General features: G+C 37.7%; 214 protein-coding genes, 12 tRNA genes, 1 rRNA gene, 2 other RNA genes, 1 pseudogene, 2 riboswitches and 1 other annotated feature (1 of these 233 cut by a window edge). Of the genes and pseudogenes, 124 read left to right on the forward strand and 106 right to left on the reverse strand.

What is annotated here, in order from left to right; all coding sequences use genetic code 11:
• Positions 1-124: 124 nt before the first annotated feature.
• The 5 genes from rrf (at position 125) to rraB (ending at position 2,720) form a co-directional block, all read left to right on the forward strand.
• Positions 125-240 (forward strand): 5S ribosomal RNA (gene rrf / locus PTQ27_RS04635).
• A 155-nt stretch (positions 241-395) separates the two neighbouring features.
• Positions 396-1,226, forward strand: a complete 831-nt coding sequence (locus PTQ27_RS04640; RefSeq protein ID WP_273747624.1) for a ZIP family metal transporter — start codon at positions 396-398, stop codon at positions 1,224-1,226.
• Between the two features lie 3 nt (positions 1,227-1,229).
• On the forward strand, positions 1,230-1,652 hold the full coding sequence (locus PTQ27_RS04645; protein ID WP_273747625.1) for a DUF805 domain-containing protein: 423 nt from the start codon (positions 1,230-1,232) through the stop codon (positions 1,650-1,652).
• A 2-nt stretch (positions 1,653-1,654) separates the two neighbouring features.
• The gene (gene yihA, locus PTQ27_RS04650) at positions 1,655-2,278 is read left to right on the forward strand and encodes a ribosome biogenesis GTP-binding protein YihA/YsxC (protein ID WP_273747626.1); all 624 of its coding nucleotides are present in this window, start codon (positions 1,655-1,657) and stop codon (positions 2,276-2,278) included.
• Between the two features lie 13 nt (positions 2,279-2,291).
• The gene (gene rraB / locus PTQ27_RS04655) at positions 2,292-2,720 is read left to right on the forward strand and encodes a ribonuclease E inhibitor RraB (RefSeq protein WP_273747627.1); all 429 of its coding nucleotides are present in this window, start codon (positions 2,292-2,294) and stop codon (positions 2,718-2,720) included.
• A gap of 55 nt (positions 2,721-2,775) precedes the next feature.
• Here rraB and tusA read toward each other — a convergent pair whose 3' ends face one another.
• A complete protein-coding gene (gene tusA, locus PTQ27_RS04660) occupies positions 2,776-3,018 on the reverse strand; it encodes a sulfurtransferase TusA (protein ID WP_273747628.1) in 243 nt (80 codons plus the stop codon).
• Between the two features lie 10 nt (positions 3,019-3,028).
• On the opposite strand from tusA, the gene pepQ reads away from it, so the two are divergent.
• From pepQ to nudC, 5 genes are read left to right on the forward strand one after another with little or no spacing between them, the layout of a single operon-like run.
• Entirely contained in the window at positions 3,029-4,345 is a 1,317-nt protein-coding gene (gene pepQ / locus PTQ27_RS04665) for a Xaa-Pro dipeptidase (protein ID WP_273747629.1), read from the forward strand.
• A 7-nt stretch (positions 4,346-4,352) separates the two neighbouring features.
• Complete coding sequence (locus PTQ27_RS04670) at positions 4,353-4,838, forward strand: FxsA family protein (RefSeq protein ID WP_273747630.1); 486 nt, start codon at positions 4,353-4,355, stop codon at positions 4,836-4,838.
• Positions 4,838-5,686, forward strand: coding sequence for a DMT family transporter (locus PTQ27_RS04675; RefSeq protein ID WP_273747631.1), 849 nt, complete (start codon positions 4,838-4,840; stop codon positions 5,684-5,686). The genes PTQ27_RS04670 and PTQ27_RS04675 overlap by 1 nt, the downstream gene beginning before the upstream one ends.
• Complete coding sequence (locus PTQ27_RS04680) at positions 5,683-6,399, forward strand: pseudouridine synthase (protein WP_273747632.1); 717 nt, start codon at positions 5,683-5,685, stop codon at positions 6,397-6,399. Before PTQ27_RS04675 ends, PTQ27_RS04680 begins: the two co-directional genes overlap by 4 nt.
• On the forward strand, positions 6,392-7,150 hold the full coding sequence (gene nudC / locus PTQ27_RS04685; protein ID WP_273747633.1) for an NAD(+) diphosphatase: 759 nt from the start codon (positions 6,392-6,394) through the stop codon (positions 7,148-7,150). Before PTQ27_RS04680 ends, nudC begins: the two co-directional genes overlap by 8 nt.
• Before the next feature lie 56 nt (positions 7,151-7,206).
• On the opposite strand, the gene PTQ27_RS04690 is transcribed toward nudC, so the two are convergent.
• Both PTQ27_RS04690 and PTQ27_RS04695 read right to left on the reverse strand, forming a co-directional pair.
• On the reverse strand, positions 7,207-8,874 hold the full coding sequence (locus tag PTQ27_RS04690; RefSeq protein WP_273747634.1) for a ribonucleoside-diphosphate reductase subunit alpha: 1,668 nt from the start codon (positions 8,872-8,874) through the stop codon (positions 7,207-7,209).
• Positions 8,861-9,838 (reverse strand): ribonucleotide-diphosphate reductase subunit beta, encoded by a 978-nt coding sequence (locus tag PTQ27_RS04695; RefSeq protein WP_273747635.1) that lies wholly within the window; start codon positions 9,836-9,838, stop codon positions 8,861-8,863. Before PTQ27_RS04695 ends, PTQ27_RS04690 begins: the two co-directional genes overlap by 14 nt.
• Before the next feature lie 356 nt (positions 9,839-10,194).
• Between PTQ27_RS04695 and dusA the strand changes: the two genes are divergently transcribed.
• Positions 10,195-11,178, forward strand: coding sequence for a tRNA dihydrouridine(20/20a) synthase DusA (gene dusA, locus PTQ27_RS04700; RefSeq protein ID WP_273747636.1), 984 nt, complete (start codon positions 10,195-10,197; stop codon positions 11,176-11,178).
• An 8-nt stretch (positions 11,179-11,186) separates the two neighbouring features.
• Entirely contained in the window at positions 11,187-11,693 is a 507-nt protein-coding gene (locus PTQ27_RS04705; protein ID WP_273747637.1) for a DUF2301 domain-containing membrane protein, read from the forward strand.
• A 75-nt stretch (positions 11,694-11,768) separates the two neighbouring features.
• Here the strand turns inward: PTQ27_RS04705 and leuD are convergent, their stop codons facing one another.
• Positions 11,769-12,371 (reverse strand): 3-isopropylmalate dehydratase small subunit, encoded by a 603-nt coding sequence (gene leuD / locus PTQ27_RS04710; protein WP_273747638.1) that lies wholly within the window; start codon positions 12,369-12,371, stop codon positions 11,769-11,771.
• A gap of 14 nt (positions 12,372-12,385) precedes the next feature.
• Complete coding sequence (gene leuC, locus PTQ27_RS04715; RefSeq protein WP_273747639.1) at positions 12,386-13,804, reverse strand: 3-isopropylmalate dehydratase large subunit; 1,419 nt, start codon at positions 13,802-13,804, stop codon at positions 12,386-12,388.
• A 434-nt stretch (positions 13,805-14,238) separates the two neighbouring features.
• Between leuC and PTQ27_RS04720 the strand changes: the two are divergent.
• A pseudogene (locus PTQ27_RS04720) lies at positions 14,239-15,874 on the forward strand (ABC transporter substrate-binding protein).
• 56 nt (positions 15,875-15,930) lie between these two features.
• Positions 15,931-16,203: an acylphosphatase gene (locus tag PTQ27_RS04725; RefSeq protein WP_273771113.1), complete on the forward strand. Its 273-nt coding sequence runs from the start codon at positions 15,931-15,933 to the stop codon at positions 16,201-16,203.
• A gap of 32 nt (positions 16,204-16,235) precedes the next feature.
• Here the strand turns inward: PTQ27_RS04725 and rimI are convergent, their stop codons facing one another.
• Complete coding sequence (gene rimI / locus PTQ27_RS04730; RefSeq protein ID WP_273747641.1) at positions 16,236-16,673, reverse strand: ribosomal protein S18-alanine N-acetyltransferase; 438 nt, start codon at positions 16,671-16,673, stop codon at positions 16,236-16,238.
• Positions 16,670-17,089 (reverse strand): DNA polymerase III subunit psi, encoded by a 420-nt coding sequence (locus PTQ27_RS04735; protein ID WP_273747642.1) that lies wholly within the window; start codon positions 17,087-17,089, stop codon positions 16,670-16,672. Before PTQ27_RS04735 ends, rimI begins: the two co-directional genes overlap by 4 nt.
• Before the next feature lie 153 nt (positions 17,090-17,242).
• Here PTQ27_RS04735 and rsmC point away from each other — a divergent pair, with 153 nt between their 5' ends.
• The 11 genes from rsmC to hisIE all read left to right on the forward strand — a co-directional run bounded on the left by rsmC (position 17,243) and on the right by hisIE (position 27,007).
• Complete coding sequence (rsmC, locus tag PTQ27_RS04740; protein ID WP_273747643.1) at positions 17,243-18,232, forward strand: 16S rRNA (guanine(1207)-N(2))-methyltransferase RsmC; 990 nt, start codon at positions 17,243-17,245, stop codon at positions 18,230-18,232.
• Positions 18,233-18,356: 124 nt separating this feature from the next.
• Positions 18,357-18,479, forward strand: a sequence feature (His leader region).
• Between the two features lie 31 nt (positions 18,480-18,510).
• Positions 18,511-19,500 (forward strand): virulence RhuM family protein/type II toxin-antitoxin system death-on-curing family toxin, encoded by a 990-nt coding sequence (locus PTQ27_RS04745; RefSeq protein ID WP_273747644.1) that lies wholly within the window; start codon positions 18,511-18,513, stop codon positions 19,498-19,500.
• A 90-nt stretch (positions 19,501-19,590) separates the two neighbouring features.
• Positions 19,591-20,667 (forward strand): histidinol-phosphate transaminase, encoded by a 1,077-nt coding sequence (gene hisC, locus PTQ27_RS04750; protein ID WP_273747645.1) that lies wholly within the window; start codon positions 19,591-19,593, stop codon positions 20,665-20,667.
• A 62-nt stretch (positions 20,668-20,729) separates the two neighbouring features.
• On the forward strand, positions 20,730-21,818 hold the full coding sequence (gene hisB, locus PTQ27_RS04755; RefSeq protein ID WP_273747646.1) for a bifunctional histidinol-phosphatase/imidazoleglycerol-phosphate dehydratase HisB: 1,089 nt from the start codon (positions 20,730-20,732) through the stop codon (positions 21,816-21,818).
• Positions 21,819-22,167: 349 nt separating this feature from the next.
• Positions 22,168-22,419 (forward strand): hypothetical protein, encoded by a 252-nt coding sequence (locus tag PTQ27_RS04760; protein WP_273747647.1) that lies wholly within the window; start codon positions 22,168-22,170, stop codon positions 22,417-22,419.
• A gap of 73 nt (positions 22,420-22,492) precedes the next feature.
• Entirely contained in the window at positions 22,493-23,179 is a 687-nt protein-coding gene (locus tag PTQ27_RS04765) for a GNAT family N-acetyltransferase (RefSeq protein WP_273747648.1), read from the forward strand.
• 12 nt (positions 23,180-23,191) lie between these two features.
• A complete protein-coding gene (gene hisH, locus PTQ27_RS04770; RefSeq protein WP_273747649.1) occupies positions 23,192-23,782 on the forward strand; it encodes an imidazole glycerol phosphate synthase subunit HisH in 591 nt (196 codons plus the stop codon).
• Positions 23,783-23,887: 105 nt separating this feature from the next.
• Complete coding sequence (gene hisA / locus PTQ27_RS04775; protein WP_273747650.1) at positions 23,888-24,640, forward strand: 1-(5-phosphoribosyl)-5-[(5-phosphoribosylamino)methylideneamino]imidazole-4-carboxamide isomerase; 753 nt, start codon at positions 23,888-23,890, stop codon at positions 24,638-24,640.
• The gene (gene hisF / locus PTQ27_RS04780) at positions 24,622-25,395 is read left to right on the forward strand and encodes an imidazole glycerol phosphate synthase subunit HisF (RefSeq protein ID WP_273747651.1); all 774 of its coding nucleotides are present in this window, start codon (positions 24,622-24,624) and stop codon (positions 25,393-25,395) included. Before hisA ends, hisF begins: the two co-directional genes overlap by 19 nt.
• 90 nt (positions 25,396-25,485) lie before the next feature.
• Complete coding sequence (locus PTQ27_RS04785; RefSeq protein WP_273747652.1) at positions 25,486-26,373, forward strand: GIY-YIG nuclease family protein; 888 nt, start codon at positions 25,486-25,488, stop codon at positions 26,371-26,373.
• Positions 26,363-27,007 carry a bifunctional phosphoribosyl-AMP cyclohydrolase/phosphoribosyl-ATP diphosphatase HisIE gene (gene hisIE, locus PTQ27_RS04790; RefSeq protein WP_273747653.1) on the forward strand — a complete coding sequence of 215 codons (645 nt, stop codon included), beginning with the start codon at positions 26,363-26,365 and terminating at the stop codon, positions 27,005-27,007. Before PTQ27_RS04785 ends, hisIE begins: the two co-directional genes overlap by 11 nt.
• Positions 27,008-27,371: 364 nt before the next feature.
• Here the strand turns inward: hisIE and PTQ27_RS11530 are convergent, their stop codons facing one another.
• A complete protein-coding gene (locus PTQ27_RS11530) occupies positions 27,372-27,989 on the reverse strand; it encodes an IS256 family transposase, variant Zn-binding type (RefSeq protein WP_434802828.1) in 618 nt (205 codons plus the stop codon).
• Between the two features lie 159 nt (positions 27,990-28,148).
• Between PTQ27_RS11530 and PTQ27_RS04800 the strand changes: the two genes are divergently transcribed.
• Positions 28,149-28,598 carry a hypothetical protein gene (locus tag PTQ27_RS04800; RefSeq protein WP_273747655.1) on the forward strand — a complete coding sequence of 150 codons (450 nt, stop codon included), beginning with the start codon at positions 28,149-28,151 and terminating at the stop codon, positions 28,596-28,598.
• Positions 28,599-28,618: 20 nt separating this feature from the next.
• Here PTQ27_RS04800 and PTQ27_RS04805 read toward each other — a convergent pair whose 3' ends face one another.
• Positions 28,619-29,065 (reverse strand): hypothetical protein, encoded by a 447-nt coding sequence (locus PTQ27_RS04805; RefSeq protein ID WP_273747656.1) that lies wholly within the window; start codon positions 29,063-29,065, stop codon positions 28,619-28,621.
• Position 29,066: 1 nt separating this feature from the next.
• Complete coding sequence (locus tag PTQ27_RS04810; RefSeq protein ID WP_273747657.1) at positions 29,067-30,101, reverse strand: IS1595 family transposase; 1,035 nt, start codon at positions 30,099-30,101, stop codon at positions 29,067-29,069.
• Positions 30,102-30,231: 130 nt separating this feature from the next.
• Here PTQ27_RS04810 and PTQ27_RS04815 point away from each other — a divergent pair, with 130 nt between their 5' ends.
• The 7 genes from PTQ27_RS04815 (at position 30,232) to PTQ27_RS04845 (ending at position 37,316) form a co-directional block, all read left to right on the forward strand.
• Positions 30,232-30,558, forward strand: coding sequence for a helix-turn-helix domain-containing protein (locus tag PTQ27_RS04815; RefSeq protein WP_273747658.1), 327 nt, complete (start codon positions 30,232-30,234; stop codon positions 30,556-30,558).
• Positions 30,559-30,587: 29 nt separating this feature from the next.
• Positions 30,588-30,719: a hypothetical protein gene (locus PTQ27_RS04820; protein WP_273771114.1), complete on the forward strand. Its 132-nt coding sequence runs from the start codon at positions 30,588-30,590 to the stop codon at positions 30,717-30,719.
• Entirely contained in the window at positions 30,688-32,253 is a 1,566-nt protein-coding gene (locus tag PTQ27_RS04825; protein ID WP_273771115.1) for a site-specific DNA-methyltransferase, read from the forward strand. Before PTQ27_RS04820 ends, PTQ27_RS04825 begins: the two co-directional genes overlap by 32 nt.
• 12 nt (positions 32,254-32,265) lie before the next feature.
• Entirely contained in the window at positions 32,266-34,920 is a 2,655-nt protein-coding gene (locus PTQ27_RS04830) for a DEAD/DEAH box helicase (protein ID WP_273747660.1), read from the forward strand.
• Positions 34,921-35,353: 433 nt separating this feature from the next.
• Positions 35,354-36,427 carry an IS1595 family transposase gene (locus tag PTQ27_RS04835; RefSeq protein ID WP_273747661.1) on the forward strand — a complete coding sequence of 358 codons (1,074 nt, stop codon included), beginning with the start codon at positions 35,354-35,356 and terminating at the stop codon, positions 36,425-36,427.
• The gene (locus tag PTQ27_RS04840) at positions 36,427-36,792 is read left to right on the forward strand and encodes a hypothetical protein (RefSeq protein ID WP_273747662.1); all 366 of its coding nucleotides are present in this window, start codon (positions 36,427-36,429) and stop codon (positions 36,790-36,792) included. Before PTQ27_RS04835 ends, PTQ27_RS04840 begins: the two co-directional genes overlap by 1 nt.
• An 11-nt stretch (positions 36,793-36,803) precedes the next feature.
• Positions 36,804-37,316, forward strand: coding sequence for a hypothetical protein (locus tag PTQ27_RS04845; protein ID WP_273747663.1), 513 nt, complete (start codon positions 36,804-36,806; stop codon positions 37,314-37,316).
• Between the two features lie 208 nt (positions 37,317-37,524).
• Here the strand turns inward: PTQ27_RS04845 and PTQ27_RS04850 are convergent, their stop codons facing one another.
• The 12 genes from PTQ27_RS04850 to PTQ27_RS04905 form a co-directional block, all read right to left on the reverse strand.
• Positions 37,525-37,980, reverse strand: a complete 456-nt coding sequence (locus PTQ27_RS04850) for an IS3 family transposase (protein WP_273747664.1) — start codon at positions 37,978-37,980, stop codon at positions 37,525-37,527.
• A gap of 9 nt (positions 37,981-37,989) precedes the next feature.
• Positions 37,990-38,286: an IS3 family transposase gene (locus PTQ27_RS04855; protein WP_273747665.1), complete on the reverse strand. Its 297-nt coding sequence runs from the start codon at positions 38,284-38,286 to the stop codon at positions 37,990-37,992.
• Between the two features lie 41 nt (positions 38,287-38,327).
• Complete coding sequence (locus PTQ27_RS04860) at positions 38,328-38,702, reverse strand: transposase (protein ID WP_273747666.1); 375 nt, start codon at positions 38,700-38,702, stop codon at positions 38,328-38,330.
• 132 nt (positions 38,703-38,834) lie between these two features.
• Positions 38,835-44,999 carry a DEAD/DEAH box helicase gene (locus PTQ27_RS04865; protein ID WP_273747667.1) on the reverse strand — a complete coding sequence of 2,055 codons (6,165 nt, stop codon included), beginning with the start codon at positions 44,997-44,999 and terminating at the stop codon, positions 38,835-38,837.
• A complete protein-coding gene (locus PTQ27_RS04870; RefSeq protein WP_273747668.1) occupies positions 45,000-48,143 on the reverse strand; it encodes an STY4851/ECs_5259 family protein in 3,144 nt (1,047 codons plus the stop codon).
• 96 nt (positions 48,144-48,239) lie between these two features.
• Positions 48,240-51,104 carry a valine--tRNA ligase gene (locus PTQ27_RS04875; protein WP_273747669.1) on the reverse strand — a complete coding sequence of 955 codons (2,865 nt, stop codon included), beginning with the start codon at positions 51,102-51,104 and terminating at the stop codon, positions 48,240-48,242.
• A gap of 27 nt (positions 51,105-51,131) precedes the next feature.
• Positions 51,132-52,283 (reverse strand): DUF4268 domain-containing protein, encoded by a 1,152-nt coding sequence (locus PTQ27_RS04880; protein WP_273747670.1) that lies wholly within the window; start codon positions 52,281-52,283, stop codon positions 51,132-51,134.
• Between the two features lie 169 nt (positions 52,284-52,452).
• Positions 52,453-53,040 carry a hypothetical protein gene (locus tag PTQ27_RS04885; protein ID WP_273747671.1) on the reverse strand — a complete coding sequence of 196 codons (588 nt, stop codon included), beginning with the start codon at positions 53,038-53,040 and terminating at the stop codon, positions 52,453-52,455.
• 131 nt (positions 53,041-53,171) lie between these two features.
• Positions 53,172-53,771, reverse strand: a complete 600-nt coding sequence (locus PTQ27_RS04890; protein WP_273747672.1) for an ATPase — start codon at positions 53,769-53,771, stop codon at positions 53,172-53,174.
• Complete coding sequence (locus PTQ27_RS04895; protein WP_273747673.1) at positions 53,761-53,931, reverse strand: hypothetical protein; 171 nt, start codon at positions 53,929-53,931, stop codon at positions 53,761-53,763. Before PTQ27_RS04895 ends, PTQ27_RS04890 begins: the two co-directional genes overlap by 11 nt.
• Positions 53,932-54,239: 308 nt before the next feature.
• The gene (locus tag PTQ27_RS04900) at positions 54,240-54,674 is read right to left on the reverse strand and encodes a GNAT family N-acetyltransferase (protein ID WP_273747848.1); all 435 of its coding nucleotides are present in this window, start codon (positions 54,672-54,674) and stop codon (positions 54,240-54,242) included.
• On the reverse strand, positions 54,674-55,111 hold the full coding sequence (locus tag PTQ27_RS04905; RefSeq protein ID WP_273747674.1) for a DNA polymerase III subunit chi: 438 nt from the start codon (positions 55,109-55,111) through the stop codon (positions 54,674-54,676). Before PTQ27_RS04905 ends, PTQ27_RS04900 begins: the two co-directional genes overlap by 1 nt.
• Before the next feature lie 226 nt (positions 55,112-55,337).
• On the opposite strand from PTQ27_RS04905, the gene lysM reads away from it, so the two are divergent.
• Complete coding sequence (lysM, locus tag PTQ27_RS04910; RefSeq protein ID WP_273747675.1) at positions 55,338-55,781, forward strand: peptidoglycan-binding protein LysM; 444 nt, start codon at positions 55,338-55,340, stop codon at positions 55,779-55,781.
• Positions 55,782-55,932: 151 nt separating this feature from the next.
• Here the strand turns inward: lysM and PTQ27_RS04915 are convergent, their stop codons facing one another.
• The 3 genes from PTQ27_RS04915 to PTQ27_RS04925 all read right to left on the reverse strand — a co-directional run bounded on the left by PTQ27_RS04915 (position 55,933) and on the right by PTQ27_RS04925 (position 61,804).
• Entirely contained in the window at positions 55,933-56,913 is a 981-nt protein-coding gene (locus PTQ27_RS04915) for a hypothetical protein (RefSeq protein ID WP_273747676.1), read from the reverse strand.
• A gap of 138 nt (positions 56,914-57,051) precedes the next feature.
• Positions 57,052-60,045, reverse strand: a complete 2,994-nt coding sequence (rne, locus tag PTQ27_RS04920) for a ribonuclease E (RefSeq protein ID WP_273747677.1) — start codon at positions 60,043-60,045, stop codon at positions 57,052-57,054.
• 622 nt (positions 60,046-60,667) lie between these two features.
• Positions 60,668-61,804, reverse strand: a complete 1,137-nt coding sequence (locus tag PTQ27_RS04925; protein WP_273747678.1) for an IS1595 family transposase — start codon at positions 61,802-61,804, stop codon at positions 60,668-60,670.
• A gap of 424 nt (positions 61,805-62,228) precedes the next feature.
• On the opposite strand from PTQ27_RS04925, the gene PTQ27_RS04930 reads away from it, so the two are divergent.
• Both PTQ27_RS04930 and PTQ27_RS04935 read left to right on the forward strand, forming a co-directional pair.
• Positions 62,229-62,477: a helix-turn-helix domain-containing protein gene (locus PTQ27_RS04930; protein ID WP_273771116.1), complete on the forward strand. Its 249-nt coding sequence runs from the start codon at positions 62,229-62,231 to the stop codon at positions 62,475-62,477.
• Positions 62,478-62,489: 12 nt separating this feature from the next.
• Entirely contained in the window at positions 62,490-63,293 is an 804-nt protein-coding gene (locus PTQ27_RS04935; RefSeq protein WP_273747680.1) for a hypothetical protein, read from the forward strand.
• 69 nt (positions 63,294-63,362) lie between these two features.
• Here the strand turns inward: PTQ27_RS04935 and PTQ27_RS04940 are convergent, their stop codons facing one another.
• Positions 63,363-64,238 carry a DNA adenine methylase gene (locus PTQ27_RS04940; protein WP_273747681.1) on the reverse strand — a complete coding sequence of 292 codons (876 nt, stop codon included), beginning with the start codon at positions 64,236-64,238 and terminating at the stop codon, positions 63,363-63,365.
• A gap of 17 nt (positions 64,239-64,255) precedes the next feature.
• Positions 64,256-64,588, reverse strand: coding sequence for a helix-turn-helix domain-containing protein (locus PTQ27_RS04945; protein WP_273747682.1), 333 nt, complete (start codon positions 64,586-64,588; stop codon positions 64,256-64,258).
• A 106-nt stretch (positions 64,589-64,694) separates the two neighbouring features.
• On the opposite strand from PTQ27_RS04945, the gene PTQ27_RS04950 reads away from it, so the two are divergent.
• The 3 genes from PTQ27_RS04950 (at position 64,695) to PTQ27_RS04960 (ending at position 67,134) form a co-directional block, all read left to right on the forward strand.
• On the forward strand, positions 64,695-65,732 hold the full coding sequence (locus PTQ27_RS04950) for an IS1595 family transposase (protein WP_273747683.1): 1,038 nt from the start codon (positions 64,695-64,697) through the stop codon (positions 65,730-65,732).
• A 4-nt stretch (positions 65,733-65,736) separates the two neighbouring features.
• Positions 65,737-66,153, forward strand: coding sequence for a hypothetical protein (locus tag PTQ27_RS04955; RefSeq protein ID WP_273747684.1), 417 nt, complete (start codon positions 65,737-65,739; stop codon positions 66,151-66,153).
• Positions 66,154-66,372: 219 nt separating this feature from the next.
• A complete protein-coding gene (locus tag PTQ27_RS04960) occupies positions 66,373-67,134 on the forward strand; it encodes a hypothetical protein (RefSeq protein ID WP_273747685.1) in 762 nt (253 codons plus the stop codon).
• A gap of 36 nt (positions 67,135-67,170) precedes the next feature.
• Here PTQ27_RS04960 and PTQ27_RS04965 read toward each other — a convergent pair whose 3' ends face one another.
• Together PTQ27_RS04965 and ubiD are read right to left on the reverse strand one after the other, a co-directional pair.
• Positions 67,171-67,668, reverse strand: coding sequence for a hypothetical protein (locus tag PTQ27_RS04965; RefSeq protein ID WP_273747686.1), 498 nt, complete (start codon positions 67,666-67,668; stop codon positions 67,171-67,173).
• A 169-nt stretch (positions 67,669-67,837) separates the two neighbouring features.
• Positions 67,838-69,301 carry a 4-hydroxy-3-polyprenylbenzoate decarboxylase gene (ubiD, locus tag PTQ27_RS04970; protein WP_273747687.1) on the reverse strand — a complete coding sequence of 488 codons (1,464 nt, stop codon included), beginning with the start codon at positions 69,299-69,301 and terminating at the stop codon, positions 67,838-67,840.
• Positions 69,302-69,448: 147 nt separating this feature from the next.
• Between ubiD and znuA the strand changes: the two genes are divergently transcribed.
• Positions 69,449-70,444 (forward strand): zinc ABC transporter substrate-binding protein ZnuA, encoded by a 996-nt coding sequence (gene znuA / locus PTQ27_RS04975; RefSeq protein WP_273747688.1) that lies wholly within the window; start codon positions 69,449-69,451, stop codon positions 70,442-70,444.
• 72 nt (positions 70,445-70,516) lie between these two features.
• On the opposite strand, the gene PTQ27_RS04980 is transcribed toward znuA, so the two are convergent.
• Complete coding sequence (locus PTQ27_RS04980; protein WP_273747689.1) at positions 70,517-71,110, reverse strand: GDSL-type esterase/lipase family protein; 594 nt, start codon at positions 71,108-71,110, stop codon at positions 70,517-70,519.
• Positions 71,111-71,454: 344 nt separating this feature from the next.
• Between PTQ27_RS04980 and PTQ27_RS04985 the strand changes: the two genes are divergently transcribed.
• The gene (locus tag PTQ27_RS04985; protein ID WP_273747690.1) at positions 71,455-72,939 is read left to right on the forward strand and encodes an aldehyde dehydrogenase family protein; all 1,485 of its coding nucleotides are present in this window, start codon (positions 71,455-71,457) and stop codon (positions 72,937-72,939) included.
• A 59-nt stretch (positions 72,940-72,998) separates the two neighbouring features.
• On the opposite strand, the gene gnd is transcribed toward PTQ27_RS04985, so the two are convergent.
• The 5 genes from gnd to nudE form a co-directional block, all read right to left on the reverse strand.
• A complete protein-coding gene (gene gnd / locus PTQ27_RS04990; RefSeq protein ID WP_273747691.1) occupies positions 72,999-74,453 on the reverse strand; it encodes a decarboxylating NADP(+)-dependent phosphogluconate dehydrogenase in 1,455 nt (484 codons plus the stop codon).
• Positions 74,454-74,620: 167 nt separating this feature from the next.
• Entirely contained in the window at positions 74,621-75,319 is a 699-nt protein-coding gene (gene pgl, locus PTQ27_RS04995; protein ID WP_273747692.1) for a 6-phosphogluconolactonase, read from the reverse strand.
• A gap of 130 nt (positions 75,320-75,449) precedes the next feature.
• Positions 75,450-76,937 (reverse strand): glucose-6-phosphate dehydrogenase, encoded by a 1,488-nt coding sequence (zwf, locus tag PTQ27_RS05000; RefSeq protein ID WP_273747693.1) that lies wholly within the window; start codon positions 76,935-76,937, stop codon positions 75,450-75,452.
• A 73-nt stretch (positions 76,938-77,010) separates the two neighbouring features.
• The gene (gene cysQ, locus PTQ27_RS05005; RefSeq protein WP_273747694.1) at positions 77,011-77,832 is read right to left on the reverse strand and encodes a 3'(2'),5'-bisphosphate nucleotidase CysQ; all 822 of its coding nucleotides are present in this window, start codon (positions 77,830-77,832) and stop codon (positions 77,011-77,013) included.
• 15 nt (positions 77,833-77,847) lie between these two features.
• Entirely contained in the window at positions 77,848-78,393 is a 546-nt protein-coding gene (gene nudE / locus PTQ27_RS05010) for an ADP compounds hydrolase NudE (protein ID WP_273747695.1), read from the reverse strand.
• A gap of 86 nt (positions 78,394-78,479) precedes the next feature.
• Between nudE and hslR the strand changes: the two genes are divergently transcribed.
• Both hslR and hslO read left to right on the forward strand, forming a co-directional pair.
• Positions 78,480-78,896: a ribosome-associated heat shock protein Hsp15 gene (gene hslR / locus PTQ27_RS05015; protein WP_273747696.1), complete on the forward strand. Its 417-nt coding sequence runs from the start codon at positions 78,480-78,482 to the stop codon at positions 78,894-78,896.
• Positions 78,897-79,037: 141 nt separating this feature from the next.
• A complete protein-coding gene (gene hslO, locus PTQ27_RS05020; protein ID WP_273747697.1) occupies positions 79,038-79,931 on the forward strand; it encodes an Hsp33 family molecular chaperone HslO in 894 nt (297 codons plus the stop codon).
• 227 nt (positions 79,932-80,158) lie between these two features.
• Here hslO and PTQ27_RS05025 read toward each other — a convergent pair whose 3' ends face one another.
• Positions 80,159-80,482 (reverse strand): zinc ribbon domain-containing protein YjdM, encoded by a 324-nt coding sequence (locus PTQ27_RS05025; RefSeq protein ID WP_273747698.1) that lies wholly within the window; start codon positions 80,480-80,482, stop codon positions 80,159-80,161.
• 145 nt (positions 80,483-80,627) lie between these two features.
• Here PTQ27_RS05025 and rnr point away from each other — a divergent pair, with 145 nt between their 5' ends.
• The 18 genes from rnr (at position 80,628) to recN (ending at position 103,848) form a co-directional block, all read left to right on the forward strand.
• Entirely contained in the window at positions 80,628-82,991 is a 2,364-nt protein-coding gene (rnr, locus tag PTQ27_RS05030) for a ribonuclease R (protein WP_273747699.1), read from the forward strand.
• 489 nt (positions 82,992-83,480) lie between these two features.
• Positions 83,481-83,939, forward strand: coding sequence for a division/cell wall cluster transcriptional repressor MraZ (gene mraZ, locus PTQ27_RS05035; RefSeq protein ID WP_273747700.1), 459 nt, complete (start codon positions 83,481-83,483; stop codon positions 83,937-83,939).
• Positions 83,940-83,958: 19 nt separating this feature from the next.
• The gene (rsmH, locus tag PTQ27_RS05040) at positions 83,959-84,897 is read left to right on the forward strand and encodes a 16S rRNA (cytosine(1402)-N(4))-methyltransferase RsmH (protein WP_273747701.1); all 939 of its coding nucleotides are present in this window, start codon (positions 83,959-83,961) and stop codon (positions 84,895-84,897) included.
• Between the two features lie 15 nt (positions 84,898-84,912).
• Positions 84,913-85,224: a cell division protein FtsL gene (gene ftsL, locus PTQ27_RS05045; protein ID WP_273747702.1), complete on the forward strand. Its 312-nt coding sequence runs from the start codon at positions 84,913-84,915 to the stop codon at positions 85,222-85,224.
• 71 nt (positions 85,225-85,295) lie between these two features.
• Positions 85,296-87,290 carry a penicillin-binding transpeptidase domain-containing protein gene (locus tag PTQ27_RS05050; RefSeq protein WP_434802829.1) on the forward strand — a complete coding sequence of 665 codons (1,995 nt, stop codon included), beginning with the start codon at positions 85,296-85,298 and terminating at the stop codon, positions 87,288-87,290.
• An 8-nt stretch (positions 87,291-87,298) separates the two neighbouring features.
• Entirely contained in the window at positions 87,299-88,798 is a 1,500-nt protein-coding gene (murE, locus tag PTQ27_RS05055) for a UDP-N-acetylmuramoyl-L-alanyl-D-glutamate--2,6-diaminopimelate ligase (protein ID WP_273747704.1), read from the forward strand.
• A 214-nt stretch (positions 88,799-89,012) separates the two neighbouring features.
• Positions 89,013-90,407 carry a UDP-N-acetylmuramoyl-tripeptide--D-alanyl-D-alanine ligase gene (gene murF / locus PTQ27_RS05060; protein WP_273747705.1) on the forward strand — a complete coding sequence of 465 codons (1,395 nt, stop codon included), beginning with the start codon at positions 89,013-89,015 and terminating at the stop codon, positions 90,405-90,407.
• Between the two features lie 17 nt (positions 90,408-90,424).
• Positions 90,425-91,507: a phospho-N-acetylmuramoyl-pentapeptide-transferase gene (mraY, locus tag PTQ27_RS05065; protein WP_273747706.1), complete on the forward strand. Its 1,083-nt coding sequence runs from the start codon at positions 90,425-90,427 to the stop codon at positions 91,505-91,507.
• 84 nt (positions 91,508-91,591) lie between these two features.
• Complete coding sequence (gene murD / locus PTQ27_RS05070; RefSeq protein ID WP_273747707.1) at positions 91,592-92,893, forward strand: UDP-N-acetylmuramoyl-L-alanine--D-glutamate ligase; 1,302 nt, start codon at positions 91,592-91,594, stop codon at positions 92,891-92,893.
• Positions 92,893-94,071: a putative lipid II flippase FtsW gene (gene ftsW, locus PTQ27_RS05075; RefSeq protein WP_273747708.1), complete on the forward strand. Its 1,179-nt coding sequence runs from the start codon at positions 92,893-92,895 to the stop codon at positions 94,069-94,071. Before murD ends, ftsW begins: the two co-directional genes overlap by 1 nt.
• A 113-nt stretch (positions 94,072-94,184) precedes the next feature.
• Positions 94,185-95,240 carry an undecaprenyldiphospho-muramoylpentapeptide beta-N-acetylglucosaminyltransferase gene (gene murG / locus PTQ27_RS05080; RefSeq protein ID WP_273747709.1) on the forward strand — a complete coding sequence of 352 codons (1,056 nt, stop codon included), beginning with the start codon at positions 94,185-94,187 and terminating at the stop codon, positions 95,238-95,240.
• Positions 95,241-95,326: 86 nt separating this feature from the next.
• Positions 95,327-96,754, forward strand: a complete 1,428-nt coding sequence (gene murC, locus PTQ27_RS05085; protein WP_273747710.1) for a UDP-N-acetylmuramate--L-alanine ligase — start codon at positions 95,327-95,329, stop codon at positions 96,752-96,754.
• A gap of 53 nt (positions 96,755-96,807) precedes the next feature.
• Entirely contained in the window at positions 96,808-97,719 is a 912-nt protein-coding gene (locus tag PTQ27_RS05090; RefSeq protein ID WP_273747711.1) for a D-alanine--D-alanine ligase, read from the forward strand.
• Positions 97,719-98,510 (forward strand): cell division protein FtsQ/DivIB, encoded by a 792-nt coding sequence (locus tag PTQ27_RS05095; RefSeq protein WP_273747712.1) that lies wholly within the window; start codon positions 97,719-97,721, stop codon positions 98,508-98,510. Before PTQ27_RS05090 ends, PTQ27_RS05095 begins: the two co-directional genes overlap by 1 nt.
• 20 nt (positions 98,511-98,530) lie before the next feature.
• Positions 98,531-99,802 (forward strand): cell division protein FtsA, encoded by a 1,272-nt coding sequence (ftsA, locus tag PTQ27_RS05100; RefSeq protein WP_273747713.1) that lies wholly within the window; start codon positions 98,531-98,533, stop codon positions 99,800-99,802.
• Between the two features lie 33 nt (positions 99,803-99,835).
• Positions 99,836-101,080 carry a cell division protein FtsZ gene (gene ftsZ, locus PTQ27_RS05105; RefSeq protein ID WP_273747714.1) on the forward strand — a complete coding sequence of 415 codons (1,245 nt, stop codon included), beginning with the start codon at positions 99,836-99,838 and terminating at the stop codon, positions 101,078-101,080.
• 33 nt (positions 101,081-101,113) lie between these two features.
• On the forward strand, positions 101,114-102,034 hold the full coding sequence (lpxC, locus tag PTQ27_RS05110) for a UDP-3-O-acyl-N-acetylglucosamine deacetylase (RefSeq protein WP_273747715.1): 921 nt from the start codon (positions 101,114-101,116) through the stop codon (positions 102,032-102,034).
• A gap of 125 nt (positions 102,035-102,159) precedes the next feature.
• A complete protein-coding gene (gene recN, locus PTQ27_RS05115; protein ID WP_273747716.1) occupies positions 102,160-103,848 on the forward strand; it encodes a DNA repair protein RecN in 1,689 nt (562 codons plus the stop codon).
• Positions 103,849-103,887: 39 nt separating this feature from the next.
• Here recN and PTQ27_RS05120 read toward each other — a convergent pair.
• Both PTQ27_RS05120 and gltX read right to left on the reverse strand, forming a co-directional pair.
• Positions 103,888-103,963 (reverse strand) — tRNA-Ala (locus PTQ27_RS05120).
• Between the two features lie 71 nt (positions 103,964-104,034).
• Positions 104,035-105,474 carry a glutamate--tRNA ligase gene (gltX, locus tag PTQ27_RS05125; RefSeq protein WP_273747717.1) on the reverse strand — a complete coding sequence of 480 codons (1,440 nt, stop codon included), beginning with the start codon at positions 105,472-105,474 and terminating at the stop codon, positions 104,035-104,037.
• Positions 105,475-105,645: 171 nt separating this feature from the next.
• On the opposite strand from gltX, the gene PTQ27_RS05130 reads away from it, so the two are divergent.
• From PTQ27_RS05130 to PTQ27_RS05145, 4 genes are all read left to right on the forward strand, one after another.
• Positions 105,646-105,721 (forward strand) — tRNA-Val (locus PTQ27_RS05130).
• Positions 105,722-105,765: 44 nt separating this feature from the next.
• A tRNA-Val gene (locus tag PTQ27_RS05135) sits at positions 105,766-105,841 on the forward strand.
• 51 nt (positions 105,842-105,892) lie between these two features.
• A tRNA-Val gene (locus PTQ27_RS05140) sits at positions 105,893-105,968 on the forward strand.
• A 51-nt stretch (positions 105,969-106,019) separates the two neighbouring features.
• Positions 106,020-106,095: transfer RNA gene (locus PTQ27_RS05145), tRNA-Val, on the forward strand.
• 143 nt (positions 106,096-106,238) lie between these two features.
• On the opposite strand, the gene mltF is transcribed toward PTQ27_RS05145, so the two are convergent.
• From mltF to PTQ27_RS05170, 5 genes are all read right to left on the reverse strand, one after another.
• Positions 106,239-107,720, reverse strand: a complete 1,482-nt coding sequence (gene mltF / locus PTQ27_RS05150; RefSeq protein ID WP_273747718.1) for a membrane-bound lytic murein transglycosylase MltF — start codon at positions 107,718-107,720, stop codon at positions 106,239-106,241.
• 112 nt (positions 107,721-107,832) lie between these two features.
• Positions 107,833-107,909, reverse strand: a tRNA-Arg gene (locus PTQ27_RS05155).
• A gap of 65 nt (positions 107,910-107,974) precedes the next feature.
• A tRNA-Arg gene (locus tag PTQ27_RS05160) sits at positions 107,975-108,051 on the reverse strand.
• 13 nt (positions 108,052-108,064) lie between these two features.
• Positions 108,065-108,158 (reverse strand) — tRNA-Ser (locus tag PTQ27_RS05165).
• A 294-nt stretch (positions 108,159-108,452) separates the two neighbouring features.
• On the reverse strand, positions 108,453-108,983 hold the full coding sequence (locus PTQ27_RS05170; protein ID WP_273747719.1) for a hypothetical protein: 531 nt from the start codon (positions 108,981-108,983) through the stop codon (positions 108,453-108,455).
• An 89-nt stretch (positions 108,984-109,072) separates the two neighbouring features.
• Between PTQ27_RS05170 and PTQ27_RS05175 the strand changes: the two genes are divergently transcribed.
• Entirely contained in the window at positions 109,073-109,924 is an 852-nt protein-coding gene (locus tag PTQ27_RS05175) for a thymidylate synthase (RefSeq protein ID WP_273747720.1), read from the forward strand.
• Between the two features lie 68 nt (positions 109,925-109,992).
• Here PTQ27_RS05175 and PTQ27_RS05180 read toward each other — a convergent pair whose 3' ends face one another.
• From PTQ27_RS05180 to PTQ27_RS05195, 4 genes are all read right to left on the reverse strand, one after another.
• Positions 109,993-110,283 carry an HU family DNA-binding protein gene (locus PTQ27_RS05180; RefSeq protein WP_273747849.1) on the reverse strand — a complete coding sequence of 97 codons (291 nt, stop codon included), beginning with the start codon at positions 110,281-110,283 and terminating at the stop codon, positions 109,993-109,995.
• 117 nt (positions 110,284-110,400) lie between these two features.
• A complete protein-coding gene (locus PTQ27_RS05185) occupies positions 110,401-110,991 on the reverse strand; it encodes a YjaG family protein (protein WP_273747721.1) in 591 nt (196 codons plus the stop codon).
• A gap of 79 nt (positions 110,992-111,070) precedes the next feature.
• A complete protein-coding gene (hemE, locus tag PTQ27_RS05190; protein ID WP_273747722.1) occupies positions 111,071-112,135 on the reverse strand; it encodes a uroporphyrinogen decarboxylase in 1,065 nt (354 codons plus the stop codon).
• An 88-nt stretch (positions 112,136-112,223) separates the two neighbouring features.
• Positions 112,224-112,778, reverse strand: a complete 555-nt coding sequence (locus PTQ27_RS05195) for a UPF0149 family protein (protein ID WP_273747723.1) — start codon at positions 112,776-112,778, stop codon at positions 112,224-112,226.
• A 79-nt stretch (positions 112,779-112,857) separates the two neighbouring features.
• Here PTQ27_RS05195 and PTQ27_RS05200 point away from each other — a divergent pair, with 79 nt between their 5' ends.
• The 5 genes from PTQ27_RS05200 to putP all read left to right on the forward strand — a co-directional run bounded on the left by PTQ27_RS05200 (position 112,858) and on the right by putP (position 116,456).
• A complete protein-coding gene (locus PTQ27_RS05200; protein WP_273747724.1) occupies positions 112,858-113,148 on the forward strand; it encodes a cell division protein ZapA in 291 nt (96 codons plus the stop codon).
• 104 nt (positions 113,149-113,252) lie between these two features.
• A non-coding RNA gene (gene ssrS / locus PTQ27_RS05205) (6S RNA) lies at positions 113,253-113,433 on the forward strand.
• Positions 113,434-113,435: 2 nt separating this feature from the next.
• Positions 113,436-114,014: a 5-formyltetrahydrofolate cyclo-ligase gene (locus PTQ27_RS05210; RefSeq protein ID WP_273747725.1), complete on the forward strand. Its 579-nt coding sequence runs from the start codon at positions 113,436-113,438 to the stop codon at positions 114,012-114,014.
• Positions 114,011-114,799 (forward strand): IclR family transcriptional regulator, encoded by a 789-nt coding sequence (locus PTQ27_RS05215; protein ID WP_273747726.1) that lies wholly within the window; start codon positions 114,011-114,013, stop codon positions 114,797-114,799. The genes PTQ27_RS05210 and PTQ27_RS05215 overlap by 4 nt, the downstream gene beginning before the upstream one ends.
• 139 nt (positions 114,800-114,938) lie before the next feature.
• Positions 114,939-116,456, forward strand: a complete 1,518-nt coding sequence (gene putP, locus PTQ27_RS05220) for a sodium/proline symporter PutP (protein ID WP_273747727.1) — start codon at positions 114,939-114,941, stop codon at positions 116,454-116,456.
• A gap of 43 nt (positions 116,457-116,499) precedes the next feature.
• Here the strand turns inward: putP and PTQ27_RS05225 are convergent, their stop codons facing one another.
• From PTQ27_RS05225 to PTQ27_RS05235, 3 genes are all read right to left on the reverse strand, one after another.
• On the reverse strand, positions 116,500-117,768 hold the full coding sequence (locus PTQ27_RS05225) for an NRAMP family divalent metal transporter (protein WP_273747728.1): 1,269 nt from the start codon (positions 117,766-117,768) through the stop codon (positions 116,500-116,502).
• 385 nt (positions 117,769-118,153) lie between these two features.
• Entirely contained in the window at positions 118,154-120,091 is a 1,938-nt protein-coding gene (locus PTQ27_RS05230; protein WP_273747729.1) for a monovalent cation:proton antiporter-2 (CPA2) family protein, read from the reverse strand.
• A gap of 62 nt (positions 120,092-120,153) precedes the next feature.
• On the reverse strand, positions 120,154-122,694 hold the full coding sequence (locus PTQ27_RS05235; RefSeq protein WP_273747730.1) for a class I adenylate cyclase: 2,541 nt from the start codon (positions 122,692-122,694) through the stop codon (positions 120,154-120,156).
• Between the two features lie 271 nt (positions 122,695-122,965).
• Here PTQ27_RS05235 and fabB point away from each other — a divergent pair, with 271 nt between their 5' ends.
• Positions 122,966-124,183 carry a beta-ketoacyl-ACP synthase I gene (gene fabB, locus PTQ27_RS05240; protein ID WP_273747731.1) on the forward strand — a complete coding sequence of 406 codons (1,218 nt, stop codon included), beginning with the start codon at positions 122,966-122,968 and terminating at the stop codon, positions 124,181-124,183.
• A 207-nt stretch (positions 124,184-124,390) separates the two neighbouring features.
• On the opposite strand, the gene PTQ27_RS05245 is transcribed toward fabB, so the two are convergent.
• Both PTQ27_RS05245 and PTQ27_RS05250 read right to left on the reverse strand, forming a co-directional pair.
• Complete coding sequence (locus tag PTQ27_RS05245; protein WP_273747732.1) at positions 124,391-124,750, reverse strand: helix-turn-helix domain-containing protein; 360 nt, start codon at positions 124,748-124,750, stop codon at positions 124,391-124,393.
• A gap of 15 nt (positions 124,751-124,765) precedes the next feature.
• Entirely contained in the window at positions 124,766-125,065 is a 300-nt protein-coding gene (locus PTQ27_RS05250; protein WP_273747733.1) for a type II toxin-antitoxin system HigB family toxin, read from the reverse strand.
• A 349-nt stretch (positions 125,066-125,414) separates the two neighbouring features.
• Here PTQ27_RS05250 and PTQ27_RS05255 point away from each other — a divergent pair, with 349 nt between their 5' ends.
• Positions 125,415-125,804: a hypothetical protein gene (locus tag PTQ27_RS05255; RefSeq protein ID WP_273747734.1), complete on the forward strand. Its 390-nt coding sequence runs from the start codon at positions 125,415-125,417 to the stop codon at positions 125,802-125,804.
• Positions 125,805-125,839: 35 nt separating this feature from the next.
• On the opposite strand, the gene PTQ27_RS05260 is transcribed toward PTQ27_RS05255, so the two are convergent.
• From PTQ27_RS05260 to ssrA, 17 genes are all read right to left on the reverse strand, one after another.
• Positions 125,840-126,154, reverse strand: coding sequence for a terminase small subunit-like protein (locus PTQ27_RS05260; RefSeq protein ID WP_273747735.1), 315 nt, complete (start codon positions 126,152-126,154; stop codon positions 125,840-125,842).
• A gap of 284 nt (positions 126,155-126,438) precedes the next feature.
• The gene (locus PTQ27_RS11535; RefSeq protein WP_273747736.1) at positions 126,439-128,124 is read right to left on the reverse strand and encodes a DNA primase family protein; all 1,686 of its coding nucleotides are present in this window, start codon (positions 128,122-128,124) and stop codon (positions 126,439-126,441) included.
• A 19-nt stretch (positions 128,125-128,143) separates the two neighbouring features.
• A complete protein-coding gene (locus PTQ27_RS05270) occupies positions 128,144-128,383 on the reverse strand; it encodes a hypothetical protein (RefSeq protein WP_273747737.1) in 240 nt (79 codons plus the stop codon).
• Between the two features lie 14 nt (positions 128,384-128,397).
• On the reverse strand, positions 128,398-128,574 hold the full coding sequence (locus PTQ27_RS05275; RefSeq protein WP_273747738.1) for a hypothetical protein: 177 nt from the start codon (positions 128,572-128,574) through the stop codon (positions 128,398-128,400).
• Positions 128,567-129,664, reverse strand: coding sequence for a host cell division inhibitor Icd-like protein (locus tag PTQ27_RS05280; RefSeq protein ID WP_273747739.1), 1,098 nt, complete (start codon positions 129,662-129,664; stop codon positions 128,567-128,569). Before PTQ27_RS05280 ends, PTQ27_RS05275 begins: the two co-directional genes overlap by 8 nt.
• 141 nt (positions 129,665-129,805) lie before the next feature.
• Positions 129,806-130,084, reverse strand: a complete 279-nt coding sequence (locus PTQ27_RS05285) for a terminase small subunit (protein ID WP_273747740.1) — start codon at positions 130,082-130,084, stop codon at positions 129,806-129,808.
• Between the two features lie 14 nt (positions 130,085-130,098).
• Positions 130,099-130,431, reverse strand: coding sequence for a PM1773 family protein (locus tag PTQ27_RS05290; RefSeq protein WP_273747741.1), 333 nt, complete (start codon positions 130,429-130,431; stop codon positions 130,099-130,101).
• A 63-nt stretch (positions 130,432-130,494) separates the two neighbouring features.
• Positions 130,495-130,854, reverse strand: a complete 360-nt coding sequence (locus tag PTQ27_RS05295; RefSeq protein WP_273747742.1) for a hypothetical protein — start codon at positions 130,852-130,854, stop codon at positions 130,495-130,497.
• A gap of 58 nt (positions 130,855-130,912) precedes the next feature.
• Positions 130,913-131,356, reverse strand: coding sequence for a hypothetical protein (locus PTQ27_RS05300; RefSeq protein ID WP_273747743.1), 444 nt, complete (start codon positions 131,354-131,356; stop codon positions 130,913-130,915).
• A 5-nt stretch (positions 131,357-131,361) separates the two neighbouring features.
• A complete protein-coding gene (locus PTQ27_RS05305; RefSeq protein ID WP_273747744.1) occupies positions 131,362-131,649 on the reverse strand; it encodes a hypothetical protein in 288 nt (95 codons plus the stop codon).
• 11 nt (positions 131,650-131,660) lie between these two features.
• The gene (locus PTQ27_RS05310) at positions 131,661-132,398 is read right to left on the reverse strand and encodes an antA/AntB antirepressor family protein (protein ID WP_273747745.1); all 738 of its coding nucleotides are present in this window, start codon (positions 132,396-132,398) and stop codon (positions 131,661-131,663) included.
• Positions 132,399-132,409: 11 nt separating this feature from the next.
• Positions 132,410-132,646 carry a helix-turn-helix transcriptional regulator gene (locus PTQ27_RS05315; RefSeq protein WP_273747746.1) on the reverse strand — a complete coding sequence of 79 codons (237 nt, stop codon included), beginning with the start codon at positions 132,644-132,646 and terminating at the stop codon, positions 132,410-132,412.
• A 173-nt stretch (positions 132,647-132,819) separates the two neighbouring features.
• On the reverse strand, positions 132,820-133,698 hold the full coding sequence (locus PTQ27_RS05320; RefSeq protein WP_273747747.1) for a hypothetical protein: 879 nt from the start codon (positions 133,696-133,698) through the stop codon (positions 132,820-132,822).
• Between the two features lie 532 nt (positions 133,699-134,230).
• Positions 134,231-134,818, reverse strand: a complete 588-nt coding sequence (locus tag PTQ27_RS05325; protein WP_273747748.1) for a Panacea domain-containing protein — start codon at positions 134,816-134,818, stop codon at positions 134,231-134,233.
• A gap of 71 nt (positions 134,819-134,889) precedes the next feature.
• Positions 134,890-135,045 (reverse strand): hypothetical protein, encoded by a 156-nt coding sequence (locus tag PTQ27_RS05330; protein WP_273747749.1) that lies wholly within the window; start codon positions 135,043-135,045, stop codon positions 134,890-134,892.
• A 350-nt stretch (positions 135,046-135,395) separates the two neighbouring features.
• Positions 135,396-136,637 (reverse strand): integrase arm-type DNA-binding domain-containing protein, encoded by a 1,242-nt coding sequence (locus tag PTQ27_RS05335; protein WP_273747750.1) that lies wholly within the window; start codon positions 136,635-136,637, stop codon positions 135,396-135,398.
• A gap of 208 nt (positions 136,638-136,845) precedes the next feature.
• Positions 136,846-137,212: a transfer-messenger RNA gene (gene ssrA, locus PTQ27_RS05340) on the reverse strand.
• 159 nt (positions 137,213-137,371) lie between these two features.
• Here ssrA and rpoH point away from each other — a divergent pair.
• The gene (rpoH, locus tag PTQ27_RS05345; RefSeq protein ID WP_273747751.1) at positions 137,372-138,334 is read left to right on the forward strand and encodes an RNA polymerase sigma factor RpoH; all 963 of its coding nucleotides are present in this window, start codon (positions 137,372-137,374) and stop codon (positions 138,332-138,334) included.
• A 101-nt stretch (positions 138,335-138,435) separates the two neighbouring features.
• A complete protein-coding gene (locus tag PTQ27_RS05350) occupies positions 138,436-138,744 on the forward strand; it encodes a DUF3144 domain-containing protein (protein ID WP_273747752.1) in 309 nt (102 codons plus the stop codon).
• A 31-nt stretch (positions 138,745-138,775) separates the two neighbouring features.
• Here PTQ27_RS05350 and PTQ27_RS05355 read toward each other — a convergent pair whose 3' ends face one another.
• Positions 138,776-139,315 carry a KdsC family phosphatase gene (locus PTQ27_RS05355; RefSeq protein WP_273747753.1) on the reverse strand — a complete coding sequence of 180 codons (540 nt, stop codon included), beginning with the start codon at positions 139,313-139,315 and terminating at the stop codon, positions 138,776-138,778.
• 68 nt (positions 139,316-139,383) lie between these two features.
• Here PTQ27_RS05355 and PTQ27_RS05360 point away from each other — a divergent pair, with 68 nt between their 5' ends.
• Both PTQ27_RS05360 and typA read left to right on the forward strand, forming a co-directional pair.
• Positions 139,384-140,070 (forward strand): YggS family pyridoxal phosphate-dependent enzyme, encoded by a 687-nt coding sequence (locus PTQ27_RS05360; protein WP_273747754.1) that lies wholly within the window; start codon positions 139,384-139,386, stop codon positions 140,068-140,070.
• A 161-nt stretch (positions 140,071-140,231) separates the two neighbouring features.
• The gene (gene typA, locus PTQ27_RS05365; protein ID WP_273747755.1) at positions 140,232-142,079 is read left to right on the forward strand and encodes a translational GTPase TypA; all 1,848 of its coding nucleotides are present in this window, start codon (positions 140,232-140,234) and stop codon (positions 142,077-142,079) included.
• 94 nt (positions 142,080-142,173) lie between these two features.
• On the opposite strand, the gene pepN is transcribed toward typA, so the two are convergent.
• Positions 142,174-144,786 (reverse strand): aminopeptidase N, encoded by a 2,613-nt coding sequence (pepN, locus tag PTQ27_RS05370; RefSeq protein WP_273747756.1) that lies wholly within the window; start codon positions 144,784-144,786, stop codon positions 142,174-142,176.
• 153 nt (positions 144,787-144,939) lie between these two features.
• The gene (hutZ, locus tag PTQ27_RS05375; protein WP_273747757.1) at positions 144,940-145,458 is read right to left on the reverse strand and encodes a heme utilization protein HutZ; all 519 of its coding nucleotides are present in this window, start codon (positions 145,456-145,458) and stop codon (positions 144,940-144,942) included.
• Positions 145,459-145,617: 159 nt separating this feature from the next.
• On the opposite strand from hutZ, the gene PTQ27_RS05380 reads away from it, so the two are divergent.
• The gene (locus PTQ27_RS05380) at positions 145,618-148,080 is read left to right on the forward strand and encodes a TonB-dependent hemoglobin/transferrin/lactoferrin family receptor (protein ID WP_273747758.1); all 2,463 of its coding nucleotides are present in this window, start codon (positions 145,618-145,620) and stop codon (positions 148,078-148,080) included.
• Positions 148,081-148,137: 57 nt separating this feature from the next.
• On the opposite strand, the gene PTQ27_RS05385 is transcribed toward PTQ27_RS05380, so the two are convergent.
• On the reverse strand, positions 148,138-149,355 hold the full coding sequence (locus PTQ27_RS05385) for an aromatic amino acid transport family protein (protein ID WP_273747759.1): 1,218 nt from the start codon (positions 149,353-149,355) through the stop codon (positions 148,138-148,140).
• Between the two features lie 162 nt (positions 149,356-149,517).
• On the opposite strand from PTQ27_RS05385, the gene mfd reads away from it, so the two are divergent.
• The 6 genes from mfd to PTQ27_RS05415 all read left to right on the forward strand — a co-directional run bounded on the left by mfd (position 149,518) and on the right by PTQ27_RS05415 (position 155,439).
• Complete coding sequence (gene mfd / locus PTQ27_RS05390; RefSeq protein WP_273747760.1) at positions 149,518-152,991, forward strand: transcription-repair coupling factor; 3,474 nt, start codon at positions 149,518-149,520, stop codon at positions 152,989-152,991.
• A 277-nt stretch (positions 152,992-153,268) separates the two neighbouring features.
• Positions 153,269-153,556 carry a BrnT family toxin gene (locus tag PTQ27_RS05395; protein ID WP_273747761.1) on the forward strand — a complete coding sequence of 96 codons (288 nt, stop codon included), beginning with the start codon at positions 153,269-153,271 and terminating at the stop codon, positions 153,554-153,556.
• On the forward strand, positions 153,557-153,769 hold the full coding sequence (locus PTQ27_RS05400) for a BrnA antitoxin family protein (RefSeq protein ID WP_273747762.1): 213 nt from the start codon (positions 153,557-153,559) through the stop codon (positions 153,767-153,769). It begins immediately after the preceding gene.
• A gap of 75 nt (positions 153,770-153,844) precedes the next feature.
• Positions 153,845-155,080 (forward strand): peptidase T, encoded by a 1,236-nt coding sequence (gene pepT / locus PTQ27_RS05405; RefSeq protein ID WP_273747763.1) that lies wholly within the window; start codon positions 153,845-153,847, stop codon positions 155,078-155,080.
• Positions 155,081-155,259: 179 nt separating this feature from the next.
• Positions 155,260-155,335: transfer RNA gene (locus PTQ27_RS05410), tRNA-Gly, on the forward strand.
• Between the two features lie 17 nt (positions 155,336-155,352).
• Positions 155,353-155,439, forward strand: a tRNA-Leu gene (locus PTQ27_RS05415).
• A gap of 250 nt (positions 155,440-155,689) precedes the next feature.
• On the opposite strand, the gene PTQ27_RS05420 is transcribed toward PTQ27_RS05415, so the two are convergent.
• Complete coding sequence (locus PTQ27_RS05420) at positions 155,690-159,142, reverse strand: YadA-like family protein (protein ID WP_273771117.1); 3,453 nt, start codon at positions 159,140-159,142, stop codon at positions 155,690-155,692.
• Between the two features lie 365 nt (positions 159,143-159,507).
• On the opposite strand from PTQ27_RS05420, the gene PTQ27_RS05425 reads away from it, so the two are divergent.
• Together PTQ27_RS05425 and PTQ27_RS05430 are read left to right on the forward strand one after the other, a co-directional pair.
• Positions 159,508-159,583: transfer RNA gene (locus PTQ27_RS05425), tRNA-Gly, on the forward strand.
• 17 nt (positions 159,584-159,600) lie between these two features.
• Positions 159,601-159,687 (forward strand) — tRNA-Leu (locus PTQ27_RS05430).
• A 269-nt stretch (positions 159,688-159,956) separates the two neighbouring features.
• Here PTQ27_RS05430 and pepT (PTQ27_RS05435) read toward each other — a convergent pair.
• Both pepT (PTQ27_RS05435) and PTQ27_RS05440 read right to left on the reverse strand, forming a co-directional pair.
• Positions 159,957-161,183: a peptidase T gene (pepT, locus tag PTQ27_RS05435; RefSeq protein WP_273747765.1), complete on the reverse strand. Its 1,227-nt coding sequence runs from the start codon at positions 161,181-161,183 to the stop codon at positions 159,957-159,959.
• 15 nt (positions 161,184-161,198) lie between these two features.
• A complete protein-coding gene (locus tag PTQ27_RS05440; protein ID WP_273747766.1) occupies positions 161,199-162,743 on the reverse strand; it encodes an AbgT family transporter in 1,545 nt (514 codons plus the stop codon).
• Positions 162,744-162,946: 203 nt separating this feature from the next.
• Between PTQ27_RS05440 and PTQ27_RS05445 the strand changes: the two genes are divergently transcribed.
• Positions 162,947-163,801, forward strand: a complete 855-nt coding sequence (locus tag PTQ27_RS05445; protein ID WP_273747767.1) for a metal ABC transporter permease — start codon at positions 162,947-162,949, stop codon at positions 163,799-163,801.
• The gene (locus PTQ27_RS05450; RefSeq protein WP_273747768.1) at positions 163,794-164,618 is read left to right on the forward strand and encodes a metal ABC transporter permease; all 825 of its coding nucleotides are present in this window, start codon (positions 163,794-163,796) and stop codon (positions 164,616-164,618) included. The genes PTQ27_RS05445 and PTQ27_RS05450 overlap by 8 nt, the downstream gene beginning before the upstream one ends.
• A gap of 59 nt (positions 164,619-164,677) precedes the next feature.
• Here the strand turns inward: PTQ27_RS05450 and PTQ27_RS05455 are convergent, their stop codons facing one another.
• The gene (locus PTQ27_RS05455) at positions 164,678-165,421 is read right to left on the reverse strand and encodes a metal ABC transporter ATP-binding protein (protein WP_273747769.1); all 744 of its coding nucleotides are present in this window, start codon (positions 165,419-165,421) and stop codon (positions 164,678-164,680) included.
• Between the two features lie 12 nt (positions 165,422-165,433).
• Positions 165,434-166,330: a metal ABC transporter substrate-binding protein gene (locus PTQ27_RS05460; RefSeq protein WP_273747770.1), complete on the reverse strand. Its 897-nt coding sequence runs from the start codon at positions 166,328-166,330 to the stop codon at positions 165,434-165,436.
• Positions 166,331-166,599: 269 nt separating this feature from the next.
• Here PTQ27_RS05460 and rlmN point away from each other — a divergent pair, with 269 nt between their 5' ends.
• On the forward strand, positions 166,600-167,760 hold the full coding sequence (gene rlmN / locus PTQ27_RS05465) for a dual-specificity RNA methyltransferase RlmN (protein WP_273747771.1): 1,161 nt from the start codon (positions 166,600-166,602) through the stop codon (positions 167,758-167,760).
• Positions 167,761-167,810: 50 nt separating this feature from the next.
• Here rlmN and PTQ27_RS05470 read toward each other — a convergent pair whose 3' ends face one another.
• The 4 genes from PTQ27_RS05470 to PTQ27_RS05485 all read right to left on the reverse strand — a co-directional run bounded on the left by PTQ27_RS05470 (position 167,811) and on the right by PTQ27_RS05485 (position 169,030).
• On the reverse strand, positions 167,811-168,113 hold the full coding sequence (locus PTQ27_RS05470; RefSeq protein WP_273747772.1) for a helix-turn-helix domain-containing protein: 303 nt from the start codon (positions 168,111-168,113) through the stop codon (positions 167,811-167,813).
• Positions 168,106-168,366 (reverse strand): type II toxin-antitoxin system RelE/ParE family toxin, encoded by a 261-nt coding sequence (locus PTQ27_RS05475; protein WP_273747773.1) that lies wholly within the window; start codon positions 168,364-168,366, stop codon positions 168,106-168,108. The genes PTQ27_RS05470 and PTQ27_RS05475 overlap by 8 nt, the downstream gene beginning before the upstream one ends.
• Before the next feature lie 81 nt (positions 168,367-168,447).
• Positions 168,448-168,795, reverse strand: a complete 348-nt coding sequence (locus tag PTQ27_RS05480; protein WP_273747774.1) for a helix-turn-helix domain-containing protein — start codon at positions 168,793-168,795, stop codon at positions 168,448-168,450.
• Positions 168,779-169,030, reverse strand: coding sequence for a type II toxin-antitoxin system RelE family toxin (locus PTQ27_RS05485; RefSeq protein WP_273747775.1), 252 nt, complete (start codon positions 169,028-169,030; stop codon positions 168,779-168,781). The genes PTQ27_RS05480 and PTQ27_RS05485 overlap by 17 nt, the downstream gene beginning before the upstream one ends.
• Positions 169,031-169,244: 214 nt before the next feature.
• Between PTQ27_RS05485 and pilW the strand changes: the two genes are divergently transcribed.
• Together pilW and PTQ27_RS05495 are read left to right on the forward strand one after the other, a co-directional pair.
• Positions 169,245-169,805, forward strand: coding sequence for a type IV pilus biogenesis/stability protein PilW (gene pilW, locus PTQ27_RS05490; RefSeq protein WP_273747850.1), 561 nt, complete (start codon positions 169,245-169,247; stop codon positions 169,803-169,805).
• Entirely contained in the window at positions 169,802-172,135 is a 2,334-nt protein-coding gene (locus PTQ27_RS05495) for a Tex family protein (RefSeq protein WP_273747776.1), read from the forward strand. The genes pilW and PTQ27_RS05495 overlap by 4 nt, the downstream gene beginning before the upstream one ends.
• A 201-nt stretch (positions 172,136-172,336) precedes the next feature.
• Here PTQ27_RS05495 and PTQ27_RS05500 read toward each other — a convergent pair whose 3' ends face one another.
• Both PTQ27_RS05500 and PTQ27_RS05505 read right to left on the reverse strand, forming a co-directional pair.
• Positions 172,337-173,158: an SDR family NAD(P)-dependent oxidoreductase gene (locus tag PTQ27_RS05500; RefSeq protein ID WP_273747851.1), complete on the reverse strand. Its 822-nt coding sequence runs from the start codon at positions 173,156-173,158 to the stop codon at positions 172,337-172,339.
• 2 nt (positions 173,159-173,160) lie between these two features.
• Positions 173,161-173,721 carry a nitroreductase family protein gene (locus PTQ27_RS05505; RefSeq protein WP_273747777.1) on the reverse strand — a complete coding sequence of 187 codons (561 nt, stop codon included), beginning with the start codon at positions 173,719-173,721 and terminating at the stop codon, positions 173,161-173,163.
• Between the two features lie 107 nt (positions 173,722-173,828).
• On the opposite strand from PTQ27_RS05505, the gene sppA reads away from it, so the two are divergent.
• Both sppA and thiE read left to right on the forward strand, forming a co-directional pair.
• Positions 173,829-175,685 (forward strand): signal peptide peptidase SppA, encoded by a 1,857-nt coding sequence (gene sppA, locus PTQ27_RS05510; RefSeq protein ID WP_273747778.1) that lies wholly within the window; start codon positions 173,829-173,831, stop codon positions 175,683-175,685.
• A gap of 162 nt (positions 175,686-175,847) precedes the next feature.
• A riboswitch (TPP riboswitch) is annotated at positions 175,848-175,944 on the forward strand.
• 69 nt (positions 175,945-176,013) lie between these two features.
• A complete protein-coding gene (gene thiE, locus PTQ27_RS05515; RefSeq protein ID WP_273747779.1) occupies positions 176,014-177,528 on the forward strand; it encodes a thiamine phosphate synthase in 1,515 nt (504 codons plus the stop codon).
• A gap of 79 nt (positions 177,529-177,607) precedes the next feature.
• On the opposite strand, the gene thiM is transcribed toward thiE, so the two are convergent.
• The 5 genes from thiM to ilvG form a co-directional block, all read right to left on the reverse strand.
• Positions 177,608-178,426: a hydroxyethylthiazole kinase gene (gene thiM, locus PTQ27_RS05520; RefSeq protein WP_273747780.1), complete on the reverse strand. Its 819-nt coding sequence runs from the start codon at positions 178,424-178,426 to the stop codon at positions 177,608-177,610.
• A gap of 59 nt (positions 178,427-178,485) precedes the next feature.
• Positions 178,486-178,585, reverse strand: a riboswitch (TPP riboswitch).
• 63 nt (positions 178,586-178,648) lie between these two features.
• Positions 178,649-180,430, reverse strand: coding sequence for an anaerobic ribonucleoside-triphosphate reductase (gene nrdD / locus PTQ27_RS05525; RefSeq protein ID WP_273747781.1), 1,782 nt, complete (start codon positions 180,428-180,430; stop codon positions 178,649-178,651).
• A complete protein-coding gene (gene nrdG, locus PTQ27_RS05530) occupies positions 180,427-180,900 on the reverse strand; it encodes an anaerobic ribonucleoside-triphosphate reductase activating protein (RefSeq protein WP_273747782.1) in 474 nt (157 codons plus the stop codon). Before nrdG ends, nrdD begins: the two co-directional genes overlap by 4 nt.
• A 212-nt stretch (positions 180,901-181,112) precedes the next feature.
• Positions 181,113-181,331, reverse strand: a complete 219-nt coding sequence (gene ilvM, locus PTQ27_RS05535; RefSeq protein ID WP_273747783.1) for an acetolactate synthase 2 small subunit — start codon at positions 181,329-181,331, stop codon at positions 181,113-181,115.
• Positions 181,332-181,341: 10 nt separating this feature from the next.
• Positions 181,342-182,994: an acetolactate synthase 2 catalytic subunit gene (gene ilvG / locus PTQ27_RS05540; RefSeq protein WP_273747784.1), complete on the reverse strand. Its 1,653-nt coding sequence runs from the start codon at positions 182,992-182,994 to the stop codon at positions 181,342-181,344.
• A 342-nt stretch (positions 182,995-183,336) separates the two neighbouring features.
• Here ilvG and nrfA point away from each other — a divergent pair, with 342 nt between their 5' ends.
• The 8 genes from nrfA to PTQ27_RS05580 all read left to right on the forward strand — a co-directional run bounded on the left by nrfA (position 183,337) and on the right by PTQ27_RS05580 (position 190,919).
• Positions 183,337-184,842, forward strand: coding sequence for an ammonia-forming nitrite reductase cytochrome c552 subunit (nrfA, locus tag PTQ27_RS05545; protein ID WP_273747785.1), 1,506 nt, complete (start codon positions 183,337-183,339; stop codon positions 184,840-184,842).
• A gap of 19 nt (positions 184,843-184,861) precedes the next feature.
• Positions 184,862-185,518: a cytochrome c nitrite reductase pentaheme subunit gene (gene nrfB / locus PTQ27_RS05550; protein ID WP_273747786.1), complete on the forward strand. Its 657-nt coding sequence runs from the start codon at positions 184,862-184,864 to the stop codon at positions 185,516-185,518.
• Positions 185,518-186,195: a cytochrome c nitrite reductase Fe-S protein gene (nrfC, locus tag PTQ27_RS05555; protein ID WP_273747787.1), complete on the forward strand. Its 678-nt coding sequence runs from the start codon at positions 185,518-185,520 to the stop codon at positions 186,193-186,195. Before nrfB ends, nrfC begins: the two co-directional genes overlap by 1 nt.
• On the forward strand, positions 186,195-187,163 hold the full coding sequence (gene nrfD / locus PTQ27_RS05560; protein ID WP_273747788.1) for a cytochrome c nitrite reductase subunit NrfD: 969 nt from the start codon (positions 186,195-186,197) through the stop codon (positions 187,161-187,163). Before nrfC ends, nrfD begins: the two co-directional genes overlap by 1 nt.
• Before the next feature lie 135 nt (positions 187,164-187,298).
• Positions 187,299-189,203 carry a heme lyase NrfEFG subunit NrfE gene (gene nrfE, locus PTQ27_RS05565; protein WP_273747789.1) on the forward strand — a complete coding sequence of 635 codons (1,905 nt, stop codon included), beginning with the start codon at positions 187,299-187,301 and terminating at the stop codon, positions 189,201-189,203.
• Positions 189,200-189,733 (forward strand): redoxin family protein, encoded by a 534-nt coding sequence (locus PTQ27_RS05570; RefSeq protein WP_273747790.1) that lies wholly within the window; start codon positions 189,200-189,202, stop codon positions 189,731-189,733. The genes nrfE and PTQ27_RS05570 overlap by 4 nt, the downstream gene beginning before the upstream one ends.
• Positions 189,723-190,157, forward strand: a complete 435-nt coding sequence (nrfF, locus tag PTQ27_RS05575; RefSeq protein ID WP_273747791.1) for a heme lyase NrfEFG subunit NrfF — start codon at positions 189,723-189,725, stop codon at positions 190,155-190,157. The genes PTQ27_RS05570 and nrfF overlap by 11 nt, the downstream gene beginning before the upstream one ends.
• Entirely contained in the window at positions 190,158-190,919 is a 762-nt protein-coding gene (locus PTQ27_RS05580) for a TPR domain-containing protein (RefSeq protein ID WP_273747792.1), read from the forward strand.
• Between the two features lie 51 nt (positions 190,920-190,970).
• On the opposite strand, the gene PTQ27_RS05585 is transcribed toward PTQ27_RS05580, so the two are convergent.
• Positions 190,971-192,365 (reverse strand): Do family serine endopeptidase, encoded by a 1,395-nt coding sequence (locus PTQ27_RS05585; RefSeq protein WP_273771118.1) that lies wholly within the window; start codon positions 192,363-192,365, stop codon positions 190,971-190,973.
• A 283-nt stretch (positions 192,366-192,648) separates the two neighbouring features.
• On the opposite strand from PTQ27_RS05585, the gene mlaF reads away from it, so the two are divergent.
• The 7 genes from mlaF to murA all read left to right on the forward strand — a co-directional run bounded on the left by mlaF (position 192,649) and on the right by murA (position 197,449).
• Complete coding sequence (mlaF, locus tag PTQ27_RS05590; RefSeq protein ID WP_273747794.1) at positions 192,649-193,452, forward strand: phospholipid ABC transporter ATP-binding protein MlaF; 804 nt, start codon at positions 192,649-192,651, stop codon at positions 193,450-193,452.
• Positions 193,445-194,221 carry a lipid asymmetry maintenance ABC transporter permease subunit MlaE gene (gene mlaE / locus PTQ27_RS05595; protein ID WP_273747795.1) on the forward strand — a complete coding sequence of 259 codons (777 nt, stop codon included), beginning with the start codon at positions 193,445-193,447 and terminating at the stop codon, positions 194,219-194,221. The genes mlaF and mlaE overlap by 8 nt, the downstream gene beginning before the upstream one ends.
• A 22-nt stretch (positions 194,222-194,243) precedes the next feature.
• Positions 194,244-194,762 (forward strand): outer membrane lipid asymmetry maintenance protein MlaD, encoded by a 519-nt coding sequence (mlaD, locus tag PTQ27_RS05600; protein ID WP_273747796.1) that lies wholly within the window; start codon positions 194,244-194,246, stop codon positions 194,760-194,762.
• 56 nt (positions 194,763-194,818) lie between these two features.
• Positions 194,819-195,454 carry a phospholipid-binding protein MlaC gene (mlaC, locus tag PTQ27_RS05605; RefSeq protein WP_273747797.1) on the forward strand — a complete coding sequence of 212 codons (636 nt, stop codon included), beginning with the start codon at positions 194,819-194,821 and terminating at the stop codon, positions 195,452-195,454.
• Between the two features lie 11 nt (positions 195,455-195,465).
• On the forward strand, positions 195,466-195,789 hold the full coding sequence (locus tag PTQ27_RS05610; protein WP_273747798.1) for an STAS domain-containing protein: 324 nt from the start codon (positions 195,466-195,468) through the stop codon (positions 195,787-195,789).
• A 32-nt stretch (positions 195,790-195,821) separates the two neighbouring features.
• Positions 195,822-196,082 (forward strand): BolA family protein, encoded by a 261-nt coding sequence (locus PTQ27_RS05615; protein ID WP_273747799.1) that lies wholly within the window; start codon positions 195,822-195,824, stop codon positions 196,080-196,082.
• Positions 196,083-196,168: 86 nt separating this feature from the next.
• Entirely contained in the window at positions 196,169-197,449 is a 1,281-nt protein-coding gene (gene murA / locus PTQ27_RS05620) for a UDP-N-acetylglucosamine 1-carboxyvinyltransferase (RefSeq protein ID WP_273747800.1), read from the forward strand.
• A 91-nt stretch (positions 197,450-197,540) separates the two neighbouring features.
• Here the strand turns inward: murA and ruvC are convergent, their stop codons facing one another.
• From ruvC to PTQ27_RS05645, 5 genes are all read right to left on the reverse strand, one after another.
• The gene (gene ruvC, locus PTQ27_RS05625) at positions 197,541-198,119 is read right to left on the reverse strand and encodes a crossover junction endodeoxyribonuclease RuvC (RefSeq protein ID WP_273747801.1); all 579 of its coding nucleotides are present in this window, start codon (positions 198,117-198,119) and stop codon (positions 197,541-197,543) included.
• A 69-nt stretch (positions 198,120-198,188) separates the two neighbouring features.
• Positions 198,189-198,713, reverse strand: a complete 525-nt coding sequence (locus PTQ27_RS05630; RefSeq protein WP_273747802.1) for an ACP-like domain-containing protein — start codon at positions 198,711-198,713, stop codon at positions 198,189-198,191.
• A gap of 115 nt (positions 198,714-198,828) precedes the next feature.
• A complete protein-coding gene (locus PTQ27_RS05635) occupies positions 198,829-199,569 on the reverse strand; it encodes a YebC/PmpR family DNA-binding transcriptional regulator (protein WP_273747803.1) in 741 nt (246 codons plus the stop codon).
• 15 nt (positions 199,570-199,584) lie between these two features.
• On the reverse strand, positions 199,585-200,028 hold the full coding sequence (gene nudB, locus PTQ27_RS05640; protein ID WP_273747804.1) for a dihydroneopterin triphosphate diphosphatase: 444 nt from the start codon (positions 200,026-200,028) through the stop codon (positions 199,585-199,587).
• 32 nt (positions 200,029-200,060) lie between these two features.
• Positions 200,061-200,936, reverse strand: coding sequence for an EamA family transporter (locus PTQ27_RS05645; RefSeq protein ID WP_273747805.1), 876 nt, complete (start codon positions 200,934-200,936; stop codon positions 200,061-200,063).
• A 149-nt stretch (positions 200,937-201,085) separates the two neighbouring features.
• On the opposite strand from PTQ27_RS05645, the gene PTQ27_RS05650 reads away from it, so the two are divergent.
• Both PTQ27_RS05650 and PTQ27_RS05655 read left to right on the forward strand, forming a co-directional pair.
• The gene (locus tag PTQ27_RS05650) at positions 201,086-201,925 is read left to right on the forward strand and encodes a DUF72 domain-containing protein (RefSeq protein WP_273747806.1); all 840 of its coding nucleotides are present in this window, start codon (positions 201,086-201,088) and stop codon (positions 201,923-201,925) included.
• Between the two features lie 93 nt (positions 201,926-202,018).
• Entirely contained in the window at positions 202,019-202,240 is a 222-nt protein-coding gene (locus PTQ27_RS05655) for a hypothetical protein (protein WP_273747807.1), read from the forward strand.
• 335 nt (positions 202,241-202,575) lie between these two features.
• On the opposite strand, the gene aspS is transcribed toward PTQ27_RS05655, so the two are convergent.
• Complete coding sequence (gene aspS / locus PTQ27_RS05660; protein ID WP_273747808.1) at positions 202,576-204,351, reverse strand: aspartate--tRNA ligase; 1,776 nt, start codon at positions 204,349-204,351, stop codon at positions 202,576-202,578.
• A gap of 187 nt (positions 204,352-204,538) precedes the next feature.
• Between aspS and PTQ27_RS05665 the strand changes: the two genes are divergently transcribed.
• Both PTQ27_RS05665 and mazF read left to right on the forward strand, forming a co-directional pair.
• On the forward strand, positions 204,539-204,778 hold the full coding sequence (locus PTQ27_RS05665; protein WP_273747809.1) for an AbrB/MazE/SpoVT family DNA-binding domain-containing protein: 240 nt from the start codon (positions 204,539-204,541) through the stop codon (positions 204,776-204,778).
• Positions 204,775-205,095, forward strand: a complete 321-nt coding sequence (gene mazF / locus PTQ27_RS05670) for an endoribonuclease MazF (protein ID WP_273747810.1) — start codon at positions 204,775-204,777, stop codon at positions 205,093-205,095. Before PTQ27_RS05665 ends, mazF begins: the two co-directional genes overlap by 4 nt.
• 8 nt (positions 205,096-205,103) lie before the next feature.
• On the opposite strand, the gene PTQ27_RS05675 is transcribed toward mazF, so the two are convergent.
• Entirely contained in the window at positions 205,104-206,015 is a 912-nt protein-coding gene (locus PTQ27_RS05675) for a LysO family transporter (RefSeq protein ID WP_273747811.1), read from the reverse strand.
• 127 nt (positions 206,016-206,142) lie between these two features.
• On the opposite strand from PTQ27_RS05675, the gene dinB reads away from it, so the two are divergent.
• The 5 genes from dinB to PTQ27_RS05700 all read left to right on the forward strand — a co-directional run bounded on the left by dinB (position 206,143) and on the right by PTQ27_RS05700 (position 212,100).
• Positions 206,143-207,225: a DNA polymerase IV gene (gene dinB, locus PTQ27_RS05680; protein WP_273747812.1), complete on the forward strand. Its 1,083-nt coding sequence runs from the start codon at positions 206,143-206,145 to the stop codon at positions 207,223-207,225.
• Between the two features lie 96 nt (positions 207,226-207,321).
• On the forward strand, positions 207,322-208,191 hold the full coding sequence (gene htpX / locus PTQ27_RS05685; protein ID WP_273747813.1) for a protease HtpX: 870 nt from the start codon (positions 207,322-207,324) through the stop codon (positions 208,189-208,191).
• Between the two features lie 248 nt (positions 208,192-208,439).
• Positions 208,440-209,807 carry a C4-dicarboxylate transporter DcuC gene (gene dcuC, locus PTQ27_RS05690; RefSeq protein WP_273747814.1) on the forward strand — a complete coding sequence of 456 codons (1,368 nt, stop codon included), beginning with the start codon at positions 208,440-208,442 and terminating at the stop codon, positions 209,805-209,807.
• A gap of 9 nt (positions 209,808-209,816) precedes the next feature.
• Positions 209,817-211,184, forward strand: a complete 1,368-nt coding sequence (locus tag PTQ27_RS05695; protein WP_273747815.1) for a class-II fumarase/aspartase family protein — start codon at positions 209,817-209,819, stop codon at positions 211,182-211,184.
• A 37-nt stretch (positions 211,185-211,221) separates the two neighbouring features.
• Complete coding sequence (locus PTQ27_RS05700) at positions 211,222-212,100, forward strand: MurR/RpiR family transcriptional regulator (RefSeq protein ID WP_273747816.1); 879 nt, start codon at positions 211,222-211,224, stop codon at positions 212,098-212,100.
• 1 nt (position 212,101) lies between these two features.
• Here PTQ27_RS05700 and PTQ27_RS05705 read toward each other — a convergent pair whose 3' ends face one another.
• The gene (locus tag PTQ27_RS05705) at positions 212,102-212,596 is read right to left on the reverse strand and encodes a YqaA family protein (RefSeq protein WP_273747817.1); all 495 of its coding nucleotides are present in this window, start codon (positions 212,594-212,596) and stop codon (positions 212,102-212,104) included.
• Between the two features lie 198 nt (positions 212,597-212,794).
• Between PTQ27_RS05705 and focA the strand changes: the two genes are divergently transcribed.
• The gene (gene focA / locus PTQ27_RS05710; protein WP_273747818.1) at positions 212,795-213,619 is read left to right on the forward strand and encodes a formate transporter FocA; all 825 of its coding nucleotides are present in this window, start codon (positions 212,795-212,797) and stop codon (positions 213,617-213,619) included.
• 90 nt (positions 213,620-213,709) lie between these two features.
• On the forward strand, positions 213,710-216,034 hold the full coding sequence (gene pflB / locus PTQ27_RS05715) for a formate C-acetyltransferase (RefSeq protein ID WP_273747819.1): 2,325 nt from the start codon (positions 213,710-213,712) through the stop codon (positions 216,032-216,034).
• 107 nt (positions 216,035-216,141) lie between these two features.
• Here pflB and tyrA read toward each other — a convergent pair whose 3' ends face one another.
• The 4 genes from tyrA to pyk form a co-directional block, all read right to left on the reverse strand.
• Positions 216,142-217,263 (reverse strand): bifunctional chorismate mutase/prephenate dehydrogenase, encoded by a 1,122-nt coding sequence (gene tyrA / locus PTQ27_RS05720; RefSeq protein ID WP_273747820.1) that lies wholly within the window; start codon positions 217,261-217,263, stop codon positions 216,142-216,144.
• A 46-nt stretch (positions 217,264-217,309) separates the two neighbouring features.
• The gene (locus PTQ27_RS05725) at positions 217,310-218,377 is read right to left on the reverse strand and encodes a 3-deoxy-7-phosphoheptulonate synthase (protein ID WP_273747821.1); all 1,068 of its coding nucleotides are present in this window, start codon (positions 218,375-218,377) and stop codon (positions 217,310-217,312) included.
• Between the two features lie 37 nt (positions 218,378-218,414).
• Positions 218,415-219,452 carry a glycosyltransferase family 9 protein gene (locus PTQ27_RS05730; RefSeq protein ID WP_273747822.1) on the reverse strand — a complete coding sequence of 346 codons (1,038 nt, stop codon included), beginning with the start codon at positions 219,450-219,452 and terminating at the stop codon, positions 218,415-218,417.
• A 93-nt stretch (positions 219,453-219,545) separates the two neighbouring features.
• Positions 219,546-220,985, reverse strand: a complete 1,440-nt coding sequence (gene pyk / locus PTQ27_RS05735) for a pyruvate kinase (RefSeq protein WP_273747823.1) — start codon at positions 220,983-220,985, stop codon at positions 219,546-219,548.
• A 128-nt stretch (positions 220,986-221,113) separates the two neighbouring features.
• Here pyk and sixA point away from each other — a divergent pair, with 128 nt between their 5' ends.
• From sixA to fis, 3 genes are all read left to right on the forward strand, one after another.
• Positions 221,114-221,602: a phosphohistidine phosphatase SixA gene (gene sixA / locus PTQ27_RS05740; protein WP_273747824.1), complete on the forward strand. Its 489-nt coding sequence runs from the start codon at positions 221,114-221,116 to the stop codon at positions 221,600-221,602.
• 222 nt (positions 221,603-221,824) lie between these two features.
• Positions 221,825-222,787: a tRNA dihydrouridine synthase DusB gene (gene dusB / locus PTQ27_RS05745; RefSeq protein ID WP_273747825.1), complete on the forward strand. Its 963-nt coding sequence runs from the start codon at positions 221,825-221,827 to the stop codon at positions 222,785-222,787.
• A 29-nt stretch (positions 222,788-222,816) separates the two neighbouring features.
• Positions 222,817-223,113, forward strand: a complete 297-nt coding sequence (gene fis, locus PTQ27_RS05750) for a DNA-binding transcriptional regulator Fis (protein WP_006247967.1) — start codon at positions 222,817-222,819, stop codon at positions 223,111-223,113.
• A 59-nt stretch (positions 223,114-223,172) separates the two neighbouring features.
• Here fis and PTQ27_RS05755 read toward each other — a convergent pair whose 3' ends face one another.
• The 4 genes from PTQ27_RS05755 to gloA form a co-directional block, all read right to left on the reverse strand.
• On the reverse strand, positions 223,173-224,549 hold the full coding sequence (locus tag PTQ27_RS05755; protein WP_273747826.1) for an L-serine ammonia-lyase: 1,377 nt from the start codon (positions 224,547-224,549) through the stop codon (positions 223,173-223,175).
• Between the two features lie 51 nt (positions 224,550-224,600).
• Complete coding sequence (locus PTQ27_RS05760) at positions 224,601-225,827, reverse strand: serine/threonine transporter (RefSeq protein WP_273747827.1); 1,227 nt, start codon at positions 225,825-225,827, stop codon at positions 224,601-224,603.
• A 308-nt stretch (positions 225,828-226,135) separates the two neighbouring features.
• Complete coding sequence (gene rnt, locus PTQ27_RS05765) at positions 226,136-226,813, reverse strand: ribonuclease T (RefSeq protein ID WP_273747828.1); 678 nt, start codon at positions 226,811-226,813, stop codon at positions 226,136-226,138.
• A 94-nt stretch (positions 226,814-226,907) separates the two neighbouring features.
• Positions 226,908-227,315 carry a lactoylglutathione lyase gene (gene gloA / locus PTQ27_RS05770; protein WP_273747829.1) on the reverse strand — a complete coding sequence of 136 codons (408 nt, stop codon included), beginning with the start codon at positions 227,313-227,315 and terminating at the stop codon, positions 226,908-226,910.
• Between the two features lie 91 nt (positions 227,316-227,406).
• Between gloA and PTQ27_RS05775 the strand changes: the two genes are divergently transcribed.
• On the forward strand, positions 227,407-228,222 hold the full coding sequence (locus PTQ27_RS05775) for an HI_1241 family integral membrane domain (protein WP_273747830.1): 816 nt from the start codon (positions 227,407-227,409) through the stop codon (positions 228,220-228,222).
• Between the two features lie 3 nt (positions 228,223-228,225).
• Positions 228,226-230,686, forward strand: the 5' portion of a protein-coding gene (locus tag PTQ27_RS05780; RefSeq protein WP_273747831.1) for a YdbH family protein. It continues 245 nt past the right edge of the window; 2,461 of the gene's 2,706 nt are visible here — the first part of the coding sequence; it begins with the start codon at positions 228,226-228,228; its stop codon lies beyond the right edge, outside the window.

Consider the following 230,686-nt stretch of genomic DNA (forward strand, 5'->3'; position numbering starts at 1 on the left):
ATGTTTTTAGCTTGTTTTTAGATTTTAGATTGAAGAATAAAGAATAAATAGAACTAAAGAATAGTAATAACAGAATAAAGAATGATTGATGGCGAGAGAAAGTCATTGATTATTAACCGAATATTCTGGCGACCATAGTGCTGTGGTGCTACCTGACTCCATTCCGAACTCAGAAGTAAAATGCAGTAACGCCGATGGTAGTGTAGTGTTTCGCTATGTGAGAGTAGGACATCGCCAGATTGAATAATGGACCCCGAGTAGAGATACTTGGGGTTTTGTTTTTTGTAGAGTCTTATCTTTTATAAATGAAAGAAAATGATATTTCAAATCTTTGTATAAAAATACAATGGGTTTTGTTAGAATTAGTCTGATATTTTCTTTTATAGGTATATACATTGTTTGACTATTTCTTATCATTATCACCTATTTGGCAGGCATTTATTGCAGGGCTATTTACTTGGTTATGTACGATTTTAGGTTCATCTTTTGTCTATTTTTTTAAGACTGTAAATCGCAAATTGCTAGACAGTATGATGGGATTTGCTGCAGGCGTGATGATTGCAGCTTCATTTTGGTCTTTACTAGCTCCATCATTGGAATATGCAGAAATAGATTATGGAGCTTTAGCCTGGTTACCTGCAGCGATAGGTTTTTTAGCCGGTGGTGCTTTCATTCGGTTAATTGATTACATTATTCCCCATCTACATTTAGGTAAACCGATTGAAGAAGCAGAAGGATCAGAACAATTAAAGAAAGGGTTATCAAAAACAACCTTATTATTTCTTGCAATAACTATTCATAATATACCAGAAGGATTAGCAATAGGTGTTACTTTTGGTGCTTTAGCAACTCAAGTATCAGGTATAGATGCTTCAATTATGGGAGCTATAGGCCTTGCTATTGGTATTGGTTTACAAAATATTCCAGAAGGTTCCTCACTTTCCTTACCGATTAGAGGGGAAGGAAATAGCCGAAAAAAAGCCTTTTTCTATGGTTCTATGTCAGCTATTGTTGAGCCTATTGCTGCTGTGATAGGTGCAGCATTTGTACTTTCAATGTCCTCTATTTTGCCGTATGCTTTAGCTTTTGCTGCAGGGGCAATGATTTTTGTGGTTGTGGAAGAATTAATTCCTGAATCACAGAGTAATGGTAATACAGATATTGCCACTTTAAGTCTTATGCTCGGTTTTGTAGTAATGATGATACTTGATGTAGCCTTAGGATAAATTATGATTTGGTATAACGCTCTTTTTAGTTTCAAAGGAAGATTAAATCGACAGGGATTTTGGGTCGGATTTTTGATTAACTTTATTTTTCTTTTCGTTTGTGTAAATTTTTTATTAAATTTAACCGCTTACAATGCTCTGAGCCTGATCCCAATGGCAATAATTACCTATAGCTTATCGGCTATTATTGTAAAACGTTTACATGATCGAAATCGCTCGGGCAAAGCGATTTTTATCTTGCTTGTTCCTATTTTATGTTATGCCACCTCACTGATTAGTGAAGGCTCTATGCAATGGATTTTAGGTTTAGTGATCCCACTATTTGTTTGCACCCTTTTATTTCTAGAGTGGGGATTATTCCAAAGCTACCCAGAGCCAAATCAATATGGCGAAAAAGGGCTTAGTATTCTTTTTAAAGCAGATTAATTATGACAGAACAAATTAAATTAAATTATCACAAAACGCATTTTTTAACTTCAGCACCAGATATTCGCCATTTACCGGAAGATACCGGTGTTGAAATTGCTTTCGCAGGGCGTTCAAATGCAGGGAAATCAACAGCACTAAATGCCTTAACAAACCAAAAAAGTTTGGCTCGTACATCCAAAACACCGGGAAGAACCCAACTTATTAACTTGTTTGAAGTTGAACCAAATTGTAAATTAGTCGATTTACCCGGCTATGGTTATGCGGCGGTGCCGGAGCAGATGAAAATTCAATGGCAAAAAGCCCTTGGCGAATATTTGCAAAAGCGTGAATGCTTAAAAGGTGTGGTTATCTTAATGGATATTCGCCACCCTTTGAAAGATTTAGACCAACAAATGATTGAATGGGCAGTTTCGGCAGAGTTACCGGTGCTATTACTTTTAACCAAAGCGGATAAACTAAGCCAATCGGCACGAGCAAAACAGGTTAAAATGGTGCGTGAGGCTATTTTACCTTTCCAAGGCGATGTTCAAGTAGAAGCCTATTCGGCATTAAATAAAATTGGTATTGATAAACTTTCAGCTAAGTTAGATAGCTGGTTTGCTGAAATGTTTGTGACAGAATAATGAGGAAATGAAAATGTTTGATCTCAATGCATTGCGTCAAGAAACAGACGAAATTATTGAAAATTTATTAAAAGACGGTTCAGATCCCGATGCTCTTTATATTGTTGAGCATCACGTTGCTCATCGTGATTTCGATAAGCTAGAAAAATTAGTAGTTGATGCTTACAAGCTAGGCTATGAAATTTCAGAAGCGGAAGAGGTGGAAGAAGAAAACGGCAAGATTATTTTTGTTTGCGATATTGTCAGCGAAATCGAATTGAATGCCGATTTAATCACGGCTCAACAAAAAGAGCTATTGCCTTTAATTGAAAAAGCGGGTGCTGAATATGAAGGCTGGGGAACCTATTTCGAAGATCCAAATGCCGATGAAGATGAATATGGTGATGATGGCGAATTTTTTGACGAAGATGATGATTTTGAGGAAGAACCTACTCGTCATTAAAACGCAAACAAGCGGTCGAATTTGGCAAAAAATTTGCAAATCCACCGCTTTTTGCTTATTCCAGCCCTTTCTTAACCCAATAATGATAAGGGGCGGTTTCTACTTCTTTTTTGAGTAGTTGGTGATCCATAAATTCACAAAAACTTGGAATATCACGGGTGGTTGCAGGGTCGTCAGCAATAATATGCAAAATCTCGCCATCTGCCATATTACGAATTGTTTTTCGGGTAAGCATAACCGGCTCCGGGCAGCGTAAGCCTAAGGTATCGAGTTCTTTATTTACAGTTAAATCAGTCATTATATTCCTTATGAAAACATTATTTTCTCAACATATTGCACGCTTACAGAAGGTGGTGCAGACCTTGCTTGAAAATGCCTTTTTAGAAGGCTTATGGGTTTACTCGGGCAAAGCAAAAACCTTATTTTTAGATGATCAAAATGCCCCGTTTAAAATTAACCCCTATTTTAATTATTTTTTCCCTTATCCCCAAGCTGAAAATTGCTGGTTGTTTTTAGACGGCAAAAATAAACCGAAAATTTATTTCTATGCCCCTGAAGATTATTGGATTTCAACCGCCGAAGTGCCAAACAATGCTTTTTTTGCTAGAGAGTTTGATTGGGTTATTTTCAAGCAAGATGATGAAATTGCAAAATTTATTCAAAACCCAACCGCTTGCGGTTTTATTGGGGAAGATATTGAACTTGCCACTCATTTAGGCTTTAGCCAAATCAATTCGCAAAAGGTGCTTAATATACTGAATTTTGAACGAACAATCAAAAGTGAATTTGAAATTGAAAGTATTTACCAAGCTCAATTTTCCGCTTTAGCAGGGCATAATACGGCTAAAAATGCGTTTTTTGCAGGCAAGAGTGAGTTTGAAATCAATGCCGATTACCTCATTGCCACAAAGCAATCGGAGTTAAATGTGCCTTACGGTAATATTATGGCAATTAATCAACACGGGGCTGTGTTGCATTACACCGCATTAGATTTTGATACCACAACTCCTCGCCACAGTTTTTTAATTGACGCAGGCACGACAGTAAACGGTTATGCCTCCGATATTACTCGTACTTACGCTTTTGATAGCACTTCTGAATTTGCAGAACTGATTGCCAAAATGGAGCATTTCAAGTTAAAAATTATTGATGATCTCGCTGTTGGCGTAAATTATCTGCATTATCATACCCAAATGCAGCAGATGATTTCCCAATTATTGGCAGAACATCAATTTATTCATTTATCGGCAGAACAGATTTTTGAAGAAGGGGTTAGCCGTAGCTTTTTCCCACACGGCCTGGGGCATTTCTTAGGCATTCAAGTGCACGATGTCGCAGGCTTTCAGCAAACTGCACGGGGCAGCAGAAAAGCCCCTCCGGAAGTTTATCCAAGCCTGCGTTGTACCCGTGATTTAGCGGAAAATATGGTGCTGACCATTGAACCAGGTTTTTACTTTATTGATATGTTGTTGAAACCGTGGAAAACGCATTCGCTAAGTTCTGCATTTAACTGGCAGAAAATTGAAGATTTTAAACGCTTTGGTGGTATTCGTACTGAAGATAATGTGGTTATCCGCCCAAATGGTGCAGAGAATTTAACCGCCAAAGCCCAATCACTACTGTGAGGACATAATGCCAATTTTAGCTATTCTGTTAGGAATATTTTGTTATATCTATATTGAAATTTCGCTACTAGTGAATGTTGGATCGGCAATCGGTGTTCTTCCAACCATTCTTTTACTGATTGCGATCTCGTTTTTAGGCTTATGGTTTGTAAAATTAAGAGGAGCCTATACCTTATTTTCTATTCGCCAAGAATTAAGCCAAGGCAAAATGCCGACCGATGCGGTAGGTAATTCAGTAATGTTTCTGTTAGCCGGTATTTTGCTGATTATCCCAGGCTTTTTAAGTGATATTTTAGCGATTTTGTGTGTATTACCTATCACGAGAAGATTGATTCAAGCCTTCGTATTGAATGCTTTTAAAAATAGAATGTTTGTGCATTTTACCTCATCAAATACGCATTTTCGTTCCCAATCGACACAAGATAGCAATACGTTTGATGCAGAGTTTGAACATAAACCAGAATCTAACGATCCTAATAAAAGGCTGAAGTAATGGATAAACGAACGCTTGCACTCTTAAAAGTGCACGGTACGGCAGTCTTTTTTGGGGCTTCTGGCATTTTTGGGTTATTAATTCAAAGCTCGGCTGAAACTATTGTTTTAGGACGTGTGATGATCGCTTTTGCGATGATCTCATTGTATTTTTTATGGAAAAAACAACCGCTTGTAAAATTAAACGGTAAGCAAATCTTACAACAAGCCATATCTGGTGGGTTATTAGCTACCCATTGGGTAACTTTTTTTATTGCGGTAAAAGTAGGTGGTGTGGCGGTCGCAACGCTAGGCTTTGCCAGCTTTCCTGCTTTTGTTGCCTTATTTGAAAGTCTATTTTTCCGTGAAAAATTACGCTTTAGAGAAATTGTTCTACTGATTGCCATTACTATCGGGCTTATTTTAGTTACCCCTGAATTTACCTTTGGTAATGAAGCGACTCAAGGTTTATTGTGGGGGATTTTATCTGCTCTTGTCTATGGCATTTTGGCGGTAGTCAATCGACATACAATGAGCAAAATTTCTGGTGTGCAAGCAAGCTGGTGGCAATATATTTGTGCAACCATACTATTATTACCGTTTTCTGCTGCGGAGTTACCTACTGTGTCCGCTCAAGATTGGTTTTGGATTTTCTGTGTTGGTTTTCTTTGCACAACATTGGCTTATACCTTATTTATCTCAAGTCTAGATACAATTAACGCTCGTACAGCCTCAATGATTATTTCCCTTGAGCCTGTGTATGCCATTGCGATTGCGTGGATATGCTTTGGCGAAACACCAAATATCAGAATGTTAATTGGTGGAGCGATAATTTTACTTTCTGTCGCCTGGGCAAATTTGAAAAAATGAAAAATCAATTTAACAAACCTCTAAACAAGCGGTTGAATTTTGCTAAAAATTTGCAAAACTCTCGTTTTAAGCTGAGAAATCAGCATTTGCAAAAAAATCTAAAAAAACGACCGCTTACTTTTGATGAAACCATTCTCGTCTTGTTTAACAAACCTTATGATGTGCTGACGCAATTTACTGATGAGCAAGGGCGGCAGACGTTAAAAGATTTTATCCCTATTGCGAATATTTATCCTGTTGGGCGATTAGATCGAGATAGCGAAGGCTTATTGCTTTTAACTAATAATGGCGATATTCAGCACCGTTTAGCTCATCCTAAATTTGAGAAACAGAAAACCTATTTGGTGCAGGTGGAGGGTATTCCGCAACCGTCCGATTTAGCCAAACTAGAAAATGGCGTTGAGCTAAAAGACGGTTTAGCACAGCCTGCCAAGGCGAAGGCTATCGAAGAACCTCATTATAACTGGCATACCGCACCGAAAATTCGAGAGCGAAAAAACATTCCGACCAGTTGGTTGGAATTGATTATCCACGAAGGGAAGAATCGCCAAGTACGAAGAATGACGGCTCATATCGGTTTTCCAACCTTGCGTTTAATTCGGGTTGGGTTAGGGCAATTTGAATTGGGCGATTTAGGGAGTGGCGAATATCGAATATTAACAGATAACGAAAAACGCAAATTATTTAAACAGTTAGGATTAAAAGATGAATAAAGCTTACTGGGTCATTGTAAGAAATTTTGATGTAGCATTGAACGAGGGAGAAATTCCTTTTGGCCCTGCTGAGGAATTTGGTTTGAATGCCCGGAAAAAAACGGAGATCGGCAATTATCAAGGCTTTCCCGTATATTGGTTAAGAGCAACAGAAGAAGATAATCAGAGGGAGTTTGCCTATTTAAGAACGCAAGTAAGCAGACCGCCAGAGTTCGCACATTTATTACACCGAGCGGTCTCGCTCAATCATTTTTTTAGCACTCATCAATTTTGTGGAAAATGTGGTGAGGAAACGGTGTTTGCGGATAATGAAATTGCCAGCCATTGTAATGCTTGTGGTAATCGTACTTATCCAACTATTAGTCCGTCTATTATTGTGGCAGTCCGAAAAGGTAGAGAAATTCTGCTCGCCAATCATTTACGTCATAAAGGCACGATTTACACTACTCTTGCTGGGTTTGTCGAAGCTGGGGAGCCGATTGAAAATACTGTTCATCGAGAAGTATTTGAAGAAACGGGCATTAAAGTTAAAAATATTCGTTATTTCGGCAGCCAACCTTGGGCATTTCCAAACTCATTAATGATTGGTTTTTTAGCCGATTATGAAAGTGGGGAAATTAGTTTGCAAGAGGAGGAGATTTACGATGCCAAATGGTTTGATTGTGATGAACCTCTACCAGAATTACCGCCGGAAGGTACAATCGCTTTAAAATTGATTCAAACAACATTAAAGTTGTGTAGAGAAGAATAAATAAAAAAATGCTGAATAAATTATTACTCAGCATTTTTTTTGAATGAAGTTTTTTATTAACCTTCGCAGCTTGAACAACTTAATAGGTTGCGGTTAAATACCTGTGCCGCACTCATTGAGTTTTGGTAATAAATGGATTTTAAACCAAGCTCTTCAGCGGTTAAGTATAACTGATTTAAATCACGAGCAGGGGTCGCTGGGTGAATCATTAAGTTAATACTTTGGCCTTGGTCGATATATTTCTGACGTTGTGCAGCTTGTTGAATCACGCTTAATTGGCTGATTTCGGCAAAGGTTTTAAATACCTCTTTTTCGTGCTCAGAAAGCTGTTCTAAATGTTGAACAGAACCGTCATTGTGTAAAATTGATGCCCAAGTCTCTTCTGTATCTAATCCTTTTTCTTGTAGAAGTTTCTCTAAGAATGGATTTTTGTAAACGGTTTTAATTTTTGCTAAATCTTTCACATAGTAGTTAGATTTAAACGGCTCAACCGATGGTGAAACACTACCCAAAATGAAGCTACTTGATTTAGTCGGTGCAATACTCATTAAAGTAGTGTTACGGCGACCATAGCCTTCTAAAATTTCAGGCTCACCAAAACGTTGTGCTAATTCTTTCGATGCTTTTAATGTTTTTTCTTGTAACAATCTGAAAATTTCATTATTTTTTTGCATCGCTTGGAAGCTATCAAAAGCAATATTATTGGCTTGTAAGTAACTATGCCAACCTAATACCCCTAAACCTAATGCACGGTGGCGGGTTGCAAAGCGATTCGCTCTATCTAAGAACGGAATAGATTTACTTTTCTCAATAAACTCACTCATTACCACATCTAAGAAGTAGGTTAATACTTCTGGTGCATCAGTATCTTTCCACTCATCAAAATAGAGCAGGTTCATTGAAGATAAACAACAAACAAAGCTTTCATCGTTGCTTGAAGGCAACATAATTTCAGTACATAAGTTTGAAGCGTGTACTGTCATATTTTTATCTTTATAGACATCAGGGCGACCTGCATTGGCATTGTCTTTAAAGAATAAGTAAGGAATCCCTGTTTCGGTTTTACGTTGTAATAGTTTTGCCCAAAGCTGACGTTTGTAAGGGTCACCAGCCTTCATTGACTCTAACCAATCGTGACCAACACACACACCATAATACATTAATTGGATTGGGTTACCTTCGGTATGAATATCTAACCACTCATCAATATCGCCGTGTTCAATATCGATATAACCTGCAAATTGCCCTTTGCGAGAAGTACCTTGAGAGATCACATCGATTACAGTATCGAATAGCTTACTAAAGTTAAATGAGCCGTCCGATTTACCATTATTTTTAATAGATGAACCACGAGGACGAATATCGCCAAAATAAGCAGATGTACCACCGCCAATTTTACTCATCATACCCACTTCGGCTGTTGTTACCATAATTTCGTGGATAGAGTCGCCAATATAGCTACCAAAACACGAAATCGGCAAACCACGATCTAAACCAAAGTTTGACCAAATCGGCGAAGAAAGCGAGAAATAACCTCTTGCCATATAGTGATAAAATTTATCCGCAAAACCTTCAATGCCAAGTTTACGCTCTGCGTGTTCAGCAATAAAACGAATGCGATCTAATGCGGTAGTGCCTTCCAATAAATAGCCACGTTGTAAGAATAAACGGCTATCTTCATTTAGCCAGTGGAAGTCTGGGCGGTCTGTATTAAAATAAGTCATCTGCGGTAATCTGTTTCATTTTTTTAGAATAATCGGTACTACGTTTGTTAAAGAAATCTGTTTCTTTAGTTGAAAGAATTTCAATATCAAACCACTCAGTTTCTTTTAACAATTCAGGGTCAATATTATGAGGTGGTTCTAAGCCTAAAATCATCAATGAATTGTTATAACGGTTTTTAATGTAGTTTTCTACGGTGGCTTTGGTAATAAAGCTCAAATCGCCTTCTTCAAAAATCCAGTCTAAAATGCCACGCTCCGCTTCAAAGGCTTGAGTCGCTAAAGTTTCTAACTCTGTAAAGAATTCTGGTGTAAAGAGCTCACTGTGTTCATCACGTAAAATTTCATATAATGCAATACCGAATTTACCGTGAATCTCTTCTTCTTTTGAGGTCGCTTCAACTGCATTTGAAATCCCTTTAAACAGGTTTTTATGCTTATTAAACGACATCATAATGATGAATTGCCCGAATAAAGAAATATGTTCGACAAATAAAGAGAAAAGCACTAAAGATAGAACAAATTCGCCTTTGCCAGCATCTTTATCTTTCATAAAGCTTTCCATATAACGAATACGATTCATTAATGGTTCAATGTCTTGAATTTGGCTAAACATTTCATTTAAGCCAAGTTTTTCCAATAAGAATGAGTACGCATCTTTATGGCGAACTTCAGATTCTGCAAAGGTACCACCTACATCGTCCATTTCTGGTTTTGGGAAATAGCGGTATAACTCGCCCCAGAAACGTTTAACGTTTACCTCAACTTGTGAAATGGCAAGCATTGCACGGGTTAAAACGTGGCGTTCATGATCGTTAATAGTGGTGCGATAGTCTTGAATGTCGCCTGTGAAGTTAAATTCGGTATGTAACCAATAAGAGTGGCGGATAGCATCTTTAAATTCAAGCAGTTCGGGGTACTCATACGGCTTAATATTTAAGCGTTTTTGGAAAAGGTTTCTAGACATATTCGTAGGCTCTATCTTAAAAGTTAATCGTAAATCTGGAGAAAGATTTTATGCAAAAAAACTTTCAAGACAAGTCTTGACAAAATAGCTTTTTCATTAGTTTTTGTTAGTCTATTGATTTATAAAGGAAAAAAAGTTCATAATTTTTAATTCAATATGTTGTGTTTTTGTTATTATAAAAACACTATATATTGTGTTTTATATTGTTTTTAAATTAACCAAATTAGCGAGTAAACCTTGATAAAACTATGTTTATATCGCTTTTTCGAGTATGATAAAACCTTATTTGATACCGCTTACAAGCGGTGATTTTTTTGCAAAATTTTACCCTTTTTTGACCGCTTGATTTTTTATTTATGAATACTCACTCTCAAGAATTTTACCGTGGGCGTTTTTCTGTAGCCCCAATGTTAGATTGGACCACTCGTCATTGTCGTTATTTTCATCGCCAATTTAGCCAAAATGCACTGCTTTATACCGAGATGATCACCGCCCCTGCAATTTTGCACGCAAAATATGATTTATTGGAATATTCTCCAGATGAAAATCCGGTTGCCTTTCAGTTAGGCGGAAGCGACCCAGCCCAACTGGCTCATTGTGCGAAATTAGTGGAAGAACGTGGCTATGCAGAAGTAAACCTTAATGTGGGCTGTCCGTCAGACAGAGTGCAAAACGGTATGTTTGGGGCTTGTTTAATGGGTAAAGCCGATTTAGTAGCGGATTGTATTAAAGCGATGCAAGATGCGGTCGAGATCCCTGTTACGGTTAAACACCGCATTGGTATTGATGATTTAGATAGTTATGAATTTCTATGCGACTTTATTGAGAAGGTGCAACCCTATAGCCAAGATTTTATTGTCCACGCTCGCAAAGCGTGGTTATCCGGCTTAAGCCCGAAAGAAAACCGAGAAATTCCACCGCTTGATTATGAGCGAGTGTATCAACTTAAACGAGATTTCCCACATTTAAATATCAGCATTAACGGTGGGATTAAAACCATTGAGGAAATTAAGCATCACTTGCAATTTGTTGATGGCGTAATGGTGGGGCGAGAAGCCTATCAAAACCCGTCAATGCTTGGCGAAATTGATTCGCAAATTTTTCAGAAAAACAGGCCGCTTGTCAGTGCAAAACAGGCGGTAGAAAAAATGTTCCCTTATATCGAACAAGAACTTTCTAAAGGGGTATATTTAAACCACATTGTCCGCCATATGCTAGGTGCATTCCAAAATTGCAAAGGGGCAAGGCAATGGCGACGTCATTTAAGTGAAAATGCAACGAAACAAGGGGCTGGTGTAGAGGTTGTAGAGCAAGCATTGGCTTTTGTGAGCGGAAATTAGGAGGCATTATGGCAGATCCACATATTCAATCGCCGATGGATTTTATTGATTATTTAACCGTCATTATTTACCGCAGTGGATTTGTTGTAGCGACAATAATGTTATTTTTGCTACCTTATTATGCGGATATTGCTACACAAGGCTTATTGATTGCTGGTGTAATGCTAGCTTCCTCATTGCATTTATATGCCAAATCGTTTCGGATGATTTTCCAATTTAGTGCTTGGCTAGGCTTGCTTTGTGCGATTTTCAATTTTCCGCTATTAGCTCTTGGGGCAATGTTACTTGTGATTGGCGGATTAAGCTATAAAGAATATTTCTGCTTTAGGGTATTCGGCTTAAACTTTCAACCTTTGTTTGTAGCGGTGTTATGGTCTGCAGTTGCGTTGGATTTGAGTGTTTTAGTGCAGATCCTAAGTGTTATTTGTGGCTTACTATTATTGATATTAAGTATTCAAAAATGGCGAATGCCATTGCATTTTGATATTGGGGATAAGAGCAAATATCAAATTTAACGATCACATTAAACAAACAGAAAAGGCTAGAATCATACAAATTCTAGCCTTACTTTATATTACGAATAAAAAATATTAGCGTAAAAACGCTGGAATATTTTTCTCATAAGCGGCGATAGCATCTTCGTGTTGTAAGGTTAAACCGATATTATCTAAGCCGTTTAATAAGCAGTGGCGGCGGAATTCGTCGAGCTCAAAAGTATAGACTTTATCGCCTGCCGTTACCGTCATTGCTTCTAAATCTACGTGAATTTGTTTGCCTTCATTTGCCCATACCCATTGGAAGATTTCGTCCACTTCCTCTTCACTTAATTTGATTGGAAGCATATGGTTGTTTAGGCTGTTATTATAGAAAATATCGGCAAAGCTTGGGGCGATCATTACTTTAAAACCATAATCTGCTAATGCCCAAGGTGCGTGTTCACGTGAAGAGCCACAACCTAAATTTTTACGGGCGAGTAAAATTGTTGCTCCTTGATATTGTGGGAAATTTAACACGAAATCCGGGTTAAGTTGTGTTTCTTCTGCATCTAAATAACGCCATTCATGGAAAAGGTGTTTACCAAATCCAACGCGGGTGATTGCCTGTAAAAATTGTTTTGGAATAATTGCGTCTGTATCCACGTTTGCGGCATCAAGTGGAACCACTAAGCCTGAATGTTGTTTTAATCCTGCCATTTTTTGCTCCTTACTTATGCGTTTAATGCTATGTTACGAATATCAACAAATTTACCGAACATTGCCGCGGCAGCTGCCATTGCTGGGCTAACTAAGTGGGTACGGCCGTTACGACCTTGGCGGCCTTCAAAGTTACGGTTTGAGGTTGATGCACAACGTTCCCATTCACCTAAACGGTCATCGTTCATTCCTAAACACATCGAACAACCCGGGTTACGCCATTCTGCTCCGGCTTCAATGAAGATTTTATCCAAACCTTCTTTTTCCGCTTGCTCTTTTACTAAACCTGAACCCGGTACCACCAAAATGCGTTTTACGTTATCCGCTTTTTTACGCCCTTTCATTACTGCTGCTGCTGCACGTAAATCTTCTATACGAGCATTAGTACAAGAGCCGATAAAGACTTGATCAACCGGAATTTCTTTTAGATCTACGTTAGCCTCTAAACCGATATAGGCTAAGGCTTTTTCCGCTGAAGCACGAGTTACTGGATCGCTCATTTCAGCAGGGTTAGGTACAACTTGGTCAATGCCGATAACTTGCCCTGGGTTAGTGCCCCAAGTAACTTGTGGTGCAATGTCTTTCGCCTCTAAAATCACTTCTGCATCATAAACCGCACCTTCGTCCGTTTTTAAGGTTTTCCAATATTCAATAGCATCGTCCCAATCTTTGCCTTTTGGTGCATGTGGGCGGTCTTTTAAATAAGCGAATGTTGTTTCATCTGGGGCAACGATACCGGCTTTCGCACCGAATTCAATCGCCATATTACATACTGTCATTCGCCCTTCCATAGAAAGATCACGAATGGCTTCACCGCAGAATTCAACTACATAGCCTGTTCCACCTGCCATTGTAGTTTTGCCAATAATGGCTAACACAATATCTTTTGCGGTAATGCCCGGATTGACTTTGCCACGCACTTCCACTTTCATACTTTTTGCACGTGCTTGTTTTAAGGTTTGAGTAGCAAGTACGTGTTCAACTTCAGAAGTACCAATACCAAATGCAAGAGCCCCAAAAGCACCGTGTGTGGCGGTGTGAGAGTCGCCACATACAATCGTCATTCCCGGTAAAGTTAAGCCTTGTTCCGGCCCCATTACGTGCACGATACCTTGTTGTTTAGTGGTTATATCAAAAAGCGAAATACCAGTTGCGGCACAATTTTTTTCTAATTCTAAAACTTGGATTTTAGCCTGACCTTCAAGTTGTTGAACATCACGCACTTGGGTTGAAATGCTGTGATCCATTGTGCCGAATGTTTTGTTCACTTGGCGAACTTGGCGACCTGCAACACGTAAGCCATCAAAAGCTTGTGGAGAGGTAACTTCGTGAATTAAGTGGCGGTTAATATAGATAATCGGTGTTTCGCCTTCGGCTTCATACACCACGTGTGAATCGAATAGTTTTTCGTACAATGTTTTTGCTTTCTGCATAAAATGTTCCAACTCGAAATAAAATGTTAAATTTTTTTAGTTATAACAAGCGGTTAAATTTGCAAGAAATTTTACAAAAACAACCGCTTGTTTATGATGAATACGACTATAACGATTAAAAAAACGAAAGTAAAATATAATTTTTGCTGAAAATAACGATTTTTATTCTGTTGAATAAGCTGAAAAATAGCATTAATTGATAATGCTTAGAATATTATTCTGCTTAATGCGTAACTTATAGCAAGTTATCTAGAGATTAAAAGCGTTTATAGAGCTATTTTCTTCTTTCGTTTTTTGTTAAATTTTTTGTAGTGAAAGGTGATTCTTATCACAGTTTCAAAAAAATTATCTTGAAATAAAAAATAATAATCTCTAGACTCAAAAAAATTTATTTCGAATAAAATTAAATAATTGTTTATTAATGGAGATTAAATATGCAATCTAAATTCTCGCTTTCATTTTTAACAGCCTCACTAGTATTAGGTCTATCAGCAAATGTATTTGCAGCTAAAGTGCCAGAAGGAACCGTATTATCAGATAAACAAGAAATTACCATTAATAATGGGGCGGAGCCATCAAGTTTCGACCCGCATAAAATTGAAGGTGTACCAGAAGCTCAAGTTGCATATCAATTATTTGAGGGATTAATTACAAAAGATTCTGATGGTAATCTTCAGCCAGGAGCAGCAGAATCTTGGGAAAGCTCTCCTGATTACAAAACTTGGACATTTAAATTACGTCAAGATGCAAAATGGTCTAATGGCGAACCTGTAACCGCACACGACTTTGTGTTTGCTTGGCAACGTTTAGTTAATCCACTCACAGCCTCGCCTTATTCTAGTTATTTAACTTATTTAAATGTGGAAAATGCTCAAGAAATTATTGATGGCAACAAAAAAAGCAGAAGAGCTAGGTGTGAAAGCGATTGACGATTTTACTTTCCAAGTACAATTAACCCAGCCTGTGCCTTATGCTGTAGAGCTTTCTACACACGCATCTCTATTACCTGTTAATAAAGCATTAGTTGAAAAATTAGGTGATGCTTGGGTGAAAAAAGAGAATTTAGTCGGAAACGGAGCCTATAAATTAGCCGATCACGTTATTAACGAAAAAATTGTTTTTGAGCGTAACCCAAATTATTGGAATGATAAAGAAACGGTAATTAATAAAGCTACTTTCTTAGCGATCGCAAACGCAACAACAGATGTTTCACGTTACCGTGCTGGTGATTTAGATATGACAAACTATGCATTACCGCCAGAGCAGTTTGCAACCTTGAAAAAAGATCTTCCAGACGAAGTATTTACTGCTAGAACGCTTTCAACTTATTACTACGAATTTAATCATACTAAAGCCCCTTTTGATAATGTAAAAGTACGTGAAGCATTAAACTTAGCGTTAGATAGAACCATTATTACTGACAAAGTATTAGGACAAGGGCAAACACCAACTTACGTATTTACTCCACCTTATATTCACGAGGGGGAGAAAATTCAGCAACCAGCTTATTCAACGGAATCTTTAGCAGATAGAAAAGCCAAAGCGTTAAAATTATTAGAAGAAGCTGGTTATAGCAAAGCAAACCCATTGAAATTCACGGTGCTTTATAACACGAATGACAACCATAAGAAAATTGCGATTGCAGTTTCTTCGCTTTGGAAACAAGCTACCAACGGTGTTGTTGATGTGAAATTAGAAAACCAAGAGTGGAAAACTTTCTTAGATACTCGCCGTAATGCGAATTATGATGTCTCTCGTGCAGGCTGGTCTGCAGACTATAACCAAGCGACAACTTTTATTAATTATTTCTTGTCAAATTCAAGTAATAATACGGCCTTTTATAAAAGTGATGCTTACGATGCTGCGGTTGCAGAATCTTATAAGGCAACGGATGCAGCAGGCCGAGCAGAAGCATATGCTAAAGCTGAAGAGCAACTTGCAAAAGATTTTGCCATTATGCCAATTTACAACTATGTGAACCCTCGCTTAGTTAAACCTTATGTAAAAGGCTACACAGGAAAAGATCCACAAGATGATATTTTCATCCGTAACTTATACATTGTGAAATAATATGTTTAAGGTTGGTTATTGAGAGATAATCAACCTTTTATTTTTAAGAGAACAAGATGGAAACCAGATTATTTTCAGTTTATGGACGTGTTCAAGGTGTTGCTTTTCGCTTTTTTACCTTACAAGAGGCTCGAAAATTAGGCATAAAAGGCTACGCTAGGAATAGAGATGATAACTCAGTAGAAGTGGTGGCTACGGCAGATAGTGAAACCTTAGCTCAATTTGAAAAGTGGCTACATAAAGGCTCACCAGCTGCTAAGGTTGAACAAGTTATTGTAAGTGATTATTTAGGTAGTGAAGTATTCCGCCAATTTGAGATAAGGCATTAAATTATATTTCATACCAGATAGTGAATCTTAGTTTACAAATACAATGCCATAATCACCGCATTTTCCTTCCCACCTTCAGGGGTTGGGTAATAATTTTTGCGAATGGTAACTTCATTAAAACCAAGGGAATTATAGAGCCGTTGTGCCGCAATATTTGATTCTCTAACCTCTAGCCACAATGTAGCAATGCCTTTTTGTTGTAGTTGCAAAATAAGTTCGGAAAGTAACCGCTTGCCAAAGCCTTGATGTTGGAAGGCTGGATCAACCGCAATATTAAATAAAGTCGCTTCATCTAACACAATCTGGCTAATTGCAAATGCCACAATCTGCTCATTTTCGACTAATTTTAAATTCAGATATTTCTCGCCTTGGTTATTTAGCAAAGTCCCTTTCGACCACGGCACTAAATGGGCTTTTTGCTCAATTTCAAATAAACGTTCAAAATCTTGCTCATTGATTATCTCAATCACACTACTTCTCCAAAATGCTGTAAATAGGTGTCCATTTGTTGCCAAAGTTTGCGTTTTTGTGCAGCTTGTTCAAGCTCTTGCCAACAAGAACTTTGCCAAGCGGTCTGATTTGCAAAAAGTTTTGCAATTTTAACCGCTTGCGTTTCTGGCTGAATCAACCAAAAAACTGGCGAGTGAGTAAATACTAACCGTTGCGATTGTTCGCTATTCAACCATTGATATTCGTTTTGTTGAAGATTTAGCACCCGTAAAATATCCGCAAAAAAGCGACTCTGTTGGTAATCTTCCTCACATACGACTACTAATTTCGCACTCTGACTTAACCGTATTTGAGCATCGCCTTTTAGCACTTGCGGTTTAGCAAGCACCCATTGCGAAATTCCCATTTCTTGTAACAATAAATCACGCCGATTCATCTTAAACCTCATAAAATTTCAGGCATAGTACCAAAACTCGCCCCAATGCGGAAATTTTTTCAAAAAATAACGATTTTTCGCAAAGAAAGGCAAGATTTATCAGCTTAAATTCGGTATATTCTCAGCCAATATTATTCGCAATAGGTTTTAAAAATGCTCTCTTTAGAAAGTGAAGTGCTTGAACGCCACGTAACGTTATTTCAACAAAAATCCGTATTACTTTTTGGCGATGTGCGAGATGATTTTGCTCATCAGCTACAATCCATAACTAAAAACGTTGCCGTATTTAGTAGCTATTTTGATTATGCTCGCCACAATACGCACGCAGAATTTGGTTTAGAATGCCATTTGAAAGCAGATTTGGCCGTTTTTTATTGGACCAAAAATAAACAAGAGTGCCAATTTCAGCTATTACAATGGCTTTCCCAATGCCAAGTCGGGCAAGAAATGTTAATTATCGGCGAAAATCGAGCCGGTGTACGTTCGGTTGAAAAGATGCTAGAGCCTTTCGGCAATATTGCCAAAATTGATTCTGCTCGCCGTTGTGGCTTGTATCATTTTGAACTAAATAGCGTGCCAACCTTTGATTGCAAAACATTTTGGAAATCTTACCGCTTGCAAGATCTAAACATCTTCGCCTTGCCTGCCGTATTTAGTTCCGCAGAGTTGGATAACGGCACAAAACTACTGCTTTCCACCTTTGACAAAGCCGATAGACTAAAAGGCAAAGTGCTTGATTTAGGTTGTGGGGCGGGGGTAATTGGAGCCACGCTTAAACAGCAATTTGGCAAAATTAAACTCACGATGAGCGATATTCACGCAATGGCGATTGAGTCCAGCCGCCGAACATTAGCTGAAAATCAATTAGAGGGAGAAGTTGTTACAAGCGATGTGTTCTCGCATATTACCGAACGTTTTGATTTGATCGTTTCTAACCCACCATTTCACGATGGGGTTGATACCGCCTACCGTGCAGTGGAAGAGTTAATTTTCCAAGCCAAAAACCATTTAACCAAAGGTGGGGAATTACGCATTGTGGCAAACGCCTTCTTACCTTACCCTGATTTGTTGGATAAAGCATTTGGCAAACACAACGTTCTGGCAAAATCGACCAAATTTAAGGTGTATTCAGCAAGAGCATAGCGACAAATTTCATTGCACAGAAAAAAGCATAATTTGCTGAAAAATTACTTGCTATTTATTTTTTCTTAGCGTAAATTCGTTTCATACAGTTTTGGAGAAACACAATGAATTTTAACTGCACAGTACATCACCACCATTTTTCCTGATATCTTTCGGGCATTTGGTGTGTGCGGAAGATAAATCTTCCGAGTAAGTGCAGCAATATATAAATAATCTCTCGGAAGGCAACTTTCGAGAGATTTTTTTATATCTAAACTTTTCCGTTATAGGAGAAATTAATGACAAACCCAATAGAAATTTACCAAGCTAAAGACGGCACAACGCAAGTAGAAGTCAGGTTTGAAAACGACACTGTTTGGCTATCGCAAGGTCAAATGGCAAAAATTTTTGGAACAACTACTGATAATATTAGCTTGCACTTGAAAAATATTTTTGCTGAAAACGAACTTGATGAAAATTTAACCACCAAGGATTCCTCGGTAGTTCGGCAAGAAGGTAAACGACAAGTTACTCGTAAATTAAAATACTATAACTTAGATGCCATTATCTCAGTGGGATACCGTGTAAAATCCAAATCTGCAACACAATTTCGTATCTGGGCAACCGCTCGCTTAAAAGATTATTTAGTTAAAGGTTATGCGATTAATCAACAGCGTTTACAACAAAATGCTCACGAATTAGAACAAGCCTTAGCATTAATTCAGAAAACCGCAAATTCATCAGAATTAACATTGGAAAGCGGTCGGGGTTTGGTCGATATTGTTAGCCGTTATACCCACACTTTTTTATGGCTACAACAGTATGATGAAGGTTTATTGACCGAGCCTAAAACACAAACCGGAGGTGTATTAGCTGATTTGCCAACGGTACGAACAGCTTTGGCAGAGCTTAAGCAACAACTTATGGCACGTGGCGAAGCCTCAGAATTATTTGGTCGTGAGCGTGAAGATGGTTTGGCGGCAATTTGGGGAAATTTGGATCAAACAGTTTTTGGCGAACCAGCTTACCCGAGTGTGGAGGCTAAAGCTGCTCATCTGCTCTATTTTGTGGTAAAAAATCATCCGTTTTCAGACGGCAATAAACGCAGCGGGGCATTTTTGTTTGTCGATTTTCTACATCGCAATGGTCGCTTGCTCAACCAAGAACAACAGCCGATTATCAATGATACTGGCTTGGCGGCATTGACTTTACTTGTGGCAGAATCCGACCCGAAACAGAAAGAAACATTAATTCGTTTAATTATGCATATGCTGAAAAATAACAATTAAAAGAGCGGTTGATTTTCTCTTAATTTTTGCAAAATTTTGAAAAAATTAGACCGCTTGCTAACCAAAACAAAGAATAAACAGGAACACAATATGACAATTTCACAACTTTCTCGCACTAATGTACAAGCCTTAACACCTTACCAATCCGCTCGAAAATTGGGTGGGAACGGCACAATTTGGCTCAATGCAAATGAATATCCAACTTCGCCAAAGTTTCAGTTAAGCGGTAAAGATTTAAACCGCTATCCAGAGCCACAACCGCAGGCAGTACTAGAAAATTATGCGAATTACGCAGGGGTAAAACCTGAAAATGTGATCGTTACCCGTGGTGGAGATGAAGGCATTGAGCTAGTGATTAAAGCCTTTTGTCAGCCAGAACAGGATGCAATTTTATATTGCCCGCCTACTTATGGAATGTATGCGGTAAGTGCCGAAACGATTGGTGTTGAGATGGTTACCGTGAATCAAACCACGGAATTTCAGTTGGATTTACCGAATATCAAACAAGCGTTAGAAAATAATCCGAATCTCAAAGTCGTATTTATATGTAATCCGAATAATCCGACCGGCACATTACTAAATCGTACCGATGTGCTTAAGTTGTTAGAAACAACTCGCAACCGTGCTATTGTGGTGCTGGACGAAGCCTATATCGAATTTACGCAAGCGGACACTTTTGTGCCGGAAATTGCAAATTATCCGCACCTTGCTATTGTTCGCACTCTTTCTAAAGCCTTTGCTTTAGCAGGCCTACGTTGTGGTTTTGTGCTAGCGAACCCTGAGCTAATCGAAATCTTAAATAAAGTGATCGCTCCGTATCCAATCCCCGTACCAAGTGCCGATATTGCCGAGCAAGCTTTATTACCTGAAAATATTGAGATGGTAAAACAACAGGTTCAAACTATCTTAAGCGAACGTGATAGGCTAGTAAAAGAACTCGCTAAATTGCCAAATATAGTGGAGATTTTTGATACTCACGCTAACTATGTGCTAGTAAAATTCCAAGACGGGCAGAAAGTGTTTAAAGCTCTGTGGGATGAGGGTATTATTCTACGAGATCAACACAAAGCGGTAAATCTGCAAAATTGTATTCGGATTACAGTGGGGACGACAGAGGAAAATCAAAGAGTGATTGAGGCTATCAAAACCGTAGGGTGCGTTTGCTAACGCACAATAACATCTTTAAATTTATGGTGCGTTTGCAAACGCACCCTACGCAGGAGAACAATATGCAACCAACCCTTTTTATCGACCGTGACGGCACTTTAATTGACGAACCGAAAACTGATTTTCAAATCGACAGCCTTGAAAAACTCAAGTTTGAACCGAACGTCATTCCAGCACTGCTGAAACTGAAAAACAAATATCGTTTTGTAATGGTATCCAACCAAGACGGTTTAGGCACAAGCTCATTTCCACAGGAAGATTTCGACAAACCGCACAATGCAATGATGGTGTTATTTAATTCGCAAGGCATCGAATTTGACGAAGTGCTGATTTGCCCCCACAAGCCCGAAGACGGTTGCGATTGCCGTAAACCGCAGACCAAATTACTACAAAAATATATCGAGCGTGAACTGTTTGATCCTGCCACCAGCTTTGTAATTGGCGACCGTGTCACCGATGTTCAGTTGGCGGAAAATATCGGCATTCGTGCCATTCAATATCACCCTGAAAAAATGAACTGGGATCTGATTGCTGAAAAACTGTTGGGCGAAAGCGTTACCAACAACGGTGACCGCACCCCACGCTATGCGGAAGTGGCACGCAAAACCAAAGAAACCGACATTAAAGTGCAAGTTTGGCTGGACGAAACTGGTGTAAACGACATCAAAACTGGCGTCGGCTTTTTCGACCATATGCTCGACCAAATCGCCACCCACGGCGGTTTCCGAATGAATGTTTATTGCAAAGGCGATTTGTGGATTGACGAACACCACACCGTCGAAGACACTGCTCTTGCCCTCGGCACAGCGTTAAAACAAGCCATCGGCGACAAACGGGGCATTGCTCGTTTCGGCTTCGTGTTGCCGATGGACGAATGCAAAGCGGAATGTACAATGGATTTATCCGGCAGACCGTTTATCAAGTTCAAAGCCGATTTCAAACGGGACAAAGTCGGCGATTTCAGCACCGAACTGACCGAGCATTTCTTCCAATCTATTGCGTTTACAATGCTTGCCACCTTGCACTTAAAAGCAAAAGGCGACAACGACCACCACAAAATCGAAAGCCTGTTTAAAGTATTTGGCAGAACATTAAGACAATGTATTCGCATTGAAGGGAATGAATTGCCGAGTTCAAAAGGGGTTTTGTAATTTAGAACGAACGTAGGGGCGAATCATATTCGCCCTCATAAAAAAGAGCAGTTGGAGGGTAAATCCAACAGATGAAATTGAAATTTATAATGAATTTAGCTTCCAGCATGAGTTTGGGGTATTTTTAAGAGAAAAGCTAAAACCTGAAGGTTATAAAATTCAATTTGAAAGAAATGTAAGATATTTTGGTTATACACCAAAGGAAGAATATGAGAAGAAAGAAATTGATATAGTTATATTAAATAAAAATGATAATAATGAAAAGTATGCAATAGAGTTGAAATTTTCTAATTCAACAAATGGACAATATCCTGAGAAAATGTTTAGTTTTATTAAGGATATTTTATTTATGGAAACTGTAAAATTACAATGTAAAGGATTTGTTGAGAACTATTGTATAACTTTTAGTGAAGACAAAAATTTCTATACTGGATTTAAGAAGGATGGAATTTATGATTATTTCCGTAATGGTAAAGAAATATCTGGATATATTGAAAAACCAACAGGGAAGGATAAATTTGAAATAAAACTTGAAAGTTCTTATAAAGTTATATGGGAAGATTTTGATGAGGATAAGAAATTCTATATAGTTAAGATTTGATATATAACTAGATTAATAATCGGAATAAACTATACAACCTATTTCCTAAAAATTTTATAGCAAGCAAAAGCCAATGAAGTACAACCACCTAAACCAACCTATCGGCGACTCAATGCCGAATTTCATCGTAGGGGAATATCCAAACATTACCTTATTACAAGGTCGTTTTTGTCGTTTGGAGAAATTATCCCCTGCTCACGCGGATGATTTATTTGCAGTTTATTCGTCTGATGAGCGTTATTGGACTTATTTACCGCTCGATCCTTTTGACGATAAAAAACAATTCAGTGAATTTTTACAGCAAATTACCGTTTCAACCGATCCCTATTATTTTGCCATTATTGATGAAAAAACAGGGCAGGCGGTCGGTACATTTGCGTTAATGCGGATCGATTCAAATAGCCGTGTGATCGAAGTAGGCTGGGTGATTTATTCGCCAGAACTGCAAAGAACCAAAATTGCTACCGAAGCTCAATTTTTATTGGCACAATATGTTTTTGAAACGTTGCAATACCGCCGTTATGAATGGAAATGTGACAGCTTGAACGAGCCGTCCAGAAAAGCGGCACTCCGTTTGGGTTTTACCTATGAAGGCACATTCCGTCAAGCACAGGTTTACAACGGCAGAAACCGAGATACGGCGTGGTTTTCAATGCTGGATATTGAGTGGCAGAACCGCAAAAGCCGTTTTCAAAAATGGCTATCCGATGAAAATTTTGATGAAAAAGGAAGGCAGAAAAAATCGCTCGCCGAATGTTAAATAAGGAAAAATATGCAACTCACAATCATCGACACAGGCTGTGCAAACCTGTCTTCTGTAAAATTTGCATTCGACCGCTTGGGTATCCAAGCGGAAATCAGCCGTGATTTAGACAAAATCAAATCGGCGGATAAATTACTATTGCCCGGTGTCGGCACGGCACAGGCGGCGATGAAAATTTTGCAGGATCGCAATCTAATCGAGACAATCCAAAATGCAACCCAACCGATGCTCGGAATCTGCTTGGGAATGCAGTTAATGACGGAATTTTCTGCCGAAGGGAATGTGCCTACGCTGAACTTAATGAGCGGACATACCGAATTGATTCCAAATCACGGTTTACCATTACCACATATGGGCTGGAACAGAGTAAATTACCAAACGGATCACCCGCTTTTCCACGGTATTGAGCAAGGTAGCCATTTCTATTTTGTACATAGCTATGCGGTGTTACCGAATGAAAACACCATTGCCACTTGTGATTACGGTGAACCGTTTTCAGCCGCCTTGCAAAGCAAAAATTTCTACGGTGTGCAATTCCACCCAGAACGTTCTGGTACGGCAGGAGCGAAGTTGTTGCAGAATTTTGTGGAGAATATTTAATTCGTAGGGGCGGGGTTTATCCCCGCCCGCACCTAAACCCAAATGGGCGAGGATAAACCTCGCCCTACAAGCGGTCGAATTTTAAAAAAATTTACAGGAAAAAATATGCAAAAAAAATCCATTATTATCCCCGCACTCGACTTAATCGACGGTCACGTTGTGCGGTTACACCAAGGTGATTACGCCAAACAGACCACTTATTGCGATAACCCTATCGAGCAGTTTGCTGATTATGTCCGCCAAGGGGCAGAGCAGTTGCATTTGGTGGATCTGACAGGGGCGAAAGATCCGAATAAAAGACAAACCGAGCTTATCGGCAAGATTATTGCCACAACAAATTGCCCTGTGCAAGTTGGTGGCGGTATCCGTACCGAGCAAGATGTGGCGGATTTATTGGTGGTGGGGGCAAACCGTGTGGTTATTGGCTCAACGGCAGTAAAACAGCCTGAAATGGTAAAAGGTTGGTTTAAAAAATATGGTGCCGAGAAATTTGTGCTGGCATTAGATGTAAACATTGATGCAGAAGGCAAAAAAATCATTGCGATTAGCGGCTGGCAAGAGGCAAGCGGTGTGTCGTTGGAAGCGTTAATCGAAGATTATCAAGCTGTTGGGTTACAGCACGTGTTATGTACCGATATTTCCCGAGACGGCACGTTGGCAGGCTCAAATGTGGATCTGTATAAAGAAATCTGTGCGAAATATCCGGAAATTCAGTTCCAATCATCGGGCGGTATCGGTAGTTTAGCTGATATTGCAGCGTTAAAAGGCACAGGCGTAGCCGGTGTGATTGTCGGACGTGCGTTGTTAGAAGGTAAATTTAATGTAGCGGAGGCGATCAAATGTTGGCAAAACGGATAATTCCTTGTTTAGATGTGCGAGATGGGCAAGTAGTAAAAGGCGTGCAGTTCCGTAATCACGAAATTATTGGTGATATCGTACCGCTGGCAAAACGCTATGCCGAAGAAGGGGCGGACGAGTTGGTGTTTTACGATATTACCGCTTCATCAGACGGACGCACCGTGGGTAAAAGCTGGGTGGAACGAGTAGCGGAAGTGATCGATATTCCGTTTTGTGTCGCCGGTGGAATTAAAACCATTGTCGATGCGGAACAGATTTTCGCTTTCGGGGCGGATAAAATCTCGATCAATTCCCCAGCACTTGCTGATCCGAATTTAATCACGGCTTTGGCTGGTCGTTTTGGTGTGCAAGCGGTAGTAGTCGGGATCGATAGCTGGTTTGAAGAAGAAACCGGTAAATATTGGGTGAACCAATATACCGGCGATGAAAAACGCACTCGCCAAACTAACTGGCAGTTACTCGATTGGGTGCAAGAAGTGCAAAAACGAGGAGCCGGCGAAATCGTACTGAATATGATGAACCAAGACGGCGTGCGTAACGGCTATGATTTAGTACAACTGAAAAAAGTGCGAGAAGTGTGCAACGTGCCGTTGATTGCCTCGGGCGGTGCCGGCGAAATGGTGCATTTTCGTGATGCCTTTATTGATGCACAGGTGGATGGAGCATTGGCGGCAAGCGTGTTTCATAAGCAGATTATCAATATTGGCGAGTTGAAAGCGTATTTGAAAAAAGAAGATGTAGAGATTCGTACCTAGTTATGTAATAGCATTCATCTTTGAGAAGAGTTTTATCTAGGTATATTAAGGAATTCATCAAAGACTAGCATTTTTTAAAAGAGAAAATATATGAAATTTGGTAAAACAATACAGATTTATTTGGAGAATGGGAATACATCAGGTATTCGACATTTAGAAATTGTGAACTGGAGTGGGCAGGGGATATTTGTTCCTAGAACTAAAATAAAAGATTTAGATAGGTGGGCAGAAGCTAAACGTCCAGGTATTTATTTTTTATTTGGGCGAGATGAAGAAAATGGATGTCAAGCCGTTTATATTGGTGAATCAGAGAATATTTTAGAACGTTTGCGAAAGCATATCAATAAAAAAAAGTTTTGGAATGAAGCTATATTTTTCACGAGTAAAGATGATCATCTAACTAAATCACATATAAAATATTTGGAAGCTAGAAGTATAGAAATAGCGAAAGATGCTGGTCGTTATACCTTAGAAAATAGCAATAGAGCTACTTTACCTTCATTACCTCTTAGTGCAAAAGATTCAATGGAAGAGTTCATACTAAATATCAAAATATTGCTAGGAAGTACAGGTCATAAAGTGCTGGAGCCATTACTATCTGTCACACAAAAAAATGAACCCATGAATAAAGATGATGTTATTTTTACTTTGACTATTTCGGAAATTTCAGCTAAAGCTATTTTGAATGAAGAAGGAATGGTTGTTTTAAAGGACTCTCAAGCTAAAATAGAATCACAACCTAGCTTGTCTAATGGTTACAAAAGAAAAAAAGAGCAACTAATTGACGAGCGTACTTTAACTTTGGATTCTTCTAGTAGCCACTACATATTTTCATCTGATTGCTTATTTACAAGTCCTTCCCAGGCAGCTGCTGTTATTACAGGAATAGCTATAAATGGTCGTAGAACTTGGAAAATAGGTGATATGACGTTGAAGAAATTTGAAGAAATTAAATTAAAGGGACAAGATGACAGTTGATTTAAAAATAGATTGGCGAAAAGTAGACGGCTTACTGCCCGTTATCGTCCAAAATGCCCAAACCTGTGAAGTGTTAATGCTGGGCTATATGAACCAAGAAGCATTAGAAAAAACCCTTAACGAAAAACGAGTGACTTTCTTTTCTCGTACTAAACAACGCTTATGGACAAAAGGCGAGACCTCGGGGCATTTTTTAAATGTGGTGGATATGAGCTTGGATTGTGATAACGATACCCTGCTTATTCTTGCTGACCCGATTGGTGAAACCTGCCATACAGGGGCGGAAAGTTGTTTTCATCAATTCGAACAAGAACAGCCAGATTGGATCTTTTTCAGTAAGTTAGAACGAATGATCGCCGAGCGTAAAAATGCGGATCCGGAAAGTTCTTACACAGCAAAACTTTATGCCAAAGGTACACCTAAAATTGCCCAAAAAGTGGGTGAGGAGGCCGTGGAGAGTGTGATTGCGGCAATGGCAAATGATAAGGAAGAGTTAATCGGCGAAGTGGCTGATTTGGCTTATCATCTTACCGTTTTATTGCACAATGCCGATTTATCTTGGGCGGATGTTAATGCCAAATTAAAAGAACGGCATAAAGGTATTGGCTTGCACCCTGAAGGATCTAATAAATAATAAAAGGCATATAGGACAAAATAGTTGGTCTTTTTGCATTTTATATGCCTATAGGACAAAACAGTTGGTAATGAATATTTTTGTTTATTCTTACCAACTCTTTTTATTCAAAAAATCCTGTATAAACAATATCTTATGTATTCTCGTTAAACCGCTATGTGGACGTAGTTTATCCTTTAATTCCTTAAATAATCCTTCTATTCTATTTGTTGTCTTTTCAATATTTAATTCAGGGTATTTTTCATAGGTAAATAAATAATCAAAATACCGATTGATACTCGCTAATGCACTTCTTACATTTCGATGTTTATAGGGATATTTCCCTTTTTCATTTGGTTTGTCTGAACGTTCATTTAAAAAATGTTTATGTTCTATTTTCCAATGATATATTATTTAAATAAAATTCATTTTTTGAACTTGTTTTTAATGTTTTAATAATTGTTTTTAATTCTCTACCAGCGGGAGATTGATGTTTCTTTCTTAACGCTCTCATTACGATTGCAATCAAATGAAATTGACACATTTGAGTCGGTGTATTTAATATATCTTTTAACAACCCTCTCCGTCTGTCACAGGTAATTAATTGAATTATATAGCCTTTTTCTCGTAAACGATTTAAGGCTTTCTTGTAGTAAATATCTTTCTCTGTTTTAACTATTTGATGATAAACCACCTTTTTAGACAATGAATCTATGAATACCATTACACCAAAATCTCGATGAAAGAAGGTCGTATCAATAATTAAATTAAGATATTGATGAGAAGGATTATTTAATAACGATTTAGGGGATTTCTCTAAATATCGGCGAATTGTGCGAGGAGAACAATGATATTTATTTGCTAATTGTTGCTGTGTCTGTTTTCCAACAGAATAATCATACCAAATTAATTCAGCATTTAATTTTTGTTTAAACGTAAATGTTTTATTACAACTTAAACATTTATAACGTTGAGTATTATTTTGAGTGCCATATTTCTGTATTAGGGAATATTGGCAAAAAGGACAGTTTTTTGTTCATTTTTCAAAAAGGGGGCTTAAAGCCTTGTAATATACGGTATTATGTAGCAGTTGCACAAAGACCGCTTAACTAAATTTTACTACAATCCTTGTGAGTTTTACTAACCACAAGGATTTTTATTTATGGTAAAAGCAAGTGATATGAGTGCTATTCAGCAGAAAATCGCTAAATTAACACAAGACGTTACCTATTTCGAAAGATGTATTGAGGTGGCTAAACAGCATATTGCTACGTTACAGCAAGCCTTGATAGCATTAAATAGTGAGCCATTTTCATTAGCGACAAAACAACGGGGTGAGAAATCTAAATCTTACACTTATAGCCCTAATGAATTTATTGCTAAAGTTTTTAAGCGTTTTCCAAATCAGTGGTTATCAACAAATGAGATTATGATTAAGGCTTTTGAATTGGAAGGCTATACGCCTGACAAATCGGATTTCCACTCGATTGTTATCGCATTTGCTCACGCATTAAGACGATTACATAGTCAGGGGATTATCGAAAAGCATTCTATTGCAGGGAGTGGTCAAAATCCGAAGATTAAATGGAAGTTAAAAGAGATTGGGACATAAAAAATAGCGGTATTCTACCGCTATCTTTGTTTCCATTTCCATTGAATCACTTTGTATCGAATAACTTCAAATCTCTCTATTATCTCTCGTCTTGCAAGGCGTTCACAAGCGGAGCGGACAGACTCAATATAATCTTTAGTAATAGGACGATAGGCTTGTTTATCTGCAACGAGTACCGCTTCTGTTATTTCTTCCGCCCGCCAAGAACGATGTGGTTCAGCTTTCATTACTTGTTGGATAAGTTGGCTTAATTTGCCGTTAAAGCGTTTATGGTAAACTCGATATTTAAAATGTTCGGTGTTGTGTTGATGAACTTCATCTTCACTGATGTTCATTACGTCTAAGGCTTGATGAAGTAAAGCAATACGGCGTTCAACTAGAGCTAGATGAGCCTGTACCTGCTCTTTTTCTCGCTCAAACTGAGCGATTTTTTGTTTAATTTGCGTATAGTAAATTGGATCTGCCATATTACATTATTACCCTTTCTACTTGTCTGTGATGCCCTTGCCAATAGCCTTTCCAAGCATTTTCTGATGGTGTAGAAAGGCATTTACTGGTGATATCGTTGAAAATCGTTAAATTATCCAGTTTACGAGTATCTTCCCGATAGGCTATTTCGTTTGCGTAGTTATCAAGGTAGATATTACTCATTTTATGAACTTGTCCGTAATACATTCGTTTAAAGCGACTAAAGTAACTTTCTGCAAGGTTGTTCGTAATGCCGTCATCACTGCGATATTCTTTTTGATGGTTCACACGTTGCAAGTCGTAATCCACTATCAATTCATCATAAGCTGAGTTTTCGTCTGCATGAATACGGCTATTTGGCTCAATATATGCAGTAGCCAATTTCTTCACGGTTTCCGTGTTTTCTGACAAAATAGGAAATGTGATGGTTTTCTTTGCACCGACTAGTTGCGGATTAGACAAAGTGTTCTGTTCAGTGTAACGTTCACGCATTACCAGTACGCCACGTTTATTTGGATTAGCATTTTCTTTTAAACGTCTATCTACTCGGTCTGCTTTCTTATTCTTTGGACGTGGAGCGGAATGCACGTAAGTACCGTCAATGTGGATTTCACCTGATAAGGGGAAAAGTTCACGCTGTACAATCAGACTTTCTCGGATTTTATGTGATAAAGTAAAAGCGGTTTTGTACTGTACGTTCAAATCACGAGAGAGTTGGCAAGCGGAAATCCCTTTTACCGCATTCACAAATAACGCAATAGCGAACAAGTAGGTTTGAATTGGCAACTTGTGATTAGCAAAAATCGTGCCTGATGTAATGCTAAACGTGTGTTTACAATGTTTGCATCGCCACTGTTTGCGAGTAGAGATAAAGTAGGCTTTATGCTGAACACCGCATTTAGGGCATACGACATGCTTTTCACTTCCCCAACGAATATCGCATAGCATTGAAAACGCTTCCGCATCAGATAGACGAGCTATCTTGATGGGCGAAAGCGTTCGGGCTTTGCTTGTGAGAAGAAAATGAGATGCCATATCTTAGAAATCTTTTGCCATTAAAATAAAATTAGATAGAATAGCGTTTGTTAAAAAGTTACCTAATTGAGTAACTAATTTAGAATGATATTACCGCATTGAGTAATTATTGTCAAGAGGAGTTACTCATTTGAACATTTCAAACAGACTTAACCAGCTTATTGAGCTAGAAAAGCTCAACATCAAAGATTTCGCTGAACAATGCGATATCCCTTATCGCTCCATGTACAACTATGTGCGTGGCGAACGTGAACCTAATTTAGAAGCCCTTTCTAAAATCAGTCAGACATTTAATGTGAATTTAAACTGGCTGATTACTGGTAATGGCGAGATATTTAAAGGGGTTTCTACGGGGCTTTTTTCAGTTGAAGAAAATCAATTGATTGAACATTATCGAGCAATGCCGAATTTAATTCAGCAAGCAATGAATAAAGCATTTGAAGCAATTTCTAAATAGATTCATTTTAATTATAAAAGGCAACATTTATGACTACTTTAACTTGGCACGGTAAGGAAGATGCCGTAAGAAAAGCACGAAAAACGCCTTATTACCTATTGCGTGAAGTGCCTGAATTTTCACATAATCTTGGCGACAGCTCGACAGCTCGGCGAAAATAATGCCAATGTCAATGAAAATCTTATCATTCAAGGTGATAATTTAGCTGCCTTGAAGTCTCTTTTGCCCTTTTATGCTGGGCAAGTCAAATGTATCTATATAGATCCCCCTTATAATACTGGTAATGCTTTTGAGAATTATGATGATAATTTAGAGAATAGTATTTGGTATTCCCTAATGTATCCAAGATTAGAATTATTACATTCTTTATTAAAAGAAGACGGTTTCTTTTGCTGTCAGATTGACGATTCTCAAAGCAGCTATTTAAAAATTATTTTGGATGAGATTTTTGGAAGAGATAATTATTTAACTACGCTATATATAAAGGTACGTTATCCTGAAAAAACTCTAAAAGAAGATATGGATTTTCATAAAGAAGTAGAGCAGATCCATATTTATAGAAAAAGCAGATTAGCTAAACCATATCTTAATAAGTTAGATGTAGGATTTGAAAAATTTACTTATTATATAAATGAATTATCTGAGCCTAGTAAAACTATTTATCTAGGTGGAAAACAGATTGATATTTTTGATAAAAATAGTTTTGAAATAATTGAAAAAGAGGGAAGTGAATTTGGCTTAAAAGAAATTTGGGCATCAGGAACTATTTTAGATGGTAATTCATCAGGGCGTTTTTTCAGAGATTATTTAACAGGAAGATCTGAAAGTGATGGTCTTGGAGTGTTATATAAAGTTTATGGTATTGGCGATGATAATTTATCATACAGATACTTTACTGGACCTAAAAAAGCAACTGCAACAAAAGGAAAATACTATCAGGGCGTACCTAAAAATAAACTTAATGAAGAAACAATCTTTAAGAAAATACCTATAAATAGCTTTTATGATTTTGCTGCAAATTTTGGTAATTGTCGTCAAGAAGGTGATGTAGGTTTCAGAGGTGGAAAAAAGCCTGAAATTTTAATTAGAACTTTGCTAGGTTATTTTTCCAATGAGGGAGATATTATTTTAGATAGCTTTCTCGGCAGCGGAACCACTGTCGCCGTTGCCCATAAAATGAACCGTCGTTATATCGGCATTGAAATTGGGCAACACGCTAAAACCCATGTTGTGCCACGCTTAAAGAAAGTGATTGAGGGAGAACAAGGCGGTATTTCTCAGGCGGTGAACTGGCAAGGTGGCGGTGCGTTCCGTTTTTGTGAATTGGGCGAAACGATTTTTGATGAATTTGGATCCATCAATTCTGACATTGATTTTGAAGCATTAGCGGCGCATATTTGGTATTTGGAAAATCGCTTTCCTTTGCAAAAAAACACCGAAAAATCACCGCTTGTCGGTATTCACAACGGCAAGGCGTATTATTTGTTGTATAACGGCATTTTGGGCGACAAAACGGTCAATGGTGGCAATGTACTGACTTCAAAAATGCTGAAAAATCTACCGCACTTTGATGAGCTGTTAGCTCAGGGACTGGATATGGTGATTTATGGCGAAGGCTGTCGTTTGATGGCAAGCCGTTTGGCTGAAAAACGTATTACATTTAAACATATTCCGCACGATGTGTCAGCACAATAAGGGGGGCTTGTTATGAAACTAAAAAAATATCAACAAGATGCGATGCAAAGTGTCAGCCATTATTTTTCTAGTTGCTTGCAAAGCGATGCAGCAACGGCTTTTAAACAAATTCAGCCTGATTTTGACTATAAAACACCAAGCAAAGATAGCCATTTAAGCCGTATTCCTTATGTTTGCGTGCGGATTCCAACAGGTGGTGGCAAAACTTTGTTGGCTGCACACAGCATTGCTCAGGTGGCAACGGATTATTTGCAGCAGGAATTTCCGATGGCGCTCTGGCTTGTGCCAAGCAAAACGATTAAAACTCAGACGGCAGAAGCCTTAAAAAATCCTGAACACCCTTACCGCAAAGCGTTGGATAAGGCATTTAATCGTGAAGTGTTGGTGATTGAAGCGGAGCAATTTGGGCTGATTCGTCCGCAACATTTGAGCAATAAAGCGATTGTGGTGGTGTCAACCATTCAGAATTTCCGTGTGGAAGAAAAAGACGGTCGTAAAATTTATGCCTTCAATGAAAATTTAACCGCTCATTTTGAGCGGATTCCTGCGTCGGTGAAAGCGATGTTGGATAAGGTTCAAGATGGCGATTTGCAGGAAAATGGTTTAGCGGCAAAACATTTGGGGCAAGTTAAATGTTCTTTTGCCAATTTGCTGAAAGCCTATCGTCCGTTGATTATCGTGGACGAAGCCCATAATGCCCGAACCAGTTTAACTTTTGATGTGTTGGCAAATTTGATGCCGTCTGCCATTTTGGAATTTACCGCTACGCCAAACCAAGACCGAAAAGCAGGCAGTAATATCTTGTACCATGTTTCGGCTGGGGCGTTGAAAGCGGAAGAAATGATTAAATTGCCGATTGTGTTACATGAACATAAAACGTGGCAAAATGCGGTGGACAATGCGGTGATTGAGCGTAAAAGTTTGGAAGTGAAAGCCCAAAATGAGCTGGATTATCTTCGCCCAATTGTGCTGTTTCAAGCGGATCCGAAAAATGGCAATGTGACCGTTGATGTGCTAAAACACTATTTGATGGAAGATTTAAGCATTGATGAAGCGGAAATTGCAATAGTAACAGGTTCGCAACACGAATTAGATGAAGTAGATATTGCCAGTCCAACTTGCAAAATCAATTATGTGATTACCGTGGAAGCCTTAAAGGAAGGCTGGGATTGTCCTTTTGCTTATGTGTTTTGTTCGGTGCAAAATGTAGGTTCCAGCAAGGAAGCGGAGCAGTTGCTCGGGCGTGTGTTACGTATGCCTTACGCTAAACGCAGAATTATTGAAGATTTAAACCGTGCTTACGCACATTTATCGTCTGTTCGTTTTGGTGAAACAGCTCGCAACTTGGAAGACCGTTTAATCGGAATGGGTTTTGAAGCCTTGGAAGTGGCGCAAATGTTACAAACGCCAACGCAGCAAACCTTAGATGATTTAGATGATTTGCCATTGTTTACACCAAATCAACCGCAAACCGTGTTTGAATTGCGCAAAATGCCTGATGTGGAAAAATTGAGTGAAACGGAACGTGGGCAGCTTAAAATCACGGAGCAAAGTGGGGAAAATGGAAAGGTGTTTTTAATGCAAGTGGAAGGTATAGTTAGCGAAAACTTGCAAAAAGTCATCACAAAAACCGCATCGGGCAATGCTAAAACCAAGTTGGAGCAAAGTATTGAAATTCACAATGCGAAAGTAGCTCAACAGGCATCACCTGCCCAGCGAGGCGAAGTATTTCCGACGATTCCACAGCTTTGTTTATCCATTCAAGGTGAATTGGAATTAGCCGATCCTGAATTGCTATTGGATTATTATGGTTGGAATCTGTTGGATTTTCCTGCCAAATTAGACCGTTTCCGTTGGCAAGACGATAGCCAAGGTTTTGAGATTGATATTGATGGCAATAAACTGCACTATCACGTTCAACAAACAGAACTAACGTTTTCTGATGATTGGCTAGATATTAGCGAAAATGAGTTTGTACGTTGGCTAGATCAGCATTTAAAACTACCTGATGTTTCGCAAACGGAATCGTTGGTTTTTTTGCGCAAGTTGATTAGTAATTTGCTTGCTCAGCCGAATACAACCTTAACGGCTTTAATTCGTCAAAAATTCAACTTACTGCGAGAAATTAAAAATCTGATTGATGATTACCGTCAACAAGCGGTGAAAAATCATTATCAAGGCTCGTTGTTTGGCGATAATGAAGAGATTACGGTTTGTCTAACTGAGCGTTATCAATTTAGTTTTTCGCCTGAATATTTTACACCACAAGCACCGTTTTATACTGGCAGATATAAGTTTCAAAAACATTATTTTGCTCATATTGAACAGATGAAAGATAAAGGTGAAGAGTATGATTGTGCGGTAGTTTTGGATAGCTTGCCGCAAGTAAAATACTGGATCAGAAACCCCGTGCATCGTGGTTTTAGTTTGCCATTAGCCAAAGATAATTTCTATCCTGATTTTTTAGCCGTATTAAATGACGGCAGAATTTTAGTGGTGGAATACAAAGGCAAACCTTACGAAACCAACGACGACAGCAAAGAAAAATGCTTAATTGCCGAACAATGGGAAAAATTGAGCAATGGTCAATGTCTGTTTGTGATGGCAGTGAAGAAAGATGGTTTCGGGCGAGATGTAAGAACTCAATTATTAAATAAAATTAGTTAAATATAAAGACGGCTTTGTGCCGTCTTTATTTTCATGTTGTATCGAATTTTTCATTGGACACAATTCAAATTGCTAAGTCAACTGTGCGTATTCAGATCATTAAACACTTTGAGCTGACCTATGACAATTGAAGTCTTCCAACTTTTAATAGAAATAACACGTCTAAATTATTGAACACTCAGAGTGTTTAAAATATCAGCAATTAAACTCATCAAAAAATTTCTCTTGACATAGCTCAGGCCTTTTTTGAACTGGTTATATTCAAAAATACAAAAAACTTCAAAAAACACTTGACGAAAGAAAGTGCTTGACAAGCACCCTATAAAATAATATCTTTTTGCCCACAGAGAATAGTCCCTTTATTATGACTTTGCTTTTTAAGCCTAAAAAGGCTTAAAAAATTCAGAGTTCTAATGAAGGGATTTTTGTTTCTATGGCACAACATTTTCGGTTATCAGCGACAGCACGCCAGCTATCTATGGATAGCTTGGTGAGTTTGTCTGATGACGAGATTTTTCAGCTATTAAAACAAGCTCGTTGGGGCAATGTAGATGGGATGAATGATGTTATTTGTCCGCATTGTCATACTCGCCACCACGCCTATTTCATTTCTACTCGTAAACAATGGCAGTGCAAACATTGCCAACATCGTTTTTCTATTACAGCAGGCACTATTTTTCAAGGTGCAAAACTTTCTTTGCGTAAAATTGTATTAGCAATTTTCTATTTTTCGACTGAAAGCAAAGGATTATCCGCTATTACGCTATCACATAAGCTCAACGTGCAATATAAAACAGCGTGGGTATTGCTGCATAAATTTCGTGAATCGCTTGATAAAGCCAAAGATTTAACACATTTAAGTGGTGAAGTTCATATTGATGGAGCTTACATGAACAACTACATTCGTCCTAAAAACTTTCTCCATAAACGTATTGATAGACGAAAGAAACGTTATCAGCGTGCAGATAAATCTTGTGTATTGGTATTCCGCCAACGTGCCGCTAATCAAGAAGTGATGAAAGGGGCCGATAGAAGCATTGTAGCCTTAATTAAAGAAGAAAATACGCAAGATATACTTCATTTAACGCAACGTCTAGTCAAGCCAAATAGTACCATTCATGCTGATGAAAACTCTGCTTATGACAGTTTAGCCTTTCATTATGATTTATGGCGAGTAAACCATTCGAAAGAGTACTGTTCGATTGACGGCGTAACGAATAACCTAGCCGAATCCTTTTTCGCACGGCTACGGCGAGCAATTACAGGTGTCTATCATAAGATGAACAATAAATATCTGATGTTTTATGCAAATGAAATAGCGTGGCGAGAAGATAATCGCCGAAAAAGTGTAAAAGAGAAATTTGAGCAATTACTAAAATGTTGCTTAAACACCTTACCATCACGAGATTTTACAGGGTACTGGCAAGGCAATAAAAAACCAGAAGCTAAGTTTGGCTTAGAAAGCCTATACGCTTCAAATGACCTTCACTATTCATTGGTGGCATAATGCAAGCATTTATTTTAATCTACATTCTTACATTAAATGTCTTTTATCAACGAGTAAAACGACTACGCTTTTTCTACTATGTAATGTTATTGACGATCATCATCACAATAAGCCATTACTTGATTGTGAATTATCAAGATACGCCAATATATTATGCCATAGCAATAGGCAATGCTTGGGTAATATTGCTTGAACTCATCACGCTTATCGCAGGCTTAATTTATCGATTTGGTTATTTAAAAACACCTATCCCTGATGCAAATACAATTTTGACAATGCCTACATTGGCACTCTTTCCCTACATTAGCCTATGGGGAGAGATGAAAAATGAACATATTGCCTATTGGGAAAATTTCACTCGTTAATAAGGAAAACAATGACAGACACATCACTTAACGTTGATTTACGTAAAATGTCCTATGAAGATTTTAAGGAGTTTATGAAAGGATTAGCGATGATTTATTCAGAATCTACTTTTGATTTCAGTTTCTTTTCCTTGCATAAATCTTTGCGTAGTATCGCCAAACAAATAGATCGTCCGCTATATAATTTATTTACCATTTATGGTGCGTACGAAATCGCAGATAATCAAGTGGTATTAGCCATTTTTGATATATGCATCAACCTTGATGACGATGAAAGTGAAGAAAACAAAAGACCTAAAGTAGAAGTGAGCTTTGCAGAAGATACCACTCGTTTACGTTGTCCAATGAGTGTAAGAGATTTACTCACTCAATCAGATTATGTATTACGAGCAGAGCAAGCCTTTCCCCGAATAATGGAAGAAATGCTCTTGGAAAGAGAAAAAGAAAGACGAAAATCAACACCTATCACGTTTACTGATGAAGAACTTGAGTTACTATTAGAAGGTAGCATTCCATTTGAATAAGCATACATTGTTAGAGCTAACTTGAACTAAAATGCCTTTAACTTTAATCGGTTAAAGGCATTTTTTATGGCGGTTAGATTTGAGTTTAGGCTTTGTGCAACTGCTACATAATACCGGTAATATAAGGTATTAAGCTACTTTTTACCAACTATTTTGTCCTATATGCCTAATAAAACATGATCTGCCCCCAAAAAGTTGGACAAATTAATTAAGTTAAATATCGAGCTCGGTACTGCACCGGGCTCAGTCCTTTTAAATTCAGTTTAATTCGTTTTTGGTTGTAATACACTAAATATTTTTCAAGTTCATCCTGTAATTCCGCTATCGATGTGTAATTTCGAGTGTAAAAACATTCCGATTTCAATATCCCAAAAAAACTTTCTATTACCGCATTATCGTAACAATTACCTCGTCGGCTCATACTTTGTAACGCTTTGCCTTTCAACATATCCACCCATTTTTTCATGCCGTAAAGCACACTTTGATCACTGTGAATAATCGGGCAATCCCTCGGTTTTAACCGCTTAAACCCCTGTTCTAACATTCGTTTTACCAATGAAAACTTGGGGCGGGTGGCAAATTGATAAGCAATAATTTCCCGATTGGCTAAATCCATCAGTGGGGAAAAATAGAGTTTTTCCTCTCCGATATGAAATTCCGTCACGTCCGTTACCTATTTCTGATTGAGCTTAGTCGCCGTAAAATCACGATTAAGCAAATTCGGTGCAATATGCGAGGTTTTTCCGCGTTTTCCGTGTCTTTTCTTGCGGACAATCGAACGTATGTCTAGCTCATTCATTAATTTCAACACCGTTTTATGGTTCAGTTTAAAGCCGATTTGGCGCAGTTTTATTGTCAAAGGACGATAACCGTCCCGCTGTTTGCTTTCCTGATACAACGATAATAGTGCCGCTTTTTCCGAGATGTAATCTTTCGTCACCGATTGGTAATAAAAGGTAGAACGAGACATTCCGGCCGCTTTTAATAAATCATTGAGTGCGTGATTTTGCCTTAAGATTTTGACGATTTCTCTTTTTTTTGCCGTCGATTTTGCCGGTCGAGTTCCTCCAACTTTTTTAGATAGGCATTCTCCGCTCGTAAGTAAGCTAATTCCCGCTGTAGCTTTTTAAAAGCTTGGGGCGACAAGTCGGTTGGCTCGGGGATTTCAATCTCTTTCTTTTTCATTTTAGGCTTCACTATTTTAGGTGGTTTAGGCTTGATACAGGGAGATTTTACCCCCTCTAAGCCTCGTTCGTGAAACGCTTTTAGCCAATTAATGACAACAGAATGGGGTATTTGATGAAGTTTAGCCACTTCGCGAATACCGAAATCCTGCTCGGTAACGAGTTTGATAATTTCTAAACGAAATTGATAAGAATGAGACATAATCTGCACCTCAAATTGGGTGTCCAGGTTTTGGGGTGCAGATCATGTCTATTCATTATAGTGCTTCAATTTCACTATATTGGGTTTGCAATTAATTTTCGTAACTTCAGCTTATAATTTAGTTATACTGTATTACTTTATAACTTTTATTGCTATTAATGTTTGATAGTTTGAATTTTGAATAATAGCAGATTCTCTAACAGTATTCAGGCGCTCTACTTGTTCTTTTATACTCCTATTAAAATCGAAATTAAATAATTTATTTACCTGTATATTCCAATATCCCATACCTTGATCAAAGAAAATTTGGATTTTTTTGCCTGATTTAAACGTTAGAGTTAAAGAGCGGCTGTGAGGTAAATTCCAATTATTAGATTGAATATCCATTTGTACATCTAAACCTACGCGTTCTGTGAGATATTGTTGGGTAACAGATTTATAATCTACTAATTTTTTCCAATCATGTTTCAATAAACGTGGAGTTAAAGAATTATCATTCTCTATGAATACAGATTGTACACTAATAGTTGGTTTCGATTTTGCTGAAAAACTCTTTAAAACTTCTGCTAGTAGTAAAATCATTATAGGGTTTCTCAAATAACGATCACGATAATATAGGTTTATAACTTCATCACTCTCCCACAATGTTTGTAACTTACTTTCTTGTTTTTCTATTAAAATTTTCAGACCTCTACCAAATTGATTAAGTGGCTTTTCACTTAATTCACTAGAAAGCTCTAATACAATTTGATTAGTAGAATTTAAATTTCTTTCAAATATTAATTCATCTCCAACAATTAAAGGTTCATCATAGGAATAAATAACAATATCTTTGGTATTTAGCCAATTTTCACCTAAGTGTTTAGCCTGATTATCTGTTGTAGCAAGCGTAATCCAACCTTTCTCTGTTCTTGCTTGATAAACAATACTGTTATTGACACTTGAAGAAATAAAGCTAATATCTAATTGTTTTAACTGGGCAAAGTAATCTTGAATTTCTGAATTATATTTCTCTTGAGGTAATACAAACTTAATATTTATATCTTCTGATAATAAGGGTAACAGTTGATGACGAATCTGCGAGAAAGACAACTGCCATTCATTGCTATTTTCAGATAGAACAAATCTTATTTCACTTATTTTTTGATTAACTAGATCTCGCAATTTTTCAGTTAAACTTAAAGTACTATATTTTCCATTCTGAATAAGATTTTGGTACTCTGGTGGCAAATACAAATGATTTGTCAACGTCCCTAACCATTGCAAAGCATTCTGGCGATTAAGTTTATCTACATCAAAACGTGAATCATTTTCTAATAAACAAGCAGAACAGTAAGCATCGCAATGATGATCACAGTTTAGTATATTGACCATTTTTTCTAATATAGAATCAATGTGATGAATGGCATTACTAGAAAAACCAGCTCCTCCCGATACAGTGTCAAAAAGCTGTAATGCAAAGCTGTGCTGATGCCCTGATAAAATAATAGGACGAATACTATATTGTATTTCGTTAATAGATATGCCCAGCTGCTCAGTTAAAGCTCTGCGTAATGTAACAGCAAGGGTAGTTGCGATTGCTCGATCTGCTTTGCTACTATTCAAATACCCATTTTCAGGACTACGCAAAATCAGTTCGAAAACATCAGTATAAGTAGAAACACCTAGATGTATATTAGGCAAGATACTACCTGTACAATGTGCCCGTCTCTCTCCATCTTTAATATTTACCGCTTTTGGCGAAAAATGCTGTGATTTAGGATCGGTAGGGTTAAGTTTTGCTGGAAATTCCTCATCTTTCGTCATCGACTCTGCTCGTCCACATCCCATACAAACTGCATAGCCTTTTCCACCAAAACCTGAGTTATGATAGAACACATGTCCCTGGCTATCAGCTCTCATAAATCCTAATTCAGGATACGGCAATGGTTTCATATCTCCTTTTGCAATAACCCAAGCATTTTGTATTGGTAAAAAATGATTTTCTGCTACATTATTCGAAATCGGCTGATAGAAATCAACTACAAAACCTGTTGGCTGAACAGTACGTTTCTGGTAATCCATAGGAATAGCACAATCACAATTTGAACATTGTAATTTGCCATATTTCTCCGCACCTGTTTCATAGCCTGATTCTCCACATTGAGGACAGCGCCAAGCTAAATCAAATTGCTGAGCTTCTTTGGCATTAGGTTCATAAATTTTTTGCCAATTTAATGTAATACCGACACTTCTATATACAATACCATCTAAGGCAATATCAACACCTGGTGCATATTCACGGATAGCAACTGGGAGTTCTCGTGTTGGTAATGATTTTACTTTCTTTGTTTTTCCCTCTTTTTGTTCTTTTACTTGATTTATATTGTCAGTAACCAATTCAACAATATTAGTTGGAAAACCGTAAGAAGGTAGAAATGTTTTTTGTGCTAATGTTGTTAGCAGATATGCATCACATAGCCGTTTTTTCTCCTGTGTTAAGCTATATTGGTAGTGTCCATTAGCCTTCCTTAATTCCTCAGTAATATATGTAAAATCAGACTGCCACCGTTTTGTTATATAGCCCATTTGTTGCTCTGCTTTGGCAAAAATTTGTTTTATAGAATAACTTTGCAAACAAGTTCCCCTCAAAATACGGAAAATCTTGTTTTGATATAGATCTTGATTTTTCTTATTTAATAGCCATACCTGGAATTTTTTAGCAAATGAGAGGCTATTTTCTGAGTCTATCTTTTCGAAAAACCATTCAGTTGTTAATCTTGTGCGTTCTTTAGTTATCCCTAATGTTAATAAAAATTTCCCGAGTAAAAATGCATTCAAATGACGTTGTACTAATTTTTGTGAACTGAATTCTACATAAGGTGCTGGGATGGGAGTTGAAAACGCCCATTTGGGATTTGCAAAAACAGCCTGATCGTGAGGATTATCTTTACATAACGTAAAGCTAATTGCTCTTGATTCTTTAGAGCGACCAGCACGACCAGCACGCTGTAAATAATTAGCAGGGTGTGGTGGTACATTGTTCATTATTACTGCCATAATACCGCCAATATCAACTCCCATTTCCATTGTCGTTGAGCAATTTAAGACATTTTTTCTGCCTTGCTTGAATTCGTCTTCATACTCTTCTAATCGTTTACTATTCTGCTGTGCTGAATGTTCAGCAACTGTATAATAAATCCCACCTTCAACAGCGCTATCATTTATATTTGTCCATAAATTTTGCTCTCTTAGTTTTTGGATATCTTTGTTCTCATAAATTTGTTGGCGAGTTAGCTCTAGAGCTTCAAGAAAATCATCACTATCTTTGAACTCCCACAGAGCAGGTAATTTTATCTCTTCGCATTTAAATTCTGCAAAGTCAGGAGTCTTGGATAGCTCCCTGAAAGCAGAAGGCAAATAAGGTGTAAATCCTTTGAATGTTGTATCCAACAATTTATTACTAATCGGACAAATATAAGCCTTATGCATTAATGCTAGGCTAACATTATGTTCATTATCTTGAGGCTGATGTCCAAAATCTAAACGATATTTTTTATCTGATTCAGTCAAGATTTGTAGCTGGACTAATTCTGTCCAAGCAGCTTTTAGCCACTCATTGAGGATATCGGTATCTTTCTTATTCTTTGGATTTAGATTTGTACCAGCAGAAAGTAAGCTAATTAAACGCTGTTGATTAGTCTTTCCTTCCTTAACTTGTATCCAATGACGAATGCCTTTTTGTTCATCATCTTGAGATGTAGGGCTAATAAGCCGTTGCTCATACATTGGAATTCCAATCCAACGTTTCAATCCTTGCTCAATTTCAACAAAAATACGTTCCCTAACATAGAAATCTAGGGAAGTTTTTAAAAAATCTTGCCAATCTTTTAAAGTGAGTCCATATCGCTCCCAATAGTTTGGAGTATATTTGATTTTTTCTAATGCTGGATAAACTAACTTAACTAATCCTTGTGTTTCTAAGTTATTACGATTTTTAGGGCGACGAGAAAATTCTCTTAACAGTAGTAACCTTGCAAGTTTTATTGAGCCATCGGTTTTATCAAAGACAGTTGGAGCTAATCGATGATTTTCTTCCAGCATTACTAAGCCAATATCTTTAGCAATTTCAGCTTCCATTTCTTTCCATGGTTTTGCAAGCGGTTGTATTTCGCCCTCATTCTGCAAATAATCTTCAACTTCTTTTTTTTCATCTTTATTCCAATGGAAAATGGTTTCAGCTAATAAATTGAACTGTTTTCTTAATGTAATCTTATCGATCCCTTGTATTTGTGATTTTAATTTTGGAGATAAATTTGTTTTTAATTCAATGGAATTTTTTAGTTTTTTGACTACAAGCCCACGAAGGCGAGAACGTTCAGCATCTTGTTGCATTTTTATAGTTAGTTTCGCAGTTCCTTGTCTGCTATCAGTAAAGGTTATAAGACGTTTTCCTCTACTTGGTTTGCTGAGTTTATCTTTTTCAATCTCAGAGCAGTACTCTAATAAAGTTGGTACCAAATTCATTGCATATAGAGGGATACCAAGTAAACTACGACGCATAGCTTTGCCATAAGCTCCTTTCCCTGAATGGTTACAAACGGAGCAAATGAGGCTGTCATGATTAAGTTGATGGTAGTGTATACTTCCGCCTTTCAGGTCTTGAGATTTTCCTTCCCGATCAAATTGACGAGGAATGTAGTAAGTAGGATTAGGATTTAAGCTAAGTAATATTTCTTCCTGTGGGAGTAGTTCTAGTTGTTCTGGTACTTCTAAATTTTCAGCATCATTTTCATCTAATAAGGCAAATTCATCTTCTACTTTTCCTGTCCATTGTTTTAGTTGATCATCTTGTAAGGTCGCTAATAAATGTGGTGTATTACATTCCTCGCAAAATACCAATTCAAGTACCGCAGCACCACAATCACATTTAGCTCTTTGTTGAGTAAATACTTTTCCCAAAGACCAAGATGATTTTAGTAATGTGTCTTGCTTAGAACAGCAGTTAGGATCAATACAACACCATAGTCCAGACAGAGTTCGCTGAAAATAGTGTGAGCGTAATTTTAAGAATGCTTCTCCATTTTCTTCCTCTTTTGTTCCAGTGCAAAGATCAAGCCATCGGTAGAGTTCCTGCTCTGAAAGTTCAGTAAATTCAGATAGTGCCTCTTTTACTGAGCGAACTCGTTTCGCAAAAAAATGGCGAATTTTTACCGCTAGTGGGCAACTGAGTAGGGCACTAAATCGTTCTTTAGAAACATCTTGTTCGCTTTCTATTTGCTCAATCTCTTCTAATATCAAAGATTTTGGTGGGAGGATAGATAGTTCAGGAATTTGGCGAGATCCACCAATGACAGAAATTTGACTTTCTGAGATATTTGCTAGATGGGATAAATAACGTTTAAGCTGATTCTCTGCATCTGAGCCTGCAATAGTAGCAGAGGTAGCAACAAAGCGAATATTCTCAGCTTCTACATCAAATGCATTCATTACTCGGCGTAATTGTAAGGCTAGCTCAGCTGCTTGAGAACCTATATAAGTATGAGCTTCATCAAGTATAATCCAGCGTAATTTACCTTTTGATTTATTGAGTATAGGAGCGTCGACTTGACGAATGAGCATGTGTTCTAACATTGTACCGTTAGTGACCAAAATTGGAGGAGGAGTTTCTCGTAGAAGCTCTCGAGATAAAATTGTTTGGGGAAAACGTTTTTGCTCATCTTTTACATTATCTGAAAATTCTTCTGTATTTCCATTATAAAGACAGAAACGGATTTTATTTCCAAAATGCTCTGTCCAAGCTTGTAAACGCTCACGTTGAGAGCTTATCAGTGCGTTAAGTGGATATAAAAATAATGCTCTCACCCCAACTAACGGTTGATTATCTTGGGACATCTCTCGATATAAATCTTCCAACACTGGTACCATAAAACATTCGGTTTTACCTGAACCTGTACCGCTTGTAATAATACGAGATTGAGGTTTATCGGATAAGAGATCTTTCCAAGCTTTGTATTGATGTTTGAAAGGAGCCCAAGATTTCTTGAAAGCATACCGTTCATTACTTTGGGCATCTAAGGCATTAACAACGGCTTCTGACAGCAGATTTTCTTTTACTAAGTGTGCCATAGTTTGAGAATGCATTTCCCAAGCAAACATAGGCTCGAAGACTGGCTCTGTTACAAGAGGTTCATTGTCACTTAATTGCTTGCTCAAGTAGTTTCTCAGAGGTGGGTAACTAATACCTAAAATACTAAGGGTGGCTTCTTTCGCTTTGTTGTTAGCTTGATTTCTTAATGCAGCAAAATAGGGCTTCATTTACTTATCCTTATTTTCAAATAGTTGTATTGCATATAAATAGACGGAATTAAACCATTCTGAATCAAATTCCATTAACATTTTAAATGTATAAAAATCTTTGTCTTCTAGCGGGCGTAAACTATCAATAGATGATATTCCACAAGTAACTTCTGCAGCAAAAAATGGAAATAAAATCACAGCTTGTTGATAACCGTGTTCAATAGTAAAAGGTAAGGTTATCCGTTTTTCATTAGCCCAATTATATAATTCATACCCAAACTCATGAATCCAATATCGGTCAAGGTTTTTATTCTTCAAATCTTGATGCCAAGTAGGAAGAATATATCTAGCCATTTCCTCAGTAAACTTATTATCAGTATTTTTTAGGCTAGACACAAAATGATAAATTTGCTCTGTCTTATGATTAATAATAGGGGAAATAAGCTCTTTTGGTACTATTTGATTAAGTAGTTCTAATTTATTTTTCCAAAGATACTTTGGAACTAGAACCCAAATAACATTAAATTCATTCTGAAAATGCTCCATTACTTTTTCTATGTCAGAGGACCTCACAATAAATGTCGTTAATGCTTCACTATTTCTTACTAGTTCTTTCCAGATTAAAAATGTAGATAGAGGTAAATAGCTGAAATTTTGATAAAGCTTATTTAAGTAATCCCATCCAGAATGATTTAAATCATTTGCCATTTTGTTTAATACTAACTGAATACTTTCAGAGTAGCTCTCTGGTGGTAATGCAATTGCTTGTTGTAATTCACCTTTTATTTCTGATTGCATGGTTGATGGTATAAGTCTCGCTCTGCTTTGTAGAGATGAATCGGCACTAGGAATAACTAATCCTGCAGGAAAACGATTATTTGGTAACAAGAAATCGCCAGATTCATTTTTCTCCAGTTTAATACATTCAAGATCAGTTAAAGAAATATATTCTAAATGAATGTCATTATGATACTCTCCGACACTAATATAATTACCTATAATATTGATTTCTGTTTTATATAGTGTGATATTTATTTGTCTAATGATACGACCATTTTGGCTAATAGTAACTTTAACTTGCTCGTCTAAATTCTTGGAGATAGAGAATAAAGAATAAATCTCAGGCTTAAATTCATTTAAACTCATTTCTAATGGAGTATCTTGAACGAGATATTTAAAGTTATAATTATTCTTTTGAGAATTTTCAAAATCAATAGAATAAATTGTATCTGAATTGATATCTGGATAAAAAAGAATTTGGCTACCTAGAAGTTCTTGAGTAGATAGAGATTGAAATAACGAAATCTCTTGTCCAGTGTTACTTAAAATTTGTACTCCAGTTGAAGGAAAAGGTAAAGTAATTTCAACTTTTGACAGTAAATTGAATGCAAGTCCAATAGTAAACTTTGATTTAAATATACCAGTATTTTTTATTAATAACTGTTTGCTATAAGTATCACTGATAGGGCTAACCTTGCTTTCCAATTCAGGGGTGTAAGGTTTATAAATAATAAAGTTTCTATTAGAATTAAAGGTTATACTACCTTCTTTAGCATTATTTGACTTATTTAATATAATCTTAAAATCTTCAGGTAAAATAGCGACTTTTTGTTTGAAAATTAAGTTTCCTTCTTTATCTAAGATCCTGGCAGATTGTTCTCCATAAGTTAAATTTCCATTATCCTCTTGTTCTATGGACAGTCTGAACTCATCATCAGACTGACTGATTTTAGGAATCCCTAAATAAATAGGTCTACCGTTTGGAGTAAAATAAGGTAACACTTTCCCGACTAATTTTAACTTTTTCTTTAGTTTTTCGTTTTGAGTAGAAATATAGAATTTCTCATTATTATAGATGATGTTTATCTTACCCGATAATAGATAATGTACATAGCCATTAAATATACCATTTTCAACTAGTTCTGAATATTTATCTTGTAACTGGAAATTTATATTTTGTTTAGTTATTACATATAGAATATCAGACTTTTTCTGTATACTGCCAGAACCAATGATCTTATGTGGATAATCACTTTGTAAGATCAGTGGCATTTCTTCAATATTTATCTCACTTTCTGGAATTATTTCTTTATAAACAATAGCACCTTGCTGTTCTAATACTATAAATAGTGGTAATTTAATCTCTTTTCTATGGGTTTGGATATGCGATTGGCGTAACATTACTACATATTCTGTATTGGTTTTCTCTGAAACAACATAAGCAGAACCAATATGGGCTAAACGGTTAGTCCCCTCATATAAACTGAGTTGGCAGCGGCTCTCATTTAGACGGGATTGAGAATTGATTGAAATCTGTTTAGTAAAGCTTATCTCTACTTGAATTTGTAATCTTTCTACATCAACTAGAAATTGTTTTAATATATAGGATTCATTATTTTTAATATATTTTTTACGAACTGTAGCTGAACTGTCAATTAGATTTGCTAGAAATTTGTCTGCTGTATCATTCTTTAAAGGAATAGGGAAATCCATTTTCCAGTCTGGATAGATTGTGTCTAGGTGTTTAGCAGGATATTCATATTCTGATAGAGAATATTTCTCTACAAGTGAAGCAATCTGTGTCGCCATATTTGTAATTAAGGATAATGTTGTTTCTCCTTTTAGAGCTTCAGGAAAATAAGTAAGATAAGGTATTAATAACAATGGTTCTAAGAGAATTTGGGGATTTTGTGTAGAGAATTCTAATATTTTTCTAAATAATTCTTGGAATTTACTATCTTCAGAAATAAGTAAAGAATAAGGTAAACCACCTTCACGATAGACAGAACCTAAATAGCTGTGGCGTTCTTGTTGATTATAACGAACAATGCTCCTTTTCCAGTATTTGAAACCAACCTGAATAACGCTTGTTCTTGCAGTACTATCTAGTTGGATGCCAAGAGATTGCATAATACCATTCCAGCTCCATCCCTCTTGGTATTCTCTACGATACCATTCTGCAGAGTATAAGCAAAATAGAGCAGATGAAATGGTGCTAGAAGAGCTTATTTGATATTGATGGTTATGTAATAACCGCTTTAATTGTTCAAATTCATTGTCAGTCATTCTATAAGTATAAAGAGGTTTACCATTTGCTTGATTTAATCCTCTTGTAGCGAGAAATTTTTTAAGCCAAGATGACATATTATCATTTAGTAACATATAAATACCTCTTTAAATATTTATTGAATAACGTTCAACCAACAAGCAGTCAAATTATTACAAAATAATGTAAAAATTTGACCGCTTGTCTATTCATTATAGTGCTTCAATTTCACTATATTGGGTTTGTAATTTAGCTAAACCATTGAGGTACTCTTGCATTTTATCACGCTCTTTGGCAATCACTTGCTCTGGGGCTTTCGCTACAAATGCCTCATTGCTTAGCTTACCTTCAATGCGTGCCACTTCGCCTTTGAGTTTTTCCATCTCTTTGGCGAGTCGTGCTAGTTCTGCCTCTTTATTGATAAAGCCTGCCATTGGAATTAAGATCTCACCATTTGCGACTAATTTCGCCACAGATAACGGTGCATTTTCGCCGTTTTCCAGCACGTTTACGCTATCCAGTTTTGCCATTGATTTCAACAATACTTCGTTAGCATTTAAAATGGTGACTTCATCAGCCGAGAAATTACGAGCAATCAAATCTAACCCTTTGCTTGGTGCAATGTTGCTTTCAGCACGAATGTTACGCACTGCCACAATTACTTCTTTGATAAAGTTGATTTGGTTTTCTGCCTCTTCATCAACTGCAAGCGGTTCAAATTTCGGGAATTTTTGCAACATAATGGTATCGGCATCAATGTTTGCAAAACCTTTCACTTTTTGCCAGATTTCTTCAGTAATAAACGGCATAATCGGGTGGATTAAGCGTAATAATTTCTCTAACACATTGATGAGCGTACGGCTTGCCCCACGGCGTTGAGCGTCTGTCCCTTTGAAGAAAATCGGTTTGGTCAGCTCTAAGTACCAGTCGCAGAATTGATCCCAAGTGAACTCATAAATGGTGTTTGCCACTAGGTCAAAACGGTATTGAACAAGAGCGGTGCGGAAGGTTTCTACCGTGCGGTTGAATTGGCTTTCAATCCAACGATCTGCCAGTGAAAATTCAATTTCGCCTTCGCTTAAATCCAATTTGTCGTTAGTCAGCACATAACGGCTCGCATTCCACAATTTATTGCAGAAGTTGCGATAGCCTTCTAAGCGTTTCATATCCCAGTTAATATCACGCCCGTTGCTGGCTAATGCGGTAAGGGTGAAACGCAGTGCGTCCGTCCCGTGTGCAACAATGCCGTCAGCAAACTCTTTTTTGGTCGCTTTGGCAATTTTTTCCGCCAGTTGCGGCTGCATCATATTACCGGTGCGTTTTTCTAATAGATCTTCAAGAGAAATACCGTCGATCATATCGATTGGGTCAAGCACATTCCCTTTCGATTTAGACATTTTCTGTCCTTGCTCATCACGGATTAAGCCGGTGACATACACAGTTTTGAACGGCACTTGCGGTTTGCCGTTTTCATCTTTGATGAAGTGCATCGTAAACATAATCATACGAGCCACCCAGAAGAAGATAATGTCGAAACCGGTAATCAACACATCGGTTGGGTGGAACATTTTCAGCTCTTTGGTCTGTTCTGGCCAGCCTAAGGTTGAGAATGTCCATAAGCCAGATGAGAACCAAGTATCCAGCACATCTTCGTCTTGTTTTAGGGCAAGATCGGCAGGCAGGTTGTGTTTTTGACGCACTTCTTCTTCATTGCGTGCTACATACACATTGCCTTGCTCATCATACCAAGCCGGAATGCGGTGTCCCCACCAAAGTTGGCGAGAAATACACCAGTCTTGAATATCACGCATCCAAGAGAAATACAGGTTTTCGTACTGTTTCGGCACGAATTGGATTTCGCCGTCTTCCACCGCTTTGGTCGCCACTTCCGCCAACGGTTTTACGGAAACATACCATTGATCGGTCAGCATCGGCTCAATCGGCACACCGCCACGGTCGCCGTAAGGCACTTTCAGATCATGCGGTTTGATCTCTTCCAATAAGTCTAAGGCTTCAAAATCTGCCACCACTTTTTTGCGTGCGGCAAAACGCTCTAAGCCTTGATAGTCGGCAGGGATTTTCGCTTCATAAGCCGTTAATGGCTTACCGTCTGAACCGACAATCTCCGCTTCATCACGAATATCGGCATTGAGGGTCATCACATTGACCATCGGTAAACTATGGCGTTTACCCACTTCGTAGTCGTTAAAGTCGTGAGCTGGGGTAATTTTCACTACACCCGTGCCAAATTCACGATCAACATAGTCATCGGTAATAATCGGAATTTCACGGTTTGCCAATGGCAATACGACGCTTTTACCGATCAGCGATTGATAACGCTCATCTTCCGGGTGAACCGCAACCGCCGTATCGCCCAACATCGTTTCCGGACGGGTGGTCGCCACCACTAAATAATCTTTGCCTTCTGCCGTTTTTGCACCGTTAGCAAGCGGATAGCGGAAATGCCAAAGCGAGCCTTTGCTCTCTTTATTTTCCACTTCTAAATCAGAAATTGCAGTGTGCAGTTTCGGATCCCAGTTTACTAAGCGTTTGCCACGGTAAATCAAGCCTTCTTCGTGTAAGCGAACAAACACTTCTTTCACCGCATTGGACAAGCCTTCGTCCATCGTGAAACGCTCACGATCCCAGTCGATGGAGTTACCCAAACGACGCATTTGCTGGCTGATTGTACCACCCGAATAGGCTTTCCAATCCCAGATTTTGTTGATAAAGGCTTCACGCCCGTAATCGTGGCGGGTTTTGCCTTCTTCCGCTGCGATTTTACGCTCCACCACCATTTGGGTCGCAATCCCTGCGTGGTCAGTCCCAGCCTGCCACAAGGTATTATTGCCTTCCATACGGTTAAAACGGATCAGCGTATCCATTAAGGTTTGCTGGAATGCATGCCCCATATGCAGACTACCCGTTACATTCGGCGGCGGAATAGCGATACAGTAGCTCGGTGCGTTAATATCTTCGCTCGGTTTAAAATAGCCTTGCGATTCCCAGTGTTGGTAGAGCGCTTGCTCTACGGCGGAAGGGTTAAAACGGTCTTCCATTGTGAATTGTTTTGTCATTGGGTTTCTCTACGTGCTTATAATGTATTACTGATTATTAAAATTCTCTTTTAGATGATTCAAATATTCTTTAAATGTTGATTCAAATATTCTCATTGTTTTAATTTGCCATTTAATAGCTTCATCCCAACTATGTTTATCATATAGCTCAAAGATTTCATTATTAGTGATAGATATTCTACTAGCTTTTCGATCATCTAAACGCTCCCAAGATAATTCCAACTTTAATTCGTTTTCGATATTCTCTTGCTCTTTAATTAGCGAATCAAAAAATCTTTTATTTTCTTCTTGCTCTTTTCTATTAATATAAAGTTCAACTCTGGCTGATGAAATGCCAATAACAAAAATATATTGAACTGATGATATGCCAGAACCTGCAGAAATCCAATTATCTTTAGATGTTGTTCTATTTTGAAATAAACTTAGGTTTTCTTTTTTACAATTCTCTAACAATTTATCCCAATATTCGACATAAATTTCTTTTCTTTTACTTTTATTAGATGATATTGCAGTTTCTTGTATTTCTTTTTGAGAAAGTTTTATCATATAGTTTTCTGTTTCAGGAATAGGAATGATTTTATCAACATCTATAATTATCTGGTTATCATCTAATTGATAAGGAATAAATCTAATACATTGTACATCAATACTCTTCGCTCTTAGCCATAATACAGTACTTGTAACTTCTGGTCGAAATTCTTTCGCAATAAGAATAATACGTTGGTTAAATCCTGAGTTTAGTGATATATTCTCAAATTCTTCTTCATCAAAAAATTCACAAAGCTCTGTACTAGCACTTTTATTTTGATTAGGGTACTTTTTATCTAAATAATCTTGGTAAATTTGGATTATTTGGTCTTTATTAAAACTTGAGCAATAAGAGACATATTTTAGTGCTTGCCAAGTTACATCTTTGCCACTATCGTCTAATTTATTTTCAATTAAAATCAAATTGCCATTTTTATCAATAGCAAGTAAGTCTAATCTTTCTTTTGTTTTATCAAAATCACTAAACTCTTTTTGTATAATTAATATTTTTTCCCCTAAAGCATTACATAAAATTTGGGGATTATTATCTACCCATTCTTGAAGATCATAACGTTCTTTTAGTAATTGTTCTGAAAAAGTTGTTTTATTAATTTCTTTTAATTTTTTACTTGATTTATCTAGAATATACATACTTATGTCCTGATGATTTGAGAATTATTATTTTAAATGTGTAAATATGCGGAAATTCACTGCTTTTTACCCATGCATGGTAAACCATACGTAGTTATGATCTGAGCCACTTTGTGGCTCTTTGATTTTTTCTACTCTTACTAACCACAAGATGTTTGTTTTCATCATTCTAACAGCCTGTTGTTGTACTTCCAGCACAAGCAGCCCCCCAAATAATCATCATTGGCACAATAGCAACCGCAGCAACAGGGAGCATTAAAATACTTTTAATATCTTCACCAATATTTAACTTGCTTTCATAGTAGCTTACATCAGCAAAAAATGAACCATTCACTGGATTTTTAGCAAGAATTTCATCTCGATTTTGTAGTTTTACTCGTTGTCCTGAGGTGCTAAAATTTACACTATTATCACTTCCAATCCCGTATGTTTTACGAATGGCTTGTTTATCTTCGTCAGGTAATACCTTTAACATTCCTGTATAGTGAATATTCACATTAGAAGCATCTGTAATGGCAATTAATACATCTGCTTTTTGGATATATTTAGCATAATTTGATTTCATAAAACTATCAAATTCACTAACACTTTTCCCTGAAAACAGATAATCATTTTTCTCACCGATAACATAGAGCTGATTATTAGAAATCAAAAACGCTAACATTCTTTCAGGCTCTCGAGAAATTCTCTCAGCTTTTGTCGTACAAGCTGCTAATGTTAGACACAATGTAGCAAGTAAGATAAAGATTTTCTTCATAGATTAGATCCCTAATTTCATTCCCGATGGCACTCGTCTCTGACGAGTACCTTAGATTTTTTAAGTACTAGTCAAAGATAGAGTTATCTTTTTACAAGCGGTCTAGTTTTAATGATTTTTTGCAAAATTTTCTAAAAATCCAACCGCTTGTAACCTAACACTAAAAGTTCATTCCGTAAATTTTCACACCACTCTACCAATTTTTCTTCAATCTGCGTAATTTTTCCATTTTCGATATGAAAAACGACTTCGGGTATTTCTGCAGAGTTGTCGTAAATTAATGCTTCATCGCAAAATGAAAGTGCGGTAATTAAATTTTTTCGGCTAATTTCAAACCGTTGGCGGATTGTTTGTTCATCAATAAAATGCCCGCCGGCTTGTACTCGGGCTTGTACACGCTTTACATTTATATCCGGATCATTTACTCCGATGTAATTCAGTCGAACAGTAAATCCTTGCTCTTTTGCCTGTTTCATTCGATTTAAAACAGATTTACCCGAAAGGGTAGATTCCATCGAAAAAGAAATTTGATTTTTCAATGCAAACTTAGATAGCTCAACGGCTTTTCTCCCTGCTTCAATATCAGCAAGGCGTGGATTTTTCGGATTGATTTCCATTGCAATATGATCGGAATCAATCACAATTTGTACGGTATCTTTATTAAAACCACGCAAGGTTGTTTTGCCCGCACCGTTCGTACCACAGTAGAAAATCGCCAGATTATTTTGCATATTTAATTACTTTCTCTGTACCATCAGGATAATGTTCTACAATATTCCCATTCGGTCGCATAAATGTCAGTACTTCACGCTTTTTCTTGTCTTCCATCCACGCTTTAAACTGAATCTGTAATTGGCGTTGATGTTCTTTAATTTGTTCGATTTTGGTCATTTTATTTCCCCTTTAAGTATGAGATACATTTTCGGGTATTATTTCTCCACGCACGGCAAGCCGTACGTGGTTACTATCAGCTTTTGGCTAAGTGAGCCACTTTGTGGCTTTCAAATCTCCCCTAACCCCTCTTTACTAAAGAGGGGGACTGTTTTTTGGGAATAATTAAAAATCTACGCAATTATAAATTTTTATTTTTCGACAAAATGAATATTTCTTGCTGATCTATTCCCCTCTTTAGTAAAGATGGGTTAGGGGAGATTTGTCAATTAAATTTGTAAATCCCCTCTAATTCAGCTAATTTATGATTACCCATCTTTTAGCACCATATCCAAATGCTCAATCCCATCTTCCAAATAAACGCCGGATACCGCTTGAAAACCAAAACCTTCGTAGAATCCTTGTAGATAACGTTGGGCTTGAGCGTGTATTGGCTGGTTAGGAAAATGTGCTACACAATAATCCATTGCTTTTTGGACTAATTCTCTTGCCAATCCAAAGCCTCGGGCATTTTTTGCGACGCATACTCTACCGAGATGAATGCCGTCTTCTTCCGGAATTAAACGGCAGTAAGCGGTTAAATTCTTGGTATTTTTTGCAAATAAATGCACCGCTTGTAAATCTTTATTATCGACTTCTTGATAAGGGCAGTTTTGTTCTACCACAAAAACAGCAGTACGTAATTTGTAGATTTCAAATAGCTCAAGCGTAGATAATTCGGTAAAGGTTTTTAATTGCCACATCATAGTTGTACTGTTTCCAACTGCCAACCTAATTGGCGATACTGTTTGTATCGTTCTCTCGCTTGTGCTTTAGCGGTTTCATCAACAGGTACAAAATCAATGATTTGATTAAAACTATTGATAAATTCAGGTATTTCTGTTTGCAGATTAATCAATAAATCACGACGTTGGGCATTGCGTTTGCCTTTCCAAGATATTTCAATAGGTGTTGGGTAAGTAGTCACTTCACCTGATAAATTGTGTGGTACAAAAGAATCAGGATCCCTTGCCCAAAGTGCTTCATCAATATTTAGAGCTTGTTGTTCCGTTTCACAGCTTATAAGCACTCGCTTACCTAATCGCCAGGCAGAGGCCGCAAGCTCACAAGCTTGAGCTTCTGATGCTGAGATATTATCTAAATCAAGCTGACTTAATAGATAAAATTGCACTTGTTTCACAGAATTGTCCTAGATAATGGCTAATACATTTAAACAGTAGATTTTAGCCGAAAATAAAGGAAATATAAAATCTAAGCTGCTTTTTTTACAAAAATAAATAATATATAAAGTTTTTCATCATTGAACTAATAAAATTTAGTTAGCTCTAATACAAGAACGCACTATTTCTATCAGTAGAAATTGTGTAGAATAAAATTCCCATTTGATTATTTATAAGGAACTTACTATGGGTTTATTTGATTTTGTTGGCGACATTGGTCGTAAATTATTTAATAAAGAAGAAGATGCATCAAAAGCGGTTACTGAGCATTTAAGTGAAGATAATCCAGGTGTGGAAAATGTAAATGTAACGGTTGAGAATGGTGTTGCAAAAATTTCAGGTATTGCTTCAACAGCTGCTGCAGTTGAGAAAGCTGTATTAATGGCTGGTAATGTAGCAGGTATTACAGAAGTAAATATTGATGCGTTGCAACGTCCTGATAGTGAGCCATTAGCAAGTGATGATGAGCTTTATGTAATCCAAAAAGGCGATACTTTGTGGGATATTGCAACCAAAGCATATGGCAATGGTGCTAAATATAAAGCGATTGTTGAAGCGAATAAAGAAGTGATTAAAGACGAGAATAAGATTTTTCCTGGTCAAAAAATCCGGATTCCAAAAGGTTTATAATCAATTTAAAAACGCTAAATTTTTGATGAGTTTAGCGTTTTTTATGCCCATAAAATTTAACATATAGGACCAAACATCATCTTTAACTAAAAGCAAAAAATAACCCCACTAGCGGACTAGTGGGGCTGAGTTATATGTTTTAAGTGAAAAATTATTTATTTTCAACCGCTTGCTTCATTTCTTCAATTTTCGCTTCCGTTGCTGCTTTAGCCTCTTCTGCCTTAGCAGCAGCTGCATCTTTCATTTCAGCTGCTTTGTCAGCGGTTGCTTGAGCTGCTTCAGATGTTGCAGCTTTAGCCTCTTCTACCTTAACGGTAGCTGCATCTTTCATTTCAGTTGCTTTGTCAGAGGTTGCTTGAGCTGCTTCAGATGTTGCAGCTTTAACCTCTTCTACTTTAGCGGCAGCTGCATCTTTCATTTCAGCTGCTTTGTCAGCAGTTGCTTGAGCTGCTTCAGATGTTGCAGTTTTAGCTTCTTCTAATTTAGTTGCAGCTGCATCTTTTACTTCAGCAGCTTTTTCTGCAGTTGCTTGAGTCGCTTCAGTGGCGGCTGCTTTTGTTTCTTCCAGTTGAGCTGCTGCCGCATTTTTTACTTCAGCTACTTTTTCAGCTGTTGCTTGAGTTGCATCAGAAGTTGTGGCTTTTGCTTCTTCTAATTTAGCAACAGTAGCTTCTTTTATCTGGTCTGCTTTTTCCATCGCAGCTTGGGTTGCTTCAGAAGTTGCAGCTTTTACTTCTGCTAATTTAGTTGCTGTTGCATCTTTTATTTCATCTGCTTTTTCCATAACAGTTTGAGCTGCTTCAGAAGTCGCTGCTTTTACCTCTTCCAGTTTAGTCGCTGCGGCCTCTTTTACTTCGTTGATTTTATCTGCCGTTGCTTGAGCCGCTTCAGCAGTTGCCGCTTTTACTTCATCTAATTTGGCTGATGCTGCTTCTTTTAATTCTTCTGCTTTTTCTGCAGCAGCTTGTGCTTCATAAGTTGCAGTTCTTTCTTCTTCTAATTTAGTTGCTGCGGCATCTTTAACTTCAGTTACTTTTTCACTTGTTGCCTGAACCGCTTCTTTTGCTTGATCGCAAGCTGCAAGTGTCATTGTTGAACCTAATACTAATAATGCTAAAAATGATTTTTTCATTCTAAATTCCTTAAATAATTAAATAAACAAATTGTCAATATAGCAATTTAGTCACTATTTTATGAGAAAAGTTCATAAAAAATGCCTATTGTGTAAATAAACAATAGGCATAAACTTTATTTTTAAACGCTAGAGCGTTTAATTATTTGTTGAGCGTGGGGCAGATTGCACCTGACTTACGGCACTAGTATAACCACCAAATCCTTTGCCATAAAAATAGTATTTTGAATGTTGCCATTCTGTAATAACTACTTTTTCTGAGGTTTCTTCAACAGCTTTAGCAACAGTCATCGCTGATTTTGTATGTTTAACTCGAGAGAAAGTACCCAGCTTACCTGTAAAATTATATTCACTTTCATAGCTGGAAACGGGAGTTTCAATTACTTGCGAATTTGCAGATATAATTGCAGGTGCTACTGTAGCTTGTGATTGGAATTTTCCTACACGTTCATTTTTCTCTTTTACTAAATCACGCTCAGAATGTTGAGAAACAACACTGCCAAAAGGAGCAATATGTTCTTTCACATCTGATTTTTGGATATCAGGTTCTTGTGTTGAATCTATTTCTGTTTTTGGTTTATGTGCTTGTTCTAGCTTTTCTTTAACCAGATCTCGTTCAGTCGCCTGAGCAACAAAACCACCTAATGGAGCAACAGATGTTGTCTGTTTTGTGCTGACTTTTTTCTCTGTTTTTTCTGGCTCTGGTTGGGCTCTGTTTTCTTCTTGCTCTAACATTTCATCAACAGATAAGAACTGTACTTTCTCTTCTACTTTTGCTGATTTAACTGGCATAGCAAATTGAACCCAAACTTTACCACTTGCAAGCTCTGGAGATGCAACAGCTGAAGTTAATGGCATTGCTGAGGAGGCAACATTGACTCGTTGATTTTCACGGCGACGCTGATTTCCTACACGTAAGTGGCGAGGTAAACGACGTTGGCGATTTTTATCACGTGTTTCATTGTTACTATTTTCTGTAGCAACTTCTGGTATTGCAAGCGGTTGAATTTGAGCTGTATTTTGCACATTTTCAGCTTCAACTGCTTTTTCAACTTCAACTGCTTTTTCTACTACAACTGGTACAGGTGTGGCCGATGTAACAACTGTTTCATTGGTTGTTGATTCGGTTGTTTCTACACGTACTTTTTTACGTAATTCACGACGTTGGCGACGTTCTGTTTGAACTTCTCGTTGAGTTGTACGAGCCTCAGTATTTTCAGTCATACCTGCAACTTCCTCTACTACGGCACGACGTTGTTTTTTCTCTGCTCGTGTTGCTTTTTCTTCTTGTTTTGCAGATTGATTTTGTTGTCTACGCTCCTGATTCTCTGTTCGAGAATGACGATTTTGACGTTCACGACGTTGTCGGCGATCACGTGGATTACGTTTTGGTTTCGGTTTTTCTTCAACTTTTTCTTCTTCTGCAAACCAACCTTTAATTGTTGCAATTAAACGAGTTAATAACGATGGTTTAGCTGGTTTTGCTGGGGTTGGAGAAGGTTGTAAATTAAGCTCAGAACTTTGTAATACAGATTCAACTGTAATTACAGGCTCATTACGAGTAACTAACGCATCATCATTATGATTATGGTTGCAATGTTCGTCTTCTGTACGAGCTTCATAGTGCTTAGTTAAATGATAACTTAATGTTGGTGTTACTTCATTTTCACGTAAGCGGTAAACACTGAAGTGTGGGGTTTCCATACTTTCAGAAGGAACTACAACAATTTGTACATTATGACGTTTTTCAATACTTGAAATTGCACTACGCTTTTCGTTTAACAAGTAAGTCGCAATTTGTACCGGCACAATGGTGTGAACTTGAGCAGTATTTTCTTTAATCGCTTCTTCTTCTAGTAAACGTAGAATTGAAAGGGCGATAGATTCATTATCACGTACTTTACCTGTGCCTTGGCAACGAGGGCAGATATGTGATGAAGCCTCACTTAATGACGGGCTTAAACGCTGACGACTCATTTCTAATAAACCGAAACGTGAAATACGTGCAAATTGAATTCTTGCACGGTCTTGGCGAGTAGCCTCACGAATACGGTTTTCCACTTCACGTTGATGGCGAACTGGGGTCATATCAATAAAGTCGATAACAATTAAACCGCCTAAGTCACGCAAGCGTAATTGGCGAGCAATTTCATCTGCCGCTTCTAAGTTTGTGTTTAAGGCTGTTTCTTCAATATCGCCACCACGGGTTGAGCGTGATGAGTTAATATCAATCGCCGTTAACGCTTCGGTTACATCAATAACGATTGAACCACCTGATGGTAAACGCACTTCACGTTGGAAAGCTGATTCAATTTGTGATTCGATTTGATAATGGCTGAAAAGCGGGACTTCACCTTCGTATAAACGCACCCGGTTAATGAAATCCGGGCGAACTAAACGAATATGGTTTTTCGCTTTTTCAAATACTTTTTTATTATCAATAAGAATTTCGCCAATATCACGACGTAGGTAATCACGGATTGCACGCACAATTACATCACTTTCTTGATGAATTAAGAACGGGGCAGGGCGAGATTCCGCCGCTTTTTTGATAGCTTCCCAATGGTGTAAAAGAACTTTTAAGTCCCATTGTAATTCTTCAGGCGATTTGCCTACACCTGCGGTACGCACGATTAAGCCAACATCTTCAGGTACGTCTAGGCTATCTAATGCTTCTTTTAATTCTAAGCGTTCGTCGCCTTCAATACGGCGAGAAATACCGCCAGCACGAGGGTTGTTTGGCATTAACACAAGGTAGCTTCCAGCAAGTGAAATAAAAGTGGTTAAGGCTGCACCTTTGTTGCCACGCTCTTCTTTGCTAACTTGCACGATAACTTCTTGCCCTTCTTGGATAATATCTTTGATATTCGGGCGACCGTTAAAGACATAGTCTTGAGGGAAATATTCACGTGAAATTTCTTTTAAAGGCAGGAATCCGTGACGTTCTGCACCGTAATCGACAAATGCAGCTTCAAGGCTTGGTTCAACACGGGTGATTTTACCCTTGTAGATATTAGATTTTTTTTGTTCGTGACCTGGGCTTTCGATATCCAAGTCGAATAAACGCTGCCCATCAACAAGGGCAACACGCAACTCTTCTTTTTGAGTTGCATTGATTAACATTCTTTTCATTGTGTTTTCTCGATTATTTTGTTGTTTTTTTACACGGCTTTTATGCCAATAACGTTAGGAGTTTTTTTGCGTCTATCTCACGACTGTCTAAATTCCTAAAAAGTGCCGATTGTTGTCTTACGTTTACTTCTTCTTGTCTCAAAGAAACCGCAAAATCAAACACTTAAGTAAGGCTTGCGAAAGTTTCTGCAAGCGGTTGTTTTTGCCAAATTTTTTGCAATTTTTTATTGCTTTTTTAAGGGCAAAAATAACGAGGTATTATCGCATTTTAATGTTTAAAAAGGCAAGGTAATTATTATGGGAATTGAGAGTTAATTTTATTTAAGAAGAGATGAAATGCTTTATATAAGCGGTTGAAATTTTGCATTTTTTTACGGTATTATGTAGCAGTTGCACAAAGTCCGAAAATTGACTAATTTACCGCGTAAATTTAAATGCCTTTCCGAATGAAAATTGTGAAAGGCATTTCTTTTACCTCAAATTCTAACTTCAACCTCGCAATTTTTCACATCAATTTTCCATTTTTTCAAATTCAAGGCGTAGCTAATCCTCTCAACCTTTATTCAGGTAAGTTATTTCTTTCTATATAATTCTATCTAAGTCTATTAGCGTCTATACGATTCTATGCCGCCATCAGAATTTCATCGTATGCAGTTTGTTCTTCAAGTCGCTTAAAGTAGTGTGATGAAATTTCGTTAGGTGCAAAGGCTTTCACACCTAGAAGCTCACCTTCACGATGATTTCCCTGCCAATAACCAACCCATTCTTTAAATGGCAGAACCCATAAACAACGTTTGAGGACATCTTCAAAAAGTTTACCGTTAGATTCTCGGCGATTATCTGAAAAGAATGCAGCTTGATTGGCATAGTGTAAGGCATATTTATTATCGGTTTTATGGTGTGTGCCACGCATTAAGTCGCGCATTCTGGCATTAAAGGATTCCGCAAGGTTATTATTTACACCTTTCGCACTATAAGCCTCTTGATGATTCACCGACCAACGGGTGTAATGAAAATCAAGACTTTTATAAGCAGGGTTTTCATCACACATAATATCACTGCCTGCTTTGACAAAGCGTTGATTTAATGCAAAAACAGTATCCGCATTTTCGGTATAATCCATTGCAACAATGGTACGATTTGCTCCAGATATATTACTATCATTTGCAGCACGTTGTGTAATAGCGAATAGACAACGTTTAGTCGTTCTAAATTTAGGATATTTACGACCTTTCTTATCAGCTTTTTGACGTTGTTTATGATTGTTTTTACGAAAATTAGTTGGGCGCAAGGTAAAGTTGATCCACATTCCATCTTCGTGAATTTCGCCTGACAATGGACTTAAATCGCGCGTTTTAAATAAAGCTTCGCGAACTTTCCCACAAAGTACAAATGCCGTTTTGTAGTTCAAATTAAGATGACGACTAACATCAATCGCACTAATGCCTTTTGAGCTATTTACCATCATTAAGATGACAGCAAGAATATCGACTAAATCAACTTTATGAAAGGCAAAGGCTGTATTTGTTGTAATATAAAAATGGCGTTTGCAATGTTTACAACACCAACGTTTACGAGAAGGAAGGAAATAGGCTTCGTGGCGAATACCACAATGCGGACAGCATACATCACGAATATTATCAGGGCTTCCCCAACGGTGAGTTTTAAAAAGGTGAAAAGCATCTTCTTCAGTAAGGCGTAAAATATCTTTTAAATTGATGTTTTTTGATTTGCTTGAAAGTAAATAATGTTGAGCCATTGCGAATTTCCTTGTGTAGTACAAGGCATTCGAGATTTGCTAAACGCCAGACACAAAAAAACGCCCACCTGAAGAAATCAGATCGGCTCAAAGCGTTTATGCCTCGAATACCGTACCACCACAAGAAACTTGTGGAGGAAATTCAATAAACCGAAAGATGGAATACTAATTCCTATTAGCCAAAACTATTTGAGCTAGGTGGTTTATCTAGCTTTCCGATAAATATCAATATCGAACAAGCAATAGTAAAATAATTCGCAAAAATAAGTGTATTCAAGTGATGTAAGCTAATCACCTACCAATATAGTTTAGTAAAAAATTGAAATCAAGCGAAAATGAAAAAATTTTTTCTAGAATGACTTTAAATGTAAAGCAATTTTATCTGAGTTATGTTACTCATCGTCTATGGTTGGACTGTTTTTTTATGTATATTACTAAAAAAATATTTTCTAAGACTATGAAAAGTGAAGTTTTAGTTACCTTTGGTAATAGGGTAAAAATGTTAAGAGAACAAAATGGATTGTCTCAAGAAGAGTTTGCTTATAGATCTGGTTTGGATAGAAGTTATATTTCTGGAGTTGAAAATGGAAGAAGAAATATATCTTTAAAAGCCATATATTCCATAGCAGAAGCTTTAGATATTACGTTAATGGAACTATTTGAAAATATATAACTTAGAGCTTATATGAATATTAATTCTGATTTAGTTAATTTTTGTGATTTGTATAATTTGCCATTTAATCATCTCGGTGCAATTCTCAAAGATCCAAAAGTTATACCTATGATTAGGGGAAAAGCGTTTGAATTTTCAGTTGCTGACAAACTTTCGACTATTTTATCTAATGAAATATGGAAAATTGAAAAACCATTTTTAAATCCCCAATTAGGTTATCACGATCAAGATGTATTGATAACCCATATTCCTAGTAACAAGAAAATATCAATTGAATGCAAACTATCAGCAAAAGGAAGAATTAAATCTAATAATAGTGGATATATTCTTTCAGTCAAATGTATGCGCAGTCGGACATTAGGTGAAGAATTAGCAAGCAGACTTGCTCCTGAAAGAGGTGTCCCAAAAGATAGCTTGTTAGTTCATAATGATCAGTATCTTTCATCTGATTTTGATTTTGTTATAACATCATTAGCCAATGTCTTTTATGCGACCAATTCCAATGGTATCTTTGTTTGGTCTCCTTCTGAGGCTGGTTTAAAATTTTTATATTCTAAGTATGGAATAAATAAAACAGATAAAGGTTATCAGGATTTAGCATTTAATGATATGTACGTTGCTTCATCTCACGCTTTAGCAATATCTAACAATGGAAATATATGTACTAGGAAAAAATGTGATAATAAATTAAATTGTAAATTTATTCCAAATTATCCTTTAATTGAATTTGATAAAAATGCAAATGTCATTCAGGATAAATGGTTTCATATAAGTGAAATAGAGCATCGTTTACTTAAACATATAGGGGAGTATTAAAATAATTATTTTAATTTGGCATACAGGTGTTAAAAACATAAGTTATTTCCCCTGTTATGCCAAATTTATTTATATATCTAAGTCGATTTGGCTATTTGAATGATTTATATGATAGTTAGTTATAAAAATTTCCTTTCCTTTATATCTACTACCTCTTTTTTCTTCTTTAATTTTATTTTTTGTTTGGTCGTCAGTTCTGTTTATTGTGTAGTTCCACTCTTTATCAACAATTGAATTTGCCCAATCATATAGCTCTCTAACCTCTTCAGAGTTATCATAAGTGATTAAAAATTTTAATCTATCTTTATTCCGATATAAACATTTTTTAAGCCTATAATGATCTTCTTTATTAAAGGAATAAGTATAGAACTTGTCTTGATCCGCATTGAAATATGGAGGATCAATAAATAAAAAAGCATTATCTGGTGCATTATCAATAATAATTTCAAAATCTAAATTATTAAATTCTACCCCTTGTAGCTTTGAAGATGTTTTAAGAATACTATTTCCCCAATTTTCAGGTCTCATACTATATTTGTCACCGTAGCCCCAATAACAATTTTTAGGATTCATAATACCAGAATATGAAGTTCTATTTAAATAGTACCACCTCGCTGCTTTTTCTAATTCATCTTTAGGTGAAAACTCATTTTTATACCAATGATGTCTTTCTTTTAATGCTTTTTCATCTTTTAAAAAATCTATTAAATCATTTGGTCTATTTTTTATTATTAAATATGTATTTATTAGATCTGGATCTATGTCATTAAGAATATTATATTCTACCTTATCTTTTGCAAAAAAAATGGAACCTCCACCAACAAAAGGCTCTATATAAACGGAATGCTTAGGTATGCATTCTAGGATAAGTTTTCTAGCGTAAAATTTCCCACCCGCATATCTAAAAGGTGAATTGATTGATTTTTTATCATAAGTTTTAGTCATAATAATCCTATTAAAATTTATTTTAATATTTTTGAATTTTCTAAAAGTAAATTATAAAAATAATCTTTTAATTTACTTGGCATTAATCTGTAATTAGTAATTAACGCTCTTTCTTGTTCGGAAATATTACTATTATTAAATTGAAAATTATCTTCTTTACCAGTTAATAGCCACGTAATACTAACATCTAACGTATTATGAATTTTCACTAACGCTTCCACACTAGGATCTCTTCCCTCATTTAGATAATTCATCGCTGAACGATATGAGATATTCGTCACTCTAGAAAACTCAGTAACTGTCATATTTTTAGCTTCCAATATCTGTTTCAAACGCTTAGATATGCACACTATTTCACATTCCTATTGAAAAAACTGAATGATTGTGCTACATTATACACAATCAATATGAATAATATTTCATATTTTAGTTTAATCAAGGTGTGATCTCAATACTATGACCCAACATTTTCTTCTTTCTAGCAAAGCTCGCACGCTTTCTTCCTACGAGATAGCACAACTCTCGGAAGAAGAAGCGTATAATTTGCTTTGTGAATTAAGATGGGGTGGAAAAGAATTTATTGCTTGTCCTAAATGTGGGGTGCAACACAAGCCTTATTATATTTCTACACGTAAACAATGGCGCTGCAAACATTGTAATCACACTTTTAGTGTCACTTCTGGCACCATTTTTGCCAATCGCAAGAAACCAATTAAGGTTTATCTCTATGCTTTAATTGAATGGGTAAATGCTGTCAAAGGCTTATCATCCCTTCAATTAGCACGTAATGCAAAACTTAATCCTCGCACGGCATTTGTTTTATCACATAAATTCCGCAAGGCATTATTAGAAAGTCGTGATATGAAACCACTTTCAGGTGTAGTGGATATGGACGGTACTTATGTTCATCCTGCACCACGTAAAGCAAATAAGAAATCTGACCGCATTGACTATCGTTTAAAGGAAAATCAGAATCCTGATAAACGTTGTGTCATGGTTGCGCGTGAGCATTATTCGCCAGAAGAAAAAGCCAGTAATGCGCTGCATTGTGGGGTAAAACGTTCTCACGTTTTTGTAGCGCATACTGAATCGCAATCGGTAGTGAAAAGTTTTGCCGATAAGTTCATTAAACCGAATACACAAATCAATACCGATGAAAGCACGGCTTATGATGTCTTGTTGCCTTACTATAACTTGAGAACTGTAAACCATAAAGAAGAATATCGTAGTGACTTAGGTGTAACAAACAATCAGGCAGAAAGTCTATTTAGTCGTTTCAAACGTATGTACTACGGACAAGTTCACCGTATCAGCAACGAATACTTACTTAACTATGCTAATGAAATTGCGTACCGTGAGGACAATCGCCGTACCTCAAATAAAGCGCAGTTTATTGATGTATTAAGCCGATGTTTGAAAACCACCAACGATAACAATGAATGGTGCGGTTATTGGCAACGAAAAATTATTCATCAAGAAGTGATTTGGCAGTAGATATATGGCATATAACTTAGATAAGAAACTCAAAGAATTTGAGTTTGAACGTAAACAGGTATTACATCATCTTGCGTTACTTGATGCGAACATTGCCACATTAAAACGTGCTATTGAGCTTACTCAACAGGAAAGTGATGTAGCCCTTTATAATACGGACAACTTTGTGTACCGTTCCAAATATAAGCTCTTTAAAGGGAAAATTCGTAAATACATCGTACAAATGATGCGAGAAGCACCCAATAAAGCCTTTACAATAGCCGAACTCACGCAGCGCATTTTCGATATTGAACAAAATCCTGATATACCTTCTGAAAAGCATCTTGATTCCGTTCGAAAGCAACTCAATGAATTCTACCAAAGAAACTGGATTAGCCGAATACAAGTTAGCCGAAATGAAGTGTATTGGCAATGGAGGTAAAGCAATGCTCTTTTAGAACTCTTGTTATGTATTAGCTTGACTTATTTAAATTTACATATAAAATTAGTGCAACGGTTTTGCTTGCACGAACATATAACCCTTCTATCTAAAGGATAGAAGGGTTATATGCTTCGTATACTACAAAAATGCAATTTCAAGTAGTATTTAACTTATACGCTAGGAGACTTATTATGGGTGTTGATGCAAGCTAGGTAAAGTATGAAATGGTTGAAATCTAATACTATTAATCTTTTAACATTTTTAGGCACCATTTTTACTATTATTGGTGTAAATATATCTCAATTATTCGAAAAGCCCATTCAATCTTGGATTGTTTTTGGGCTTTTATGTTTTCTAATCTTGTTTTGTTCATTTAGAGTTTACCTTGTTACTAAGGATTCAATGATAAAACAGTATAGTAATGGCTATTTAACCATAGCTTCTTTCTTTAAATACTCTACTTTTGATGGAAAAACGTCTACTTATGAACAGTTTCGCCATATTCAGGTTAAAACTTTTTGTAAAGGATGTTTTGAACATAGGTTCATTTGGACTGGAACAAACAACCCTCAAATTCTGTCTGACTTACAACAAGTAGGGCAAATTAATTATGGAGAGGATGATTTTGGCAATAAATATCATCGAGTTAAATTAACTCCAGCTCGTTCTCTGGTTTATAATGAATGTGATGTATTGCATACAAAAGCAATTGTAGAAAATGATGATGCCAAGCCATTTTTAGCTCAATATGTAAAAGAACCAATTAGGTTTATTAATTTTAAAATTGAATTGTATTATGCAACCGACTCATACGCTTGCGAAGCTAAAATAACAAGAAAACCAATAGATAAGCCTAATGCAAATGAGCAACATATAACATCAGTGAAATTTGATTACCCGACTAAGAGTTTTACATATACAATCATAGAACCAGAGGCTGGTTTTGTATATAAAATAAATTGGGAAAAACCTAGTCTATAACCAAAATAGCGGTATCTCTACCGCTATTCTCTATTCTCACGCTAAAGGTTTTAATCGCCATTCAGAACGCCTGAAAAATCTTCGCTTTAGTGTCCGTTTATGTAATTCAACTTCTTTCCGTTCAATAATTCCTTTCTTATACAGTTCTTTTAATACGCGAGCAACAGCTAATTCATGTTCCCTTTGAGGTAGAGGATAATTTTTGCCAGTGTCTAATTCCAACGCCGCCTCTGTAATAAAGTATAATGTTTTCCAACTATCACTTTGCTTGAATACTCTTGCAACCAACAATTGAAGATTTTGCTTAAACAATCGAGGTTTTATTAGCCTTGAAACATTAAATTGTGTTTTGATTTGCCTTAAATCGAAATTGGGTTCAATGTATATCAAGGTATTCTCAAAACAAAGTATTTTATCCTCTAAATCTGATTTCTGTTGTTTTAACTGATCAAGTTGATGTTCAAGAATTGCTTTTTCTTTATAGCTACTTTCGATTAATTTGGTAAGTTGAGAAATAAGGTGGGATTCTGCCATAATAAAAATCTCCATTGAGTTAAACTTTCAATGGAGATTCTAGTATTTTCAAGCGGTTAGGTCTTTGTGCAACTGCTACATAATACCGTTTTTTTACAAAAAAACAACCGCTTGTTTTAACGTATGTTGAGGTTTCAAATTAAGTGATTTATCGCTTAAAAGGTTTGCTCTAGATTCCTAGTGAATCCCAAATCTCATCAATGCGTTTTACCACATTTTCATCTTTTTCGATTGGTGTACCCCATTCACGATTGGTTTCACCAGCCCATTTATTAGTCGCATCAATTCCCATTTTAGAACCTAAGCCTGCAACTGGGGAAGCAAAATCCAGATAATCAATTGGGGTATTTTCGATGAGTGTGGTATCTCGTGCCGGGTCGCAACGAGTGGTAATCGCCCAAATAACATCTTTCCAATCACGAGCGTTTACATCATCATCGCATACAATCACAAACTTGGTGTACATAAACTGACGTAAGAATGACCAAACGCCCATCATCACACGTTTTGCGTGTCCTGCGTATTGTTTTTTGATAGTAACAACCGCTAAGCGATAAGAGCAGCCTTCAGGCGGCAGATAGAAATCCACAATTTCAGGGAACTGTTTTTGCAAAATCGGAATAAAGACTTCATTTAATGCCTCGCCCAATACGGCTGGTTCATCAGGTGGTCTGCCGGTGTAGGTGGAATGATAAATTGCATCTTTACGCATAGTAATGTGCGTTACGGTAAATACTGGGAAATATTCTTGCTCGTTATAATAGCCAGTGTGATCGCCGTACGGGCCTTCTAATGCGGTTTCGTTTAGATCAATATAGCCTTCTAGCACAATTTCTGCACTTGCTGGTACTTCCAAATCATTAGAAATAGATTTCACCACTTCGGTTTTATTGCCCCGTAATAAGCCAGCAAAGGCATATTCGGAAAGGGTGTCTGGAACAGGAGTAACTGCCGCTAAAATAGTGGCAGGATCCGCACCAAGTGCTACTGAAACAGGGAACGGTTTATCTGGATTTTCCGCTTTCCACTCTTGGAAGTCTAAAGCACCACCACGGTGGGAAAGCCAACGCATAATCAATTTATTTTTGCCAATCAGTTGTTGGCGATAAATGCCTAAGTTTTGACGTTTTTTGTAAGGCCCTTGCGTAATCGTTAATCCCCAAGTAACAAGCGGAGCAACATCGCCCTTCCAGCAGTGCATAATCGGCAGTTGAGTCAGATCAACATCGTCACCTGAAATAACAACTTGCTGGCAATCGGCTTTGCTAAGTACCTTAGGTGGCATATTCAGAATTTGCTTCCATTGTGGTAACTGCCCAATAAGATCTTTAAATCCTTTTGGGGGTTCTGGCTCTTTTAAAAAAGCTAACAGTTTGCCAAGCTCTCTTAAGGCTTTGGTGTCTTCTTGCCCCATTCCCATTGCAACACGTTTTGGTGTGCCAAATAGGTTACAAAGCACAGGCATATTACTGCCTTTCGGGTTTTCAAAAAGGATAGCTGGCCCACCTTTGCGTAAGGTGCGGTCTGCAATTTCAGTCATTTCTAAATAAGGGTCAATTTCTTGCTTCACTCGAACTAATTCGCCTTCAGATTCAAGCAAATTCAGAAATTCTCGTAAATTTTTATATTTCATAGCGGTCAAATTTGTAGATTTTTTTGCAAATGCAAGTATATAGAAAAATATTGCTGAAAAATACCCATAAAAAAATTATAGAAATTTTATTTTGTTTTGTTAGAATGTGCCGACCTACACTTATTTGTGAAAATAGAGGAAATTGTTATGTTTAAAAGAACACTTATTGGTTTAGCGGTTTTAGGGGCAGGTGTTGCTCAAGCTGATGTATTAACAAGTATCAAACCATTAGGTTTTATTGCAAGTGCTATTACTGATGGTGTAACAGAAACAAAAGTATTGTTGCCTGTAAGTGCATCTCCACACGATTATAGTTTAAAACCATCAGATGTAACACAATTACAATCTGCTCAGCTAGTTGTTTGGGTAGGTGATGGTTTAGAAAGCTTTTTAGAAAAAAGTATTGAAAAATTACCTAAAGAGAAAGTATTAACGTTAGAAGATGTTGATGCGATTGATGATATTGTCGCAACCACGAAAAAAGATGATGATCACGACCACGATCATAAACACGACCACAGCCATAAACACGAGCACGGCCATAAACACGAGCACGGCCATAAACACGAGCACAACCATAAACACGAACACCATCATCACGATCATAGCCATCACGGCCATAGCCACGATGAAGATTGGCATATCTGGCTTTCAGCTGAAGCCAGTGAGTTAGCAGCAGAACAAATTGCAGCACGCTTAACGGAGCAGCTACCAGAACAAAAAGCAAAAATTGCAGATAATCTTGCAAAATTCAAAGCAAATTTAACCGCTAAAAAAGCAGAAATTGCAAAACAATTAGAACCAGTAAAAGGCACAGGTTATTATACTTTCCACGATGCTTATGGCTATTTTGAGAGAGCTTATGGTTTAAACTCACTAGGTTCATTTACAATCAACCCGACAGTTGCACCAGGTGCAAAAACTTTAGCAGCAATTAAGAAAAATATTACGCAAAACAAAGCACAATGTTTATTTGCTGAACCACAATTTACACCAAAAGTAATTGAAAGTTTAGCAAAAGAAACACAAGTCAAGGTAGGGCAGTTAGATCCACTTGGTGCTAAAATTCAGTTAAGTGCTACGTCTTATCCTGAATTTTTACAAGCGTTAGCAGACGAGTTTAGCCAATGTTTAGCTAAATAAAGAAATAAGAATAAATCCCCATTCATTGATAAAATAAATGGGGATTTTTATCAGCGACTAAAACCTATTTTTCTATAAATAAGCAGTTAAAATCGCTTCTAATCGATCATATCCAGCTTGTGTGAAATGCAATCCATCGTGGCATAAGCTTAAATCTAACTTACCTTCTTCGTTCTCAAAACGATCCCAGGTTTTAATATAAGTTAAATCAGAAGGGCAATTAGCCTCAAAATAGGCATTCATCTCTTTAATTGCCGGGTTATCTGTTGTTTCAATATTATTTACTGGTGTGGCTTCTAATAGGAAATAGTTAGAATGAGGTGCAATTTCACGCAGACCTTTTACAATCTCCTCAATCCAAATTAAAGCCTGTTTTGGCGAATACTCTGATTCTTTGACAATATCATTAACACCTAAAAAAACAAAAACATTTTTTCCAACGTGTTTAATCAGATTTTGTTTAATAATGACATCTAGATATTGGCGAGCACTGGTTCCTGATAAGCCTAAATTTGCAACAGTTTGCCCTGCTAAATTTGGTGTACCATTTTCCATATCGCCCCACATATCGAACAATGAATGTCCGACTAAGGTAATATCCGCTTCTTTCTTAAATTCTTCTTGTTTTGCTTGATAACGATTAAAAATATCCTGGTCCGTAAGCATATAGCCCCCAAAATTAATGAAAAAAACGATTAATCTCTGCTATCTTTTAAACCAATATGCTGAGTCGTGAAAATAAAAATCACAATATTATCGTTTATAAATATAGCCAGACTCTGCCTAAATTAAGTTCATTTAGGCTAGGTTTTATTATCCGGCTATGCATTCTTATTTGTAAATAAAGTTCACAATTTTTTGTTGGAAATGTGATCTATGTCTCACTATTAGATTAATAGATTTTAAAAACTATTTTCTATGTTGAATTTAATGCTAAAGCACTTTACCCTAGGTCTAACTCATTTGAGTTGCACATATTTTAATCTCAACCCCAAATAGGAGATGTTATTATGGCAAAAGATCTAAATGTATTTGATAAACACTATAGATTACTTATCAATGGTGACTGGACAGATGGTTCAAAAGGGGAAAAATTAACCTCTTATAATCCTGCAAACGGTAGCGAATTAGCTACTTTTATTGACGCAAGTGACGCTGATGTCGATGCGGCTGTTTCCGCTGCACAAGAGGCATTTAAAACGTGGAAGCTTACTTCAGCTACAGAAAGAGCAACTATTTTACATAAGATTGCTGATGTTATTGATGAAAATGCTGAGCTATTTGCCTTACAAGAAACCTTAGATAATGGAAAACCCATCCGTGAAACCCGTGCGGCAGATATTCCTTTAGCAGCTGATCATTTCCGTTATTTTGCTGGCGTTATTCGTTCGGAAGAGGGGTTTGCAAATCAATTAGATGAGGAAGATTTATCACTTATTCTTCGAGAACCTATTGGTGTAGTTGGTCAAATTATTCCTTGGAACTTCCCATTCTTAATGGCTGCGTGGAAAATAGCTCCGGCACTTGCAGCGGGTTGTACTATTGTAATCCATCCGTCATCTTCTACCTCTTTAAGCATATTATCATTTGCTCAAAAAATTAATCATTTACTCCCTAAAGGTGTATTTAATGTGATTACGGGTAAAGGGTCTAAATCTGGCGAATATATGCTACAACATAAAGGTTTTAGTAAATTAGCTTTCACTGGTTCTACTGAAATTGGACGTAAAATTGGGGTTGCTGCAGCTGAGATGTTGATTCCTTCCACTCTTGAGTTAGGCGGTAAATCCGCTAATATCTTCTTTGATGATATGCCATTTGATAAAGCCTTAGAGGGAGCGCAAAAAGGTATTTTATTTAACCAAGGACAAGTTTGCTGTGCAGGTTCTCGTATCTTTGTACAAGAAGGCATTTATGACAAATTTATTGCAGCATTGAAAGAAGAGTTCAAAAAAGTCAAAGTCGGCTTACCTTGGGAAGATGATACTCAAATGGGGGCACAAGTTAATAGCAACCAAGTTAAAATTATTAGCAAATATATTGATATTGCTAAAGAGGAAGGTTGTGAAATTTTAACAGGTGGTCAAAAATCAGATGAAGATCATTTAGAAAATGGTGAGTTTTTCCAACCGACACTTATCTTAGCATCAGACAATAATAAACGAGTTGCACAAGAAGAGATCTTTGGCCCTGTTGCTGTTGTTATTAAGTTTAAAGATGAAGCAGAAGTCATTAAAATGGCAAATGACAGTGAATATGGCTTAGGCGGAGCTGTGTGGACAACAAATATCAATCGAGCATTACGTGTCTCAAGAGCATTAGAAACTGGTCGTGTATGGGTAAACTGCTATAACAGATTACCAGCAGGGGCTCCATTTGGTGGTTATAAAACATCAGGAATTGGACGAGAAACCCATAAAATGATGTTGGCAGCCTACACTCAAGTCAAAAATATTTATATCAGTACACGTGAAGAACGTGAAGGTATGTACTAATTAAAAATAAACCCTCTTAATTGCTTAAATTAAGAGGGTTTTTCTTATCTAATCAAAAACTAAACATCATAAGTTGTTGATGCTGTATTACCGCCACGACCAGTCCAGTTTGTGTGGAAAAACTCGCCACGAGGTTTGTCGGTACGTTCATAAGTGTGAGCACCGAAATAATCACGTTGAGCTTGCAGTAAGTTTGCTGGTACACGTTCTGAAGTATAGCCATCTAAGAACGTGATCGCACTTGCCATACAAGGCATTGGAATACCCACTTCGATAGATTTTGCTACCACTTTACGCCAGTCTGCCATCGCATTTTCTAAAATGCCTTTGAAGTAGCTGTCTGAACCTAAGAAGACTAAATCTGGGTTTGCCTCATAAGCATCACGAATGTTGCCTAAGAAACGGCTACGAATGATACAACCTTCACGCCATAATAACGCAGTTGCACCGTAGTTAATATCCCAACCGAAGTTTTCAGACGCCTCACGAATTAGCATAAAGCCTTGTGCATAAGAGATAATTTTTGATGCCAATAATGCTTTACGCACTGCTTCAATCCAAACTTTTTTGTCGCCTTCAACTGGGCTAATGGTTTTATTGAATAATTTTGATGCTGCTACACGTTGATCTTTAAATGAAGATACGCAACGGGCAAATACAGATTCAGTAATTAAGGTTAATGGAATACCGAAATCTAATGCGTTGATTCCTGTCCATTTACCTGTACCTTTTTGGCCTGCCGTATCTAAAATTTTCTCCACAAGTGGTTCGCCGTCTTCATCTTTATAAGCAAGAATATCGGTTGTAATATCAACAAGATAGCTATCAAGCTCAGTGTTTTTCCACTCTTTGAAAATTTCGTGCATTTCATCGTAGCTTAAGCCTAAACCGTCTTTTAAGAATTGATAAGCTTCACAAATTAACTGCATATCACCATATTCAATACCGTTATGCACCATTTTTACGAAATGGCCAGAACCCTCTCTACCAACCCAATCACAGCAAGGTTCGCCTTTATCGGTTTTTGCTGAAATCGCTTGTAGAATAGGTTTTACATAAGGCCACGCTTCTTCGTTACCACCCGGCATAATAGACGGCCCATGACGAGCACCTTCTTCGCCACCAGACACACCCGTACCGATAAAGCGGATACCTTTTTCTGCCAACGCTTTCACACGGCGATTTGAATCAGGGTAATTTGAGTTACCACCATCAATGATGATGTCGCCTTCTTCTAAGTGTGGGACTAACGCATCAATAAATTGATCAACCACATCGCCAGCACGTACCATTAACATTATACGACGTGGTTTTTCTAATTTCGCTGCTAAATCTTCTAATGAATAAGCACCGATAATGTTTGTGCCTTTTGCCGGCCCTTCTAAAAACTCATCTACTTTTGAAGTTGTACGGTTGAACGCTACTACTTTAAAGCCATTGTCGTTCATATTTAAAATTAAGTTTTGACCCATTACCGCTAAACCGATAACGCCGATATCGCCTTTTTGTGACATTGTTTGCTCCTGTTAGTTTTGATTCTGTGCAAGCGGTCTAATTTGCGAACTTTTTTACAAAAATAACCGCTTGTAAAGATGACTATGATGGTGCTCGTCTTTGACGAGTACCTAAATTTATTACGTTATAAGTACTCGTCTAGAGATAAGTACTATTATTTAACCTCTTATAAATTAGCCGCAGCTTCTGAATCCAAATACCATTCCGTTTCCCCATTTTTCGCTTTAATTTTAGCGGCTGGGTAAGGGAGTTGTTCTGCTGGTGTGTCTTGAATCTCTTTTAAAATCTCTGCTTTGGCTTTTCCTGTAACCAAATAGGTAATGCGTTTTGCTTTCTCAATCAGAGAGGCTGTTTTTGAAATACGGATTTGCCCTGTTTCAGGGTGTTTCGCGATTACTGCCACATTTTGATCATTAAAGTCTGTTTGGTGTGGGAAAAGTGATGCGGTGTGTCCATCATTCCCCATTCCTAAAATAATCCAATCAAAGGCTAGATTTGGTACGCAAGCGGTCAATTCTTGTGAAAATCTTGCAAGTTCTTGCTCCACATTTTCTTCGCCACGAATACGATGAATGTTCTCAGCAGGAATTTGGATATGATCGAATAATAATTTTTGTACTTCGCCATAGTTACTTTCTGGATCATTCGGTTCAACCATTCGATCATCACCCCACCAGAAATGTAAATTCTGCCATTGAATTTCGGTATTAAATGGTTCTGTAGCCAGTGTTTTAAATAGCAATTTTGGGGTTGAACCACCCGAAAGCGAAATATGCACAGGGCGGTCTTGTTCGCTGTACGCTTTTAATTCTTGAGCAATTTTTTCAACTGCATTTTGGGCAGTTGGGAAAATTTTAGTGTTCATTTTACATTTTTCCTCAGAATAATCCCGCTCTTTAGCAAAGAGGGGTTAGGGGAGATTTGATTACGATTTCAATATTTCGTATGAACATATATAATTTCTGCGAAATTTTTCTAAAAAAGAGAGTTAAAATCTAAACCTTCTTCTTCATCATTCCTGAAGGTTTTCGCCATACTTTACCGTGTTTGGCAATCAGTTTGTCCGCTTGCGTTGGGCCCCAAGTGCCTGATTCATATTCATATACACGACCACGGTTGGCTTTGTAGTCTAAAATAGGTTGCACAAATCGCCAGCAAGCGTGTACCGCATCAGTACGTGCAAATAACGTTGCATCGCCTTTTAATGCATCTAATAATAAGCGTTCATAAGCGGTCAATAGTGTTGAATTTGCACTTAAATCAGAATAACGGAAATCCATTGAAACTTCTTTTGCTTCAAAGCCCGCCCCTGGTTTTTTCAAACCAAAACGCATTGAGATCCCTTCATCTGGTTGTACACGAATAATTAATTTATTCTCTGGTGCATTTTGGCTAAATACTGGGTGTGGGGTTGTTTTAAAGTGGATAACAATTTCGGTTACACGAGTTGGTAAACGTTTACCGGTACGCACATAGAACGGTACTCCTGCCCACCGCCAGTTATCAATTTCACATTTTACCGCCATAAAGGTTTCGGTATTAGAATCTGCTGGCACACCCTTTTCTTCTAAGTAGGCAGGCACTTCTTCGCCATCGACAGTCCCTCTGCCGTATTGCCCTAAAATGACATCATTTTTTACATCTTCTTCAGATAATGGGTGTAAGCAGTGCAATACTTTTGCTACTTCATCACGCATTGAGTTCGCATTGATAATAGCAGGTGGCTCCATTGCAACCATCGCAAGCACTTGCAATAAATGGTTTTGGAACATATCACGCATTGCACCAGAGCCATCGTAGTAACCACCACGATCTTCCACCCCGATAGATTCTGCACCTGTAATTTCGACATAATCAATAAAATTACGGTTCCAAAGCGGTTCAAATAAGCCATTTGAGAAACGTAAAACCAATAGGTTCTGAACCGTTTCTTTGCCTAAATAGTGGTCGATACGGTAAATTTGGTGTTCTTCAAAATATTTGTGAATTTGAATATCAAGTGATTTAGCAGTTTCGATATCATAACCAAAAGGTTTTTCAACAATAATACGCTTCCAACCAAATTCTTCGGTAGTTAAACCGTGAGCGGCTAAGCATTCAGGAATGACACCATATAGACTTGGTGGAGTTGAAAGGTAATAAAGCGTATTGCCACCCGTTTGGTATTTATCGTGTAATTCATCAAGGCGAGGAAGTAATTTTGCATAATCTACTGCATCAGACGTATTCACCGCTTGATAATAAAGGTGATCACAAAATGCCTCTAATTCAGGACCATTGGCTTTTTCAAATTTAATTAAGGCATCACGCATTTTTTGACGGAATGAATCATCTGTTAATTCTGAGCGAGCAACGCCTAAAACCGAGAAGTGTTTCCCTAATCGTCCAATTTTATATAAATTATAAAGAGCGGGAATAAGTTTACGGAAAGTTAAATCGCCGGAAGCACCAAAAATGACCACGCAACTATTTTCAGCATTCATTAGTTATATCCTGTATTTGTTAAAATTTTGTTTACTATGCAAGATTACCATAAAAATGGCTAATAGATAGTATCTATTTAAATAAAAATATTTTATCCCATTTTACGGATTTATCTGCAACCATCACAAAATAAGGATTAATAAAATTATCACGTTCATTATAGGTCAATGGTGAGAAATTAAAGTCAAAAATAGTACCATTAATTTCATTTAATAAAACTTCTGCCATCGCAGTATCCCACTCGCCTGTATCGCCAAAACGGATATAACAATCGGCTTTACCTTCCGCTACTAAACCGGCTTTTAAACTACCTGAACCGTACTCTAAAAAAGTTGCTTGGTATTCTGGTGCCATAATATTTTGGGCTTTGGCTGCATGAACTTGGCTACCAACAGTAATCGTCAATTCTGCTTTATCAGTTGAATCTGTTTTAACAAGCGATCGAATTTTGCCATTTTCTTGCAAAAATGCACCGCTTGCTTCCATTGCGAAATAGAGTTTATCCAACATTGGGGCATAAATCACACCGAGTACGGGCTGATTTTTACCTCCTCGCTTTTGTACAAGCCCAATCACAATCGAAAACTGATCGGTTCGATTAATAAATTGCTGCGTGCCATCAATAGGGTCAATAATCCAATATTCCTGCCAATGGTTACGTTCTGCCAACGGAATATTGCAATTCTCTTCAGATAGCACTGGTACATCTGGCGTTAATTGTTGCAAACGTTCCGTCAAAAAGTGGCTGATAAATAAGTCAGCCTCTGTCACTGGCGTAGAATCTGCCTTCATTTTTATTTCTACCGAACCTGCATAAAACTGTTTTAAATGCTCGCCGGCTTCTTTGGCAATGTTAATAACGTTATTAAGTAATGATTGTTCTAATGTTTGCATAATGGCTCCAAAGTTTTATTTGGATTTTAAATATTCTCTTAACATAAAAAGAGCCGATAAATTTCTGGCTTCCGCAAAAGTAGAATCCGCTAATAATTCGTCGATTTTCTCTAACGGAAAACGTACAACCTCCAGTGGCTCAGGCTCATCACCCTCCAATTTAGATGGATAGAGATCTTGAGCAACAAAAACGTGCATTAAACCATACATATGGCTCGGACCGCTGTAAAGCGAACGCAAAAATTCTATTTTGTTCGCCCCAAAACCAATCTCTTCTTGCAACTCTCGATTTGCACTTTCAATAGGTTCTTCTCCGGCATCAACAATGCCTTTTGGAAAAGTTAGCTCATAACGCTCAGGCCCGACGGCATATTCTTTTACAAAAATAAGCTCATTGTTTTGAATTGGAATGACTAAGACAGAAGAGCGACGTTGCGGTGTTAAACGCTCATAAGTACGCTCCTCGCCATTAGAAAAACGCAAATCAACCGTCTGTACCTCAAAAATACGGGTTTTGGCGGCGGTTTTTATATTTAGAATTTCTGGAAGTTGTTTTGCCATTTTGTTCCCCTTTTGGCATTATTTTAGTTGAAAATTCCAACTTTCGCTCTATTATTTCTAAGATTGTTTTGATTTTAGGACAGAAAATGAAAAATAAACACGAAAACACCGAAAATAATAACGAAGTCCGCTTAGATAAATGGCTCTGGGCGGCACGTTTTTACAAAACTCGTTCTATCGCAAAAGCGATGATTGAGGGCGGGAAAGTGCATTACAACGGGCAACGAGCCAAAGTGAGTAAAATAGTTGAAATTGGGGCAACCATTAAACTCCGCCAAGGCAATGAAGAAAAAGAGGTTGAAGTGCTTGCGTTGAGCGACCAACGTCGAGGGGCTCCAGAGGCACAACTGCTTTATCAAGAAACCGAAAAAAGCGTAAAACACCGTGAGGCAATGGCATTTGCTCGTAAGGCAAATGCTCTTTCTATGCCACATCCAGACCGTCGTCCAAACAAAAAAGAACGCCGTGATTTAATTAAATTTAAAGAACAAGAATTTAGTTAAGCCCTTGCAATTCAAAAAATAGTCCTTATATTGTGAGCAATCCAGTTTGTGGTGGGCAATTTGCTCACCTTTTTATTTTTACAAGCGGTCGTTTTTGCAAAAAAGATTGCAAATTTCACCGCTTGCACACTAGGAAAAACAATGAACTACACAAAAGACAACGACAAACTCTACCGCTATTTATTTAAAGATCGTGCGGTGCGTGGCGAATGGGTGCGTTTAAACGATACCTTTACTGAAACGCTCAACACCCATCATTACCCAAAAGCGGTGCAAAATTTATTAGGCGAAATGCTAGTTGCCACCAGCCTTTTAACCGCCACAATGAAATTTAACGGCACCATTACCGTACAAATTCAAGGAGATGGCCCGTTAAAATTAGCGGTGGTAAACGGTAACGACAGCCAACAATTACGTGCATTAGCCCGTGTGCAAGCAGAGATTGCAGATGGTTCATCTCTTGCGGAAATGATTGGCAACGGTGTATTAGTAATTTCTATTATCCCAACCGATGGCGAACGCTATCAAGGTGTTATTGCATTAGATAAACCCACTATTCGTGAATGTTTAGAAGATTATTTCGAGCGTTCAGAACAGTTAAAAACGCACTTGATTATTCGCACAGGCGAATATGAAGGCAAAGCAGTTGCCGGCGGAATGTTGTTGCAAATTATGCCAGACGGCACAGGCACCCGTGATGATTTTGAGCATTTAGCTACCTTAACGGAAACCGTAAAAGACGAAGAATTATTCGGCTTAGAGGCAGAAGAATTGCTTTACCGCTTATATCACGAAGAGCAAGTGGAAGTTTATCCGTCACAAGCAACAGAATTTAAATGTGGTTGCTCAAGAGAGCGTTCAGGCTCGGCATTACTGCTAGTACCAGCAGAAGAAATTGAAGAAATGCTAGCCGAAAAGCAAGGTGTGATTGATATGCAATGCGAATGCTGTGGCACGCAATATTTCTTTGATAAAGCAGCTATTGAAAGCTTTAAAGAAGAGGCTGAAAAGTTGAATAAACTTGGCTTAAATTAAACAACAAGCGGTTGAATTTCTCTTTATCTTTGCAAAAAAGTCAGACAATTCAACCGCTTGTTTTATACACTAGATGATAAAAAGTAAATGGAGATTTTTATTTTATTTTCTGTTGCAAGAATTTTAGAACCATTAGCGAAACCAATTTGGTTTGATTTTCTACAGTTTGAAAATTTGCAAAATAATGTTATATTTATTTAGATCGCTTTTAGAATGAATTATTCCAGTTATGCTTTTTTCAGAAATTCAGATTTCAGCATAATTTTGCCACAATCCACATTATGATCGCCTCTTGCTAAGCGAATGCCTTTAAATTTAGTGCCTTTTTTAAGCACTTCAGATGAACCTTTTAATTTTAAATCTTTAATTAATAAAACATCATCACCGTCATTAAGTAAATTTCCGTTACTGTCTTTAACAATTAAAACATCTTCATCTTGCTCTTCCGTCTCTTCGCCCGTCCATTCATAAGCACAATCTGGGCAGACAAATTGAACAGAGTCGTGATAGGTGTTTTCGCTTTTGCATTCAGGGCATTCAGGGTAGGTCATAAAGTTTCCTTAACTTATTGATTATAAAAGTAGGATTATATAACAAAAAGCAATAAAAAAGTAAGCAGTCAGATTTTGTCGATTTTTTACCACTTAAGGTAAAAGTCAGTTAGAATAAGAAAATATTAAATGAAAGGAGGATTCTATGATAGTAGATCCAAACTATGAAAAAGAATTAGAAAAATATGAAAACCCGGTGCCAAGCCGTGAGTTTATTTTAAAAACTATTCGTGAATATAACGCTCCGATGAGTAGAGATGCATTACTCAAAGCATTTCAGATTGATGATGAAGAGAGAGCAGAAAGTATTCGCCGTCGTTTACGAGCAATGGAAAATGATGGGCAACTGGTATTTACTAAAGGTAAACGTTATGCCTTGCCTGAAAAAATGGACTTGCTCAAAGGGACTGTAATTGGGCACCGTGATGGTTATGGTTTTTTACAGGTAGAAGGTAGTGAAAAATCAGCTAAAAATGAAGATTGGTTTATTCCGAATGCCCAAATGGTGCGTGTAATGCACGGTGATTTTGTGCTTGCTCAGCCAAACGGTACCGATCGCAGAGGGCGTAAAGAAGTTCGCATTGTGCGAGTGCTTGAAGCTCGTAAAAAGCAGATTGTCGGTCGCTTTTTCTTAGAAAGCGGTATTGGCTTTGTGGTGCCTGATGACAGCCGTATTAACCAAGATATTTTAATTCCTGATGAACACCGTATGGGTGCTAGAATGGGGCAGGTTGTTGTGGTTGAGCTACAAGAGCGAAAAGCCAGTTTTAGCCGACCGGTAGGGGTAATTACCGAAATCTTAGGTGATAATTTAGCTCCGGGTATGGAAATTGAAATTGCCCTGCGTAATCACGATATTCCACACGTTTGGCCTGAGGGGGTTGAAAAACAAATCCGTCAATTTGCCAGTGAAGAAGTGCCGGAAGAGGCGAAAAAAGGGCGAGTGGATCTGCGAGATTTACCCTTGATTACCATTGATGGCGAAGACGCACGTGATTTTGATGATGCCGTATTTGCTAAAAAAGAAGGCAAAGGCTGGCGATTATGGGTGGCGATTGCTGATGTGAGCTACTATGTTCGCCCGAAAACAGCATTGGATTTAGAAGCCCTCAATCGTGGAAATTCGGTTTATTTCCCAAATCGAGTGATCCCGATGTTGCCGGAAGTGCTTTCAAACGGTTTATGTTCATTAAATCCACAGGTTGATCGCCTTTGTTTAGTAGCAGAAATGGTGGTTTCAGCGAAAGGGGAATTAGCCGAGTTTGAATTTTATGAAGCGGTAATGAATTCACACGCTCGTTTAACTTATACTAAAGTGTGGAAAATGTTAGAAGGCGATGAAGCATTTCGTGAACGCTATGCACCATTAGTGCCACATATTGAAGAGCTTTATGCAATGTTCCAAACCTTGATGAAAGCTCGCCATAAACGTGGGGCGATTGAGTTTGAAACCATTGAAAATCAATTTATTTTTAATCCACAAGGTAGAATTGAGCGAATTGAACCGCTCATTCGTAACGATGCTCACAAAATCATTGAAGAGTGTATGATTTTAGCCAATATTGCAGCGGCACGTTTAGTCGAGCAAGCTAATGAACCTGCGTTGTTCCGTATTCACGATAAACCAAGTGAAGAAAAATTACTCAGCTTTAAATCGTTTGTGCGTGAATGTGGTTTAACTTGGGACGTTGGCTTAGATCCGCAACCGAAAGATTACGGTGTTTTACTTGAGCAAGTTGCTGAGCGAGCCGATAAAGAGTTAATCCAAACAATGTTACTGCGTTCGCTTAAACAAGCGGTTTATGCGGCGGATAATGTTGGCCATTTTGGTTTAGCCTTAACGGAATATGCTCACTTTACCTCGCCGATTCGCCGTTATCCGGATTTATTGCTCCACCGTGCGATTAAATATTTAATTGAGAAAGGAAAAGGCAATACTCGCCATTACACAGATGGTGGCGGTTATCACTATAAATTGGACGATATGGATCAATTTGGTGATAAATGTTCGGTGACCGAACGTCGAGCCGATGAAGCCACCCGTGAAGTTGCTGACTGGTTGAAATGTGAATTTATGCAAGATCACCTTGGTGATGAGTTTGATGGTGTCATTTCAAGCGTAACTGGCTTTGGTCTATTTGTGAAACTTAATGAACTGCTTATTGATGGTTTGGTTCATATTTCAACCTTAGATAATGATTACTACCACTACGATGCGGATCGTCAGCGTTTAGTCGGTGGTAGCGGTATTATTTATCGTTTAGGCGATGCAGTTCGTGTAAAAGTGATCAATGTCAATTTAGATGAGAAGAAAATCGATTTTGAATTGCTAACCGATTCACAAAAAACGAACGGAAAAACGGCAAAGAAAAAAGCGAAAGCCCAAGCAATTAAAGCGGTGTTTAAAGAGCCAAAAACGCTTAAAAAAGCGAAAAGTGCAGAGAAATCTCCTAAGAAATCTGCAAAAAAAGCGAAAAAAACGACCGCTAGTAAAGCAAAGAAAAAGTAGAGGAATAAATGGATTATAAAAAGCAGATTGCATTTAGTATTTTATTTGCATTAATTATGGCCATAATAAGCTACTTTGTTTTTACTTATCTTCCTTATGATTGCAGTGATCTAAGCAAATTAACAGAGAGTCAGCGTTTGGAATGTCGAACAGTAGAGGTGCTTGGCATTTACTATTGGTTGCCATATACCGCTACGCTGTTTTTTGTGTCGATCTTATGTTATTGGAGTATTTATGGGGCCATATCTCTCTTTAGGTTGGTATTAAAGCATAAATAAGTCGTTATATATCATAAAAATATGCAAAGCCTGTCTTTAAAAAGATGGGCTTTTATTTTGTATTGTGATTGTAAATTCCAGTTAAATAAATCAAAACTCCTTGATAGATGTACAACTAATAGATAGAATTTGCTAATTAAGTGGGAAAAAGTGGTATATTGTGGAACTTTTTCTTAAGTTTAACCTCTTTTGATTAGGGCAAAAGTTCGAAATGTTTCGTGGTGCAACTTCAATTAGCATTGATAGCAAAGGGCGGATAGCAATTCCGACCCGTTATCGTGCCCAATTAAAAGAGAAGCATCACGGTGTTTTAGTTTGTACGGTCGATATTCGCCAACCTTGTTTATTGCTTTATCCATTATATGAATGGGAAGTGGTTGAGCAAAAATTATTGGCATTATCAAATTTTGATCCTGTCCAACGTAGAATTCAGCGAGTAATGCAAGGTTTTGCCACTGAATGTGAAATGGATGCAGCTGGCAGAATTTTACTTAGCCAAACATTACGTCAGCACGCTCAATTAGAACAACAAATAATGCTAGTTGGGCAATTAAATAAATTTGAAATTTGGCAAGATAAACAATGGCAAGCCCAAATTGCTGAAGATCTTGCCTTTGGCAGTTCTGCAGAAATGCTAGATTGCGAAGCACTTAAGAACTTATCTTTATAATCAATAATTGGAATATTAAATGAGCGATACCTCGAAACATATTACCGTCCTGTTACACGAAGCTGTCGATGGCTTGGCAATTAAGCCGAGCGGTATTTACATTGACGGCACTTTTGGGCGAGGCGGGCATTCTCGTTTAATCCTATCTAAACTCGGAGAAAATGGTCGTTTAATTGCAACCGATAGAGATCCTCGGGCGATTGCAGAAGCTCAAACAATTACCGACCCTCGTTTTCAAATTAAACATACCGCTTTTTCGGCAATTCCTGACATTTGTGAAGAAATGGGTTTAACTGGCAAAATTGACGGTATCTTACTCGATCTTGGTGTATCTTCCCCCCAACTTGATGAAGCGGAACGTGGCTTTAGCTTTATGCGTGACGGGCCTTTAGATATGCGAATGGATACCAGCAAAGGCTTATCCGCAGCAGAATGGTTGGCTCAAGTTTCGGTAGAAGATCTCGCTTGGGTATTAAAAGAATTCGGGGAAGAACGTTTTGCTAAACGCATTGCACAAGCAGTCGTTTCTTACAATAAATCTGCAAATGAGAAAATTTCTCGCACTTTGCAACTGGCTCAAATTATCAGCGATGCGGTGCCGTTTAAAGATAAACATAAACACCCTGCAACTCGCTCGTTCCAAGCAATTCGGATTTTTATCAACAGCGAATTAGACGAATTGGAAAAAGCCTTAAATGCCGCATTAAGTGTATTAGCCCCAGAAGGGCGTTTGTCTATTATTAGTTTCCATTCTCTTGAAGACCGAATGGTAAAACAGTTTATGCGTAAGCATAGTAAAGGAAAAGAAGTGCCACGAGGCTTGCCAATTTTAGAGGCAGAATTAAATAAAGATATTCCGCTAAAAACAATAGGTAAAGCAGTAATGCCAAGCGATGAAGAAATCGAAGCAAATGCACGCTCACGTAGTGCGGTATTACGTATTGCTGAAAAACGTTAAATTACAGGAATGAATATGTCAAACGAACGTTATCCTTTGCATCAGATTATTGTAGATGACATTTTTAGCCATAATAAAGTTGCTATCTTACTTTTAATTGGCATTGTTATTTCTGCGATAGCAACAATTTGGGTTACTCACCAAACTCGTTTATTAGTGAGTGAACAAGGGCAATTAATTAATCAAAATCAAAGATTAGAAAGCCAATACACAAATTTACAGTTAGAAGAAAATAGCCGAAGTGGGAAGGCAAGGGTAGAAGCTGCCGCAAAATCTTTTGGTTTACAACCAGTTAAAAAAGAGCAAGAAATAATTTTAGTTGAATAAAAATGGTTAAGTCAGTCAAATTTAAGCAGAGCAAAGAGACTTCTGCACGTGCAAACTCAAAAAACAAAAATATGGACACTAAAAAATCGGGTAGTTTTATTACTTGGCGTTTTGGATTGGCTATTAGCTTTATGGCATTGTTAGTCGTAGGGCTAATATGGCAAGCTGCTTATATTCAGCTTATAGATTCCGAGAGATTAATTAAAGAAGCGAATAACCGCTCACTAAGAACAAAAGAGCTACAATTTACTCGAGGAAGAATTTTAGATCGTGATGGTCGTTTTCTTTCTATTAGTGTGCCTATGTTCTCGCTTACCTTAGACCCTAGAGAATATTTTGATGCAAAATTACGTCGCTCTAATGAAAGTTGGCGTGCATTAGCGATTGAAATGGAAGCTTCAAAAAGTAAGATTGAGGCAAGTGTTAATAAGTTCATTGAGCGAAAAAATGTATCAAAAGAGCGAGTTGAATTTGATCCTCGTTCTATTTTAAACACAAAAAGTGAAGGCTATTGGACGCAGCTTGCTCAGGTAACGGGGTTAGATTATAACGCTTTGATTGAAAAGGTGCGGAATAATCCAAGTTCCGTTTTTGTGCGTTTAGACAATGAAACAGCAGAATTAGAACGCAAAAAATTCCAAGCACTAAGTAAAGAGATTGGCAGAGCTTATAATGACGTAATGGATGAGCTTTATACTAAAAATCGACAACGATTTGTTTATTTATCTCGTCATCAATCAGAAGCAATTAGCGAATATGCAAAAGATCTCAAAATTAGTGCATTAGTGATAAAAGTAGAATCACGTCGTTTTTATCCGCTAGCCGAAGAAGCTTCTCAGCTTATTGGTTTTACTGATAAAGATGATATGCACGGTTCAGAAGGGTTAGAGCGTAGTTTTGATTCCTTACTTATTGGCAAAAATGGTAAACAAATTATCCGTAAAGATGCGAAGGGAAATATTGTTGAGAATATTCGCTCAGAAAAACAATATGATCCGCAAGATGTAATGTTAAGTATTGATGAAGAATTACAATCAATGGTTTACGGCGAAATTAAAAAAGCTGTAGAAGAAAATAATGCAGAATCAGGTACTGCTGTTTTAGTTGATGTACAAACAGGGGAAATTTTGGCAATAGCGAATGCACCATCATTTAACCCAAATAAGCGTAACACCTTTAAGCCTGAATTAATGCGTAACCGTGCGATAACAGATACTTTCGAACCTGGTTCAACAGTAAAACCTTTTACTGTATTAACCGCTTTACAACACGGAGTAACGGATCGTAATGAGGTATTAAATACGCAGCCATTTATAGTTAATGGGCATACCATCAAAGATGTTGCACCAAGAAATAGCTTAACGATTCAAGGCATTTTACAAAAATCTAGTAACATTGGAGTAAGTCGCCTAGCACTGCGTATGCAACCAAATGCATTAGTTGATACTTATACCAAAGTCGGTTTTGGTAAAGATACTGGTTTAGGCTTAGGTGAACAACGAGGTTCTAGCGGTGATCGCAAACGTTGGTCAGACATTGAACGAGCTACACTTTCTTATGGTTATGGTTTAAATGTTACCCCTCTTCAACTTGCAAGAGCTTATGCGACTTTAGGTAGTTTTGGTATTTATCGCCCACTTTCAATCACGAAGGTTGATCCACCTGTTATTGGCGAGCGAGTATTGCCAGAAAAAATTACTCGAGACGTGGTACATATGATGGAAAGTGTTGCTCACAAAGGTGAAGGTGGGCAACGAGCTGCAGTAGATGGCTTCCGTGTTGCAGTAAAAACGGGTACGGCTCGTAAACTAGAAGACGGTAAGTATGTTGAAAAACATATTGCTTATACCGCAGGCCTTGCTCCTGCAAGTGATCCTCGTTTTGCTTTAGTTGTATTAATTAATGAACCAAAAGCAGGTAATTATTATGGTGGTGCCGTATCAGCTCCACTATTCTCCCGTATTATGGGCTACACCTTAAAGCACCATAATATAAAACCGGATAATTTAGTAGAAAATACAAAGAGTGCGGTTAGAGAAATTAAATTAGAGCATCGTATTAATTAAGGCTTGTTATGAAACGTTTACTTCCTTTTCTTACAGAGTTAGATGCTTGGGTTGAAAAACTAACCGAGCTTAACCAAATTACACTAGATAGTCGCCAAGTAAAAGCTGGCGATGTTTTTGTTGCTTTAAAGGGTCATCAGGTAGATGGCAGACAATTTATTCCAAAAGCAATAGAACAAGGTGCAAGAATTATCCTCTCAGAAGCGGAAGATGATCAATCTGAAATTGAACTAGATCCTAAATTTGCAAAATTTAACTTAAATAGAACCGCTTGTTGTAAGGTGATTTCAGTACCAAAATTACCTCAACTTCTGTCTGAAATTGCAGGTGCATTTTATGGCAACCCTTCACAAAAATTAGTGTTAGCAGGTATTACTGGTACTAATGGCAAAACAACAACGGCTCAACTGCTTGCTCAATGGCGAAATTTATTAGGCGGAAAATCGGCAGTAATGGGGACAATCGGCAATGGCTTATATGGGCAAGTGCAAGAAGCGGTTAATACCACAGGATCAGCGATTGAAATTCAACGTAACTTAGCCGATTTTGTAGCACAAAGTGCTAATTTTTGTGCAATGGAAGTCAGTTCTCACGGTTTAGCTCAATTTAGAGCGGAAGCCTTAGCGTTTGATGTTGTAATCTTTACCAACTTAAGCCGAGATCACCTTGATTACCATAATACAATGGAAGAATACGCCCAAGCCAAATTCCGTCTATTTAGCGAATTAAATACTAAACAGCAAGTAATTAATGCTGATGATGAAATTGGCAGAGAATGGCTAGCAAAATTACCAAATGCAGTTGCGGTTAGCACAAGTCCTGATTTTTCTCGCCCGCACCGTTTTGTAAAAGTGACCAAAGTGAAATTTACCTTACAGGGTGCAAGCATTGCCTTTGAATCAAGTTGGGGTAATGGGGAACTTAACAGTCGCTTAATCGGAGCTTTTAATGTGAGCAACCTTCTAACTGCCTTTGCAGGGTTGCTAGCCTTAGGTTTTGATATTCAAGAATTAGTGAAAACAGCCCCTCAATTAGCTGGTGTCGCTGGCAGAATGGAATGTTTAACCGCCGAGAGTAAACCAATGGTAATTGTGGATTACGCACACACCCCAGATGCCTTAGAAAAGGCCTTACAAGCGGCACGATTACATTGCGAAGGTGAACTTTATTGTATTTTCGGCTGCGGCGGTGACCGTGATGCAGGCAAACGCCCTCTTATGGCAAATATTGCAGAAAAGCTGGCTGATAAAGTGATTGCAACGGACGATAACCCACGTACCGAAGATAACCAAAAAATAATGGCAGATATCATCACAGGCTTTGATAAACCAGAAAATGTGCAAATTATTCACAACCGTGAACAGGCTATTAAAGTAGCGATTGAACAAGCAAATGCAAAAGATGTGATTTTAATTGCCGGTAAAGGACACGAAGATTACCAGATTATCGGCACGGAGAAGTTGCATTTTTCTGATCAGGAAACGGCGAGGAAGTATCTGGGGTTATGATCAAATCTCCCCCAACCCCTCTTTACTAAAGAGGGGAGCTTTATCAAAGTAAATTTTTTACTCATCTGACTATTCACAATCATTTTTATGAAGAGTGATGGATTATAAATTTGTGATGAACAAATTCCCCTCTTTAGCAAAGAGGGGCTAGGGGAGATTTGGCAGACTTAATTTCGGTTCATAAGAAATTTTATATATTTAAAAGAAAAACAAAATGATAAAACTAACCACTCAGCAAATTGCTGATATTTTAAAAGCTAAACTCATCGGGCGTGGCGATATTGTGGTGGAGACAACCAGTACAGACACTCGTCAAGCGATTGAAAATGGCTTGTTTTTTGCATTAAAGGGCGAGAACTTTGATGCACATAATTATCTCGAAAATGCAGTGGCTCAAGGTTGTGTTGCCGTTGTGGTTGAGCGTGAGTGTGAAATTAATGTGCCACAAATTGTGGTGGCGAATACTCGCTTGGCATTAGGCGAATTGGCTAAATGGTTAAAAGCGAAACTGAATCCAAAAACTGTTGCGATGACAGGCTCTTCCGGTAAAACAACGGTAAAAGAGATGACGGCAAAAATTTTGCAAAAAATGACCGCTTGTGATGATGAGGTGCTTTATACATTTGGTAACTTAAACAATGATTTAGGCGTGCCGATGACCTTACTTCGTTTAACTGAACAGCATAAGTATGCAGTGGTTGAATTAGGGGCAAATCATATTGGCGAGATTGCCTATACTACCGAAATTACCCAACCCGATGCTTGTTTAGTCAATAATGTCGCACCTGCTCATTTAGAAGGTTTTGGCTCTCTTGCAGGTGTTGCTCAGGCGAAAGGCGAAATTTATCGAGGATTGAAAGCAGACGGTAAGGCGATTGTAAATCTAGCTTTTTATTACCCTGAGTGGCAAAAAGAGATTGGCTCTCACGAAATGCAATCTTTCTCTTATATTGGTTCAGATAAAGATTCTTATGCCGATTATTGGGCGGAGAATGTGCAACTTCACTTGGCTGGTTCACGCTTTACGCTCCATACACCACAGGGCGAGGTTGAAATTGAGCTACCTTATTTAGGTAAGCACAATGTGAGCAATGCTTTAGCAGCAACTTCGCTTGCAATGTCTGTTGGAGCGACTTTAGAAGCTGTAAAAGCAGGGCTTGAGCAGCGTTCAATGGTGAAAGGTCGTTTATTCCCAGTGCAAATCAATGAGCATTGCCTGTTTATTGATGACACTTACAATGCAAATGTCGATTCAATGAAATCGGCGATTTCAGTATTAGAAAATTATCCCGCATACCGAATTTTTGTGGTAGCGGATATGGGAGAGCTTGGAGAAGAAAGCGGAGCTTGCCACCAAGAAGTTGCAGATTTTGCAAAAGAGGCAAATTTAGATTTGATTGTGAGTTTTGGTAAAGAGAGTGCTGTGATTAGTCAGAATTCTGAACATCATTTTACCGATAAGCAAAAAATGGTTGAATTCTTAACGCCAATTATTTTGCAAAAAGTAGAACAAAAACAACCGCTTGTATTATTAGCGAAAGGCTCCCGTAGCCAAAAAATGGAAACCGTGATTTCCGAACTTTGTAAATTATTTAACCTAAATTTCTAATTTTTAAGGACTAAACAATGCTAGTTTGGCTTGCAGAATATCTTGTTCAATATAACACTATATTTAATGTTATCTCTTATATTACCTTTCGTGCCATTATGGCATTATTAACCGCAATGGGCATCGGGCTTTGGATTGGGCCAAAAGTGATTCGTCGTTTACAGATTCTAAAATTCGGCCAAGAAGTGCGTAATGATGGCCCAGAAAGCCACTTTAAGAAACGTGGTACACCAACAATGGGCGGGGTAATGATTCTTGCAGCTATTGGTATTAGTGCATTACTTTGGGCTGATTTACGTAATTCTTATGTTTGGTTCACCTTATTTGTCCTATTTGGATATGGAGCCGTTGGTTTTGTAGATGATTACCGCAAAATCGCCCGTAAAAATACTGATGGTTTAATTGCTCGTTGGAAATATTTTTGGCTGTCAGCGATTGCGTTAGTTGCAGTATTTGGAATGTATGCTGCAGGTAAAGACACGGCGGCGACTCAGTTAGTTGTGCCGTTTTTTAAAGATCTAATGCCTCAACTTGGTTTATTTTATATTGTATTAGCTTATTTTGTTATTGTCGGAACGAGTAATGCTGTAAATTTAACGGATGGTTTAGATGGCTTAGCTATCGTACCTATTATTATGGTTGCATCAGCCTTTGCGTTAATTGCTTGGGCAACAGGTAACTTTAATTTTGCAGACTATTTACATATTCCATTTATTCCAAATGCTGGCGAATTAGTAATTTTATGTACAGCTATTGTCGGTGCTGGTTTAGGATTCTTATGGTATAACACTTATCCAGCACAGGTATTTATGGGCGATGTTGGCTCACTCTCTTTAGGTGGAGCTTTAGGTGTTATCGCAGTGCTTGTTCGCCAAGAATTATTATTAGTGGTAATGGGGGGGGTATTTGTGGTTGAAGCTCTTTCCGTTATTTTACAGGTTGGTTCTTATAAATTACGTCAAAAACGAATTTTTAGAATGGCACCTATTCATCACCATTTTGAATTAAAAGGTTGGCCAGAGCCACGAGTTATTGTCCGCTTTTGGATAATCACATTAATGTTGGTGCTAATCGGTTTAGTCACTCTTAAATTACGTTAAATAAGGTGCATTTTTGAATGCACCTTTGATTGTTTTTTTGACCTATCAAGCCAAAGCGTGCTAGGTATTATTAGAGAGAATATTATGCAAAACCAATATCAAGACAAAACCGTTACTATTATCGGTTTAGGAACAACAGGCTTATCTTGTGTTGATTACTTTAAAAATAAAAAAGCTAAGATACAAGTTATTGACACACGAGCTAACCCTACAGGAGCAGATAAGTTAGATAAAAATATTCCATTACACACAGGTAGTTTAAATAGTGAATGGCTACTTACATCGGATTTAATTGTAATTAGTCCGGGTCTTGCACTTGCAACACCAGAAATTCAGCAAGCAATTCAAGCAGGTGTGGAAGTGGTTGGCGATGTTGAATTATTCTGCCGAGAGGCAAAAGCTCCGATTATTGCGATTACAGGCTCGAATGGTAAAAGCACAGTTACAACCCTAACCTATGAAATGGCAAAACAAGCTGGCTTAAAAGTTGGAATGGGCGGTAATATTGGCGTACCAGTATTAAGCTTATTAAACGAAGAGTATGAATTATTTGTACTTGAACTTTCAAGCTTCCAATTAGAAACAACTGCCTCACTCAAAGCCAAAGCAGCAACGGTGTTGAATATTAGTGAAGATCATATGGATCGTTACAATTCCATCGCAGATTATCGTGTAGCAAAATTGCGTATTTATGACAATGCAGAAAATATTATTGTAAATGGCGAAGATACTCAGACTTACCCCGAACAAGCGGTCAAAAATGTGATTCGTTTTGCAGAACAAAATGCGGAATATACAGTAAGTAACGGCATTCTTTATTCAGGCAATATTGCGGTAATGAATACAAATAAAATGTTAATTTCAGGTCGCCACAATGAAATGAATGCCCTTGCTGCAATGGCATTGGCAGAGGCTGCAAATGTGCCAAGAGAAGGCATTGTAAAAGCGTTACAGATTTATGGCGGTTTACCACATCGTTTCCAAGCGGTTCCAACTAATGATGGCGTGCGTTGGGTCAATGATTCAAAAGCGACTAATGTCGGTAGTACTGTAGCAGCATTAAATGGCTTAACGGTGGCAGGTACACTTTATTTATTACTTGGCGGAGACGGCAAAGCGGCAGATTTCTCAGAGTTAAAACCGTTAATTAACAAAGAAAATATTATTTGCTATTGCTTTGGGCAAGATGGTTCTGAACTTGCAAAATTAACCGAGCAGAGCGTGTTGGTTGAAACAATGCAACAAGCGGTTGAAGCCATTCGTCCAAAATTACAAAAAGGTGATATGGTTTTACTTTCACCAGCTTGTGCAAGCTTAGATCAATTTAAAAACTTTGAACAACGTGGTGATGTCTTTATGGCACTAGCACAAGGGTTAGAGGCATAATGTTAAATAAAATTAAAACAGAATGGGATAAGTGGGGAAGGATTACTCCTACAAATTCACTTTATGATAGAACTTTAATTTGGCTATTTTTAGGTTTATTAATTATTGGTTTTGTAATGGTTACATCAGCCTCGATTCCAGTTAGTACAAGACTTTATAATGATCCATTCTATTTTGCAATTCGAGATGGGGTATATATTATCTCTTCACTTATTGCTTGTTATATAGCGGTACAAATTCCTATTGAAAAATGGGAAAGGCATAACATTTTTTTATTCTTTATTGCACTTGGTTTTTTGGTTGCAGTATTAATTTTTGGACGTTCTATCAATGGTGCTGTGCGTTGGATTCCTCTTGGAATCATCAATTTCCAACCTGCTGAGCTAGCCAAACTCGCCATCATTTGCTACTTTGCCGGTTTTTATGTTCGGAAATATGACGAAATTCTAACTGAAACAGTAAGTTTTTGGCGACCAGCCGTTATTCTATCTGTTTTCGGTATTCTATTGAATTTGCAGCCTGATCTAGGCAGTACGATAGTATTATTTGTACTGACATTTTCGATGTTATTCATTGTTGGGGCAAAATTAATGCAGTTTATGTTCTTAGTTATTGCTGCTGTTGCTTTATTTGTTGTTTTAGTCCTCACTTCTGAATATCGTCTTAAGCGGGTAACATCTTATCGAGATCCTTTTGCCGACGCTTATGGTGATGGTTTCCAACTTTCTAACTCACAAATGGCATTTGGACAAGGTGAATTCTGGGGACAAGGATTAGGAAATTCTGTACAAAAATTAGAATATTTACCAGAAGCACATACTGACTTTGTAATGGCGGTAATTGGCGAGGAATTTGGTTTCTTCGGTATTATCTGCATTGTACTTTTATTGGTATTGCTGACGGTGAGAGCCTTAAAAATTAGTAAGGAATCATTGGTGTTAGAAGAACGTTTTAAAGGTTATATGGCATTTGGAATAGGCATTTGGATTTTCTTTCAAGGCTTTGTAAACCTAGGTGTCGCATCTGGTTTAGTACCAACTAAAGGTTTAACTTTTCCTTTGGTCAGCTATGGTGGTTCAAGTTTGGTTATTATGTCGGTTGCTATTGCAATACTTTTAAGAATTGACCACGAGAATCGAGCTGAAAGAATGGGGCACGCAAAGATTAAGACATCTTAAAAAGCAAGCGGTCTCTTTTTTATAAAATTTTGCAAAGATTTATTGATTGATATTCTCCAAGATAGATAAAAATCAAGTAAAATATAACGTTTTTTCATAATAATAGGCTAAAAATGACTAAAAAATTATTAGTAATGGCTGGCGGAACAGGCGGACACGTATTCCCTGCTATTGCTGTTGCAAGAGAGCTGCAAAAACAAGGCTGGCAAATTCGTTGGTTAGGTACGAAAGATAGAATGGAAGCCACTCTAGTGCCTAAGCACGGAATTGAGATCGATTTTATTGAAATCTCAGGATTAAGAGGAAAAGGTTTAGGTGCGTTATTAAAGGCTCCTTTTGCTATTTTTAAAGCGGTTCTGCAGGCTCGAAAAATCATTAAAAATTACCAGCCTGATGCCGTGCTTGGTATGGGCGGGTATGTCTCTGGGCCTGGTGGCATTGCAGCTAAACTTTGTGGTGTGCCAGTAGTTTTACACGAGCAAAATGCAGTAGCAGGGCTAACAAATGTATGGCTTTCTAAAGTAGCTCGCAGAGTACTTCAAGCATTTCCAACGGCATTTAAAGATGTAGAAGTTGTTGGCAACCCAGTGCGTGAAGATTTATCTGCCTTACCACCACCTGAGCAACGCTTTCTTGAACGAGGTTATCCTATCAATATTTTAGTGATGGGGGGCAGCCAAGGTGCAAGAGTCATTAATCAAACAGTGCCAGAAGTCGCAAAAGTATTAGGCAATAATGTTTTTATTAGTCATCAAGTCGGAAAAGGTAACTTAGCAGGCATTGCAGAAGTTTACCAACAAACTGGTAATGGTATTGCTTCGGAATTTATTGATGATATGAAAGCTGCTTATGAATGGGCTGATTTAGTAATTTGCCGTTCAGGTGCTTTAACTGTATGTGAAATTGCAGCAGTTGGCTTACCAGCGATTTTTGTGCCGTTCCAACATAAAGATAGACAACAGTTTTTAAACGCAAACTATTTAGCTGAAGCAGGTGCAGCAGTTATTATTGAGCAGGTTGATTTTAACCCGGAGTCTTTACTCAAAGCATTAGAGCCATTAATTGCAGATAGACAAAAATTATTAGAAATGGCAATAAAAGCACGAGCTAAGGCAACACCTACAGCAGCCCAACGTGTTGCTGAAGTTATTATTCAAGAATCGAATTAAGTCATTACAAGCGGTCTAATTTTGTGTGAATTTTGCAAAAATATAAATAATTCTCACCGCTTGTTAAATTAATAGCAGGATAAAATATGAAAAATTTCCAAGATAAGGTTAAAAAGTTAGTCCCTGAAATGCGTCGTGTAAACCAAATCCACTTTATTGGTATTGGTGGTGCGGGTATGAGCGGTATTGCAGAGGTGTTATTAAACGAAGGCTACCAAATTTCAGGTTCAGATATTGCAGATGGTCTGGTAACGCAGCGTTTATCAGCAGCAGGGGCTAAAGTCTTTATTGGGCATCAAGCTGAAAATGTAGCTGGTGCAAGCGTTGTAGTGGTTTCGACTGCGATTGACGAAACTAATCCTGAAATTATTGCTGCTCGTGAGGCGAGAATTCCTGTTATTCGTCGTGCAGAAATGTTAGCGGAAATTATGCGTTTTCGTCACGGTATTGCGATTGCGGGCACACACGGTAAAACAACGACAACTGCAATGGTTTCAATGATCTACACGGAAGCTAAATTAGATCCGACTTTTGTAAATGGTGGTTTAGTTAAATCGGCAGGTAAAAATGCTCATCTAGGTGCAAGCCGCTATTTAATTGCTGAAGCTGATGAAAGTGATGCCTCTTTCTTACATTTACAACCAATGGTTTCAGTAGTTACCAATATTGAACCTGACCATATGGATACTTATGGCGGCGATTTTGAAAAAATGAAAGATACTTACGTTAAATTTCTACGTAACTTACCTTTCTATGGTTTAGCGGTAATGTGTGCTGATGATGAAACGGTAATGGAAATTGCTCCTCGTGTTGGCAGACAGGTCGTGACCTATGGTTTTAATGAGAACGCTGATTATCGTATTGAAGATTACCAACAAACAGGGTTCCAAGGGCATTATACGGTGGTTTGTCCAAGTGGCGAGCGTATTGATGTACTGTTGAATGTACCTGGTATGCATAATGCGTTAAATGCAACAGCAGCTTTGGCGGTAGCAAAAGAAGAAGGAATTGGAAATGAAGCTATTTTAGCAGCCCTTGCGGATTTCCAAGGTGCAGGTCGCCGTTTTGATCAGTTAGGATCATTTATTCGCCCGAATGGTAAAATTATGTTAGTGGATGACTATGGTCATCACCCTACAGAAGTAGATGTAACGATTCAAGCGGCCCGTCAAGGCTGGGAAAATAAACGTGTAGTGATGATTTTCCAACCTCATCGTTATTCAAGAACCCGAGATCTTTTTGATGAATTTGTGCAAGTGCTTTCTAAAGTAGATGCATTAATTTTATTAGATGTTTATGCGGCAGGGGAAGCACCTATTGTTGGAGCGGATAGTAAAGCCCTAGCTCGTTCAATTCGTAATTTAGGTAAAGTTGATCCTATTTTAGTTTCAGATACGGAACAATTAGGCAATGTGTTAGATCAGATTATTCAAGATGGCGATTTGATTTTAGCTCAAGGTGCGGGAAGTGTAAGCCGTATTTCTCGTGGTTTAGCTGAAAGTTGGAAAGCATAGTTGTAATTACTGGTTCTAATTTGTAGAAAGATTAGATCGTAAAAGGATATAAAATGAGTATTAAAAACGAAAAAATAGCGGTGCTATTTGGCGGTGTTTCTCAAGAGCGTGAAGTTTCGCTTAATTCTGGAGCTGCAGTAACAGAAGCACTAAAAAGCTTAGGGTATGATGTTGAACCTATTGATACTAAAGAATTCCCTGTTGAAAAATTAAAAGAAAAAGGCATTCAACGTGTTTTTAATATTTTACACGGCGGTATAGGTGAAAACGGCGTATTACAAGGTGCATTAGAGCAAATGGGTATTCCTTATACTGGTTGTGGGGTAATGGCATCGGCAATTACGTTAGATAAATTCCGCACTAAATTATTATGGAATGCAGTAGGATTGCCGACTGCTGATATGGTAGTTGTGCAGCGTGGGCAAGCGGTCGATTTTGATGAGATTATTGCAAAATTAGGTTTACCAGTTTTTGTAAAGCCATCTAGCGAGGGATCGAGTGTTGGTGTCTTTAAAGTAAAGACCAAAGAAGAACTTGAGCCAGCTATTACTGAGGCACTTAAATTTGATTCAATAGTATTAGTTGAAGAGTTTTTAGCAGGCAGCGAGTATTCAGTGCCAGTGTTAGATGGCCAGGTTCTACCAGCGGTACAAGTTATTCCTGATGGCGAGTTTTATGACTATCACGCAAAATATGTATCAGATAATACTCAATACGTTGTTCCTGCTTTAAATGAAGAGCGTCAGGCTGAGGTAGCACAATTAGTTAAAGCTGCTTATGATGTTGTGGGGTGCCGTGGCTGGAGTCGTGTTGATGTAATGGAAGATAGTGAAGGGAAGTTTCGCTTGGTTGAGGTAAATACGAGTCCAGGAATGACCAGCCACAGTATTTTTCCTAAATCAGCAGCAACGGTTGGTATTTCGTTTGAGAAATTAGTCGAACGTGTATTGGAGTTAAGTGCTTAATGGGGCTTTTCCGCAAGAAAAACAGCACAAATGTGCGTTTGAATGTTATAAATCCAAAAACTTCGGTTTCTTCACGTAAATGGCTAGTATTCATTAAGCCATTAATTGTGTTATTATGTACACTATTTCTATTTAGTATATATAGTAATTGGCAAAATATCCTCGAAAGTTGGGATAAAAACCCTATTCGAGCTTATGCTTTAACGCATAAAACAGAATTTACAACAAATGCTGACATTCGTGAAACTTTATCGAAAGAACCTGCTCTAAAAGGATATTTCGGACAAAATATTCAAGAGGTTAAAGATAAGCTTTTATCAATCCCTTGGGTCAAAGATGTGGTCGTTCGTAAGCTTTATCCAGATCGTTTAAGTATCACCTTGGTTGAACATAAGCCTGTTGCTGTATGGAATGACACAAATTTTGTTTCAGAACAAGGTACTGTGTTCAGTTTGCCAAAAGATAGAGTAGATATTAAAGATTTACCTTTGCTATATGGGCCAGATACGGAAGGCAAAAATGTGCTGGAAGCTTGGGCTAAAATAAAGGCGGACTTACACGCTCGGAATTTAGATTTAACCTCTATTTCTGTTGATAGCCGAGGTTCGTGGATTATCCGACTTTCTAATCAAGTTGAATTAAGATTAGGAAGAGGAGAGTGGACTTCTAAAATCGATCGTTTTGTAACAATTTTTCCTGAGATTAATGTACCAGAGGGGAGTAGGTTAGCTTACGTTGATTTGCGATATCCATATGGTGCAGCGGTGGGTTTCAGCCCTATAAGAAATTAAACTGAGTAAATATAAATAATATGACGAAAGCTGTAGAATCAAAAATTATTGTTGGCCTAGATATTGGCACATCAAAGGTAGTCGCTGTTGTTGGTGAAGTCTTACCTGATGGTGTGATTAATGTAATGGGTGCCGGTGTTTGCCCTTCTAAAGGGGTAGATGGTGGTGGTGTTATTGATCTCAACGCTGCCGTAAACTCAATTCAGCGAGCTATTGAGCAGGCAGAATCTATTGCTGATTGCCAAATTATGGGCGTAACTTTGGCTATTTCTGGGCAACATATTGTTGGTTTAAATGAATTTGGATCCTCTACACTCTCAAATGGTATTGTAACTCAGGATAATATCGAAAGTGCTGTTGATATGGCTAAAGCTATTAAATTGCAAGATGGATTAGAAACGTTACATATGATCCCTCAGGAATATCACGTAGATAGATTACCAGCAACCAAAAATCCTATTGGGTTATCAGGAATGCGTTTACAAGTTCAAGCACATTTAATTGCTTGCCATCAAGCTTGGTTAAAAAATTTAAAAAATGCAGTAGAGCGTGCAAAATTAAAAGTTGATCAAGTTGTATTCTCTGGTCTAGCTTCTAGTTATTCTGTTTTAACAGAAGATGAGAAAGAACTTGGAGTCTGCTTGATTGATATTGGTGGTGGCACGATGGATGTTCTTGTTTACACCGATGGAGCTTTAAGATTTAGTAAAGTAATTCCATATGCAGGTAATAGCGTTACGGATTATTTAGCTCAAGTATTTACCACCTCTCGTCCAGAAGCTGAAAGTATTAAAATAAATTATGGGAGTGCTATTTCGCCTCCAACGCATAACGCAGATAAAAAGATTGAAGTTGCAGGCTTAGGTGGAAGAATGGCTAGAACCTTTACTCGAGCACAAGTCGCGACAGTAACATCAAAATGTTATAATGATTTATTAAGTGTAATTGAAAGTGAATTAACTCAACTCAGACACGATTTATTCCAAAGAGGCATAAAACAAGAATTAATTGCTGGTATCGTGATTACAGGTGGTGGTTCACAAATTGAAGATATTGTAGAATGTGCAAAATCTATTTTTGGTTCTCAAGTACGTGTGGGATATCCGCTAAATATTACAGGACTAACAGATTATGTGAATAAGCCTCAATATGCGACTGCATTAGGGCTTTTACAGTATAGTCATTATAATTATACCGAACAGGGTATTATCGTAGATTCCGATGAAAACTTTTTAAGTGCTTTGGGACGTGGTACGAAAAAATTTATTGATATAATCAAAGCAAAATTTTAAATAGTGTGATTAAAAACACGCAGGGAGATAAAAATGTTTGAACCTATCTATGAGCAACTACAACAAGTTGTAAATATTAAAGTTGTGGGTGTTGGCGGCGGCGGCGGAAATGCTGTTGATAGTATGTGCCGTTCTTCTGATGGAATTAACGGTGTAGAGTTTTATGATGTAAATACAGATGCACAAGTCTTAAGAAAAAGATCAACAAGCCAAACCATTCAAATTGGTGGCGATTTAACGGGGGGGCGAGGTGCTGGTGGTAAGCCTGAGGTAGGACAACAATCAGCATTAGAAGATAAAGACGCTATCGCCAATGCACTAAATGGTGCTCATATGGTATTTATTGCTGTTGGTATGGGGGGCGGTACAGGTACTGGTGCGGGCCCTGTTGTTGCCAGAATCGCAAAAGAACAAGGTGCATTAACAGTTGGAGTGGTAACAAAACCATTTAAATTTGAAGGCCGAGTAAGAATGCGTAATGCAGAGCAAGGTATTCAAGAGTTATCTCAATATGTTGATTCATTAATTGTTATTCCAAATGATAAACTACGTGGTCTTGGTAAAGGGATTTCGGTTGTTGATGCATTTGCTGCTGCAAACGATGTTTTAAGTAATTGTGTATTAGGTATTACTAATATGATTACGAGTGCTGGTGGTTCTACAGGTGCAGATATTAATGTGGACTTTGCGGACGTACAAAATGTAATGTCAGATAAAGGTGTAGCAATGATTGGTACTGGTTTTGCAGAAGGAGCAGCTGGCGAAGGCCGTGCAGAAACTGCAATGGAAGCTGCTATTTCTAGCCCATTACTTGAAAATGTTGATATTACAGGTGCAACCGGTATGCTTATTAATATTAGTGCGGGTACTGATTTCTCATTAGATGAAGTTTATGCTATGATGGATCTTATTGAAGGAAGAGCTTCGGAAGATGCAGAAACTATTTTTGGTTGTAACTATTATCCAGAGATGGATGGCAAAGTAAGTGTAACTCTTGTTGCAACAGGTATTGGGCAACCAGAAGAAACATTACATATGCCTAAAGTTCCTTATCAACAGATGCAAGGACACCCTAATACACAAGGTCAGCAGAATCAAGGTGTGGCACAACAACCAATGACGCAAACTCAACGACCTTCAGGTTATATGTCATCACATCCATTTGCTAATCAAGGGCAACCGGTACAGAAACCTGAAAATGTAGTAAAACCACAATCTGTAGATACAACGCAGATTTTTAATCCGAATTCTATTCCAGATTTTATGAGAAAAGGATAATTATTTCCAAAATTTGGAAAGTAAGGGAAAGTTATGATTAAACAAAGAACATTAAAACAAGCAGCAAAAGTAACAGGTATTGGTTTGCATAGTGGCAAAAAAGTTACATTAACTTTACGCCCTGCACCAGCTAATACAGGTGTTATTTATGCTCGTACCGATTTAGAGCCTGCAGTTTATTTCCCTGCAAGTGCAGACTCTATTCGTGATACGCAGTTATGCACTTGTATGGTAAATGATGATGGCGTTCGTATTTCAACAGTAGAACACTTAAATGCAGCGATGTCAGCATTAGGCTTAGATAATGTTATTGTTGAAGTTGATGCACCTGAAATCCCAATTATGGATGGTAGTTCTAGTCCATTTATCTATTTATTATTAGATGCAGGTATTGAAGAACAAGATGCACCTAAAAAATTCATTCGTATCAAAGAAACAGTACGAGTTGAAGAAGGAGATAAATGGGCTGAATTAAAACCATATAATAATGGCTTTAAACTTAATTTTACTATTGATTTTGAACACCCTCTCATTCCTAAAAATGTAGGAAGCTATTCATTAGATTTCTCTGCTGAGAGTTTTATTCATCAATTAAGTCGAGCAAGAACATTTACTTTTATGAAAGATGTCGAGTATCTTCAATCTATTGGCTTAGCATTAGGTGGTAGCTTAGATAATGCTATTGTGTTAGATGAGTATCGAATCTTAAATGAAGATGGTTTACGCTTTAAAGATGAGCTAGTACGCCACAAAATGCTAGATTCAATCGGTGATCTATATATGTGTGGCTATAATATTCTTGGTGAATTTAGTGCATATAAATCAGGGCACGGTGTAAATAATAAATTATTGCGTGCAGTGCTTGCCAATCAAAACGCTTGGGAATTTGTTACCTTTGAAGATAAAGCTCAAGCTCCTAAAGGTTATCAAGCTCAGCAAGAAGTATTTATTTAATTACAAGATTAGAGCTAAAGGATGGTTGTTTACCATCCTTTTTTATTTAAAGCATAAAATTTCTCTTTACTGTTTAAAATATCAGTATATACTATATTTATATACAGCTTTGTTGAGGGATTTATATGCTAACCCACCTTTCTATTAATAACTTTGCAATTGTTCGCCATTTAGACTTAGAGCTAAATGAAGGAATGTCTGTCATTACTGGAGAAACTGGTGCAGGTAAATCTATTGCTATTGATGCTTTAGGATTATGCCTTGGCTATCGTTCAGAAAGTGGAATGATTCGTAATGGTGCTGATAAAGCTGATATTACAGCTAGTTTCATAATGCAGAAAAATAGTCCCGCTTACTTATGGTTACAAGAGCAAGAACTACTTGAAGAAGATAATCCTCAAGAATGTATTTTACGTCGTGTAATTAATATAGATGGACGTTCAAAAGCTTTTGTAAATAATAGGCCTTTACCTATTTCTCAATTAAGAGAGCTAGGGCAGTATCTTATCCATTTAAATGGACAGCACGCACCTCAGTTACTTCTAAAAAGTGAATATCAGCTTGAGATTGTAGATAATTATGCTTGTTTACAGTCATTACAGCAGAAAATGGCAGAGCAATATCATAAGTGGCAAAAGCTGAATAAACAAGTTCGTAATTTTCAGCAACAATGTCAAGAGAATGAAGCTCGTAAGCAACTACTGCAATATCAAGTCGAAGAACTAGATGAATTTGCTATTAAAGAAGGTGAATTTGAAGAAATGGAGGAGAAACACAGTATTCTATCTTCTTCAGAAGAACTAACAGAATTTTCCCAAGCAACTTTAAATTTACTGAGCGAAGATGAAATTAATGCAAATGATCTTATTTATAAGGCAATTCGTAATGTTGAAAGCTTAGTAGAAGTTGATAGCCATTATGAAGGAGTGCTTGATATGCTAAATGAAGCATTAATTCAAGTACAAGAGGCAAGTTCGGAGGTAAGCCAACTAGCAAACAAAATCGAGCAAGATCCATTATTATTAAGTGAATTAGATAATCGAATTTCTCATACAATATCCCTTGCTCGTAAACACTATGTTCAGCCTTCAGAATTGTGGCAACATTATGCTAAGTTAAAAATTGAGTTACAACAACTAGTTGATTTTGAAGATAATGAAGAGCAATTAATAGCTGATGAAAAACAAGCTTATCAAGAGTGTTTAGCTACTGCTGAGAAGATTTATCTTAAGCGTGTTGATGCTGGACGTAAATTGTCAGAGCAAGTTACAAAGCAAATAAAGCACTTAGCAATGGAAAATGGGGAGTTTTTTATTGATGTGCAGCATAACCCTAAGAAATTAACAGCAAATGGTGCTGATTTTGTTGAATTTAATTTACGCAGTAATTTAGGGCAACAAGCTCAACCTCTTGCTAAAATTGCGTCAGGTGGAGAACTTTCTCGTATTTCTTTAGCCGTTCAAGTTCTAACGGCCAATAAGCTTTCAACACCGACGATTATTTTTGATGAGGTCGATGTTGGGATTAGTGGTGCAGCTGCCGCAACAGTAGGTAAATTATTAAGAAAATTAGGCAAAAAATGCCAAGTGCTTTGTGTAACTCACTTACCTCAGGTAGCCAGTTATGGAAACCAGCATTTCAATGTACAGAAATATGTTGAAAATAACCAAACAGAAACAAATATGACGTTGTTATCTACGCAAGAACGAGTGAAAGCATTAGCTCGTTTATTAGCTGGTAGTAATATTACAGAAACAGTATTAGCAAATGCACAGGAAATGTTAAACTTAGTTGAGAATGCTGATGTTAGATAAAAAATAGCACTATATGGAACTATAGTGCGATGAGTAATTTGGTGGAGGTAAACGGGATCGAACCGATGACCTCTTGCATGCCATGCAAGCGCTCTCCCAACTGAGCTATACCCCCAAAACATAGGCGGAATGATATGCTTTCCGCCTTAATATGTCAATTCTTTTAGCGTGTTGATTGCTTAAAAACTAACTGTTTGCATTAATAAAGTCTATTGCTTTTTGTAAACGAGTTAAGGTTCTTTCTTTACCCACAAGTTTTGCCGTAATATCCATTGATGGTGACTGACCAGAGCCAGTTACAGCTAAACGGAATGGCATACCCACTTTACCCATACCGATTTCAAGCTCTGCAGCTGTCTGATTCATAGCTTCGTGAATATTTTCTACCGACCACTCATTACAAGCGGTTAGTTTTTCCAATAATTTTGCAAGTGGAGGAATTGCCTCTGGTTTAAAATTCTTAGTAGCCGCTTTTTCATCGTAAGTTTCAAACTCTTGATAGAAATAGGTACTTGCTGAAGCTAATTCTTTTAATGTTTTACTACGTTCACCTAATACAGGAATAATTTCGCTAAGTGCTGGGCCATTAGAGAAATCAATGCCTTGATTATTCATATGCCATTCTAAATGTTTCGCTACATAGTTTGGAGCTAATGAGCGAATATAATGGTGGTTAAGCCATTGTAACTTCTCAGTATTGAAAGCACTTGCAGATTTGCTTACTGAATGAATATCGAATAGCTCAATCATTTCTTCACGAGAGAAGATTTCTTGGTCACCGTGTCCCCAACCTAAACGAACTAAATAATTCACTAATGCTTCGGGTAGATAACCGTCATCACGATATTGCATTACACTTACTGCACCGTGACGTTTTGATAATTTCTGACCATCGTCGCCGTTAATCATTGAAACGTGAGCATAGGTTGGTACCGGAGCACCTAATGCTTTTAAAATATTGATTTGACGAGGTGTATTATTAATATGATCTTCTCCACGCACAACGTGGGTTATTCCCATATCCCAATCATCTACTACTACACAGAAGTTGTAAGTTGGAGAACCATCGGTACGACGAATAATTAAATCATCTAATTCACTATTACTGATTTCAATACGACCACGTACCGCATCATCAAATATCACTGAGCCGTCTTTTGGATTTTTAAAACGTACAACGTGAGGTTCATCAATAGAATGTGAATGATCATTTAAACAATGTTGGTCATAACGAGGTTTTTCTTTATTTGCTTCTTGTGTATTACGCAATTCATCTAAGCGTTCTTTTGAGCAGTAGCAACGATATGCCGTGCCAGCCTCAAGCATTTGATCGATTACTTGGTTATAACGGTCAAAACGTTTTGTTTGGAAATACGGACCGTGTTCCCAGGCTAAGTCTAGCCACTCCATTCCTTCTAAAATAGCCGCTGTTGCTTCTGGTGTTGAGCGTTCTAAATCAGTATCTTCAATTCGTAATACAAATTCTCCGTCATTATGCTTTGCATAAAGCCAAGAATAAAGAGCTGTGCGAGCTCCGCCCACGTGTAAATAGCCAGTTGGGCTTGGGGCAAAGCGAGTACGTACTTTTACATTAGGATCTAAAGGGAAAAGGGTTTCAATGTTCATTTATTTTGCCTGATTCATTATTTTAAAAAAACTTGTCTATTTTACTATTCTTGAGAGCGAATAATAGCAAAAAATTGATTTTCTGGGGTAAAAAATCATCAAACGAGGTGAAAAGCGTAAAAAGCGTTTGACGAAAGAGCAAAAATCTCTATAATTCACATCCACAACGACGGGCGATTAGCTCAGTTGGGAGAGCACCTCCCTTACAAGGAGGGGGTCACTGGTTCGAGACCGGTATCGCCCACCACTTTTCAATAAGTGTCCTTCGTTGTAACAATCTATTTTGAAAACGGGCGATTAGCTCAGTTGGGAGAGCACCTCCCTTACAAGGAGGGGGTCACTGGTTCGAGACCGGTATCGCCCACCACTTCAACTTCAAGTGTTTCGTTTTCAAATCCCTTTGATTTAAGTCTCAAGTGGGCGATTAGCTCAGTTGGGAGAGCACCTCCCTTACAAGGAGGGGGTCACTGGTTCGAGACCGGTATCGCCCACCACTTAAGACTAAAATCATAAACTTCATTTTATTGCTATTGCAATATCAAGAAGGGCGATTAGCTCAGTTGGGAGAGCACCTCCCTTACAAGGAGGGGGTCACTGGTTCGAGACCGGTATCGCCCACCACTATTTCCTATTAAGCATCTAAATAAAAAACCCTTTCAAGCAATATTTCTCAAAAGGGTATAATTAGTTAGTATAACGTTTGCTGAATTTGCATAAATGCTTTTTTACGTGAAGAAATCAGCCTTTTTCTATTTCTAATCTGATTAATTCGTCGTAATTTCCTTGTCGGAAGAGATTTCTTTTTCTTCAGTTTTCTCATTAGACGCACCCTCCTGCTTCATTTTTTCATTTAAACTATTTTCTAGTGTTTTTTGTTCTTCAACTCGTTGATAGTTAATAATACTATTGTAATAGCGTCTGATATTTTCGACATATTGTAGAGCTTCATATCCACGAGCATAACCATATTTTAGATTAGTATAATAACGTTTTTCGGCAAGTAATGGGAGATTCTTTTTCACATCTAGCCAATTATCAGGATCGCCACCAAGCTGTCTTGTTAAACGACGTAAATCAAGTAAATGACCTAATCCCATATTATAGGCTGCCAGGCTATACCAAATTTTATCTGCTTGAGGGATAGTTTCCGGCATTTGTCTCATTAACATATGCAGATATTCTGATCCAGCCTTTATACTTTGTGCCGGATTAGTTCTATCGGTTATCTTCATTCTAGCTGCGGTATCTTTTGTGAGCATCATCATTCCTCTAACACCGGTAGGGGAAGTTGCATTAGGATCCCAATGAGATTCTTGATAAGCAATAGCAGCCAGCATTTGCCAGTCTAAATCTCCTTTATGTGCTTGAAATAGAGGAGCATATTTGGGCAATGTTGTTTTAATTGCTTTTAGATAGCTTTGAATATCAACATAGTCAAATTTAGCTAAATGATTAAAATATTTTTCTTCAATCCGTGAAATTAAGCCATTTTCAACAGAATAGGACATAAAGTCTAATAATGATGATTGTAGCTCGCTATATGAACTATTTGCTAGATACCATAATACTGGGCTTTCATCGGTTAAATCAAACCCAACCGCAAGGTTAGGGCTAATATGTTGGGCTGATGAAATATCAACAGACATTGCGATAGTGTGTGGAATTTCGCCTTGTGCAACTTTTAATAATAGCTCTTCCTGCGTATGTTTATCTGAAATTTGCCAGTTTAAATCAGGATTTTCTTGCTTTAATTGATTTAAGATAGGAATAACAGCAGAGCCTGCTGGAATAATAATATCTTTTTGTAAGTCAGATAAACGGTAAGGTCTAGCCGTTCCTTTTTTATAAGCTACCTGCCAAGAAGCAGAGTAATAAGAAGGGCCAAGTTGGAATTTTTCGTGTAGTTCTGGGTGATATAATAATCCTGCTGCAGCAATATCAATATCATTATTTTTTAATGCATCAAATAATTGCTCACTGCTTTCATAGGGCTTTATCTCTAGATGAACGCCTAAATATTGTGCGAAAGCGTTTGCTAGATCATACTCAATACCATTCGCTCCTTCATTGCCAATAAAATAAGAAAGAGGGTGGTTGATCATTCCAACTTTTAGCATTTTATTTTGTTGAATTTGAATATAGTGATTGGCTTCTGAATGGACAATTTTTTGCCAAGGAAAAATCATATCCCAAGCCCAGAGTAGCAGTGCGATGGCGATAAAAAGGCGAGTAATTAATCCTTTCAATTTAAAATCCTCATTATTTTTATTAAGTACTAAGTTTAACTGAAATTATGTATTAAAAAAATAATACATTTAAGAAATGTTGGTAATAAAAATAGAAGAAAATAATAAGAAATGGCGCACCCGAGAGGATTCGAACCTCTGACCGCTCGGTTCGTAGCCGAGTACTCTATCCAGCTGAGCTACGGGTGCGTATTTGAAATTGTGAGATGATTTAATTTATCCGCAACCATTTTATTTTAGAGTAGTCAATAAAATGGCGCACCCGAGAGGATTCGAACCTCTGACCGCTCGGTTCGTAGCCGAGTACTCTATCCAGCTGAGCTACGGGTGCGTGATAAAGTAAATGGCGGTGAGAGAGGGATTCGAACCCTCGATAGAGCTTTTAACCCTATACTCCCTTAGCAGGGGAGCGCCTTCAGCCTGCTCGGCCATCTCACCACTCACTGTGTCTGTGGGCGACATATTACTAGAATTTAAAAAGATGTCAAATTCTTTTTCCGCAAAATTTAAAAATGTAGATTGTTTGCCTATGGAATAAGCAAAACGATGTTTTTTTAAGATTTCGATGAATAAATATCAGACATTTCATAAGGTTAGGATAATATGATTTTTTTAAGCTTAATTCTTCAGGACATTTCTTATTTGAGAAAAAATCAATACGCTCTATAAAAAAAGCGGTAAAATTGTATAAAAATTTTACCGCTAGTAGTAAATAGGAGAAATTAAATTGCGTTAATTTCTTTTTGCTTTACTTTCATCTTCTGCAATAGTTTTTACACAAAGGTGTAAAATTTGCTCTACACCATTTTGAATGTATTCATCATCACGGACTTTATTTTTTTGTAAGTCTAACATCGCATCGTGAATGCCTTGAGTCATACTTGTTGGTTGCACTAAATTCCAGCAATTAGGGTCTAAATGATTAAATTTGCTTTGTAAATCTGCGGCATAAAGCACACCACTATAATAAGCATAAATATTATGATCTAGCATTCGGTTCATTGTCATTGCACGGATTTGTTCAACCGGTAAGGCAACAGTTTTAATATACCAATCATTAACTCCATTTATAAATGAACTAATATCGTAGCTTTCATTTACTCTATCAGCGTAAGTTTGAGCCGTTGCTCCATAGGCAATAGCGTAGGATTTCTGGTCTATTTCGCCATCATTTAAACGAGTCCAACTGTTTTTATTTGATGAACAAGCAACTAATACAGATAAGGTTGCAAAAACTAAAATGGATTTAATTACATTTTTCATATCCATAACTCCTTCTTGGTTGTGTCATAAAGTTTTAGCTATTTTACCGAATAAATGGCAAAATTACTTAAATTTTTTATGAGGTAACTATGAAACAGTATTTAGATTTGTGCAATCGTATTGTAAATCAAGGGAAATGGGTAGCAAATGAACGAACTGGTAAGCGTTGTTTAACAGTCATTAATGCTGATCTGACCTATGATGTTGAAAATGGCGAGTTTCCACTTGTCACTACACGCCGTAGCTTTTGGAAAGCGGCTATTGCAGAGTTACTTGGCTATATTCGTGGTTATGATAATGCAGCCGATTTTCGTCAACTAGGTACTAAATCTTGGGATGCTAATGCCAATGATAATGCCGCTTGGCTAGCTAACCCTTATCGTAAAGGCGAAGATGATATGGGGTTGGTTTATGGTGCAGTTGGGCGTAACTTCCCTAAACCTGATGGCGGAACAGTCGATTTATTGCGTCAAATTGTTGATGATTTGAAAAAAGGAGTTGATAACAGAGGAGAAATTTATACTTTTTATCATCCAGGTGCTTTCCATATGGGGTGCTTACGACCTTGTTTGCATAGTCACCATTTTTCACTTTTAGAGGATACTTTGTATCTCAATAGTACGCAACGTTCGGCAGATGTACCACTTGGCTTAAATTGGAATATGATTCAATGCTATACTTTTTTAGCATTAATGGCTCAAATTACAGGGCATAAAGCAGGGCAGGCCTACCATAAAATTGTTAATGCACATATTTATGAAGATCAACTTGAACTGATGCGTGATGTACAATTAAAACGAGAACCACTAGGTGCACCAAAATTAATCATCAATCCAGATATTAAATCATTAGAAGATTTAGAAACTTGGGTAACACTCGATGACTTTAAAGTAGAAGGTTACGAATATCATCCATCAATTCAATATCCATTCTCTGTTTAGAGAATAAAATAAAAAACCTAGATGGAATACAATCTAGGTTTTTTTACTTCGTATTTTTCTAAAAAGAATTATTTTACTAAATCTTTTAGTGCTTTACCTGAAACAAACGCAGGTACTTTAGCCGCTGCGATTTTGATTTCTTCACCAGTTTTTGGATTACGACCTGTACGTGCTTTACGCTCATTTACTTTAAAAGTACCGAAGCCGATTAATTGAACAGCATTACCTTCTTTTAAGCTTGCAGAAATTGCGTTAATAGTTGCTTCTAATGCAGCTTTAGCATCTTTCTTAGTTAAGTTCGCACCTTCTGCGATTGCATCGATTAACTCAGTTTTGTTCATAGTTTTATCCTCTAAGATATGTGTTTTTAATAAATGACGTAAAACGTCTGAAAACTTGTTTAAAGCTTGCGATAGCTTAATTCAAAGTTTAGATTTCTCAAAGTATTATTAAGCAAGATTTTGCAAATATCAATGCTATTGGTTAATATTTAAACCGATGTTGCTGATTCCGCTCCCCCTAATTTCATTTTTAAGTTCAAAAATGAGATCGAGATCACGTTTTTCACACTCGTTTAGCAAGCGATATATCTGCCATTGAACATCTAATTCATCTTGAATTTCATCACTATTTTTGAGTTCTTGCTCATTAAGTTCTTTGTCTTGTTGCATTTCAAGATAGCTTGCAACAGTTCCAAGAGAAATTTGGCTGATACGAATAGCCTGTTCTAATGTTGAACCAGCAATAATGCTATGAAGTAATTCTGAAAGTGCTTCACAAGCCTCTTGTGCAGGTAAGACACCAAAGAAGTCATAATCGTTCACATCTGGAATAATTTCTTCTAATTTTTCCAGTTGGTTATCAAAATTAATTTTGGCACCTTTCACCGTTAAATATTCCCAAACCAGATTAAGAATATTTTGGAAAACTTTGGCTTTTTCAGGCTGTTCGGTAACATCACAGAATAACTGATAATTAGGATACATTCTTTCACACAAACACGCCATAAAGGTTAGGTGTTGCCAAGGTTCAAAGCGTTCCATTCGTTTATGAATTGGGTTTCGCATAGTTTTTCCTCATATTACAAGCGGTCGTTTTTTAGTAATATTTTGCAAAAATAATACATTTTTTGACCGCTTGTGTGATTTATTTATGGTATGGTTTTGAAAAATTATGGATAGCATCCACAAAGACTTTCGGGCTTTCCACCGGCACATCTAGATGAATACCGTGCCCTAAGTTAAAGACGTGTCCGCTACCGTTGCCGAAGCCTGCAAGAATATTTTTTACTTCTTGCTCAATACGTTCAGGAGAGGCATAAAGCACACTCGGATCCATATTACCTTGTAGTGCCACTTTATGTCCGACACGTTCACGGGCATTTGCAATATCAACCGTCCAATCTAAGCCAATCGCATCACAGCCAGTGTCTGCAATGGCTTCTAACCATAAACCGCCACCTTTGGTAAATAAGGTTACAGGCACTTTACGATTTTCATTTTCACGGATTAAACCATCAACAATTTTGTGCATATAGCGTAGCGAGAACGCTTTATACTCATTATGTGCTAAAACACCGCCCCAAGTATCAAATACCATTACAGATTGTGCACCAGCTTTGATTTGAGCATTTAGATATAAAATTACGCTATCTGCCAATTTATCTAATAATTTATGTAAGGTTTGTGGCTCGGCATACATCATTTTTTTTATTTTAGTGAATGCTTTGCTTGAACCGCCTTCCACCATATAGGTTGCGAGGGTCCAAGGGCTACCTGAAAAGCCGATAAGAGGTACTTCACCTTTTAATTCACGGCGAATAGTGCGTACTGCGTTCATCACATATTGTAATTCGCCTTCAGGATCAGGAATAGGGAGATTATTCACATCGGCTAAACTTGTAACAGGGCGAGCAAATTTCGGGCCTTCGCCTGCACCAAAGGTTAAACCTAACCCCATAGCATCTGGAATGGTTAAAATATCAGAGAATAAAATTGCCGCATCTAAATCATAACGACGTAAAGGCTGAAGGGTTACTTCGCAAGCCAATTCAGCATTGCGGCATAACGACATAAAATCGCCTGCAACTGCACGGGTAGCTTTGTATTCTGGTAAGTAACGACCGGCTTGACGCATCATCCAAACAGGCGTCATATCAACAGGTTCACGTAATAATGCTTTTAAATAGCGATCATTTTTTAATTCAGACATTGTTTTTCCTTTATTTTTGTTATGCAAGCGGTTGTTTTTGCAAAACTTTTTGCAAGTTTTCTAAAAAATTTAACCCCTTGCTGTGGTATTAGTGTAGTTGAGGCTTATCATTTGAAGTTACGCCTAATGCAAAATGGCTATGTAAGAATAATGCAATAACTCTTAGGTATTCTACCACTTCTTCGCCTGCTTCAAGTAGTTCCTCATTACTGTCTTCGTCATTGTAACCTAATTTTGCAATTTCATCTAAATCATCAATAGCTTCGCCTACTTCGTCAGTTTCTTGTTGTAATTGGGGTTGAGATAATCCTAGCCCTAATAGGAAGCTGTTCGTCCACTCTGCAATTCCATCAGCCAATGCAAAACCATCTTCTTCATTTTCAGGTAACCAAAGAGTGAAAAGGGTATTGGCTTCACTAAAACTTTCTGAGAGTTGTTGATAAAATTCACTTAAGCTTTGTAGTGGTGCGACTGAGAATGCGTGTCCGTCATTAGTAAATTGGTAGGTAAGCGTTTTCCAAGACTCATCTTGAATTCCGCCAGCAATTAAGCCAGATAGAAAACCGTGAAATTCTGCTACTGTTTCATTAATTTGTAATTGCGAAATGAGTTGTTTAAATTCGTTTGAGTTTGTAATAGCCATAATTGTGTTATTTGTGATTTTGATAAAGAATGGCATAATATAACAAAATTTTAGAGATTTAAGTGAGGATTTCGCATTTATGTCGTCCAATAATATTGAATTACAGATTTTTGGGCAGGTATTACGTTTACAATGTCCTGTAGAACAACAAGAAAATTTACTGGCCTCAGCCCAACGTTTAGAGGAGCGGGTTGCGGTATTAAAAGAGCAATCAGGTATTATTCAACTTGAGAAAGTATTGGCTATTGTTGCTCTGAATTTAAATTATGAATTAGAGTTAGCTCAGCGACAAAATGCAGAAAATAAGAATGTTTTAGTTTCTTGTATTGAGCAGTTAGATAATTCTCTTGGTAAATTTCAATCAAATTAGCGAATTTCTCATCTAGCTGATTAGGAATGAAGCGAGCGGTTTAAGAATTTACAATTTTATTGTATTAAACACTAGGAAAAATCATTAAATTCCGTTACTATAAATGTTGCCTGGGGTGTGCGTTACGAGTTACGTCCCTGAGCCGATAATTTAAAACTTTGAGTTAGACATCTAATGCTGGTGAGCAAGCTTACCTTGAGTAAGAAGCCTAAAAGTAATTAAGTTTGACTCCCTTGAACCTTCTGGTTCAAGGACCATTACTGGTAGCGGCATCTCGGGTCTTTTATATGAGCTTTTCATCTACTACTGATCTTCGTAGTCAATTACGCCAATCTATGAAAGTTAAGCGGCAAAGCTTAACTGATGTACAACAAGCTAAAGCTGCACAATCTATTATTCCTGAGGCTATTTCATTAATTCAATCTTATAATGCTTCAAATATTGCTTTTTATTTACCATTTAAAGGGGAGATTTCGCCTAAACCTTTAATGGATATACTTCTTACTCAACACAAAAATCTCTACCTTCCCCTTCTTCATCCTTTTACAAGCGGTCAATTATTGTTTATAAATTACAATTCTAAAACAGAATTTAAGTTGAACCGTTTTGGCATTCAAGAACCTGTATTAGATGTGAGAAATATTATTCCTCTTTGCCAATTAGAGATGATTTTTACTCCCTTGGTTGCCTGTGATAAAAAAGGTAATAGATTGGGTATGGGAGGTGGATTTTATGATAGAACCTTTGCTCAAGCACCGAATATTATTCGAGTAGGGCTTGCTCATCAATGTCAGCAAATTGAAATTTTGCCCACGGAGAGTTGGGATATGCCACTAGATCATATTATTTTAGGAACGATAAAATGAAGGAAAAAAAAGAAAAGGAATCAGCAGGAAATCAGAGTTTAATTCGAGGCTTAACCTTATTAGAGCTTTTAGCTCAGTTCCCAAACGGCTGCCCCTTAGCTCATTTAGCAGAGCTTTCAGGGCTAAATAAAAGTACAGTGCACCGTTTACTACAAGGATTACAACAAGAGGGGTATGTTCGACCAGCACCTACCGCTGGAAGTTATCGGCTTACTACAAAATGTTTAGCTCTTGGCCAAAGAGCATTGAGCTCAATTAATATTTTACATATTGCGGCACCTCATTTAGAAGCACTTAACTTAAAGTTAGGTGAAACAGTCAATTTTGCAATGCGTGAGAAAGGGCACGCAATCTTAATTAACAAGTTGGAAGCAACAACAGGATTAATGAGAACACGAGCATATATTGGGCAACCACTTCAATTATACTGTTCAGGTATGGGAAAATTATTTTTAGCCTATGGTTCGCAAGAGTATATTCCACAATACTGGCAAGAAAAATCATCGATTATCCAAAAATTGACTGTAAATACCATTACCACGATTGAAGGAATGCGAAATGAGTTAAAAACCATTCGAGAAAGAGGGTTTGCAATGGATGCTGAAGAGAATGAATTGGGGGTTTCCTGTATTGCTTGCCCGATCTTTGATCATCAACAAAAAGTGAATTATGCGGTTTCCGTATCACTTTCTACCGCTCGCCTTAATCAATTAGGACAAGAGAATTTACTGCCAGCTATTCAAGAAGCGGCTGCTAAAATTTCAGCAGAATTAGGTGGTTGTTAAGGTAAAAGGTATTTTCCTTAAATCACTCCTATTTCACTAGGAAGCAATTTTTATCGGTTGCCATTTTGATTATTTCAGGTAATCTTTCACACTTTGTAAAATTTAATTATAAAATTTGGGAAATCTTGAGGATTTATTAATGTTTGGTTTTGATCCAACAACAGTAATGTTTGTTGTTTATATAGTAGGGATGATCGCTATTGGTTTCATTGCGTATCGTGTAACCAATAATTTGGCGGATTATATTTTAGGTGGTCGTCGTTTAGGTAGCTTTGTAACCGCATTATCAGCAGGAGCTTCAGATATGTCTGGCTGGTTATTAATGGGTTTACCAGGTGCAATTTATGCCGGAGGTTTAATTGAAGGCTGGATTGCGGTTGGCTTGACGATAGGGGCTTATTTAAACTGGAAGCTAGTGGCAGGTCGCTTACGTTCACATACTGAACATAGTGGGGATGCTTTAACATTACCAGAATATTTTCATAATCGTTTTGGCGATAAAACACGTTTAATTAAAATTTTATCAGCGGTCATTTTTCTACTCTTTTTTGCAATTTATTGTGCATCAGGTGTTGTTGCCGGTGCTCGAGTATTTGAAAATCTCTTTGGTATAGCTTACCACCAAGCAATTTGGTATGGTGCTATTGCGACTATTCTTTACACCTTTATAGGTGGTTTTTTAGCGGTAAGTTGGACGGATACTATCCAAGCTTCATTAATGGTATTTGCCTTAATTTTAACACCGATGTTTGTAATGTTTAATCTAGGTGGCTTTGATGAGATGCAGACTTTAATCAATAAAGCAGGCGAAATGGCACAAAAAGATTATAACGATATTTTCACTGGTACAACGGTTTTAGGTGTTATTAGCTTAATGGCTTGGGGATTAGGCTATTTTGGGCAACCTCATATTGTTGTTCGCTTTATGGCGGCAGAAAGTGTTAAATCATTAGAAAAAGCTCGCCGTATTAGTATGACGTGGATGATCATCTGCTTAATTGGTGCTATTGGCATAGGTTATTTTGGAATGGCATATTTCTTTGGTTATCCAGAAAAAGCAGGAGCGGTTAGTCAAAACCCAGAACAGATTTTTATTGAACTATCTAAACTTTTGTTTAACCCTTGGGTTGCAGGTGTATTACTATCTGCTATTTTAGCTGCTGTAATGAGTACACTTTCGGCACAATTATTAATTTGCTCAAGTGCTATTACTGAAGATTTATATAAAGGCATTTTACGCCCAAAAGCTTCGGATAGAGAGCTTGTCTGGCTAAGTCGTTTAATGGTTCTTGCTGTGGCAGCTTTAGCGATTTATATTGCACAAGATCCGAATAGTAAAGTATTTGGTTTAGTGCGTAATGCGTGGGCAGGATTTGGTTCTGCTTTTGGCCCGGTTGTTTTACTTTCTTTATTTTGGAAACGTATGAATGGCTTTGGGGCTATTGCAGGAATGCTGACAGGGGCATTAATAGTACACTTCTGGGAAAATATTACTCTAGCACTTAGTTTGCCAGAGATGTATTCTATGATTCCAGGCTTTATCAGTGCGACTATAATGATTGTTGTTGTATCACTTATAACACCTATGCCAAGTCAAACAGTAAGAGACACATTTGAACGGGCAAATAAAGCTTATTTAGCTGAGATAAAACAATAAGATAAGTAGAAAGCGAGCAAATTATATGCTCGCTTTTTTCATATTAGCCAATAATACCGAATTGTTGTGCTAAGAATAGTAATGTGAAGCTTGTTAGGTAAATCAAGCCAAAAATTGCTAACCAAAATAATCCACCAGTTGCACGATGTTCACCTTTCAACACTAAAGAGAAGTTTAACCAAGCAAATACAGGGGTTGATACAAATGAACAGATCATTGCGAAGTTCAGCATTTTAGCAACATCGCTCATAAAGGCGGTAATAATTAAAATACCAATTAGGGCTGTTGCGGTAATCCAAATGCTTAATTCTGTTTGTGAATTTTGTTTACGTCCAAGTAATAATCTCAGTGCTTCTGCATTTGCTCGAGAATAACCATCAACAACAGTAATTGTTGTGCCAAACATACACATAAATGCAATGAATGCGATAAGTAGCTGAGACCAATCGCCAATGGCAAAAGCATACATTTTAATAAGTTGAGCAATATATTTTACACCAGCTTGTTCTACTTGCTCACCAGAACCATATTGCACTAATGCCCCAAGAGATAGGAAAACCAGTGCAAGCATTGCAGTACCAATAAAGCCAACATTAAAGTCAAAAATACCATCTTTATAGCTAACTTTATTTAAGCGTTTTTTCGCAATAACCCACATTGAGTTAATTGCTGAAATTTCGATAGGTGCAGGCATCCATCCCATTAATGCTACAATAAAGCCTAAGGCTGCTAAATTCCAAGGGGAAGGTTCTACGAAATCTGGTGCAATTTCAACCCCGCCTTTTAATGCAGCGATCACTACGGCAGTAACGGTTGAAACAGTTAATGCAATCATAATCCATTTCGAGAGTTTATCGAGAAAGCGATATTGTCCTAATAGTAAGATTCCCCAAGTGAGTGTAATAATAATTGTACTTGCAACAGGAATGCTAACATCAAATTGGATACCAATCGCAGAACAGATAAATTTTAGAATTGCAGCACAAACAATACCAACAGCCGCAGTGTTGATCATACCTGCAAATACATTGAGTAAGAAGAATATGAAAAGATAAATCCCACCTTTTTCTTTATATCCTTCTAATAACGTTTTACCCGTTGATAATGTATATTGCACACCAAAACGGAAAAAAGGATATTTGAAGATATTCGCTAAGATGATAATAATTGCAAGTTGCCAACCATAGATAGCTCCTGCTTGGGTAGATGCAACAATATGCGAACCACCAACAGCTGCTGATGCCATTAAAATACCAGGCCCCATAGCAGCAAATTTACTGTGCCAAGTAGAACGTTCAATTTGTTGTGTCATATTATGTTCCTTTCAATTAGGTAAGATGTAAAAAGGATTTCATTCTACTAAGAAAATAAATATAAAAACAGTATGTTATTTTTTTGTTACAAAACGCACTAGTGTTTAATTATTTTATTTTTTGTTTTTTTCTTATTTTGTAAGATTTAATGTTTTTAAATCAGAATTTAATTCTGATTTTTATTATAAAAACAGATTAAAATAAATTTTTGTATTTTTTTACTATCACTGTAAACTTTAGTGTACTTAATGATTGGTAAATTATTGGGTAAATTTACCCGCTTGTTAAAAGAAATGTGGTTAAGAGAAGAAAGTTAAGAAAACAGCCTAAGTTTATTTTTGTTAGAAATAGACTTAGGCTGTTAAGAACAGTTGCGTTTTACTGTTAATTAGACTTTGAGGTGCTATTTTCTTCAGTGAGTAGTATCTCTTCAGGTTGAGCTTCCTTTGCTACCTTTTGGATATCATCAAATTCAACTTCAGCAACTTCTACATTTTCCCCTAGCTCTTCGAGCATATCAGCAGTTTCTGCATTTAATGCTGTTCCTTCGTGTTGAGGGCTAATCCAAGGTGTTGGCACCCAATATTTTCGTACAACTTCTGCTGAGAAACCGTGTAATACTTCTTCATTAAAACGATCTGAATCCAGACGACGCACATAGTTAATAATTTCTTTTGCTTCGTGCTCGCTTGACCCAAGATGTTCGATGGCGGCTTGGCTCAAGGTAAGGGCAGACTCAAAAGTTTCACGAACATAATAATCAATATGGTGTTTTTTGACTAAATCTACAGCACTTTGGCGGTCAAATGTACGAGCAAAAATGGGTACTAGCGGATATTCTGATTTAATCAGTTCTACAATACGTTCTGTTCTATCTGGCTTACCTACACCAATAATAACGCAGTTTGCATTAGCTATGCCAGACGCTCGTAATACATCTAAACGTGCACCATCACCATAATATACTTTAAAACCAAAACGAGCAGCCGCACGAATATGATCCGTGTCAGAGTCAATAACTGATACGCTTAATCCTCTTGCTAATAAAACTTGGCAGACAATTTGGTTAAAGCGTCCAAATCCAATCACTAATACATTTGCTTCTAAGTCTTCTGGAACTTCAACCCCCGTCATATTTGGCGATTCATTTTTTGCTTTTTTCTTTTTCACGCCTTGTTTTATAAGTAGTAAAAGAGGGGATAGCAACATTGAAACAATAACCGCAGCAGTCAATGTTGCGTGATTATCTGGTGATAGAATCCCGACAGTTGCAGCAGCAGAGAAGAGTACAAATGCAAATTCCCCACCGTGAGCCATAATCGTTGTCCGCATAATTGATTCAGCAAGTGGTAGTCGGGTAAATACGGCAATCGTAAAAATTCCAACTCCTTTACCGATAACATAGACAGTTACAATTGCTAATAGCCATAACCAATTATTTAGTACAAGGCTCAAATCTAAAGACATCCCAACCCCCATAAAGAATAGCCCTAGTAGTAGCCCACGAAATGGCTCAATGTCGGCTTCTAATTGATGGCGGAATGAAGATTCAGAAAGCATAACACCGGCAAGGAATGCTCCCATTGCCATTGAAAGCCCACTGATTTCCATTAATAAGGCAGCACCAAGTACAACTAATAATGCAGCCGCTGTCATCATTTCTCGTACTTTTGCTTTAGAAATAACCCTAAAGACAGGATTGATCAACCATTTACCTGCAGCTATAAGTGTGAGTACAGCAACTAAGCTGATACCGATAGCCGCCCAATTTGTACTAGGCTCTTCACTTGCTTGACTTGGTGCAAGAAAAGCTACAGAAGCTAATAATGGTACAATCGCTAAATCTTCAAATAATAACGTTGCGACAATACGTTGGCCTTTAGGTGTAGAGTTTATCCCCTTATCCTCAAGCACTTGCATTACAATAGCAGTTGATGAAAGTGCGAACCCCATTCCTGCAATAAAAGCCACTTCTTTTGAGAACCCTAGCAGATAAATCCCTGCTAAAGTCAATAATGTTCCACAGGTTGCAACTTGTAGAAGACCTCTGCCAAAAATAGCTTTACGCATTGCCCACAGTAATTCAGGGTGCATTTCCAAACCGATAATAAATAGAAACATTACAACACCCAGTTCCGCCATATGCACGACGGCGGTAGGATCTTGAAATAATCCGATACCAGATGGCCCAACTAAACAACCAGCAACTAAGTAACCGAGTACGCTTCCTAATCCAACTCGTTTAAAAAGAGGCACGATAGTAACACTGGTTGCAAGCAGTACAACGGTTTTAACTAATTCTGGGCTCGCTAAACTTGACATATATTCTCACTTGTTCTTGATATATTTGATTTTTTATTCGCTCATATGATTTGAGCTTGTTTTTAATTATTTTGTTGTGCTAAATAATCTAAGTGCTGACGACTTTGATACGGCACAATACATATCTCATTATTGGGAGAGATAATTTGATAAAACTGTGGATAATTGAAGCTTCCAAAAGCAGAGCTAACTTCAGCATTTAATCGTTTTTCATTAAGTGACCGATTAATTTTTCTAATTTTCTCTTCTTTGTTGCCAGAGCAGTTATAATAACTTTCTACGCTATTGCGTTCATCGACGACATAAACATTAAAACTATTATTATCGTTATCTTCAAAGAAAAATTGCAGAAAACCTTCACTAGCAAATTCACTAATTTGGTAAGGAAATTCTCGTTTTATTTTTTCAAGAGCTTTTTCTTTTACTACTACATCATTTGCAATATTTTCTGAATTTTCAACCGCTTGTTCTTCAATTTGTTTCAAACCAATCGTTTGCTTATTAAAGACAAATTGCCAGGTTTTACCTGCAATTTTTAATGTATCCAGCTCAGTGGTTTGTAAAACACAGCCTGTTTGAATAGTGATACATTTATGAACTAAATCAGCCACAAACTCTCGTAACTGGCTTCTTAAACGTTTACTGTAGCAGAATACATTCACGGAACGAGGCGAAGCAGAACTTTGATATATCCGATTAGAGACTAATTTTAATGCTTTTAAAATAGCATCATCACCTTCGAAATGTTGTGTACGAATTTCATTCCAAACATTACGATAAATAATACTAACACTACCAACAAGCGGTTTTTGTGCGTTGCCAAAGTTAAACAAATCACTTTGATGTACTTTTTTAGGTAAATTAGGAATATCTTGAGTTGGATCTTGAGCTAGATTAATCGCAATAACTAAATTTCGAATTTCATTTGGGTGATGTAAATCATCATTTGTCATTTCTGGTGCTTGAATTGGAAATGATAAACGTAAATCGGTAATAAATTGGCGTAATTTTTCAATATTCAAATTACGGCTAATCGTATGTAAGTGGGTATTGGCATTAATGATACCGTTAAAATATCCCCAAGCAATGAGCTTAATCGGATTTTTATTATAATGAACATAACGGTTTTCAGAATCATATTGGCTCTTAGGTGCTTGATTAACTAAATACCAACCGGCTTGCATTGCACTTCCTTCTTTAGCCTCAATAAATGTCATATTTTGTTCAGCTAAATTTGAAGAAATTTTAGGATTGATTAGCGAAACCTTTCCTGGCAATGATTCAAACACGGAATAAAGTCTTCGCATTAAAATATCAATATCATTAGTCATAATACTCGGATTAATATGAAATTTTCGAGCAAAATGAATAAGATTACGATAACTTTGTAATAAATGATCGACTAACATTAGATCGTGATTCATTACTTGTTTGATTTTCCAATGTTGGCGATTAAGTAACAAAGCAGTTTGTTCTTCAGACCAAGACCACTGTGTTACAAGCTCTTTTAGATCATTTGAACGCCAATTTTTACTTGCTTCCCCTTCAATAGCTTTAGTATAAAAACAGACACGTAAGCGGTCTAATTTTATCCACTCTTTGCGACTAATAAGGTTTTCAGTAACCAGCTCAAGCATCGCTAAATAAGGATCAAAATGATATTGAATAGAAGCATCACTTAAAAGTTTCTGTTTAAATTCCTTTGAAATTAATTTCGTTTTTGGATAAGTATGAGCGTAACACTCTAACAGCAAAATTTTAATTGCTGATTTATATGGATTATTGATTCCTTTATAGAGTTGCCACAAGCTTGCACCAAAGAACTCGCTGGTAGAAAGGCTAGAAAAATCGCCAAAATCAACCCATTCATCCAAATTAATTTCAGGATTGTTTTTTACATTTTGGTAGTCGTTTTTATGCAAATGTAGCCAAAGCAATCGCTTTCCAGCCAATAAAATAGCAGAACGATAAAACTCATCTAACAAGAAAAAATGTTGGGCAGAACCACTATGTTCATCTGTTACGCCACTACTATAGGTTTGACTTTTAAACTGTTCTGGATTCATCAAGTAAATATTAATATCTACTTGAAATGTTTTTGCCCATTCTTGTAATTTAGCAATTTTAAGCTCCATCAGCTTATATTGTTCTATTGTCAAATTATCTGAATAACATAACCATAAATCGAGATCAGAAAGGCTGGTTTGGGTTATAGAACCGGTACTCCCCATTGAATAAAGAGCATCAAAATCAGCTTGATTTTCTAAATGATATGCAGAAATAGCTTCATCAAAGCTATACGACATTAGAAAATGCTTTTGATATTCGGAGAGTTCAAAATGCCAAATACCTTGAGGAGCATTCTCTACATAAGCAGGAAGAGCAGGATGGTTAAGGTGAATAAGCAAAGGAATAAGTGAGAATACGTGAGCGAAATTTTGATTATTTGCACTAATAGCTCTCTCAATACGGTACTCATTTAGCTTTGTAATTCTTGCTTTAGTAAAAGCTAACTTTTGTGCAAAACTATTCCCTGTTGCGGTTTCAGTCGCAACTTTATTTACAGCATCTATATGGTTTGCTTTAAGGGTTAATTCTTTCACGCTAAGTTTTCCTTACCAAAATGTGATCTGCTTAATATTTTATCTGAAAAGTTATCATTATGTAATTAACTTGGTTAAAAAAGTCGATAAATAGATGATTTTATTCTTTTTTGTCAAAAACAACTCGGATCAGCGTTTTATCCTTTTGAAAAGAGTTCAGACCAGTAACAAAATCGTGTAAACTAAGTAAGTTTTAGTAGCTTATTTGAGTGAACAAGTGTAAGCTGAATTGATATTTTCAGAACTTAAATGATGAAGGAAGCAAAACAAAATGAAAAGAGTCGTTATTACTGGTTTAGGTGTTATTTCAAGTATCGGTAACAATAAAGATGAGGTGTTAGCTTCATTAAAAGAAGGTAAATCAGGTATTGAGTTTGTACCGGAATTTGCTGAGGTTGGAATGCGTAGCCAAGTCGCTGGTACGATTAAATTAAATCCAGCGGAATTAATTGACCGTAAAATTTATCGCTTTATGGGTGATGCAGCGGCTTACGCTTATCTTTCAATGAAAGAAGCGATTGAAGATTCAGGTTTAACAGATGAACAAGTTTCAAATGATCGTACAGGGCTTGTGATTGGTGCAGGTACAGGTTCTGCCCATAGCCAATTAGTCGCTTGCGATGCAGTACGTAGCCCACGTGGCGTGAAAGCGGTTGGGCCATATGCTGTTACAAAAACAATGGCATCAAGTGTTTCTGCTTGTTTAGCAACTCCTTATAAAATTCGTGGTGTAAACTATTCTATTAGCTCAGCTTGTGCAACTTCAGCACACTGTATTGGGCACGCAATGGAGTTAATTCAATTAGGTAAACAAGACATTGTTTTTGCTGGTGGTGCAGAAGAACTTTCTTGGGAATGTGCAACTGAATTTGATGCAATGGGGGCTGTTTCAACGAAATATAATGATACACCAACCAAAGCAAGCCGTGCTTATGATGCAAACCGTGATGGTTTTGTAATTGCCGGTGGCGGTGCGGTTGTTGTTGTTGAAGAACTAGAACACGCTTTAGCTCGTGGTGCAAAAATTTATGCTGAAATCGTAGGCTATGGAGCAACTTCTGATGGTTACGATATGGTTGCACCAAGTGGTGAAGGTGCTGAGCGTTGTATGAAACAAGCAATGGCAACAGTGAATGGCGATGTAGAGTATATCAACGTACACGGCACATCAACCCCAGTTGGTGATGTGAAAGAGTTAGGTGCAATTCGCAATGTATTTGGAGATAAAAAACCTGCTATTTCTTCAACAAAATCAATGACGGGACACTCTCTAGGTGCAGCAGGAGCTCACGAAGCAATTTACTCATTATTGATGCTAGATAATGATTTTATTGCTCCTTCAATCAATATTGAAACTCTAGATGAGCAAGCAGAAGGCCTAAATATCGTAACAGAACGTCAAGACAAAGCACTAACAACAGTAATGTCTAATAGCTTTGGTTTTGGTGGAACGAATGCGTGTTTAGTATTCCAAAAATATCAAGGCTAATCGTACAATTAGTATTGCCTAATAAATGCCGATAAAGGCTAATAATTATTTAAGGACTGTTTTCGATATTTAATCAATTCAGTCCTTTTTATTTTAGGCTATTACTCCTAAAATCTTTGGATTAGATTGGTTGTATGGGGCTTTTAGGGACAGTAAAAAAAGCCGTTAATTTGCATTAACGGCTAACTTAGGTTTCTGTGTAGAGGGCTAAACTTGAATAAGCACATCAGCCCCAATCCCTAGCTTACTATGTAATTTTCTAATCATATTCAGCGTAAGCGGTCTCGTTTTATTAAAAATCTCATATACCCGGTTAGGCTTACCGATAATATTATCTAAATCTTTAATTTCTAGCCCTTGCTGGTCCATTCTAAACTTAATTGCCTCAATAGGGTCTGGCAGTTCGATTAGATAATGTTTGCTTTCATAGTTTTCAATAAGGCTAAGCATAACATCAAAATAATCTAACTCATCATCAGTTAATTCATCTTCTCTATCAAAGAACGGCTCAATGGCTTTTAGTGCGTTTTGATAGTCAGTATCAGTTCTAATTGGTGTTATATTCATTTGCTTACCTCTATTCTATAATTCTACTTCATCAGCATTTATACGGTCATATTCAGTATGCGTGCCTATGAATTTGATATATACCGCCCCTAGTCTAAAAGCTACCGCCACAATCAAACGATGATTATTTCCTTTAATATTAAATACCACTCTGCGATTTTTAAGAATACTCGCATTTTTATATTGTGCTTTAATATCGTGTGCGGTTTGCCAGTTTGCCTTTCTTACTTCCGCCACCCACGCTTTTAAAGGTTGCTCTGTTTCAGGGTGCTTTGTGTAGTAGTCAATAAGTGTTGATGTTGAGATAATTCTCATAATTGCCCCTATCCAATATAATGGTATTATAATCCCAATATGGGACTAGATAAAGGTTTTTATACAATTTATATAATAAAAAAGCCTTGAACTATTGAAATTCAAGGCTTTTTAGGTATCTATAGAACTCTATAGGGCTGGGGTCATCTGAATTACATGCGGTAGAGCCTTGTAACATAAGGATTGTTGTGAAATTGATCTTTCAGGATATAACTAAACGTATAACTAAAATCAAAAGTCACCCCATTAAACAGAATGTTTTTTAATCATAAAATCATGATGTAAGGATAAATCCTAAATTCAAGTTGTCTATATGACAGAAATTACTCAAACCTAACTAGGAGAATATATGAAAATTAAGTTAAGTAAATTGTTTATGACTGGTCTTACTGGTTTAGCTGTATTATCAGCTACATCTATGGCTAGTGCTGCACAAGATTGTAAGATGACAAATGTCAAGTTTAAGAAAGGGGCTTATTCAGCAAGCTATAATGGTAAGGTTAAAGGTTGGCAATGCGTATCTTATAAGTTTTCAGCAAAACAAGGGCAAACACTAAATGTAAATTTGACAACTAAAGGAAATGCTGAAGCTGTACTTTATGACGCTGACGATTTTATTCAAGATCAACCGTATTTGCTTCCTAAAACTGGCTCATACGAAATTAGAGTTTTACAGCCTAAAGCAGCTGCAATAAAAAATAAGACCTCATCTTATAACGTTAATATTGAAATCAGATAATCATCTATACGGCTCGGAAGAGCCGTTTATTTTATTCATCTATGCACTCTAGCCGATAGTTTTCCTACATACCATTTCAAGCTATCAATTTGTAATCGGCTCGCCTTTAATGTTTCTTCTGTCGCACTATCCGCAATCTCTAGCACTCTATCAAGGTAGTATTCTAATCGCCATTTCATCGCTTGGCGATATTGTGCGTTAAAGTCAGGATATTTATTCAACCAACGGAATATAGTCGATTTATTAGGCATACTCGGATTATCGCAAATAGAACGTAAGCTAGCCCCATTTGCTATTTGTTCGCAAATGCTATTGGCTATTTTAGGTTGATAGGTTGTTGTTCTTGGCATAGTGTTTTTCTGGTCGCAATATTAGGGGCATTATATCGCAATTTCAGATTAAGGCTTGGTTCTGTTTTGCACTCAATGATGATTTAGGTCACATATACATTTAGAACAAAATTAAACAGTTAAAAGTTTTTTTGCTTTTTTCTGTCACTTGTCACTTTTTGAGGGGTAAAAGCCTTATGGCACAAGGCTTCAAGGGAAGTGATAAAAGAAGTGATAGAAGTGATAGAAGTGATAGAAAGTGATAAAAAAGCCCCTAATTCGTCATTAAGAGCTTGGTAGTTTGGTTAAGTCCAGTTTGTAATACTGTGTTTTAGAATAACGTTTGTATAGCGTGTTCCGTCTAATATTCTCTCGGTTAGCTCTCCTGTGCCTATCTCCTTGAGGGCTGATTTAAACGCTTCTCTAAATGCCCCTAGAGGTAATATATCTTTTGGCTTTAGATTTTGACAACCTGTGAAGTAAAGATAAGCGTTATAGATTGCTTTATCTGTTGCGAGTGGGCTTCTAGTACTTCCCCATGGCAATCCTTTTGCCGGCGTAATCTCGAACGCTTGAGCGAACTCTACAAGGTGGTTTCCGTTTGCTTTGATCGCTAGGCTATCTGAATTTTCTTTGTACGCTTCTAGAATGAGCCTCGCTTCTTCAGGATTAGGAAATCTCTCAAGTAATTTGTGTACTATGCCATAAATTTCTTTCTGAACCTTTTCAATAAAATAAACGTCTTTTTTCTCTAGCGGTATTTTTCGAGTAAAAGGGATAATCACTCGCCTACGTTGTATCGCTCCGCTTCTATCGTTAAAGCTCATGGCATGATTGGTAAGCATAAGGAAGCACGCATTGATTTTCACATCTTGGGGAGCTTCATATAAATGGCGTACTCGTATTATATCGCCCCCTGTCAGTCGTTTTAAATCCTCAGCACTCCCTCTATATGGCTCTTGATCTGAACTATACGCAAGGCTTTTCCCAATTAAGGTCGCTCTGTGCTTTTCATCTTCCATTTCATTTAAAGTAATGAAAGCCGTGTTTGCTTTTCCGTTTAAGAGTGTCGCAATCATACCCATTACGCTTTTACCCGCTCCCCCTACGCCAGTAGCTTCAATAAATGTAGCCCATTGGTGGCGGTTAGTCAGAATCATATATAAGCCTGCTAGAATAGCTTCACGCTTGCTTTCATCGTTTTCCGTCACAAAGGACAGCCAATCATCAAAATAAGGCGTATCTGTTGCAATGGATAATTCAAATGGTTCAATTCCTCTTAAATGTAGGTCGATATTAAGCGGTAATAGCTCTCCAGTCAGTTTATTTAAAGCCGTATTCGTAAAGCCTGTGATATGCGGATTGGCTCTAGGTAATTCATCAAGCTTGATTTCTAGTAAGGCAATAATTCTACTGATTTTATCGGCGGTGTAGTTTTGCTCATATTCATCTAGAAAATCCGCCAATCGTCTTTTTAAATGATGAGTGCCTATTGCTTCCCAATATACGCCATTAAATGCGTAAATCATTTGAGTGTCATAATCGCATTTTAAAGGCTTATTGAACCATTGCTTGAATAGCTGAATAAGCTCTAGCTGTGTTGGGGCTTCGGGTATCTCAAGCGGTTTGTGTTCGCTTTTAAGCTCACTTCTCAAGCGTGAAATATAGTTGCTTGCGTTTTCCTCAAACTGTAAGGCTTCATCATAGAAAGCAACGGTTTCAACGGTTGAATGCTTGGCTAGGTTTTGACAAATAGCATTCTTATCGCTTTCTGTGAGTTCTCCCGCTCGATATATTGATACTGTGCCTACATCTACCGCTAATTTTAATCGGTCAATGTCTTTTAGTTGTGTATCGCCTAGTATGATAGGTTGATAATTAGCTTCGGCTTTCGTCCATTCAAGAATCGTTTGCTGCTTGGTTTTATTCCATGCTGTCGAACCTGCGATGATATAAGCCTCATAGGGCTTGCCTTTAGGTTGCTTGCTCACATTAGGGGCATTCTTTAATTTAGCCATTGTTGCCCCCTATATCTTCCGCCATATCTTCTAGGTAGTCATCTAACATTGCTTTGGCTGAATCTAGGCTATCAAATGCACTTTGTATCGTTTCTTCTTTCGTGAGCGTTTGGGATTTATCTTCCCCACGATATACGCAACCTTTACCAGTCAGGGCAATATTTAAAAAAGCGTGGGCTGTATCTATTTCGTGCTTAATATCTGCTAAGTCACGTATTACTTGTTTACACATAATATCCCCCTTTTTTATAGCTCTTCTTCAAGTGTCATTACGCCATCTAAAATGAATTTTGAAATGCATCTGACAGTAGTTTGAATTGTGATAGGATCAGCTTTTTCTAAATCAGCATTGGAAATGATTTCAGCCATTGCTTGTGCTTGCCATAATTCTGATAAAGCGTTTTTGATTTCAACCTTACGCATATAAGCCTCCTTTTTCGCTTGTGATAGTAATTGCTTCTAGGTCATGGAAACCAAAAGCATTTCTTGCTTTTCTTTGCTCTATCTCGGCTTTAATTTGATTAGCACGATCAAGAGATACATTCACAGCACAGTCAAAAGTTGAGCCGTCTTTGTGGGTTAGGATAACGCTATATAGCGATTTAGCGGTGTTGCCGCTAGGGGATTGGGTTAGATTTTTCATATTTGTAACTGTTTTTAGTGAGTGATTGAAAGGATATATCGCTAATAGGTGCGATACGGTCTCAACTACCGCAGTTACACGGCTAGCCTTATTCGTCCAATTGCTTGGCTTATCTCGGCTTATCAACCGTACCGCAAATTCTGAATAGATCTCGGGTGTAGTATTCCCGTGATTTTGTTGAATTCGAGATACAAAAAAATCGCAAATCTTACGGGTGCGATTGCCGGTAACTGTTTTAGTAGTGCTTTCATCATAACCGCAACCGCCAGCATTTGGCAATCTGTTATTTTGTTCAGGGGTTTGACAAGCGGTCTGATTTGCTCGGAATTTTGCAATAGGACGGTCAAGCAATAGACGATAATCCGCAGATAGCTGTAAGCGTGCTTGCTCTTCGCTGTCGGCTTGAATGTATAAGGTTTCTTGATTGTAGGTGTGCTTAGTGCGGTTTAAGCATAGGAATTTGTAGATCATAGCTAATAGCTCCGTGTAGATTGTAGGGGCTACCGCTAAACTTCTCAGGGTTTGGGCGGTAACGTGTAACGGGCTGAGAAACTGCGATACACGGGACACAGCAAAGGGCGAACCTTTCCCATTACACGCTACCATTGAGAGAAATGCCACAATGCGAATCTGCATTCTGTTTTCTTTAGGTGTGCGTGTGCTACGAACAAAAAAAGCACGAGTTAAAGGCGTGCTACTGTTCGCCGTGTATAAATTATTCGAGTTCTCAGGCTCGGTTGTAGATTTTGCTACAACGACTAAAGCATAAATCTGTAATAGCCATTTGTTAAGTGAAAAAAATTCAATTATTGATTGTTTATAATGAACAAAATTAATATTTGTTCTAAAATAGGTTTGATAACTTTTCATTTTGTGTCCTTATCCCTAGCTGTGTATGGCTAGGGATTTTTATTTACTGTTTAGGTAAAGTTTTCCCTTTTTGGGTAATATTTCTTACCTGTTTTGGGTAATGTTGTCGAAAAAAAAGCAGGGTTTTATAGGGGATCGTTTTTAATCTCTCTCACCCTCTAACCATTCCGCCACCAGTGAACCTCGCCTAAATCTTGGCAATGCTTTGCCCTGTGCTTTACGCTCTATAATCAGCTCTTTTACTCGGGCAAATACTCGATAATCATTCATCATACCGCTTGCCCTTGCTCGCATTGAGTGCGGTTTCATTGTGCCTGTGTTAATGGTTTGATAGGCTCTTAATTCGTTACCGCATTCAACATAAGCAAGGCAAAAGGCTTCTTGCTTCGGTGTCAGGGTTTCTGATCGTATTCTTGGCATTTGATAACCTCTTATCACACATTAAAACGATTTAAAATCTGCTGTTCTTGTTCAGTAGTGATAGCTGTTTCCCCTCGTAAATTTGCCTTATGGTTGAGGTAACTAATAACCTTTTGGGCTGTTTTGCGGTCGGGTAGAGTGTAGAACGTGCAACGCTTGCCATTAGCGGTCTTAGTTTGGTTATGCCATAGCTTAAGCCCTGTTTTGTTCTCAAAATCGCTGATATAGGTTCTAGGGCTGTTAATCCAATACTTAAAAGAGTATTCAAGGTCTGAAATACCATTCTCATTAAGTACCACTTCTAGCAATACTTTTTCTTCGTTCGTTTGTTCGCTTTGTTTTTTCATTTTGTCTGTCCTATATTTTGTGTTCCCTACTTTTTCGGGATTTCCCTACTATTTCGGGATGTATCATGCGTTGTTTTTTATTGGTGTGTATGGTGTCGGCTCGTAATCGCCATTCTCAACGTTAGCAACGTGTAAGGTGGTTTCTTCAAGCTGTTTGATTAAATACCTTGCCCCATTACGAAAAGCCTTAAAATCGCTGTTCTGGTTGCTTTTCTGCGTGGTATTGCTAGCCTTTAATTCATTAATCAGAACAAGCCCCATTTTCAACCGCTCGGCTAATTCCTTGCATTCTTCCGCTAATGCCTTTTTGAAGTGATAACAGTCGGGATAGTCTGTTTTACAACGTTCAATCGCTATTTTGTTCAAGGCGAAAAGACGATTAGTTTGCGGATAGGTTTTAAAGTTTGGTTTGAGTGTTTTCATTTTCCTTGTCCTTCTTCAATACGGACCGTAATAGGACCGTTCTTTGGAGTGAGTTTGCTCATTCTTTCCCCTCTTTCATTCGTTTTTCAGTAAAGGCTAGATCGATTCCTTTACGATATTCTTTACTCATCATTTCTTTAGTGATTTTGTTTCCGTGTTGATCGATAAATGGATTTATTTGCTGCGGTGGCGGAAGCTTGTTAATTTCCGCCACAAGGTCATCATTCACTAATAGGGGAGTAGCGGTTAGTTGTTGATGATAGGCAATGATAGCGAGAGCTTCTAAAAAGCCTGTAGCTCCCGCCATTTCAATATTGATATGGTCGTCTAGGTCAAGAGAAAGCACCCCAATAAAAAATGGGTTGCCGTTATCGTGGTATAGTCGTTCAATTCGGATATGCGGAAAACCTAAAAAGCTCAATGTTGCTTTGATAGGCTCATTCATTAAAGCGGTAATACCCGGTAAATTTAATTCGTGTTTTAATGTGTTTTTTGTTTTCATCTTGTTTAATTCTCCATTCTCTCCGCCACTTTTAGCAGCTTATTGAGTTGTTTCTTTAATATGCCTACCGTGATTAAATCGTTTTCTATTGGCATTACCTTGTATTGCTTCTCTAGTGCCTCTATTCGCCTACCTAGCATTATTAAAAGCTCGAGCAGGAGGTAAGGCTCATTATCTGAATACAGGCTTAAAAACGTGAATAATGGCGTTTTATTGCCTTTGTTGTTTTCTAGATAATGGCGAATAGCTAACCGCATTAAAACGGGGTTTTGTTTTGCTATAATGCACCGCATTATTTGCCTCGTTACTTCTGATTAAATTTAACTGCTAACATCTCAGCGAGCTTGCTCTTGCGTTGCTGATAATCGGATATTCCCATATCAAGCAACAAACTATCGGCTTGCTCTAGATATTCCAGTTTGAGCAACTGCTCGATATTAAGAGCGTTTCTTGTATCGCCTATGATGTTGTGAGCCTGTCGCCAGTGATGAACATTCATACCCAATAGCACATTCATTAGCATTTTTGCTTCATTGATATAGTGCTTTTGGCTTGTTGCCTTACCCTCTCTTTCTCTTGCTTGTTCAAGTGAGTTACACATTCGCTTGAATGGGGTTTTTACTGCCTCTCGGTCTTTATGCCATTGTTGGCGATACTGCATTACATCATCAGGTGCAATCTGTGATAGCCGCTCTTCACATTGAATAAAGTATTTTCTCGCTAATTTCCCTTGCTCGTTTCGCTCTAACATAGCTAATTCTTTAGCCATTGATACGGTCAGCAAATACTCATTGCGTTTACTTGCACCTCTAACGCCTTGTTTACGATTCATAATTTTATGAAACGTAAAATAATCCTTATTTTTCTCAAAGAAACCTGCTTCAATCGCTTTTACAATCCAGTCCGCAAAGTGCTGTTTGCTCTCTAAGAATTGCCATAATTGGCGACCATCAACTAATTGTTTGATTTCTCCTTGATGTTGTTGCGTAACAATCGGTAAGAATTCGGTTAATTGAGTGGCTGAATAATTTTCTGCTGTCATTGGCAACCTCCCTATACTGTTCTGCTATTCGCTAGTGATTGAATAAATGCGTTGATTTCACTCTCTAGATAACCAACCGAATTTGCTCCTAGTTGAATCTTCTTCGGGAAGTCAGGGCGATAGCGTTTAGATTTCGGATTTTGCCAGTCTGAAAAAGTGGTTTTGCCTACGCCTAATTTTTGGTGTGCGTGAAGTGGGCGGATAATGCGAACATTATCGGTTGAATGAGTAGTTACACTTTCGGTCATTGTTTTTCCCCTATACTGTTGAATTGGAATTGAAATGCTTAAACCGTGAAAGGGTATAAGCGGTTTGGATAGGGGTATTTTGAGAGAACTGAAATTTTAGGTATTGGGAATTCCTAAGTATTCCCAAAAATTTAGATAATAAAAAAGGGCATTTCTGATCTGCCCATTAAGATTTAACGATTAAGATAGTTTGATAATGTTTTTGTATCAGGTATAGAATAATGCAGTTCTTGCCCTGTTTCTCGTTCTATTTTTGCTTTCAATTTGTACAGATAAGAATTTAATCCGCTTGCCGTGAGCTTATCCCCTTTTTTCGGTAAATCATCAAAAGAAAGGCTCATTAATTTAAGAACATCTGCTACTTTATCGGGATTTACAGCTTTTTGTCGTTGTAACTGCCGGTAAAGTTCACGCCCTTTTTCTAGTCGATCTTCAGCGTCTTTTTGGGCCATTTTGGCTTGTTGTACTTGAATTGCCATTGATTGAAGCGCTAAATCACTATCCCTAGTTTTACTTTCTGCATTTGCTAAATCTGTTTTTAGATTGGTATTTTCAGCAAGTAATTTTTGATATTCTTTACTCATTCTTTCATATTCAATTAAATCAACAATAGGCTTTAATTCTTCATCGTGAAAAATGGTTTTAGGGCGATCATTGGGGTAATGTTCAGAAATAAAGGCTTTTAAATCTTTAATCCAAAAATAACGTCTATCATAAGCAACGTGATCAATCATAGGATTTCCTTTATTATCCTTTCTTATATTGCCTAGATAGTCAGTAAGAATTTCCCCTCCTTCTCCATGTTCCCTAACAACCCTTAGTTTACCTTCACTGATTGCTCTATTTAGCATTCTAGTTTTTTTTTCTAAACAAGGGATATAAGGGTGGCTATAAATACTTTGTGATATTCTTGATGTTAATTTTACTTCATCTGATAAATCATCAAATCTCACTCCGCACCATAATAAAGCGCCTTCTGTGTATGGGATAAGCTCATAATCTACAACTGAACACTCAGGTAAAGAATTATAGTAATGTTGTGTTTTTGCCATTATCTAACTAACGCCCCTATGCGCTGCCTTTATGTGAGAGCGTGGAAAGAGAAATAAAGGGCTTTCTCCTTTCGTTTTGGTAGCTACTCCGCCACTATCCACGCTAATTTGAATAAATCCGTATAGATACGGATTGAACCTAATAGGTTGTATTTTACCAATTATTCATAAAAATCCCAAACAAAAAGACTGTGTTTTATTACAGTGAATAAAAATAGGTTTAGATGCGTGCTGAACTTCATAAGAGTAGGGGAGTAGAGGGAATAAAAAAGCCGCCAATATTTCAATCAGCGGCTTATTAGAGTTATAGAATATTCATACAGGCATTTTGATTTATTGCATTTTTCAGAAAACGCTTATATCTAGGGGCTTTTCGTCTTTTATACTTGAACAACTCACACTTAAAATCATATCTTCTTTACCAGTTTCTCCATCAAAACAAGGATCAGTAAGTAAGATATACAAGTGTTTATAATTGTTCTCTTCTTTTCCGTAGTTAGTTGGGCGAAGAATTGTAACTTGTCTTGTTATATTAGGCATTGTTTGAACCGCTTAAGAGTTTTGCCATTGCCTCTTGTTCTTCTAATTGCTCTAATATATTTTCAATCTCACTTTCTGTTTTGCCTAAATGAGAGAGTAAGGTTTTTAAATAAATAGGCTTACTTCTTCCTTGAGGCTCTTCCCACTCTGGAATGTATTTAGGGTTGTGGGTATATTCAACTAAAGCGAAAGGCTTAAAGCCTCCAAATTTAGCAAAGATTTCATCTAGAATTTCTGTGTCACTTTCAGAAAGGCAATCAAAAAAGTATTCATCAGTTGTATCTATTTCTTTTCTAAGGCTAATTTTATGATCTTCTTTATCCGCTATCCATTCACCCCATATACTTGCCTTTTGGTAAATGCTAGCCTCTTCGCCTCTCATTAAGTTAAGTGTATTACTTAATATAGGACCATATGGCAAAGAGTAATATTCATCATTTGAAATTGAATAATTGTATCTATCCCAAGATAATCTGTCGGCAAGATAGAGTAGTTTCATCGCTTTGATATGCTCCATTGTGCCGCCAGCCTTATTTAATAAATAAGCCGTTGCTTGAGCTATCTTTAGTTCATCAAACATTATTAAATCTCCTATTGCCTAGTAACCTAACTAGGTTATTTTATTCATGTGTTATAAAGATAAATTACAACTTAATAAACTTGTATAGGTTTTGGTAATGCTTTATAGGTTAAATTATGGCTCGGCTCTGGGCGTTTTAGAGTTTCTGTCCGTAGGGTTCGTTTCCCCTCTAAATGCTCCTTCATTGCCGTTAAGCCTTCTAATAAATCATCGTATAGTGTCGTCATAATATCTCCCTATAAAGCTTTGATTAAATCAATGAGAATATTCAATGATTATAAAAGAATCTCAATTTTTCAATAGGTGCTATTGCATTTAGATATTCTCAATTCCTAAAATTTTCAGAAATTTTTTATCATTTACCCCTGTTTTATCACTTCTATCACTTGTTATCACTTCCTCTATCACTTCCTTACTTTCCTTATTTATCAAGGCTTGAAAGGGTATAGAAGTGATAAGTGACAGAAAAGTGGAAAAAAATAGGTGTCGTATTTTTTTAATATATTTAGACAATAAAAAAGCCGTCAAGAAATCATCTTAACGGCATTATAAGCGGTCGTATTTGGCGGAAGCTTCACTAAGCTACTTTTAAATGATATTGAGGCAAGCTACCTTGTGAGCATTCCTCTACAAAATCAGCCCATACTTGAAGAAGTTTAAAGCGTTGCTCTAGCCGTTCACCCCTGTCGTATGCCGCCTTTATCCTGTCTGAGTTCATATGCGATAAAGCAACCTCTATTAAATCGCTGTTGTAACCTTTCTCATTAAGATAGGTTGAGGCAATCGAGCGTAAGCCGTGAGCAACTAGCTTTCCTTTATAGCCCATTCTCTTAATCGCTCCGTTAGCGGTTTGGGGGTTTACGTGTGTTTGTGGATTTTTGACACTCGGGAATAAATATTCCTTACCGCCACTTAATTTTTTAATCTCTCGTAAGAGTGCAACGGCTTGCCGTGAGAGCGTGATTTTATGCTCTATGCCTCGCTTCATGTTTTCGGCTGGAATAGTCCATAACTTTGCCCTTTCGTCTATATCCGCCCATTTTGCTTTTGCTGCTTCATTTGGGCGTGTCATAGTGAGTAACTGCCACAAAATTAAATAGCGTGTTTGTAAATGGATTTGTGCATTCTGTAAGGTATATAAGAACTCCCCTAAATCTTCCGGCTTGATTGTTTTAAAATGCTCTACAGTCGGGCTATCAAATTCTTTCGCAATATTGGCGGTAGGGTTAGCCGGTATCATTTCACGATGTAAAGCAAAGGTCATTATTTCGTTATGCTTTTGAATCGTCCGCTTTAGCTTCTCTAGCTTGCCCTCGTCTTGATAGCGTTTAAAGGCTTTAATCGCCATCGGTGCGGTTATATGCGTGATAGGCATTTTTCCAAAATGGGGGAGTAGGTTATTTTTGATTAAGGCGATCACGTCTTTTTGGTAATTATCCGAAAAGTTTTTCTTGGTTTTGCGGTGTTCTAACCAAGCCCACGCCACATTCTCATAAGTTGTATTGAGCTCATTAGCCCTCGCTTGTGCTTGTTCTTGGCGGTGGATTTGAGGATCGATATTTTGAGCAAGCAAGACATTAAACACATCTCTAGTTTGTCTTGCTTGTTGTAATGAAATATCGGGATAACTCCCAATGCTAATTAAAGCTCGCTTCTTCGGGGTAGTATACGGCTTGTAATAGTTAAATCGCCACAACTTAGATCCGTTAGGCTTTATCAGCAAATAAAGTCCTTTGCCGTCAGACAATGTATATTCTTTTTCTTTGGGGCTAGCTTTATCTAGCTGTGTATTTGTGAGAGGTGTCGTCAATCGTGCCATAAATTCCCCTTGAGCCTTGAATAGCAAAGCTTAACCATGATTTTAGTTATATGGGATTAAAGTTTAGATATACCGTATAACTAAACATATAACTAAAATCTTCGGATTTGATTGTATCTTATAGGTACGGATAGGACAATAAAAAAGCCTTGAACTATTGAAATTCAAGGCTCTTTAGGTATCTATAGAACTCTATAGGTTTACAATTTGGTGGAGCTGGGGGGATTTGAACCCCCGTCCGAAATTACTCTACCTTCAGCACTACACGTTTAGTCTCGTCTTTAATTTCATTAATTGACTGCGGACAGACACGCCATCAAAAAACTAGCTTTATTCAATTTAGTGCTTCGATCCTAAAGCGGCGGCTTCAACACGATCTCGTTTTGGGTGACTTATCTTTACCCTCGTCTTACGAGCGGAAGCTGAGGAGATAAGGCTTTAAGGCAGGTTATTAAGCTGCTAAAGCGTATTGTTCGTCGTTTGCGACTATTATTTTGCGGTTTATTTACGAGGCCTACCGCACCTCGACGTGCACCTTGGGCTTCGCTAATCCCGTCGAATCCAAAATCAGCCCCAAAAGTAGAACTATTCTAAAGGAAAGCGGGCTACTTTGCAAAAAAATTTGCGAATTTTGCTGGAACTCATTACTTTACTTAGTATCTATATAAAATAGCATACGATTAAGACGAACACTGTTATAATAACCAGACAACTTGTAGTTTAAGAGAGACAGAATGAAAAAGTTTGAAGAAAACGATATTGAAGATGCAGAGATCATTGAAGCGGAGGCTGTCGAACCAGATGAAATTGATGAGGAAGGCAACTCTTCGGTAGAGGCGATGCACCCTGCTTTAGTCGCTGGTTCTATGCCTGTGCCACAAGGGAATTTAGATAGCTATATCCGAATGGCGAATCAATATCCGATTCTAACGGCTGAGCAAGAGAAAGAGCTGGCTGAGCGTTACTACTATGATGAAGATGTAGAGGCGGCAAAACAGCTGATTTTATCGCATATGCGTTTTGTTATTCATATTGCCCGTGGTTATTTAGGCTATGGCTTGCCATTGGCAGATTTAATTCAAGAAGGCAATATCGGCTTGATGAAAGCGGTAAAACGTTTTGACCCCAATGTTGGCGTGCGTTTAGTCTCTTTTGCGGTACACTGGGTAAAAGCAGAAATTCACGAATATGTGTTGAAAAACTGGCGAATTGTCAAAGTGGCCACCACCAAAGCACAACGTAAACTGTTTTTCAATTTACGTAAAAATAAAAACCGCTTAGCGTGGTTTAATGAAGAAGAAATTAAAAAAGTAGCGGACGATCTTGGTGTGTCGGTGGAAGAAGTGCGTGAGATGGAATCTCGAATGACAGGGCAAGATCTTGGTTTTGATTTGCCAGCAGGCGAAGATGACGATGAGTCTTATGCTCCTTCTATGTATATTGAAGACGACAGTTCTAATTTTGCGGACGATTTAGAAGACGAAGAGCATAACGGGCAAGCAACTGCTCAGCTAGCGTATGCACTTGCAACGCTTGATGAACGTAGTCAAGACATTATCAAAACCCGCTGGCTAGATGATAATAAAGCGACTTTACAAGATTTGGCGGATAAATATAGCATTTCAGCCGAGCGTGTTCGCCAGCTTGAGAATGCAGCTCTTAAAAAGATCAAAGATGCAATCACGCTAGACGATTAATTTTTTAACTTACAAGCGGTTGTTTTTTTGTAAAATTTTGCAAAAAAATAACCGCTTGTATTTATTTTTTAAAGAGATGAACACCTATTATTGAGGATATTATGATTAAGATTACAGACAAACAAATTGACCCAACCTTTTACCAACGTGCAGACGGCTTTATTAATATTGCCAATGCTCATTTACAAAATATTGCCCCAAACCAAGTAAGTAATGCGATGCTATTTGCCTGTGCCCGTTTTAACGCTTATGTTGCTTCAAGTAAAGCGGAATATAAGCAACAATTAGTGGACTCCAAAGATGAGGTAATTCAATATTTTGTTGAACAATATAAAGAGATGCTAACTGCCAATTTGGAAGAATATATCAATAATTTTGAGCGATATATTGAGGGCAAAAAAGCAGATTAAGAATTATCCCGTGTAAAACGGGATAATGTGGCTACTGAGCCATTTTCCCCGCAATAGTCAAAAAACCGTCGGCGGTTTTAAAAATTTCGCTAAAGCCTTGGGCCTCTAAAATGCGGTCGGCTACTTCACGAAAAGCACCTTCGCCGCCGGCTTTCTCTAAAATCCAATCGGCTTGGTCTTTTACATAATCGTGGGCATTGCGTGGGGCAATCGCCAATACGCAAGCTTCAAAGGCAGGTAAATCAAGGGTATCATCGCCAATATAGGCGGTTTGTTCGGCGGTTACACCTGCTTGTTGCATTAACTCAAAGCAAGCAGAGCGTTTTTCCATTTTGCCTAATAACGCTAAATCAATTTTTAACACCTCTAAACGCTTACGGAGCAGAGCGGTATCGCCACCCGATAACACTGCTACCTTAATGCCACAACTTTGTAGCATTTTAACACCTAAGCCATCGTGAACGTGGAAGCGTTTCATCACCTCCCCTTCATCGGTGTAGTACATTCCACCATCGGTTAAAACACCGTCCACATCGGTAATGACTAATTTAATCTTGGTTAGGTCTAACATTTTTTTGCCTCAAATATGATATGATTTTGCCTTAGTTTACCAAAAGAAGTGAAATGAAAGGAACGGAAATGTCAATTTCAATGAATTTAGCCCAAATTCATCAACAAATTCAGCAAATCTCAGTCCAATATCATCGCTCGAATGTGCGATTACTGGCTGTATCTAAAACCAAACCCGTGCAGGCGATTGAAGAGGCAGTTGCCGCAGGGCAAACTGCCTTTGGCGAAAATTATGTGCAGGAAGCGGTCGAAAAAATCGAATATTTTGCAAATAGAAACGACCTTGAATGGCATTTTATCGGGCCTTTGCAATCGAATAAAACCAAGCTGGTAGCAACCCATTTTGATTGGATTCAAACGGTCGATAGGCTAAAAATTGCTGAGCGTTTAAATGTACAACGTCCGCAAGAAAAAGCACCGCTGAATGTATTAATTCAAATTAATATTAGCGATGAAGAATCCAAATCTGGCATTGAACCCGAAGAAATGCTGCCACTTGCGAAAGCGATTTCACAGTTGCCTAACCTTAAATTACGTGGGTTAATGGCAATTCCAAAGCCAGAAAGTGAGCCAGAGCAACAAAAAATCGCCCTTTGCAAAATGCAGCAACTTTTTCACCGCTTGCAGGCAGAATTTGACGGCATTGACACGCTTTCAATGGGAATGTCTGACGATATGGCGGCAGCGATTGAATGTGGCTCAACAATGGTAAGAATTGGTACGGCGATTTTTGGGGCGAGAGATTATAGTCATTAACTTATATGATTTTAGAATTTGCAAAAACTTTTACAAATTCTACCGCTTGTTTTGTAGTCAACTTGTGAAAAACTCTGTATAATCACGCCTCCTAATTTCTTGACTCTCGCCAGTTTTGATGGGCGAGAGTTTTTATTTTGACTTAACTTAAAGATATTCAAATGCAAAATGTAGATATTTCAAAATTGCGTAATATTGCAATTATTGCTCACGTTGACCACGGTAAAACAACGCTGGTTGATAAACTTTTACAACAATCAGGTACTTTTGGCGAAATGCGTGGTGATGCCGACGAGCGTGTAATGGACTCAAACGATCTTGAAAAAGAACGTGGTATTACTATTCTTGCAAAAAATACGGCGATTAACTGGAACGGCTATCATATCAATATCGTAGATACTCCGGGGCACGCAGACTTCGGTGGTGAAGTAGAACGTGTGCTTTCAATGGTAGATTCTGTACTTTTAGTGGTAGATGCTTTTGACGGCCCTATGCCACAAACTCGTTTCGTAACACAAAAAGCCTTTGCACACGGTTTAAAACCAATCGTGGTTATTAACAAAGTTGACCGCCCAGGTGCTCGTCCGGATTGGGTTGTGGATCAAGTATTTGATTTATTCGTAAACTTAGGGGCAACCGATGAGCAATTAGATTTCCCAATTATCTATGCATCTGCATTAAATGGTGTGGCGGGTTTAGAGCACGAGGAGCTAGCTCCTGATATGACCCCATTATATGAAGCGATTGTAGAGCACGTTCAACCGCCAGAAGTGGAATTAAACGCACCATTCCAAATGCAAATTTCACAATTAGACTATAACAACTATGTGGGTGTAATTGGTATTGGTCGTATTAAACGTGGTTCTGTAAAACCTAACCAAGCAGTAACGATTGTAGATAGCGAAGGTAAAACTCGCCAAGGCAGAATTGGTCAAGTACTAGGCCATTTAGGTTTACAACGTTTTGAAGCAACAGAAGCTTTTGCTGGCGATATTATTGCAATTACCGGTTTAGGTGAATTAAATATTTCAGATACAATTTGTGATATTAATGCTGTGGAAGCATTACCGGCTTTAACTGTTGATGAGCCGACAGTAACCATGTTCTTCTGTGTAAATACCTCGCCATTCTGTGGTCAAGAAGGTAAATTTGTCACTTCACGTCAAATTCTTGAGCGTTTAAACAAAGAATTAGTGCATAACGTAGCATTACGTGTAGAAGAAACACCAAACCCAGATGAATTCCGTGTTTCAGGCCGTGGTGAATTACACTTATCGGTATTAATCGAAAATATGCGTCGTGAAGGTTATGAATTAGCGGTATCTCGCCCGAAAGTAATCTATAAAGAAGAAAACGGCAAAAAACAAGAGCCATTCGAGCAAGTAACTATTGATATTGAAGAACAACATCAAGGTTCGGTAATGGAAGCGTTAGGTATCCGTAAGGGTGAAGTAAAAGATATGATTCCAGATGGCAAAGGTCGTACTCGTTTAGAATATGTGATCCCAAGCCGTGGTTTAATCGGCTTCCGTAACGAATTTATGACAATGACATCAGGTACAGGCTTACTTTACTCAACATTCAGCCACTATGATGATGTGAAACCGGGTGAAATCGGTCAGCGTAAAAATGGTGTGCTAATTTCTAATGCAACAGGTAAAGCATTAGCCTATGCGTTATTCGGTTTACAAGAGCGTGGTAAGCTGATGATCGACCACGGTGTTGATGTGTATGAAGGTCAAATTATCGGTATTCACAGCCGTTCAAACGACTTAACGGTAAACTGTTTGCAAGGTAAAAAACTAACCAATATGCGTGCATCAGGTAAAGATGATGCAATCGTATTAACCACTCCAGTTCGTTTCTCACTTGAGCAAGCATTAGAGTTTATTGATGATGACGAATTAGTGGAAGTAACACCGCAATCGGTTCGTATCCGTAAACGTTTATTAACGGAAAACGACCGTAAACGTGCAAGCCGTACTACAACGAGTACTAGTACACACTAATTAAAAAGTGCATTGTCCTTAAGTATTAAGGGCTATAGATAAACAAAAAGGCTGATTTCAACAGAACTCAGCCTTTTCTATTTTCAGTATAAGCCTAATCTAGCGCTTTTTCGATTTTCTCGAACAGATCTCTAGCCAAATTATCTAACTCACGCAAACGCTCTAAACCACGACGCATTAGTGTTTGGCGTTGGTTATCGTAACGAGAGAGTTTAATTAATGGCTCAATTAAACGAGCGGCAACTTGTGGGTTACTTTCGTTAAGCTTAATTAAAATATCAACTAAGAAACGGTAGCCTGAGCCATCTACTGCGTGGAAGGCTTTTAGATTTTGACTACAGAATGCACCGACTAACGCACGCAAGCGGTTTGGATTATTAAAGTTAAAGCTTGGGTGTTCTAATAAGTTTTGCACAATCGCTAGTACATTTTCATCTGGTCGGGTTGCTTGTAGCATAAACCATTTATCCATAACTAAGCCATCGTGTTTCCATTTCTGTTCAAAATTAGCTAAAAGAGTATCTCGGCAACTTAATTGAGCTTTTGTTGCCGCTTGTAGTGCCGCTAGAGTATCGGTCATATTATCGGCATTGTTGTAATGTTTATGCACAAGAATATTGCCTAAATCGGTAAAGGCTAAATAGTGTAAGCAAACATTACGTAATGCTCGTTTAGCAATGTCTTCTGCTACAACTTGGTATTTATCGCATTGATTTTGGTTATAAACCGTGAGTAATTTCTCTTGCAGTGCTTGGGCGATAGAACCTTGCATAAATTCACGTACTAGTGAAATACCAGTAGGATCAATCGTTTTAAATGATTCTGCAAATTCCGTCTCTTTTGGTAACGTTAAAGTTAAAGCCGTTAGTTCAGGATAGGTGGCAGAGTTATCTAACACAAAAGTTAATGCATCAATTAAGCTTTCAGAAAAATCAAGCGGTTGATTTTGCTGATAACGGCTTAAATTATCACGTAGCTCTTTAGTGTAGAGCATTTGTGTAACATCCCAACGAATAAAATCATTTTCTGCGTATTTTAATAGTGTGAGCAGCTGCTCAGTTGTGTAGTTATAATCTAAACGAACAGGGGCAGAAAAATCACAAAGTAGTGCTGGCACAGGACGTTGCGTTACATTATGAAATTCAAAGGTTTGATGTTCACTTGTTACATCTAATACATCGCTTACCGTTAATAATTCATACTGTAAAGGTAAACGCTTGCCGTCATTCTCTCCATATAAAGCAATTTTAAGTGGAATGTGTAAGTTTAATTTTTCTAACTGATCATTTGTTGCCGGTGTCATTTGGGAAATATGTAGGCGGTAGGTTCTACGTACTTCATCATATTCATCAGAAATAGTCAGCTCTGGTGTGCCTGATTGGCTATACCAACGGCGGAACTGCTCTAAATTAATACCTGAGGCTTCTTCCATCGCTTTAACAAAATCTTCGCAAGTGGCAGCCGAACCATCGTGTTTTTCAACGTAGCGTCTCATTCCTGCTTGGAATTTTTCTTCGCCTAAAAGGGTGTGAATCATACGAATGACTTCTGCACCTTTTTCATAAACGGTTACGGTGTAGAAGTTATTCATTTCAATCACTTTTTCCGGGCGGATAGGGTGTGCCATTGGGCTGGCATCTTCGGCGAATTGAACAGCACGTAATAAACGTACATCTTCAATACGTTTTACCGAGCGAGACCATAAATCAGAAGTGAATTCTTGATCACGGAATACAGTTAAGCCCTCTTTTAAGCTTAATTGGAACCAATCACGGCAGGTAATGCGGTTGCCTGTCCAGTTGTGGAAATATTCGTGGGCAATCACAGATTCAATATCTAAATAATCGGTATCTGTTGCGGTTTCTGGTTTAGCTAACACGAATTTAGAGTTGAAAATATTCAAGCCTTTGTTTTCCATTGCTCCCATATTGAAGAAATCAACAGCAACAATCATATAAATATCTAAATCATATTCTAAGCCGAAACGATCTTCGTCCCATTTCATTGAGCGTTTTAAGCTTTCCATTGCCCAAGGAGCACGGTCTAAATTGCCACGATCAACATAAATTTCTAAGGTAACTTCACGTCCGCTTTTAGTAATGAATTTATCTTGTAATAAATCGAAATCACCCGCAACCAAAGCAAATAAATAGCTTGGTTTGAAGAACGGATCTTGCCATTCTACCCAATGTCTGCCATCGCTTAATTCGCCTTGTGCAATGCGGTTACCATTAGAAAGTAAGAATGGATATTTACTCTTACTAGCGGTTATTTTTGTCGTATATTTTGCAAGTACGTCTGGGCGGTCTAGCATATAGGTAATTTGGCGGAAACCTTCTGCTTCACATTGTGTGCAAAGTCCATCGCCAGATTTATATAAACCTTGTAAAGAGGTATTTTGAGCAGGGTTTAATGCCGTTTCAATTTCAAGCTCAAATTTATCTAAAGCTTGTTCGGCTAAATCTAAAGTTAAAGATTCTTCATCTTTTTTGTAAGCAGTGAAAGGTTGTCCATTGATTTTAATCGAAAGGAAATCAAAACTATGACCATCTAAGCGAAGTGTTGTTGATTCTGCATTTTTACGCTCAACAGTTAATTTTGAGGTAACGAAAGTGCGATCAGGATCTAATTGAAAATCAAGATAAATATCGGTAATTGTGAAATCAGGTGCTCGGTAGTCTTTTCTTAATTTGGCTTTAGGTTGCATAGGATTTCCTTTCATTTAGAGAGCGAATATTTGCTCATAGAATAGTAGTCAGTATTGTACTAAAATCATTGCAAATTTTCCAAAAAATATTACCGCTTGTATAAAACAAAAATGGCTATAAATATTCCTATTTATAGCCATTAGTTAATAAAGTTATGCGGTTTGATGACCTTGATCTAAATGTACTACGTTAATTAAATCATCAACCCCAACATCAAATGCCTGCCCGAAACCTTTTACGAAAAGTCCTGCAGTTGGCTTAAAGCAAAAGAGCTTAAAATCTTGCATTTTAGACAGATCAGTAATTAAATCACCGTGGCGAGCTTTTAATGCATTAAGTGCCGACTCCCATTCTAAACCTTCTCGTTCAACCATTCTTGCTGTCGCTTCAAATGTAAGGCGACGACGAGCAAAAATCTGGCGGCTTTTGCTTTCATCTTCAATAAGCATAAGTGAAACCTTTGGCATTTCCATTAAATTACGAGCGTGCTTAGCGATTGTTGAAATCAGTACTTGATACTCTCCATTATTAATTACAAAAGGTGCGTAGCTAACATTAGGCATACCATCTTTACTTATGGTAGAAAGCATAATTGTTTTTATTTGTTGTTTTAATTCTTCAATTTCAGGGCCTAATCGGTTCTGTAAGACCTCTTGACGATTAGTTGTCATAAATACCTCTAAGTTATTAAGTAATTCGTTATAAATTATAAATGATACTCATTATTTTAATCAAGGTGATAATCATTATTGACTATTGTAACTATAATGGCATAATAATCAAATTATTAATAATGAAAATCATTAATTATTTATCTAAGGGTATTATTTATGCCAATTCATCTATCTAGATTCTACCAATTTCAACCTACGTTACTTGCATTTAGTATAAGCGGTGCATTAACAGCTTCTTTTGCTTATTCAAGCGAAATACCAATACAATTATCAGAAGTTAATGTTGTGGCAAAAGAAGAGGTTAAGGCTTCGGTTGAGAAGAAAACGCATCATAAAATTCAACAAGAATTGATTCGTGATACAAAAGATTTAGTACGTTATAGCACAGATATTGGTGTGGCGGATAATGGGCGTTATTTGAAAGGATTTGCAATACGTGGAGTTGAAGGTAATCGCGTTGGTATTTCTATTGATGGTATAAATATTCCTGATTTTGAAGAAAACTCTCTCTACAAACGTTACGGTAATTTTAATAACTCTCGTTTAAGCGTGGATTCGGAATTCGTTCGTTCTATTGAAAGTGTTAAAGGTTCAGATAGTTTTAACTCTGGCAGCGGTGCTTTAGGAGGAACTGTCAATTATAAAACACTAGAAGCGCAAGATCTTGTTACTGAGGGTAAATTAGGTGGTTTAATTCGAACCGGTTATGCATCTAAGAATAGTGAATGGGTAAAAACTGCTGGTATAGGTTATGTTGGAGAACATTTTGATATTGCGTTAATGTATTCGCAACGAGATGGCAATCAAATGAAAAGTGCCGGTGGAGATATCATACCGCAAAAGAAAAGGAGTTATGATACACCTAATGATGTTATTCAACGTTCACAAATTGGGGCAAGTAGAATAACCCCAGATCCTTCAAATCATACATTTAAAAGTTATCTAGCTAAATTAACTTGGAAAATCAATCCTGAACATAAGATTGGAATGTCTATAGCAAGTCAACGCAATAAACGTTTTACCAATGAATATTCTTACGATGATCCTTTTGGTTCTAGTGGTTGGTATCGTGATAATGATGATATTCAAAAATTATTAAATATTAACTCATTTTATGAATGGAATATAGATAATCCTTATTTATCATCAGCTCGTTTAGATTTTGATTATCAAAAAACTGAAAATGGAACCATTAACTATAAAGGTTATTATAAGCGTGTAGGGGGCTATCTAGATGGATATTATACAACCGAACACGATAAGATTGAAAAGATTGATTTCCGTAATATGGAAACGGACTATAAACGAATTTCTTTGCAATTAGATAGTCAGCCACTAAAATTCATTGGGGAACATCTATTGTCATTAAAAGCTTTTAGAGCTCAACGTGGTTTTGAAAATCTTAATGATGATTATAATCTATCGACTAATACTCGAAATATTTACACTATCCAACGTCCTATGGTAACTCGTCAATATGGGGTAAGCATTCAAAGTAGTACCTATTGGAATGAAACATTTAGTTCGGTTCTAGGAGTGCGTTATGATCAAACGAAAATTACTCCAGAAGATTTTAATGCGATATGTTCCTATAACTGTTATCGAGCAGAGCAAGAATCGCCATCAAAAGAAACTAAATTTACAAATTGGAGTGGTAGATTTGAGCTAGAAGGTAAAATTAACGACACTTGGAAAGCGGGTTATGGTATTGCCTCTGGTTTTCGTGTACCAACCGCATCGGAGCTTTATTTTCAATATAGTAGTGCAGCGGGAGCGTGGAAAGCAAATCCGAATTTAAAATCAGAAAGAAGCTTGAATCACAATCTTTTCTTAAAAGCCGATCATCAGCTAGGTACTTTTGATTTGAACTTACATTATTCTAAATACCGTAACTTCTTGTTTGAACAGGAGAGTATCGGGGTATTCTATAATGATTTATGTCAACCACCATACCTAGGCAGTTATTGTTCGCAAACAAATAAAATTCCATCTCAACAAATGGTTAATTTAGATAGAGCAAGCATTTATGGCTTAGAATTAAAAACAAGCTTAAATCTCAATGAAGTTTCGCCGCTACCAGATGGAATGAAAACCTTATTTTCATTAGGCTACAGTAGAGGTAAATTATCTAATGGAGATAGTTTGCTTTCTATCCAACCATTGAAATTAGTCTTTGGTTTGGATTATGAAGCACCTAGCGGTAAATGGGGGATTTTTACTCGTACAACTTACCAACGGGGAAAAAAAGGTAGTGATGCAAAATTTACAGAGCAGAGCATTGATTTTGTAAGAGAATGTTCTGAAGAATGGCCAGGTTATGGCTGTATTCGTTATAATACTAAAGAAATAGAACAAACTAAACAGTTAGAATACCGATGGCTAAATAAATCCTACTGGGTATTTGATATGTTTGGCTACTATAACCCAACAAAAAATCTTACTTTGCGTGCAGGTGTATACAATTTATTTAACACTAAATATCATACTTGGGATACTCTTAGAGGAATTAATACTCGTGGTACAACAGATAAAGTGGATTATGAGCATAATAATCAAGGCTTACAACGTTTTTATGCACCAGGCAGAAACTATTCTGTAAGTGCAGAATATCGCTTCTAAACTAGGATAACAAAGGGCTACAATCTCAAATTGTAGCCCTTTGTTTTTTTAGATTGATTAACCCACCGCTTGTGGTAAATAACCTAATTGAATTAAAAACGGAATCACCATAATGATAATACCGGCAATTAACGCAATAACTAGTGCTAAGTTTCCGCCAATTACACGATAAGGTAGATTAGGATGCTGGCTACGAGCTTTCCAGGCTAACCCGATTGGTAAAATCATACCGTAGAAGGCAAAGAGTAAACCTGCGTAACCTAATGCCATAATAAAGCCATCTGGGTAGAATAAGGCAAATAAAATAGGTGGTACGAAAGTAGCAATCGTTAGCCATAAACGGTTAGTCGGTAAATTTAAGCGTTTTAATAAATCGCCCACACCTTCAAAAATACCCATTGATACGCCTAAAAATGAAGTAATTAGGGCTAATACTGAGAATAAACGTACCACCTCGCCTAAAATCGTGCTACCAGTAATTTGGCTGGTGGCGGTTACTAAGCCGTTTAAGGTCGGGTCTTGTTTTAAAATCGCAGTAAATTCATTTTGGCTTAACACACCGTGAGTAGCTAATTGCCAGAGTAAATAAGCTACTAATGGAATTGCGGTACCGATATAAATAGCGGTACGAATCTTATTAATATTGGCATCTAAATAGGTGTTGATAGTCGCCATAATGACGTGGAACCCAAATGCGGTAAAGAAAATTGGCACAGATGAAATCACTAATAAATTATCAAGTGGAACAGCGGTTAAATTCTCTAATTTAGCCTTTGGCAACATCATTACTAATACCATAATGAAGGCGACAATTTTACCCATAAACATTAGACGGGTTAAACCATCAACAGATTTCACACCGATAACTACAAACATTCCAAGTACAAAAGTGAAAATTAGAATGCTAATTTTAAGTTTGAGATCGGCATCAGCCATTTCAGGCATAATGCCTGCTAACAATGAGCCTCCACCTGTAATATAAGCAGAGAGTAGAGCATAGAGTAAAACCAACAAACTAAAGGTTGCAAGTACACGGCCTATTAAACCAAAATATTGTTCGGCAAGACTTGCCACACCAACATCTTTTTGCGGAGCGGTTTGATAAACTTCCATAAACAATAAGCCAGTATAAGCTAGCAATGCCCACAGCCCAATTAATAAGCCAGCAGTAGCGCCAAAGCCCATACCTGCTGATGTTAATGGCATTGCCAACATTCCTGCACCAATAGTGGTGCCTGCAATCATCAATGCACTTCCTAAGATTTTATTTTTCATATTTTTATTGATGTAAAGTGAAAGGGAAGCTTTATTCTAGCAGAATTTCTTTCAGATAAAATTGCAGAAATGTGTTTTTATCAGGTTATTTTGCACAATTTACTCCGCTTTAGTACACTAAGCACAGTTTTGCAAAATTTTAGGTAAAAATAACCGCTTGTTATGTCTTTATTAAATATCAATTTGCCGCAAGTTGGCACTACTCATCAAGATCATCAAACGCTCGGGCATCTTATCGGGCATTCCGACACCCTTGCCATTAGCGAATCGGCTCAACAATTTAATGGTTTAACCGTAGTTGTTACACCAGATACCCGCACCGCATTAAGGCTGGAAAGAAGCCTGCCACAGTTTGCCAATATGTCCGTGCAACTTTTCCCCGATTGGGAAACCTTGCCGTATGATAATTTCTCGCCACATCAAGATATTATCTCGGCTCGCTTATCGGCACTTTTCCAGTTACAACAAGGCAATAAACAGATTTTCTTGTTGCCAATCAATACCTTAATGCAAAAAGTGTGTCCGCCGAGTTACCTTGCCAATAATGTATTGCTGATTAAAAAAGGCGACCGTTTTTCTATTCAAAACTTACGCTTACAGCTTGAAAATGCAGGCTACCGAGCGGTGGAACAAGTACTGGAATATGGCGAATATGCGGTACGAGGGGCAATTTTAGATCTCTACCCAATGGGGGCAGAAGAGCCGTTTCGCCTCGATTTTTTTGATGATGAAATTGATTCCATCCGCACCTTTGATGTGGATAACCAACGCACCAAAGCTGAAATTAAAGAAATCAATTTATTGCCGGCTCACGAGTTCCCGACAGATAGTAACGGAATCGAACATTTTAGAACCAAATTTAGAGAAGTGTTTGGCGAAATTCGTCGAGAACCCGAGCATATTTATCAACAAGTTAGTAAAGGGATTCTGAACGCAGGGATTGAATATTGGCAACCATTGTTTTTTGCAGAAATGGCGAGCTTATTTGACTATTTGCCCGCAACAACGCTATTTATTACCTATGCCGATATTCAACAAAAAGCGGAGCAATTTCAACAAGATAGCCAAAATCGTTATGAAAGCCGACGAGTGGATCCGATGCGTCCGCTGTTACCGCCAAGTGATCTTTGGTTTGCGATTGATGAAGTAAACCGCAACCTTAAGAATTACCCACGTTTAACCATTACGGCAGAGAAAATCCGTAAATCTGCAGCGAAAATCAATGCAAATGTGGCGAACTTGCCAGAACTAGCCATTCAGTCAGGCACCAAAGAGCCTTTTACCGCATTCCAACAATTTCAGCAAAAATTTAAAGGAAATATTCTGTTTTCGGTGGAAAGTGAAGGGCGACGAGAAACCCTATTAGACTTGCTTTCGCCTTTAGGCATTAAGCCAAAACAGATCAAATCGTTGAATGATGTGATGGTTCAGGCATCTAGTTCTGAACAGTTGCAAACTTTCTTAATTATTTCACCGCTTGATCAAGGGTTTATTTTAGAGCAAACAAGCGGTCAAAATTTAGCAATAATTTGCGAAACGGATCTGCTAGGCGAAAAAGTCCAACAAACCCGTCGTGAGAAAAACCGTAAAACGGTAAACCCTGACACACTTATTCGCAATCTTGCCGAGCTCAAAATCGGGCAAGCGGTGGTGCATTTAGAAAATGGGGTAGGTCGCTACGGCGGCTTAACGGTGCTTGATACAGGCGGAGTGAAAGCCGAATACTTAGTGCTTCACTATGCAAACGATGCCAAGCTTTATGTGCCGGTAGCAGCATTGCATTTAATCAGCCGTTATATCGGCGGGGCAGATGAAACCGCACCATTACACAAATTAGGTTCAGAAGCGTGGGCGAAAAGCCGTCAAAAAGCGGCGGAGAAAATTCGTGATGTCGCCGCCGAGTTGCTTGATGTTTATGCGAAACGAGAAAGCCAAACCGGCTTTGCCTTCAGCTATGATAAAGAGTTATTCCAACAATTTAGTGCCACCTTCCCTTACGAAGAAACGGACGATCAGCGAATGGCAATCAATGCCGTGATTAGCGATATGTGCCAGCCAAAAGCGATGGATAGGTTGGTGTGTGGCGATGTCGGCTTTGGTAAAACCGAAGTAGCTATTCGAGCCACCTTTTTAGCGGTAATGAATCATAAGCAAGTGGCAATTCTTGCCCCGACCACGCTACTCGCACAACAACATTACGAGAATTTTAAAGACCGTTTCGCTAATTACCCTGTGAATGTGGAAGTGCTATCACGTTTTAAAACAGCCAAAGAACAGAAAGTCATCTTAGAAAAAGTGGCAGAAGGCAAAGTAGATATTTTAGTCGGCACCCATAAATTGTTACAAGATGATGTCGCTTTTCGAGATCTCGGCTTATTGGTAATTGATGAAGAACACCGTTTTGGCGTACGTCAAAAAGAGAAAATCAAGCAACTGCGTGCTAATGTGGATATTCTCACATTAACCGCCACCCCAATTCCTAGAACGCTGAATATGGCACTTAACGGAATGCGAGATCTCTCCATTATCGCCAGTCCGCCAGCTCGCCGTTTATCGATTAAAACTTTTGTGCGACAAAGTGATGAGGCAGTTATTCGTGAGGCAATTCTGCGCGAAATTTTACGGGGCGGACAGGTTTATTACTTACATAACGATGTTGCGACTATTGAAAATTGTGCCGAAAAACTGACCGCTTTAGTGCCGGAGGCACGAGTAGTGATCGGGCACGGGCAAATGCGTGAGCGAGAGCTCGAACGTGTGATGAGCGATTTCTATCATCAACGCTTTAATCTTTTAGTTTGTTCGACCATTATTGAAACAGGGATCGATGTTCCAACCGCCAACACCATTATTATTGAACGGGCGGATAAATTCGGTTTGGCACAGCTCCACCAACTTCGTGGGCGAGTTGGACGTTCGCACCACCAAGCCTATGCCTATATGCTCACACCGCACCCGAAAACACTCACTAAAGATGCTCAACAACGCTTAGAGGCAATGAGCACCATTGACAATTTAGGAGCAGGTTTTGCTCTTGCCACCCACGATTTGGAAATTCGTGGAGCTGGGGAATTATTAGGTAGCGAGCAGAGCGGACAAATTGAGTCTATCGGCTTTTCACTCTATATGGATCTATTAGAAAGTGCGGTCAAAGCCTTACAAGAAGGGCGTGAGCCAAGTTTAGACGAAATTACTCAAAACCAAGTAGATATCGAGCTACGAGTGCCAGCCCTATTGCCAGATGATTACGTACCAGATGTGAATATGCGACTTTCTTTCTACAAACGAATCGCTAGTGCTGAAAACACGGAACAACTAAAAGATCTGAAAGTGGAATTGATAGACAGATTCGGCTTATTGCCTGAACCAACCAAAAACTTATTCCAAATTACTCAGTTGCGATTGGTGGCTCAATCGCTTGGGTTGAAAAAAATTGAGGCAGGCATTCACGGTGGTTATTTAGAGTTTAAACCGACCGCTACCCCAGACCCGATGAAGTTTATCCAACTTATTCAAAAACAGCCTGCGGTCTATCAATTTGAAGGAGCGTTGAAGTTTAAATTCCGATTAGGCTTAGAAAGCAATAGCGAACGTTTAACCTTTGTGAATGAGTTGATTGAGAATCTAACAAAATAGAGGTGTTGATAATGTCGGTAGGGGCGGGTTTTATACCCGCCCGTGAAAATCAATGATGTTTCGGGCAGGGATAAACCCTGCTCCTACAAAATAGATTAAAATTTATACTCAAAAGATAAATGACCTCTAGTACAAGCGTTTGTTTTTAAAATAAATTTTTCAAATTATTCAAGCCCCAATTATAATTGGGGCTTGTTGTATCTAATATTAATTATAAGATGCCTCTATTTTAAATAATTTGTAAATATTTTTTATTTACATTAAGATAGAGGAAGGTATGAATTCTATTGATGGATTTGAATGGGATAGAAACAAAGCATTGCTTAATCTAAAAAAGCATAATGTCACTTTTATGGAAGCAACAACAGTTTTTTATGATGACAATGCTATTTTAATTCTAGACCCAGATCACTCTGATTTAGAAACTCGTTTCTTGCTATTAGGAATGAGTAATACTAAGAATTTATTAGTTGTAGTTCATTGTGAACGTGATAGAAATATTCGCATTATTTCGGCACGAAAAGCGACTTCACGAGAAACAGTACAATATAGAAGGAGGCATTAAATGCGAAAAGAGTATGATTTTTCAAATGGGGTTAAAAATCCTTATGCTAAAGGTTTAAAATCTAAAAGCGTAGTGACAATTCGAATTGAAGATGAAGTGATTTCTTATTTTAAGCAGTTAGCTGAAGAAGTTAATTTACCCTATCAAACGCTCATTAATCTTTATTTAAAAGATTGTGTAGAACAACAACGTAAACCTACAATTCATTGGTAATACAAGCGGCCTTTTTAGCTTAGAATTTTGCAATTTTCTGCTTAAAAAAGACCGCTTGTGTATTAAGGAAAAAATATGAAACAGAAATTATTAGCACGATTATTACGCTATACCCAAATCCACACCACCTCTGACCCAAAAAGCCAAACTGTGCCAAGCTCGCCTCAGCAATGGGATTTATTAGATGTATTAAAAGATGAAGTAGAAGCAATGGGGCTGACGGAAATCTACCTTGACCCAAATGGTTACCTATTTGCAACCCTTGAAGCAAATGTTGAGAAAACGCTACCAGTGTTGGGGCTAATTGCACACGTAGATACTTCGCCTGATTTTAACGGCAAAAATGTGAAACCGCAGATTATCGAAAATTATCAAGGTGGCGATATTTTGCTACAAGGCAGTGGGGATAAACTTTCTCCAAAAGATTTTCCTAATTTAAACCGCTTGTTAGGGCATACATTGATTACGACAGATGGCACATCGTTATTAGGTGCTGATGATAAATCGGGCATTGCAATTATTTTGTCGGCAGTGGAATATTTACAATCTCACCCTGAAATTCCGCACGGGAAAATTAGAGTCGGTTTTACAACCGATGAAGAAATTGGACGTGGGGCAGATCATTTTGATGTCGAAGCCTTTGGTGCAGATGTTGCCTTTACCTTAGATGGCGGGCCTTTAGGTGAACTACAATATGAAAACTTTAATGCAGATGCCGCAGTAGTTACTTTTTATGGACGAAGCGTCCACCCTGGTACGGCAAAAGGCAAAATGATTAATGCTTTAGAACGAGCTTGTGAATTCCAACACCTTTTACCGCCACATAATACACCTGCAACGAGTGAGGGAAGAGAAGGCTTTATTATGCTTCACGGCATTGAAGGCAGTATTGATAAAGCAGAAATCCACTATATTCTACGTAGTTTTTCTCGCCAAGAATTGGCTGAATATAACAAGTATCTAACTGAAACAATGATGCAAATGCAGCAACGTTATGGCGAACACTGTGGCAAAGTTGAAATTATTGAACAGTACCGTAATATGCAAGAAGTGCTAGCCGATTATCGTTACTTAATTGATATTGCCGAAAAAGCAATGCAAGAGCGGGGTATTGAGCCAAATTTAGAACCGATCCGTGGCGGCACAGATGGTTCTCGCTTATCTTTTATGGGATTACCTTGTCCAAACCTTTTTACCGGTGGCGAAAATTTCCACGGACGCTTTGAGTTTATTTCATTAGAAACAATGGAAAAATCTTCTGAAGTTATAATTGGCCTTGCTAAAGGCTTTACCCAATATAAATTTGACTGATTTTAAGTCAATTTTTTATAACAAGCGGTTGAAATTGTTCAAAATTTTGCAAAAAAGTTTTATTTTTCGCCACTTGAATCATTTTTTACGGATTTTTGAGAATTTTATTTGACTTTAAATCGGAATTCTATAGAATACGCAACTGTTGAGACGCTACGAGGTTCGTAGCGTTTTTAAATGCGGGAATAGCTCAGTTGGTAGAGCACGACCTTGCCAAGGTCGGGGTCGCGAGTTCGAGCCTCGTTTCCCGCTCCATTCTTTAAATGCGTTGTGCCCGAGTGGCGGAATCGGTAGACGCAAGGGATTTAAAATCCCTCGCCTTTCGGGGCGTGCCAGTTCAAGTCTGGCCTCGGGCACCATTTTAGAGAATATAAAAATCAAAAAATAGAGATAGCACCTTAAGGTGCTTTTTTTATATCTAAATTTCCTCTTTACCTAAATTTTTTCTTTATCTAAATATTGCTTTATTTCTTCATATTCCATTTAGCCTTTTATTCCCTTGTTAATTACTTATTTCAATAGTACAAAAAAATGCGGTCAAAACAATATTGCTTTGACCGCATTTATATTTAGATAATGTGGCGGTTGCCGCCACTATTCATATCAAGATTAGAACTGATAACCTACAGAACCAGAAACACCTACGTGTCCACGTGAATCTGTATTTGCAGAACCTTTGATGATCCATTTACCGTTATCAGAGTTTCTAGAAGCACCGATAGCGATAGCAGATTCACCACGGTATGAGCCAGCACCTAATGCTATCATACTTTTACCAGGTAGGTATGGTTGTGGTAAGTCACCACTTGCTAATGCACCAGCAATACCTGCACGTAAGTTTTTGTCCACTTTGTGCATACGGTTGTTAAGGTTGTTAGCTACACCTTTTAATTGGTTTACATTAACTGCATCAGTACCATCAACACCAGGAGCAACATTTACAATACGGTTACCGCCGTTATTTAGACCATTTTGATCTAATGTCACATTTTGGGTGTTTCCATTTTGATCTTTTATAGCACTCTTGATACTTACACTATCAATTTTAATATCTTTAGCTAGTTTAACTTCTAATGTACCATCTTTAGCAATGACACCGATGTTATTATCAGATAGTTTGCTTTCGTCAGTAATACCGCCTTTAATAGTTGTTTTCTGACCTAGCTTACGATTAAACTCACCTTTATCACCAGCGAAATCTAAGCCTTTATCAATTTCAGCTTTGTTTTTCGCAATGTTAGCAGTGTTATTTGCCACATTTTGGTTTGTTTCGTGTAATTGGCTACCGTTAATTGCATCTGTTGAAGTTGCACTAATTTCACCTTTATCTACGTTGGTTAGTTGCATTGGCTTATCGCTTGAAATACGCACTTTAGCAGGTGTTGATGGGGTTAACACTAACTCGCCATTATTACCTTCTTTTTGTGAGTAGAATTTACCACCTACATTCACTAACGTATTACCTTGAGCATCTACATATTCCATTGGCAAACCAGTTACATCAATTTCATAGCTGTAGTTACCGTTTGCATCTTTTTTAACTTCAGAAACTTTGGTGTTGATACCATGTTTTACTGTTACAGTTTGGTTAGAAACGCTTTCTGCACCTTTCTCTGCATCAATTTGACCGCTTGTGTTAATTTTCCAAGTGGTTGCTGCTTGGTTCGTTGCTTGTGATGCTTTAAGCTGACTAACATTTACCGCATCGGCGTCATCAACACCAGCTGCTACGTTGGTGATTTTGTTACTAGCAACATCCACATTATCTTTAGTGATGGTCGGACCACCTGTGATGGTCAAACCGTCATTATTGATGGTGGTGTCGCCAGCTTTAACCGTAGTAAATGTAACATCGTCAGAGGTTGCAAAGGTAAAACGACCATTTTCCTGCTTAACCGTTAAGTTCTTGCCAGCTTCCAAGGTAACAGTATCACCTGGATTGATAAGCTCTTTGGCAAAATCACTAGCACCCTCGGTTTTGTTGCCAGCCGCTACCACATTAAAGCCTGAGTTGTTAATAGCATTGGCTACCTGATCTGCAGTCACTAGATCATTGCCATCATTTTTAACCTTGCCGTCGGTGTTGTTTGATAAAGTAGATGTTTTAACATCAACCTTATAAACAGGGTCTTCACCCGCTTTAGCGGTATTGGTCACCGTGGTGTGGTTGCCATCAACCAAAGTGGTCACGGTATTGGTATCAATAGCGTCTTTATTGACCACCAGTTTGCCATTGTCGTCTAGTTTGATGGTGTTGCCATCTACATTAACAGACAGCTTATAGGCACGAGTCATACCGTCTTCATTAATGGTTGGAGTAACCGTTACACCGCCGTTGGTTTTGGCAGAAACGGTGGTGTCCCAAGCATTAACGGTGTATTCGTTTGCACCCTCTGTTTTATCAACCGTGGTATTGTTACCAGCTTTGACAGTAGTTGTAGCAAATTTAATGGCATTATGAATATTGTCTTTACCAGTATCACCGATATTAGTAAAGGTAATGTCGCCTTGTTTTTCAGGGTTTAGCTTCGCATTGCCACCAAAGTTATTGACAACGCTGTTGGCTAGGTTGCCCAAGACGTCGTTGGTCATATATAACTGGCTACCATTGATGGCATCGGTTGAAGTATCAGAAATTTCACCGGCGGCGATGTGTTTAATTTGACGTTCTGCATCTTTTTTACCAACAGAAACAGAACCACTTTCGGCAGAACCAACACCGGCAAAATTACCATAGGTAATGCTATTAACAGTGCCTTTTGTCTGGGCAGTGGCTTTGGCGGTTACTGAGTTTGAGCCAAGTGCGACAGAGTTTTTGTGCGTGGCATTGGCATCTTTACCAATAGCAATGGCATTTTCGACAAAGGCTTTTGAGGTACCAAAGGCAATAGAGTTTTTGCCAGAAGATTGAGCAGCTGTACCCAGTGCTAGTGAGCCATCGCCTTTTGAGATAGAACGCAGACCAATTGCCGTAGAAGATAACCCTGAAGCTTCGGTTAATGTACCAAAAGCCGTGGTATAGGCGGCAATTGCTTTAGCACGAGTACCAAGTGCAACAGAAGCAGGTCCTGAAGCAGTGGTATCGTTATAGCCTGTTGGCAAGGCTTGACCAGTTAATTGCTGAAATGCATTAGCAGTTGTCACTTGTCTGCCATTGACAGTGATGACAACACGTTGTGCTGCATCTAAATCGTCACCACCGATAGCAATAGAGGCATCGCCTGAGGCTGTCGTATTGGCACCCAGTGCAAGAGACTGGTCGCCAGTAGCTCGTGCTTGGTCACCAAGTGCAGACGAGCCTTGGTTGGCACGTGCCCCCCAGCCAATCGCAACACCTTGTTCTGTAGCCGCAGCGTCGGCACCAATCGCGATAGAGGGGCGGTGTCCTCCACCAACTGCACCATTACCAATAACAACATTACCTAATAAAGAGCTATTAATCTTTTTTGTGATTTCCTCAGCGGTTAGCCTATTTTGTCTGGCATTGGCATTGGTACCAATGGCGATGCCACCTACTTGCTCAGCCTTGGCGGTATTACCAATAGCTACGGCTGACTCACCGGCAGCACGGCTGTCATTACCCAAGGCAGTACTGGAATTGCCGGTTGCTAATGAGTTATAACCTACGGCTGTGGAATTAAGTGCGGTAACGGCATTGTTACCGATAGAGACAGCGTTATTGCCGGTTGATTGGGCGGTTTTACCCAGGACCACGACGTTGGATTTATCATTGTCGGTCGTCCTTCTGTCGCCACAAATAACGTTATTGTTGGAGTAGTCGTAGTAACAAACGTTGCCGTCTTCCAAAATGCCAGCATTTGCCTCTGCTGCTGTGGTTTCGCCGGTAGCGGCTAGGGCGGGGTTGGCCAGCAATATCATACTTGACATAATAGCACTAAAAGCGAATAGAGTTTTGCCCCCTAGGCTGATTGCAGGTGTGTTATTTACTGTAGTATTGCCTACAGTAGTAGAGGCTGATTTGCCTTGAGTTTTAGCAAATTCACTTACTGCTTGCCAGCTTTGCGTAGAGGCATTCCAAATCACTCGATAAATGTTATTCATTAAATAGTTGTTCCTTAAATGAATTTGAACTTAGGTATAAGTTCAAAAAAAATAAATATAGTTATTTAAACCGTTACTCTTCTGTATTTGAAGTTATAGGCTAAATTATACCCAATAGTATTTTATGTTATTAAAGTGTTATATTCCATATGAGAAATGTAATTTTATGTAAAGATTTACATAAGTCCCCACAAATATGATGAGTATGTCGTAATCTTTAGGTATGGATTTGTTGTATTTTTGAATGATTTGGGCTTTTTTTCGGCAGTTGAGGTTTTTTTTGAAAATCTTGTGTATTTTACTATTGACTCACACTAAGATTTACGTAAAATGCACATCCGTTGAAGGCGATAAGCCAAAACAAAGCGGGAATAGCTCAGTTGGTAGAGCACGACCTTGCCAAGGTCGGGGTCGCGAGTTCGAGCCTCGTTTCCCGCTCCATTCTTTAAATGCGTTGTGCCCGAGTGGCGGAATCGGTAGACGCAAGGGATTTAAAATCCCTCGCCTTTCGGGGCGTGCCAGTTCAAGTCTGGCCTCGGGCACCATTTTAGAGAATATAAAAGCAAAAAATAGAGATAGCACCTTAAGGTGCTTTTTTTATGTCTTAATTTTGCTTAACGCTAGCACTCCCCCCATTTTTTATCAACTTTCTAATAAAACTAAGCCTGTAGTTATTGCTTATTTTAATTGCAAGCGGTGAAAAATCGTTAATTTTTTGCAAATTGTTAGAAAAAATCGACCGCTTGTAATGAAAGGGATTATAAAAAATCGGCATTAACTTACTTTAAATTAATGCCGATAATGCTTTGATTATTTATTTAGCCGCTAAGCGAATAATTTCTAATGTTAATTCGCAGGATTTCTCAAATGAAGGAATCGGGAGAAATTCAAAGCGTGAATGGAAATTATGAGCTCCAGTAAAATAATTTGGTGTTGTAATGCCTTTTACAGATAATGCTGCTCCGTCTGTACCGCCTCGCATTGGAATTACTTTAGGCTCAATTTGGCGGTTTTCCATTGCTTTAAAGAGTAAATCTATTGAGCGACGATCTTCCCCCAATGTATTTGCAATATTGCCATATATGTCTTCTATTTGTGCGGTAATTTTAGCTCGAGGGTGTTTGAGCTTAATTTGTTCTACCGCTTCATCAATAAATGCTTTGCGGGCTTCAAATTGAGTTTTATCGAAATCTCGAATAGCAATATTTAAAATAGCTTCACTTTGATTTGCTTGGAACCCGTTAAACCACCAATATCCTTCTTTATTTTCAGTGTGTTCTGGGGTTTGATGTGGGTCGAATAAGCGAATAAAATCTTGAGCTACCAGAATAGGATTAACCAATACACCTTTGGCAGACATTGGGTGGGCACTTACCCCTTGAATTTTAACAAGAACAGAGGCTGCATTAAAGTTTTCATATACTACCTCGCCTAGCTCGCAACAATCTATTGTGTAAGCAAATTCAGGTTTGAATTTGGTTAAATCTAATAATTTTGCACCCCGTAAGCCAATTTCTTCATCTGGCACAAAGGCAATATGAATGTCGCCAGTAGGCAAGTTATTGGCTTTAATGGTTGCAAGTGCAGTCATAATATTTGCAATAGCCGCTTTGTTATCGGCACCAAGCACACTTGTGCCATCACTAAAAATAATGTCTTGTCCTTTGTAAGCTTGAATTTCAGGGTGTTCTGCAACTTTTAGCCAAATATTTTCTTGTTCGTTGAGTAAAATATCTTCGCCATTAAAATGCTTTATTTGAGGGTGAATATCTGGCGAAAGGGATACATCAACCGTATCAAGATGAGCGACAAAACCAATGGCAGTCGCATTTGTGACATTACCAGGCAAAAGGGCAGTTACGTTAGCGTGTTTATCAATTTCTACATTGCTTAAACCAAGTTCCTTTAGTTCTTTTGCTAGCAGTTCTGCCATTACCCATTGCCCTTGCGTACTTGGCACGGTGGTTTGGGCAGCATCACTTTGTGAAGTAATTGCTAAATAGCGAAAGAAGCGTTCAATTAGTTGATCTTTTAACATCATTTTTATCTCCTTTATTTAATTTGCTCTTGGGTAAACGTAGCCTGCATCAAAACCAAGCGGAATATCTAATCCCCAATAAAGATATAGCAAGATTGTTAATACAATAAATAATCCTATGGTGTAAGGGATCATCATTGAGCAAAGCGTACCAACCCCCGTTGCTTTGTAATAGCGTTGGCAATAAGAAATTAATAGCGGGTAGAATGCAAACATCGGGGTAGAAACGTTCATTACTGAATCACTAATACGGAATGCCGCTTGTGTTAATTCAGGTGAAATATTTACCGACATCAACATAGGAACAAGAATAGCAGATAAAATTGCCCATTTAGATGTGGCTGAGGTAATAATAATGTTTAGTAGTAGGCTCAGCACTAACACACCAAAAATCGTAATACCAGAAGGCATTTGTAACGATTTTAAAAATTCTGCACCCGATAAAGCAATTAATGTACCAATGCCTGAACGGTTAAATGAGTATAAGAATTGTGCACAGAAGAAAGAAAATACAATGAATGGCACTAGCGTGTAAGTGATTTTTTCCATTGATTTCGTAACCGCTTTTGTATCACGGAAAGATTTCGCAATAATCCCGTGTACCAATGAAGGTACGGCAAAAAAGAGTAGTAATAGTGGCACAATCATTTGCATTATTGGCGATTGAGGGCTGGTTAGAGAGCCATCAGGGGCACGCAGTAATGAGTCATCAGGGTAGGCTAAAAGCACTAAACCTAACGCAAGCAGTACAAAGATGATAGAAGCCCAGCGGAATGCTTTTAAATCTAATGCCGTTGGTGGTGTGATCTCAATATCTTTTGGGTCAAGATCTTTATCAATCGGAATCGTTTTTTGTAAACGGGGTTCAATAATTTTATCGGTAATATACCAACAAGTTAGAATCACAAAAAATGTACTGCCGAAGCTAAAGAAATAGTTACCGAGTACGTTTACTTCATAAGTTGGATCAATAATTTGTGCAGCATTTTGTGTAAAGCCTTGAATGATTGGATCAACAATAGAAGGTGTAAAACTTGCTGAAAATCCACCTGCAAGCCCTGCAAAAGAGGCCGCTATTCCAGCTAAAGGGTGTTTACCTACGGTATAGAACATAAGAGCTGCCACGGGCATTAAAACAACGTATGCCGAATCTGAGGCAACGTGAGCTAACACCGAAATAACAATGACGGCAGGGGTAATAATTCTTTTAGGAATAAGATTAAGTGCTCGGCTTAGCCCAACATTTAAAAAACCACTTGCTTCCGCAATACCAATACCAAGTGTGGCAACAATAGTAATGCCTAAAGGTGGAAAGTTAATAAAATTTTTGGTAAGGACAGTAAAGAAATTGAGTATTTCACTCGGTTGGAAAAGATTGATAACTTCGACAGGTTTTTTAGTCACGGGGTTAATGTAGTCAAAAGACAAATAAGATAATCCCCACGAAAGTAACCAGCAAATTACTAATGCATAAATAAATAGCATTGTAATGTCGGGCAGTTTGTTACCAATAAATTCTATTTTTTGTAGCCAATCTCGCTTGGCGGGCCGTGCTTGTGACATAGTGTGTCTCCTTAGGTTTTATTATTAGTTTTAAGCTCGTTTAACATAGCATTGTGAAAATAAGAATTCAATGCGTCTTATCACAAAAATAGACGGAAAAATTAAGATGTAGAATAAAAAATTATATTGATACCGATAAAAAAATACATTGACTAGATTTATGTGTTAATATAAGAATTATTCTCAACAACTCCGTTAGTTTTATGTTTGATATTTTATTAGAGCCTTTCGCCTATAACTATATGCAAAAAGCGATTTTTGTCAGTATGGGGGTGGGGTTAGTTTGTGCTTTTCTCTCTGCTTTTTTAATGTTAAAAGGCTGGTCGCTAATTGGCGATGCTCTATCACACGCTGTTGTTCCAGGGGTGGCAGTGGCTTATGCGTTGAAATTACCTTATGCCTTTGGGGCTTTTTTTTCTGGTATTTTGGCAGCGTTGTCTATTCTTTGGGTAAAAAGCTTAACCAAAATTAAGGAAGATGCAGTCATCGGCTTTATTTTTACCACCTTTTTTGCGTTGGGGATGTTTATTGTTTCTCTAAACCCAACTTCTGTAGATGTGAATTCAATCGTAATGGGCAATATATTAGGCATTGCCGATGAAGATTTATGGCAAGTTATTCTGATTATTGCCATTTCTCTAATTGGCTTATCGCTATTTTGGAAAGATCTGTTATTGGTGTTTTTTGATGAACATCACGCTTTGTCTGTCGGGCTTTCGCCATTACGTTATAAAGTAATTTTCTTTACCTTATTGAGTGCTTGTGTCGTGATTGCTCTGCAAACAGTAGGGGCAATTTTAGTTATTGCAATGGTGGTTACACCTGGGGCAACTGCTTACTTGCTAACAGATCGTTTCCCTCGTTTGGTTGTAATTGCAATGTTAATTGGTTCGCTTACTTCAGGAATTGGGGCTTATCTTAGCTATTTCTTAAATGGGGCAACAGGGGCTGTGATTGTTTGCTTACAAACCATTATTTTCTTATTAGCATTTTGTTTTGCACCTAAATATGGGTTAATCACTCAAAAATACCGTGCTGTTGAGGTGAAAAATGCTTGATTGGATATTAGAACCTCTGCAATTTGAATTTATGCAAACTGCATTATTAACTGCGATTTTAGTGGCAACAGTCAGTGCGGTGTTATCTTGCTATTTGGTGTTAAAGGGCTGGTCATTAATGGGCGATGCAATCTCCCACGCAGTATTACCTGGGGTAGTGATTGCTTCTTTAGCAGGATTGCCACTTTCTATTGGAGCCTTTTTATCAGGTTTAGGTTGTGCGTTTTCGGTGGGTTATTTAAAAGAAAATAGCCGTTTAAAAGAAGATACGGTAATGGGTATCGTGTTTTCAGGAATGTTTGCCTTAGGTATTTTATTGTTTACCTCATTTAACACAGGCGAGCATTTAACTCATATTCTATTTGGGAATTTGCTTGGCGTAACAAAATCAGATTTATTACAAACCCTTGTAATTAGTTTATTTACCTTGTCGGTAATGCTTTTAAAACGCAAAGATTTTTTACTCTACTGTTTTGATGTAAACCAAGCAAAAGTGATGGGGCTTCCCGTAAAATTATTGCACTATGGCTTATTATCATTACTTGCTTTAACCATTATTAGTGCAATGCAGGTAGTGGGGGTTATTTTGGTGGTAGCAATGCTGATTACACCAGGCATTACCGCTTATTTGCTTTCAAACCGTTTTGATAAAATGCTAGTTATTGCGTTAAGTGTGGCAATTTTTTCATCGGTTTTCGGTACATTGCTAAGCTATCATATTGACGCAGCAACAGGCCCTACCATTATTCTTGTGCAAGCGGTCATTTTTTTATTAAGTTTTGCATATAACGCTCGTGCTGTTAGAGCCGTGAGCTAAGCGTTAAGAGATAAAAAATGGGGAGTGTTTAACATTCCCCATTTACTTTTGTAGAAAGATTATTTTTGATAATGCAATAATCCGCCAAATACCTTTTCTAAATTTTGTTTTGTAAAGGTTTCTTCCGTTCTACCGCTTGCAAGTAGTGTGCGATTGATCATTAAAACTTGATCGCAAAAACTCGGTACACTAGCAAGATTATGGGTAGAAACCAAAATCAAATGCCCTTCATTTTTTAGCTGTTTAAGTAGATCGACAATCGCATTTTCAGTTTTTACATCAACACCGGTAAAGGGTTCATCAAGCAAAATAATTCTACTTTCTTGAGCTAAGGCTCGAGCTAAAAAAACACGTTTTTTCTGCCCACCTGAAAGTTCGCCGATTTGCCTGTCTTTTAAATGTAAAACATCAACACGTTGCATTGCTTGCTCTACTTTCTGTTTATCAATTTTGGCAGGGCGACGTAAGGAATTCATATAGCCGTATCTACCCATCATTACTACATCATAAACAGAGACAGGGAATTGCCAGTCCACCTCTTCACTTTGTGGCACATAAGAGACTAAGTTTTGTTTAAGAGCTTTAGAAATTGGTAATTGACCAAGTTTAATAGAACCAGTTAAAGGCTTAACTAGCCCCATTAAACTTTTAAAAAGAGTGGATTTTCCACCTCCATTTACGCCGATTAATGCACAAATTGTGCCATTTTCAAGGCTGAACGATACATCCTGCAAAGCAAGATGCCCGTTGTTATAGCGAATTGATAAATTTTCGACAGAAATAGAGGTTGAAATTGTTGTCATTTTAAAATCTTATTATTTTTTGCTATGTTCAAACCCTTCAACAATGGTGCTGATGGTTACATTTAGCAAATCTAGGTAAGTTGGTACCGGACCATCTTTCTCAGAAAGTGAATCCACATAAATTACACCACCATATAATGCCCCAGTTTCTTTTGCAACTTGTTTTGCAGGTTTGTCTGAAACAGTGCTTTCGCTAAAGACAACAGGGATTTTATTGGCTTTTACACCATCAATCACTTTTTTCACTTGTTTTGGCGAACCTTGTTCTTCCGCATTAATTGCCCATAAATAAAGTTCTTTTAAGTTGTAGTCTTTCGCTAAGTAACTAAATGCTCCTTCACTGGTGACTAACCAACGTTGTTGTTCCGGAATAAAGGCTAAGCGTTGGCGTAGTGGCTCGGCAATGCCTTTTACTTTTTCTGCATAAGCTTTTGCATTGGCATTATAGGTATCAGCATTTTTCGGGTCGTATTTTACTAAAGCTGCACGAATATTTTCAATGTAAATTAATGCATTGTCGGTTGACATCCAAGCGTGTGGGTTTGGTAAGTCTTTATATTCCCCTTCAGTAATTGGCATTGGTGTAATACCTTCGGTTACAACAACCGCTGGTTTGTCTTTTACGTTTTCAAAGAAACGCTCAAACCAACGTTCAAGGTTCATACCATTCCATAATACTAAATCTGCTTTTTGTGCTTTCACGATATCTTTTGGTGTTGGTTGATAATCGTGGATTTCTGCCCCAGGTTTGGTAATAGATTCAACAGTGGCTTTATCGCCCGCAACGTTTTGAGCAATATCTTGAATTACCGTAAAAGTAGTGACGACTTTGAAAGGTTCAGCCATTGCCATTGCAGCACTCAATCCAAAAGTTAATACTAATGCTTTTTTTATTGTTGATAGTTTCATTTTCAGCCTCCTTTTATTTGTTGAGAATGAGAATTATCGCCGAGTATTTTATAAGGAATGAAAATGAAAGTAAATAGCATTATTTTTTATAAGGGTATTTATCCGCTAAGTTTCCTTTAAATAATAGACAGGGGCTAAATAAAATAAAGTTTTTGGTTAAAAATTGCTAGCTTAAACATTAAAGAGCCAGTAAAATTGCCTGCTTTAAAATTAGATTGCAAAACTAACCTTTTGCCGTAATCCGTGTAATAACGAGGCTTTCAACTTTTATGTCAGAACAAATCACTAATGTTGCACAACCAGCAACAGAGCAACCAAAAGAAAAAATCAATTTATTAAACCTAAACCGCCAAGAAATGCGTGAGCTATTTTCTTCTATGGGCGAAAAACCGTTTCGAGCCGATCAAATGATGAAATGGATCTACCATTTTGGCGAAGATAATTTCGATAATATGAGCAATATCAACAAAGTATTGCGTGAAAAATTAAAACGTATTGCAGAAATTAAAGCACCTGAAGTGGCGGTAGAACAACGTTCGGCAGACGGCACCATTAAATGGGCGATGCAAGTGGGCGACCAGCAAATTGAAACGGTTTATATTCCCGAAGATGACCGTGCAACCCTTTGTGTTTCCTCACAAGTTGGCTGTGCTTTAGCTTGTACTTTCTGCTCAACCGCACAACAAGGTTTTAACCGTAATTTAAGCGTGTCAGAAATTATCGGGCAGGTTTGGCGAGCGTCTAAAATTATTGGTAATTTCGGGGTAACTGGTGTTCGTCCTATTACCAATGTGGTAATGATGGGAATGGGCGAGCCGTTGCTGAATATGAATAATGTAATTCCGGCAATGGAAATTATGTTAGACGACTTTGCCTACGGCTTATCTAAACGTCGTGTAACCCTTTCCACCTCAGGTGTTGTGCCGGCATTAGATAAAATGCGTGAGCAAATTGATGTGGCATTGGCAATTTCTTTACACGCTCCAAATGATGAATTGCGTGATGAACTGGTGCCGATTAACAAAAAATATAACATTAAAATGCTTATTGATTCCGTTAATAAATACCTTGAAGTTTCAAATGCGAACCACGGTAAAGTTACGATTGAGTATGTAATGTTAGATCATGTAAACGATAGCACCGATCACGCTCATCAATTAGCAGAAGTATTAAAAAATACCCCGTGCAAAATTAACTTAATTCCGTGGAACCCGTTCCCAGAAGCCCCTTATGGTAAGAGTTCAAACTCTCGTGTTGATCGCTTCCAAAAAGCGTTAATGGAATATGGTTTTACCGTTACCGTGCGTAAAACCCGAGGCGATGATATTGATGCCGCTTGCGGACAACTGGCAGGCGATGTAATTGACCGCACCAAACGCACTTTAGAAAAACGTAAATTTGGGCAAGGGATTGATGTGAAAACACATTAATTATAGCGAATAATAGAAAGGCAGGTTTTACCTGCCTTTTGTTCATATAATTATCCTAAATGAGGAACATATTTGAATGAGCCACCTAATGCTTTTAGGTAACGAACAACAGTTGCATATTTAGGCGAGACAATGCCTCGTTCTAACCGGCTAATATTTTTAACATTAATACCTGAAATTTCAGCAACCTGTGCTTGAGTTAGATTTTTATCTAAACGAGCCTGCTTTAATAGCTGAGCAAGTTCTCGTTGTACCTGTAACTCATCAAATTCCTCTTTAAATTCTGGATTTTTCATTGCTTGTTGCAATACATCTTCGAAAGGAATCACTTCTAAATCAAGATCTTTAGCCATTTTCTAATTCCTGCTTTAATTTTTTCATACGATTCATTGCAAGTTCAAGATTTTGTTTCGGGGTTTTTTGGCTTTTCTTTTGGAAAATATGCACGATATAGGCTTGCTTTCCTTTCATAAAGAAAAAGAAACTGCGTGAAATTTTGTTAGAAAAACATTGAAAGGTTCTATAACCTGATTTTGAGGCTTTATCATACCAAACCTTGTAATCATTAATGATTAGTTTATGAGGATTTTGTTTTATGTCAAGCATATTGATAAAGCATTAAATATTATGCAATGGCGAAGTAGTATTTTTTCGATCTGCCTCGAAAAATTAATATTTTAAAGAAATCTAAAAATCCAACTGTTCTTCATTTAAACCTAAAGCGTGTGCGATTTTTGTACGAGTGGTTTTCCGTAATGTTTTCGCATTTTCGTGTTGGCTATAGGCAGGTTGTGAAATACCTAATCGCTTAGCGACTTCTTCTTGTGTTAAGCCTAAGTACTCTCGCCAAGCTCGTAATGCGGAATAATCATTATCTAACGCAATGCCTGCAACAGCAGAGGGAATACCTGTTTCAATAGCGGTTTTAATATTGGCTTTTTGTTTGAGTAATTCTAATGTCGCAATCGGTAATACCGCAAAAGTTGGATTGCCGTCTTTATCATTTAAGTATTGAATATCAGTAAGTTCGTTCATCTCGCTTTTTTACCTCTTCCACTGAAATAATGTTCATTGTTTCGCCTTCAATATTAAAAAATACACGATAATTTCCGACACGAAAGCGATATTCATACTTATGATTTACCAATGCTTTTACGTTAGCACAATATGGAAAATAGATTAAATCGTCACACTTTCGGCGAATTTCAGCACCATTTGGTAGTTTTCTTAATTGTTTTAAGGCTTTTCTTTGAAAAATAACACTTTTCATATTTCCTCTACATTATAATTTTTATAAGTATTTTTCAATAAAATTCTTATATTTTTAAAAACTGTATGAAAATATGAAATTCTTTACAATAAGCAAAATTTATTTTTTCGATCCATCTCGAAAAACCAAAAATAAAAATTCCTTCATTGCCTAAAAATCGCTAGTCTTGAATACAAGAGAACAGTAAAATTAAGCCTATTTTAGTGAGGAGAGCATAATGTTTGCAAAATTTTTGAAAAATTTAACCGCTTGTAGCTTAGCCATTTTATTAGTGGCTTGTTCTTCTACCCAGCAATCTTCCTCTGAACCTGAATTTAACCGTTCGGAAGCGGTAAAAGCCCGTATTAACCTCGCTTTAGCTTATTTAGAACAAAATGATTTCCCAAAAGCGAAGCAGAATATCGATAAAGCCCTTTCCCACGATGCCAAAGATTACCTGCCTTATTCGGTGTTAGCCTATTATTATCAGCAAACTGGCGATGTGGAAAATGCAGAAAAATCCTACCAACAAGCCTTAAGCCTAAGTGATAACCGCCCTGATGTTTTGAATAATTATGGCACTTTTTTATGCAAGCAAGGTCAATTTAAGCAGGCTTATCAACAGTTTGAAACGGCGGTAAAAAGCCCAAAACCTTATTATCATCAAGCAGATAGTTTAGAAAATATTATACTTTGTGCCAAAAAAGAGCCGAATTGGCAGAAAGTAACAGAAACTTTAACTGAGCTCGAAAAATTAGATAAACCCCGAGCAACTTTATTGAAGGAAAGCAAATGACCCAATTACACAGTGAGTTAAATCGCCAAATCAGCCAGATTATTGCAACTGAATTAAATGTTGGTAGCCATCAAATTTTGGCTGCTATGACTTTATTAGATGAAGGCAACACCATTCCTTTTATCGCCCGTTATCGTAAAGAGGTAACTGGCGGTTTAGACGACACCCAATTACGGCATTTTGAAAACCGCCTAATCTATTTGCGTGAAATGGACGACCGCCGTCAAACCATTCTGAAATCTATTGAAGATCAAGGTAAGCTTACCGATGAGTTGCGTGAAAAGATCTTAGCGTGTGAAAGTAAAACGGAGTTAGAAGATCTCTACCTACCTTATAAACCAAAACGTCGCACCCGTGGGCAAATTGCGATTGAAGCAGGGCTTGAACCATTAGCCGAAAGTTTATGGAACGACCCGACACAAGATCCTGAAACCTTAGCTGCGACTTTTATTGATACGGAAAAAGGTGTGGCAGACAGCAAAGCCGCTTTAGACGGGGCAAGATATATTCTAATGGAACGTTTTGCCGAAGATGCGGAGCTACTTGCAAAACTTCGCCAATATTTGACCGCTTACGCTACCCTTGAATCGAAAGTGATTGAAGGTAAAGAGGAAGAGGGCGAAAAATTCCGTGATTATTTTGCTCACAGTGAGCCGTTTAAAACCGTGCCGTCTCATCGTGCGTTGGCGATGTTCCGTGGGCGAAATGAAGGTGTTTTATCGCTAAGTTTAAATGCTGATCCAGATGCGGAAGAAGGGGCGAAAACCAGCCATTGTGAAGAGATTATCCGCAGTCACTTAGGTGTGATTTTCAATAATCAACCTGCAGATAAATGGCGTGAGCAAGTAATTGCGTGGACGTGGAAAATCAAAGCCGCTCTGCATTTAGAAACCGAGCTAATGGGTAGCCTGCGTGAAAAAGCGGAAGAAGAGGCGATTGATGTGTTTGCTCGCAATCTTTCAGCATTGTTAATGGCAGCACCGGCAGGGGCAAGAAATACAATGGGCTTAGACCCGGGCTTGCGTACGGGGGTAAAAGTGGCGGTTGTGGATAACACAGGGAAATTATTAGATACTGCAACAATTTATCCACACACAGGCAGAGAGGCAGAGGCTCAATTAGCGATTTTTACCTTAATCAAAAAGCATAATGTAGAACTTATCGCCATTGGTAACGGCACAGCCTCTCGTGAAACCGAGCGTTTTGCCAAAGCGGTCATTAAAGAGATCAAAGAAAATAAACCGCAAACAGTGGTGGTCAGTGAGGCTGGGGCATCTGTTTATTCCGCATCGGAATTTGCGGCGAATGAGTTCCCAAATTTAGATGTATCATTGCGTGGAGCGGTGTCTATTGCTCGCCGTTTGCAAGACCCGCTGGCAGAATTGGTAAAAATTGAACCGAAAGCGATTGGTGTGGGGCAGTATCAGCACGATGTAAACCAATCCCAACTGGCTCGCAAACTAGATGCGGTGGTGGAAGATTGCGTAAATGCGGTAGGGGTTGATCTCAATACCGCATCGGCTGCGTTATTGGCTCGTGTGGCGGGAATGACGAAAACCTTGGCACAAAATATCGTGGCTTTCCGTGATGAAAACGGTCGTTTTAACAGCCGAACAGATTTGAAAAAAGTGCCTCGTTTAGGGCCAAAAGCCTTTGAACAGTGTGCCGGTTTTATGCGAATTATCGGTGGTAAAAATGCGTTAGATGCCTCAAGCGTTCACCCAGAGGCTTACCCTGTGGTAGAAAAAATCTTACAGGCAACCACATCAACTCTTGCCGAGTTAATGGGCAACAGTACTAAAATTCATTCGCTAAATGCCAAAGATTTTGTGGACGAGCAATTTGGCTTGCCAACGGTAAACGATATTTTCAAAGAACTCGAAAAACCGGGGCGAGATCCACGTGGCGAATTTAAAACCGCCAGCTTTATGGACGGTGTGGAAGAAATCTCCGACCTTAAAGTCGGAATGATTTTAGAAGGCACGGTGACTAACGTGGCAAACTTTGGGGCATTTGTGGACATTGGCGTGCATCAAGACGGTTTAGTGCATATTTCAATGCTTTCAAACACTTTTGTTGAAGACCCGCATACTGTGGTCAAAGCAGGCGATGTGGTTAAAGTAAAAGTGTTAGAAGTTGATGCTGCTCGTAAACGTATTGCTTTAACCATGCGTTTAGACGACAAACCAACGGACAAAAAAGAACAAAAAAGCGGTCGAAATTCAGCAGAAATTCGCAAAAATCCACAAAAAAACGACCGCTTGCAAAACAACCGCAACACCTTCGGCAACAATGCTTTTGCTGATGCCTTAAAAGGTTGGAAAAAGTAAGATAAAAAATATCCTGATGTGTTCTGCCTCACGATGGCGCAAGCGTCCACGCTTGTGCCTACTCATTCTGGCAGAAGTATTTCTGTTATAAGCTAAAAGCCAAAATATACCAAGTAAAATTTAGTTTATTTTGGCTTTTTTGTGTTTGGCACAAGCGTGGACGCTTGCGCCATCAGGAATATTTTTTATTTCTTTTTGGATTTACCCACCAAATTTTCTATTCATATAATCAAAAGCGACCGTTGGTAATAATCTTCTTAGCCACCAAAAGAGTTTGGTTGGGAAGGTAACTTGATAACGGGCTTTTGGTTTTTCTGCTTTTAAGGCTTTTAAGCAGGCTTCTGCACAGGCAGAGGCAGGGAGCGTGAATGGGTTTGCGTTGCCTTTTGTGGTTAAGCGTTTATATTGGCTTTGGTTTAACTCTTTGTGATAGGAATTTTCCAAATCAATATATTGCTCAAGTTTGGCAACCGAATTTGGTCGGAAATTACTTTGAATTGGGCCAGGTTCGATTAACGAAACATAGATGTTTGAGCCATATAATTCACAGCGTAATGTATCTGCCAAGCCTTCTAAGGCGAATTTGGTGGCATTATAAGCCCCACGATAGTGCATTGCGGCAAAGCCTAAAATACTGCTATTGATTAAAATTCTGCCGTGGTTTTGGTTGCGGAAGATTTTCATCGCTTGATTGATAATTTCCCAAGCTCCAAAAACATTGGTTTCAAAAATTTCTTGTAATGCTGCACGGGGAATATCTTCCACACAGCCGGGTTGCCCGTAGCCGGCATTGCAAAAAATGGCGTCTAATCGACCGCTTGTGTTGATGTAATCAAAGGCTTGCTGAATATGCTCGGAATTGGTTACATCTAGCAAAATGCACTCAAAGCCTTCTGCTTGCAAGCGTTCGACATCTTCTGATTTTCGGCAACTGGCAATCACTCGCCAGCCGGCTTGTTTTAGGTGTTGGGCGGTGGCATAACCAATGCCGGAAGAGCAACCTGTAATTAAAATTGTGTTCATCATTATTTAATATAGCTAACGAAACCGTCTAAGTTTTCCGTTTCTTTTGCTTGGTTAATTTCTCCTTCAAGTGGCGAGCCAATCATTACTAAGGCAATAATTTTGTCGCCCTCTTGGCAACCGAAAGCACTGCGGAGATCTGAACCGTTAATCCATTTATTCGTGATCCAAACCGTATCAAAACCGAGAGAGTTAGCGGCAAGTTGTATCGCATAAGTGGCACAACCTGCAGTGAGCATTTGCTCCCAAGCTGGCACTTTCGCAATATTATGATCTAGCTTTGCCACTACACCGATAATCATTGGGGCTCGGTTAGATAAACCTTCCGCCTTTTTTAAATGTTCTTCGCTCAGCCCAAATTCTTCAACCGCAGAAGTTAAGTATTCTCGAAGTTGTGGCATACCGCTTTTTTCAATCACTACAAAATGATAAGGCTTTAAACGACCGTGGTCGGGGGCTCGTAGCCCTGCTTTTAAAATTTGTTCTAATTGTTCTGGGTTCGGGGCTTTATCACCCAATTTTTTGCTTGAACGGCGATGAAGAAGTAAATCTAAAGACTGCATATTGATAACCTTTTTAAGATTGATTCGTTGATAAAAGCATACCATATTTTAATCATTTCGTGATTGCTTTATACTGTACCAAATTATTTTATTTTTGGACTTTCCCAATGCTAAAACTGTTAAAACTTGTTTATCGTGCTTTTCGTTGTATTCGAGAGTGTGTAATCAACCTCTTTTTTATTCTTTTTATGCTGTTGTTAGTGCCTGTTGTGGCATTTATCTCAAGTGCAGATAAAACCCAAAAAACGATGTTTACCCAAGGGGCGTTGCGTTTAAATTTAGACGGCGACCTTGCGGATAATCGTGAAGATTTTGCCGATTTATACCGCTTGCTTCAATCAGAATTAGGCAGTGGCGAGCCTTTTAAAATCTCAACCTTTGATGTGGTGCAAGCCATTAGCCAAGCAAAAGATGACCCAAGAATTACCGGCTTAGTGTTAGATCTAAGCCATCTACAAAGTGCGGATTTTTCCTCTTTAGATTTTATCGGTAATGAAATTAACAATTTTAAAGAGTCAGGCAAAAAGGTTATTGCGATTGGCGAGCAGTATTCGCAAAAACAATATTATTTAGCCTCTTTTGCCAATGAGGTTTATCTGAATAAAGCAGGCTCTGTTGGGCTACAAGGCTTAAGTTATTCTAATATCTATTTCAAATCGTTATTCGAGAAAATTGAGGCGGAACCGCATATTTTCCGTGTAGGCACCTATAAAGCTGCCGTTGAGCCTTTTATGCGTGATGATATGTCGCCTGAGGCAAAACAAAACGCACAAGCTTGGCTTAGCCAAACTTGGCAACAAACGGTGGAAACTGTGGCTGAAAATCGCCAAATTCCAACGGAGAACATTGATTTAACCCCTGCAACCTATATCGAAAAATATAAACAAGCGAAAGGCGATGATGCTCAATTTGCACTCAACCAAAAATGGGTAAACAAATTAGCCTCTAACCAAGAAACCAAAGCGATGCTTATTTCGCATTTTGGTGAAAATAGTGAGGGCAGTTATAACCACATTGAATTTGATGATTATGCCAATGAGCTTAATGATCGCTTTGGAGAAGTGAATGCACCGAAAATTGCTGTGGTAAATGTTGAAGGTGCAATTATGTTGGGCGAAAGCGATGAAACGGGGGTAGGCAGTGAAACCGTAGTTAAACTCTTACAGAAAGCCAGAGCTGATAAAAACGTAGAAGGTTTGATTTTACGAATCAACAGCCCGGGTGGGAGTGCAATGGCATCAGAATTGATTCGTCAAGAAGTGGAAGAATTCCAAAAAGCCGGCAAACCTGTAGTAGCCTCAATGGGCGGAATGGCGGCCTCGGGCGGATATTGGATTGCGGCAACCAGCGATAAAATTATCGCCAGCCCCAATACGCTTACAGGTTCTATCGGCATTTTCGGTTTAGCGGTAAGTTTTGAGAAAACGGCTAAAAACCTTGGGGTAAGTGAAGACGGTATTGCAACTTCTGCACTCGCTCAACCAATGGGGCTAAAAACGCTACCAAAAGAGCAAAGTGAACTGTTACAAATTGGCATTGAAAGTGGTTATGAACGTTTTTTAAGCTTAGTGGCTGAAGGCAGAAAAATGTCAAAAGAGGCAGTAGATAAGGTTGCACAAGGTCAGGTATGGAGTGGCAGTGATGCGTTAAAACACGGCTTGGTCGATGAATTAGGCAATTTCAATGTGGCTTATGCAATGCTTTCAGAGCTAATTAACCAACAGCGTGAAACCCAAAGTAAAGCCAAAGTAGAACAATTTGGTTTGCAATGGTTTGCCGAAGTTGATGACAGCTTATTCAGAAAATTAAGCCGAGAATTTAAAGCACAAATGCAGGTTAATTTAGCGAATTGGCTAGACTTACCTCTGCTTAAAAAATCAACGCAACAACTTGAGCTACTTTCACGTTTTAACGACCCAAAACAGATGTATCTGTATTGTTTAAATTGTGGAAAAATAGAGTAAATACCGATAGCGTTCATTTATGACGAGTGCTGAAAATGTGTTGTTTAAGGTATTTGTCAAAGACGAATATCATCAGTGCATTATTAAAATTACAAGCGGTTATTTTTTCTTAACATTTTGCAAATTTTTGTGAAAATTTGACTGTTTGTTGGTATATACTAAAAACTCTTGTCGGAGTGCCGTAAGGCTGAGATCGCAAAAGCGAGATCCGTGGAACCTGTAGGTTAGTACCTGCGTAGGGAACAAGTTTTGCCAAAAATTTAAATTTTTGAACCGCTTACCACATCTCTGACAAGCAAACCCTTAACAATTTTATGAGGATTTTGCGATGTCTATGTCTAATCATTCTATTTCTAAACCTAAAGTTATTTGGACGGTTGCCGGCTCAGATTCCTGTGCGGGTGCTGGTTTACAAACCGATTTACATACCTTTCACGATTTTAATCTTGTTGGCTGTTCAGTCGTAACTTCGGTAACGGCACAACATCCGCACGGGGTATTGTGTGTAACGCCTGTTGATGATCACACCTTTCGCCAACAATTTGAGGCTTTGTTAATTCAAGGTTACCCGAATGCAATAAAAATCGGGCTGCTTTGTTCTCAAAATCAGGTCGAAATTTTGTGTGAATATATCCAGAAAATTCGGGCTGAGAGTGAAGAGCATTGCTATGTAGTTTATGATCCTGTAGCGGTAGCAAGCAGTGGGCAGGCATTATCCGATAGTATTTTATTGCCGATTGTGCAAGAAAAACTGTATCCGTTAGTGGATTTAATCACCCCAAATGGAACAGAACTTGCTTTACTAAGTGAAACGGAAATTGCCACCTTAGACGATGTGAAAAAAGCAGCAGAAACCTTGTTTTCACAAGGTGTAAAAGCGGTTTTAGGAAAAGGTGGGCATTTTGAATGGCAAGGCGAAGAGGTTTGTGATTACTTGCTCACACCAAAAGAGGTTTATTGTTTTAACCATTCAAGATTGCAAAGTGTGAATACACACGGAACAGGTTGCACTTTTGCCTCTGCCATTGGGGCGATGCTTGCCCAAGGTTTTGATTTGCCTGACTCAGTTACTGTCGCCACCGCTTACTTGCAAAAAGGTTTATCAGAAAAAGAGGGCAGAGGGCAAACCGCATTAAGCTCACTTTGCCATACAGGCTACCCGACAGTTCTCCAATTTTTCCCAACCACTTCTTTGCTTTCGGCACCACTGAGTGTACCAACGCAAGCCTTTGCAGAAACTGACTACCAACTTGGGCTCTACCCAGTAGTAGAGACTTTTGAGTGGATTGAGCGTTTAATCTTAGCTGGGGTAAAAACGTTGCAAATTCGTGTGAAAAATCGACCGCTTGCTGAGGTAGAACGTGAAATTGAGCGTTCTGTTCAATTAGCAAAACAACACAATGCTCGCTTATTTGTGAACGATTATTGGCAACTTGCAGTGAAATATGAGGCCTATGGTGTGCATTTAGGGCAGGAAGATTTTGCTACTGCAGATCTGAATGCTATTCAGCAAGCCGGCTTGCGTTTAGGTGTTTCAACCCACGGCTATTTTGAAATAATGCGAGCCTTGCCGATTAAACCGTCTTATATTGCTTTTGGGCACGTATTCCCAACGCAAACAAAAGAGATGCCTTCCGAACCGCAAGGGGTGGTTAATTTAGCTAAATATGTGCAGTTAGTTGCTCCAATTCAAATGCCAACAGTTGCCATTGGTGGAATTAAAGAAAGCAATATTCAGCAGGTTATGCAAACAGGTGTAGGCAGTAGTGCAGTGGTAACCGCTATTACGCAAGCACAAGACTGGCAACAAGCGGTTAAAAAATTGGAAAGTTTTACAAATTAAAATTTTTAAATAAGCGGATAGCAAACTGATCTGCACCTAAAAGTTGGACTAAACAATCAACTGATAAGGTGCAGATTGTTTAGACATATTCCACCTTCGCTAAATTTTCAACCGTTTCTGGTGTTAATGCTCCTAGTTCATCAAGCAGATTAACAGCAAAATGCCCATATTGTGTTGGAGCTAATGATTTTGCAGCAAGCTCGCCAGCCACCGCATAAGCGGTACAGGCTTCAATTAAAGCAGGCAAATGGTTTTCTGTGTCTGCTACGGCAAGAAAAGCCCCACAAACCGCACTTAATAAACAACCAGAGGCAGTAATTTGTGGGAACATTGGCGTGCCATTGTGTAATAAAGCAGTTTGTAAGCCATTGCTTACTACGTCAGTTTCGCCACTAATAGCCACTAAAGTGTGATATTTCTTTGCGACTTGTTGTGCTATTTCAACAAGGCTATAAGCCCCTTCCCCTGCATCGACACCTTTGGCATTCCAAGCAACATTGGCAATAGTGGCTAATTCGCCCGCATTGCCTCGAATAGCGGTAAATTGGATTTCTTGCAGTAGTTTTTCTACAGTTTGACGGCGAAATGGTGTCGCCCCGACACCAACAGGATCAAGCACCACAGGAATACCTAAACGGTTTGCGGTTTTGCCTGCAAGTACCATCGCCTCAACTTCTTTGCCAATTAAGGTTCCAATATTAATTACTACTGCTTGGCTCAATGCTGGCACGCTTTCCATTTCTTCAATAGCTGCGGCCATAATGGGCGAAGCACCGAGAGCTAATAGCCCGTTTGCGGAAATGTTAGCAGCAACAATATTGGTAATGTTGTGTACAAGCGGTCGAATTTCTCGAATTTTTTGCAAGTAATGTGATTGATATGAAATAGGAGTGGTCATCGTTTATTCCTCTAGGTTGAAAAAACGCACCAACACAAACGGGGAATAAAGAGGGTAAGTTTTGATTCCTTTTAGTTTCCTACGTCAGTGCTAACTGCATCAGGTTCAACGGGTATTTCTCAGCCTATTTATGAAAAATAGGCACCCCGACTAAATCAGTGGCTAATATAATCGCTAAAAAAAGGGTTGTAAAGATACTTACAACCCTTAATTCAAGATTATTTACGCAGCTTCTCGATGATAGAACCGTAAATTATGTTCTTTTTGGCGAGCGGAGCTGAAGGCAGATACCCGTTTTAAATAGCCAATTACACGAGTACCGTAATCAATATTGTGTGAACCACATTTGCTACAATGGTGTAAAGTGCGTTTGTCGATATGGTTGCAGTCGTTGCAAATGGTAATCTTCACGTTAATGCAGAAATAGTTACAGCCCGTTTTGGCGGCGGTATCCAGCAGTGTGCGGTAGCCGTGAGTGGTTAAGGCTTCATCTAAGTTTAGATGTAGAGCAGATCCGCCGTCTAGCCATTCAATTAACTCTTTGCCGTGTAGTAAGAATTTATCAAGTGCATTGATTTCTTCATCTTCCACCACATAGAAATAGGAATTGTAGCAATCACGAGGGACAAAATAGCCGTCGGCTTTATCCCATTTCGCATTTTTCACACCAAGGTTTTCTGCTGGTACAAATTCGGTATTAAACTTCACCCCATATTGAGCAGTTGCTGCTTGATTGGCTTCAAAAATAGTTTTAAGACGAGATTGTACAAATTCAACATAATCAGGATTATAGCCTACGGTTAAGCCTTGAGATTCCGCCGCTTCAGCCATTCCGTTAATGCCAATAGTGAGGAACTGCTTATCGAGCGAAATAAAGCCTGCATCATAAACAGGTAACATTCCGGCGGCTAGGTAATCTTCCATCAATTTACGGTAAGCGTATTGATATTTATGGATCTTGCCGACTTCTGTTGCTAAATCACGTTTATCTTGCACTAAACGGTTCATATTAAGGGTAATTACGTTAATTGAGCCCGTTGCCACACCGCCTGCCCCTAAGGAATAAGAGAAAGTGTGATCGCTAATTTCGTTACGTAAACGACAACAAGAAGCGAGCGAGTCCGGATTATCAGATTGATAAATAAAGAATGAGTTGCCTTGTGATAACTCTTTTGCCATTTGGTTGGCAAACTCATCATCTTTGCATTTCCCATTTGCGGTAAGCATTGCTGCCGTTACCACAGGGAAGGTTAAAATTGCTTTGCTTCGCTCTTTGTTAAACCATTGCATAAAGAAAAGTTGTAGCTTAGCGGTAGTTTCCCAACACGGTTTTTTAAAATCAGGGAAAACAAAATTGCCGAACATCGCCTCAAAATAGAATTGGTCGTAAAGGGAAATATTCCAAAACACGCTTTGATAACCACGAGCGGCAGCTGGTTGGTTAATGCTATACACTACTTGTTGCAAGTGGTTTTCGATTTCGTGGCGGTGGGTTTCTAAATAGTTATTGCCGTAGTCTTTACGGGCAAAATAGTCAAAATAGGTTAGGAATTCAACGGTTGCTACCGCTCCTGCAAATTGTGAGCTTACGGCAAACACAAAGTTAATAAAAGATCCGCAAAATGAGGCGAGGTGCTTAGGGCCTTTTGATTCGCCGCCTAATTTACTTAAACCGTCTCGTAAGAAAGGATACATTGTGACAGAAACACAATAAGGTTTAAGGCTGGTTTCATCATGCACATAAATTTCGTGAGCTTCAATTTGTCGGAGGTACTCTTGTGCGGTTTCTGCATCAAATAATTCGGTAATTTTTTGGCTAACTTTGGCACGGTTAATTTGCACAAAAAAATCTTTCATTAGTTCGTTTTCCATTGTGGCAATATTTTTTTGTGTTACGTTAGCATTGGCATCCATTTTTGAGCCATCGGCGGCATTTTTAGCGTGAATGTAGTCATCAATAAAGGTTAATTTGTCGTCTAATTGTGCTTGCTGTAAGCGAATCATAGTGAAGCTCCTTTTATAAATAAATGGTTTAAGGTCTGGTTGCTACGCAAATCAATAAAACGTTGATTAGTGGTTAGGCTATTTAGCCCTCCTCGTTCTGCAATCCAACGACCTGTTTTTAAATAGGTTAATTCCGATAATAATGATGGCGACACTTCCTCTTTTTCTAAGCCGGTATAGAGGCAGGTTTCAAGCCCTTGTTGTTTCGCGAGTTTTAGCAGTGGCAATAATTTCTCTTTTTGCCACTCTCCACCCATAAACAGTACGCAACTAATTAGCCCCTGATAGTTTTTTAGGCGGCTAGCAAGGTACTCTTCGGTCAGCACTTTTCCGTTACAGCTTTTCCAACTATCTGCACTATGACAACCCTTACAACCTAGTGGACAGCCTGTAATCAGGAATGCAAGAGAAGTTTCATTGGGGACTTCTTGCCAAACAATTTGCTCTGAACTAAATTTGAGGTTTTCCATCTTTATTAGGTTTAACACAATATATTGTGTTTTTTAACATTTTTTAACACTATATATAGTATGTTAGATCTATAAAATCAGAAAATAAAGAGGAAAAAATTAAAAAAATAGATTGCTTTTAAAAGAAATGAATAAAATCAAAAAGATAGCGAATTGTAAATTTTTGGCGAAAAAAAGACCGTGTATTTTCTACACGGTCTTAAAAAGTTTGGCTAATTGATTTCGATAATATCAAAAAGTTTTTCTAATTGATGTGTTAAAAGCTCAATTTCACGTGGGCTTTCTAGCACGAAATGTAAATGAAATGTTGTATCGTTAGATTCTACATTTAGGCTGATAACATTAAACCCTCGATGACGAATAACTCGCAAAATACGTTCTAAAGTTTCAGGGCGTTTATTTGCTTTAATGGTTAATGAATATTGTTGCATTTTTTTCTCCCTATACTTCGTCATCTAACATATCGGCATTACAAGCACCAGGTGGTACTAATGGCCATACATTGTCTTCTTCTGGAATACAAACGTGAAGTAAGTATGCTCCTTTTGTATTTAATAGGCGATCTAGTGCATCAGAAACCTCATTTGCTTTTTCAATGCGTTCACCTTCAATATCAAAAGCTTTTGCTAGCATTACAAAATCAGGGTTGTCATCTAAAATAGTATTACTGTGGCGACCATGGAAGAATAGCGATTGCCATTGGCGAACCATACCTAAGCGTTGGTTATCTAACAGTAAAATTTTAACTGGCAAATTTCCACGTTTAATTGAACCTAATTCCTGGATATTCATCATAATTGAGCCATCGCCCGTAATTAAGATAACTGGATCGTTAGGTCTCGCTTTAATTGCCCCTATTGCAGCAGGCAAGCCAAAGCCCATAGAGCCAAAACCTGCAGAGGTAATATAGTTTTTTGGGTCGTGATAACTTAAGTGCTGTGCCGACCACATTTGGTGTTGCCCAACATCAGTGGTAACCACGCTATTAGGTGCTTTACGTTGAGAAAGCGTATTTAGTAAGGCAACGGCATTAATATCGCCTTCCCCTGCATTGTCTTGATATTTAAAATCAAATTGTTGTTTTAGATCTCGCACATCTTGTCGCCAAGGTTCAATATCTAACGATTGAGCAAGAGAATTTACGGCTTCAATTAAATCGCCTTGTAAGGCAACTTGTACTTTACGCAGTTTGTTAATTTCTGCATTATCAATATCAATATGAATGACTTTTGCGTGAGGAGCAAAGGTATCTAATTTGCCTGTTACACGATCGTCAAAACGAGCACCACAAGCAATTAATAGATCGCACTCTTGTACTGCATAGTTTGCGGCTTTTGTACCGTGCATTCCGATCATTCCCATATAAAGCGGATCGGTCGGATCAATAGTACCTAATCCTTTTAAGGTTGAAACAGAAGGGATATTTGCAATTTTTACAAAATTTCTAACCGCTTGTACACCATCAGCCATACCAACACCACCACCTACATAAAGAACTGGACGTTTGGCTAAAGCAAGTAATTGTTTAGCTTGTTCTAATTTTTCTTTATCTTGCGGATTAGGGTTTTCTTTTGCGTAAACAATAGGTTGTGCTGAAGTGGGTGCTAGTTGAATATCACGTGGAATATCAACAAGTACTGGGCCTGGTCTGCCACTTTGGGCAACTTTAAAAGCAAGAGCAAGAATTTCGGGTAATTCTTCGATGCTTTGAACAATAAAGCTATGTTTGGTGCAGCCTAGTGATAAGCCTAGTACATCAGCTTCTTGGAAAGCATCTGTACCAATTAAATGGCTTGCCACCTGCCCTGTAATGGCTACAACAGGAATGGAGTCTAGGGCAGCATCGCCTAAACCGGTAATTAAATTAGTGGCACCTGGGCCTGAGGTAGCAATACAAACCCCAACTTTTCCTGTAGAGCGAGCATAACCAATAGCGGCCATAGCAGCTCCTTGTTCATTACGGCAAAGAAGATGATCTAACCCTGAATCATAAATGGCATCATAGGTTGGCATAATAGCTCCACCTGGGTAGCCAAATAATGTTGTAACACCGTGTGCTTTAAGGCTTTCGGTGATTAATCTTGCTCCATTCATTGATGTTGTGTCCTTTAAGTTTTTATCGTTTTTCTAAAATACTTTATAGATAACATAAATTCGGCAATTTTTAAACTTTATTTTCGGCAAAATTTGGCAATTCTTATTTACGCTGAAGACTAAATAAAAGTCGTTTTTATTTACTAAGAAAAAAGAGTTACCTCTTAAGAGGTATTTTGCAAGATTTTATTGATTTACTTCAATAAATCTTCACTTTGGAATAGTAGATTGACTTTAAATTTCATATTCTCACTAATGAATTATTAGGAGTTATCTTATTAATTTAATAGGAAAAATTCTCATTTTTATATATTTATTTTTTACCTGCGTGGGAGAACCAAAATGAAATTTATAGCAAAAGGCCTTGTAATGGCGACAATTTCAATGTTGGGGTGTTTACAGCCTGCTTTAGCTGAAGAATCAAAAACAGAATCACTAACAGATAAAGCACTTAAATACGAAAAATTAGGCGTTACGATTAACTCTGCAAACCATACTTTTGCAGAGAAGTATCCATTACAATACAACTCTTGGAAAGCAACATCTGAATCAGCGGATCTTGATAGTGCATTAGAAGAGGATCCTCGTTATGTGATTTTGTGGGCAGGTTATGCTTTCTCGAAAGATTATAACAAGCCACGTGGTCACTATTATGCGGTAACTGATGTACGTGATATTTTACGTACAGGAGCACCAAAAGATGAAAATGATGGTCCACAACCAATGGCTTGCTGGACTTGTAAAGGCCCAGATGCTGCTCGTTTACTTGAAGAAAAAGGAGAACGTGGATACTTCGATCCTAAATGGGCAAAATATGGTGCAGAAATTGTAAACTCTATTGGTTGTGCAGACTGCCACGACACAAATTCAGAGGAGTTCAAACAAGGCAAACCTGCACTACAAGTTGCTCGTCCTCACGTATTACGTGCCTTAAATACAGTAGGTTGGAAATTTGAAGATTTAGATAAACACGGAAAACGTGCTGCAGTTTGTGCAAACTGTCACGTTGAATACTACTTCAAAAACAAAACTGATGTAACCTTCCCTTGGGATAAAGGTGTAGATGTCGATAGCATTGAAAAATATTTCGATGAAATCGAATTTGCAGACTGGACTCACGCATTATCTAAAACACCTATGTTAAAAGCACAGCACCCAGACTTTGAAGTTTGGTCGCAAGGTGTGCACGGTAAAAACGGTGTAACCTGTATTGATTGCCATATGCCGAAAGTAAAAGATAAAGATGGCAATGTTTATACAGATCACAAAATCGGTAACCCATTCGATCAATTTGATGCAACTTGTAAAACTTGTCACGAACAAAGTAAAGAAACGTTACAAGCTCGTGTAGCAGAACATAAAAAACAAGTTAAAGACGCAATGATCAAATTAGAAGATCAAATCGTGAAAGCTCACTTTGAAGCGAAAGCTGCTTGGGACGCTGGTGCAACTCAAGATGAAATGACCGATATTCAAACTGCTATCCGTCACGCTCAATGGCGTTGGGATTACTCAGCGGCTGGTCACGGTAGCCATATGCACGCACCAGATGTAATGTTACACGTTATTGCAACAGGTATTGACCGTGCTGCAGATGCTCGTGCGAAATTAGGGGTTGTATTAACTAAACACGGGGTAGAAACACCAGTAGCAATTCCAGATATTTCAACTAAAGAGAAAGCACAAAAAGCGATTGGCTTAGATATTCCTAAAGAACAAGCTGCAAAAGATGAATTCTTAAAAACTGTTGTTCCACAATGGGAAGCTGAAGCTCGTGCTAAAGGTTTATTACCAGCAGAAGAAGTAAAACCTGCAGCAGTTGTTGCACCAAAAGCAGAAGCAAAATAATGTAGCTTGAGGTGATATTATGAAAAATTTAATTTCAAAAGCAGGGCGAGCATTCGCCCTTATACAAGCGGTTACATTTGCAAGTTTTTTTGCAATTTCAACCGCTAATGCCCAAATGCCACAGCTACCAAAACCACTTTGGCAAACTGAGCAAACAGATGATGCACAAATTGCTGAAGATGCTCGTCGTGATCCAAATAAATATTGTGTTCAATGTCACGAGTCTGCTAATGCAACAGGTAAACCATTTCATCACGCGGGGAAACACTTCCAAAAAGATGTGAAAAGCCCAAATAATGGTGAGCCAATTACTTGTGTAAGTTGTCACGGTAATATTTCTGAGCATCACCGTAAAGGTGTCAAAGATGTAATGCGTTTTAATCCGCAAGATAAAGCATCTAACCCAGATTTAGAGCGTTCTATTAGTGAACAAAATCAAGTCTGTGTAGCGTGTCATACCGCAGATAAATTACGTGAAACATTCTGGGCACACGATACTCACGCAAGTAAAATTTCGTGTACTAACTGCCACGAGCTTCACCCAGAAAAAGAACCAATGAAGGGCATTGCTGAAAAAGATCGTATTAAACTTTGTACAGACTGCCACACTAAAATTCACTCTGGCGAATTTAAAACACCAGAAATGAGAGCAAAAGAAGCAAAAGGAACTAAATAATGACTTGCACCCGTAGAGATTTCGTCTCAGGGGCAGGTGCTATCGCTGTCGTAGCAAGCACCGGGCTTGCTACCTCAGTAACTCTTGCTACTGAGAAAGAACAAAAGAAAATTCGCTATGCGATGGTCCACGATGAAACTTCTTGTATCGGCTGCACTGCTTGTATGGATGCTTGCCGTACTACAAACAATGTACCAGAAGGTGTTTCTCGTTTAGAGATTATCCGTAGTGAACCATTTGGTGAATTCCCAAATGTACAATATGAGTTTTTCCGTCAATCTTGCCAACATTGTACAAATGCTCCTTGCGTAAGCGTTTGTCCAACAGGTGCCTCATTTGTTGATCCTGAAACCGGTATTGTTGATGTGCACTCAGACTTGTGTGTTGGTTGCCAATATTGTATTGCGGTTTGTCCGTACCGTGTTCGTTTTATTCACCCAGAGAAAAAATCGGCAGATAAATGTAATTTCTGTCGTGATACGAATTTAGCAGAAGGCAAGCAACCAGCTTGTGTGGAAGCTTGTCCGACTAAAGCATTAACCTTTGGTGATATGAATGATCCAACCAGTGATATTTTCCATAAAGTGAAAAACAACCCTGTTTATCGTACGAAAACATCACTAGGTACAGAGCCTAACTTATATCATATTCCATTTGGTAAAGGAGAGCATAGATAATGAATGAATATGTACCTTTCCAAACCCCAAATTTAGTTTGGGACAGCAGTATTGCTATTTACTTGTTCTTATTGGGGATTTCCTCAGGAGCAGTTCAGTTAGCGATTGCTTACCGTAATAGCGGTGCTAAAATTGAAAAAAATAGCGAAAACTGGATTATTCGTAGTGGTGCAATACTTGGTACTTTACCAACTATTATTGGTTTGTTACTGTTAATTTTTCACTTAACTAAACCTTGGACATTCTGGAAATTAATGTTTAATTATAACTTTAATTCAGTAATGTCGATGGGGGTAATGTTATTCCAACTCTATATGGCAGTGCTTGTTGTATGGATTGCGGTAATGTTTAAAGATTGGATTGCGGTGTTTATTAATCGTAATTTACCAATGTTTAAATTCTTACTGAGCTGGATTGATTTTGCAGAGGAAAAATTACTAAAACCGATTGAGTTTATCTTATTCGTGCTAGCAGCGGTATTAGGGGCTTATACAGGCTTCTTACTCTCTGCATTAGTGAGTTACCCAATGTTGAATAACCCTGTATTACCAGCGTTATTCTTAGCATCTGGTGCATCATCGGGTATTGCTGCAACTTTCCTTGTAGTTCTACTTGCAGGAAAACTCTCTGGCGAAAGTAACGAAGTTCACTTTATGCACAAATTTGAAGTGCCAATTATGGTAACAGAACTTGGCTTAATTGTAGCATTCTTTGTTGGCCTACACTTTGGTGGAGCAGATAAGCAACTTGCGTTAGCTAATGCTTTAAGTGGGTTCTGGGGCTCAGTATTCTGGATAGGCATAATGCTAATTGGTATAGCCATTCCGCTTACGGCAAATATTTTTGGCTCTCACCGCTTGAAACATAATGTGAAATTTATTATCTTAATTTCAATTTTCGATTTAATCGGTGTACTCTGCTTACGTTATTTTATACTTTATGCAGGGCAACTTACCGTTGCAAGTTAATAATGCATATTAGTGATAGCGCTCGTCTTAGACGAGTGCTATCTTTTTTAAATCAGAAATAGTTGAGCATAAAGCACTCAAGAATTATCTTTGGTGCTTTTATTCCCTTACAAGCGGTTATATTTTGGATCTATTATGCTACCCGAACTGGGCTATTTTTTACTCTTATTAGCGGCAATTTCCGCCATTTTTCAAGTTGGCTTTTCCTTGTGGGGAGAAATACGTAAGCAATACCATTGGCTGGCATTAGCTCCGCTTTTTACCTATTTACAAGCCATTTTTACCACGCTCTCTTTTTCTATTTTGGTGTATGCATTTTTAACAGATGATTTTTCTGTTATTTATGTTGCAGCTCATTCGAATACTCAATTACCTAATTTCTTTAAATTTGCTGCCAGTTGGGGCGGGCACGAAGGTTCAATGTTGTTTTGGCTGACAGCCCTTGTAATTTGGTCTGCAGTATTTTGCAAATTTTCTCAAAAAATTGACCGCTTGTTTGCCAACAGAAGTTTAACGATGCTTGGGCTAATTTCTCTTGGTTTCTTACTGTTTATTTTGTTGGTTTCTAATCCGTTTGAGCGAGGCTTTCCACCGCCACCAGAAGGACGAGATCTCAACCCGATGTTACAAGATATTGGTTTGATTTTTCATCCTCCGTTACTCTATTTAGGCTATGTCGGTTTTGCCGTAAGCTTTGCAATGATTGTGGGCTCCCTTGTTTCTGGCAGTATTGATGCCGCCATTATGCGTTGGATTCGACCTTGGACGATGATCTCTTGGGGCTTTCTAACCGCAGGCATTATGTTAGGAGCTTGGTGGGCATACTATGAATTAGGCTGGGGTGGCTGGTGGTTTTGGGATCCAGTCGAAAATGCTTCTTTGATGCCTTGGCTGCTTGGTACTGCCTTAGTGCATAGTTTAATTGTGAGTGAAAAACGTGGCATTTTCTATTATTGGACGATTCTACTGGCAATTTTTACCTTTGCATTGAGTTTGCTCGGCACTTTTATTGTTCGCTCCGGTGTATTGACTTCGGTTCACGCTTTTGCTGTTGATCCAGATCGAGGAATGGCATTACTTATTTTATTTTTTAGTTTAAGTTTTATTGCATTGGCACTATTCGCATTCCGTACCAATTTATGGCACGGAAAAGTCCGCTTTGATATATTTTCAAAAGAAGTGGCGTTTTTATTAATTAATGGTTTATTAAGCGTTGCGGCCTCAGTTGTACTACTTGGCACCTTTTACCCGATGATTTTCACTATTATGAATTGGGGCAGTATTTCTGTAGGAGCACCTTATTTTAATAGTGTATTTGCTCCATTAACATTATTGTTAATGATTATTATGGCAATGGCAGTTGTGTTACGCTGGAAACAAATTCCACTTAAGCAGATTTTAGTTAAATTATGGTTACTCCCCATTGCTGTGGGTTTGGCATCAGGGTTGATTTATCACACAATTTTACAAAGACCGCATTTTGACTTTGTAATATTACCAGCTGTTTTTGTTAGCCTTGCGATCTGGATTATTCTAACCCATATTCCCTATTTGCCATTTATGTTTAAAATCCGACCGCTTGCAATGCGACTTGCTCATATCGGTTTTGCCGTTTGTGTGATTGGGGCGATGATGAATAGCTATTATGGCGATGAAGTGGGTGTGCGTTTAAAACCGAATGAACAGGCAGAACTCGCAGGGTTTACCTTTAAATATGAAGAATATCACGATTTAATCGGGCCGAATTACACGACAGAACAAGCCGTATTTTCGATTAGTCTAGATGGAAAAACATTGGCTGAAGTAACACCTGAACGGCGTTATTATGATGTTCGAACAATGACAATGGCAGAAGTTGGACTCTATCATCACTATTTAGACGATATTTATATTGTAATGGGCGATAAATTTGGCAATCTAGAATATGCCTTCCGCTTGCATTACAAACCCTATGTTCAAGCGTTATGGTTAGGGGCTATGATTATGATCTTAGCTGCATTATTGGCACTATTTGGTTATCGCAGAGAGTATAAAAAATGAAAAAAGCACTTTTGTTAATTCCACTTTGTCTTTTAATTGCTATTGTTGGTTTTCTCTCTGTACCACTAATGAATAAAGATGCACTCTCGCCAACAGAAGATTGGCAGGGCAAGCCTTTCCCTGAGTTTGTGGGCAAGAACTTACTTGATAGCAATGCTCGCTTAGATAATAACAGTTTGCCGAAAGAACCTTATATTCTCAATGTTTGGGCAAGTTGGTGTACTTGGTGTATTAAAGAGTTCCCAATTCTGTTAGAACTCAAACAAAAAGGTGTGCCGATTGTGGGCTTAACCTATAGCGACCGCCCTGTAGATGCCGTGAAAGCATTACAAAACTGGGGTAATCCATTTAACTTAATTATTGATGATTATGAAAAGGGCTTTCTGATTCAAACACTTAAAGTCTCTTCAGCCCCTTCGAGTTATTTAATTGATCGCAAAGGCGTGGTGCGTTATCAGCAAAAAGGCTATAACCCCGACTTCGCTCAAGATTTCCTGCCAAGATTAGAGGCATTACGTAATGAAAAATAGTGGGATTTGGTTATATTTGCAAAAAATCGCAAAAATGCTACCGCTTGTTTTGGGAATGCTATGTTTAAGTTACCCTGTTCAAGCCCAAATGGTAGATACTTTTGTATTTAAGAACGAAGCTGACCGTGTGCGTGCTGTTTCGCTCGCTCGTTCTTTGCGTTGCTTACAGTGCCAAAACCAAAACTTAGTTGAATCGAATGCCACCGCAGCTTACAATATGCGAATTGAAGTATATGAAATGGTAAATCAAGGCAAAAGCAATGAAGACATTATCCGCATAATGACAGAACGATTTGGCAGCTTTGTGAATTATGACCCACCATTCAACCCACAAACTTGGGTGCTTTGGGGCTTGCCATTAGGATTATTTGGATTGCTATTGATTGCGATTTTGTGGCGAACAAAAAGAAGTAGGGCGGAGTAAATGGAAACCCGAGAACAGTTAAGTAAAGAAAATTATCAACAAGCGGTTAAGTTTTCTCAATATTTTGCAAATGATCTTAGGCAAGAATTTGAAAGTGAGGCAGAGCAACGTTATCAATTTGAGAAAACGCAATTTGAGCAGCAGTTGCAAAATTCTCAGCAAAAACAACCGCTTGTAAAAAAATCAATTATTAGTTTATGTGCAATTTTTCTGCTAGGTAGTATCTATTATTGGCAGAGTGGGCGTTATCAGGTTGTTCAAGAAGGATTACAACTTCATCAGCAATTTCAAGAGCAAACAAACCCACATCAAGGAATATCAAAAAATGATCGTTATATTTTAAGCCTGCAAAATCAATTACGAGAAAACCCTAATAATGGCGAGTTATGGTATGAGCTTGGGCAAGCTTACGCATTAAATAATGAGTTTGATTCAGCGTTAATTTGTTATGGTAATGCTGAAAAATTACTTGGTAAAAAAGCCTCGATTTTAAGTGCAATGGCAACCGCAAATTACTATGATAATAAGCAAAGAATGTCGCCAGAGATAAAAGAATTACTTAAACAAGCCTTAGCTTTAGATAAAAATGAAAGTGCAAGTCTGTTGTTGCTTGCATCAGATAGCTTTTTAAACAATGATTATCAACAGGCATTAGGCTATTGGCGTCAAGTGTTAGATGGAAATAATGAATCTATTGACAGAAGAGCGATTATTCAAAGTATGGCAATGGCAAGACAAATGCTAGAAGGGCAGAATAAATAATTTAACCCCACACAAAATGTTGTGTGGGGTTTTTAATGTGTTTTGATATGATTATTGTAAAATTACATAGAAGTTTGCACCATCACGTACAATATTTAATGCAATTACAGATGGTTTTGCATCTAATACTTTACGTAAATCTGCAATGTTCTCAACAGAGTGGCGGTTTACACCAATGATGATATCGCCTTTTCTTAAGCTTCTCATTTCAGCGACAGAACCTTTTTCTACATTTGAAATTTCAACACCTTTCATTCCTTTTGCACTGTAGTTATTAAACTCAGCCCCTCTTAATGCAGGAATAAGGTTTGAAGCGGTTATTTTAGCTTCAGAATCTGCTTGTAATGTTACTTTTGCTTTTGCTTCTTTACCATCACGAAGATAGGCTAATTCAATTTCTTTGCCTACTCCAGAGGTTGCTACTTTCGCACGTAATTCACTAAAACTACGAACTTTTTGACCGTTAATTTCCGTAATGACATCGCCTGCCTTAAAGCCTGCTTTAGCTGCGGCTGAATCTGGCAATACTTCGCTGACAAAAGCACCTTGTTGGGTTGAAATATTAAACTCTTTAGCTAAATCGGCATTTAATTCGCCACCTTTAATACCAAGCATTCCACGTTTAACTTCGCCAAATTCAATGATTTGGCTAACGAGGCTACTTGCCATATTACTTGGAATAGCAAAAGCAATACCTGCATTACCGCCACTTGGCGAGATAATTGCAGTATTAATACCAATTAATTCTCCGTTTAGGTTAATTAATGGGCCACCAGAGTTACCTTGGTTTACTGCGGCATCGGTTTGGATATAGTTTTCATAACCCTCGTCTAATTTACCTGTTGAGCGACCAAGGGCAGAAACAATACCTGATGTAACAGTTTGTCCTAAACCGAACGGGTTGCCGATTGCAACTGTAAAATCACCTACACGTAGTTTATCTGAGTCGGCAAATTTAATTTCAGTTAAGTTTTTCGGATCTTCAACTTGGATTAATGCTACGTCAGAAAGCGGATCGCTACCCACTAATTTAGCTTTAAATTCACGACCATCTTCTAATTTTACTGTGATTTTATCTGCATTATTAATAACGTGGTTATTAGTAATAATATAGCCTTTTTCAGCATTAATTACCGCACCAGAACCCATTCCACGGAAGTTACGAGGTGCCGAAGAGCGGTTCCCAAAGAAATCTGCGTGTGGCCCAAAGAAAAATTCAAATTCTTCAGGGAGCTGGCGAGTACGACGAGAATCACTTTGCGTTTTACCTTCAACTGCAATGCTAACAACCGCAGGGCGTACTTTTTCTAGCATTGGAGCAAGACTTGGTAATGCTTGACCATCTACCTCAGTAGGTAATGTAGCCTGTGCAGACATTGGCATAGCCACCATTGCTGAACCTAAAATTAAAGCAGTTAAGAATGATTTTTTCATTGTTTTATTCATATTGTATATATTCCTTAATATCCTACTATTTCTGTCATTAATGAGTGGAATTACTCGCATTCACTAAGACAAACCCTTTTTTTTTCAGTTCATTATAATAGTTATTGATTGATTAAAAAATAGTCTCGCCTTAAGCGTGGCTCTCCTCTTTTTTATGTAAAAAGATTTGTAAAGATGACCGCTTGTAATGAAAATTTTTGTCAGCTTTGTAAAAGTTTTTTGACATTCGGTAAAATTTAATAGACCATAAATATTACTTTTATTAATTTGAGTCCATATTTTGATGTATAACACAGAAAATTTGATTGAAGTAAAGAATCTGACCTTTAAACGAGGCGAGAGAGTGATTTACGACAATCTGAATCTGCAAGTGCAGAAGGGTAAGGTTACTGCAATTATGGGGCCGTCAGGAATCGGTAAAACAACTTTGCTACGCTTAATTGGTGGGCAAATTTTACCTGAGACCGGTGAAATATTATTTGACGGAAAAGATGTCTGTAAAGCAAATAATAAAGAGCTTTATGAAATTCGCCAACGTATGGGAATGTTATTCCAATCGGGGGCTTTATTCACTGATATTTCAACCTTTGATAATGTTGCGTTTCCTATTCGTGAGCATACCAGATTACCCGAAGAGCTAATTCGAAAATTAGTATTATTAAAACTGGAAGCAGTTGGGCTTCGAGGTGCTGCAAACTTAATGCCTTCAGAGCTTTCGGGCGGTATGGCACGTCGTGCGGCACTTGCCCGAGCGATTGCTTTAGATCCTGAATTGATTATGTATGATGAGCCTTTTACTGGGCAAGATCCTATCAGTATGGGGGTTATTGTTGAATTGATTAAAGAACTTAATCAAGCGTTAAATTTAACTTCTATTGTAGTGTCTCACGATGTGCAAGAAGTATTAAGTATTGCCGATTATGCCTACATTGTGGCAGATAAACGGGTAATTGCCGAAGGCACACCAGAAATGTTATTAGCGAGTGAAGATGAGCAAGTAGTACAATTTTTAGCAGGAAAAGCAGATGGGCCTGTGCGTTTCCATTATCCTGCAAAAGACTATACGGAGGAGCTATTTAATGGTTAATTTTATTAGCTCTATCGGGGCTTTTGTGATTAATTTTATTCGTACATTTGGGCGTTCAGCCTTTATGTTATGGGGAGCATTAATCGGAAAACCTGAATTTCGTAAACATACGCCGCTGCTTATTAAGCAACTTCACGTACTTGGTGTGCAATCTCTGTTAATTATTATGCTTTCAGGCTTATTTATCGGAATGGTATTAGGCTTGCAAGGTTATGTGGTACTGGTCGATTTTGCAGCAGAAAGTAGCTTGGGGACATTAGTTTCGCTTTCACTTTTACGGGAATTAGGGCCAGTAGTTACTGCATTATTGTTTGCAGGACGAGCAGGTTCTGCTTTAACAGCAGAAATTGGTTTAATGAAAGCAACTGAGCAACTCTCTAGCCTTGAAATGATGGCAGTTGATCCACTAAGACGAATTATTGCACCTCGCTTTTGGGCAGGGGTAATCTCAATGCCTATTTTGGCGGCAATTTTTACGGCTATCGGTATTTGGGGCGGTTCTTTTGTTGGAGTGGATTGGAAAGGTGTTGATGGCGGTAGTTTTTGGTCTGTTATGCAAAATTCTGTCGATGCTGCAGACTTAATTAATGGCTTTATAAAAAGTATTATTTTTGCTTTTGCTGTTGTATGGATAGCATTATTTAACGGCTACGACTGCTTACCAACATCAGAAGGTATTAGCCAAGCCACAACAAAAACAGTGGTAAATGCTTCACTTGTTATTTTAGGTTTAGATTTTATTTTAACTGCGATTATGTTCGGCGGTTGATTTTAGTAAAAAGGAATAGACAATGCGTCAATCAATTAAATATGAATTCTGGGTAGGCTTGTTTGTACTACTTGGCTTAGCAGCTTTAGTCTTTTTAGGCTTACGTGTTGCAAATGTGCAAGGTTTCTCCTCTGAGAAAACTTATACCCTTTATGCAACTTTTGATAATATCGGTGGACTAAAGGTTCGTGCACCAATTAAAGTAGGTGGAGTTGTTGTCGGTCGAGTGTCAGATATTTCACTTGATAAAAATACTTACACTCCAAAAGTGACGTTAGCCGTAAATGAAGGTTTTAACCAAATTCCAGATACTAGCTCACTTTCTATTAAAACATCAGGCTTACTAGGTGAACAATACATTGCATTAAATGTCGGCTTTTTTATTGAAGACGAAACAGCAATAATGAAAGAAGGCGATACTTTTGTTGATACTAACTCAGCAATGGTATTGGAAGATTTAATCGGTCAGTTCTTATATGGCGATAAAAAGTCAGATAGTGCTGGAGATGAAAAAGCGAATGAACCTGCAATAGCAGAGTAATTCGAGTAGATGTAACAACAATATTCTCTATTTAGAGAGTTTGGAGATTAAAATAGATGTTAAAAAACATTAAAAAAATTATCGTAACAGGTTTTGTAGCAGTTTCTGCATTATTTTCAACAAATGCGTTTGCAGAAACTAGCCCTTATGTATTAATGCAACAGACAGCAGATAAATTATTTGGCAATATCAAAGCAAATCAAAGTAAAATTAAAGCAAATCCTGAGTATTTACGCACTATTGTACGTAGTGATTTAATGCCTCACGTGCACGTTAAATATGCAGGGCAATTAGTGTTAGGGAAAAACTTATCTTCTGCAACAGATGCTCAAAAAGAGGCATTCTTTACTGCATTTGCTCAGTTTGTAGAACAATCATATGCACAAGTATTAACACAATACCAAGATCAAAAAGTGCAAATTGAAAGCCCGAAATCTGTAGATGGTAAATCTATTGTAAGCATTCGAGTAAATGTTCTATCAAGCGGTGCAGCACAGCCGATTAAATTAGATTTCAAATGGCGTAAAAACAGCAGAACAGGTGAGTGGCAAGCATATGATATGGCTGCAGAAGGTGTAAGTATGGTTGCAACCAAACAAAATGAGTGGGCGGGTGTAATTCGTCAAAAAGGTATTGATGCTTTAACTGCTCAAGTTGATCAATCTGCAAAACAACCTATTACATTAAAATAAGTAGTTTAGTTATGCCTAAAAAAACATTACAATGGGACATTCAGCAAAACAATGAAAGTTTATTTGTAAAATTATCAGGCGAATTAACTCGTGACACGTTGCTTCCGTTATGGAAGCAACGTGCTTCTTTTTTATCACCAAATCAGAACCAAAATCTATATTGGGATTTAAAAGAGCTTGAGTTAATAGATTCTGCTGGTTTTACGCTGCTTGCTGAATTAGTTAATCATTACCATCAAATCGTACCAACGCATATTATAAATATGCCAGATTCTGTAAAAACATTGGCTGAATTATATGATTTAGAAGCGTGGCTTGAGCAATTTATCGTTTAGTGTTGATGACCAAATTATATTAGGATTGAAGAATGAACCCATCACAAATTGAAGAAATTTTAAAGCAAGCATTACCAGATGCAACAGAAGTTCACGCTCAAGGGGAAAATGCCCATTTTGGGGTTATTGTTGTAAGTGATAGCATTGCGGCACTTTCAAAAGTAAAACAACAACAAGCTGTTTATGCCCCATTAGCGGAGCATTTCACAACAAATGCTATTCACGCTTTAACTATTAAAGTATTTAGTGTTGAGAAATGGAAAACTGAACGCTTATTAAATATGGCTGGTTAATTTAAATAAAATATTTGCAAAAAAGATAATTTTTTTGACCGCTTGTATTTGTTATAAATCGTTATTGTTAATTTAAGGCTCCTCAAATGGAAAAATTTCGTGTGCACGGACCGTTTACGTTAAGCGGAACCGTTGATATTTCGGGTGCAAAAAATGCTGCACTTCCTATTTTATTTGCTGCAATTTTAGCGGAAAAACCTGTTACGTTAAAAAATGTACCCGATTTAAAAGATGTAGATACCACTTTCAAAATCTTACGTAAGTTAGGTGTGGAAGTTGAAAAAGGCACTGAAAAAGGTGTGGTTCATATTGATGCAAGTAATATTAATAATTATGTTGCACCTTATGAATTAGTAAAAACAATGCGAGCATCAATTTGGGCATTAGCACCATTAGTTGCCCGTTTCCAAATTGGTCAAGTTTCATTACCAGGCGGTTGTACTATTGGTGCAAGACCTGTTGATATGCATATTTCTGGCTTAGAAAAAATGGGTGCTCAAATTGAATTAGATGAAGGCTATGTAAAAGCAACATCAAAAGGGCGTCTAAATGGTACACGAATCTATATGGATAAAGTAAGTGTTGGTGCAACTTTATCGGTGATGATGGCAGGTACTCTAGCCAAAGGTACAACAGTCATTGAAAATGCCGCTCGTGAGCCAGAAATTGTGGATACGGCTGATTTCTTAAATGCAATGGGAGCCAAAATCTCAGGTGCAGGTACAGATATGATCACGATTGAAGGTGTCGAGCATTTAGGTGGTTGTGAACATAGTGTTGTGCCAGATCGTATTGAAACAGGTACATTCTTAGTTGCTGCAGCGATTTCAGGCGGGCATATTACTTGCAGAGGTACTAAAGCAGATACGCTTGATGCAGTAATTGAAAAACTGCGTGAAGCTGGTATGCAGGTAGATGTAACGGAAGATACTATTACCCTTGATTCATTAGGTCGTCGCCCAACGGCTGTAAATATCCGTACAATGCCACACCCGGGTTTTCCAACAGATATGCAAGCTCAGTTTACACTGTTAAATGCAGTAGCAGATGGTACAAGTAGAATTACAGAAACAATTTTTGAAAATCGTTTTATGCACATTCCTGAACTTAATCGTATGGGGGCTAAATGCGAGATTGAGGGCAATACCGCCATCTGTTCTGGTGTTGAGCGTTTAAAATCAGCAGAAGTTATGGCGACAGATTTGCGTGCTTCAATCAGTTTAGTGCTAGCAGGTTGTATCGCAAACGGCGAAACGATTGTGGATAGAATCTACCATATCGACCGTGGTTATGAACGTATCGAAGAAAAATTACGAGCAATAGGTGCGAGAATTGAACGTTTTTCTGTGCCATTTGAAGGTGAGTAAAATTTAGCTAAAAAATAACCGCTTGGTGAACATTGTTATCAAGCGGTTTTTTATGGTAGAAATGAGAAGTAAGAGATAAAGTTATTTGTGATTAACCTTTTAATCTAAAGCGTCCTCTACTATAACGTGTTTTCATCAATGCAAGAATTTGCTCTTTCTCACTTCCTACTTTTTGTTGGCTTTGTTTGGCTACAATGAGTGAATGTTGAATAGAGTGAGCGTGTGTAATTGCAATCGCTAACGCATCTGCAGCATCGGCTTGGGGTTTGGCTGAAAGTTGTAGCATTCGCATAACCATATCTTGTACTTGAACTTTATCGGCAGAGCCAATGCCAGTTACCGTTTGTTTTACTAAGCGAGCAGCATATTCAAAAACAGGTAAGTTATGATTTACTGCAGCGACAATCGCTGTACCTCGAGCTTGCCCTAATTTCAATGCAGAATCAGGATTTTTTGCCATAAAAACTTGTTCTATAGCGAACATATCGGGTTGAAATTGGGTAATAATTTCAGTTACCCCCGCATAAATTCGTTTTAGACGAGTTGGAAGATCGTCAGCAGCTGTGCGAATTGCACCGCTACCAAGATATTCCAAATGCCGTCCTTGTTGGCGAATTACGCCATATCCAGTTACTCTTGAGCCTGGGTCAATTCCTAAAATAATAGCCATTTCTGTTTTTAATATAAAATAAGCGGGGAGATAATTATATCTCCCCGCTTTGAGTTATAAAACTATAATTTATTTATTCAATCTTGATGTAAGTGCTTTATCTACATCACAAAGTTTCGCTAAAATCTCATCAGAGCTTGTACCCATTTGAGTTAGCATTCCAGTTTTGTTTGTGTCTGAAAGCGTAAAGCCTGTATCGACATTCCACATATATTTATCTGATTTAAATAATGTGAAATCTGCATTTGAAGTATCACGTGTTAAAGTTGGAATTTCTTGTGATTTTGCACCGCTTGTTAGAACTAAATTTACCGCTTTAGCTTCTTCGCCTTGGAATACATAGTTTGCAGTCACTCTTTTGCCACTTTGGCAACGATATACGATTGCTTTTGAACTATCTGTTGCAGACTCTACTTTCACTGCTGCAGTACCGTGAGCTGTACTTGCAATATCATTTACTTGCTGAGTAGCTTGAGTTGCAACTTCTTTAACTGCTTCTTGAGTTGATGGGGTATGGGTAGTTGTTTGATTGTTAGAACAAGCAGCTAAAACTACCATTGCTGCTAAAGCTGGGGTGAATTTAACTAATTTCATAGTTTCTCCTTAGTGATAAAAAAATAAAATAGTCTGTAGTTATAATTAGTTAGACTGATTGTTTAAGAAAAGTTCAAAAAAATAGGCATATTTTTTATATGCCTATTTAAGTTTATTAAAGAAGTGCTGCTACTTCGTCGCTAATTTCACCATTGTGATAAACATTTTGCACATCATCACAATCTTCAAGCATATCAATTAATTTTAATAATTTTGGTGCGGTTTCTGCATCTAAATCAACGGTGGTTGATGGAATCATTGTTACTTCTGCAGATTCTAATTTAAAGCCTGCTTGCTCAAGCCCATCACGCACATCGCCTAAATCTTCCCAAGCGGTGTAGATTTCAAATGAGCCGTCTTCTTGTGGCTGAATATCGTCAGCACCGGCTTCAATAGCCGCTTCGGTTAAAGCGTCTTCGTCAGCTTGTGCGATTAAAATTAAGCCTTTTTTGCTAAATAAGTAGCCAACAGAACCTTCTGTACCTAAGTTACCGCCACATTTAGTAAAGCTTGGGCGAACTTGCGAGATAGTACGGTTTGCATTATCACTTAAGCACTCTACCATTACTGCTGTACCACCCGGGCCGTAGCCTTCGTAGATTTTGGTTTCCATATTGGTGTCATCGCCACCACCAACACCACGCTCAATTGCACGGTTGATAGTATCACGAGTCATATTACTCGCAAGTGCTTTATCTACTGCTGAACGTAAACGAGGGTTTGCACCTACATCGCCACCGCCTAATTTTGCTGCAGTCACTAACTCACGAATTAATTTTGTAAAGATTTTACCGCGTTGTGCATCTTGTGCAGCTTTGCGGTGTTTAATATTTGCCCACTTACTATGGCCTGCCATTCTCTTGTTCCTTATTTATTTGATATTGAGTAAATATTGTCTGATTGCATCGGCATTATTGGGGGATTTTGTCATATTTATAGCTTCTTCCGCTGAAACCCAGCGATAAGCTAAATGCTCGCTTAAAATAGGCTCTTGTTCGCTTTCAAGCGGGAATAAGAACCAATGCTCGATACAATGTGTGGTATTAGGTGCGTATTTATACCGAAAATGCGGGAAAATTTCAAATTCTATCTGTTGATTGCAATCAACAAGCGGTTGTTTTTGGCTAGAAATTTGCAAACCTGTTTCTTCTTTTATTTCTCGTTTAGCTGCATCAATCGGTTTTTCCCCCGCTTCAATAGAACCTGTTACCGATTGCCAAAAGGTTGGATCGTCTTTTCGTTGTAGCATTAGTACCCGATTGGTATCTTTAGCATAAATAACAACAAGCACGGAGTTTGGATTTTTATAATTCATTTTCACTTAAATTTAGAAGAATAATTGGCTACTTAATGGGCGATAACTAAAATGGCAGCAATAACCACTAAGATTAGCCCTGCAAAATCTTGGATTTTTAATCGCTCTTTAAAGATAAAATAAGAAATGCCTAAAATAAAGAAAATTTCTATTTGCCCAAGGGTTTTAACAAAAGCAACGTGATTTAGGCTCATTGCATTAAACCAACCGAAAGAGCCGAGAAAAGAGAATAAGCTCGTTAAAATCCCGAGTTTAGGAAATTGGAAAAATTTTCGTAATGTTTCTGGTTGAAATAACGCTAAATAAAGTACGAGTAAAACCGCTTCAAAACTAATTACAGTAAATAACACCCAAGCAGCAGAAATTAGATAATGGCTATTGAGCTGTAAACTGGCTTCACGTACCCAAAGTGAAGTTAGAGCAAAACATAAACCGCTTGCAATGCCGAGAAAAAGGGTTTTCCACGAAAGCTGGCGGAAGTTGCCACTGCCTGTCATTAAGAAAATGGCTACACCACCTAATATTACCCCAAGCCAGCCGATAGCACTGATGGTAACACCAAAAAATAGCACGCCAAGTAAAGCTGCCCACACCGCCTCGCTTTTGGCAAGTCCGACACCAATAGCATAATTTTTTAAATGGAATAACTGTACCATTAACGAGGTCGCCCAAATTTGAGCTAAACCGGCTCCAATCGCATAAACAAAAAAGAGAGGAGTGAAGGTTGGTATGACGAATGTATCATCGTGCCAATATAAAAAGGCAAGATAACCGCTAGCCAATGGGACGGCATAGAAAAAGCGTGCTAGCGTTACCCCTAAAGTTGGCACATTAACACTTAATTGTTTTTGAAAAGCATTCCGCCCCGCCTGAGCGATTGCAGCAAGCAAGGTAAACCAAATCCACATAGTTATTCCTAGTTAAGCACTGATAAACAGAGATATTACTCCTTTATTAACACTTTGCAAGCGGTCGAAAAATCTCTAAAATTTACTCATAAGGCTTTATACATAGGCAAAGCCAATGTTAAAACATAACTGCTTATATAATGAATTCAATGACTTTACCTCAGATTTACATTGGCACCGGTGGCTATGCTGATACAGATTTACTCGGCACGCTTTACCCTTACGGCACGGCAAAAGAAGATTTTCTGTTTGTATATAGCCAGCATTACGATACCCTCGAAATTAATAGCACTTTTCACGCACCAATCGGCTTAAAAGCCTTTGAGGGAATGGTACAAAAAGCTGAAAGTAGACTAAATTTTTCGGTGAAATTACACCAAGATTTCAGCCATCAACGTACCGCAACCCAAGAACAAGCTACCGCTTTTCTTAATGCCTTAAGACCGCTGACAGAACAAGGTTTATTGGCAAATTTATTTATGCAATTCCCAACACAATTTGAGCGTACACTACAAAACCGCCGTTACCTTGCAGAACTTTGTAAATGGTTTGATAGCTACCCACTAGCGATTGAGTTTCGCCACCCAAGCTGGCACATTCCTGCGGTATTTGATACTTTCAGTAAAAGCCAAAATTTGATTTGGTGCAATGTAGATTACCCGCAAAATATCGGCTTACCTGCGTTTCATTTTTTTGCCAATCAACGTACGGCTTATTTACGTTTACACGGCAGAAACCCAAATTGGTGGAAAGGGCAAAGTGCGGCAGAACGGCACGATTACCGCTATTCAGATGAAGAATTAAAAGGTTTAGCCGACCTACTTTTCCAACAAAAAGCAGAGTTCGATGCACTTTACCTCTATTTTGAAAACACTACCAAAAGCCACGCGTTTTATAATATTCAAACCCTAAAAGGCTTTTTGGCGGAGAAAGGCTTTCAAATTAAACCTGTGCCGGAGAGTCTGCTTGGGCAGCAGAGTTTGTTTTAGCTTGCTATTTTTTCGATCTTTCTCGAAAAAATAACTTTTGGCTTTTGCTTATCTATTTCTCTTATTTCACAATGGGAAGAAAGAGGAAAAATAATGCTAAATCTATTTAAAAAACCAATTAAAAAATCTTCATTTGAGGCTTGGGCAAAGCTAATGGATGATATTGCGAAAGTTGCAATTCTAGCAATTCCTGTTATTCTTTATGGAGATTATTCTTGGCTAATGAAATGTGTACATTCTGTAACATTATTTACAATTATTTATTTGCTTTTAAGTGGTGCAAGAACATTTAGAGAAACAGCAGAGGAGATGTAAAATGGATGGTTTAACAGTAGGGTTATTTCTTTTACTTGCTTTTGCTTTTGCTGCATATCAATGGGCAAAGCACTTAAAGGACCATAATCGTTAATTTAATATTCTAAATCTTTTGAGAATTAGGTCAGTCGGGCATAAATGCCCGATATTTGTATGCAATATAGATATTTTTCCCCTAATTCTCAGCCCTAAAAGGGCTGAATTATGCTTAACCTCGTATGGCTTTGCCGTGCGAGGGAATGTAAAACGGTCGTATTTTGCAAACTTTTTACAAAATACGACCGCTATTTTTTAATAAAAAAATGCGGCACTTACGCCGCATTCAATTTCGCAAATTATTCTGCTTTTTCGACCGCTTTCACTGCAATCGCCAACTCTTCCAACGCTTTTGGATTAGCATAGCTTGGTGCTTCTGTCATCAAGCAGGCTGCAGCAGTGGTTTTCGGGAAGGCAATCACATCACGAATGTTGTCTGTGCCTGTGATTAACATTGTTAAACGGTCTAAACCGAATGCAAGACCTGCGTGTGGTGGCGTGCCGAATTTTAACGCATCTAATAAGAAACCAAATTTCTCTTGTTGCTCTTCTTCGTTAATACCTAAAATATTAAACACGGTTTGTTGCATTTTTTGGCTGAAGATACGTACTGAGCCACCGCCCACTTCGTAGCCGTTAATGACTATATCATAAGCATTGGCTACTGCATTTTCAGGATCTTGAGCCAGTTCTTCCGGGCTTAAATCTTTTGGCGAAGTGAATGGGTGGTGCATTGCAGAAAGATTGCCTTCATCATCACGCTCAAACATTGGGAAATCCACAACCCATAATGGTTTCCACGCTTTGGTATCTGTTAAGTCTAAATCGTTACCCACTTTTAAGCGTAATGCCCCTATAGCATTGGTAGCGACATTCCAACTGTCTGCACCAAAGAAAATAATATCGTTATTTTGTGCGTTTAAGCGTTCAACAAGGGCTTGTAATACTTCTTCAGTTAAGAATTTTGACACAGGGCTTTGAATGCCTTCTAAGCCGGCATTTACATCATTGATTTTTGCCCACGCTAAGCCTTTTGCACCGTAAATACCCACAAATTGGGTGTATTCATCAATATTTTTACGTGTTAATACTGCACCATTTGGCACACGTAATGCCACGACACGTCCTTTCGGATCATTTGCCGGGCCGCTGAATACTTTGAAATCCACGTCTTTAACAATATCAGCTACATCAACCATTTCTAGCGGGTTACGTAAATCAGGTTTGTCTGAACCAAAGCGTTGCATTGCTTCCGCCCAAGTCATCATCGGGAATTTGCCTAAATCTACCCCTAAGGTTTCTTGCCATAAACCGTGAATCATCGCTTCCATTAAGGCACGCACTTCTTCAGCGGTTAAGAAAGAGGTTTCCACATCGATTTGGGTAAATTCAGGCTGGCGGTCTGCACGTAAATCTTCATCACGGAAACATTTCACGATTTGATAATAACGATCAAAACCAGACATCATTAAAAGCTGTTTGAAAAGCTGTGGCGATTGTGGCAAGGCATAGAATTTACCTTTATGCACACGGCTTGGTACAAGATAGTCTCTCGCACCTTCAGGTGTTGCTTTAGTTAGCATTGGGGTTTCAATATCTAAGAAACCGTTGTCGTCCATATAACGGCGAACAAAGCTGGTAATTTTGGCACGCATTTTTAATTTTTCAGCCATTTCAGGGCGACGTAAATCTAAATAGCGGTATTTAAGACGTTGTTCTTCCGTATTATTTTGGTTAAAGTCTAATGGCATTACTTCAGCGTTGTTATACACCACTAAGTTTTTCACTAACACTTCAATTTCGCCCGTTGCCATTTCTTTATTGATTTGCGACTCATCACGTGCAATCACTTCGCCTTGAATTTGTACGCAAGCTTCTGAACGTAAGGCTGAGGCTTGTTTGAACAGAGCTTCATCTTTTTCATCAAAGAAAACCTGCACAATCCCTTCACGATCACGAATTTGCATAAAAATAAAACGACCAAGGTTACGAACACGATGAACCCAACCGCTTAAAGTCACGGCTTGACCAACGTGAGAGCGGTTTAACGCACCGCAATAATGAGAACGCATCATAAAATTATCCTTTTATAAAAATAAGTATCCGAATTTCGGGGAAAACTTGAGAATTATAGCGGAAATTTGAGGGGAAATGGATAGATAAAGCGATACAAGCGGCAATTTTTTCTTGGAATTTTGCAAGTTTGCTTTGGGTTATAAAAGTATTATACAATGTATAACATTAAATAATGGGAGAGAATCTATGCAACTAGCGATTAAAAAATGGGGAAATAGTGTTGGGATCAGAATCCCAGCTTCTATACTGGCAACCCTTGAATTACAAGCGGAAAATCTGGTAGAGATGAAAGTGGAAGAGGGCAAAATTATTATTGAGCCGATAAAGCAGGAATATAATTTAGAACAATTACTTTCTCATATTACGCCAGAGAATTTACATCAAGAGATTGATACGGGCGAACCTACCGGCAAGGAGTTATTATGAGCGATTATATTCCAGATGTTGGCGATATTATTTGGTTGAATTTTACCCCTCAAGCTGGGAATAGACCAGCGGTGGTATTAACACCTGCAAGTTATAATAATTTAACAGGGTTACTTATTTGTTGCCCTCTCACAACTAAAATTAAAGGCTATCCTTTTGAAGTGATGATTGAAGGAAAGCCTCAAAATGTCGCTCTTTCTGATCAGGTAAAAAGTTTGGATTGGCGTATTAGAAAAGCGGAATTTAAAGGCAAAGTGGCGGAGTCTGAATTGAATGAACTTCGCCAAAAAATTGCCGTGCTATTAGGCATAAAATAGGAAATGCCTTACCCCTCTAACCCAATAAAAATAGCTAATAACAGCGGTGCCGCCAAATTCACAATAAAGCCAAAACTAATGGCTAATGGTACAATTTGGATTCCGCCCGACTTTTGAATGATTGGGAGCATACAGTCGAGCGAGGTGGCTCCGCCAATGCCGACAGAGGTAGAAGGAAATTGTCGCATAAATAACGGTACTAAAAACAGGCACAAAATTTCACGGGAAATATCGTTAAAAAAGGCGATACTGCCGTAAATCGGGCCCCAAGCATCGTTTACTAACACGCTTGAAAGAGAATACCAACCAAAAGCGGAGGCGAAGGTTAAGCCTTTGGCAAGTGATAAATCAAGTAAGAAAGCGGAAATTACCCCACCAACTAGCGAACTTACCACCATTACAATGGATGTATAAATCCCTCTTTTGTTAAAGAAAACTTCTCGTAGTGGAATACCGCTATTACGTAGCTGGATCCCCACCCCAAAAATCATTATCTCTAAAATATAGGTGCTTGAATGAAGCGGAAAATCGACCATTCCTTTCGTAAAGTAGCCAACGAGTCCACCAAATAATGTTGCCCCAATTAAAGTGGCTGAATCGAGTAGTAAATGTAGGCGTGAAGGTAGCTGATCTTGCGAAACTTGTTCACGTTGCATTGGCTGGATTTTATCGTAAATCACTAAGCCGACAATATTTGAAAGTAGTAAAATAGCGACAAGACTAAAGGCTGTTCCACCAATTTGTGGTAGTTCAGTGAGAATATTATCAATTTGCCCGAGCGAAATTCCCATTACCAATAAAATCAAATACAAGCAGGTGTTTACCACTTTATTGACAATGGCTAAATAGCGGTGATTTTTCAGTTTAAACAAATAACCGAGAAAAAGAGGAATTAGCACAATCGCTAAACCATAAAGCATTTTTGTTCCTTTTTTATCTTTATTTTTAAGGGTTGAAATTCTAACAATAAGCACATAAAATGAAACTGTTTTTATATACAGCTATTTTTGTGATAACAAGCGGTCATTTTTAGGGAAAATATTGCAAATGTCGGCTCAAACGAAATTTAATCATAAAATTATCCATATCGATATGGACTGCTTTTATGCCGCAGTTGAAATGCGAGAAAACCCTGCTTTGGTTGGTAAGCCTATTGCGGTCGGAGGAAGTGCTAACCAGCGAGGGGTATTAAGCACTTGCAATTACGAAGCCAGAAAATTTGGCTTGCACAGTGCAATGCCGACCGCTCAAGCCTTAAAACGTTGCCCTAATCTGATTTTATTGCCTGTGAATATGCCGCTTTATAAAGCGGTTTCGGCTCAAATTCATCAAATTTTTCAGCGTTATACCGAGATTATCGAACCACTTTCCCTAGATGAAGCTTATTTAGATGTTACCGACTGCAAACTGCATTCAGGTTCAGCTACTTGGATTGCCCAAGCCATTCGAGATGATATTTGGCGAGAAGTGCGTTTAACGGCTTCGGCAGGTGTGGCTCCGCTCAAATTTTTAGCCAAAATTGCTTCCGACCAAAATAAACCGAACGGGCAATTTGTTATCGCCCCTGATGATGTGCAAAATTTTATAAAAAATCTACCGCTTGCAAAAATTCCGGGGGTGGGTAAAGTTACGAATGAAAAACTGCATAAGCTCGGTTTAGAGCGTTGTGGCGATATTCAACAAGCAGAACAGGCAATGATTTATCGAGAATTTGGCAAATTCGGGCAGCGATTATGGGATTTTAGCCACGGCATTGATGAGCGAGAGGTAGAGGTTGATCGCCCCAGAAAATCGTTAGCGGTGGAAAATACGTTATTAGAAGATATTTGGACGTTAGAGGCGGCAGAAAAAATTATTCATACTCAATATGAGAAATTACTGTTTCGTATTCAGCGAAATTGGGGCGATATACCTTTAACCGATTTTAAAAAATTGGGTATTAAATTAAAGTTTGATGATTTTACTCAAACGACGCTTGAACGTACTACAAACGGCTTGGAATTAGCCCGTTTTTCAGAATTATTAAATCAAATTTGGAGTCGCCGAGAAGGACGAAAAATTCGGTTAATTGGATTAAATGTTCATTTTCCGGAGAAAAAAGTGAATAATCAGTTAAATTTATGGGAATAATTGTTGTCAGACTATTGGAATTTGCTTACAAAAACCGCATTATAAGCAAGCAACTATTGCATCTATTATTTTTGATTTGTGGAGATTTAAAACATTATGGCAAAACGTGTCATTTTATTTTTATTAACTAACTTAGCCATTACCTTTGTTTTAGGTATTGTGTTAAATATTATTTTTAACGTAACCGGCATTCAAGGGCAAAGTACCGCAGGGATTTTAATCCTTGCTTTAGTATTTGGTTTTTCTGGCTCATTGATTTCATTATTCTTATCAAAATCAATGGCATTACGTTCTGTTGGTGCAGAAGTTATAAAGCAACCTCGCAATGAAGCGGAACAATGGTTATTTAATACGGTTCAGCGTCAATCACAACAGGCGAATATCCCGATGCCAGATATTGCGATTTATCACTCTGCTGATGTGAATGCCTTTGCCACAGGTGCGACGAAAAAGAACTCGTTAGTAGCAGTAAGTACAGGTTTACTTAACTCAATGACAGAAGGTGAAGCAGAAGCGGTTGTGGCACACGAAATAGCCCACATTGCTAATGGCGATATGGTCACAATGACCTTATTGCAAGGGGTATTAAATACCTTTGTGATTTTCTTAGCTCGCATTATCTCAACCGCTGCCGCAACAACTCGTGATAGTAACGGTAATTCAAGCACTAATACATTAGTATTCTGGGTTGTCGATATAGTGTTACAAATGGTATTTGGTGTATTAGCTACAATGATTGCGATGTGGTTCTCTCGTCAGCGTGAATTTAGAGCAGACGCAGGTTCTGCACAATTAGTGGGTAAAGAGAAAATGATTGCAGCATTACAACGCTTACAACGTGTACACGAGCCACAAGAAATGGAAGGTTCTTTGGCTGCATTTATGATTAACGGGGCACGTGGTAAGGAATTATTTATGAGCCACCCGCCGTTAGAAAAACGTATCGAGGCGTTAAGAGGCTTATAATATACATATTATTTAGGGGGCGAATGAAAAATAATATTCGCCCTTTTTATAATTAAGTTTCGGTACTTTTATTAAATTATAGTTTTGTTGAAATACTCAAATACTGGTTATTAATAAAGATATTATAGTGCTCATTAAATGTGATAGAGATCACATTTTCAACATAAGATAAATGGGAAATTCTTTTTCTCATATTTTTTATTTACCCATCGTTTTATAGTCAAACTTCCATATTAATTCAGGAGGTTATGATGATGCTCTCAATTATTGCTCTTCTTATCGTGATTGCTACGGGATATTTCATTATTAAGAAATATAATACGCAAGCCATTCTTTTATTTGCAGGATTATTGATGATTACTATCGGTATTCTGGGAAATAATACTCCCTTTTTACCAAAAGGAACTCAATCTTCTGGAACAGAAATTATTGACCTATTCTTAGTAATTAAAGCGATTAGTGCTAAGTCTGTTGCAGAAATAGGGCTAATTATTATGGCAACTGGTGGTTTTGCTAAATATATGGGACATATTGGAGCTGCTAATGCATTAGTAAAAATTGCGATAAAACCTTTGTCCTATATTCGTAACCCTTATTTATTATTAGGGCTAACTTATATTATAGGACAAATTTTAAATGTATTTATTCCTAGTGCAGTTGGGCTAGCAATGCTTTTATTGATTGCCCTTTATCCTGTTTTAGTTTCTATTGGCTGCACTCCTGCATCTGTTGCAGCAGTTTTAGCGACAACAGCTTGTCTAGATCTAGGCCCAGCATCAGGAGCATCTAATAAAGCTGCTGAAATTATTGGTATCGATGCCGCTAGTTATTTTATAGAGCACCAACTTATAGTAGGAATCATAACGGCAATTGTAATTGCTATTTTACATATCGTAACACAAAAGTTCTTTGATAAAAGAGATGCACAAAAAGGCGGAGAATCTAAACTGGAGGTTAAAAATGATGAACAAAAAACGGTACCTCTTTACTTTGCTATTTTACCTATTTTACCTCTAGCTCTTTTACTAACATTCAGTAAGTTTTTGGTAACTTCAATAAAAATTGATGTTGTTACTGCAATGTTTCTTTCTCTTGCTGTAGCGATGTTATTTGATTTTATCTATACAAAAGATGGTAAAAAAGTGGCAGCATCACTCAAAGTTTATTTACAGGGAATGGGTGATATATTTGCTAGTGTTGTCTCTTTAATTATTGCAGCACAGGTTTTTGTAGTTGGACTAGAAACTATAGGTTTTATTGATGGCTTGATGCATTTATCTGATCATTTAGGTTTAAGTTCTTCAATGATGATTATTTTATTAGTTTCTATTATTGGATTAGTCACTTTATTATCTGGTTCAGGCAATGCTGCATTCTTTAGTTTGGGCGGATTAGCACCAACAGCTGCAGCTAATTTAGGAATATCAACGGCAACATTAGCAATGCCAATGCAATTATCAGCAGGCATCTTTCGCTCTTTTTCTCCTGTATCTGGTGTTGTGCTAGCTTGTGCAGGTGTTGCTAATATCTCACCAATTGAATTGGTTAAGCGTACATCAATTCCAATGGTAGGTGGTTTAATTGCTACAATCGTTACTTCTATTATTGTTGGTTAAGGAGTTTTTATGAATATGAATTCATCTGTTTCTGTTTTCGATGCTTCTCTTTATTCTCCATTATTTACCCAACAAGAAATGAAAAAAATTTGGTCAGAAAATTACCAGATTGAATGTTGGCTCAAATTTGAAAAAGCAATTGCTAAGGTGCAGGCGGAATTGGGTATTATTCCTCTTGATGCAGTTATATCAATAGAAACTGCTTGTGATAGTCTGGAAATAGATTGGCAGCGTTTAATAAAAGAAACACAAGTTATAGGAATGCCAATTAAACCTATCATTGATCAAGTTGCAGATAATGGGGATGATTTGGTAAAAAAATATTTGCACTGGGGCTGCACTACACAAGATTTATTAGATAGTAGCTTATCAATGCGATTAAAAGAAAGTTTGACTCTTATCAGAAAACAGTTAATTGCTTTAGGTAATCAATTAAGTAATTCTATAGTTGAGCATCAAAATACTGTGATGGTTGCCAGAACAAATGCTATTGATGCTTCTGCAACTACTTGGGGGTTGCAAATGAGTTCTTATTTGAATGAAATTTGCAGACATCTTAGTCGCCTTGAACAAATTTATCCACGAGCAATTGTAGGAATGTATGGAGGAGCAGTAGGGAATCTAGCATCTGTGGGCTCACAGGGAATGGATGTAAGAGATAAACTTTGTGCTGAGCTTGGGCTAACAGTACCGCAAGGATTGAATAATGCTAGCCAAGATCAAAATGTTGAAGTCATTCAATTCTTTGCCCTTATTCACGGTACTTTATGCCGTATAGCAAATGATATTGAATTGATGTGCCGCACACCAATTTTTGAAGCTATGGAAGGAAAAAAAGGTGGTGGTTCAAGCACAATGCCACATAAAACAAATCCTCGTGATTGTAATATGTTACAAACACTTTCACGAATGGGATGGATGTATGCATCTGGGGCCCCAAATATGTTAGATCAGCAAGATGTACGTTCTGCTTCAATGCGTATGTTAAGTTGGAATTTGATGCCAGAAGCTTGCTTAGCAGTTTCAACTGCATTATTCAGAGCTAAAGAATTATTTGAGCATTTAGTTATCAATGTAAATAGGATGCGAGAAAATTTTAATGCGTCATACTACTTTATTATGTCGGAATCTGTAATGATGGCTTTAGCTGAAAAAATAGGTCGCCAGTCTGCTTATAAATTAATGCAGCAAGTATTAAGAGGGGATAATGATAAAAAATCAATGATTGATATACTTTTAAGTAATAAATTAATTACAGATGTTTTGAGTGATTCTGAAATTTTGGAATCCTGTAATCCTTCAAACTATTTAGGCTGTAATGATAGTTTAATTCAAGAGACTCTTTCTAGTTTCTCTCGTATTAAAAGTAATCTTTAGAGCCTAAGTAAATTTTATAAAATAGTGAGGAAAAATAATGACAAAATTGAATTCTTTAGTGCTAGAAGAGTATAATCGGTTAGCTGATAAATTAGTAAGATTAACTGACGCTGAATTAAGATTAACGCATTATTTTAAATCGCATTTTAGTGAGATTATCTATTGTGGGATTACTGATGTTGCTGTAAATGCTAATGTGAGTAAAGCAACTATTGGGCGTTATTTAAATAAATTAGGATTTACTGGTTATTCAGAATTTAAAAAAAGCATTGAGCTAGGACTTGAACCTAATAAATTGCGTCCTCCAATTACTATTTATAATCAAAAAGAAAAAAATAATTTTTTTAGTACCAAGAGCTTGGCAACTAAATTTAGCTATAATATTCAAAATTTACTAGATAAATTTATAGGGCAATTAAATTTAAAAGATTTAGATGCTTTAATTAATTTATTGCTTGATAAAGAAAAAAGGATTTTTGTTATTGGTCCATCTTCTTCATTTGCAATGGCAAAACATTTTTCTACATTAATAAAATATTTTCGTGATAATATTTCTTTGCTTTCTCTGGACACAAGTGAGTTACCTAAAGAAATGCTACATTTAAATAAGAATGATATTTTAGTTATTTTCTCTTATTATCGTTTTAATAATGTTGCTATCGAGATAGGAAAATGGTTCAAAAATAAAGATGCAAGTGTTGTTCTAATTACTAATTCGGCTTCGAATCCATATGGAAAGTTCACAGACATTCAATTTATATTACCAAGTGATGCTAATGCAATATTTCAAAGCCGTATTATTGGATTTTATTTCATTGAATTAGTTTTACATTTATGCTACGAAAAATCAGAAGAAGAAGGAAATTTTGAAGAACTTGAAGAGCTATTCCAATATTTCCATACATTTTCTAGTTAATTTATAAAACATATTTCAAAACAGAGTAGAGCGTTGCCAGTAGAAAGAGGTATCGCAATAGCTTGCCAATCACTATCAATATAACGCTTTGCCAAAGACTAAATCTGAGCCAGCCGGCAATACCACAAAAAATATCGCCTACAATCGGCAACCAACTAAAAAGTAAAACGATAACACCGTATTTTTCACTTTTTGCTAATGCCCAACGAGTGTAGCGATTTTTGGCTTGTGTAGGTTTAGGCACTAGTAACCCCATTGCATAAGTAATAAGGCTTCCTAAACTGTTTCCCACAGTGGCAATTAAGAGTAATGCCATTAGTGATGAAGAATAAAATGAGCTATCAGCAATAATATGTTGGCTAGCAATGGTCGTAAAAATAACTTCTGAATTACCAGGTAAAATAGTTGAGCTTAGTAGTCCGCTAAAAAACATAGTAATAAGCTGATTTTCGGCAGAAAAAAATAAACTGAAGAATGAGGTAAGCTGTTCTGTCATAAATTTATTATTAATTTGTTATAAAAATGTATTAATGGATTTAATGATTTGTTTCATTTTAATGCTGTTTTGTTCTATATCAAAAAAAGGAGCCAAAATACCTCTAATTAAGTAAGATTTTTATTTGAAGATTAAGTGAAGAGGTCTATAATTCTCCTAAAATATGTATGTTTTTCTATTCTTTTTTAAGGTTAGCTGATGTTTTCTCCTGTTGAAATGGCAAAAATTGCTGAAGATGGTGCAGTTCATAAAGCAACAAAAAATCAATTATATTCCTTTCTTTCTGCCATTACTGCGGGTGGTTTTATTGCAATAGCATTTGTATTTTATACTACAACCCAAGTTGGTGCGAATGAATTACCTTGGGGGGTTGCTAAATTAATTGGTGGTTTAGTTTTCTCTTTAGGCGTTATTATGTGTGTAGTGTTTGGGGCGGAATTATTTACCTCTTCTACATTAACATCGGTTGCAAAAGCAAGTCATAGAATTACGTGGAACCAGATGTTTAAAAACTGGGTGGTGGTTTATTTTGGTAACTTTGTTGGTGCCATTTCAATCGTATTACTTATTTGGTTTAGTGGTCAGATTATGGCTGCTAAAGGGCAGTGGGGTTTAACAATTTTAAATACCGCACAACATAAAATTCATCACGAGTGGTTTGAGGCATTTTGTCTAGGCATTTTTTGTAACATTATGGTGTGTATTGCTGTTTGGATGTCCTATGCAGGTAAAAGCCTAACAGATAAAGCCTTTATTATGATGTTACCTATCGCAATGTTTGTTGCATCAGGTTTTGAACACTGTGTAGCAAATATGTTTATGATTCCGATGGGCGTGATGATTTCGCATTTTGCAAGCCCAGAGTTTTGGACTGCGATTAATGTTGATCCTGCACAATTTGCAGATTTAGATTTATCGCACTTTATTTTTAAGAACCTAATTCCTGCCACACTTGGCAATATTGTCGGTGGGGTATTCTTTATCGGTTTAATGCAATGGTTCTTATATATTAGAAAACATTAAGAATTTTAGAATCAAGCGGTCAGATTTTGTGAATTTTTTGCAAAAAATAACCGCTTACCCGTTTAACTTACTAACTACAGAGGACTTAAAATGACTCAACTAACAGACGCTCAACAAAAAGCCTGGGCGGGTTTTGCTGGTGGCGATTGGCAAACAGAAGTAAACGTACGTGATTTTATCCAAAAAAACTATACACCGTATGAAGGTGATGAGTCTTTCCTAGCTGAAGTAACTCCTGCAACAAGTAAATTGTGGGCTGATGTGATGGAAAAAATCAAAGTAGAGAACAAAACTCACGAGCCATATGACATTGATTGTGATACACCATCAACTATTACTTCTCACGCACCAGGTTATATTGATAAAGAATTAGAAAAAATCGTTGGTCTTCAAACTGACGCTCCATTAAAACGTGCCATTATGCCATTCGGTGGTATTAATATGGTAAAAGGTTCTTGTAAAGTATATCGTCGTGAACTAAAACCTGAAGTAGAGCATATCTTTACTGAATACCGTAAAACCCATAACCAAGGGGTATTCGATGTTTACACTCCAGATATTTTACGTTGCCGTAAATCAGGGGTAATTACGGGGCTTCCAGATGCTTATGGTCGTGGACGTATCATCGGTGACTATCGTCGTATGGCACTTTATGGTGCAGATTTCTTAATGAAAGATAAGCAAAAACAATTTGCTTCATTACAAGCTCGTTTAGAAGCCGGCGAAGATATTCAAGCAACCATTCAATTACGTGAAGAAATTGCAGAACAACACCGTGCATTAGGCAAAATGAAAGAAATGGCGGCAAGCTACGGTTTTGATATTTCAGGCCCGGCAACAAATGCACAAGAAGCGGTACAATGGACATATTTTGCTTACCTTGCAGCAGTTAAATCACAAAACGGTGCGGCAATGTCATTTGGTCGTGTATCTTCATTCTTAGATATTTTCATCGAGCGTGATTTACAAGCGGGTAAAATTACTGAGCAAGAAGCACAAGAGTTAATTGACCACTTAGTAATGAAATTACGTATGGTACGTTTCTTACGTACACCAGAATACGATCAATTATTCTCTGGTGACCCAATGTGGGCAACTGAAACGTTAGCTGGTATGGGTTTAGACGGTCGTACTTTAGTAACGAAAAACAGTTTCCGTATCTTACACACACTTTACACAATGGGTCCATCGCCAGAACCAAACTTAACGATTCTTTGGTCTGAGCAATTACCGGAAGGCTTCAAACGCTACTGTGCGAAAGTATCTATTGATACCTCATCAGTTCAATATGAAAATGACGACTTAATGCGTCCTGATTTCCAAAATGATGACTATGCGATTGCGTGCTGTGTAAGCCCGATGATCGTCGGTAAAATGATGCAGTTCTTCGGTGCTCGTGCAAACTTAGCGAAAACTTTATTATACGCAATCAATGGTGGTGTGGATGAAAAATCAGGCGACCAAGTAGGACCAAAAACAGAAGCAATTACTAGCGAATACCTAGATTATGATGATGTAATGACTCGCTTAGATGGCTTTATGGATTGGTTAGCAACGCAATATGTAACTGCATTAAACATCATTCACTTTATGCACGATAAATATGCATATGAAGCGGCATTAATGGCACTTCACGATCGTGATGTATTCCGTACAATGGCGTGTGGTATTGCTGGTCTTTCTGTGGCGGCAGACTCACTTTCAGCAATTAAATATGCGAAAGTAAAACCAATTCGTAGCGATATTGAAATTAAAAATAAAGCAGGCGAAGTGGTAGGTATTGCGAAAAATGTTGCGACTGACTTTGAAATTGAGGGTGAATATCCACAATTCGGTAACAACGACAACCGTGTTGATGATATCGCAGTAGATTTAGTTGAACGCTTTATGAAGAAAATTCAAACGCACAAAACATATCGTAATGCAACACCAACACAGTCTGTACTTACTATTACATCTAACGTGGTATATGGTAAGAAAACAGGTAATACACCAGATGGTCGTCGTAGCGGTGCTCCATTCGGCCCAGGTGCAAACCCAATGCACGGACGTGACCAAAAAGGTGCGGTTGCTTCATTAACCTCTGTGGCTAAACTTCCATTTGCATATGCGAAAGACGGTATTTCTTACACCTTCTCAATCGTACCAAATGCATTAGGTAAAGATTACGAAGCTCAAAAACGTAACCTTGCTGGTTTAATGGATGGTTATTTCCACCACGAAGCAACAGTTGAAGGCGGTCAGCATTTAAATGTAAACGTATTAAACCGTGAAACATTATTAGATGCAGTAGAAAATCCAGAAAAATATCCACAATTAACGATTCGTGTTTCTGGTTATGCGGTACGCTTTAACTCTTTAACTAAAGAGCAACAAATGGACGTAATCACACGTACATTCACAGAATCAATGTAATTGATTTCTTGCTAAAGCCACTTTCTAGTGGCTTTCATAAACAAAACCCACTATTTTTATTTTTGAAATAGTGGGTTTTGTTTTATTTGCATTTTATATTAGAGATTTTAACGTCTAGAGTCGTGGGCTTGTTGTAGTAGGATTCGGCTTTCTTTTAAAAATTGTTCGGAATAATCTCCAAACCAATGATGAACATTCTCAAAGGCTTTAATAAAGCCGTCCTTATCATTATTTTTGAAAAAAGCTAAGCTTTGTTCAAAGCTTTCTTTAAGTGCTTCAATAGTCGCAATATTTTCGGGTTTATCTGCAATAATATCGGCATATAAGCTACCATCTTGTGCAAATAGACGTCCAATCATTGCAAGCTCTAAACGATAAATTGGCGAAGAAAGTGCTAGTAGCTGTGCAAGTTGTACTGGTTGGTGAGAAAGATGCAACCCAAAGGTAAAGGTTGAAAAATGACGTAATGCTTGGATATAAGTCATTGCATTATCGTGTTCTTGGGCATCAATTTGTTCGACTTTTGCTCCCCAGATTTTCATTTGTTCAATTAACCATTCATAGCGTTCAGGTAAACGTCCGTGGCAGCAAGCAATAACTTGTTTTGCCATACTGGTAATGTCTGGTCCAAACATTGGGTGCAAGCCTACAACCGCACCACTATGCACTTCTAACATTTTTCTTAAAGGTTGGGCTTTAACCGAAGTTAAATCCGCTAAAATCATATTTTCTGTTAAATAAGGTTGTAAACGCTCTATTGTTTCATTTGTTTTTGCGATAGGAACACAAACAATAACCACATCGGTATTAGCTAAAATAGTCGCCGCATTATCCCAATCTTGACTACCTAATGCTTCAACCTGATAACCAGATAACGTTAAGTAATGCCCAAATAGTCCGCCTAATTTTCCTTTACCGCCAACGATTACAATTTTCTGGATATCAGGATTAACCATCTTAAAGCCGTGTCTATTTTCATTGGCATAAGACTCACGCATTACTCGGCGTAATACATCTTCAATTAAATCTGCTGGAATTCCTTTTTTTTCTGCTTCTTCTCTACGAGCTGCAATCATTATTGCTTCTCGATCAGGTGCATAAACAGGAATACCATGCTCTGATTTTACTTTGCCAACCTCAGCAACTAAAGCTAAGCGTTGAGCGAGTAAGTCGATGAGCTGTTGATCTACTTGGTCGATTTTTTCACGTAAAGGTGCTAATGGGTTCATATCTTTATCCAAATAAATCCCCTCTTTTTAGGAGGGGTATATAAATTTAACTTTTATGTCTTAATTTTTCGGCAAAATTTGTGAGTAATGCTTCCGTTGTATCCCAATCAATGCAGGCATCGGTAATGGATACACCATATTTCATTTCGCTAAAAGGTTGTTCTGATGGCTGATTTCCCGCATTTAAGTGGCTTTCAATCATTAAACCAATAATTGAGGTATTGCCAGCTAATAATTGCTCTAGTACATTTTCTGCCACTAAAGGCTGACGGCGGTAATCTTTATTTGAGTTGCCGTGGCTACAGTCAATCATAATTGCTTCTGGCAAGTTTGCTTTACGCAATACTTGTTCACATTCATCCACATATTGCTTTTCAAAATTAGGTGCTTTACCACCACGTAAAATAATATGTCCGTCTGCATTACCTTTTGTTTTAAGTAATGTTACTTGACCTTTTTGGTTAATGCCAATAAAACTGTGGCTTTGTGCGGAAGATTGCATTGCATTTAAGGCTACAGCTAAGCCGCCATCTGTACCGTTTTTAAAACCGACTGCCATAGATAAACCTGAAGCTAATTCACGGTGAGTTTGTGATTCTGTTGTTCTTGCCCCAATCGCTGACCAACTAAATAAATCGGCTAAATATTGAGGTGTCATCGGATCTAATGCTTCCGTTGCAAGTGGTAAGCCAAGTTCTGCAAGCTCTAAGCAAAGTTTACGCCCTACACGTAATCCTGTTTCAATATCAAATGAACCATCCATTTTAGGGTCGTTAATTAAGCCTTTCCAACCTACTGTGGTACGTGGTTTTTCAAAATAAACACGCATTACAATGTAAAGTTTATCGCTTAATTTATCTGAAAGAGCTTTTAATTTTTTACCGTATTCAATCGCCGCTTTTGTGTCGTGAATAGAGCAAGGTCCAATCACAATAAGCTGACGCTTATCACGTTTATGAATAATATCCGAAATCTCTTTACGCGAAACTTCTATTTGCTTACGTAATTTCTCAGATAATGGAAATTCTTTTTTTAGCTCTTGTGGTGTTAATAGAATTTTTTCATCTTTAATGTTTACATTGTGTAAGCTGTCTTGATTAAATACAGTGTTCATTTTTATTTCCTTGTGTAAATAATTTAATACACTTACTTTACAGTTTTATTTTTAAAGTTTCAACTATTTTTTGTTTAACAGAATCAACAGTAATCTTTTCCATCCAATTTTTACCTTTTACTTTAGTTGCCCAAGGTAATTGTTGCCAAGATTTACCATAACTTTGCAAAATTGCCTCATCATAAACAGAAACCACTTTATCTAGATCTTGGTAAGGCCCAGTCCGTCTTGGATTATGAATGGCATATAACCCAATGACTGGTGTATATTGCGTTGTTGAGATGTGAGCAGGCCCTGAATCTGAAGAAATAACTAAATCTACTTGCTGAATAACAGCTGCTAATTGTTTTAGCGTTGTTTTACCTGCGATATTTTGACATTGTGGCACCAAAGCTTGAATATGATTAGCAGTTTGCATCTCATAATCAGAGGGAGAGCCTGCAATAATCACATTAATATCTTGTTCAATTAACCAATTAGCAATGTCAGCATATCTTTCGGGTAGCCAATCTTTCTCTTTTTTACTGGAACAAGGAGCAATTACCACATTTTTCCGAGTCGAATCAATCCACTGTTTTGCATACTCTTTATCTGCTTCGCTTATAGGCAAATCCCATTGTGCAGATAGATCTGCCACACCAATCGCTTTGGCAAACATCATCTGCCCATCAAGCACGTGAGGGGAGTCCGTCATTTCTACTTTTTGGTTGGTAAAAAGCCATTGTGCTTCTCTTGCTCTATCTTTATTAAAGCCAATTTTTTTATCAGCCTTAATCCCGAGTGAAAGGATTGAGGCCCGAAATGCCGTTTGCAAATTTAATAAAAAATCAAACCGCTTGTGAGAAAGCTGCTTCCAAAGTGTAAATATTCCTTTCCACCCTGTTTTTTTATCGTATGGAATAAGTGTGACATTCGTAATATTCTGCATTAAGCTTGCTTCTGTTTTACCTATAATCCAGCTTATTTCAGCATTAGGATAATGACGTTGAATTGCTTGGATTACTGCAAGAGTATGACAAACATCGCCAATGGCAGAAAGTCGGAGAATGCAAATAGAAAGAGGTTGGATAGCCATAATCGTTAGCTCAGTTAAAAATAATAGCCTATATTAAGGGATAAAAAAATCCACGTAAATTCTTACGTGGATTTTTGGTATTAAAAGTTTAAATTATTCAACAGTTAAGATACGGCAAGTATTTGTACCGCCAGCTCTTAGCTCATCACCGTGAGTAAGAAGCACTAATTCGCCTGTTAATAAATAACCTTGTTCTTTTAATAATGCGATAGCTTTTTTAGCACCATCGATTGTGCGACTGTCTTCATTATAAAGCACAGGTGTTACACCACGGTAAAGTGCTGCAAGATTTAATGCTTTTTGATTACGAGAAAGAGCGTAAATCGGTAAACCAGAACTAATACGGCTCATTAGTTTTGCCGTTTCACCAGATTGCGTTAATGAAACGATAGCTGAAACACCTTCTAAATGGTTTGCGGTGTACATTGCAGACATTGCAACTGCTTCATCTACCGATTTGAATGAACCTTCCATACGGTGACGAGAAATATTAATACTTGGCATTGTTTCTGCACCTAAACATACTTCTGCCATTGATTTCACAGTTTCAACCGGGTAGTCACCATTTGCAGTTTCACCAGAAAGCATTACCGCATCTGTACCATCTAATACTGCATTTGCAACGTCCATAACCTCTGCACGAGTAGGCATTGGTTTTTTGATCATTGACTCCATCATCTGTGTTGCAGTAATAACTACACGGTTTAATTTACGGGCACGACGGATTAAACGTTTTTGTACGCCAACTAATGCTGCATCACCGATTTCAACACCTAAGTCACCACGAGCAACCATCACCACATCAGCACCTAAGATGATATCATCCATCGCTTCTTCAGTTGCAACTGTTTCAGCACGTTCTACTTTTGCAACGATTTTAGCATCTAAGCCCGCTTCTTTTGCTAATTGACGTGCGTATTCTAAATCTGCACTTGATTGTGGGAATGATACAGCTAAATAATCCACACCAATTTTAGCTGCTAGTTTGATGTCTTCTTTATCTTTTTCTGTAAGTGCAGGTGCTGATAAACCACCGCCTAATTTGTTAATCCCTTTATTATTTGATAATGGGCCACCTACAGTAACTTCTGTATGAACTTTAACACCTTCAACAGATAATACTTTAAGTTGAACGTTACCATCATCTAATAAAAGAATATCGCCAGGAACTACATCATTTGGTAGGTTTTTATAATCTAAGCCTACAGCATCTTGATGCCCTTCACCACGTGGTAAATCTGCATCTAATGTGAATTTATCACCGATATTTAATAAAATTTTGCCATCTTTAAATGTAGAAACACGAATTTTTGGACCTTGAAGATCGCCTAAAATAGCTACGTGACGACCTAATTTTGCCGCAATTTCACGTACTTTATTGGCGCGCTCAATGTGATCTTCAGGAATACCGTGAGAGAAGTTCATACGAACCATATTTGCACCCGAAGCAATAATTTTTTCCAATGTATTGCCACGGTCTGTTGCAGGCCCCATTGTACAAACAATCTTGGTTCTTCTGAGTTTTCTAGACATTATTTGACTCCATAAATGAATTTAAAAGTATAAGTATAAAATCTTTCTAAGCATCTTGATTATGCATTAAACGAGGTTCATTATACGCTTAAATTGAAAGAGTTTAAATACAACAAAGAGGATAATATATGAATATTTGGATAATGCGTCACGGAGAAGCCAGTTTTAATGCTCCAAATGATGCTGCTCGAAATTTAACTGCAAATGGAGCAGAAAATGTTAAATCACAAGGAAAGTGGCTAGGCGAACATTTAATCTCACAAAAAATTCAATTAGATAAAATTATTGTTAGCCCTTATTTACGAGCACAACAAACCCTCGAACATTTAATGTTAGGGATGCAAGCGGTGAATTTTCCTCAATATTTTGCAAATATTACGGAAACTTGGGAAGAAATTACACCAGATGGCAATCCATACACGGTAGAAAACTATCTGGAATTCTTGTCTGATGAAGGAGCGAAGAATATTTTAATTATTTCACACTTACCACTTGTTTTTGATTTGACACAACTTTTAACTGCTCATAAAGGAAATGTGCAATTTCCGACTTCAACCATTGTTGAAATTAATTGGGTAGGAAAAATCGGTGAGGTAACTCAGTTAAAACACGCTTAATGCCTTATTTTTTAATAATGTCAATAGAAAAATTTTTAATTTTTTTGCAAATTGTCTAATTAATAGACTTCCAAAATGATTGAAAAATGCGTATCATACCCGCCCTCAAATCAGTAAAAACTGATACATAATCTTGATATAGAAGTACGGTATTTGCCGTACTTTTTATTTGGATATATTTCTGGTTAAAATTACTTCAAATTTGTTAATAAAAGGTTAAAAATGCAGATAGGACAATATGAAATTAAAAACCGTATTTTCCTTGCACCAATGGCAGGTATTACTGACCAGCCTTTTCGCCGTTTATGTAGCCAGCTTGGTGCAGGTTTAACCTTTTCAGAAATGATGTCCACAAATCCTGATGTATGGCATACCGAAAAATCACGATTGCGTTTAGCACATCACGAAGAAATAGGTCTTAATGCCGTACAGATTGCAGGTTCAGATCCTATAGAGATGGCACAAGCTGCAAAAATCAATGTTGAGTATGGTGCAGATATTATTGATATTAATATGGGTTGCCCAGCAAAGAAGGTAAACAAAAAAATGGCAGGCTCTGCCTTATTGCGTGAACCCGAATTAGTTGCTCAAATATTGGAATCTGTAGTGAATGCCGTTGATGTGCCTGTTACTTTAAAAATTAGGACAGGTTGGGATCAAGACAATAGAAATTGTCTGCAAATCGCTAAAATTGCACAAGAGGCCGGTATAGTTGCTTTGACTATCCACGGCCGTACTCGCAGTTGTTTATTTAATGGCGAAGCTGAATATGACAGTATCAAAGCTGTAAAACAAGCAGTTTCTATCCCAGTTATAGCCAATGGAGATATAACTTCAGCTAAAAAAGCAAAGTTTGTTCTTGATTATACCAATGCCGATGCAGTAATGATTGGTCGAGGTAGTTTTGGGAACCCTTGGTTATTTAAGGAAGTTAATGATTTTTTTGAAACTGGTGAATATTCAGCATTATCTCTCGACGAAAAATGTCAATTAATGTTTAAGCATATTGAAGACCTACACCAATTTTACGGTGAAGAAAAAGGCTATCGAATTGCTAGAAAACACGTTGGTTGGTATGTTGAGAATTTACAACCGGAATCAAATTTTAAACGCACTTTTAATGCATTAGACTCCACTAAAGAGCAACTTTTTGCATTGGAAGATTTTGTTAAATCGATTCGCTAGAATCTTAATAATAGAAAGTTGGATAAAAAATGTTAGAGCAACAACCTACACAAAACCCATTAACAGTAACAATGTTGAATGCACAAGCACAACAAGTAAACAAACCACTTCGTGACAATGTTAAAGCAGCATTAAAAAACTATTTATCTCAATTAAATGGTGAAGATCCAACAGAATTATACGAATTAGTATTATCTGAAATCGAACACCCAATGCTAGATATGGTGATGCAATATACACGTGGTAATCAAACTCGTGCGGCGACAATGTTAGGTATTAACCGTGGTACATTACGTAAAAAATTAAAAAAATACGGTATGGGTTAATTCATTTAATCGTATTTAAATACTAAAAAATCCACCTCGTTGAAGGTGGATTTTTAGTTTTAATCACAAGGTAAAATTTTAATTGCTAAACCGCCCGTTGAGGTTTCTCGGTATTTTGCATTCATATCTTTACCTGTTTCATACATTGTTTCAATCACTTTATCTAAGCTGACTTGCGGTCGAGTTGTACGTCGCAATGCCATACGGCTTGCATTAATTGCTTTAACAGAAGCAATAGCATTACGTTCAATGCAAGGAACTTGCACTTGTCCACCAACAGGATCACAAGTTAAGCCAAGATTATGTTCCATCGCAATTTCTGCTGCCATACAAACTTGTTCGGCACTTCCGCCCATAATTTCCGTTAAAGCCGCCGCAGCCATTGAACAAGCAACCCCAACTTCCCCCTGACAGCCTACTTCAGCCCCTGAAATAGATGCATTCATTTTATATAGTGAGCCAATTACACTTGCCGTAAGTAAGTAACGTTCCGTTGTTTCTTGATTAAGTGGCGAAATAAATTTCTCATAATATGCCAATACTGCTGGCACAATACCGCAAGCACCATTGGTTGGTGCAGTCACCACTCGACCACCCGCCGCATTTTCTTCATTGACGGCTAAAGCAAACATATTTACCCAATCAATAATTTGCATAGGATCGATATTAAATTTACTGTTTGCCTCTAAAGTACGACGTAAAGAACAAGCCCTACGAGCAACTTTTAATGGGCCAGGTAATAGCCCTTCTGTATGTAAACCTCGCTGAATACAGGCTTCCATTGTCTGCCAAATAGTTGCCAAATAGTCTGAAATTTCTGCTTTAGAACGAAGTGCTAATTCATTTTTCCAAACAACAGAAGAGAGTGGTAGTGCATTTTCTGAACAATGCTTTAATAAATCGGCTGAGTTCTTATAAGGAAAAGGTACGCTTAGGTCATCATCTTTAACGCTATCAAAATTAGCTTCATCAACAATAAAGCCTCCTCCAATAGAATAGTAGGTATTTTCAAAAAGGCACTCTTTGCCTGAAAACGCACTGAATTTCACACCATTTTCGTGACGTTCTAAAAAATTGCGATGAAAAGGCATATCATTGAAAAAATCAAACGTAATTGTTTTCGGATACTCACTATTCTCAGCCAGTATAAGCTGTTTATTTGCTTTTAAATCTGTAATAGTTTGCTCAATACGTTCAATATCTACATTATGAGGAAGATACCCCATTAGCCCCATAATAATGGCAATATCAGTATTATGCCCTCGTCCAGTTAGAGAAAGTGAACCATAAACATCCACTTGCAAGCGGTCAGTTTTACTTAAAAGTTTGCGATTGAGCAACTCATCTACAAACTCTTTTGCCGCTTTCATTGGCCCCACAGTGTGGGAACTGGAAGGCCCAATTCCCACTTTAAACATATCAAATACACTAATCATAAACACACAACTAAATAATCAATTAAAAAATAAGGGCGTATTCTACTAGGATCAAAGCAGTCCGTACACTATTGCTGAAATAGCTATACAACCCATAATAAATACAAATGCATTAGAGAATATATTTTTAAAACGAGCTAACGCAGGTACAGTATATACTGCATAAACAGGCATAATAAAGAGAATCATCGCAATAATTGGACCACCTAAACTTTCGATAAAGCCTAAAATACTTGGGTTAATTGTTGCTACAATCCATAAGATAACTAAAAAGATGACCGCAGTAATTTTACGGAATTTATTTGGCTCGATAGGGTGTTCACGCATTTGATTGATTAAACCTTCCAAGCCTTCACGAGCCCCTAGGTAGTGTCCGAAGAATGAGCTACCAATCGCTAAAAATGCAACCAATGGGCCAAAATATGAAATGATTGGATTATCAAATTTATTGGCAAGATAAGATAAAATTGAAATGTTTTGTACTTTAGCTTCTGCTAACTCTTCAGGAGTCAGTGTTAATACACAACTGAACACAAAAAACATTACGAATAGCATTAAAATTAATGCTGTTGAACGTAATACTTTTCTTGATTCAAGTTCTGCTTTATCAGTATCTTGGTAATATTTTTGTTGAGAAAGAGCAAAAGATGATATAGCTGGTGAATGATTAAAAGCAAATATCAATACAGGAATGGTTAGCCAAAGTGTAGTTAAAAAATCACTTGTTGTTGGAACCTGCTGCAATGCTGCTCCATTCCAATGAGGGATTAAATAAATAGATAAGCCAAATAAGATGAAGACTAACGGATAAACTAAGCAGGTTGTAATTTTAAGCATTACTTGTTCACTTAATAACATTACCCCAATCATTGCAGCAATTAATACTAATGACAGAATCATTCTTGGAGGCGGTGCAATATGAAGCTGATTTTCCATAAATGAATTAACGGTATTTGTGATACCAACACCATAAATTAATAGAATTGGGAAAATAGCAAAAAAATAAAGCAGAGTAATTAATTTACCTGCTTTTTCACCAAAGTGTTCACGCACAACCTCTGTAATATTGCTCCCTTTATGTTGAGATGATAAGACAAAGCGAGTTAATCCTCTATGAGCTAAATAAGTCATAGGGCCAACAAGTAAAACCATAATGATTAATGGATAAAATCCACCCATACCAGCATTAATTGGTAAAAATAGAACGCCAGCACCTACTGCAGTACCAAATAAATTAAGCACCCAAGTAATTGAAAAGCGTTGAGATGGCGTAGCCATAGTCGTCTCCTTTTATTATTAAAATTAATTAAAGCAAGGGTATGCTACGCTTTTGAGTAAACAATACAATTAAATTATTTTAATTTTGTGAATTAACTAACAAAACTATAAAAAATAGTTTTTTGTATGGGCATTAAATATTCAAATGGTTAAATATTTTACATAAATCAAAGAAATATAGTTATTTATTGTGTATGGAAATATTTTCTATTTATTATTTATACTGCGAATTCGGGCTTGAATAATCTAAAAAAATTAAGGGCTGATAGAGAGATAAAACTCATCAGCCCTTAATGCAAAATCTTTATTTAGTTATCGTTTTCTGGAATGTTATTACTTTCTGCAGGAAGTAATGGAAAGCCACCTAAATCTTTTAGACGGTTCACCATTGCACAAAATAATTCGGTTGTTTTTTCAGTATCATACAGTGCTGAATGAGCTTGTTTGCCATCAAATTCAATTTTTGCCATTTGGCACGCTTTAACCAATACCGTTTGCCCATACATAAGGCCTGCAAGACTTGCAGTATCAAACATTGCAAAAGGGTGGAAAGGATCACGCTTTGCATTAATACGCTTAATAGCTGCCTGCATAAATGCCTGATCAAAACCTGCGTTATGAGCGACAATAACCGCACGCTGGCAACCTTGATCTTTCATCGCTCGCCTCACCATTTTAAACATTTCAGGAATAGCCACATTTTCAGAAACAGCCTCTCGCAACGGGTTATCAATATCAATGCCGTTAAATTTTAACGATTCAGGATTAATATTTGCCCCTTCAAAAGGTTTGATATGGAAATGGCATTTTTGATCAGCGACTAAATAACCATTCTCATCCATTTTTACTGTAATGGCGGCAAGCTCTAATAGAGCATCAGTTTGTGCATTTAAACCTGCCGTTTCCACATCAATAACCACAGGCAAATAGCCACGAAAGCGATTCTTTAGTAATGTATAGTCGGTTTGTTCTACTGTATTTTCCATTTTCTTCTTTTCAATTAAAAATACAAGCGGTCTGATTTGCCAAAATTTTTGCAAATTTCCAAACAAATCTGACCGCTTGTCAATAAGGTGGAAATTAATTTCCTAATGCTGCTTTTGCATCTTTATTTTCGATAAATTCAATTTTATAACCATCCGGATCTTCAGCAAAAGCAATGACTGTTGTGCCACCAAGAACAGGGCCTGGCTCACGAGTAATTTTACCGCCTGCTGCACGAATAGATTCGATAGTTGCATAAATATCATCTACGCCTAAAGCAATATGACCATAAGCAGTACCTAGCTCATATTTATCTACACCCCAGTTGTAGGTTAATTCAATAACAGCACTTTCGCTTTCATCAGCATAGCCTAAAAATGCTAATGAATATTTGTATTGTTCATTTTCACTTCTGCGTAATAAACGCATTCCTAGAACTTCAGTGTAGAACTTAACTGAACGTTCTAAATCACCCACACGTAACATAGTATGCAAAATTCGCATAGTTCACTCCTTCTTACAGTTAAAAAACGGTTGATATTATGGCATAATCTGGCTTCAAAATCATTTTTCTTTAAATTTTTTAGGATTATTTATGGCTCACGATCACGATACGCCGTCAAAACTAGAAATTAGCACGCACGCTGCCTTGCCAATGGTATTGATGCTTTTTATTCAAATGGCATTAAATTTCTATGCAGCCCCTGCAAATAGTATTTTTATCTCGCCTTATTTATTGACCATTTTCATTACTGGGTTAATTAGTTTTATCGTGTTATGGAAAGGCGAAATCTGCCGTGGGCAAAGTAGCCGTTTAACCTTTATTTTGCCATTTTTACTTATTTTTGCTATTGGCAATTTTATCTATTCACTCGGTTTTACTCCAAAACATAATCCTATGGCAGTTGCTGGCATTGCAGCAATATTCTTTTGCTTAATTTATTTCCGTCTGCCTGAAGATGAGGCTTTATATAATACTTTGATGTATTGCGGTTTTGCCATTGTTGCTATTGGAATGATTCAATATTTGGCGATTTATTGGTTTGAATTACCTTCACTGTTTAACGGTATTCGTGCGAATAATTTTGCTCAAATTCTATTAGGTATTTTATTAGCTGGTTGGTATTTGATGTTGGCTCGTAGCCGTTTAGAGCAATTTCTTAAATTATTAGTAAAACTGGCAATTATTGTTTTAGTCTTAAATTATTTTTGGACTGCATTTGTGCTTTATCAACATTTACAAATTATGCCTGAAATGTCAGTAATGCCATTTTTTATTTATTTTGCAGGGCAGTTTGTGATTTTATCAATGCTGGCTTGGTTGCTATTAGGTAAAAATATTAAAAATCCGACCGCTTGGACTGTTGCGACTTTCTTAGCAATTCTGTATCCATTTACTAATGTGATCTAATTTATGAAAAGGGCATTAACGATTATTGGAGGGATTATTGCAATTTTTATTGTAGTGACCGCTTTTTTAATGTCTAATGCCCAGCTTGCGACAACTATTAATTGGATTTTACCTAAAGACTGGAAAGTACAATTACCACAAGGTGTTAAGTTAGGCTGGCAAGGTTCTTCACTCTCACAATTTAAACTCTCTTATCAAGATTGCCCGCTTGTAAGCGTAGATAATACCGCACTAACTTGGATTGAACAGAATCGCTTATCTATTGATAGTGTAACTATTGATTATGAGTGTTTATCACTTTTCCCTCAAACAGAAGACACCCATTCTGCTACTTCTCTAAATGCATTATTAGCCGTGATTCCAGATGGCGAGGCTATCATCCATAAATTAAATTGGCTAAATCTTCCTACCACACTAAATTTAAGAGCAAGGACGTTACTAGAGCATTCAACAGAATTAAAACTTTCACTATTTAAAGGGCAGATTAATGCCTCTTTACAGCAACAAGCGGTTGAGTTTTTCTTAAATGTTGCAAATGGGCAGCTTAAGTCAGAACTCACTTATCAACCCAGTGAAACAGAACAACATTTCATTAAGTTATCGGCTGAGATTAATGATAATTTTATGCAACTGCCTCCCCATTTTTCGGCTGAATATCAATGGCAATTACCTGAAGAGATTGTAAGTAATAAAAGCTTACAAAAGGGTGTTTCGACCATTGAATGGCAAAGTAATGAGGGTTCTGTATTTGAAGGAAATTGGCTGCTTTATTTAACAGATTCGCCAGAAGATAAATTCAATTTTCCTTTTATTTTTGATGGCGAAAGCTTAGAGATAAAGCAAGGCCGCTTTGATTGGAGTTTAACAAAAACATTTCCTTTCCACGGTTTTGTGAATGCAAAATTTACACCTAACAGTATTGAACAAAAGAGTTTTTTCCCATTAAAAACGGCCTTACGCTTTAGCTTACTTTCTCAAAATGAATGGGGAAAAGGCAATATTGTTATTTCCAATGAAGAGGGTGAAATTACGGAAAATAGTTTAAATTTACCTCTTAGGCTAACTGGAAATATTAAACACGGAAATTTTATTTTATATAGTAGTATTCCTCTTGATTTTCAGGGGGAATTTGATGATTTAACGCTTAGATTTTTACCTAGTTCATTACTTAGGATAACTGGTAAAGAACGTTATTTGACGATTGAAGATCTACGTTTTCCACTTGCTGGGATTCGTGTAGATAAATATGGTGTACACGGACGCTTACAAGCTATTTTGAAAGGCGAAAGCCCAGATTTTGAAAAGATCAATTTTCATTTAGATGGATATGCACATAATTTTAAAGTAGGTACTTCGGATCTATTTCAAAAAGCAGTGGCAGAAGACGCTATTGAAGATAGTTGGAAATGGCGAATTTGGGGAAGCTCAAACCTAAAAGCATTTCAGAGTAAAATTAATTTAAGTGGAAGAGGGCAGTGGCACGCTAATAAGATTTCGCTTACTGAATTTATTGGTAATCTGTCGGAAGTAAAGCTTGAAGGGACTACAATTCCTAAAACAGAATTAGCCTTAAATGAAATAATTAAATTTGATACGCAAAAATTAACCTTAAATGGCGAGGTTAGCTTAAAATCGCCAGAAATTAAATTTAGCTACGGTGGAACATTACCAAAACCAGAAGCTAAACTTGCTTTTAATGGCAATGTAGAAAACCTTAATTTTAAAGGGATCATTAATACCAGCGAGCTTGGGCCATTAAGACTTTTTGCTCGCCGTCAATTAACGGCAGAAGCTAGCCAAATTATTGGTAAATTATATTGGCCGGAACAATCGGCAGATGGCTTCCAGCCACTTTTTCCATTTCGTAGCCAATGGATAATTAAACAAGGTACAATTCGAGGCGAAACCGCTTTTAGTGCAAGTATCAAAAATGGTTTTGTTGCCGGTGGACATTTAGCTATTAGAAATGGCGGCATTTCTTTGCCAAGTGGGGAAGCTATAGGCATTGAATTTTCATTACCTTATCGCTATCAAAATGGAATTTTTAATTTTGGTGCTAAAAAACCAATTACAGTGAATATTGCTCAAATTAAGCTAGGCGATTTACTGCTAGATAATGCAACAATGAAAATAAACGGGTATTACCCCTACACTAAAAGCAAGCCTCTTAATTTAAATGAATTATCTTTTGGTTTGTTTGGTGGAAGGTTAAATGTTAAACGTTTTGCATTGCCTCAAACTGAGTTAGCCTACTTAAATTTAGAGCAGATGGATTTTGAGAAAATTCTTTCGTTTTTACAATATCAACAAATAGAATTGACAGGCAAAGCAAATGCAACCTTTCCTTTTTGGCTAAGTGGAAAACCTTGTTATATTTGTGATGGCTTATTAACACAAGCAGAAACTTCATATCTTACTTTTACACCTGATTTATTAAAAGCAATGGCAATGAGTGGTTATACTG

It is taken from the genome of Mannheimia cairinae (assembly GCF_028649535.1).
Taxonomy (GTDB): Bacteria; Pseudomonadota; Gammaproteobacteria; order Enterobacterales; family Pasteurellaceae; genus Mannheimia; species Mannheimia cairinae.

Coding starts and splice junctions, on each gene's coding strand:
- PTQ27_RS04645 (WP_273747625.1), top strand. CDS start 1,230: ATGATTTGGTATAACGCTCTTTTTAGTTTCAAAGGAAGATTAAATCGA.
- yihA (WP_273747626.1), top strand. CDS start 1,655: ATGACAGAACAAATTAAATTAAATTATCACAAAACGCATTTTTTAACT.
- rraB (WP_273747627.1), top strand. CDS start 2,292: ATGTTTGATCTCAATGCATTGCGTCAAGAAACAGACGAAATTATTGAA.
- tusA (WP_273747628.1), bottom strand. CDS start 3,018: ATGACTGATTTAACTGTAAATAAAGAACTCGATACCTTAGGCTTACGC.
- pepQ (WP_273747629.1), top strand. CDS start 3,029: ATGAAAACATTATTTTCTCAACATATTGCACGCTTACAGAAGGTGGTG.
- PTQ27_RS04670 (WP_273747630.1), top strand. CDS start 4,353: ATGCCAATTTTAGCTATTCTGTTAGGAATATTTTGTTATATCTATATT.
- PTQ27_RS04675 (WP_273747631.1), top strand. CDS start 4,838: ATGGATAAACGAACGCTTGCACTCTTAAAAGTGCACGGTACGGCAGTC.
- PTQ27_RS04680 (WP_273747632.1), top strand. CDS start 5,683: ATGAAAAATCAATTTAACAAACCTCTAAACAAGCGGTTGAATTTTGCT.
- nudC (WP_273747633.1), top strand. CDS start 6,392: ATGAATAAAGCTTACTGGGTCATTGTAAGAAATTTTGATGTAGCATTG.
- PTQ27_RS04690 (WP_273747634.1), bottom strand. CDS start 8,874: ATGACTTATTTTAATACAGACCGCCCAGACTTCCACTGGCTAAATGAA.
- PTQ27_RS04695 (WP_273747635.1), bottom strand. CDS start 9,838: ATGTCTAGAAACCTTTTCCAAAAACGCTTAAATATTAAGCCGTATGAG.
- dusA (WP_273747636.1), top strand. CDS start 10,195: ATGAATACTCACTCTCAAGAATTTTACCGTGGGCGTTTTTCTGTAGCC.
- PTQ27_RS04705 (WP_273747637.1), top strand. CDS start 11,187: ATGGCAGATCCACATATTCAATCGCCGATGGATTTTATTGATTATTTA.
- leuD (WP_273747638.1), bottom strand. CDS start 12,371: ATGGCAGGATTAAAACAACATTCAGGCTTAGTGGTTCCACTTGATGCC.
- leuC (WP_273747639.1), bottom strand. CDS start 13,804: ATGCAGAAAGCAAAAACATTGTACGAAAAACTATTCGATTCACACGTG.
- PTQ27_RS04725 (WP_273771113.1), top strand. CDS start 15,931: ATGGAAACCAGATTATTTTCAGTTTATGGACGTGTTCAAGGTGTTGCT.
- PTQ27_RS04735 (WP_273747642.1), bottom strand. CDS start 17,089: ATGAATCGGCGTGATTTATTGTTACAAGAAATGGGAATTTCGCAATGG.
- rsmC (WP_273747643.1), top strand. CDS start 17,243: ATGCTCTCTTTAGAAAGTGAAGTGCTTGAACGCCACGTAACGTTATTT.
- PTQ27_RS04745 (WP_273747644.1), top strand. CDS start 18,511: ATGACAAACCCAATAGAAATTTACCAAGCTAAAGACGGCACAACGCAA.
- hisC (WP_273747645.1), top strand. CDS start 19,591: ATGACAATTTCACAACTTTCTCGCACTAATGTACAAGCCTTAACACCT.
- hisB (WP_273747646.1), top strand. CDS start 20,730: ATGCAACCAACCCTTTTTATCGACCGTGACGGCACTTTAATTGACGAA.
- PTQ27_RS04760 (WP_273747647.1), top strand. CDS start 22,168: ATGGAAACTGTAAAATTACAATGTAAAGGATTTGTTGAGAACTATTGT.
- PTQ27_RS04765 (WP_273747648.1), top strand. CDS start 22,493: ATGAAGTACAACCACCTAAACCAACCTATCGGCGACTCAATGCCGAAT.
- hisH (WP_273747649.1), top strand. CDS start 23,192: ATGCAACTCACAATCATCGACACAGGCTGTGCAAACCTGTCTTCTGTA.
- hisA (WP_273747650.1), top strand. CDS start 23,888: ATGCAAAAAAAATCCATTATTATCCCCGCACTCGACTTAATCGACGGT.
- hisF (WP_273747651.1), top strand. CDS start 24,622: ATGTTGGCAAAACGGATAATTCCTTGTTTAGATGTGCGAGATGGGCAA.
- PTQ27_RS04785 (WP_273747652.1), top strand. CDS start 25,486: ATGAAATTTGGTAAAACAATACAGATTTATTTGGAGAATGGGAATACA.
- hisIE (WP_273747653.1), top strand. CDS start 26,363: ATGACAGTTGATTTAAAAATAGATTGGCGAAAAGTAGACGGCTTACTG.
- PTQ27_RS04800 (WP_273747655.1), top strand. CDS start 28,149: ATGGTAAAAGCAAGTGATATGAGTGCTATTCAGCAGAAAATCGCTAAA.
- PTQ27_RS04805 (WP_273747656.1), bottom strand. CDS start 29,065: ATGGCAGATCCAATTTACTATACGCAAATTAAACAAAAAATCGCTCAG.
- PTQ27_RS04810 (WP_273747657.1), bottom strand. CDS start 30,101: ATGGCATCTCATTTTCTTCTCACAAGCAAAGCCCGAACGCTTTCGCCC.
- PTQ27_RS04820 (WP_273771114.1), top strand. CDS start 30,588: ATGACTACTTTAACTTGGCACGGTAAGGAAGATGCCGTAAGAAAAGCA.
- PTQ27_RS04830 (WP_273747660.1), top strand. CDS start 32,266: ATGAAACTAAAAAAATATCAACAAGATGCGATGCAAAGTGTCAGCCAT.
- PTQ27_RS04835 (WP_273747661.1), top strand. CDS start 35,354: ATGGCACAACATTTTCGGTTATCAGCGACAGCACGCCAGCTATCTATG.
- PTQ27_RS04840 (WP_273747662.1), top strand. CDS start 36,427: ATGCAAGCATTTATTTTAATCTACATTCTTACATTAAATGTCTTTTAT.
- PTQ27_RS04845 (WP_273747663.1), top strand. CDS start 36,804: ATGACAGACACATCACTTAACGTTGATTTACGTAAAATGTCCTATGAA.
- PTQ27_RS04855 (WP_273747665.1), bottom strand. CDS start 38,286: ATGTCTCGTTCTACCTTTTATTACCAATCGGTGACGAAAGATTACATC.
- PTQ27_RS04860 (WP_273747666.1), bottom strand. CDS start 38,702: ATGTCTCATTCTTATCAATTTCGTTTAGAAATTATCAAACTCGTTACC.
- PTQ27_RS04865 (WP_273747667.1), bottom strand. CDS start 44,999: ATGAAGCCCTATTTTGCTGCATTAAGAAATCAAGCTAACAACAAAGCG.
- PTQ27_RS04870 (WP_273747668.1), bottom strand. CDS start 48,143: ATGTTACTAAATGATAATATGTCATCTTGGCTTAAAAAATTTCTCGCT.
- PTQ27_RS04875 (WP_273747669.1), bottom strand. CDS start 51,104: ATGACAAAACAATTCACAATGGAAGACCGTTTTAACCCTTCCGCCGTA.
- PTQ27_RS04880 (WP_273747670.1), bottom strand. CDS start 52,283: ATGTATATTCTAGATAAATCAAGTAAAAAATTAAAAGAAATTAATAAA.
- PTQ27_RS04885 (WP_273747671.1), bottom strand. CDS start 53,040: ATGAAGAAAATCTTTATCTTACTTGCTACATTGTGTCTAACATTAGCA.
- PTQ27_RS04890 (WP_273747672.1), bottom strand. CDS start 53,771: ATGCAAAATAATCTGGCGATTTTCTACTGTGGTACGAACGGTGCGGGC.
- PTQ27_RS04895 (WP_273747673.1), bottom strand. CDS start 53,931: ATGACCAAAATCGAACAAATTAAAGAACATCAACGCCAATTACAGATT.
- PTQ27_RS04900 (WP_273747848.1), bottom strand. CDS start 54,674: ATGTGGCAATTAAAAACCTTTACCGAATTATCTACGCTTGAGCTATTT.
- lysM (WP_273747675.1), top strand. CDS start 55,338: ATGGGTTTATTTGATTTTGTTGGCGACATTGGTCGTAAATTATTTAAT.
- PTQ27_RS04915 (WP_273747676.1), bottom strand. CDS start 56,913: ATGAAAAAATCATTTTTAGCATTATTAGTATTAGGTTCAACAATGACA.
- rne (WP_273747677.1), bottom strand. CDS start 60,045: ATGAAAAGAATGTTAATCAATGCAACTCAAAAAGAAGAGTTGCGTGTT.
- PTQ27_RS04925 (WP_273747678.1), bottom strand. CDS start 61,804: ATGGCTCAACATTATTTACTTTCAAGCAAATCAAAAAACATCAATTTA.
- PTQ27_RS04930 (WP_273771116.1), top strand. CDS start 62,229: ATGTATATTACTAAAAAAATATTTTCTAAGACTATGAAAAGTGAAGTT.
- PTQ27_RS04935 (WP_273747680.1), top strand. CDS start 62,490: ATGAATATTAATTCTGATTTAGTTAATTTTTGTGATTTGTATAATTTG.
- PTQ27_RS04940 (WP_273747681.1), bottom strand. CDS start 64,238: ATGACTAAAACTTATGATAAAAAATCAATCAATTCACCTTTTAGATAT.
- PTQ27_RS04950 (WP_273747683.1), top strand. CDS start 64,695: ATGACCCAACATTTTCTTCTTTCTAGCAAAGCTCGCACGCTTTCTTCC.
- PTQ27_RS04955 (WP_273747684.1), top strand. CDS start 65,737: ATGGCATATAACTTAGATAAGAAACTCAAAGAATTTGAGTTTGAACGT.
- PTQ27_RS04960 (WP_273747685.1), top strand. CDS start 66,373: ATGAAATGGTTGAAATCTAATACTATTAATCTTTTAACATTTTTAGGC.
- PTQ27_RS04965 (WP_273747686.1), bottom strand. CDS start 67,668: ATGGCAGAATCCCACCTTATTTCTCAACTTACCAAATTAATCGAAAGT.
- ubiD (WP_273747687.1), bottom strand. CDS start 69,301: ATGAAATATAAAAATTTACGAGAATTTCTGAATTTGCTTGAATCTGAA.
- znuA (WP_273747688.1), top strand. CDS start 69,449: ATGTTTAAAAGAACACTTATTGGTTTAGCGGTTTTAGGGGCAGGTGTT.
- PTQ27_RS04980 (WP_273747689.1), bottom strand. CDS start 71,110: ATGCTTACGGACCAGGATATTTTTAATCGTTATCAAGCAAAACAAGAA.
- PTQ27_RS04985 (WP_273747690.1), top strand. CDS start 71,455: ATGGCAAAAGATCTAAATGTATTTGATAAACACTATAGATTACTTATC.
- gnd (WP_273747691.1), bottom strand. CDS start 74,453: ATGTCACAAAAAGGCGATATCGGCGTTATCGGTTTAGCGGTAATGGGT.
- pgl (WP_273747692.1), bottom strand. CDS start 75,319: ATGAACACTAAAATTTTCCCAACTGCCCAAAATGCAGTTGAAAAAATT.
- zwf (WP_273747693.1), bottom strand. CDS start 76,937: ATGAATGCTGAAAATAGTTGCGTGGTCATTTTTGGTGCTTCCGGCGAT.
- cysQ (WP_273747694.1), bottom strand. CDS start 77,832: ATGCAAACATTAGAACAATCATTACTTAATAACGTTATTAACATTGCC.
- nudE (WP_273747695.1), bottom strand. CDS start 78,393: ATGGCAAAACAACTTCCAGAAATTCTAAATATAAAAACCGCCGCCAAA.
- hslR (WP_273747696.1), top strand. CDS start 78,480: ATGAAAAATAAACACGAAAACACCGAAAATAATAACGAAGTCCGCTTA.
- hslO (WP_273747697.1), top strand. CDS start 79,038: ATGAACTACACAAAAGACAACGACAAACTCTACCGCTATTTATTTAAA.
- PTQ27_RS05025 (WP_273747698.1), bottom strand. CDS start 80,482: ATGACCTACCCTGAATGCCCTGAATGCAAAAGCGAAAACACCTATCAC.
- rnr (WP_273747699.1), top strand. CDS start 80,628: ATGATAGTAGATCCAAACTATGAAAAAGAATTAGAAAAATATGAAAAC.
- mraZ (WP_273747700.1), top strand. CDS start 83,481: ATGTTTCGTGGTGCAACTTCAATTAGCATTGATAGCAAAGGGCGGATA.
- rsmH (WP_273747701.1), top strand. CDS start 83,959: ATGAGCGATACCTCGAAACATATTACCGTCCTGTTACACGAAGCTGTC.
- ftsL (WP_273747702.1), top strand. CDS start 84,913: ATGTCAAACGAACGTTATCCTTTGCATCAGATTATTGTAGATGACATT.
- PTQ27_RS05050 (WP_434802829.1), top strand. CDS start 85,296: ATGGACACTAAAAAATCGGGTAGTTTTATTACTTGGCGTTTTGGATTG.
- murE (WP_273747704.1), top strand. CDS start 87,299: ATGAAACGTTTACTTCCTTTTCTTACAGAGTTAGATGCTTGGGTTGAA.
- murF (WP_273747705.1), top strand. CDS start 89,013: ATGATAAAACTAACCACTCAGCAAATTGCTGATATTTTAAAAGCTAAA.
- mraY (WP_273747706.1), top strand. CDS start 90,425: ATGCTAGTTTGGCTTGCAGAATATCTTGTTCAATATAACACTATATTT.
- murD (WP_273747707.1), top strand. CDS start 91,592: ATGCAAAACCAATATCAAGACAAAACCGTTACTATTATCGGTTTAGGA.
- ftsW (WP_273747708.1), top strand. CDS start 92,893: ATGTTAAATAAAATTAAAACAGAATGGGATAAGTGGGGAAGGATTACT.
- murG (WP_273747709.1), top strand. CDS start 94,185: ATGACTAAAAAATTATTAGTAATGGCTGGCGGAACAGGCGGACACGTA.
- murC (WP_273747710.1), top strand. CDS start 95,327: ATGAAAAATTTCCAAGATAAGGTTAAAAAGTTAGTCCCTGAAATGCGT.
- PTQ27_RS05090 (WP_273747711.1), top strand. CDS start 96,808: ATGAGTATTAAAAACGAAAAAATAGCGGTGCTATTTGGCGGTGTTTCT.
- PTQ27_RS05095 (WP_273747712.1), top strand. CDS start 97,719: ATGGGGCTTTTCCGCAAGAAAAACAGCACAAATGTGCGTTTGAATGTT.
- ftsA (WP_273747713.1), top strand. CDS start 98,531: ATGACGAAAGCTGTAGAATCAAAAATTATTGTTGGCCTAGATATTGGC.
- ftsZ (WP_273747714.1), top strand. CDS start 99,836: ATGTTTGAACCTATCTATGAGCAACTACAACAAGTTGTAAATATTAAA.
- lpxC (WP_273747715.1), top strand. CDS start 101,114: ATGATTAAACAAAGAACATTAAAACAAGCAGCAAAAGTAACAGGTATT.
- recN (WP_273747716.1), top strand. CDS start 102,160: ATGCTAACCCACCTTTCTATTAATAACTTTGCAATTGTTCGCCATTTA.
- gltX (WP_273747717.1), bottom strand. CDS start 105,474: ATGAACATTGAAACCCTTTTCCCTTTAGATCCTAATGTAAAAGTACGT.
- PTQ27_RS05170 (WP_273747719.1), bottom strand. CDS start 108,983: ATGAAAAATGTAATTAAATCCATTTTAGTTTTTGCAACCTTATCTGTA.
- PTQ27_RS05175 (WP_273747720.1), top strand. CDS start 109,073: ATGAAACAGTATTTAGATTTGTGCAATCGTATTGTAAATCAAGGGAAA.
- PTQ27_RS05185 (WP_273747721.1), bottom strand. CDS start 110,991: ATGCGAAACCCAATTCATAAACGAATGGAACGCTTTGAACCTTGGCAA.
- hemE (WP_273747722.1), bottom strand. CDS start 112,135: ATGTCTGAATTAAAAAATGATCGCTATTTAAAAGCATTATTACGTGAA.
- PTQ27_RS05195 (WP_273747723.1), bottom strand. CDS start 112,778: ATGGCTATTACAAACTCAAACGAATTTAAACAACTCATTTCGCAATTA.
- PTQ27_RS05200 (WP_273747724.1), top strand. CDS start 112,858: ATGTCGTCCAATAATATTGAATTACAGATTTTTGGGCAGGTATTACGT.
- PTQ27_RS05210 (WP_273747725.1), top strand. CDS start 113,436: ATGAGCTTTTCATCTACTACTGATCTTCGTAGTCAATTACGCCAATCT.
- PTQ27_RS05215 (WP_273747726.1), top strand. CDS start 114,011: ATGAAGGAAAAAAAAGAAAAGGAATCAGCAGGAAATCAGAGTTTAATT.
- putP (WP_273747727.1), top strand. CDS start 114,939: ATGTTTGGTTTTGATCCAACAACAGTAATGTTTGTTGTTTATATAGTA.
- PTQ27_RS05225 (WP_273747728.1), bottom strand. CDS start 117,768: ATGACACAACAAATTGAACGTTCTACTTGGCACAGTAAATTTGCTGCT.
- PTQ27_RS05230 (WP_273747729.1), bottom strand. CDS start 120,091: ATGTCAAGTTTAGCGAGCCCAGAATTAGTTAAAACCGTTGTACTGCTT.
- fabB (WP_273747731.1), top strand. CDS start 122,966: ATGAAAAGAGTCGTTATTACTGGTTTAGGTGTTATTTCAAGTATCGGT.
- PTQ27_RS05245 (WP_273747732.1), bottom strand. CDS start 124,750: ATGAATATAACACCAATTAGAACTGATACTGACTATCAAAACGCACTA.
- PTQ27_RS05250 (WP_273747733.1), bottom strand. CDS start 125,065: ATGAGAATTATCTCAACATCAACACTTATTGACTACTACACAAAGCAC.
- PTQ27_RS05255 (WP_273747734.1), top strand. CDS start 125,415: ATGAAAATTAAGTTAAGTAAATTGTTTATGACTGGTCTTACTGGTTTA.
- PTQ27_RS05260 (WP_273747735.1), bottom strand. CDS start 126,154: ATGCCAAGAACAACAACCTATCAACCTAAAATAGCCAATAGCATTTGC.
- PTQ27_RS05270 (WP_273747737.1), bottom strand. CDS start 128,383: ATGTGTAAACAAGTAATACGTGACTTAGCAGATATTAAGCACGAAATA.
- PTQ27_RS05275 (WP_273747738.1), bottom strand. CDS start 128,574: ATGCGTAAGGTTGAAATCAAAAACGCTTTATCAGAATTATGGCAAGCA.
- PTQ27_RS05280 (WP_273747739.1), bottom strand. CDS start 129,664: ATGAAAAGTTATCAAACCTATTTTAGAACAAATATTAATTTTGTTCAT.
- PTQ27_RS05285 (WP_273747740.1), bottom strand. CDS start 130,084: ATGCCAAGAATACGATCAGAAACCCTGACACCGAAGCAAGAAGCCTTT.
- PTQ27_RS05290 (WP_273747741.1), bottom strand. CDS start 130,431: ATGAAAAAACAAAGCGAACAAACGAACGAAGAAAAAGTATTGCTAGAA.
- PTQ27_RS05295 (WP_273747742.1), bottom strand. CDS start 130,854: ATGAAAACACTCAAACCAAACTTTAAAACCTATCCGCAAACTAATCGT.
- PTQ27_RS05300 (WP_273747743.1), bottom strand. CDS start 131,356: ATGAAAACAAAAAACACATTAAAACACGAATTAAATTTACCGGGTATT.
- PTQ27_RS05305 (WP_273747744.1), bottom strand. CDS start 131,649: ATGCGGTGCATTATAGCAAAACAAAACCCCGTTTTAATGCGGTTAGCT.
- PTQ27_RS05310 (WP_273747745.1), bottom strand. CDS start 132,398: ATGACAGCAGAAAATTATTCAGCCACTCAATTAACCGAATTCTTACCG.
- PTQ27_RS05315 (WP_273747746.1), bottom strand. CDS start 132,646: ATGACCGAAAGTGTAACTACTCATTCAACCGATAATGTTCGCATTATC.
- PTQ27_RS05320 (WP_273747747.1), bottom strand. CDS start 133,698: ATGGCAAAAACACAACATTACTATAATTCTTTACCTGAGTGTTCAGTT.
- PTQ27_RS05325 (WP_273747748.1), bottom strand. CDS start 134,818: ATGTTTGATGAACTAAAGATAGCTCAAGCAACGGCTTATTTATTAAAT.
- PTQ27_RS05330 (WP_273747749.1), bottom strand. CDS start 135,045: ATGACGACACTATACGATGATTTATTAGAAGGCTTAACGGCAATGAAG.
- PTQ27_RS05335 (WP_273747750.1), bottom strand. CDS start 136,637: ATGGCACGATTGACGACACCTCTCACAAATACACAGCTAGATAAAGCT.
- rpoH (WP_273747751.1), top strand. CDS start 137,372: ATGAAAAAGTTTGAAGAAAACGATATTGAAGATGCAGAGATCATTGAA.
- PTQ27_RS05350 (WP_273747752.1), top strand. CDS start 138,436: ATGATTAAGATTACAGACAAACAAATTGACCCAACCTTTTACCAACGT.
- PTQ27_RS05355 (WP_273747753.1), bottom strand. CDS start 139,315: ATGTTAGACCTAACCAAGATTAAATTAGTCATTACCGATGTGGACGGT.
- PTQ27_RS05360 (WP_273747754.1), top strand. CDS start 139,384: ATGTCAATTTCAATGAATTTAGCCCAAATTCATCAACAAATTCAGCAA.
- typA (WP_273747755.1), top strand. CDS start 140,232: ATGCAAAATGTAGATATTTCAAAATTGCGTAATATTGCAATTATTGCT.
- pepN (WP_273747756.1), bottom strand. CDS start 144,786: ATGCAACCTAAAGCCAAATTAAGAAAAGACTACCGAGCACCTGATTTC.
- hutZ (WP_273747757.1), bottom strand. CDS start 145,458: ATGACAACTAATCGTCAAGAGGTCTTACAGAACCGATTAGGCCCTGAA.
- PTQ27_RS05380 (WP_273747758.1), top strand. CDS start 145,618: ATGCCAATTCATCTATCTAGATTCTACCAATTTCAACCTACGTTACTT.
- PTQ27_RS05385 (WP_273747759.1), bottom strand. CDS start 149,355: ATGAAAAATAAAATCTTAGGAAGTGCATTGATGATTGCAGGCACCACT.
- mfd (WP_273747760.1), top strand. CDS start 149,518: ATGTCTTTATTAAATATCAATTTGCCGCAAGTTGGCACTACTCATCAA.
- PTQ27_RS05395 (WP_273747761.1), top strand. CDS start 153,269: ATGAATTCTATTGATGGATTTGAATGGGATAGAAACAAAGCATTGCTT.
- PTQ27_RS05400 (WP_273747762.1), top strand. CDS start 153,557: ATGCGAAAAGAGTATGATTTTTCAAATGGGGTTAAAAATCCTTATGCT.
- pepT (WP_273747763.1), top strand. CDS start 153,845: ATGAAACAGAAATTATTAGCACGATTATTACGCTATACCCAAATCCAC.
- PTQ27_RS05420 (WP_273771117.1), bottom strand. CDS start 159,142: ATGAATAACATTTATCGAGTGATTTGGAATGCCTCTACGCAAAGCTGG.
- pepT (WP_273747765.1), bottom strand. CDS start 161,183: ATGATGTTAAAAGATCAACTAATTGAACGCTTCTTTCGCTATTTAGCA.
- PTQ27_RS05440 (WP_273747766.1), bottom strand. CDS start 162,743: ATGTCACAAGCACGGCCCGCCAAGCGAGATTGGCTACAAAAAATAGAA.
- PTQ27_RS05445 (WP_273747767.1), top strand. CDS start 162,947: ATGTTTGATATTTTATTAGAGCCTTTCGCCTATAACTATATGCAAAAA.
- PTQ27_RS05450 (WP_273747768.1), top strand. CDS start 163,794: ATGCTTGATTGGATATTAGAACCTCTGCAATTTGAATTTATGCAAACT.
- PTQ27_RS05455 (WP_273747769.1), bottom strand. CDS start 165,421: ATGACAACAATTTCAACCTCTATTTCTGTCGAAAATTTATCAATTCGC.
- PTQ27_RS05460 (WP_273747770.1), bottom strand. CDS start 166,330: ATGAAACTATCAACAATAAAAAAAGCATTAGTATTAACTTTTGGATTG.
- rlmN (WP_273747771.1), top strand. CDS start 166,600: ATGTCAGAACAAATCACTAATGTTGCACAACCAGCAACAGAGCAACCA.
- PTQ27_RS05470 (WP_273747772.1), bottom strand. CDS start 168,113: ATGGCTAAAGATCTTGATTTAGAAGTGATTCCTTTCGAAGATGTATTG.
- PTQ27_RS05475 (WP_273747773.1), bottom strand. CDS start 168,366: ATGCTTGACATAAAACAAAATCCTCATAAACTAATCATTAATGATTAC.
- PTQ27_RS05480 (WP_273747774.1), bottom strand. CDS start 168,795: ATGAACGAACTTACTGATATTCAATACTTAAATGATAAAGACGGCAAT.
- PTQ27_RS05485 (WP_273747775.1), bottom strand. CDS start 169,030: ATGAAAAGTGTTATTTTTCAAAGAAAAGCCTTAAAACAATTAAGAAAA.
- PTQ27_RS05495 (WP_273747776.1), top strand. CDS start 169,802: ATGACCCAATTACACAGTGAGTTAAATCGCCAAATCAGCCAGATTATT.
- PTQ27_RS05500 (WP_273747851.1), bottom strand. CDS start 173,158: ATGAACACAATTTTAATTACAGGTTGCTCTTCCGGCATTGGTTATGCC.
- PTQ27_RS05505 (WP_273747777.1), bottom strand. CDS start 173,721: ATGCAGTCTTTAGATTTACTTCTTCATCGCCGTTCAAGCAAAAAATTG.
- sppA (WP_273747778.1), top strand. CDS start 173,829: ATGCTAAAACTGTTAAAACTTGTTTATCGTGCTTTTCGTTGTATTCGA.
- thiE (WP_273747779.1), top strand. CDS start 176,014: ATGTCTATGTCTAATCATTCTATTTCTAAACCTAAAGTTATTTGGACG.
- thiM (WP_273747780.1), bottom strand. CDS start 178,426: ATGACCACTCCTATTTCATATCAATCACATTACTTGCAAAAAATTCGA.
- nrdD (WP_273747781.1), bottom strand. CDS start 180,430: ATGATTCGCTTACAGCAAGCACAATTAGACGACAAATTAACCTTTATT.
- nrdG (WP_273747782.1), bottom strand. CDS start 180,900: ATGGAAAACCTCAAATTTAGTTCAGAGCAAATTGTTTGGCAAGAAGTC.
- ilvM (WP_273747783.1), bottom strand. CDS start 181,331: ATGCAACAATATTCATTAACCATTAAAGCAAATAAACGCCCTGAAACT.
- ilvG (WP_273747784.1), bottom strand. CDS start 182,994: ATGAATGGAGCAAGATTAATCACCGAAAGCCTTAAAGCACACGGTGTT.
- nrfA (WP_273747785.1), top strand. CDS start 183,337: ATGAAATTTATAGCAAAAGGCCTTGTAATGGCGACAATTTCAATGTTG.
- nrfB (WP_273747786.1), top strand. CDS start 184,862: ATGAAAAATTTAATTTCAAAAGCAGGGCGAGCATTCGCCCTTATACAA.
- nrfC (WP_273747787.1), top strand. CDS start 185,518: ATGACTTGCACCCGTAGAGATTTCGTCTCAGGGGCAGGTGCTATCGCT.
- nrfD (WP_273747788.1), top strand. CDS start 186,195: ATGAATGAATATGTACCTTTCCAAACCCCAAATTTAGTTTGGGACAGC.
- nrfE (WP_273747789.1), top strand. CDS start 187,299: ATGCTACCCGAACTGGGCTATTTTTTACTCTTATTAGCGGCAATTTCC.
- PTQ27_RS05570 (WP_273747790.1), top strand. CDS start 189,200: ATGAAAAAAGCACTTTTGTTAATTCCACTTTGTCTTTTAATTGCTATT.
- nrfF (WP_273747791.1), top strand. CDS start 189,723: ATGAAAAATAGTGGGATTTGGTTATATTTGCAAAAAATCGCAAAAATG.
- PTQ27_RS05580 (WP_273747792.1), top strand. CDS start 190,158: ATGGAAACCCGAGAACAGTTAAGTAAAGAAAATTATCAACAAGCGGTT.
- PTQ27_RS05585 (WP_273771118.1), bottom strand. CDS start 192,365: ATGAATAAAACAATGAAAAAATCATTCTTAACTGCTTTAATTTTAGGT.
- mlaF (WP_273747794.1), top strand. CDS start 192,649: ATGTATAACACAGAAAATTTGATTGAAGTAAAGAATCTGACCTTTAAA.
- mlaE (WP_273747795.1), top strand. CDS start 193,445: ATGGTTAATTTTATTAGCTCTATCGGGGCTTTTGTGATTAATTTTATT.
- mlaD (WP_273747796.1), top strand. CDS start 194,244: ATGCGTCAATCAATTAAATATGAATTCTGGGTAGGCTTGTTTGTACTA.
- mlaC (WP_273747797.1), top strand. CDS start 194,819: ATGTTAAAAAACATTAAAAAAATTATCGTAACAGGTTTTGTAGCAGTT.
- PTQ27_RS05610 (WP_273747798.1), top strand. CDS start 195,466: ATGCCTAAAAAAACATTACAATGGGACATTCAGCAAAACAATGAAAGT.
- PTQ27_RS05615 (WP_273747799.1), top strand. CDS start 195,822: ATGAACCCATCACAAATTGAAGAAATTTTAAAGCAAGCATTACCAGAT.
- murA (WP_273747800.1), top strand. CDS start 196,169: ATGGAAAAATTTCGTGTGCACGGACCGTTTACGTTAAGCGGAACCGTT.
- ruvC (WP_273747801.1), bottom strand. CDS start 198,119: ATGGCTATTATTTTAGGAATTGACCCAGGCTCAAGAGTAACTGGATAT.
- PTQ27_RS05630 (WP_273747802.1), bottom strand. CDS start 198,713: ATGAAATTAGTTAAATTCACCCCAGCTTTAGCAGCAATGGTAGTTTTA.
- PTQ27_RS05635 (WP_273747803.1), bottom strand. CDS start 199,569: ATGGCAGGCCATAGTAAGTGGGCAAATATTAAACACCGCAAAGCTGCA.
- nudB (WP_273747804.1), bottom strand. CDS start 200,028: ATGAATTATAAAAATCCAAACTCCGTGCTTGTTGTTATTTATGCTAAA.
- PTQ27_RS05645 (WP_273747805.1), bottom strand. CDS start 200,936: ATGTGGATTTGGTTTACCTTGCTTGCTGCAATCGCTCAGGCGGGGCGG.
- PTQ27_RS05650 (WP_273747806.1), top strand. CDS start 201,086: ATGACTTTACCTCAGATTTACATTGGCACCGGTGGCTATGCTGATACA.
- PTQ27_RS05655 (WP_273747807.1), top strand. CDS start 202,019: ATGCTAAATCTATTTAAAAAACCAATTAAAAAATCTTCATTTGAGGCT.
- aspS (WP_273747808.1), bottom strand. CDS start 204,351: ATGATGCGTTCTCATTATTGCGGTGCGTTAAACCGCTCTCACGTTGGT.
- PTQ27_RS05665 (WP_273747809.1), top strand. CDS start 204,539: ATGCAACTAGCGATTAAAAAATGGGGAAATAGTGTTGGGATCAGAATC.
- mazF (WP_273747810.1), top strand. CDS start 204,775: ATGAGCGATTATATTCCAGATGTTGGCGATATTATTTGGTTGAATTTT.
- PTQ27_RS05675 (WP_273747811.1), bottom strand. CDS start 206,015: ATGCTTTATGGTTTAGCGATTGTGCTAATTCCTCTTTTTCTCGGTTAT.
- dinB (WP_273747812.1), top strand. CDS start 206,143: ATGTCGGCTCAAACGAAATTTAATCATAAAATTATCCATATCGATATG.
- htpX (WP_273747813.1), top strand. CDS start 207,322: ATGGCAAAACGTGTCATTTTATTTTTATTAACTAACTTAGCCATTACC.
- dcuC (WP_273747814.1), top strand. CDS start 208,440: ATGATGATGCTCTCAATTATTGCTCTTCTTATCGTGATTGCTACGGGA.
- PTQ27_RS05695 (WP_273747815.1), top strand. CDS start 209,817: ATGAATATGAATTCATCTGTTTCTGTTTTCGATGCTTCTCTTTATTCT.
- PTQ27_RS05700 (WP_273747816.1), top strand. CDS start 211,222: ATGACAAAATTGAATTCTTTAGTGCTAGAAGAGTATAATCGGTTAGCT.
- PTQ27_RS05705 (WP_273747817.1), bottom strand. CDS start 212,596: ATGACAGAACAGCTTACCTCATTCTTCAGTTTATTTTTTTCTGCCGAA.
- focA (WP_273747818.1), top strand. CDS start 212,795: ATGTTTTCTCCTGTTGAAATGGCAAAAATTGCTGAAGATGGTGCAGTT.
- pflB (WP_273747819.1), top strand. CDS start 213,710: ATGACTCAACTAACAGACGCTCAACAAAAAGCCTGGGCGGGTTTTGCT.
- tyrA (WP_273747820.1), bottom strand. CDS start 217,263: ATGAACCCATTAGCACCTTTACGTGAAAAAATCGACCAAGTAGATCAA.
- PTQ27_RS05725 (WP_273747821.1), bottom strand. CDS start 218,377: ATGAACACTGTATTTAATCAAGACAGCTTACACAATGTAAACATTAAA.
- PTQ27_RS05730 (WP_273747822.1), bottom strand. CDS start 219,452: ATGGCTATCCAACCTCTTTCTATTTGCATTCTCCGACTTTCTGCCATT.
- pyk (WP_273747823.1), bottom strand. CDS start 220,985: ATGTCTAGAAAACTCAGAAGAACCAAGATTGTTTGTACAATGGGGCCT.
- sixA (WP_273747824.1), top strand. CDS start 221,114: ATGAATATTTGGATAATGCGTCACGGAGAAGCCAGTTTTAATGCTCCA.
- dusB (WP_273747825.1), top strand. CDS start 221,825: ATGCAGATAGGACAATATGAAATTAAAAACCGTATTTTCCTTGCACCA.
- fis (WP_006247967.1), top strand. CDS start 222,817: ATGTTAGAGCAACAACCTACACAAAACCCATTAACAGTAACAATGTTG.
- PTQ27_RS05755 (WP_273747826.1), bottom strand. CDS start 224,549: ATGATTAGTGTATTTGATATGTTTAAAGTGGGAATTGGGCCTTCCAGT.
- PTQ27_RS05760 (WP_273747827.1), bottom strand. CDS start 225,827: ATGGCTACGCCATCTCAACGCTTTTCAATTACTTGGGTGCTTAATTTA.
- rnt (WP_273747828.1), bottom strand. CDS start 226,813: ATGGAAAATACAGTAGAACAAACCGACTATACATTACTAAAGAATCGC.
- gloA (WP_273747829.1), bottom strand. CDS start 227,315: ATGCGAATTTTGCATACTATGTTACGTGTGGGTGATTTAGAACGTTCA.
- PTQ27_RS05775 (WP_273747830.1), top strand. CDS start 227,407: ATGGCTCACGATCACGATACGCCGTCAAAACTAGAAATTAGCACGCAC.